The organism is Floridaenema evergladense BLCC-F167 (genome assembly GCF_041929205.2).
Classification (GTDB): domain Bacteria; phylum Cyanobacteriota; class Cyanobacteriia; order Cyanobacteriales; family Aerosakkonemataceae; genus Floridanema; species Floridanema evergladense.
In genome coordinates this window covers 3,955,995-4,186,680 of the sequence record NZ_CM171625.1, presented here as the reverse complement: position 1 = coordinate 4,186,680, position 230,686 = coordinate 3,955,995, and the positions used below count along the sequence as shown (strand labels likewise).

209 protein-coding genes, 2 tRNA genes, 11 pseudogenes, 1 CRISPR repeat array and 1 other annotated feature (2 of these 224 only partly in view) are annotated in these 230,686 nt (G+C 40.2%); of the genes and pseudogenes, 123 read left to right on the top strand and 99 right to left on the bottom strand.

Annotated features, from left to right (window positions below; all coding sequences use genetic code 11):
• The 4 genes from sds to ACE1CA_RS20400 all read right to left on the bottom strand — a co-directional run.
• A protein-coding gene (sds, locus tag ACE1CA_RS20415; protein WP_413280073.1) for a solanesyl diphosphate synthase crosses the window boundary here: on the bottom strand, positions 1 to 683 show its 5' portion. The gene continues 289 nt to the left of window position 1, outside the view; the window shows 683 of its 972 coding nt (coding positions 1-683); its start codon is at positions 681 to 683; the stop codon falls past the left edge of the window.
• Positions 684 to 1,497: 814 nt separating this feature from the next.
• Complete coding sequence (gene murI, locus ACE1CA_RS20410; protein ID WP_413280054.1) at positions 1,498 to 2,331, bottom strand: glutamate racemase; 834 nt, start codon at positions 2,329 to 2,331, stop codon at positions 1,498 to 1,500.
• Between the two features lie 139 nt (positions 2,332 to 2,470).
• Positions 2,471 to 4,270, bottom strand: coding sequence for an N-acetylmuramoyl-L-alanine amidase (locus ACE1CA_RS20405; RefSeq protein ID WP_413280055.1), 1,800 nt, complete (start codon positions 4,268 to 4,270; stop codon positions 2,471 to 2,473).
• A gap of 554 nt (positions 4,271 to 4,824) precedes the next feature.
• On the bottom strand, positions 4,825 to 6,354 hold the full coding sequence (locus tag ACE1CA_RS20400; RefSeq protein ID WP_413280056.1) for a cation:proton antiporter: 1,530 nt from the start codon (positions 6,352 to 6,354) through the stop codon (positions 4,825 to 4,827).
• A gap of 27 nt (positions 6,355 to 6,381) precedes the next feature.
• Here ACE1CA_RS20400 and ACE1CA_RS20395 point away from each other — a divergent pair, with 27 nt between their 5' ends.
• Positions 6,382 to 7,203 carry an SIMPL domain-containing protein gene (locus tag ACE1CA_RS20395; protein WP_413280057.1) on the top strand — a complete coding sequence of 274 codons (822 nt, stop codon included), beginning with the start codon at positions 6,382 to 6,384 and terminating at the stop codon, positions 7,201 to 7,203.
• 174 nt (positions 7,204 to 7,377) lie between these two features.
• Here the strand turns inward: ACE1CA_RS20395 and ACE1CA_RS20390 are convergent, their stop codons facing one another.
• A complete protein-coding gene (locus tag ACE1CA_RS20390) occupies positions 7,378 to 7,743 on the bottom strand; it encodes a single-stranded DNA-binding protein (RefSeq protein WP_413280058.1) in 366 nt (121 codons plus the stop codon).
• 238 nt (positions 7,744 to 7,981) lie between these two features.
• On the opposite strand from ACE1CA_RS20390, the gene ACE1CA_RS20385 reads away from it, so the two are divergent.
• From ACE1CA_RS20385 to ACE1CA_RS20365, 5 genes are all read left to right on the top strand, one after another.
• Complete coding sequence (locus tag ACE1CA_RS20385; protein WP_413280074.1) at positions 7,982 to 8,989, top strand: rod shape-determining protein; 1,008 nt, start codon at positions 7,982 to 7,984, stop codon at positions 8,987 to 8,989.
• A 92-nt stretch (positions 8,990 to 9,081) separates the two neighbouring features.
• A complete protein-coding gene (gene mreC / locus ACE1CA_RS20380) occupies positions 9,082 to 9,873 on the top strand; it encodes a rod shape-determining protein MreC (protein WP_413280059.1) in 792 nt (263 codons plus the stop codon).
• 112 nt (positions 9,874 to 9,985) lie between these two features.
• Positions 9,986 to 10,534, top strand: a complete 549-nt coding sequence (gene mreD / locus ACE1CA_RS20375) for a rod shape-determining protein MreD (protein WP_413280060.1) — start codon at positions 9,986 to 9,988, stop codon at positions 10,532 to 10,534.
• Between the two features lie 129 nt (positions 10,535 to 10,663).
• Positions 10,664 to 11,764 (top strand): bifunctional diaminohydroxyphosphoribosylaminopyrimidine deaminase/5-amino-6-(5-phosphoribosylamino)uracil reductase RibD, encoded by a 1,101-nt coding sequence (gene ribD / locus ACE1CA_RS20370; RefSeq protein ID WP_413280061.1) that lies wholly within the window; start codon positions 10,664 to 10,666, stop codon positions 11,762 to 11,764.
• Between the two features lie 180 nt (positions 11,765 to 11,944).
• Positions 11,945 to 12,559: a hypothetical protein gene (locus ACE1CA_RS20365; RefSeq protein WP_413280062.1), complete on the top strand. Its 615-nt coding sequence runs from the start codon at positions 11,945 to 11,947 to the stop codon at positions 12,557 to 12,559.
• Positions 12,560 to 12,652: 93 nt separating this feature from the next.
• On the opposite strand, the gene ACE1CA_RS20360 is transcribed toward ACE1CA_RS20365, so the two are convergent.
• The 8 genes from ACE1CA_RS20360 to ACE1CA_RS20325 all read right to left on the bottom strand — a co-directional run bounded on the left by ACE1CA_RS20360 (position 12,653) and on the right by ACE1CA_RS20325 (position 19,006).
• Positions 12,653 to 13,393: an amino acid ABC transporter ATP-binding protein gene (locus ACE1CA_RS20360; protein ID WP_413280063.1), complete on the bottom strand. Its 741-nt coding sequence runs from the start codon at positions 13,391 to 13,393 to the stop codon at positions 12,653 to 12,655.
• A gap of 191 nt (positions 13,394 to 13,584) precedes the next feature.
• Positions 13,585 to 14,634 carry an amino acid ABC transporter permease gene (locus tag ACE1CA_RS20355; protein WP_413280064.1) on the bottom strand — a complete coding sequence of 350 codons (1,050 nt, stop codon included), beginning with the start codon at positions 14,632 to 14,634 and terminating at the stop codon, positions 13,585 to 13,587.
• An 18-nt stretch (positions 14,635 to 14,652) separates the two neighbouring features.
• Complete coding sequence (locus ACE1CA_RS20350; RefSeq protein ID WP_413280065.1) at positions 14,653 to 15,561, bottom strand: amino acid ABC transporter permease; 909 nt, start codon at positions 15,559 to 15,561, stop codon at positions 14,653 to 14,655.
• Between the two features lie 10 nt (positions 15,562 to 15,571).
• A complete protein-coding gene (locus tag ACE1CA_RS20345) occupies positions 15,572 to 16,642 on the bottom strand; it encodes an amino acid ABC transporter substrate-binding protein (RefSeq protein ID WP_413280066.1) in 1,071 nt (356 codons plus the stop codon).
• Positions 16,643 to 16,718: 76 nt separating this feature from the next.
• Complete coding sequence (locus ACE1CA_RS20340; RefSeq protein WP_413280067.1) at positions 16,719 to 16,952, bottom strand: hypothetical protein; 234 nt, start codon at positions 16,950 to 16,952, stop codon at positions 16,719 to 16,721.
• A gap of 179 nt (positions 16,953 to 17,131) precedes the next feature.
• A tRNA-Ala gene (locus ACE1CA_RS20335) sits at positions 17,132 to 17,204 on the bottom strand.
• 73 nt (positions 17,205 to 17,277) lie between these two features.
• Complete coding sequence (locus tag ACE1CA_RS20330; RefSeq protein ID WP_413280068.1) at positions 17,278 to 18,006, bottom strand: HAD family hydrolase; 729 nt, start codon at positions 18,004 to 18,006, stop codon at positions 17,278 to 17,280.
• Between the two features lie 103 nt (positions 18,007 to 18,109).
• The gene (locus tag ACE1CA_RS20325; RefSeq protein WP_413276474.1) at positions 18,110 to 19,006 is read right to left on the bottom strand and encodes a class I SAM-dependent methyltransferase; all 897 of its coding nucleotides are present in this window, start codon (positions 19,004 to 19,006) and stop codon (positions 18,110 to 18,112) included.
• 284 nt (positions 19,007 to 19,290) lie between these two features.
• Between ACE1CA_RS20325 and ACE1CA_RS20320 the strand changes: the two are divergent.
• From ACE1CA_RS20320 to ACE1CA_RS20310, 3 genes and pseudogenes are all read left to right on the top strand, one after another.
• Positions 19,291 to 19,752, top strand: a pseudogene (locus tag ACE1CA_RS20320) (RtcB family protein); the annotation flags it as partial.
• Between the two features lie 259 nt (positions 19,753 to 20,011).
• Positions 20,012 to 20,818: a hypothetical protein gene (locus ACE1CA_RS20315; protein ID WP_413276466.1), complete on the top strand. Its 807-nt coding sequence runs from the start codon at positions 20,012 to 20,014 to the stop codon at positions 20,816 to 20,818.
• Positions 20,818 to 21,537 (top strand): annotated as a pseudogene (locus ACE1CA_RS20310) (RtcB family protein); the annotation flags it as partial. The gene ACE1CA_RS20315 and the pseudogene ACE1CA_RS20310, both read left to right, overlap by 1 nt.
• A gap of 33 nt (positions 21,538 to 21,570) precedes the next feature.
• Here the strand turns inward: ACE1CA_RS20310 and ACE1CA_RS20305 are convergent.
• On the bottom strand, positions 21,571 to 23,013 hold the full coding sequence (locus ACE1CA_RS20305; protein ID WP_413276468.1) for a TM0106 family RecB-like putative nuclease: 1,443 nt from the start codon (positions 23,011 to 23,013) through the stop codon (positions 21,571 to 21,573).
• 76 nt (positions 23,014 to 23,089) lie between these two features.
• On the opposite strand from ACE1CA_RS20305, the gene ACE1CA_RS20300 reads away from it, so the two are divergent.
• From ACE1CA_RS20300 to ACE1CA_RS20285, 4 genes are all read left to right on the top strand, one after another.
• Positions 23,090 to 24,427 carry a class I SAM-dependent methyltransferase gene (locus ACE1CA_RS20300; RefSeq protein WP_413276469.1) on the top strand — a complete coding sequence of 446 codons (1,338 nt, stop codon included), beginning with the start codon at positions 23,090 to 23,092 and terminating at the stop codon, positions 24,425 to 24,427.
• A 6-nt stretch (positions 24,428 to 24,433) separates the two neighbouring features.
• Entirely contained in the window at positions 24,434 to 25,618 is a 1,185-nt protein-coding gene (locus ACE1CA_RS20295) for an aminotransferase class V-fold PLP-dependent enzyme (protein ID WP_413276470.1), read from the top strand.
• A 114-nt stretch (positions 25,619 to 25,732) separates the two neighbouring features.
• Complete coding sequence (locus ACE1CA_RS20290) at positions 25,733 to 26,821, top strand: glycosyl transferase (protein ID WP_413276471.1); 1,089 nt, start codon at positions 25,733 to 25,735, stop codon at positions 26,819 to 26,821.
• A gap of 42 nt (positions 26,822 to 26,863) precedes the next feature.
• Positions 26,864 to 27,283, top strand: coding sequence for a secondary thiamine-phosphate synthase enzyme YjbQ (locus tag ACE1CA_RS20285; RefSeq protein ID WP_413276472.1), 420 nt, complete (start codon positions 26,864 to 26,866; stop codon positions 27,281 to 27,283).
• Positions 27,284 to 27,434: 151 nt separating this feature from the next.
• On the opposite strand, the gene ACE1CA_RS20280 is transcribed toward ACE1CA_RS20285, so the two are convergent.
• The 13 genes and pseudogenes from ACE1CA_RS20280 to ACE1CA_RS20220 form a co-directional block, all read right to left on the bottom strand.
• Positions 27,435 to 27,914, bottom strand: coding sequence for a hypothetical protein (locus tag ACE1CA_RS20280; protein ID WP_413276473.1), 480 nt, complete (start codon positions 27,912 to 27,914; stop codon positions 27,435 to 27,437).
• A gap of 310 nt (positions 27,915 to 28,224) precedes the next feature.
• Positions 28,225 to 29,473, bottom strand: a pseudogene (locus tag ACE1CA_RS20275) (ISNCY family transposase).
• A 294-nt stretch (positions 29,474 to 29,767) separates the two neighbouring features.
• A complete protein-coding gene (locus ACE1CA_RS20270; RefSeq protein ID WP_413277740.1) occupies positions 29,768 to 30,019 on the bottom strand; it encodes a DUF6602 domain-containing protein in 252 nt (83 codons plus the stop codon).
• Positions 30,020 to 30,090: 71 nt separating this feature from the next.
• Positions 30,091 to 31,056: a hypothetical protein gene (locus ACE1CA_RS20265; RefSeq protein WP_413277741.1), complete on the bottom strand. Its 966-nt coding sequence runs from the start codon at positions 31,054 to 31,056 to the stop codon at positions 30,091 to 30,093.
• Between the two features lie 50 nt (positions 31,057 to 31,106).
• On the bottom strand, positions 31,107 to 31,229 hold the full coding sequence (locus ACE1CA_RS20260; RefSeq protein WP_413277742.1) for a hypothetical protein: 123 nt from the start codon (positions 31,227 to 31,229) through the stop codon (positions 31,107 to 31,109).
• A 2-nt stretch (positions 31,230 to 31,231) separates the two neighbouring features.
• On the bottom strand, positions 31,232 to 31,450 hold the full coding sequence (locus ACE1CA_RS20255) for a hypothetical protein (RefSeq protein ID WP_413277743.1): 219 nt from the start codon (positions 31,448 to 31,450) through the stop codon (positions 31,232 to 31,234).
• A 139-nt stretch (positions 31,451 to 31,589) separates the two neighbouring features.
• The gene (gene gatC, locus ACE1CA_RS20250; RefSeq protein WP_413277744.1) at positions 31,590 to 31,886 is read right to left on the bottom strand and encodes an Asp-tRNA(Asn)/Glu-tRNA(Gln) amidotransferase subunit GatC; all 297 of its coding nucleotides are present in this window, start codon (positions 31,884 to 31,886) and stop codon (positions 31,590 to 31,592) included.
• Positions 31,887 to 31,955: 69 nt separating this feature from the next.
• Complete coding sequence (locus ACE1CA_RS20245; RefSeq protein ID WP_413277745.1) at positions 31,956 to 32,477, bottom strand: photosystem I assembly protein Ycf3; 522 nt, start codon at positions 32,475 to 32,477, stop codon at positions 31,956 to 31,958.
• Between the two features lie 103 nt (positions 32,478 to 32,580).
• On the bottom strand, positions 32,581 to 33,315 hold the full coding sequence (locus ACE1CA_RS20240; protein WP_413277746.1) for a 2-phosphosulfolactate phosphatase family protein: 735 nt from the start codon (positions 33,313 to 33,315) through the stop codon (positions 32,581 to 32,583).
• A gap of 221 nt (positions 33,316 to 33,536) precedes the next feature.
• Positions 33,537 to 36,272: a U32 family peptidase gene (locus ACE1CA_RS20235; protein ID WP_486517462.1), complete on the bottom strand. Its 2,736-nt coding sequence runs from the start codon at positions 36,270 to 36,272 to the stop codon at positions 33,537 to 33,539.
• A gap of 361 nt (positions 36,273 to 36,633) precedes the next feature.
• Positions 36,634 to 38,101: a CRISPR direct-repeat array (repeat unit 37 nt; unit sequence CTTTCAATTAACTTAATCCCCGCAAGGGGATTGAAAC).
• A 141-nt stretch (positions 38,102 to 38,242) separates the two neighbouring features.
• Entirely contained in the window at positions 38,243 to 39,112 is an 870-nt protein-coding gene (locus ACE1CA_RS20230; RefSeq protein ID WP_486517461.1) for a hypothetical protein, read from the bottom strand.
• Positions 39,113 to 39,481: 369 nt separating this feature from the next.
• Positions 39,482 to 39,631, bottom strand: a pseudogene (locus tag ACE1CA_RS20225) (DUF6766 family protein); the annotation flags it as partial.
• Between the two features lie 197 nt (positions 39,632 to 39,828).
• On the bottom strand, positions 39,829 to 40,260 hold the full coding sequence (locus ACE1CA_RS20220; protein ID WP_413281461.1) for a class I SAM-dependent methyltransferase: 432 nt from the start codon (positions 40,258 to 40,260) through the stop codon (positions 39,829 to 39,831).
• Between the two features lie 16 nt (positions 40,261 to 40,276).
• On the opposite strand from ACE1CA_RS20220, the gene ACE1CA_RS20215 reads away from it, so the two are divergent.
• On the top strand, positions 40,277 to 40,480 hold the full coding sequence (locus tag ACE1CA_RS20215; RefSeq protein WP_486517460.1) for a hypothetical protein: 204 nt from the start codon (positions 40,277 to 40,279) through the stop codon (positions 40,478 to 40,480).
• 28 nt (positions 40,481 to 40,508) lie between these two features.
• Positions 40,509 to 41,813, top strand: a complete 1,305-nt coding sequence (locus tag ACE1CA_RS20210; protein WP_486517459.1) for an NF041680 family putative transposase — start codon at positions 40,509 to 40,511, stop codon at positions 41,811 to 41,813.
• Positions 41,814 to 41,931: 118 nt separating this feature from the next.
• On the opposite strand, the pseudogene ACE1CA_RS20205 reads toward ACE1CA_RS20210, so the two are convergent.
• Positions 41,932 to 42,108, bottom strand: a pseudogene (locus ACE1CA_RS20205) (SAM-dependent methyltransferase); the annotation flags it as partial.
• A 253-nt stretch (positions 42,109 to 42,361) separates the two neighbouring features.
• Between ACE1CA_RS20205 and ACE1CA_RS20200 the strand changes: the two are divergent.
• Positions 42,362 to 43,423 carry a tetratricopeptide repeat protein gene (locus tag ACE1CA_RS20200; RefSeq protein WP_413281385.1) on the top strand — a complete coding sequence of 354 codons (1,062 nt, stop codon included), beginning with the start codon at positions 42,362 to 42,364 and terminating at the stop codon, positions 43,421 to 43,423.
• A gap of 74 nt (positions 43,424 to 43,497) precedes the next feature.
• On the opposite strand, the gene ACE1CA_RS20195 is transcribed toward ACE1CA_RS20200, so the two are convergent.
• The gene (locus ACE1CA_RS20195; protein WP_413281384.1) at positions 43,498 to 44,979 is read right to left on the bottom strand and encodes an aminotransferase class I/II-fold pyridoxal phosphate-dependent enzyme; all 1,482 of its coding nucleotides are present in this window, start codon (positions 44,977 to 44,979) and stop codon (positions 43,498 to 43,500) included.
• 220 nt (positions 44,980 to 45,199) lie between these two features.
• Here ACE1CA_RS20195 and ACE1CA_RS20190 point away from each other — a divergent pair, with 220 nt between their 5' ends.
• On the top strand, positions 45,200 to 45,421 hold the full coding sequence (locus tag ACE1CA_RS20190) for a hypothetical protein (RefSeq protein WP_413281383.1): 222 nt from the start codon (positions 45,200 to 45,202) through the stop codon (positions 45,419 to 45,421).
• A 44-nt stretch (positions 45,422 to 45,465) separates the two neighbouring features.
• The gene (gene ychF, locus ACE1CA_RS20185; RefSeq protein WP_413281382.1) at positions 45,466 to 46,557 is read left to right on the top strand and encodes a redox-regulated ATPase YchF; all 1,092 of its coding nucleotides are present in this window, start codon (positions 45,466 to 45,468) and stop codon (positions 46,555 to 46,557) included.
• Between the two features lie 35 nt (positions 46,558 to 46,592).
• Here the strand turns inward: ychF and ACE1CA_RS20180 are convergent, their stop codons facing one another.
• The 3 genes from ACE1CA_RS20180 to ACE1CA_RS20170 form a co-directional block, all read right to left on the bottom strand.
• Positions 46,593 to 47,108 (bottom strand): hypothetical protein, encoded by a 516-nt coding sequence (locus tag ACE1CA_RS20180; RefSeq protein ID WP_413281381.1) that lies wholly within the window; start codon positions 47,106 to 47,108, stop codon positions 46,593 to 46,595.
• 157 nt (positions 47,109 to 47,265) lie between these two features.
• Positions 47,266 to 47,733 (bottom strand): hypothetical protein, encoded by a 468-nt coding sequence (locus ACE1CA_RS20175; RefSeq protein WP_413281380.1) that lies wholly within the window; start codon positions 47,731 to 47,733, stop codon positions 47,266 to 47,268.
• Between the two features lie 71 nt (positions 47,734 to 47,804).
• On the bottom strand, positions 47,805 to 48,743 hold the full coding sequence (locus ACE1CA_RS20170) for a glycosyltransferase family 2 protein (RefSeq protein WP_413281379.1): 939 nt from the start codon (positions 48,741 to 48,743) through the stop codon (positions 47,805 to 47,807).
• A 187-nt stretch (positions 48,744 to 48,930) separates the two neighbouring features.
• Between ACE1CA_RS20170 and ACE1CA_RS20165 the strand changes: the two genes are divergently transcribed.
• The 3 genes from ACE1CA_RS20165 to ACE1CA_RS20155 all read left to right on the top strand — a co-directional run bounded on the left by ACE1CA_RS20165 (position 48,931) and on the right by ACE1CA_RS20155 (position 53,031).
• On the top strand, positions 48,931 to 49,470 hold the full coding sequence (locus ACE1CA_RS20165; RefSeq protein WP_413281378.1) for a DUF3172 domain-containing protein: 540 nt from the start codon (positions 48,931 to 48,933) through the stop codon (positions 49,468 to 49,470).
• A gap of 330 nt (positions 49,471 to 49,800) precedes the next feature.
• The gene (locus tag ACE1CA_RS20160; RefSeq protein WP_413281377.1) at positions 49,801 to 50,145 is read left to right on the top strand and encodes a hypothetical protein; all 345 of its coding nucleotides are present in this window, start codon (positions 49,801 to 49,803) and stop codon (positions 50,143 to 50,145) included.
• Positions 50,146 to 50,505: 360 nt separating this feature from the next.
• Positions 50,506 to 53,031, top strand: coding sequence for an HD family phosphohydrolase (locus ACE1CA_RS20155; protein WP_413281376.1), 2,526 nt, complete (start codon positions 50,506 to 50,508; stop codon positions 53,029 to 53,031).
• 44 nt (positions 53,032 to 53,075) lie between these two features.
• On the opposite strand, the gene ACE1CA_RS20150 is transcribed toward ACE1CA_RS20155, so the two are convergent.
• Both ACE1CA_RS20150 and ACE1CA_RS20145 read right to left on the bottom strand, forming a co-directional pair.
• Positions 53,076 to 53,840: a carbohydrate ABC transporter permease gene (locus ACE1CA_RS20150; RefSeq protein WP_413281387.1), complete on the bottom strand. Its 765-nt coding sequence runs from the start codon at positions 53,838 to 53,840 to the stop codon at positions 53,076 to 53,078.
• A 115-nt stretch (positions 53,841 to 53,955) separates the two neighbouring features.
• Positions 53,956 to 54,516: a 5-formyltetrahydrofolate cyclo-ligase gene (locus ACE1CA_RS20145; protein ID WP_413281375.1), complete on the bottom strand. Its 561-nt coding sequence runs from the start codon at positions 54,514 to 54,516 to the stop codon at positions 53,956 to 53,958.
• 239 nt (positions 54,517 to 54,755) lie between these two features.
• On the opposite strand from ACE1CA_RS20145, the gene ACE1CA_RS20140 reads away from it, so the two are divergent.
• Both ACE1CA_RS20140 and ACE1CA_RS20135 read left to right on the top strand, forming a co-directional pair.
• Positions 54,756 to 55,817: a mannose-1-phosphate guanylyltransferase gene (locus ACE1CA_RS20140; RefSeq protein WP_486517458.1), complete on the top strand. Its 1,062-nt coding sequence runs from the start codon at positions 54,756 to 54,758 to the stop codon at positions 55,815 to 55,817.
• Between the two features lie 186 nt (positions 55,818 to 56,003).
• Positions 56,004 to 57,650 carry an ABC1 kinase family protein gene (locus ACE1CA_RS20135; RefSeq protein ID WP_413281373.1) on the top strand — a complete coding sequence of 549 codons (1,647 nt, stop codon included), beginning with the start codon at positions 56,004 to 56,006 and terminating at the stop codon, positions 57,648 to 57,650.
• A gap of 3 nt (positions 57,651 to 57,653) precedes the next feature.
• Here ACE1CA_RS20135 and ACE1CA_RS20130 read toward each other — a convergent pair whose 3' ends face one another.
• On the bottom strand, positions 57,654 to 57,926 hold the full coding sequence (locus ACE1CA_RS20130) for a hypothetical protein (RefSeq protein ID WP_413281372.1): 273 nt from the start codon (positions 57,924 to 57,926) through the stop codon (positions 57,654 to 57,656).
• 173 nt (positions 57,927 to 58,099) lie between these two features.
• Here ACE1CA_RS20130 and ACE1CA_RS20125 point away from each other — a divergent pair, with 173 nt between their 5' ends.
• Both ACE1CA_RS20125 and ACE1CA_RS20120 read left to right on the top strand, forming a co-directional pair.
• Positions 58,100 to 58,375 (top strand): hypothetical protein, encoded by a 276-nt coding sequence (locus tag ACE1CA_RS20125; protein ID WP_413281371.1) that lies wholly within the window; start codon positions 58,100 to 58,102, stop codon positions 58,373 to 58,375.
• 5 nt (positions 58,376 to 58,380) lie between these two features.
• Positions 58,381 to 58,827: an HNH endonuclease gene (locus tag ACE1CA_RS20120; protein WP_413281370.1), complete on the top strand. Its 447-nt coding sequence runs from the start codon at positions 58,381 to 58,383 to the stop codon at positions 58,825 to 58,827.
• Between the two features lie 51 nt (positions 58,828 to 58,878).
• Here ACE1CA_RS20120 and ACE1CA_RS20115 read toward each other — a convergent pair whose 3' ends face one another.
• On the bottom strand, positions 58,879 to 61,950 hold the full coding sequence (locus ACE1CA_RS20115; protein ID WP_413281369.1) for an NACHT domain-containing protein: 3,072 nt from the start codon (positions 61,948 to 61,950) through the stop codon (positions 58,879 to 58,881).
• 181 nt (positions 61,951 to 62,131) lie between these two features.
• Here ACE1CA_RS20115 and ACE1CA_RS20110 point away from each other — a divergent pair, with 181 nt between their 5' ends.
• A complete protein-coding gene (locus tag ACE1CA_RS20110; protein WP_413281368.1) occupies positions 62,132 to 62,635 on the top strand; it encodes a hypothetical protein in 504 nt (167 codons plus the stop codon).
• 42 nt (positions 62,636 to 62,677) lie between these two features.
• Here the strand turns inward: ACE1CA_RS20110 and cobJ are convergent, their stop codons facing one another.
• From cobJ to ACE1CA_RS20090, 4 genes are all read right to left on the bottom strand, one after another.
• Positions 62,678 to 64,609: a precorrin-3B C(17)-methyltransferase gene (gene cobJ, locus ACE1CA_RS20105; RefSeq protein WP_413281367.1), complete on the bottom strand. Its 1,932-nt coding sequence runs from the start codon at positions 64,607 to 64,609 to the stop codon at positions 62,678 to 62,680.
• Entirely contained in the window at positions 64,606 to 66,084 is a 1,479-nt protein-coding gene (locus ACE1CA_RS20100; protein WP_413281366.1) for a glycosyltransferase family 87 protein, read from the bottom strand. Before ACE1CA_RS20100 ends, cobJ begins: the two co-directional genes overlap by 4 nt.
• A gap of 148 nt (positions 66,085 to 66,232) precedes the next feature.
• Positions 66,233 to 67,795, bottom strand: coding sequence for an NAD(P)H-quinone oxidoreductase subunit N (locus tag ACE1CA_RS20095; RefSeq protein ID WP_413281365.1), 1,563 nt, complete (start codon positions 67,793 to 67,795; stop codon positions 66,233 to 66,235).
• Positions 67,796 to 67,985: 190 nt separating this feature from the next.
• Positions 67,986 to 68,141: a hypothetical protein gene (locus ACE1CA_RS20090; protein ID WP_413281364.1), complete on the bottom strand. Its 156-nt coding sequence runs from the start codon at positions 68,139 to 68,141 to the stop codon at positions 67,986 to 67,988.
• 454 nt (positions 68,142 to 68,595) lie between these two features.
• Between ACE1CA_RS20090 and topA the strand changes: the two genes are divergently transcribed.
• Complete coding sequence (topA, locus tag ACE1CA_RS20085; RefSeq protein ID WP_413281363.1) at positions 68,596 to 71,274, top strand: type I DNA topoisomerase; 2,679 nt, start codon at positions 68,596 to 68,598, stop codon at positions 71,272 to 71,274.
• Positions 71,275 to 71,331: 57 nt separating this feature from the next.
• On the opposite strand, the gene ACE1CA_RS20080 is transcribed toward topA, so the two are convergent.
• A complete protein-coding gene (locus ACE1CA_RS20080; RefSeq protein ID WP_486517457.1) occupies positions 71,332 to 72,123 on the bottom strand; it encodes a PEP-CTERM sorting domain-containing protein in 792 nt (263 codons plus the stop codon).
• 402 nt (positions 72,124 to 72,525) lie between these two features.
• On the opposite strand from ACE1CA_RS20080, the gene ACE1CA_RS20075 reads away from it, so the two are divergent.
• The 4 genes from ACE1CA_RS20075 (at position 72,526) to ACE1CA_RS20060 (ending at position 76,116) form a co-directional block, all read left to right on the top strand.
• Positions 72,526 to 72,867, top strand: coding sequence for a thioredoxin family protein (locus ACE1CA_RS20075; protein WP_413281361.1), 342 nt, complete (start codon positions 72,526 to 72,528; stop codon positions 72,865 to 72,867).
• Between the two features lie 146 nt (positions 72,868 to 73,013).
• Positions 73,014 to 74,183: an LL-diaminopimelate aminotransferase gene (locus tag ACE1CA_RS20070; RefSeq protein ID WP_413281360.1), complete on the top strand. Its 1,170-nt coding sequence runs from the start codon at positions 73,014 to 73,016 to the stop codon at positions 74,181 to 74,183.
• Between the two features lie 254 nt (positions 74,184 to 74,437).
• Complete coding sequence (locus ACE1CA_RS20065; protein ID WP_486517456.1) at positions 74,438 to 75,352, top strand: NF038130 family PEP-CTERM protein; 915 nt, start codon at positions 74,438 to 74,440, stop codon at positions 75,350 to 75,352.
• Between the two features lie 332 nt (positions 75,353 to 75,684).
• Positions 75,685 to 76,116, top strand: a complete 432-nt coding sequence (locus ACE1CA_RS20060; protein ID WP_413281358.1) for a response regulator — start codon at positions 75,685 to 75,687, stop codon at positions 76,114 to 76,116.
• A 13-nt stretch (positions 76,117 to 76,129) separates the two neighbouring features.
• On the opposite strand, the gene ACE1CA_RS20055 is transcribed toward ACE1CA_RS20060, so the two are convergent.
• Positions 76,130 to 76,309 (bottom strand): hypothetical protein, encoded by a 180-nt coding sequence (locus ACE1CA_RS20055; RefSeq protein ID WP_413281357.1) that lies wholly within the window; start codon positions 76,307 to 76,309, stop codon positions 76,130 to 76,132.
• A gap of 344 nt (positions 76,310 to 76,653) precedes the next feature.
• Here ACE1CA_RS20055 and uvrC point away from each other — a divergent pair, with 344 nt between their 5' ends.
• Both uvrC and ACE1CA_RS20045 read left to right on the top strand, forming a co-directional pair.
• On the top strand, positions 76,654 to 78,546 hold the full coding sequence (gene uvrC, locus ACE1CA_RS20050) for an excinuclease ABC subunit UvrC (protein ID WP_413281356.1): 1,893 nt from the start codon (positions 76,654 to 76,656) through the stop codon (positions 78,544 to 78,546).
• A gap of 75 nt (positions 78,547 to 78,621) precedes the next feature.
• Complete coding sequence (locus tag ACE1CA_RS20045) at positions 78,622 to 79,143, top strand: pentapeptide repeat-containing protein (RefSeq protein WP_413281355.1); 522 nt, start codon at positions 78,622 to 78,624, stop codon at positions 79,141 to 79,143.
• A gap of 58 nt (positions 79,144 to 79,201) precedes the next feature.
• Here ACE1CA_RS20045 and ACE1CA_RS20040 read toward each other — a convergent pair whose 3' ends face one another.
• Positions 79,202 to 80,425, bottom strand: coding sequence for an aspartate aminotransferase family protein (locus ACE1CA_RS20040; protein WP_413281386.1), 1,224 nt, complete (start codon positions 80,423 to 80,425; stop codon positions 79,202 to 79,204).
• 358 nt (positions 80,426 to 80,783) lie between these two features.
• Here ACE1CA_RS20040 and ACE1CA_RS20035 point away from each other — a divergent pair, with 358 nt between their 5' ends.
• Together ACE1CA_RS20035 and ACE1CA_RS20030 are read left to right on the top strand one after the other, a co-directional pair.
• Positions 80,784 to 81,869 carry a potassium channel family protein gene (locus ACE1CA_RS20035; RefSeq protein WP_459563717.1) on the top strand — a complete coding sequence of 362 codons (1,086 nt, stop codon included), beginning with the start codon at positions 80,784 to 80,786 and terminating at the stop codon, positions 81,867 to 81,869.
• 134 nt (positions 81,870 to 82,003) lie between these two features.
• Positions 82,004 to 83,116 (top strand): IS630 family transposase, encoded by a 1,113-nt coding sequence (locus tag ACE1CA_RS20030; RefSeq protein ID WP_486517950.1) that lies wholly within the window; start codon positions 82,004 to 82,006, stop codon positions 83,114 to 83,116.
• A gap of 86 nt (positions 83,117 to 83,202) precedes the next feature.
• On the opposite strand, the gene ACE1CA_RS20025 is transcribed toward ACE1CA_RS20030, so the two are convergent.
• On the bottom strand, positions 83,203 to 83,979 hold the full coding sequence (locus tag ACE1CA_RS20025; protein ID WP_413277491.1) for a type I restriction endonuclease: 777 nt from the start codon (positions 83,977 to 83,979) through the stop codon (positions 83,203 to 83,205).
• Between the two features lie 310 nt (positions 83,980 to 84,289).
• On the opposite strand from ACE1CA_RS20025, the gene ACE1CA_RS20020 reads away from it, so the two are divergent.
• Positions 84,290 to 85,435 (top strand): substrate-binding domain-containing protein, encoded by a 1,146-nt coding sequence (locus tag ACE1CA_RS20020; protein WP_413277492.1) that lies wholly within the window; start codon positions 84,290 to 84,292, stop codon positions 85,433 to 85,435.
• A 105-nt stretch (positions 85,436 to 85,540) separates the two neighbouring features.
• Here the strand turns inward: ACE1CA_RS20020 and ACE1CA_RS20015 are convergent, their stop codons facing one another.
• Positions 85,541 to 85,777 carry a hypothetical protein gene (locus ACE1CA_RS20015; RefSeq protein ID WP_413277493.1) on the bottom strand — a complete coding sequence of 79 codons (237 nt, stop codon included), beginning with the start codon at positions 85,775 to 85,777 and terminating at the stop codon, positions 85,541 to 85,543.
• Between the two features lie 187 nt (positions 85,778 to 85,964).
• On the opposite strand from ACE1CA_RS20015, the gene ACE1CA_RS20010 reads away from it, so the two are divergent.
• From ACE1CA_RS20010 to ACE1CA_RS20000, 3 genes are read left to right on the top strand one after another with little or no spacing between them, the layout of a single operon-like run.
• The gene (locus ACE1CA_RS20010; RefSeq protein WP_486517455.1) at positions 85,965 to 90,035 is read left to right on the top strand and encodes a HEAT repeat domain-containing protein; all 4,071 of its coding nucleotides are present in this window, start codon (positions 85,965 to 85,967) and stop codon (positions 90,033 to 90,035) included.
• A 47-nt stretch (positions 90,036 to 90,082) separates the two neighbouring features.
• Positions 90,083 to 90,292 carry a hypothetical protein gene (locus tag ACE1CA_RS20005; RefSeq protein WP_413277495.1) on the top strand — a complete coding sequence of 70 codons (210 nt, stop codon included), beginning with the start codon at positions 90,083 to 90,085 and terminating at the stop codon, positions 90,290 to 90,292.
• A complete protein-coding gene (locus tag ACE1CA_RS20000; RefSeq protein ID WP_413277496.1) occupies positions 90,289 to 90,555 on the top strand; it encodes a type II toxin-antitoxin system RelE family toxin in 267 nt (88 codons plus the stop codon). The genes ACE1CA_RS20005 and ACE1CA_RS20000 overlap by 4 nt, the downstream gene beginning before the upstream one ends.
• Before the next feature lie 23 nt (positions 90,556 to 90,578).
• On the opposite strand, the gene ACE1CA_RS19995 is transcribed toward ACE1CA_RS20000, so the two are convergent.
• From ACE1CA_RS19995 to pilM, 15 genes are all read right to left on the bottom strand, one after another.
• Positions 90,579 to 90,794 carry a DUF4926 domain-containing protein gene (locus tag ACE1CA_RS19995; protein ID WP_413277497.1) on the bottom strand — a complete coding sequence of 72 codons (216 nt, stop codon included), beginning with the start codon at positions 90,792 to 90,794 and terminating at the stop codon, positions 90,579 to 90,581.
• A gap of 53 nt (positions 90,795 to 90,847) precedes the next feature.
• On the bottom strand, positions 90,848 to 91,234 hold the full coding sequence (locus ACE1CA_RS19990) for a pepsin/retropepsin-like aspartic protease family protein (RefSeq protein ID WP_413277498.1): 387 nt from the start codon (positions 91,232 to 91,234) through the stop codon (positions 90,848 to 90,850).
• Positions 91,227 to 91,445 carry a hypothetical protein gene (locus ACE1CA_RS19985; RefSeq protein WP_413277499.1) on the bottom strand — a complete coding sequence of 73 codons (219 nt, stop codon included), beginning with the start codon at positions 91,443 to 91,445 and terminating at the stop codon, positions 91,227 to 91,229. The genes ACE1CA_RS19990 and ACE1CA_RS19985 overlap by 8 nt, the downstream gene beginning before the upstream one ends.
• A 40-nt stretch (positions 91,446 to 91,485) precedes the next feature.
• Positions 91,486 to 91,662 (bottom strand): type II toxin-antitoxin system HicB family antitoxin, encoded by a 177-nt coding sequence (locus ACE1CA_RS19980; protein WP_459563601.1) that lies wholly within the window; start codon positions 91,660 to 91,662, stop codon positions 91,486 to 91,488.
• A 71-nt stretch (positions 91,663 to 91,733) separates the two neighbouring features.
• On the bottom strand, positions 91,734 to 92,231 hold the full coding sequence (locus ACE1CA_RS19975) for a DUF29 domain-containing protein (RefSeq protein WP_413277501.1): 498 nt from the start codon (positions 92,229 to 92,231) through the stop codon (positions 91,734 to 91,736).
• A gap of 13 nt (positions 92,232 to 92,244) precedes the next feature.
• Complete coding sequence (locus ACE1CA_RS19970; protein WP_413277502.1) at positions 92,245 to 92,451, bottom strand: glycogen debranching protein; 207 nt, start codon at positions 92,449 to 92,451, stop codon at positions 92,245 to 92,247.
• Positions 92,452 to 92,577: 126 nt separating this feature from the next.
• The gene (gene ftsH3 / locus ACE1CA_RS19965; RefSeq protein ID WP_413277503.1) at positions 92,578 to 94,425 is read right to left on the bottom strand and encodes an ATP-dependent zinc metalloprotease FtsH3; all 1,848 of its coding nucleotides are present in this window, start codon (positions 94,423 to 94,425) and stop codon (positions 92,578 to 92,580) included.
• 176 nt (positions 94,426 to 94,601) lie between these two features.
• Positions 94,602 to 95,351: an aminotransferase class IV gene (locus ACE1CA_RS19960; RefSeq protein ID WP_413277504.1), complete on the bottom strand. Its 750-nt coding sequence runs from the start codon at positions 95,349 to 95,351 to the stop codon at positions 94,602 to 94,604.
• A gap of 273 nt (positions 95,352 to 95,624) precedes the next feature.
• Entirely contained in the window at positions 95,625 to 97,073 is a 1,449-nt protein-coding gene (locus ACE1CA_RS19955; RefSeq protein WP_413277505.1) for a dihydrolipoyl dehydrogenase family protein, read from the bottom strand.
• Between the two features lie 175 nt (positions 97,074 to 97,248).
• Positions 97,249 to 98,331: a threonine-phosphate decarboxylase CobD gene (gene cobD, locus ACE1CA_RS19950; protein WP_413277506.1), complete on the bottom strand. Its 1,083-nt coding sequence runs from the start codon at positions 98,329 to 98,331 to the stop codon at positions 97,249 to 97,251.
• A 20-nt stretch (positions 98,332 to 98,351) separates the two neighbouring features.
• Positions 98,352 to 98,630, bottom strand: coding sequence for an HU family DNA-binding protein (locus ACE1CA_RS19945; RefSeq protein WP_193980691.1), 279 nt, complete (start codon positions 98,628 to 98,630; stop codon positions 98,352 to 98,354).
• A 476-nt stretch (positions 98,631 to 99,106) separates the two neighbouring features.
• Positions 99,107 to 101,485: an AMIN domain-containing protein gene (locus tag ACE1CA_RS19940; RefSeq protein WP_413277507.1), complete on the bottom strand. Its 2,379-nt coding sequence runs from the start codon at positions 101,483 to 101,485 to the stop codon at positions 99,107 to 99,109.
• Between the two features lie 314 nt (positions 101,486 to 101,799).
• Positions 101,800 to 102,627 (bottom strand): hypothetical protein, encoded by an 828-nt coding sequence (locus ACE1CA_RS19935; protein ID WP_413277508.1) that lies wholly within the window; start codon positions 102,625 to 102,627, stop codon positions 101,800 to 101,802.
• Positions 102,627 to 103,502, bottom strand: coding sequence for a PilN domain-containing protein (locus ACE1CA_RS19930; RefSeq protein WP_413277509.1), 876 nt, complete (start codon positions 103,500 to 103,502; stop codon positions 102,627 to 102,629). The genes ACE1CA_RS19935 and ACE1CA_RS19930 overlap by 1 nt, the downstream gene beginning before the upstream one ends.
• Positions 103,503 to 103,504: 2 nt before the next feature.
• Positions 103,505 to 104,611: a type IV pilus assembly protein PilM gene (gene pilM, locus ACE1CA_RS19925; RefSeq protein ID WP_413277510.1), complete on the bottom strand. Its 1,107-nt coding sequence runs from the start codon at positions 104,609 to 104,611 to the stop codon at positions 103,505 to 103,507.
• Positions 104,612 to 104,749: 138 nt separating this feature from the next.
• Here pilM and ACE1CA_RS19920 point away from each other — a divergent pair, with 138 nt between their 5' ends.
• On the top strand, positions 104,750 to 106,042 hold the full coding sequence (locus tag ACE1CA_RS19920) for an ABC transporter substrate-binding protein (protein ID WP_413277511.1): 1,293 nt from the start codon (positions 104,750 to 104,752) through the stop codon (positions 106,040 to 106,042).
• Positions 106,043 to 106,281: 239 nt separating this feature from the next.
• Here the strand turns inward: ACE1CA_RS19920 and ACE1CA_RS19915 are convergent, their stop codons facing one another.
• Positions 106,282 to 107,553, bottom strand: a complete 1,272-nt coding sequence (locus tag ACE1CA_RS19915) for a bifunctional folylpolyglutamate synthase/dihydrofolate synthase (RefSeq protein WP_413280476.1) — start codon at positions 107,551 to 107,553, stop codon at positions 106,282 to 106,284.
• Between the two features lie 63 nt (positions 107,554 to 107,616).
• On the opposite strand from ACE1CA_RS19915, the gene ACE1CA_RS19910 reads away from it, so the two are divergent.
• The 4 genes from ACE1CA_RS19910 (at position 107,617) to ACE1CA_RS19895 (ending at position 112,200) form a co-directional block, all read left to right on the top strand.
• Positions 107,617 to 107,775, top strand: a complete 159-nt coding sequence (locus tag ACE1CA_RS19910) for a hypothetical protein (protein ID WP_413280475.1) — start codon at positions 107,617 to 107,619, stop codon at positions 107,773 to 107,775.
• A gap of 155 nt (positions 107,776 to 107,930) precedes the next feature.
• Entirely contained in the window at positions 107,931 to 110,600 is a 2,670-nt protein-coding gene (locus ACE1CA_RS19905; RefSeq protein WP_413280474.1) for a cyclic nucleotide-binding domain-containing protein, read from the top strand.
• 44 nt (positions 110,601 to 110,644) lie between these two features.
• Positions 110,645 to 111,574, top strand: coding sequence for a cysteine synthase A (cysK, locus tag ACE1CA_RS19900; RefSeq protein ID WP_413280473.1), 930 nt, complete (start codon positions 110,645 to 110,647; stop codon positions 111,572 to 111,574).
• 89 nt (positions 111,575 to 111,663) lie between these two features.
• Positions 111,664 to 112,200, top strand: coding sequence for a Uma2 family endonuclease (locus tag ACE1CA_RS19895; RefSeq protein WP_413280472.1), 537 nt, complete (start codon positions 111,664 to 111,666; stop codon positions 112,198 to 112,200).
• Between the two features lie 172 nt (positions 112,201 to 112,372).
• On the opposite strand, the gene ACE1CA_RS19890 is transcribed toward ACE1CA_RS19895, so the two are convergent.
• The 3 genes from ACE1CA_RS19890 to ACE1CA_RS19880 form a co-directional block, all read right to left on the bottom strand.
• The gene (locus ACE1CA_RS19890) at positions 112,373 to 112,492 is read right to left on the bottom strand and encodes a photosystem II protein Y (protein WP_413280471.1); all 120 of its coding nucleotides are present in this window, start codon (positions 112,490 to 112,492) and stop codon (positions 112,373 to 112,375) included.
• A gap of 99 nt (positions 112,493 to 112,591) precedes the next feature.
• Positions 112,592 to 113,143, bottom strand: coding sequence for a gamma carbonic anhydrase family protein (locus tag ACE1CA_RS19885; RefSeq protein WP_459563691.1), 552 nt, complete (start codon positions 113,141 to 113,143; stop codon positions 112,592 to 112,594).
• A complete protein-coding gene (locus ACE1CA_RS19880; RefSeq protein WP_413280470.1) occupies positions 113,124 to 113,249 on the bottom strand; it encodes a hypothetical protein in 126 nt (41 codons plus the stop codon). The genes ACE1CA_RS19885 and ACE1CA_RS19880 overlap by 20 nt, the downstream gene beginning before the upstream one ends.
• A 3-nt stretch (positions 113,250 to 113,252) precedes the next feature.
• Here ACE1CA_RS19880 and ACE1CA_RS19875 point away from each other — a divergent pair, with 3 nt between their 5' ends.
• From ACE1CA_RS19875 to ACE1CA_RS19840, 8 genes are all read left to right on the top strand, one after another.
• Complete coding sequence (locus ACE1CA_RS19875) at positions 113,253 to 113,762, top strand: TIGR02652 family protein (RefSeq protein ID WP_413280469.1); 510 nt, start codon at positions 113,253 to 113,255, stop codon at positions 113,760 to 113,762.
• 111 nt (positions 113,763 to 113,873) lie between these two features.
• Positions 113,874 to 114,314: a VOC family protein gene (locus ACE1CA_RS19870; RefSeq protein ID WP_413280468.1), complete on the top strand. Its 441-nt coding sequence runs from the start codon at positions 113,874 to 113,876 to the stop codon at positions 114,312 to 114,314.
• 208 nt (positions 114,315 to 114,522) lie between these two features.
• Positions 114,523 to 117,372 (top strand): M16 family metallopeptidase, encoded by a 2,850-nt coding sequence (locus tag ACE1CA_RS19865; protein WP_413280467.1) that lies wholly within the window; start codon positions 114,523 to 114,525, stop codon positions 117,370 to 117,372.
• Between the two features lie 108 nt (positions 117,373 to 117,480).
• Positions 117,481 to 117,942 carry a plastocyanin/azurin family copper-binding protein gene (locus tag ACE1CA_RS19860; protein ID WP_413280477.1) on the top strand — a complete coding sequence of 154 codons (462 nt, stop codon included), beginning with the start codon at positions 117,481 to 117,483 and terminating at the stop codon, positions 117,940 to 117,942.
• Between the two features lie 269 nt (positions 117,943 to 118,211).
• Positions 118,212 to 119,036, top strand: a complete 825-nt coding sequence (gene map / locus ACE1CA_RS19855) for a type I methionyl aminopeptidase (protein WP_413280466.1) — start codon at positions 118,212 to 118,214, stop codon at positions 119,034 to 119,036.
• A gap of 81 nt (positions 119,037 to 119,117) precedes the next feature.
• Entirely contained in the window at positions 119,118 to 120,521 is a 1,404-nt protein-coding gene (locus ACE1CA_RS19850; RefSeq protein WP_413280465.1) for an amidase, read from the top strand.
• Between the two features lie 14 nt (positions 120,522 to 120,535).
• Positions 120,536 to 121,387 carry an Rpn family recombination-promoting nuclease/putative transposase gene (locus ACE1CA_RS19845; protein WP_413280464.1) on the top strand — a complete coding sequence of 284 codons (852 nt, stop codon included), beginning with the start codon at positions 120,536 to 120,538 and terminating at the stop codon, positions 121,385 to 121,387.
• 44 nt (positions 121,388 to 121,431) lie between these two features.
• Complete coding sequence (locus ACE1CA_RS19840; RefSeq protein ID WP_413280463.1) at positions 121,432 to 122,262, top strand: hypothetical protein; 831 nt, start codon at positions 121,432 to 121,434, stop codon at positions 122,260 to 122,262.
• A gap of 131 nt (positions 122,263 to 122,393) precedes the next feature.
• Here ACE1CA_RS19840 and ACE1CA_RS19835 read toward each other — a convergent pair whose 3' ends face one another.
• Entirely contained in the window at positions 122,394 to 123,431 is a 1,038-nt protein-coding gene (locus tag ACE1CA_RS19835) for a WD40 repeat domain-containing protein (RefSeq protein ID WP_413280462.1), read from the bottom strand.
• Positions 123,432 to 123,510: 79 nt separating this feature from the next.
• Here ACE1CA_RS19835 and ACE1CA_RS19830 point away from each other — a divergent pair, with 79 nt between their 5' ends.
• Positions 123,511 to 123,684, top strand: coding sequence for a hypothetical protein (locus tag ACE1CA_RS19830; protein WP_413280461.1), 174 nt, complete (start codon positions 123,511 to 123,513; stop codon positions 123,682 to 123,684).
• Between the two features lie 524 nt (positions 123,685 to 124,208).
• Here ACE1CA_RS19830 and ACE1CA_RS19825 read toward each other — a convergent pair.
• The 3 genes from ACE1CA_RS19825 to ACE1CA_RS19815 form a co-directional block, all read right to left on the bottom strand.
• Entirely contained in the window at positions 124,209 to 125,036 is an 828-nt protein-coding gene (locus ACE1CA_RS19825; RefSeq protein ID WP_413280460.1) for a YsnF/AvaK domain-containing protein, read from the bottom strand.
• A gap of 123 nt (positions 125,037 to 125,159) precedes the next feature.
• On the bottom strand, positions 125,160 to 126,056 hold the full coding sequence (locus ACE1CA_RS19820) for a DUF2382 domain-containing protein (protein WP_413280459.1): 897 nt from the start codon (positions 126,054 to 126,056) through the stop codon (positions 125,160 to 125,162).
• Between the two features lie 243 nt (positions 126,057 to 126,299).
• Entirely contained in the window at positions 126,300 to 127,166 is an 867-nt protein-coding gene (locus tag ACE1CA_RS19815; protein ID WP_413280458.1) for a DUF2382 domain-containing protein, read from the bottom strand.
• 307 nt (positions 127,167 to 127,473) lie between these two features.
• Between ACE1CA_RS19815 and ACE1CA_RS19810 the strand changes: the two genes are divergently transcribed.
• The 16 genes and pseudogenes from ACE1CA_RS19810 to ACE1CA_RS19735 form a co-directional block, all read left to right on the top strand.
• Positions 127,474 to 128,109: a bifunctional 4-hydroxy-2-oxoglutarate aldolase/2-dehydro-3-deoxy-phosphogluconate aldolase gene (locus ACE1CA_RS19810; RefSeq protein WP_413280457.1), complete on the top strand. Its 636-nt coding sequence runs from the start codon at positions 127,474 to 127,476 to the stop codon at positions 128,107 to 128,109.
• 59 nt (positions 128,110 to 128,168) lie between these two features.
• Complete coding sequence (locus tag ACE1CA_RS19805) at positions 128,169 to 128,684, top strand: L,D-transpeptidase (protein ID WP_413280456.1); 516 nt, start codon at positions 128,169 to 128,171, stop codon at positions 128,682 to 128,684.
• Positions 128,685 to 128,848: 164 nt separating this feature from the next.
• Entirely contained in the window at positions 128,849 to 130,996 is a 2,148-nt protein-coding gene (locus tag ACE1CA_RS19800; protein WP_413280455.1) for a PhoX family protein, read from the top strand.
• Positions 130,997 to 131,053: 57 nt separating this feature from the next.
• The gene (locus ACE1CA_RS19795) at positions 131,054 to 131,635 is read left to right on the top strand and encodes a Crp/Fnr family transcriptional regulator (RefSeq protein ID WP_413280454.1); all 582 of its coding nucleotides are present in this window, start codon (positions 131,054 to 131,056) and stop codon (positions 131,633 to 131,635) included.
• 222 nt (positions 131,636 to 131,857) lie between these two features.
• Entirely contained in the window at positions 131,858 to 133,771 is a 1,914-nt protein-coding gene (locus tag ACE1CA_RS19790; RefSeq protein WP_413280453.1) for an iron uptake porin, read from the top strand.
• A gap of 144 nt (positions 133,772 to 133,915) precedes the next feature.
• Positions 133,916 to 134,281, top strand: coding sequence for a 50S ribosomal protein L19 (rplS, locus tag ACE1CA_RS19785; RefSeq protein WP_413280452.1), 366 nt, complete (start codon positions 133,916 to 133,918; stop codon positions 134,279 to 134,281).
• Positions 134,282 to 134,284: 3 nt separating this feature from the next.
• Positions 134,285 to 134,518 (top strand): hypothetical protein, encoded by a 234-nt coding sequence (locus ACE1CA_RS19780; RefSeq protein WP_413280451.1) that lies wholly within the window; start codon positions 134,285 to 134,287, stop codon positions 134,516 to 134,518.
• Positions 134,519 to 134,565: 47 nt separating this feature from the next.
• Positions 134,566 to 134,638, top strand: a tRNA-Trp gene (locus ACE1CA_RS19775).
• 282 nt (positions 134,639 to 134,920) lie between these two features.
• Positions 134,921 to 135,145 (top strand): preprotein translocase subunit SecE, encoded by a 225-nt coding sequence (secE, locus tag ACE1CA_RS19770; protein WP_413280450.1) that lies wholly within the window; start codon positions 134,921 to 134,923, stop codon positions 135,143 to 135,145.
• Positions 135,142 to 135,789: a transcription termination/antitermination protein NusG gene (nusG, locus tag ACE1CA_RS19765; protein ID WP_459563688.1), complete on the top strand. Its 648-nt coding sequence runs from the start codon at positions 135,142 to 135,144 to the stop codon at positions 135,787 to 135,789. The genes secE and nusG overlap by 4 nt, the downstream gene beginning before the upstream one ends.
• Before the next feature lie 14 nt (positions 135,790 to 135,803).
• On the top strand, positions 135,804 to 136,229 hold the full coding sequence (gene rplK / locus ACE1CA_RS19760; protein WP_413280448.1) for a 50S ribosomal protein L11: 426 nt from the start codon (positions 135,804 to 135,806) through the stop codon (positions 136,227 to 136,229).
• A gap of 98 nt (positions 136,230 to 136,327) precedes the next feature.
• On the top strand, positions 136,328 to 137,041 hold the full coding sequence (gene rplA / locus ACE1CA_RS19755; protein WP_413280447.1) for a 50S ribosomal protein L1: 714 nt from the start codon (positions 136,328 to 136,330) through the stop codon (positions 137,039 to 137,041).
• A 58-nt stretch (positions 137,042 to 137,099) separates the two neighbouring features.
• Positions 137,100 to 137,264: a sequence feature (ribosomal protein L10 leader region), on the top strand.
• A 141-nt stretch (positions 137,265 to 137,405) separates the two neighbouring features.
• Positions 137,406 to 137,957, top strand: coding sequence for a 50S ribosomal protein L10 (gene rplJ, locus ACE1CA_RS19750; protein ID WP_413280446.1), 552 nt, complete (start codon positions 137,406 to 137,408; stop codon positions 137,955 to 137,957).
• A 200-nt stretch (positions 137,958 to 138,157) separates the two neighbouring features.
• Positions 138,158 to 138,556: a 50S ribosomal protein L7/L12 gene (gene rplL / locus ACE1CA_RS19745; protein ID WP_413280445.1), complete on the top strand. Its 399-nt coding sequence runs from the start codon at positions 138,158 to 138,160 to the stop codon at positions 138,554 to 138,556.
• A 217-nt stretch (positions 138,557 to 138,773) separates the two neighbouring features.
• A pseudogene (locus tag ACE1CA_RS19740) lies at positions 138,774 to 139,109 on the top strand (ATP-binding protein); the annotation flags it as partial.
• Between the two features lie 134 nt (positions 139,110 to 139,243).
• Positions 139,244 to 139,393: pseudogene (locus tag ACE1CA_RS19735) on the top strand (ATP-binding protein); the annotation flags it as partial.
• A gap of 55 nt (positions 139,394 to 139,448) precedes the next feature.
• Here the strand turns inward: ACE1CA_RS19735 and ACE1CA_RS19730 are convergent.
• From ACE1CA_RS19730 to ACE1CA_RS19720, 3 genes are read right to left on the bottom strand one after another with little or no spacing between them, the layout of a single operon-like run.
• Entirely contained in the window at positions 139,449 to 139,994 is a 546-nt protein-coding gene (locus ACE1CA_RS19730) for a GIY-YIG nuclease family protein (protein WP_413280444.1), read from the bottom strand.
• 42 nt (positions 139,995 to 140,036) lie between these two features.
• Positions 140,037 to 140,858 (bottom strand): Uma2 family endonuclease, encoded by an 822-nt coding sequence (locus ACE1CA_RS19725; protein WP_486517454.1) that lies wholly within the window; start codon positions 140,856 to 140,858, stop codon positions 140,037 to 140,039.
• 29 nt (positions 140,859 to 140,887) lie between these two features.
• On the bottom strand, positions 140,888 to 141,625 hold the full coding sequence (locus ACE1CA_RS19720; RefSeq protein WP_413280442.1) for a Uma2 family endonuclease: 738 nt from the start codon (positions 141,623 to 141,625) through the stop codon (positions 140,888 to 140,890).
• 231 nt (positions 141,626 to 141,856) lie between these two features.
• On the opposite strand from ACE1CA_RS19720, the pseudogene ACE1CA_RS19715 reads away from it, so the two are divergent.
• The 20 genes and pseudogenes from ACE1CA_RS19715 to ACE1CA_RS19620 form a co-directional block, all read left to right on the top strand.
• A pseudogene (locus tag ACE1CA_RS19715) lies at positions 141,857 to 142,072 on the top strand (Uma2 family endonuclease); the annotation flags it as partial.
• Between the two features lie 238 nt (positions 142,073 to 142,310).
• Positions 142,311 to 143,144 (top strand): ABC transporter permease, encoded by an 834-nt coding sequence (locus ACE1CA_RS19710; protein WP_413280440.1) that lies wholly within the window; start codon positions 142,311 to 142,313, stop codon positions 143,142 to 143,144.
• Positions 143,145 to 143,159: 15 nt separating this feature from the next.
• Positions 143,160 to 144,437, top strand: a complete 1,278-nt coding sequence (locus ACE1CA_RS19705) for an ABC transporter ATP-binding protein (RefSeq protein WP_413280439.1) — start codon at positions 143,160 to 143,162, stop codon at positions 144,435 to 144,437.
• On the top strand, positions 144,427 to 145,458 hold the full coding sequence (locus ACE1CA_RS19700; RefSeq protein ID WP_413280438.1) for a glycosyltransferase family 2 protein: 1,032 nt from the start codon (positions 144,427 to 144,429) through the stop codon (positions 145,456 to 145,458). Before ACE1CA_RS19705 ends, ACE1CA_RS19700 begins: the two co-directional genes overlap by 11 nt.
• The gene (locus ACE1CA_RS19695; RefSeq protein WP_413280437.1) at positions 145,455 to 146,297 is read left to right on the top strand and encodes a class I SAM-dependent methyltransferase; all 843 of its coding nucleotides are present in this window, start codon (positions 145,455 to 145,457) and stop codon (positions 146,295 to 146,297) included. The genes ACE1CA_RS19700 and ACE1CA_RS19695 overlap by 4 nt, the downstream gene beginning before the upstream one ends.
• A gap of 33 nt (positions 146,298 to 146,330) precedes the next feature.
• Positions 146,331 to 147,554 carry a glycosyltransferase family 4 protein gene (locus tag ACE1CA_RS19690; protein ID WP_413280436.1) on the top strand — a complete coding sequence of 408 codons (1,224 nt, stop codon included), beginning with the start codon at positions 146,331 to 146,333 and terminating at the stop codon, positions 147,552 to 147,554.
• A 56-nt stretch (positions 147,555 to 147,610) separates the two neighbouring features.
• Entirely contained in the window at positions 147,611 to 148,627 is a 1,017-nt protein-coding gene (locus ACE1CA_RS19685) for a glycosyltransferase family 2 protein (protein ID WP_413280435.1), read from the top strand.
• Positions 148,628 to 148,660: 33 nt separating this feature from the next.
• On the top strand, positions 148,661 to 149,383 hold the full coding sequence (locus ACE1CA_RS19680; RefSeq protein WP_413280434.1) for a class I SAM-dependent methyltransferase: 723 nt from the start codon (positions 148,661 to 148,663) through the stop codon (positions 149,381 to 149,383).
• A 23-nt stretch (positions 149,384 to 149,406) separates the two neighbouring features.
• The gene (locus ACE1CA_RS19675; protein ID WP_413280433.1) at positions 149,407 to 150,549 is read left to right on the top strand and encodes a glycosyltransferase family 4 protein; all 1,143 of its coding nucleotides are present in this window, start codon (positions 149,407 to 149,409) and stop codon (positions 150,547 to 150,549) included.
• 20 nt (positions 150,550 to 150,569) lie between these two features.
• On the top strand, positions 150,570 to 151,415 hold the full coding sequence (locus ACE1CA_RS19670; RefSeq protein ID WP_413280432.1) for an FkbM family methyltransferase: 846 nt from the start codon (positions 150,570 to 150,572) through the stop codon (positions 151,413 to 151,415).
• A 270-nt stretch (positions 151,416 to 151,685) separates the two neighbouring features.
• Positions 151,686 to 152,663 carry an aldo/keto reductase gene (locus ACE1CA_RS19665; protein ID WP_413280431.1) on the top strand — a complete coding sequence of 326 codons (978 nt, stop codon included), beginning with the start codon at positions 151,686 to 151,688 and terminating at the stop codon, positions 152,661 to 152,663.
• 215 nt (positions 152,664 to 152,878) lie between these two features.
• Positions 152,879 to 153,625 carry an energy-coupling factor ABC transporter permease gene (locus ACE1CA_RS19660; RefSeq protein ID WP_413280430.1) on the top strand — a complete coding sequence of 249 codons (747 nt, stop codon included), beginning with the start codon at positions 152,879 to 152,881 and terminating at the stop codon, positions 153,623 to 153,625.
• Between the two features lie 10 nt (positions 153,626 to 153,635).
• Positions 153,636 to 153,992 (top strand): PDGLE domain-containing protein, encoded by a 357-nt coding sequence (locus ACE1CA_RS19655; protein ID WP_413280429.1) that lies wholly within the window; start codon positions 153,636 to 153,638, stop codon positions 153,990 to 153,992.
• A gap of 109 nt (positions 153,993 to 154,101) precedes the next feature.
• Complete coding sequence (gene cbiQ / locus ACE1CA_RS19650) at positions 154,102 to 154,875, top strand: cobalt ECF transporter T component CbiQ (RefSeq protein WP_413280428.1); 774 nt, start codon at positions 154,102 to 154,104, stop codon at positions 154,873 to 154,875.
• Positions 154,876 to 154,897: 22 nt separating this feature from the next.
• Positions 154,898 to 155,707, top strand: a complete 810-nt coding sequence (locus ACE1CA_RS19645) for an energy-coupling factor ABC transporter ATP-binding protein (protein WP_413280427.1) — start codon at positions 154,898 to 154,900, stop codon at positions 155,705 to 155,707.
• Between the two features lie 304 nt (positions 155,708 to 156,011).
• A complete protein-coding gene (locus tag ACE1CA_RS19640; RefSeq protein WP_459563690.1) occupies positions 156,012 to 156,635 on the top strand; it encodes a hypothetical protein in 624 nt (207 codons plus the stop codon).
• Positions 156,636 to 156,710: 75 nt separating this feature from the next.
• Entirely contained in the window at positions 156,711 to 157,196 is a 486-nt protein-coding gene (locus ACE1CA_RS19635) for a hypothetical protein (RefSeq protein WP_413280425.1), read from the top strand.
• A 33-nt stretch (positions 157,197 to 157,229) separates the two neighbouring features.
• The gene (locus ACE1CA_RS19630) at positions 157,230 to 157,520 is read left to right on the top strand and encodes a hypothetical protein (RefSeq protein WP_413280424.1); all 291 of its coding nucleotides are present in this window, start codon (positions 157,230 to 157,232) and stop codon (positions 157,518 to 157,520) included.
• 531 nt (positions 157,521 to 158,051) lie between these two features.
• A complete protein-coding gene (locus ACE1CA_RS19625; protein WP_413280423.1) occupies positions 158,052 to 158,486 on the top strand; it encodes a ferritin-like domain-containing protein in 435 nt (144 codons plus the stop codon).
• Positions 158,487 to 158,599: 113 nt separating this feature from the next.
• Positions 158,600 to 159,571 (top strand): FTR1 family iron permease, encoded by a 972-nt coding sequence (locus ACE1CA_RS19620; protein WP_413280422.1) that lies wholly within the window; start codon positions 158,600 to 158,602, stop codon positions 159,569 to 159,571.
• Between the two features lie 50 nt (positions 159,572 to 159,621).
• Here ACE1CA_RS19620 and ACE1CA_RS19615 read toward each other — a convergent pair whose 3' ends face one another.
• Positions 159,622 to 159,810 carry a CsbD family protein gene (locus ACE1CA_RS19615; protein WP_413280421.1) on the bottom strand — a complete coding sequence of 63 codons (189 nt, stop codon included), beginning with the start codon at positions 159,808 to 159,810 and terminating at the stop codon, positions 159,622 to 159,624.
• Positions 159,811 to 160,232: 422 nt separating this feature from the next.
• A complete protein-coding gene (petG, locus tag ACE1CA_RS19610) occupies positions 160,233 to 160,346 on the bottom strand; it encodes a cytochrome b6-f complex subunit V (protein WP_073592562.1) in 114 nt (37 codons plus the stop codon).
• A gap of 243 nt (positions 160,347 to 160,589) precedes the next feature.
• Between petG and ACE1CA_RS19605 the strand changes: the two genes are divergently transcribed.
• From ACE1CA_RS19605 to ACE1CA_RS19590, 4 genes are all read left to right on the top strand, one after another.
• Entirely contained in the window at positions 160,590 to 160,964 is a 375-nt protein-coding gene (locus ACE1CA_RS19605) for a c-type cytochrome (RefSeq protein WP_459563689.1), read from the top strand.
• Between the two features lie 259 nt (positions 160,965 to 161,223).
• A complete protein-coding gene (gene treZ, locus ACE1CA_RS19600) occupies positions 161,224 to 163,047 on the top strand; it encodes a malto-oligosyltrehalose trehalohydrolase (RefSeq protein WP_413280419.1) in 1,824 nt (607 codons plus the stop codon).
• A 12-nt stretch (positions 163,048 to 163,059) separates the two neighbouring features.
• Positions 163,060 to 165,852 carry a malto-oligosyltrehalose synthase gene (gene treY / locus ACE1CA_RS19595; RefSeq protein ID WP_486517453.1) on the top strand — a complete coding sequence of 931 codons (2,793 nt, stop codon included), beginning with the start codon at positions 163,060 to 163,062 and terminating at the stop codon, positions 165,850 to 165,852.
• A 147-nt stretch (positions 165,853 to 165,999) separates the two neighbouring features.
• Positions 166,000 to 166,674, top strand: a complete 675-nt coding sequence (locus ACE1CA_RS19590) for a Uma2 family endonuclease (protein WP_413278153.1) — start codon at positions 166,000 to 166,002, stop codon at positions 166,672 to 166,674.
• Between the two features lie 76 nt (positions 166,675 to 166,750).
• Here ACE1CA_RS19590 and ACE1CA_RS19585 read toward each other — a convergent pair whose 3' ends face one another.
• The 3 genes from ACE1CA_RS19585 to cruF all read right to left on the bottom strand — a co-directional run bounded on the left by ACE1CA_RS19585 (position 166,751) and on the right by cruF (position 169,808).
• Positions 166,751 to 167,533 (bottom strand): ZIP family metal transporter, encoded by a 783-nt coding sequence (locus ACE1CA_RS19585; protein WP_413278152.1) that lies wholly within the window; start codon positions 167,531 to 167,533, stop codon positions 166,751 to 166,753.
• 128 nt (positions 167,534 to 167,661) lie between these two features.
• Entirely contained in the window at positions 167,662 to 168,870 is a 1,209-nt protein-coding gene (gene cruG, locus ACE1CA_RS19580; protein WP_413278151.1) for a 2'-O-glycosyltransferase CruG, read from the bottom strand.
• Positions 168,867 to 169,808, bottom strand: coding sequence for a gamma-carotene 1'-hydroxylase CruF (gene cruF / locus ACE1CA_RS19575; protein ID WP_413278150.1), 942 nt, complete (start codon positions 169,806 to 169,808; stop codon positions 168,867 to 168,869). Before cruF ends, cruG begins: the two co-directional genes overlap by 4 nt.
• Before the next feature lie 166 nt (positions 169,809 to 169,974).
• Here cruF and ACE1CA_RS19570 point away from each other — a divergent pair, with 166 nt between their 5' ends.
• The 4 genes and pseudogenes from ACE1CA_RS19570 to ACE1CA_RS19555 all read left to right on the top strand — a co-directional run bounded on the left by ACE1CA_RS19570 (position 169,975) and on the right by ACE1CA_RS19555 (position 172,126).
• A complete protein-coding gene (locus ACE1CA_RS19570; protein ID WP_413278149.1) occupies positions 169,975 to 170,607 on the top strand; it encodes a hypothetical protein in 633 nt (210 codons plus the stop codon).
• Positions 170,608 to 170,887: 280 nt separating this feature from the next.
• Positions 170,888 to 170,998, top strand: a pseudogene (locus ACE1CA_RS19565) (helix-turn-helix transcriptional regulator); the annotation flags it as partial.
• A gap of 132 nt (positions 170,999 to 171,130) precedes the next feature.
• Positions 171,131 to 171,550 (top strand): annotated as a pseudogene (locus tag ACE1CA_RS19560) (Clp protease N-terminal domain-containing protein); the annotation flags it as partial.
• Between the two features lie 27 nt (positions 171,551 to 171,577).
• Positions 171,578 to 172,126: a Uma2 family endonuclease gene (locus tag ACE1CA_RS19555; RefSeq protein ID WP_486517981.1), complete on the top strand. Its 549-nt coding sequence runs from the start codon at positions 171,578 to 171,580 to the stop codon at positions 172,124 to 172,126.
• Positions 172,127 to 172,206: 80 nt separating this feature from the next.
• Here the strand turns inward: ACE1CA_RS19555 and ACE1CA_RS19550 are convergent, their stop codons facing one another.
• Entirely contained in the window at positions 172,207 to 172,554 is a 348-nt protein-coding gene (locus ACE1CA_RS19550) for a DUF4870 domain-containing protein (RefSeq protein ID WP_413278148.1), read from the bottom strand.
• 219 nt (positions 172,555 to 172,773) lie between these two features.
• Here ACE1CA_RS19550 and prfC point away from each other — a divergent pair, with 219 nt between their 5' ends.
• The 8 genes from prfC to ACE1CA_RS19510 all read left to right on the top strand — a co-directional run bounded on the left by prfC (position 172,774) and on the right by ACE1CA_RS19510 (position 183,419).
• A complete protein-coding gene (gene prfC, locus ACE1CA_RS19545; RefSeq protein ID WP_413278147.1) occupies positions 172,774 to 174,402 on the top strand; it encodes a peptide chain release factor 3 in 1,629 nt (542 codons plus the stop codon).
• A gap of 161 nt (positions 174,403 to 174,563) precedes the next feature.
• Positions 174,564 to 176,957 carry a M48 family metalloprotease gene (locus tag ACE1CA_RS19540; RefSeq protein ID WP_413278146.1) on the top strand — a complete coding sequence of 798 codons (2,394 nt, stop codon included), beginning with the start codon at positions 174,564 to 174,566 and terminating at the stop codon, positions 176,955 to 176,957.
• 659 nt (positions 176,958 to 177,616) lie between these two features.
• On the top strand, positions 177,617 to 178,129 hold the full coding sequence (locus ACE1CA_RS19535) for an RNA recognition motif domain-containing protein (RefSeq protein ID WP_413278145.1): 513 nt from the start codon (positions 177,617 to 177,619) through the stop codon (positions 178,127 to 178,129).
• 258 nt (positions 178,130 to 178,387) lie between these two features.
• A complete protein-coding gene (locus ACE1CA_RS19530) occupies positions 178,388 to 179,551 on the top strand; it encodes a glycosyltransferase (protein WP_413278144.1) in 1,164 nt (387 codons plus the stop codon).
• A gap of 328 nt (positions 179,552 to 179,879) precedes the next feature.
• Positions 179,880 to 180,611, top strand: coding sequence for an undecaprenyl-phosphate galactose phosphotransferase family protein (locus ACE1CA_RS19525; RefSeq protein WP_413278143.1), 732 nt, complete (start codon positions 179,880 to 179,882; stop codon positions 180,609 to 180,611).
• A gap of 302 nt (positions 180,612 to 180,913) precedes the next feature.
• On the top strand, positions 180,914 to 181,993 hold the full coding sequence (gmd, locus tag ACE1CA_RS19520) for a GDP-mannose 4,6-dehydratase (RefSeq protein WP_413278142.1): 1,080 nt from the start codon (positions 180,914 to 180,916) through the stop codon (positions 181,991 to 181,993).
• A 33-nt stretch (positions 181,994 to 182,026) separates the two neighbouring features.
• Positions 182,027 to 182,971: a GDP-L-fucose synthase family protein gene (locus ACE1CA_RS19515; protein WP_413278141.1), complete on the top strand. Its 945-nt coding sequence runs from the start codon at positions 182,027 to 182,029 to the stop codon at positions 182,969 to 182,971.
• A 196-nt stretch (positions 182,972 to 183,167) separates the two neighbouring features.
• Positions 183,168 to 183,419, top strand: a complete 252-nt coding sequence (locus tag ACE1CA_RS19510; protein ID WP_413278140.1) for a hypothetical protein — start codon at positions 183,168 to 183,170, stop codon at positions 183,417 to 183,419.
• Here the strand turns inward: ACE1CA_RS19510 and ACE1CA_RS19505 are convergent.
• Together ACE1CA_RS19505 and ACE1CA_RS19500 are read right to left on the bottom strand one after the other, a co-directional pair.
• Positions 183,409 to 183,831, bottom strand: a complete 423-nt coding sequence (locus ACE1CA_RS19505) for a QcrA and Rieske domain-containing protein (RefSeq protein ID WP_413278139.1) — start codon at positions 183,829 to 183,831, stop codon at positions 183,409 to 183,411. The two genes, ACE1CA_RS19510 and ACE1CA_RS19505, sit on opposite strands and share 11 nt — an antisense overlap.
• Before the next feature lie 233 nt (positions 183,832 to 184,064).
• On the bottom strand, positions 184,065 to 185,354 hold the full coding sequence (locus ACE1CA_RS19500) for a Glu/Leu/Phe/Val family dehydrogenase (protein ID WP_413278138.1): 1,290 nt from the start codon (positions 185,352 to 185,354) through the stop codon (positions 184,065 to 184,067).
• 468 nt (positions 185,355 to 185,822) lie between these two features.
• On the opposite strand from ACE1CA_RS19500, the gene ACE1CA_RS19495 reads away from it, so the two are divergent.
• On the top strand, positions 185,823 to 186,641 hold the full coding sequence (locus tag ACE1CA_RS19495; protein WP_413278137.1) for a fumarylacetoacetate hydrolase family protein: 819 nt from the start codon (positions 185,823 to 185,825) through the stop codon (positions 186,639 to 186,641).
• On the opposite strand, the gene ACE1CA_RS19490 is transcribed toward ACE1CA_RS19495, so the two are convergent.
• Both ACE1CA_RS19490 and ACE1CA_RS19485 read right to left on the bottom strand, forming a co-directional pair.
• Positions 186,638 to 187,135 carry a Tic20 family protein gene (locus tag ACE1CA_RS19490; protein WP_413278136.1) on the bottom strand — a complete coding sequence of 166 codons (498 nt, stop codon included), beginning with the start codon at positions 187,133 to 187,135 and terminating at the stop codon, positions 186,638 to 186,640. The genes ACE1CA_RS19495 and ACE1CA_RS19490 overlap by 4 nt on opposite strands.
• Before the next feature lie 165 nt (positions 187,136 to 187,300).
• Positions 187,301 to 187,498 carry a hypothetical protein gene (locus tag ACE1CA_RS19485; RefSeq protein WP_413278135.1) on the bottom strand — a complete coding sequence of 66 codons (198 nt, stop codon included), beginning with the start codon at positions 187,496 to 187,498 and terminating at the stop codon, positions 187,301 to 187,303.
• A 437-nt stretch (positions 187,499 to 187,935) separates the two neighbouring features.
• On the opposite strand from ACE1CA_RS19485, the gene glyA reads away from it, so the two are divergent.
• The 7 genes from glyA to ACE1CA_RS19450 all read left to right on the top strand — a co-directional run bounded on the left by glyA (position 187,936) and on the right by ACE1CA_RS19450 (position 194,261).
• Positions 187,936 to 189,219 carry a serine hydroxymethyltransferase gene (gene glyA / locus ACE1CA_RS19480; protein ID WP_413278134.1) on the top strand — a complete coding sequence of 428 codons (1,284 nt, stop codon included), beginning with the start codon at positions 187,936 to 187,938 and terminating at the stop codon, positions 189,217 to 189,219.
• A gap of 112 nt (positions 189,220 to 189,331) precedes the next feature.
• On the top strand, positions 189,332 to 190,408 hold the full coding sequence (locus ACE1CA_RS19475) for a glycosyltransferase family 4 protein (RefSeq protein WP_413278133.1): 1,077 nt from the start codon (positions 189,332 to 189,334) through the stop codon (positions 190,406 to 190,408).
• A gap of 12 nt (positions 190,409 to 190,420) precedes the next feature.
• Positions 190,421 to 191,674 carry a competence/damage-inducible protein A gene (locus ACE1CA_RS19470; protein WP_413278132.1) on the top strand — a complete coding sequence of 418 codons (1,254 nt, stop codon included), beginning with the start codon at positions 190,421 to 190,423 and terminating at the stop codon, positions 191,672 to 191,674.
• Between the two features lie 220 nt (positions 191,675 to 191,894).
• Positions 191,895 to 192,032, top strand: a complete 138-nt coding sequence (locus ACE1CA_RS19465) for a hypothetical protein (protein ID WP_413278131.1) — start codon at positions 191,895 to 191,897, stop codon at positions 192,030 to 192,032.
• 29 nt (positions 192,033 to 192,061) lie between these two features.
• Positions 192,062 to 192,511, top strand: coding sequence for a type II 3-dehydroquinate dehydratase (gene aroQ, locus ACE1CA_RS19460; protein WP_413278130.1), 450 nt, complete (start codon positions 192,062 to 192,064; stop codon positions 192,509 to 192,511).
• Positions 192,512 to 192,621: 110 nt separating this feature from the next.
• On the top strand, positions 192,622 to 193,632 hold the full coding sequence (locus tag ACE1CA_RS19455; protein ID WP_486517452.1) for an ADP-ribosylglycohydrolase family protein: 1,011 nt from the start codon (positions 192,622 to 192,624) through the stop codon (positions 193,630 to 193,632).
• Between the two features lie 140 nt (positions 193,633 to 193,772).
• A complete protein-coding gene (locus ACE1CA_RS19450; RefSeq protein ID WP_459563615.1) occupies positions 193,773 to 194,261 on the top strand; it encodes an acyl-CoA thioesterase in 489 nt (162 codons plus the stop codon).
• A gap of 52 nt (positions 194,262 to 194,313) precedes the next feature.
• On the opposite strand, the gene ACE1CA_RS19445 is transcribed toward ACE1CA_RS19450, so the two are convergent.
• The 6 genes from ACE1CA_RS19445 to tumA all read right to left on the bottom strand — a co-directional run bounded on the left by ACE1CA_RS19445 (position 194,314) and on the right by tumA (position 196,940).
• The gene (locus ACE1CA_RS19445; protein WP_413278128.1) at positions 194,314 to 194,529 is read right to left on the bottom strand and encodes a hypothetical protein; all 216 of its coding nucleotides are present in this window, start codon (positions 194,527 to 194,529) and stop codon (positions 194,314 to 194,316) included.
• A 58-nt stretch (positions 194,530 to 194,587) separates the two neighbouring features.
• The gene (locus tag ACE1CA_RS19440; RefSeq protein ID WP_413278127.1) at positions 194,588 to 195,394 is read right to left on the bottom strand and encodes a hypothetical protein; all 807 of its coding nucleotides are present in this window, start codon (positions 195,392 to 195,394) and stop codon (positions 194,588 to 194,590) included.
• Positions 195,395 to 195,503: 109 nt separating this feature from the next.
• Positions 195,504 to 195,839, bottom strand: a complete 336-nt coding sequence (locus ACE1CA_RS19435) for a type II toxin-antitoxin system PemK/MazF family toxin (protein WP_413278126.1) — start codon at positions 195,837 to 195,839, stop codon at positions 195,504 to 195,506.
• Positions 195,826 to 196,248: a ribbon-helix-helix domain-containing protein gene (locus tag ACE1CA_RS19430; protein ID WP_413278125.1), complete on the bottom strand. Its 423-nt coding sequence runs from the start codon at positions 196,246 to 196,248 to the stop codon at positions 195,826 to 195,828. Before ACE1CA_RS19430 ends, ACE1CA_RS19435 begins: the two co-directional genes overlap by 14 nt.
• 88 nt (positions 196,249 to 196,336) lie before the next feature.
• A complete protein-coding gene (gene tumE, locus ACE1CA_RS19425) occupies positions 196,337 to 196,720 on the bottom strand; it encodes a toxin TumE (RefSeq protein WP_413278124.1) in 384 nt (127 codons plus the stop codon).
• The gene (tumA, locus tag ACE1CA_RS19420; protein ID WP_413278123.1) at positions 196,710 to 196,940 is read right to left on the bottom strand and encodes an antitoxin TumA; all 231 of its coding nucleotides are present in this window, start codon (positions 196,938 to 196,940) and stop codon (positions 196,710 to 196,712) included. Before tumA ends, tumE begins: the two co-directional genes overlap by 11 nt.
• 59 nt (positions 196,941 to 196,999) lie before the next feature.
• On the opposite strand from tumA, the gene ACE1CA_RS19415 reads away from it, so the two are divergent.
• Positions 197,000 to 197,200, top strand: coding sequence for a hypothetical protein (locus ACE1CA_RS19415; protein ID WP_413278122.1), 201 nt, complete (start codon positions 197,000 to 197,002; stop codon positions 197,198 to 197,200).
• A 65-nt stretch (positions 197,201 to 197,265) separates the two neighbouring features.
• Here ACE1CA_RS19415 and ACE1CA_RS19410 read toward each other — a convergent pair whose 3' ends face one another.
• Both ACE1CA_RS19410 and dxr read right to left on the bottom strand, forming a co-directional pair.
• On the bottom strand, positions 197,266 to 197,760 hold the full coding sequence (locus ACE1CA_RS19410; protein WP_459563616.1) for a tetratricopeptide repeat protein: 495 nt from the start codon (positions 197,758 to 197,760) through the stop codon (positions 197,266 to 197,268).
• 3 nt (positions 197,761 to 197,763) lie between these two features.
• Positions 197,764 to 198,951, bottom strand: a pseudogene (gene dxr, locus ACE1CA_RS19405) (1-deoxy-D-xylulose-5-phosphate reductoisomerase); the annotation flags it as partial.
• Positions 198,952 to 199,313: 362 nt separating this feature from the next.
• Between dxr and ACE1CA_RS19400 the strand changes: the two are divergent.
• From ACE1CA_RS19400 to ACE1CA_RS19390, 3 genes are all read left to right on the top strand, one after another.
• Positions 199,314 to 199,568, top strand: a complete 255-nt coding sequence (locus ACE1CA_RS19400) for a Nif11-like leader peptide family natural product precursor (protein ID WP_413278121.1) — start codon at positions 199,314 to 199,316, stop codon at positions 199,566 to 199,568.
• A gap of 68 nt (positions 199,569 to 199,636) precedes the next feature.
• Complete coding sequence (locus tag ACE1CA_RS19395; protein ID WP_413278120.1) at positions 199,637 to 200,248, top strand: hypothetical protein; 612 nt, start codon at positions 199,637 to 199,639, stop codon at positions 200,246 to 200,248.
• Between the two features lie 66 nt (positions 200,249 to 200,314).
• Positions 200,315 to 200,719 (top strand): HMA2 domain-containing protein, encoded by a 405-nt coding sequence (locus ACE1CA_RS19390; protein ID WP_413278119.1) that lies wholly within the window; start codon positions 200,315 to 200,317, stop codon positions 200,717 to 200,719.
• A 9-nt stretch (positions 200,720 to 200,728) separates the two neighbouring features.
• Here the strand turns inward: ACE1CA_RS19390 and ACE1CA_RS19385 are convergent, their stop codons facing one another.
• The gene (locus tag ACE1CA_RS19385) at positions 200,729 to 202,138 is read right to left on the bottom strand and encodes a 1-acyl-sn-glycerol-3-phosphate acyltransferase (protein WP_413278118.1); all 1,410 of its coding nucleotides are present in this window, start codon (positions 202,136 to 202,138) and stop codon (positions 200,729 to 200,731) included.
• Between the two features lie 18 nt (positions 202,139 to 202,156).
• On the bottom strand, positions 202,157 to 206,032 hold the full coding sequence (locus tag ACE1CA_RS19380) for a hypothetical protein (RefSeq protein WP_413278117.1): 3,876 nt from the start codon (positions 206,030 to 206,032) through the stop codon (positions 202,157 to 202,159).
• Between the two features lie 486 nt (positions 206,033 to 206,518).
• Between ACE1CA_RS19380 and ACE1CA_RS19375 the strand changes: the two genes are divergently transcribed.
• Complete coding sequence (locus ACE1CA_RS19375; protein ID WP_413278116.1) at positions 206,519 to 207,094, top strand: FHA domain-containing protein; 576 nt, start codon at positions 206,519 to 206,521, stop codon at positions 207,092 to 207,094.
• An 86-nt stretch (positions 207,095 to 207,180) separates the two neighbouring features.
• Here the strand turns inward: ACE1CA_RS19375 and ACE1CA_RS19370 are convergent, their stop codons facing one another.
• The 3 genes from ACE1CA_RS19370 to rpmG all read right to left on the bottom strand — a co-directional run bounded on the left by ACE1CA_RS19370 (position 207,181) and on the right by rpmG (position 209,800).
• Positions 207,181 to 209,226: a ribonuclease catalytic domain-containing protein gene (locus tag ACE1CA_RS19370; RefSeq protein WP_413278154.1), complete on the bottom strand. Its 2,046-nt coding sequence runs from the start codon at positions 209,224 to 209,226 to the stop codon at positions 207,181 to 207,183.
• Between the two features lie 101 nt (positions 209,227 to 209,327).
• Positions 209,328 to 209,543 (bottom strand): 30S ribosomal protein S18, encoded by a 216-nt coding sequence (rpsR, locus tag ACE1CA_RS19365; RefSeq protein WP_413260543.1) that lies wholly within the window; start codon positions 209,541 to 209,543, stop codon positions 209,328 to 209,330.
• A 68-nt stretch (positions 209,544 to 209,611) separates the two neighbouring features.
• The gene (gene rpmG / locus ACE1CA_RS19360; protein ID WP_073594966.1) at positions 209,612 to 209,800 is read right to left on the bottom strand and encodes a 50S ribosomal protein L33; all 189 of its coding nucleotides are present in this window, start codon (positions 209,798 to 209,800) and stop codon (positions 209,612 to 209,614) included.
• A gap of 100 nt (positions 209,801 to 209,900) precedes the next feature.
• Here rpmG and ACE1CA_RS19355 point away from each other — a divergent pair, with 100 nt between their 5' ends.
• Positions 209,901 to 211,145, top strand: coding sequence for a molybdopterin molybdotransferase MoeA (locus ACE1CA_RS19355; RefSeq protein WP_413278115.1), 1,245 nt, complete (start codon positions 209,901 to 209,903; stop codon positions 211,143 to 211,145).
• Between the two features lie 82 nt (positions 211,146 to 211,227).
• Here ACE1CA_RS19355 and ACE1CA_RS19350 read toward each other — a convergent pair whose 3' ends face one another.
• Both ACE1CA_RS19350 and ACE1CA_RS19345 read right to left on the bottom strand, forming a co-directional pair.
• On the bottom strand, positions 211,228 to 212,460 hold the full coding sequence (locus ACE1CA_RS19350) for a patatin-like phospholipase family protein (RefSeq protein ID WP_486517451.1): 1,233 nt from the start codon (positions 212,458 to 212,460) through the stop codon (positions 211,228 to 211,230).
• Positions 212,461 to 212,639: 179 nt separating this feature from the next.
• Positions 212,640 to 213,491: an Npun_R2479 family HD domain-containing metalloprotein gene (locus ACE1CA_RS19345; protein ID WP_413281353.1), complete on the bottom strand. Its 852-nt coding sequence runs from the start codon at positions 213,489 to 213,491 to the stop codon at positions 212,640 to 212,642.
• Positions 213,492 to 214,047: 556 nt separating this feature from the next.
• Here ACE1CA_RS19345 and ACE1CA_RS19340 point away from each other — a divergent pair.
• The 4 genes from ACE1CA_RS19340 (at position 214,048) to ACE1CA_RS19325 (ending at position 221,769) form a co-directional block, all read left to right on the top strand.
• A complete protein-coding gene (locus ACE1CA_RS19340) occupies positions 214,048 to 218,427 on the top strand; it encodes a PAS domain-containing sensor histidine kinase (RefSeq protein WP_413281352.1) in 4,380 nt (1,459 codons plus the stop codon).
• A 57-nt stretch (positions 218,428 to 218,484) separates the two neighbouring features.
• Entirely contained in the window at positions 218,485 to 218,949 is a 465-nt protein-coding gene (locus ACE1CA_RS19335) for a response regulator (protein WP_413281351.1), read from the top strand.
• Positions 218,942 to 220,666 (top strand): EAL domain-containing protein, encoded by a 1,725-nt coding sequence (locus ACE1CA_RS19330; protein ID WP_413281350.1) that lies wholly within the window; start codon positions 218,942 to 218,944, stop codon positions 220,664 to 220,666. Before ACE1CA_RS19335 ends, ACE1CA_RS19330 begins: the two co-directional genes overlap by 8 nt.
• Before the next feature lie 170 nt (positions 220,667 to 220,836).
• Positions 220,837 to 221,769 carry an alpha/beta fold hydrolase gene (locus ACE1CA_RS19325; RefSeq protein ID WP_413281349.1) on the top strand — a complete coding sequence of 311 codons (933 nt, stop codon included), beginning with the start codon at positions 220,837 to 220,839 and terminating at the stop codon, positions 221,767 to 221,769.
• Between the two features lie 53 nt (positions 221,770 to 221,822).
• Here ACE1CA_RS19325 and ACE1CA_RS19320 read toward each other — a convergent pair whose 3' ends face one another.
• From ACE1CA_RS19320 to ACE1CA_RS19310, 3 genes are all read right to left on the bottom strand, one after another.
• The gene (locus ACE1CA_RS19320) at positions 221,823 to 224,867 is read right to left on the bottom strand and encodes a plasmid replication protein, CyRepA1 family (RefSeq protein ID WP_413281348.1); all 3,045 of its coding nucleotides are present in this window, start codon (positions 224,865 to 224,867) and stop codon (positions 221,823 to 221,825) included.
• 266 nt (positions 224,868 to 225,133) lie between these two features.
• The gene (locus ACE1CA_RS19315) at positions 225,134 to 227,332 is read right to left on the bottom strand and encodes a caspase family protein (protein ID WP_413281347.1); all 2,199 of its coding nucleotides are present in this window, start codon (positions 227,330 to 227,332) and stop codon (positions 225,134 to 225,136) included.
• 75 nt (positions 227,333 to 227,407) lie between these two features.
• On the bottom strand, positions 227,408 to 230,686 hold the 3' portion of the coding sequence (locus ACE1CA_RS19310; protein WP_413281166.1) for a tetratricopeptide repeat protein. It continues 168 nt past the right edge of the window; 3,279 of the gene's 3,447 nt are visible here — the last part of the coding sequence; its start codon lies beyond the right edge, outside the window; it ends in the stop codon at positions 227,408 to 227,410.

Sequence of the window (230,686 nt, the reverse complement as noted above, 5' to 3'; positions counted from 1 at the left end):
CCCAAAACTTCCGTAGAACCCGTAAAATCCAAAATATCATCAACAATCTGGAATGCTAGACCGAGATGACGACCGTAGTAATACAAATTCTGCGCCATTTGAGCACTCACATCGCTGAGTATTCCAGCTGCTTTGGCACTATTAGCAATCAGTGAGGCAGTTTTGTAATAGCTCTTTTGTAGGTAAGCCTCGATCGATAAACTAGCATCAAAGCAATTCAAACCTTGCTGAATTTCTCCAGTTGCCAAATCCATAATCACTTCCGACAGGAGTTTGACAACCTCCAGATTATCCAGATTAGCAAGATACCAGGAAGATTGGGCAAATAGAAAATCTCCAGCCAGTACCGCAATTCTATTACCGAATAAGCTATGTACCGTCGGTACGCCCCGACGCACCGACGATTCATCCACCACATCATCATGTACTAAACTAGCTGTGTGAATCATTTCTGTAATCTCAGCTAATCGTCGATGTCGAGAGGTAATCTCCTGTCCTAGCATGGTAGCTCGCGAAATTAACAGGACGATCGCTGGTCTCAGTCGCTTTCCTCCTGCTCCAAACAGATGTTCCGCTGCGGCAGACAAGATAGGGTGACGATTACCAACTAGCTGCTTTAAATTCTCTGACAGCAAACGCAGGTCTGCTTCAACAGGCGAAAAGAGGGAGGTAGTTGAGGTCATGGATCTGCCAGTTCCGGCTTTATTTACGAAATTTAACATATTCTCTACCTCATTTTAAGCTAACCACCCCACAGATGAAATCCCGTTTCCCATCCTCTTCACTAAATCTACCTACTACATCCCCAATCCCCCGATTATCTCGGTGGATTTTACCATTATTCTACAAACATCAATAATTAATTCATCGAAACTTAATTTGATTTCCCAAAATTGTATAAAATTTTTAAGCATTTTTCCGATCTACCTCAAAAAGCTGGGAAGCTTGTGATACGCTAGTTAGTAAGGATTTCACTAAATTTGAATAACACTCCAAGGAAACCAACAAAAGTTGGTTGCCAATGGTGATATGGAGTGACTCCTTTCACTTAAAGATAGATGTAGCTACTGACAAGTAGTTACCTTAACCGATTATTAAAATCGGCGATCGGTTTCTTAGAGTTTCTCTAAGACTTTTAAGGCCGGGTTAACCAACCTAACCTGCAATTCCTTAGTGCCGATCTAAGGTTTCCATAAGCAAACAGAAACACTAAACGGGATTAGTACCGTTGGGTGACTCATTTTGCTGACAGCTTTCCAGTGCGATACCCGTAAGTACTAGCAAGCTGAGATTTTCTATGACTATCAACTTAATCCCATTGCTTTATCTACTAGTAAATTAATTATGGTTTACCGCGATATGCCTCTCATGATTCCCTTCTTAGCCACAGGTTACTTGTTAGCGATTTATCTGCTTCTGATCGTCGCCCAACGTTCTAGAGCTTGGAGAAGACCCCAAGGTTAAGTCCAAGCCCTAAAGAGTAATTTTGAATATTAACTACTCTCTTTCGAGAGATTCTATTCTCGCTGGCTGTAAAGAGACAGCTGGCAACCATACTTGCTCCACAACAGGGGTACAACCTAGCCACTGCACCGATAATTGAGCGAAGTGATGTGGATCGCCACTCACACAGAAGCGCGTCGGCTGCGGTGGATTAGTGTTTCTTAGCCCCAGTAAATCTAATTCCTGAGCAGCTGCTCTCACCACATATACTGCTGGATCGACTGTACGTACTGTCCGAGGCAGGATAGACTTTAGCACTGGGGCTAAATGGGGATAGTGAGTGCAGCCGTAGACCAAGGTATCAATTTGTTGCTCCAGCATCGGAGCTAGATATTCCTTAGCTACTTGGTAAGTATCGTGGGAATAAATCCGGTTTTGTTCGATTAAAGGGACAAAAGCGGGACAACCTACTTGCCAAACTTGAACTGTGGAGTCAATCTCATGGATGGCGCGACGGTAGGCATTGCTGGCAGCAGTAGCGGGGGTAGCAATTACACCAATTCTTCTACCTTGTTGTACTGCTGCTCTAGCTCCGGGTAAAATCACTCCTAAAATCGGGAAATTGAATTCTGACCTTACAGTTTCCAGTGCTAAAGCCGAACTGGTATTACAAGCCATGATTACCATTTTGACTGACTGTTGCTGCATCCAGGTGAGAATTTCCCGGACAAAGTTTAAGATTTCGCTCATCTGACGATTGCCGTAAGGTAATCTAGCTGTATCTCCGAAATACAGGATAGATTCCGATGGTAATTGACGATAAAGTTCTCTGAGAACGGTAAGACCACCCACACCACTGTCAAAAATCCCGATTCTTTGAGAGGTCATTGATATCCAAGTCCTTTGTAAATTGATTGCTTTGAATTTTAGTTTTTGGATTGAATTGTAGTCAAAATTGACTTGTTGGTAGTTGGTAGTTGGTAGTTGGTAGTTGGTGTTTTCCCATTACCGATTATCCACTACTTAATTACTGTCTGTAATATTGCAGGTACTGAAGAATGCCGCGAGCTATGGCTTCTGCCATTTGATTTTGGTAGGCAGGAGTTGCCAATCTAGCAGAATCCTCGTATCCAGTGACAAAACCAGTTTCTACTAGTACAGAAGGCATGGCACTGTTGCGTAAGACATAGAATCTAGCGCGTCGCACCCCGCGATCGGGAATATTTAAACTTTGAATAATGCTACTGTGAATGAAGCGAGCTAGAGTCAGACCACTGTCGAAGTAGTAGGTTTCCAAACCATTGACATCTGGGCGATTAGGTATGGCATTAGCGTGAATGCTGACAAATATATCTGCTTTAACTCGATTAGCGATCGCAGTTCGACCCGCTAACTCCACAAAATAATCAGCATCGCGAGTCAGAACTACTTGAACACCCTGTTGTTCCAATAATCTAGCGACTTGGAGCGAGATTGGCAAGATGACATCTATTTCTTTTAATCCGCCAATTCCGATCGCACCTGGGTCTTTTCCCCCATGTCCGGGGTCAATTACTACTAAAGCCCGGGCATTTGGGCGGCGTGTAGGTAACTGTTGATAAGGATAATCTGACACCCCTTGACCTAAAGGAGGATAATTTTGGCTGGTGGGAACTTGTCCCGCTCTGGCGCTATAAAAGGGTAAAGCCAAAAGTTGGGGACTAGGCTGGCTGACTTCTCCGACTTGAATCCCAGAAGCTGGAAACAGCGCGATCGTCACTCTACCATCATCCTCACGGACGCGCAAGCGTAATATGGGCGCATCTCGATCGAGTCTCGGTTCTTGGAATCGCTCAATTAACTCTGCTGAATTCACCGTAATTCGATAAGCACCATTAGACCTATCCCAACCGCTAGTGTAGGTAAAAGGCTGATCTGCTCGAATTAGCAATTGATTGCCATTTAGTTCGATCGATTGAATGTTCGCTTTTTGACGTTCCCCTCTTTGAGCAGTAGTAGACTGTTCGCCCCCTGGTAGCAAAACAATCCCACCCAAATTGCTGACATTGGCAGTCCAATTTGGACTGTTTTCCGCTACTTTCAGCGTCAACCGGACTACAGGCGGATTATTATTGACCTGATTAAATTGAATAACACTAACACCATTACGGTTAACGGAAAATTCCCGATTTAAGAGTTGAGGCGAGAGCATCGCCCCTTCCAAGACAATATTTACGTTTTCCCTACTCCGCTCCACTTCAATCTCTGGATTACCACCATTTGTCCGCAAAAATAAACCATCAGGTGTTATTTGTAAAGCTTGAATTTGGGTAATTTTAGGCACCACAGGAGTCCTAGTAGTTACAGGTGGAGGTGGTGGTGCAGCGGCTTCTGGGGCGGGAAGAGAGAGACTAGTACCAGAACTTTGTCCTTCAGTAGCTGCATTTGGTTGTTCATCACTTCGAGTGGGTGTTGGTAGTTGGACTACCCATTGTCTAGGGGAAACTCCTCGAAATTTTATTTCTTGGGGGTCGAGAGTATACCCATTGACTAATTCAATCACCAAACGAGTTGTCTGAGAGTTTACCTGTCCAATTCTTACAGAACGGATTAGTCCTTTCCCTGGTTGATTGATAGTCCGACGCAGATTAGTGCCGGGTAAATCAATCACCAAGCGAGTGGGATTAAATAATAATTGTGCTTTGGGTTGAACGTCACCGTCTGTGGTGAAAACCAGCTGATTGCGTTGAGGATCGAAACGCCATGATTGCAGTTTACCTGCGATCGCTGGAGATGAAAGTAAAAGTAGGCTTAAAAAAGTACTGGGTAGTATCCAGTGAAATTTCACGGTTTATTTCTCCACGATTTACATAGCCCAGCAGCAGAACTTCTTCCCGCTGGTAAGGAGCGAACGATGATGCCCTGAAAAACTTTTGTTAGTACTCTCATTGAATAATGCTTATGGTTATCAGTAAACGGCCTAATTTAGATTACCGCCCAACAGCACTATATATTCTCTGTACCAACTACACCATCAGATCGGAGAGCTTACACTAATGGGTTAACCAGAATCAACTGATACCAAATCTGGGTTAGCTACCCCCCATATCTTATGGCAATTGAAATCGCTACTACACAAAAAAGTCCGGCTACGCGGTCTAAAGAATAACAGGGTTTTTTAAACTGGATTTGGTATGAGGTAGGGTTCAGGGAGAGAAGGGACAAGGGGAAGTTAATTTTCTGATGCTTTCAGACAAGAAAGGGAAAAGGTGAATTCAATTTCCTTCTTCCTTTTCCCTAACGCTATTTATTTAGTTTGCTGGTGAAATGTGGCAGAAAAAGCTGAAAGTAGAAGCTATCTTTCCTTAGCTATTTTGCCTAAAAGCCTTCTAATTGCTTACTTTATTCTTTGGATAGATTGCTCGCTTGTTCTGGTATTCCTGCTGATGAATCTTGATTAAAACACTCTTTAATCATTGCTGATTCCTGAACGAAAGGTGATTGATTTTGACTATTTAAATTTGGTGAACCTGATTCTGAAGCAGGTTCAAGTTCGTCTCGAAATACGATTCTTAACAGGGGAGGTGCGAGGAAAGTGGTAATAATTACCATCATGATGATCGCTGCTTGCAGAGGTTTAGATAAAGTACCACTTGCCGAACCAATGCCAGCAAATACTAATCCTACTTCACCTCTAGGAATCATGCCTACACCGATCGCCAACCGATTCATCTTACCTTGACCAAACACTGTAGCACCAGTGACAATCTTACCAACAATGGCTACTGCTATTAAGAAAATAGCGATAATCAAACCTTCCTGATTTGTGGGAACTGTGGGATTGAGTACGCCAATATCAGTTCTAGCACCAACACAGACAAAGAAAACAGGCACCAACATATCAGCTATTGGTATTACCTGTTTTTGTAATTCCAGAGTTTCATCACTTTCATCTAGGACTAAACCAGCCGCAAAAGCACCTAAAATTGCTTCTAAGTGAATTACTGCTCCTAAGTAAGACATCAAAAAGGCAAAAACTAAAGCAGGAATTAATAATCCACCTCTAGTTTTGAGTAGATTAGCTACTCTAATAAAGGTTTTGTTGAAGAAACTGCCTAATAAGATAGAACCAAGCAGGAAAACTGACGAACTGATTATCAGATAGATGACGTTCATTACATCCACTTCGCCAGTTTTTGCCAAACTAGCGACAACAGCCAAAACGATGATACCGAGAACGTCGTCGATAACGGCAGCACCAAGAATAATTTGACCTTCTTTGGTGTTTAAACGTCCGATTTCTGAAAGAACTTTGGAAGTAATGCCAATACTAGTAGCTGTGAGAGCCGCACCAGCAAAAATTGCGGGAATTGCTGGCACACCAAACAATAGCATTAATCCTGCTGTCCCAGCAGCAAAGGGTACGGCTACCCCGACACAAGCAACAATGGTAGCTTGATAACCGACTGCCATTAAAGATTTGATGTTTGATTCTAAGCCAATTTCAAACAGCAGGAGAATGACTCCTAGTTCTGATAACACAGAAACTACTTCGCTTTGGGCGTTGAATACTGCTTCTGCTGATTGTGAGTTTAATCCAGCAGTTGTTTGTAACAGTTGGATAATTGCTGAATCAGAACTTTGGGCTCCGCTTTCGGGAAATACTAGTAAATGTAAGGCAGATATCCCAACGATAACACCAGCTACCAGTTCGCCTAAAACTGGCGGAAAGCCTAGTCGGTTAGACAATTCCCCGCCAAATTTACTGGCTAGGTAAACTACTACTAGACTCAGTAATACTCCTGGCAACACCAGTGCTGCACTGTCTGCATCTAGTTCGTGGGTAGCTGCCAGTATGGGTGCAGTTTGTCCCCAGGAGAGTTTCGGGAACAAAGGTGTGAAGAAATTCGACCAGGCAAATACATCAGCCATTAGTTTAACAGAGTGTCGTTTTTTCTAATGTACAAGTTTCTTTACAAATTCAAAGATTTATTTTTTGTCGATCGCCAAGGTAAATTTGTTTCTCCCCGTCATTACGTCAGCGTTAATCAACTAATTTTGACAATACCGATAATTTTAGGTGTCGGACTATTGAGCGTATTTCCTGGTAGTGTGGTTTTGGCTCAAGAGCAAAGACAAATCCCCGGACAGTTAATCAGGACTGTGACGGTGACAGGTCGGGGAATGGAGTCAATTCCTGCTACTATTGCTCAGGTAAGTTTGGGTGTGGAGGCGCAGGGGAAAACGGCTCAGGAGGTGCAACGGGAGGTGGCGCGACGATCGACAGCAGTGGTAGAGTTGTTGCGATCGCGCAACGTCGAAAAACTCCAAACCACTGGCATTCGCCTCAATCCCAACTACTCCTACCAAAATAACGTCCAGCGTTTGATCGGATACACCGCAGTTAACACAGTCAGTTTTCGCATCGATACCCAACGAATCGGTAACTTGTTGGATGAAGCGGTGAAAGCGGGAGCGACTAGAATTGATGGGATTAGTTTTGTGGCTACGGATAGTGCTATAGCTAAAGCTCAAGAACAAGCATTACAAAAAGCTACCTTAGACGCTCAAAGACAAGCTAATGCCGTTTTAGCTGCTTTAAATTTAAAACCACAGGAAGTAGTTTACATTCAAGTTAATGGCGCATCACCACCAATAGCATTTCGTGTTCGTGCTGCGGCTGCTCCTCCAGTAGGAGAAGCAATAAATGAGTTTTCTACTCCTGTAGTTGGTGGAGAACAGCAAGTCGAAGCATTTGTAACACTGCAAATTCGGTATTAGGAAAGGCAATTTTTGAGGGACAAAGGGGAAGGGAGAAAGGGGACTGGGGACTAGGGATTGGGGACTGGGGATTGGGGGGAAAGTTTTGAGTTTTGAGTTTTGAGTTAATAAATTTCAAGAAAGCGCCCAGTCCCCAGTCCCCAGTCCCCAGTCCCTAGTCCCTAGTCCCTAGATTCAAAACTCGTCGTTACTTGTGTGCCCCGTATCATTAGCCTCATTTTCTCGCTTAGAACCTAATAGCTCTAATTTATCTACTCTGATTACTGGTTTAGAGCGATTAGCCCCAGTAGCTCGATCTTGCCAGTATTCAAACTTTAAAGAGCCTGTAACTCCTATTAAGCGACCTTTGCGAACATAGTTGGCAGCAACTTCTGCCGTTTTGCCCCACATTTCTAAATTAAACCAATCTGGTTCGTCATTGTCTCGACCACGACGGTTTACAGCTAATGTACAGTTACAGACAACGCTACCCGACTCGAAATATTTAACGTCAGGATCTCCGCCCACACGACCGACTAAAGTCACAACATTGAGAGTCATATTTAGATTACCAGTACAGTTGTACTCATTAATTATTTATCTACTTTAACCAATTGAGGGTACAATTCAAATTTCAGGTTGCATCTTAAAGAAAAGAAATATTTCTATTTTGACTAGACGCAGGATAGAAAACGTAATAAAATCCTGCACGGTTAGGTTACAGTCCTACAAAAAGCATCTCTTGTTTGGGGGCAAAAAGCGCGTGGGTCTTTTTAAACGCTTATCCATATCTCGTGACATGGGTATCGACCTCGGTACCGCAAATACTTTAGTCTATGTGTCTGGTAAAGGCATAGTTCTTCAAGAACCTTCAGTGGTCGCCATTGACAAAGATACAGGCGAAGCATTGGCGGTGGGAGAAGAAGCGAAAAAAATGTTGGGGAGATGCCCTGGAAATGTGGTGGCGTTGCGTCCGCTGCGTGATGGGGTAATTGCTGACTTTGATAGTGCTGAGTTAATGCTGAAGCACTTTATCAAGCGAGTGAACGAAGGTCAAGCTTTAGTACAACCGCGAATTGTCATCGGTATTCCCAGCGGTGTAACTGGGGTAGAACGACGGGCGGTAATGGATGCGGCGCTGCAAGCGGGCGCTAGAGATGTCAGATTAATTGATGAGCCAGTAGCGGCGGCTATTGGGGCGGGGCTACCTGTGGCGGAACCTACAGGTAACATGATTATCGATATTGGTGGTGGCACTACGGAAGTGGCGGTACTGAGTTTACAAGGTACGGTGCTGAGTGAGTCAGTGCGTGTCGCTGGAGATGAACTGAATGATTCGATTATTCAGTACATGAAAAAGGTGCATAATTTGGTGATTGGGGAAAGAACGGCAGAAGAAATTAAAATTCAAATTGCTTCAGCTTATCCCACTGTTGCAGATGAAGATTCGATTATGGAAGTCAGGGGTTTGCATTTGCTTTCTGGGTTGCCGAGAACTGTAACAATTAAAGGGCCAGAAATTCGGGAAAGTATGTCTGAACCTTTGGCGGTAATTGTGGAAGCGGTGAAGCGGACTTTGGAAAGAACTCCTCCCGAATTAGCAGCTGATATTATCGACAGGGGCATTATGCTGGCAGGGGGCGGAGCTTTGCTCAGAGGACTAGATACTTTAATCAGCCATGAAACGGGAATTGTAGTTCATGTGGCTGCCGATCCTTTGAGTTGTGTGGTTTTAGGTACTGGAAGAGTGCTAGAAAATATCAAACAACTCGATCGCGTATTTAGCGCTCGCTCTCGCCATTTGTAAATAGTTTTAAGTTTTAAGTTTTGAATTTTGAGTTAATTAATAACTTAAAACTTAGAACTCATAACTCATAAATACTTTAAAGACTACTGTCTATGGATACGTTACGCCGTTGGTGGGATCGAAATTGGTTGCAAGTGGCGCTGATAGGCTTGGTAATCAGTACGGCTTGGTTTGCGAGGCAAACTCAAGGAGGAAGCTTATTTGAAGTCTATCAGTTGCTTACTCGTCCATTTCAATCCAATCCAAGCAAGCAAGAACTTTTAACTAATGCCAAAGTTGTAGAAATGGAGGCAAAGTTACAACAAGTTGAAACCGAAAATCAAAAACTGCGAGAACTTTTGGGCTATGTAGCCAAAAATAAGGAGCAGGCGATCGCTGCTCCGATTGTAGGTCGCGGTGCCGATCATTGGTGGCAACAAATTACTCTCGGTCGGGGACTTCAGGATGGAATCAAAGAAGATTTTGTCGTTACGGCTCCGGGTGGGTTGGTCGGTAGGGTCAGTAGCGTAACTGATAATACAAGCCGAGTGTTGTTGATTAGCGACCCTAGCAGTCGGGTGGGGGTGACGATCAACCGGAGTCGATTTATGGGTGTGATGCGGGGAAAATCGGGAAACAAGGCGGTAATGCAGTTTTTTGAGCGAGTTCCCGATGTCCGTCGGGGTGATGTGGTGACTACTTCCTCAGCTAGCGAACTCTTTCCTTCGGGATTACCTGTGGGACGAGTAGAGTCAGTGAATTTAAGTCAAAGTCCTGCGCCGGAGGCTGTGATTGTGCTTTCGGCTCCAACGAGTGTCTTAGAATGGGTGGCTGTTTATCCGGTGGAAAAACATAAGGGAGAAAAAACTACTGATGGGGAAACTTCTCAAGCCAATTCTAAATAGCGATCTGAGAGTCCTTCGACTGAGCGTTCGCGCCGAAGTCCTGACTGAGTGGTAAGTTGGGGAGAGAAATGAGTCAGAAAAATTCCATCAAAGACTGACAACTAAACCGCAAATGATCAAGATTTCTCGGTTGCCTTATTATGGTCGTCAATTGGTTAATTGGGCAGTGACAGTTGCTTCTGTGATTGTCTGTGCGCTAATTTTGCCGACGCGACTACCAGGTATGGAATTGTTAGGGATTGGCCCAAATTGGTTGCTGATCTGGGTGGTGGCTTGGAGTGTGAAGCGGAGTGTTTTACAAGGCGCGATCGCAGGATGTGCTTTAGGTTTAATTCAGGATGGCATGACTTCGCCTCATCCTTCCCATACGCTTTCGTTGATGTGTGTGGGCATTTTAACGGCAAGCTTGAAAAAACAAAGGTATGTCCAAGAAGATTTTATTTCTGTAGCATTAATTGTATTTTTGATGACAGTGGTAGCGGAAACGGTGCTGGCACTTCAGTTTAGTTTGGTGGGCGATCGCTCTTTAGCAGAAATTTGGACAGAACACCAACAAATAGCTTTGTCTTCAGCGATTCTCAGCAGTTTATGGGCACCAATTCTTTATTACCCATTAAATCTTTGGTGGCAGAAGATGGATTGGATAGAAGATAATGCTTAGAGGGTAGTTGTTAGTCGGTAATAGTTTTAAGTTTTAAGTTTTGAATTTTGAGTTAATTAATAACTTAAAACTCAAAACTCAAAACTCAAAACTATTACCAACTACCAACTACCAACTACCAACTACCAAATGATTGATGACAAGATGAATGATTTTGACTCCTCAATGATGCGTCGATGTCTGGAGTTAGCCCAGAAAGCGCTGGGAAAAACTGCGCCTAATCCAATGGTAGGGGCAGTAGTGGTGCAGAATGGGCAAATTGTTGGGGAAGGTTATCATCCAGGGGCGGGTCAGCCACACGCAGAGGTATTTGCTTTACGGGCGGCGGATCATTTAGCCCGGGGTGCGACGATTTATGTGAGTTTAGAACCTTGTAATCATTATGGGAAAACGCCGCCTTGTGTTGAGGCGCTGATTGCAGCGGGGGTGGCGAAGGTAGTGGTGGGGATGGTAGACCCAAATCCGCAAGCAGCGGGGGGAATTGAGAAGTTGCGATCGGCTGGAATAGAAGTAGTAGTAGGAGTAGAAGAGGAAGCTTGTCGCCAATTAAATGAAGCTTTTGTACATCGCATTTTATACAAACGTCCGTTTGGGATTTTGAAATATGCGATGACTTTGGATGGGAAAATTGCCACTAGCAGCGGACATAGTTCTTGGATTACAGATTTAGCGGCGCGAAATGTAGTACATCAATTACGGGCGGCTTGTGATGCGGTGATTGTGGGTGGGAATACGGTGCGTCATGACAACCCCCATTTAACAAGTCATCAAGTGGAGGCGCGAAATCCTTTGCGGGTGGTGATGAGTCGGAGTTTAGAGTTGCCGGAAAATGCTTATTTGTGGGAGACGGAGGAGGCAGCTACTTTAGTTTTAACTCAGGTGGGGGCGAATCCCGACCTACAAAAGTTACTGTTGAGAAAGGGAGTAAATGTAGTGGAGTTAGATTCTTTAACTCCAGATAAGGTAATGAGTTATTTATATGATTTGGGGTTTTTGTCGGTGTTGTGGGAATGCGGGGGAATTTTGGCAGCAAATGCGATCGCAGAAGGTGCTGTTCAAAAAATCATGGCTTTCATCGCCCCAAAAATTATTGGTGGAGATGGAGCTCCTTCCCCAGTGGGCAATTTAGGTTTCCAACAAATGACAGAAGCATTAACCTTGGAAAGGATTAATTGGCAAACTATTGGCCCAGATTGTCTGATGGAGGGTTATCTACCATTAAGAAGGTAGAAGGAGTGTTTATTAATTGGGGACTGGGAATTGGGATTTCTACATATCAGTTATTTGAGAAACTAATCGAGTTTACTTATTACCATAAGTACTAGACAACTTTACTAGTTATAAATAATTTCAGTTATTTCCTGATCGAGAATATCTATAACCGCAGAATGTGGAATAGACTAACAAAAGATGTTTGAATTTACGCTTTTAACTTTATTTGTCGGTAGCCTTGGTGTCCAGGCAACAGCCTTGGGTGGATGGATGCGTTGGTATCAGTCAGTGTTGGAAAAAGAGGAAGAGGAGGAAGAAGTTTTGACCCGCTATGAATCCAAGATAAACACTGAGATGGAAATTGTTGGGCAATCCAATCTCGTATCTCCCCAAGGAGTACCGCAGGGAATACCTCGTGAATTACGTTTAACAGGTTGGGAGTTTAAAATTGTCCGGGCTAATCGAGATATTTTTCGAGACCCGGCGGTTTTACAGCGTTTGTGTGAGGAGGAGGGAGAGGCTGGTTGGATCTTATTAGAAAAGCTGGATGACCGTCGGATCAGATTTAAGCGTCCGGTGGCATTACGGGATTTAATTAAACCGGAACGGCTGGCGATCGATCCTTACAGAACTCAGTATGGCCCTTCTAACAAACCATTAGTTTTTTTGGGAATTTTGGCGGCTTTAGGAGTTATTATTGTACCTGCTTACTTAGCTTTTTCTCTAGTGTCAAATACTCTGCATAATTCGGGTAGAGGTTTTGTTCAACCTGGAGGTTTTTCTAGTCCTAGACCAGCTGAACCTGTAGATTAGTTATTAGTCATTGGTCAATAGTTAAATGTTAGTTGTTATTTGTTTATTTATACAAATCCTCAATAAATATTACTAATAACCAATGACAAGTGACTAAAGAATTTGTGATAAAAATTGGCGGGTACGTTCTTCTTGGGGGCGTTGAAAAAATTCGTTGGGGGTGGCTTCTTCGACGATTAAACCTGCATCCATTAAGATGACGCGATCGGCTACTTCACGGGCAAATCCAACTTCATGAGTAACTACTACCATTGTCATTCCGCTTTGGGCGAGTGTTCGCATCACGTCGAGTACTTCTCGCACCATTTCTGGGTCTAGTGCTGATGTGGGTTCGTCGAATAACATGATTTTAGGTTGCATGGCTAGGGCGCGTGCGATCGCAACTCGTTGTTGTTGTCCTCCTGAAAGTTGGGCGGGATATTTGGAAGCTTGTTGCAATATTCCGACTCTTTCTAATAGTTGCATTGCGGTTTCTTGGGCTTGTTTTGGCGATCGTTTTCGCACCCAAATTGGTGCTAAAGTGATGTTTTGCAGGACGGTTAAGTGAGGGAATAGGTTAAATTGTTGAAATACCATTCCTACTTCCCGACGAATTGTATCAATGTTTTGGGTGTTATTATCGAGGGTAATTCCGTCAATTTCGATCTGTCCTTTTTGGTATTCTTCTAAAGCGTTGAAGGTGCGAATAAAGGTGGATTTACCGGAACCTGATGGCCCCATTAATACGACTACTTCGCCTCTGTTGACGGTGAGGTTAACGCCTTTGAGAACGTGAAATTGTCCGTAGTATTTGTGTACGTTTTGGGCGATGACGATCGGGTTTTGTTCTGGCATTTTGGTTGACCTCTGGGTAATTCAATTTTAATAGATGTGGATTTAGGTTTTCTGTGGGATGCGTGGGCTTTTTTTTAACGCAGATGAATGCAGATGAACGCGGATGAACGCAGATGGTATATTTGATTTTTACGATAGGGGTTACTTAATTCTCCTGTTCTTCTTTGCGTTCTTTGCGGTTCAATTATTTCTTATCTCTGTCCTACACCTAATTGCTTTTCTAACCTTCGACTCGCTAAGGACATTGAATAACAAAATACCCAATAGATCACCCCTACAAATAAGTAAACTTCGGCATATTTTCCGAGAAATTCCGGTTGCGCTAAGATCGATCGCGCTATCCCCGTCAATTCCAATAATGCAAAAATTGCTAACAAAGATGTATCTTTAAATAACCCAATGAATTGACCAACAATTGAGGGAATTGCTACTTTCAAAGCTTGGGGTAAAACTATTAATGAGGTAATTAAAATCGGATTTAATCCTAATGCTTTGGCTGCTTCTCTTTGTCCACGAGGAACTGCTTGTAATCCGCCTCTGACGTTTTCTGCCATGTATGCGGCGCTGAATAGGGTTAAACCTGCGATCGCTCTTACCACGCGATCTAATCTTAAATCAGTTGGTAAAAACAAAGGTAACATAACCTGCGCTATAAACAGAATACCAATTAATGGTATTCCCCGAATTAATTCAATGTAAATAATACTGAATATTCGCACTACTGGCAGGTCACTTTGTCTGCCTAAAGCTAACACAATTCCTAAAGGAAATGAAAGCGCAATACTCACAATTGCCAATAATAAAGTTAATAATAAACCTGTCCATAATTCGCTACCAACTGGTTTTAATCCCAATCCTCCACCAATTAACCATAGTACGATCGGAAAAGATAGCGTCCAAATTAATGGTAGCCAACTAATTATTTGAGGAAAAAAACGTTTAGTTAATGCTCCCCAAGTGATAATGGAGAGGGCGATAATAATGCCGACAACTGTCCAAATTCGCCAAATTAAATCGATCGGATAACGCCCAACTAAAAACAACCGTAAATTTGTAGTAACGACTGTCCATTGTGCTTGTACAAATACCCAATATAAAAAGTTTTTCCCGAAACTAAAAATTATCAAAATACTAACAATAGTTAGCAAACTATTATACCAAGTATTAAACAGGTTTTTTAATAACCAGTTTAAAGTTCTGCTTCTGATTTTTAGGGGAGGTTTGTTATCTAGTTGATTCATAAAATTTAGTTAGTTTGACTATCTTTCTTTTATTTTGATTCTGCTATTGTAAAGATTTAAGAGTAAGGAAATACTTAAACTAATTGTAAGATATGTTATGATGATAATTAGAATAACTTCTACGGCTCGTCCGGTAATGTTGTTGGTGGTGGAAGCGATCGCATAAATATCAGGAAAGCCGATCGCAATTGCCAAACTAGAATTTTTCGCTAAATTTAAATACTGACTAGTTAACGGGGGAATAATTACTCTCAAAGCTTGGGGGAAAATTACTAACTGCATTACTTGAAAAGGTTTTAATCCTAGCGATCGCGCCGCTTCCCATTGTCCTTTCGGTACTGCTTGAATACCACCCCGAATAATTTCGGCAATAAACGCAGCTGTATATAAAGTTAACCCTAAAATTAAAGTTAGAAATTCTGGATAAAGTGCAATTCTTCCCGGAAGTTGTAAACCGCGATTTGATAAAGCAAATATCCCAAATAAAGAGATGGCATTTCCTGGTTGGGGTAACTTGAGAAAAAAGGCAAAATACCAAAATAAAAGTTGCAATAATAAAGGAGTATTGCGGAGAATTTCTACATAAATCATTGCCAAGTTTCGGATTAACCAATTATCCGAAAGTCGCGCTACTCCGACAATAATTCCCACAATACTTGCCGAAACTAGACCGATCGCCATTACCCGCAATGTATTAATCAAACCAACAAATAAAGCAGCAGCGAAAGTATCAGTAGATTTATAATTAACAATTCTTTCACCTATATCAAACCCAGCTTGTAAATTCAGGAAATCAAACCCAAACTGCAACCCTAGTTGGCGGAGATTTTCGGTAAAATTTGCCCATAAAAATATCCCTACAATTACTACTAGCAGGATTAATAATATTTGTCCAAACCACCGCCAAAAACGACTATTATTCCACATAAATTAGGCTTTAGCGAAAAGGAGGTGAATAGAGTAAACCTTTTTTATTCCATAGATTATTTAAACCTCGGTCTAACTTCAAGGCTGTATTTGGCCCTAAATTACGATTATAAATTTCGCCGTAGTTACCTACAAATTTAACGATCCGTACCGTAAAATCATTAGTTAAACCTAAACCTTTACCCAGACCTCCTTCTACTCCTAAGAACCTGCGAAATATCGGATCTTTACTACTGATTAATTGCATCACATTTTTAGAATTGACACCTAATTCTTCAGCTTCAATTAAAGTGTAAACTACCCATCTAACAATGTTAGCCCAACGCGCATCGCCTTCGGCTACTGCTGGGGCTAATGGTTCTTTCGACATTACCACATTTAAGATTTCATGATCTTGGGGATTTGGTAATGCTGTGCGTCGGGAAAGTAACTGCGATCGATCTGAAGTTACCCCATCACAACGACCTTCAGCATAAGCAGTATAAGCCGTGTTTACATCTTCAAAAACTACAGGTTGATAAGGTAATCCTCGACGACGCATTTGATCGGCAAGGTTTTGTTCGTTCGTTGTCCCTGTTTGGGTACAAATTGGTTTACCTTTCAAGTCTTCAAGTTTTTTCAACCCACTATCTTTCCGCACCATCATGCCTTGTCCGTCGTAAAAAACTACGGGGGCAAATTCCATTTTTACAGAAGTATCTCTCCCCAAAGTAAAAGTAGTATTACGACTGAGAATATCTACTTCACCTGTTTGAACTGCGGTAAATCTTTCTTTGGCATTCAAGTTGCGGAATTGGACGGCGTTAGGATCGTTAAATATTGCAGCTGCGATCGCTCGACAAATATCTACATCTAACCCCGCATATCTACCATCAGCGCGAACAAAACTAAAACCTGGCAATTCTCCACTAACACCACAAATTAATTTGCCACGATTTCTGATCGTCTCTAACCTGCCTTTAACCTGTTGTGTGGTGTTCGCATCTTGTGAAACAGCAGGTTTTTTCGCTTCCCCACTACAACTGATTAGAGCCAACAATATTGGTATTGTAATTAGTATACTGCAACACCATTTAGGCATATTTTTTCTGCTTGTTTTCTCCTTTTATTTGCCTGCTAATTGACAGTGAGTGAGATAAATGTATCCTAGTTTACTATTAGTGACTTTCTTGCCAACCGGATTGACGCTCTTGAGCTAAATCACGAATCAAGGTTAATTTTGAGTGCAGATAGTCGCTCAAAATAGCTGCTTCGTTACTGCTCAAAGAACCTTGGTTTTTCAGTTGTTTCAGCAGCCATTGGACTAAACTAGCGTCATCTAGCTTCAGTAGTATATTTGATTGCGTGTCTTCAATCAAAGACCAAATTTGCCGGAGCATATACGGAGTCATGGAATTTCCTCTTAACTATTGCTTTATGTTTTAAGATAGCCAATAATTGTCTTACCAAACAGTAGGCAACACAAGTTGAAACAAGATTTACAAATCGCTTAATAAATCGAACAATTTCTTGACTAGAATTGCAACAGTACGTAGTGAGTGCTGTCTCAATCCTTAGAAACTATACTGGATGGAGAATAGGGAACTCGAATCCCTGACCTCTGCGGTGCGATCGCAGCGCTCTACCAACTGAGCTAATTCCCCATATATCTACTTTTTTGGCGATGCAAAGTCCTTTAGCGACAAGTAAACGACTTTTAATCATCAAAAACTTATTTTAACATTCTGTGACGGTTGGTTGAAATTTTTCTTGAGAAAACACTTCCTGGATGCGTTCCAATTCCAAATCCCAAAAATAATCTACAGTCCAATTAGCTTGACGCTGGATCATGTGAAAGGGAAAAGTATTTGCTACTCCTAACACCTGCATTCCCGCCCGTTTAGCAGCAGTAATCCCTGCTGGAGTATCTTCAACTGCTAAACATTCTGAAGGTTGCAAGTCCAGATTGGCAAATTCTTGGTTTAATAGTTCTACTGCCAGTAAATAGCCATCTGGTTCTGGCTTACTAACTTTTAGATCGTCGCTGGTGGACATTACAGCAAAATATTGCGCCAAGTTAGCCCGATTTAATACTATTTCAACTTCCGATCGCAATGCCCCTGTCACCAAACCAATTTTCAGATTAGCGGCTTGTAATTTCAGAATCAAGTCTTCCAAACCAGGATAAATCGGCAATTCTGCCATTTGAGCGATGTGTTGTTGGTATGCTTTAGCTTTCCGGGAAATTAGCTGATTGAGGTAACTTTCTGTAAGTACGCGACCTCGACGGGAGAAAAGGTCGCTTAAACAGGCGCGATCGCTCCTTCCCAAGCAATATTTGCGAAATTCGCCCCTTTTCGGTCGCAGATTCTCTGCAATTAAAATCTCCTCAATCAGCTGCTCATGAATTGGCTCATCATTGATGATGATGCCGTTAAAATCAAACAAAACTGCCTTAAGAGCCATTCGACTTTAGATTTTAGATTGTTTGTGGGTACGTTGTTGCGCTTTAGCGCTCTAAGAGCGCTAAAGCGCAACAACGTACTTAATCCGAGCATTAATTATATAATTAGCAACTTGCGTGAGTATTAAAAGCTGGTGCGGGAATTCCTGAGAAATCAGCCTCTACTTGCTGGTAGGAAGGCTTTGTGGCATTGATTTCTACACCTGGGATAGGTTTTATCCCTCGACTAATCTGATTCACCCACCAATGTTCGTATGTTTCCACTGCTTCAAACCCCGCTGCACCCATCCAAGCGTCAACATTTCCCGACGCATAAGCTTTAATGTAAGGTTCTTCAAAAATCTCGGTCAACCATTCGGTATGACGCAAGGTTTTCTGATTTCCATCGAGAATTAAAACTTGTCCTCCGGGAACTAGTAACCGGAAGCTTTCCCGCAAAATAGCTTGAGAAACTGCTGGGGGAGTTTCGTGAAACAGTAAAGATGCTGTCACTACGTCGAAGGAAGCATCGGGAAAACCTGTGTGTTCGGCGTTTCCATGTCGCCATTGAATACGAAGTCCGGCTTGTTTGGCTTTACGATCGCCCATAAATAACATATAAGGCGACAAGTCTAAACCGATCACTTCGGCTTCGGGAAATGCTTGTTTAAGTAAAACGGTAGTCGAACCTGTACCGCAACCTAAGTCTAAAATCCTTCTGGGTTTTCCGCATAAGCGATCGATCAACCCCTGTCTAATCCAAGTTTCATTCGGTGGTAAAACATATTGCGTCACCGGATCGTAAGAGACGGAAGCGCCAGGGTTAAGATATCCGCCTTTAACTCCGTGAAAGTTCTGGCTGCTGTAATATTCGGGATATTCTAAATTTGGCTGACGGAAGCGATCGGCTTCTGCTTCCCAATCTACGCTGTCATAAAAACTCTGTAACCCCTTTTCATCAATTAAGGGACGAATTAATGGTGCTAAAAAACGTTCCCAAATTGTTTCTTTTGCGATCGGCATAGTTTTAGTATCGGTATTTACTAAAATTGCTAGAGAATAGCTGAGATAGCTCTGTTTACAAATGTTAATAGATTGTTGGGCGATCGTGGCAGTGATTCGATACTCACCTTTCAAATAAATGTAGAGACGTTGTATACAACGTCTCTACAACTCTGACGCGCCCTACAGACTGGACAAAGCTCAACTTTTTATGTAGTATTGTAGTATGTGTAATTCAAAAGTCCAAACTCTCCCCTTTTGTTAGGATCGAGAGTAGCTTTTTGTTGTTAATAAAATAGAAATTTATGCCTTACGAAAAACTAGCAATTTCTACAGAAACACCTGTGCTTTCTTGGGCGAATCATGAACTAAGTTCTGATGAAACCAAGATGGCAAAAAACGTTGCATCCTTGCCATTTGTATTTAAGCACGTAGCATTAATGCCCGATGTTCATTTAGGAAAAGGAGCATTAGTTGGTTCAGTAATTGCGACAAAAGATGCAATTATGCCTGCGGCTGTGGGGGTCGATATTGGTTGCGGGATGATGGCAATTAAAACACCATTTACCACCGAACAATTAGAAGGCAAGCTGAAGAAAATTCGCCTCGATATTGAAGCAGCAATTCCTGTGGGATTCGAGGAAAATAAAGAAGTTGAAAAAGCTGTCAGCAATTGGCAAGGTTGGCAAGATTTTAAGGATTTACATTCAGGCGTACAACGCTTAGAAAGTAAAGCCATTAAACAATTAGGTTCTCTTGGAGGGGGTAAAAGATTGCCCCTTACTGTAGTAATACAGTAATCAAAACTCGTCCAAATCGGTGAAGGCTGAGAATGAGTAAATATTTAGATGATTTACTTGCTAATACCGAGGGAAGCGGTAAAACGCCCCGTAGAGAGCAGAGGGACTTGGGCATCCTAATTAATGAGGATGAAGGTGTGCTCCGAACTATACCGAATAGGAAGGTATAGAACCAAGCAGAAATGTCTTGGTCGATTGCAACTTCGATCGATGATATTGTGGAGTAATGGAAACCACTAATATCAGTCTCGAATTACCCGCTTATGCCTACTTGTTTGGCTTCATTCAAAGTGATGGTCATCTATACAACACTACTCGCAATCGAGGTAAGGTAAGTATAGAGGTCAGCAAGATAGATGAAGAGATATTATGGGCATTCAAGAATCTCATACCGTTTAATTCTTCCATTAGTGAGCGTGTGCGTAAAACTAACTTTAGTAGCCAACATACATCAGTTATTTGGAGGGTTTACGACAAACGATTTCGAGATTATCTTGAATCTTGGGGTTTACCGAATGGTAGTAAATCAAAGTTAATCCAACTCCCTAGTTGTAGCTTTTCTAAAGTGGATTACTTTAGAGGTTTGATAGATGGGGATGGCTCACTGGGAATGACTTCTAAAAAGTTTCCCTTCCTATCTTTGGTTACTTGTAGCTCACACATTGCTGTTGAGTATCTGGAATTAATCAAACAGATTACTGGCAAAACCAAAACCTCTAATAAAAACACTAGAGATCAAGTTTACAACATAGTTGTTTACAAGGAAGATGCTCAACTTTTAACAAGTCACTTGTACTATAACGGTTGTTTAGCTTTACGTAGAAAGCTAATTAAAGCCAGTGAAGTACTGAGTTGGAGTCGTCCTCCTGATATGAAACGGGTGAACAAGAAATTTTGGACACCTGAAGAAGATCGGTTTATTACTACCCATTCGATCGAGCATTCGATGAAAGTGCTAGGTAGAAGTCAAAGCAGTATTGAACTCAGACTGTGGAGACTAAAAAAACTTAGCAAGCAATTAGTAACAAATTGAATCACTTTATCGAAGTTTGCCTAGACACAGAAAACCAAGTTTGGTTAATGCTACATTCTGGTTCTCGTCACATTGGAAATATGTTAGCCCAGAATCATATTGATACTGGGAAAGAGTTAGCTAAACTGGCAAATATTAAGTTACCAGATCCAGATTTAGCTTACTTTGTAGCGGGAACACCGGAATTTACTGCTTACTGGCACGATTTACAATGGGCGCAAGATTATGCTCGATTTAATCGTGATGTGATGATGGCGCGAGTCAAGCGAATTGTGGAAAAACATTTAGCTGGTGGAAAGCCAACTAAACCTTTATTAGAGGTGAATTGTCATCACAATTACGCGGAAAAAGAAGTGCATTTTGGTGAGGATGTTTACGTTACTCGCAAAGGTGCAGTAAGAGCAAGAGAGGAAGATTACGGGATTATTCCTGGTTCAATGGGAGCAAAATCTTTCATAGTTAAAGGTAAAGGTAATCATGAAAGTTATTGTTCTTGCTCGCATGGTGCAGGGCGGTTGTTGTCTCGAAATAAGGCGAAAAATGTCTACAATTTAGATGATTTGATCGCTCAAACTAAGGGTGTAGAATGTCGCAAAGATCGGGGAGTTTTAGATGAAATTCCTGGGGCTTATAAGCCGATCGAACAAGTGATGGCAAATCAATCTGATTTGGTGGAAGTTGTAGCGACTTTGAAGCAAGTTCTCTGCGTGAAAGGTTAACTTTGTCTCCCCTCCCCGTTTACGGGGAGGGGATTAAGGGGTGGGTTTTTTTTCTAAAGTTTTACTCAACCAATCTTTTACTAAATAGGTGGCGAAACAATCATCTTCGTTGTAGGTGACAATCTTTTCTAAAAAAGTTCGATCGCTCCTCTTCAACCATTCATCATACCAACAAATTGCTTGGGCACCACTGGCTGAGGGATTGCGCCAATTAAAACCTAGCCAACGGGCGATCGCTTTTAATGAATAACTTTCGATCGGTAATGTTACTGCTTGGGTAACTTTTTCATGTACATCAACTAAGCGATTTAATAAAGGTTGCCATAAATGATTCGGTGTTTTATAACGTTTCGCTAATTCTTTAATCATAAATATCTCGTAATCACAAAAATGATAAATCGGTGCTTGCGGATAATCCCAAACTACATTTAAAAATTGTTGCCAAGTCGCCTCCTCTTCTGAAAAATCCTCTGCCAATAAAGGATAAAATTTTTCTGTTTGAGTTCTTTTATCTACAACTAAAAGCCCTAAAAGATAAGCAAAATCTATTTCTGGCTGAGATTCAATATCAAAATATAATTCTATATCTGACTTGGGCAAATTTATTAAATTTTGTGAAGTTAAAATTACTTGATTATTTAACTTTGCTTGAGATTGTCGCAATAATTGTTCGGTGATTTCTTTGCCAAATGCTATTTCTAAATCGGCAAAGTTAGCATTAGCTAAAGATTCCAATGTATTAATGTTTAGCTGTTGCAAATAGTTGTAGCGAATCGGAGTAACGCCCGGTAACAATGAGAGATGTTGTTGAGATTTTGCTACAGTGTAACAGGAACTATACCAATGACAAAGATTGCACTTTTGCCGGGAAATAAAAACTTCTGGAATTTCGCTTTGCTGTAAAGTTTGACTGCATTCTTGGAAAATTTTCTGCATTTGCAGTAGCCAATTTTCTAATTGTACGAAATAAGGTTTCCTTTCGCGTAAAATTAACCAAGCAGCGGGCGGTTTTACTCCTTGAACAACGGTTAAAACTTGAGCGTGAAATGCTACACCAATTTTATATTCTTGCTTGGGACGTTTTCCTAATTCAATTTGTACTGGAATATAACACCAATTTCCAAAAATCGAATTTCCTGGTTGTTTTACTAATAAATCGGGAAAACTTAGCAGGGTAATGGGTAGAGAATTTTCCTCTACCTCTGTAATTAAAATTCCTTTGTAAATTCGCTCGACACCCTGACGCATTAATGATAAAGTAGCCTTTGCGCCAGCTTGCCAATCTTTGTCGGGGTACTCTGGTTTGTGGTATGTTTGTTCCCTAAGAACAGTTTTTTGATGTGTTAAACGATCGCGTTGTAGCTTTGACTGAAAATCGTTTGGCGGGTCTTTTTCTTGCTTGTTTCCATAAAGATCGAGAAACGCCCGTCGATGACAGCGTTGGTATTGCAGCAGCAGTTCAGCAGTTAGGAGCATTATTTTAGACTATGAAAAGTTTTTTGTAGCGAATTTGCGATCGCCAACTCTAAGGTAAGTTAGGCAGCTTACTATTATGTTAAATCTAATATATCCAGATCGAACTTGTGAGGAGAAAGTGGAATTTAAGTACGCGCACACTTGGGAAGAAAAGAATTTCATTGTCAAAGCCTTTGTTTTAGATCAAATTGCTTCACCCGATAATTTTAACGTCAGCGTCAATGCAGAAGACGAAATGTTTTTGTATCTGCAAGAGGCTTTTCATGGAAATAGAAATCGGGCTTTGGTAGAATATTTCATGTCGGGAAAGGAAGTTCTCAATCGAGTTACTTCTATTATAAATTGGAAATTCCAAAGTTTTGAAAATGTTAACTCTTTCTTGGATTTTGCCTGCGGGTATGGCAGAATGACTCGCTATTTAGTCCAAGAAATGCCCCCGGAAAAAATTTGGGTATCGGATATTTATGCAGAAGCAGTGGAATTCCAAAAAGCCCAATTTGGGGTGAATGGCATTGTTTCGGTGACAGATCCAAAGGATTATCCGGTAGAGAGAAAGTACGATTGTATTTTTGTATTTTCTTTGTTCAGTCATCTACCAGAAAAAACCTTTGTTCCTTGGTTAGAAAAACTATATAGTATGTTGTCTCCTAATGGCATCTTAATGTTTACTGTTCATGATGTAATATTGATGCCACCGGAACAGGTAATGCCAGAATCAGGTATTTGTTTTGTCCCTCATAGTGAGAGTCGTTCTTTAAGTACAGAAGAGTATGGATCGACTTGGGTAACAGAATCTTTTGTGGCGGATGCGATCGCCAAAGCTTCCAATGGCAAAGCATTTTATCACCGCATTAAAAGAGGGTTATTAATTCAGGATTTGTATTTAGTGGTTAATGACTCTCAATTAGATTTTTCTACCTTAAATTTAGGAGTAAGACCAAGAGGTTTTGTTGACTTTTGTAGCTACACCAGACATGATGAACTTACCCTGAAAGGTTGGGCAGCAGATACTAGCTGGACTAATGAAGTTAAAGAAATACAAATTCTCCTGAATGGACAGTTAGTGCAAAAATGTAAACCCTGTTATCCACGACCTGATGTAGTAGAATTCCTCAAAGATGAAAGGGCTTTAATTTCTGGTTGGATTTGTTCTTTTTATCTAGATCCAGCAGCAGATATTTCTAAAGAATTGCTGATGGTTAAAATGATTTGCGGCAACAATGTAGAACGGGTGATGATGATTAGTCTCATTGAAGCTGCTTTGCAAGATTTAATGGTTTTGCCTCCAGAAACTCCTCCAGAAACTCTCCCGGAAACTTCGGAAAGTCCTTCGATTATCAGCAAATTAAAATCCCTTCTTAGACCCATCAAACACCTTATTTTAGGTAATATTTCTACAAATAACCAAGTCTAAACATCAATGAATAGCATTTTTCCAGCATTAACTTCTTTAGAACAATTTCGCCAACAATTTCCGGCTTTGGCGGGTAAAGGTTATTTCAATTATGGCGGTCAAGGGCCGATGCCACAAGTGGCACTTGATGCTATTTTTCAAGCATTTCAATATGTGCAAAATGCGGGGCCTTTTTCTGAGGAAGTTTATGCTTGGGTGGTGCAAAAATCGCAGGAAACTAGAGAAGCGATCGCCAAAGAATTAAATGTCTCTCCTGCAACTATTAGTTTAACTGAAGATGTGACTGTGGGGTGCAATATTGGGTTGTGGGGAATTGATTGGCAAAGGGGCGATCGCTTACTCCTTTCTGATTGCGAACACCCTGGAATTGTTTCGGGGATTAAGGAAATTCAGCGCAGATTTGGTATTGAAATCGATCGCTGCAATCTGTTAGAAACTGTGCAAGGTGGAGATTTGGTAGAGGCGATCGTCAAACACTTAAAACCTAACACCAAATTAGTAGTATTAAGTCACGTCGTTTGGAACACCGGACAAGTATTACCTTTAACTGAAATTGTCCAAGCTTGTCGGCAAAATTCCCCACAAACAAAAGTCTTAATTGATGCCGCCCAATCTGTGGGAATGTTACCTTTAAATTTGCCAGAAACAGGCGTTGACTTTTACGCTTTTACAGGTCATAAATGGTTATGTGGCCCTGAAGGTGTGGGCGGTTTTTATGTAAACCCAGAAACCTTAGAAAGTTTACATCCTACTTTCATTGGTTGGCGGGGAATTACTACTAGTAAAACCGGGGAACCTACAGGTTGGCAAGCTGATGGCAGACGTTTTGAAGTAGCGACTTCTGCCTATCCTTTATATTGTGGATTAACCGCAGCAATTAATACTCATCAATCTGTCGCATCTCCCCAAGAACGCTATCAGCAAATCTGTAATTTAAGTAAATATCTGTGGCAACAGTTAACTGAACTTCCAAATGTTAAATGTTTGCTGACTTCGCCACCAGAATCCGGTTTAGTTTCTTTTCAAGTTACGGGAGTTTCCCATCGGGAATTAGTGCTAAGTTTGGAAAAGCAAGGTTTTCTCATTCGTACTTTGCGTTATCCTGATTGTGTTCGCGCTTGCGTTCATTACTTTACTTTGCCTTCAGAAATTGACCTGTTGGTAAAAGAAATTGCAAAATTTAAGCGCTAGTTAAAAAAAATTATTTTTTCCCTAAGTATGAGAAAATTAATTATTTTTATGGTATCCTAAGAGAATGGAAATCCGTGCGCTCATATATACTGAATTTTAAAGTAAAAATCCTTGATGACTCCCCGACCAAGCATATACATTTCCATCACTAATCACGGTTTTGGTCATGCAGCTAGAACCGCTTCTGTTGCAGCCGAAATTCAAAGGTTAAACCCAGAAATCTTGCTAATACTGGTAACAACTGCACCTCGTTGGTTGTTAGAATCTTATATTCCGGGAGATTTTATTCATCGTCCTCGCGGATTTGATATTGGTGTGATTCAGTCGGATAGCATCAATATGGATCGAGAAGCGACTTTGCAAAAACTGAAGGAAATTCGGGAACAACAGCGATCGATAATTGCAGGCGAAGTAAGTTTTATTCAGCAAAATCGCGTGAGTTTAATGTTAGCCGACATTCCCCCATTAGCGCCAGTAATTGCGAAAACTGCGGGGATTCCTTGTTGGACGATCGGCAACTTTGGTTGGGATTTTATTTATGGTGCTTGGGGAGGAGAATTTGTCGAAATAGCGGATTGGATTCATGATTGTTTTAGTCAGTGCGATCGCCTTTTCCGCCTACCAATGCACGAACCAATGAGTGCATTTCCAATCATAGAAGATCGCGGCTTAACCGGAGGTACTCCCCGCTACAACTTAGAAGAATTACGCGACAAATTTGGAATTAAGAGTTCTCAAGAAAAAACTATTTTAATCAGCTTTGGCGGGTTAGGATTGCAACAAATTCCCTACGAAAATATTTCGCAATTTCCTGATTGGAATTTTATCATGTTCGATCGCCTTGCCCCCGATTATCCTAACATAATTAAAATTACCGAACCTAACTATCGTCCTGTAGATTTTATGCCAATCTGTGGCAGAGTAATTTCTAAACCTGGATTTAGCACTTTCTCGGAAGCATTAAGGTTAAATACTCCCATCGTTACTTTAACCAGAGAAGGTTTTGCTGAATCACCATTATTATTAGAAGGAATTCAGAAATATAGTTATCATCAAATTATTAAACCAGGGGAATTTTTCGAGAGTAACTGGGAATTTTTGCGCCAAGATTTACAACCACCTAATCAATCAGAAGAGATGATTAAAAAAGATGGTACGGAATCGATCGCTCAAACCATAGTTAACCATTTTAAAACTAATTAATTCTATTTTCACAACTACCAACTACCCACTACCCCAATAATCATGTCTCACTATCAAAAACTCTTGCAAATCCAAACCGCAGGCAAATCATTATATAAAATCACTTCAAAAGTAGAATCAGTAGTTGCTGAATCTGGCATAGAAACCGGACTTTGTACGCTGTTTTTACGTCATACTTCTGCAAGTTTAATTATTCAAGAAAACGCCGATCCAGATGTATTAACAGATTTGTCTAACTTCTTTGCTAAACTAGTTCCTGAAGACGATCGCTTGTATATTCATACTACCGAAGGGTCAGATGATATGCCAGCCCATATTCGCACAGTTTTGACTAAGACTTCTGAACAAATACCTGTTTATCGAGGTAGGTTGGCGTTAGGAACTTGGCAAGGAATTTATATTTGGGAACATCGGCAAAGAAGTCATCAAAGAGAATTATTAGTGCATATTTCTGGGGATTAAGGATTATTAAACCGCTCCAGACGCAGAGGGCACAGAGGAAGAAGAGAAGAAAGAGATTTATTATTTAGGTTGGAGTTCTTGGCGAAATTCTCGCAAGGCTTAAGTATGTATAAAATAACAATTGTCTATTTTCCCAAACTAAACTGCACTATTAGAAATCAGAATACCTTGCATACCTAACAAGATTAGGTCGGGATGTAATTAATTGACGTAGAAGAACATCTATTCCGAGTGTGAGCGCGTACAACCCAAGAGCTCCACTTGTAGTCATCCCAAGACCAACAAAGCAACCTGAATCGATCACTAAAGCTCCATCAGGACGGCATTCCAAAGGCGTAGACTCAAGTCGTTTTGATAGCCCTTCGATAGTTGAGTACCCATTGTAACCTACTGCTATAACAGGAATCGATAAAGGTGGAGGATCATCGCCCTCTATCGTTACAGCTTTCAGAGTACGCTTTAGTACTTTAACTTTTCTGGTTGTTTCTTCTATTTGATGCCATTGCTTATTTAAATCAGACTTAACTTCAATCACAAGTGCAACTGACTCAGCTAAAAGAAGTCGCTCCTCTGTTAAAGGCATGGGAAAACTTGGGGAAAAACCATACTCCACAGCAACAGCAATTCTCATTTTGAAAGAAAATCAGAGAAAATTCCCTTACTTAAATAGAGAACTTCTGTCGAAGCATTGTTTTTTGACAGATAATTATCATCCGATGCTGAAGATAGACAGATTTTCAGAAATTTGTCCATAAAAAATCGATTTCAACTGATAAATCCCGATGAAATTCTCAACAACTTTTTAGTTTTTTTTCATAAATAACTTTCAGTTCCTCTTTCAATATATTGACATTTTTAACTAGAATTTACTTTTTTTAATGGGACATATTCGGTGAGAATAAATGAGAACAACTCCACCCAACTCGGAAACCAAATAAATTTTAATAGGGTACGAATATCATTAAAGAAAGAAGTTCGAGTTACTAATAGTTCCCGAATCTTTTGATAGGTATAATTAACTAACTCTAAGACGGTATGAAATAAAAAAGCTAGTAAATTTAAAGACAATAAGAACTCGCATAAATGATTTTGACCATGACCAAAGTTATGCTCTAAATTATAACCGTGATTTTTCAGAACGTTATTGCCTTCGTTCTCAACTTTCCATCTGCTGCGCCCAGCTTTGACAATTTCTTCAACATTATTTTCAGTGATTTTATGATTAGTGATCCAATTATTTTGGTAGATAATTTTCTGTGTTTTCTCCTCAATAACAGTCACTTCGCACCAATTAACTTCCAGACTTGAATCTTCATCTTTTAAGGGAACTCTACAAGCATAACGATAACGATAAATTAGATTTTTTCGCCCAGACCATTGTTTCTTTTCAACTATGGTAACTTCTCCACTTCTTTCTAAAAACTCTAGCCATTCATATAAAGTTTTATGCGAACTTTTCAAACAAACAAAAATAAAGTTATATCCTGGTTTTAGAGCTAATTCACAAATAGGTTGGTGAGAATATAGGTCATCCCCTAAAAGGGTTACAGGATAACCATACTGATTTTGATGATTTTTATTTAACCATCTTTTTACCGCCGCATTTTCACAATCTTGCTTTTGATATCCATCTATTTTTTTTATAAATTCTGGTTCTAAATTAATTACTTGTTTTTGATTAGGAGAAACCACTATAGGTGTGACACAGCCATGAAAATAAGTTGTCGTTCCATTTCGATGATTACGACAATTACAATGAGGGCAATTAATTTTTAATGATGAAAAATATTCTGTGCCATCTAACGCCACTAAAATTCCTCCATTTAAGTAGAGGAACTTGTTCAAAACTCCCTTTGACTCTAACCATTGATAGACTTTTTGAAAAGTCATAGACAGAGTAGTTGCTGGCACTGGATCTAACAGGTTTCTTATTTGATTATCTCCGGGAATTTTCCCAATTGAAAATAAACTTTCAGCATTATCTTTTCCCTTATTGCTTTTCATTAAACGTTGATGGTCTAAAAAAGATGGTGACTGCGTAAAAAACACTGAAAACGCCGCCATCACTGCATCTTCTACCCGATATTTGGTATTATTTCCCGGCTTCCTTTCATCGGGTAAGTCATGTAATTCTTCACGGAGAAATTGGATTAATTCAGAAATTTCAAGGGTCGCTGCTTTTTGGGTCATCTTGGAATAATTTGACGCGAGTTGAGGATGCTAGCTCACCAATTTTACCTTAGCTGACAATAATTATAAATTTTTATTTCCGTTGAATTTTCTTTTCTCAAAACCGAACTATTTTCCTGACTTTCCCCCTTCGTTGTTAGCCAATTCCCGCCAATAAATTGAGTATTTATACTTGATTTATTGGGTCAAATGTTTTTTAGCCATAGCTTCGCTCGCCGCAAGCATCGCCTCTCTCTAAAAAACTAGTTATTTTGTACTATATTTTGAATTTCAAAATGGAGGTTAATACTCTGTTTATTTCAAAATGAGAATTGCTGCCACAGCAATGTCCACTTGACCAGAAAGATAGCCTTCTGCATCAGTAATTACACCGGATGTAAAGCGGCGATGTGCAGGGAATACCTTTTTAAGGAACTCGCGTAGAAAAGTTTCACGCTCGCTACCTGCAACCGCAGTTGGAAGACCGATTGATGAAGCTCGTTGAGCCATTAGTGCTTGCTGAAAAGCGGTAAGTCTTTGAAGTAGGTGGGGATTTGCTCTACTCATGATTAACCAAATAATAACTAAAAGCAGCTTAACAAATAAAGCCTTCCAGGAATTTAAAACATCATTATTAATTAATCATGATCTGGAAATACATCTTCTCCAAATTCCGAAAGCAACCACTGTAGATGCTCCGTTCCTTCTTGTATATCAAAGCTAATATCTATTTCATTGTCTTCATATAAGACATATTGGTTCTGTTTTCTACGTTCAAATTTCTCTAATGACTCCCAAGGCATTTCATTTGATGTTTCTGAATTCCAGACCTCTTCAAAGGGAGCATTAAAATATTCATGTTCATTATTATATGTTCTAACATAGACTCGCAAAATTTCTCCAGCGAAGAAGCTTCTGATATAAACTGAAGGCTTTTTTATCCAATCATAACCACGAGCGTGTCCATCACGATATTCAACAACTACATCGCTTCCACCAGGTATATGTGACCAAGGATGTGTTCTGGATACACGATTAACCCACAATACAAGATGAGCGAGATGTTCTGGCAGACCTATGTAAACTCGTTTAATTTTCTCGTCATCAACCTGGTTAGGTTTCTCATCTCTTAAAAACTCTTCCAAATAAGACTCTAATATGTTTCTTTGTTCTTGCTCCTTCGCTTCTTTTCGCTCACGAACTATTTTCCTACGCTCTTGATCTAGCTCATCTTTACGAAGTTGTCCAACCAAAGCAACTGTGACCTGATCTAGCCAATCTGGAGTAGAGTTATCGATATTGCGCCATCGATGCTCAATGTGGGCAACTAAATCATTTCGCTGTTTGTCGGGAATATCTTTTACATCTAACCAAATTCTGCTTACTTTCTCGCGTTCGTTACTATCTATCTCGTACCAGAAACTAACATTATTAGATGAACCTGTATCTAATTCTCGTGCTAGATCGGGGTAATTACACTTAACTACTGTAATGTGAAACCAAACACCACTTTTATGTCTATTAATACTTTTAAATGTCCGGCTTACGAAACCAAAGCCTCTCTTGGTGTTGTATTCCTGAACGCAACCAAATTCGATATCCACTAGCCCAACTCTCCAGAATTAACACTGGATGAAAACCCATAATTCTTAATCTAGCATTCTGAACGTCCAGAAGAAAGAAGGGTTAACTTATTGTTAAGTTTTTTAATACTACGTTTAATACCCGTGACACCAGGAAAATCCACTGTCACTACATCACCAGGATTAAACGACATTTTTAAATCTCCTCGCTTTCAGGAAAAAGGGTAGCTGCGTATTGCAAGGAAAAGGTTGTTACATCGATTTTATCTTGTTCAGTCCAAGTATCACTTCGATCGACAATAGACAGATTTTTTTGCACCAAATCGTTGAGAATAAGAGTTGCTAATTGTAGTCGCTCAGTTGGTGAAAGGTTACAAACTATTCGATCGTAAACTTCTTGAACATTGGTTGACATGGCAATTCCTCCTGCTTCTTATCCTAATGCGTAAGTTGGAAATTAGCTATTGTAAACAGGAACAAGACGGATAAAACAAGAAGAAATGCTAACTCAAAAAAGCTGGCATTTCCCCGGTTTTATACTTAACAATTTAAGCTTATTCGTCTGAAGCTAAAATCTTGGGTACTTTGAAAAAATCTCCATCTTGTTCGGGAGCATTTTTCAGAATAGCTTCCCGTTCTTCACAAGGTATTAATTCATCAACTCTGGTTATATTACTAACATCAATTGCTCTAGTTGTTGGCGGAACATTGCTAACATCCAACTCACTCAACTGTTGGAAATAATCTAACATACTGCCCATTTGAGTAGTAAACATTTCCTCTTCTTCTGGGGTTAATTCCAAACGGGCAAGTAAAGCAACTTTGCGGACTTGTTCGCGATCGATACTCATAACTTTAGTTTAATTGTTGATGGTCATCTAGACCCCCGACTTCTTGAAGAAATCGGGGATCTATTAGGATTAAAAGAATACATCGATTTGCGATCGCCCTGTCGTTTTCAGCCAGTTTTGCGCTTCAATATAATTATTGGGAGCGATGCGAATTGCTTCTCGCCAGAATTCCGCAGCTTTATCAAGCAATGCTTCCCCTTCTTCAGGCTTTCCAGCTTCCTTCAACTTTTCTCCTTGGTAATGGTAGATTACCGCAATATTATTCAAAGCGGAAGGATGACGTGGGTTTAAATCAATAGCTTGGAAATAGTATTCCAAAGCTCTTTCATGCTCGCCATTACTAGCATGAATTAACCCAATATTGTAAAGAATATAACTCTTATCGTAAGAGTCTTCTTCCAATTTCAAAGCTTCGTAGTAATTTTCCAAAGCTTCAGCGTATTCTCCTTCTGACTGCGCTGACATACCATCACGGTAGTAAACAAAAGCTTCCTTCGCTTTTTTATTAGCAGGCAGAGCTTTGAGAATTATATCTGCCATGACGGTAAAAGTTTTGTCGATGAAATTATCGTTACGTTGCGATCTAGGCATATTTATTAGGGTTGTTTAGAGAGCGGGATTGACAAGTTAAAGTAGGTTATCAATCAATTTTAAATTTTAGTAGGGCGAGTTTCACCCTACTAGCTAAAAGTAACTATTTTTTCATTAAAACTCCTGGTTCGCGTTGGATGGGGAGAACATCCAACAGATCCATTTGAACGCAGTATTTCAAATCTTCATCGCCATCCAAGCGCAATAAGCGTTTACCGTGACTGGCGTGGTGCATTAATTCTAGCAATCGGTCTTGCCACTGATCGAACAAAGAGAGTGCGCCAATTACCTCATCATTACCAGCGAGTTCATCGACTGGCAAATTTAATTGTGCCACTAAACTTTGGGCGATCGCACCAGCACAAGCCGTATCTTCCAAAGAAAAACTACCTTCCCAACCCGATCCTACCAGCCAAACGGTTTCCGGTTGCTCAGACAAGATATAATTCACCACAGCCCGACGATTCACAAAAGCGCCCGCTAAAACAGCCGCAGCATTTTGGACTCGTTCTAAAGCCCTTGTACCATTGGTAGTGCTAATAAACAAACGTCGTCCTTGAACTTGCTCAGGAGTGCAATCCAGAGGAGAATTACCCATATCAAAGCCAGTTACTTTTGCGCCTCCGCGTTCCCCGGCGCGAATCCGCTTTTCAGTGGGCCATGCTTCGCTCACATGAATCAGTTTATCTAAATCGCTGAACACTTGCACCGCTTCAGCCCCCGCAGCCAAAGCTGTCACCATTGTAGTTGTAGCTCTTAGGACATCAATTGCGATCGCACAGTCAGGAACTTCACTAGAAGGAGTGAGTTCAGGAGTATGGTAAATAAATAATTTCACAAGCCAGCTGCCATCTGAATTATAACCGTTGAAAATGCAATTATATTATGTGACGTTACAAAAAACCAACCTTATCCACCCCACCAAAATTTCACAACAACATCTGCGTTCATCTGCGTTCATCTGCATTCATCTGCGTTTAAAAAAAAGCCTTGTCCACCCAGCCCAAATCTCACAGTAACATCTGTGTTCATCTGTGGACATCTGTGGTAAAGAAAGAATTAATTCCCCATCGTACCTCTAGTAACCCCCAACTGATTTTGTAACTTCAAATCCCGCCAAAGTTGAGATCCAGAAATTTCCCCAGATAACAATTGATGGTAACGATAAATAATCTCCTTAACTTGCTGAGGAGTTTCATTCATAAACTCAACGCGAAAATTCCTTAACCCCAACTCAAGCAGACGTTGCACATATTCCGCGCCTGTTTGTGCCTTACCATTAAATACAGTATTGCGACAACCTGCATCAGCTTGTAAAATGTGTTCGGTGCCTGTGCGATCGCGCAATTTCACCTCATGCTTTTCACAAGGACGATCGCAATTAGTATAATCAGTTCCCTCCGAAAGAAAAGCACAAAAAACGCAATGTTCCATGTGAAACATTGGCATATATTGATGAATTGTCACCTCAAACCAATCAGTCGGACAACTAACAAGTAAATCTTCTAATTGAGAAATGTTCAAATCGTAAGAAGCAGTTAACCTTGTCAAACTCAAAGAGTTTTTCAAATAATTTGCCGTTAACCCATTAGCGATATTTAAAGAGAAATCACCAATGCAACGTTCCCCGCAAAAAAACTGTAATTGATCGTAGTTTCGCACCAAATAACCATCAGCTTCACTAGCGCGAACTTGCCGCAAAATCCAATTTTCTCCCGGTTTAGTTATCCTTGGAGGGGCGACGAAAATTTTGGGGGTTGGGGACTGGGGACTGGGAAATTCTTTGACTAGTTTTACTGCTTTTCGATAGTTTTTGGGGTTTTCTAGTTCGCAGTATATTGTAGAAATTCCCGATTCTAAAGCTGCTTGTAATTGTTCTAGGTTGCGAACTAAAACTATTAAGTTGGGATTGGTTAAAGTTGCGGTTTCTTTGGTGGGTAATAAGTCTGAAACTGTAGCATTGGCGTTTAATTTCCAGCGTTTTGGTTGCTGGCGTAACTCTTCTAATTGAGTGACAAATTCTCGGCGCAAACGGTTTAATTCACTCACGGGTAACATCACTTCACCATTGAGATGATTAGTCAATTTTTCCAAATAAAAAGGAGTATTGCCTAACCTTCCCAATTGTTCTTGTAAGCGTTCCGTTGTTAAAGGTTTGGTATGTGCTTCTACTAAATTGATTGCAGATTCTACTTGGACAACGTTACCTAATTCATCTGTGGCAATGACAATTAAAGCTTGATTGACTTCGCCATGAATTTCTAACTTTAACGGACGCTGAAATTGTGGGGTTTCTCCGCTAAAAGTTTGGCGTAACTGTTTATCTAATTCAGGATCGGAAGTTTTCCAAACTTTGTCGCCAACTTGAATCCGCCGCAAGTTAATATCGCGTTTACCAAAGGTTAAAATTGTCTCTTTACCCTTATTTTCTACGGCATAAATTCTCCCGCCTTCTTCCTGCTTTTCGGGATGTCCGTTATCAAAAACTACACCATCACCCGGTTTAATTGGTGCTTGCAAATTTATTGATATTTTATCTTGAGAAATGCGGGTAACTTCGCCTAAGTAAACTCCTCGCTTTTTGCCAAAACGGGCGTGAACTAATTCTTGATTGTTAATTCCGCCAAACCAACCTGTATAAAGTCCGCGAGAAAATGCCATTTCTAGGTTGTAGCGATCGCTCAAATCCCCTACATTATTTATATTAGTTTTCTGGTCTTGCTTCATATCATTTTGATCCCCCCTAACCCCCCTTAATAAGGGGGGAACCGGATGCAAATTTTCGCTACTCAAAGTCCCCCTTTGTAAGGGGGATTTAGGGGGATCTAATTCACCATTCAAAGTCCCCCTTTGTAAGGGGGATTTAGGGGGATCTAATTCACCATTCAAAGTCCCCCTTTGTAAGGGGGATTTAGGGGGATCGGATAATTCGGCAATGACTCGATCTAAAGCTTGGCGATAAACGCGAGTGACGTTGGCGACATATTCTGGCGCTTTCAATCTACCTTCGATTTTTAAACTACTTACTCCCGCTTTTACTAATTCGGGAAGTACATTTAATCCGGCTAAATCTTGAGGACTTAACAGGTATTTGCGATCGCCCAAATCAACCAAATTACCATCTGCAATTAATTCGTAAGGCATTCGACAAGCTTGGGCGCATTCTCCCCGATTTGCCGATCGTCCTCCTAATGCTTCGCTAGTCAAACATTGCCCGGAATAAGCTACACATAAAGCGCCATGTACGAAAACTTCTAAAGGCAGAGATATTCGTTTTTCTATCAGTTGTTTTTGGATTTTTTCTATTTCTTGAAGCGAACATTCACGGGCGAGTACAACTAACTGACAACCCAAGCATTTAGCAAATTCTATACCAGTGGCGCTGGTAATAGTCATTTGGGTAGAAGCATGGATGGGAAAGTCTGGTGAAAGGTGGCGAATTAAACGGCAAAGTCCGATATCTTGCACGATGACTGCATCAACTCCAGCTGCAATAATTGTGCGAAGATATTGTTCAGCTTGGGTTAATTCTTGGGGAAAAATTAGGGTGTTGAGGGTGACATAACCTTTGACTCCTCGCAGGTGCAAATATTGCATTAATTTGGGCAATTCCGCTGTGGTGATGTTTTGCGCCCGCATCCTGGCATTAAATTGTTCTAAGCCAAAATAAATTGCATCTGCGCCATTTTCAACTGCTGCTTTGGCGCATTCCCAATTACCCGCAGGTGACAGTAGTTCGGGGATTTTAATGTTGGGTGTGGTGGGTTTTGTGTGAGGTTTGCGATCGGCTTTCATTGCGATAGTGGTAATGGGTAGTTGGTAGTTGGTAATAGTTAGTAGACTAGTTGGTGAGCGAAATTTCTAACCTTGTACTGCTATTGTGTTTATTATTCGTTACAGCAGCAACCTGGACTTTAGGTGGCAACTGTACTATCATGACAGCTATGAACAGTTTTTTCGGGAATCAAAGCGGGAGCTAAATCCTGGGGGGTTTCACGAAAATCGCTAGAACCTTGACAATTTAATACTTTCAGGGTTTCAATAATTCAAATTATTGAAAGTTGCTGTCAATAAGCTCCTTTGAAATGAGGCTGTTTTTGAAGTTCACGAAAAGTGCTTTCAGAAGTCTCTTTTTATCTGGGTTTTGGGTGTCAGTCTTTCAATTAACTTAATCCCCGCAAGGGGATTGAAACCGATCGAATCATCATCGTTGCTGCCGATATATTCGCCCTTTCAATTAACTTAATCCCCGCAAGGGGATTGAAACTCTCCTCTTTTATTCCCAGTTGCTTTGATTCTCGGTAACTTTCAATTAACTTAATCCCCGCAAGGGGATTGAAACGCAGATCCCGGCATTTCCAGTATCCACCCTTGAATTCCACTTTCAATTAACTTAATCCCCGCAAGGGGATTGAAACTATTTAACCAGCGCAAAAAACCCACCTAGATAGGTCAACTTTCAATTAACTTAATCCCCGCAAGGGGATTGAAACGCCCAAGTCGTCGATATTATCGAGGGTAAAAAAAACTTTCAATTAACTTAATCCCCGCAAGGGGATTGAAACATTTCAGGGAATAATTGAGACTGAAACTCAACTAACTTTCAATTAACTTAATCCCCGCAAGGGGATTGAAACGATATTTTAATGGCATCATTGCCTCGTTACTTCCGAATGCTTTCAATTAACTTAATCCCCGCAAGGGGATTGAAACTTTTTTTGCAAACAGCAAACCCCACCAACCGAGGGGTTGCTTTCAATTAACTTAATCCCCGCAAGGGGATTGAAACATATCTAATCCACCGATCGAGATATTAATTACCCTCAATAGTCTTTCAATTAACTTAATCCCCGCAAGGGGATTGAAACATTCCTACCGGAGATACCAATGAAGCTATTAAGGAAATGCTTTCAATTAACTTAATCCCCGCAAGGGGATTGAAACTAAGCAGATTTTTTTTGGCTATTCCAATTATTAAACTTTCAATTAACTTAATCCCCGCAAGGGGATTGAAACATTTGACAAAGCGGTTATGCTTGCTGCGTAGCGATCGGCTTTCAATTAACTTAATCCCCGCAAGGGGATTGAAACTACGATCGCACTCTTCCTATCCTCGCTAATTCAATTGTTTGAACTTTCAATTAACTTAATCCCCGCAAGGGGATTGAAACTACCATCGGTTCAGGAGGTTCGGCAATCTTTAGATAAACTTTCAATTAACTTAATCCCCGCAAGGGGATTGAAACGGCACATCCGCTAAGAAAATGCTTGAAATATATGGAGACTTTCAATTAACTTAATCCCCGCAAGGGGATTGAAACGTAACTGTGGATGGGGTTCGTGCGATCGATAGACTCCCAATCAACTTTCAATTAACTTAATCCCCGCAAGGGGATTGAAACTCCAAATTCGGAACAAGTGTTTCAAATTTGGGATCTTTCAATTAACTTAATCCCCGCAAGGGGATTGAAACAAGAATTGGCTCCGTTGATTCGAGCCGATCGCACTTGGCTTTCAATTAACTTAATCCCCGCAAGGGGATTGAAACGGGACGAAATTAAGGGAAACTTGCGGGCACTCATGCAAACTTTCAATTAACTTAATCCCCGCAAGGGGATTGAAACGTTATCTCTGATATTTCAAAGGATGACAAAGTATAAAACATTGATAAGAGAATAACATTGAAATGATGTTAAAAATGAGATTGATGAATAATCCTTTCATATTAACTCATATCAACAATCATTAAGGCTTCAGTATAAAGTTCAAATATTTTTATTACTCTTACCCTCATCTAATTGCTGGACTTTTGGTTTGTCTAATTGCTGGACTTTTGGTTTGTCTAATTGTTGGACTTTTGGCTTGGGTAAAGCTGGTTGATTATTAACTTCTTGATCATTAGTTTCCTCAGTGGATGTAGATTTTTTAAATTCTTTAACTTGTTGTAGTGCTTCTGTTTTCATTTTTTTGCTGGCTTTAAAGAATTGCGGTATTTCTGCTTGCGGCAAGGTTAATAATGAATCAAAACCAAATACATTCCTTTGCGGTAAAAATTTAGCTTTAATGGAGACAAACATTGGCTTGCCTTGTTCTTCTTTATCTAATTTGGGATTAAATCGAAAGGGTCGAATTGGTGCATCTTTCCAAAATATTGGTAAATGGCTCCCTTTCATAAATTTGACTCGCTTATAAACTTCCGATTTTTTGACATACTCTAATCGTTCAGGAGTGAAATTCTTAAACACCGAAATACAGGGTACTTGACAAACTGGTATAAACTGCCACAAACCTGAGATTTTAAACTCAAAATCCTTGAGGGCTTTACAAATCCCTTCACTGGAACCGTTGTCGAAACCTACTAATTGGAAGGCAACTTGATGAGGTTTGTCTTTTTTAGGGAAATGTATTACTCGCGGATAGACGATGAGACGGAACTCATCATTGCCTGTACTTTTTACTTGTTTTTTTAGTGCTTCAAATGCTTTCAAGCCTTTTTTAGTTGGAATATATAAGAGAGAGTATTTTTGCCCTGACACTGTGACAGTAGCAATTTTATCGTCTTCTGTAAAAGTAACTTTCCCTGGCAGGATGCCTACAGCTTGAAAAAGTGGTTCTTGGGGGGAATCAGTGGTCATATAAATTTAACTTCAATTGATAGCCTTGCTATTTTCATATTAATCGTTTTTCCCGTTCAGCCAATTTGCACACTTAAACACAGCACTACAAGTACGGGAGAGCTTTTTTAGTGAATCAAAGCGACAGCCAAAACTGAAGAGATTCACAAAAAATGTCAGTTGCCCGTATGGGGACTCAAGCGTACAGATGACGATCGCAAGATGCACCCATTTGATGACGGTTTTTAACTAATAACACAAATTGGGTTAGATTGTGAAAAAATCTGCTCTTTTGTAAAAAATCTGACTTTTAGGGACTAACCGCTGGGATTTCTGGTAATTCAAGCATCCCACGATCAAGTTTATACCAAATCCGGGTTAACTATCAGATTATTCTTTTCCGGTTTCGTCATTAGGGCGATCGACAGGTTTAGATTCAGGAGATCCTTTCTGACGCAAGAAAATGGACAGAACTATCAAAGTACCGATTGATAAAAACTCGCTTTGCCAATTTTGGAAAGATTCAAACCAAAAATTAGAATTTTGACTGCCAAAAACTTTTCAAACACCCTCTAATAAAACATTTAAAAAAATGAAACAGCCCTGCCCCAGTCCCTAGAACGCCGATTCAGTATTGTAGTCGGGGATGAGAAACCGGGTTTCTTTCCCTAGCGCAGTCGATATTTTGTTACCCCAAGCCAAAGAAACCCGGTTTCTGGGATTACTGAATTGGTGTTCTAGCCCCCAAAACTTCTTTCTGCTGTCCAATGCCTGTCGGAAGATTGGTATACTTTCACATCTTGTAAATTAGCTTGAGAAATTAGTTGATTGACCTCATCAAGCGTAAAGGCAGCATGGAGAGAATCAGCGAATAATTGTTTTTGGTGAGAGTCATATTCTGTGCCGATACTTTCTACTAAATTATGCAAAGTTTCTCGATCGGCAGGTCGAATTAAATCACGAATTAGAATCGCACCTTTGGGTTTTAAAACTCGTTTAATTTCCTGTAAGAAAGGTAGAGGATCGGGTAAATGGTGAATCAAACTATTAGAAAGTACCAGATCGAAATGTGTGTTAGGGTATGGTAATTGTTTGGCATCTACCAATTCTAAAACTATCTGTTTTTGTAAACCTGCGTTTTTTATATGTTCAGTGCCGATTTTTAACATATTTTCTGCCAAGTCGATGCCCGTTACTTGCCATTGGGGACGTTGCTGGCAAAGTAATAACTGGAGTTTAGACTATCGCACCGAAGGTGCGATGTCTAAACTTGAAAATGGTAAAGAAAAACTGACTTCTCTTGTAGGGAATAGAGGAAAACAGAAAGTGGCTAAAAAATGGAGTACAAATGTATTAATTACAATTGTACTCCAGTCTGGTAGAAGCTAGTTGTACCACCAACTAAACATCTACCTTAATGATCAAAACTGACAAACTCAAAGCATTTCGTCAAGCGGCATATCAACATCTCACCAGAGCCAAAGATGCCACATTTGAATTAACGGATGCCATATTGCTGACCCGCCACGCCTACTGTTTGGCTGATTTGTCATTATCACCAGTGTTTCGACGCAATTGGTCAAGTATTTATGAAGCTTTACAGGACTGTAGACCGCAACGCAATAAGTTGATGCAACTTTACATCCAACAAATGCCTACAGATATACGTCCGATACTGGCAGGCGACCACACCAGTTGGTCACGACCAGATGCAAAAACACTCCAAGAGAGAACCATTGAGCATCAAGCAAATAACGTTTATGGAAATCGACCGATTACAATTGGTCAGGGATACAGTACCATTGCTTGGATACCAGAAAATGAAGGTAGCTGGGCGTTACCATTAAGGCATGAACGAATTACCAGTTGGGAAAGTCCCATCGATAAGGCAGTATGGCAACTCAAACAAGTTTGTAAATATTTACGCCAACGACCAATTTCACTTTGGGATAGTGAATATGGATGTGCGCCTTTTATACTCAAGAGTGCCAACATTCCGGCTGATAAATTAATCCGGCTTCGTTCTAATTTATGTTTATGGACGACACCACCACCCTATTCTGGTAAGGGTCGTCCTCGTTTACATGGTCAGAAGTTTAAGCTTAATGATTCGACGACTTGGACAGCAGCAATTGAAACTCAAGAATTAGAACATCCCCAACTAGGACAATTACGAATTAGTTTATGGCAAAATCTACATTTTCAAGCTGCTCCACATCAAGCAATGCAACTAATTCGCGTGGAACGCATCAACCAATTATACTGTTCTAAAATGCGAGCACCTTTATGGTTAATTTGGATTGGCGAAGAAATGCCGTCTTTAGATGAAATTTGGCAGTTATATTTGCGACGTTTTGGTGTTGATCATTGGTATCGTCTGGCGAAACAACGTCTTCATTGGACTTTACCGAAGCTAAGTACACCCAAGCAATGTGAACGGTGGAGCGATTTGATGCCAATGATTACTTGGGAACTTTGGCTGGCGCGTGAAATTGTTCAAGATCGGCCTTTACCTTGGCAAAAAAGATTGACTAAATTAACTCCCGGTCGTGTTGCTCAAGCTATGCCTGGAGTTTTAGCGGCGATTGGTACACCTGCTCATTCTCCCAAACTCCGGGGAAAGTCTCCCGGTTGGCAACCAGGACAACAAAGGTTGCCTCGCACTCGTTATCCTATAGTTAAAAAAAGCTTTTCTCGAACTAAGAAAAAGACAAAAACTTAATTTTTTTGACTCGGATTTCCTAATTTAATCAAGTTCTTTTGACTCAGCTAACTACTGAGCGATTCCGTTTGGGATTCTCTGTTTAGACATCGCACTTTCAGTGCGATAGTCTAAACTCCAGTAATAAGGGAATTCTAGCGGTACCAGTTCCAGCATCTAACACTTTAGCTGCGGTTGGTGCTAATGCGATCGCCCGTTGAGCAAAAGCAGCATTGACCTCCGTAAAATCCATCGCATCATAAGCAACCGCTTCTTCCCAACTGTCCATCACTTCCGGCTCTAAAACTCGCTGCATTAACCATGCTCCTAAATCTATGTTTGACCTCAACTATTTATTTTGACCTAGTTGATATTTATTTCTCAAAATTGGGGAATGATAAAATTAGGGGTGCATTTTTTGTACGGAAATCGAACCAAGTTAACTTTTACTCAGTGATCTGTGTCATTCACTCAAAAGTAAAAGATGTGCATACTGCCAGGAGAAGACTTTTTCTGAGGTTGGAAATATGGATAGCAAAGGGTATCGGATATACCAAGAAAAAAATAAGATGCGTATTCCGAATGGCGATCGAACTACGATCGCTCACCCGCTACCTGAAGATTGGCAAGGTAACGAAAAGGAATCGCTAGAAAAACAGCCCTTATCTGCTAAAGCAATTCAGTTAACTACACAAGCGTCAGAATGCCATCAAAATCAACAGTACAATGCTGCGATTAAATTCCTTCAACAAGCTCTTAGTATCTACCGAGAAATCCAAAGTCGTTCGGAAGAGGGAGTAGTTTTAGGGAAAATTGGCAACGCTTTTTACGCTTTGGGTGATTATGTCAAAGCGATTAACTATTACCTGCAATGGTTAGATGTAGTTAGAGAACTTAAGGATCTTCGTACAGAAGGATTAGCGCTCGGAAATTTAGGTAATGCTTATCGCCACTTAGAAGATCACGTCAGAGCAATTGAATACCAACAGCAGAGTTTGGCAATTGCGAAAGCGGTAGGAGACGATCGCGGAGAGGTAGCAGCGTTAAACAATTTAGGATTGGCGTTTAAAGCATTAAGCAATTACGAAAAAACTGTGGAGTACCTGCAACAAAGTTTGGTGCTGATGCAGAAATTAGAAGATCGCCAAGGAGAAGCGCAAGTTCTGCGAAATTTGGGTAATGTTTATTATGCTTTGGGGAATTATGCTCAAGCGATCGAAGCTTATCAACGAAGATTAGCGATCGCAAAAGATACCCAAGATGGTAGAGGTGAATTACAAGTACTAAGAAATTTAGCCAGTGCTTGTTATGCAGTGGGTGATTATTCTGGAGCAATAGCATATTACCAAATGCGCTTAGAAATTGCGCGAGAAATTGCAGATCGTCGAGTAGAAGAACAAACTTTAGGAAACTTAGGAGTTACTTATGAAGCTGTGGGAAATTTTGCCAAAGCAGTAGAATGCTACGAACAGCGTTTAGCTGTAGCTATTTTTCTGCAAGATAGCCGAATTGAACAGCAATCTCTAGGCAGTTTAAAAGTTGCTTGCTATGCAATGGGCGATTATGCCAGAGCATTTAAATATCAAGAAATGCGGAATACTCCCTCACAAAACTTCATTGGTAATCGCTAATGGAAGGAGTCAGATGGCAGAAGAAAAACTTTTTTTCGTTCATATTTTTGCAAATGATTATTTATTTCCGTTTGTCATAATTCCTCTTTTACAACTTTTAAACTTTTCAGTGTTGCGTCTACACAACCAGTAATTTCGCTACCAATTGCCTGCATATTTAGTAAGTATTCAAGAGCATCTGGAGTAATTACTTCTCCCGGCATCAGCACCGGAATTCCTGGCGGATAAGGACAAATTACTTCTGCACAAATTCTTGAGGATGCACAGCTTATTGGTATAGTTTCTGTCGCCGAAAAAAAAGCTTGTCGGGGCGAGATTTTTGGCGGTTGCTTGTGAAAATAAACTGGTTGACGATCGATTTGTTTAGCTAAATTAGCAGGTGAATTTTCTCCTTGATGCTCTTGAGCTAATTTTTGAAAAGATTGGACTAATTTTTCAATATCTGTTTGGGTATTTCCCAGAGAGATAATAAAAGTTACAGATTTTGCCGCCGAAAATTCAGCTAATACACCTTGTTGAGCGAGTCGATTTTCAGTGGCAAATCCTGTTAAATTTAAGTGAGAGACTATCACAGTTAATCTAGTGCGATCGAGATTTACAAAACCTGCTGAAGGATACAATTCTAAAACCGATAATTTGGGAATTCGACTAATTTCCTTTCTGGCTATTTCAGCAAGTTGTAAAGTTTGAGTCATTAACTCTTTGCCAGATAAAGCCATTTGTTGCCTTGCTGCATCTAAAGAAGATAATAACAAATAACTCGGACTTGAAGATTGAAGTAATTGTAAAGTTTGACTGATGCGATCGCGATCGATCCTATCACCTTGAACGTGCAAAATTGAAGCTTGAGTTAAGCCACTTAACACCTTATGAATTGACTGTACAGATAAATCAGCACCCTTTGATAAAGCGGCAGGAGGCAAATCTGGATGAAAAGCAAAATGGGGGCCATGAGCTTCATCAACTAACAGCGGAATGTTATATTGATGTGCTAAATTAGCAATTTTTTCTACATCTCCACAAACACCATAATAAGTTGGATAAACCATCATAACCGCTTTTGCATCAGGATGTTCTTTCAAAGCATTAGCCACACCTTCAGGCGTAATACTATGAGCAATATCTAAAATTGAGTCATATTCAGGATGCACAAAAATTGGGATTGCACCCGCAAGAATCAACCCAGAAATTGCCGATTTATGAACATTGCGAGGCAAAATAATTTTTTCCCCATCACCACAAGTCGCCAAAATTGCCGCAATAATTCCCGCAGTAGAACCATTGATTAAAAACCAAGATTCCTCCGCACCAAACGTTTTTGCCGCAAGTTCTTGCGCCTCCTTAATTACACCTTCAGGAGTCGATAAATTATCCAAATTTTCCAACTCCGTCAAATCAGCCTTAAACACCTGAGAACCAAACAAATCTCGCATCTTTTGGGAAACTCCCCGACCTTGTTTATGACCCGGAGTATAAAAAGCCGCATAATAATCATTAACATAACTTTTAATCGCATCTAATAAAGGTGTTTTTGCTTGAAAATTGCGATCGAGCATTCAACTTTTCCCCTTAAAACTAAAGTAATCATAAATCAAAAAGAAAAATTCTCCTTCTCTTTCTTCGTGTCTTCATGGTTCCCAAAAAATTTCTTTGCGTCCTTTTTTGCGTCCTTTGCGGTTCAAAAAAATCAAAATCATAAGAAATAGCCAATAAGACAGAGGAAATAAACACAAAAATTTCCTACTTTTAAGATAATCGAACCACAAAACAACCCTTATGATTAATCCAGTTCCCAACCCCATACCCCAACCAGATATACCCACTCCCGTACCCGAACCTCTCCCGAACCCCATTCCCTCACCAGAACCGCTGCCAATACCCCCACCAGAACCAACACCAACACCCCCAATAGAACCCGTACCCCAACCAGTACCCCAACCAGTACCAGAACCAATTCCGCAAACAGTACCCGGCCCAATTCCCCAAACCGTTCCTTAGAGTTTAAAATCGAATTTGCACCCAGTTTTTAACCTTGGATTAAGATGCTAAGAGCCGGAATCGTCGGATTGCCTAACGTTGGTAAATCTACTTTGTTTAACGCTTTGGTGGCAAATGCTAAAGCAGAGGCCGCCAACTTTCCTTTTTGTACAATTGAACCGAATGTCGGCGTGGTTGCTGTTCCCGACGAACGGTTAAATGTGTTAGCCAAAATATCAGATTCAGCGCAAATTATTCCTGCGAGAGTTGAATTTGTAGATATTGCGGGTTTGGTGAAAGGTGCTAGTCAAGGTGAAGGACTGGGAAATAAATTTTTATCCCATATTCGGGAAGTTGATGCGATCGTTCATGTAGTCCGATGTTTTGAAGATGATGATATTATTCATGTTGCGGGTTCTGTAGATCCAGCCAGAGATATTGAAACCATTAATTTAGAATTAGGTTTAGCCGATTTGGATCAAATTGAACGGAAGATCGATCGCACCCGTAAACTAGCACGCACCAGCAAAGAAGCGCAACTCGAACTAGAAGCATTAGAAAAAATCAACACAGTTTTAAACGCAGGAAAACCAGCCAGACAAGCTAGTTTAACCGATGAAGAAAAACAAGCAATTAAAGGTTTAGGTTTACTCACAAACAAACCAATCATTTATGCAGCAAACGTCTCCGAAGATGACTTAGCAAGCGGCAATGAATATGTTGAGAAAGTGCGAGAAATTGCCGCCCAAGAAAATGCCCAAGTCGTAATTGTTTCCGCCCAAGTAGAATCAGAATTAATTTCTTTACCAGAAGAAGATCGAGCAGAGTTTTTAGAATCTTTAGGAGTAGAAGAAGGCGGATTAAAATCTTTAATTCGTGCCACTTACGAACTTTTGGGATTAAGAACTTACTTCACAACCGGGCCAAAAGAAACTCGCGCTTGGACAATACACGCTGGAATGTCAGCACCCCAAGCAGCAGGTGTAATTCACACAGATTTTGAGCGAGGTTTCATTCGTGCAGAAACCGTTGCTTACAAAGATTTAGTAACAACTGGATCGATGAATGCTGCCAAAGAAAAAGGTTTAGTTCGCAGTGAAGGTAAAGAATACGTGGTGCAAGAAGGCGATGTAATGTTGTTTAGGTTTAATGTGTAAATAATTCCAGCCAAATCTAAGTATCACTAATATTTTCATAAGATAGATCTAGAAGGATAATCGATTTCTAGATCTACCGCAATTAATTCAAAACCATCATCATTTTTGTATTGTTCAATATCTAATCCCTTAGTCATAACTTTTTCCCAAGAAGTAGTTTTTCGGTGGTTTTCTCTAATAAAATTGATGGGGAAAGTATAAAATTCTGGTTCTTTTCTACCATCTACAGAAGGGATTCCTTTTTTATAAAAGTAACCAATATTGAGAAATACAATTATTAAATAATCAAACGCAGCAAAAGATTGTTCTTTTACAGGAAAACCGCGATCGCAGTCTGTCTGGTAACGACTTTTTACTTGAATTCTAACCTGTTTTTTAGTTTTCCGAGGATCGGGATGTATGCAAATTAAGTCATAACCTTCGTTGTTTGGAGGTGCTTTGTAAGTAAGAATATTTCTTCTCATTAAATACCCTTGAACTAAAAATTCAGCACCATGAGAAACAACTGGAAACCTCAAAAACTTTTGAGCTTTTTTTGCAGAATCATTCATGTTTAGTAGACCGCTTTCACCTTATGATATTAGGAGTTGATAGTTAGTGATTTTTCCCAACTACCAACTACCAACTACCAACTACCAACTACCAACTACCAACTACCAACTACCAACTACCAACTACCAACTACCAACTACCAACTACCAACTAAACTTAAAATGATGCAGCGTAAGTCAATTCAAACTCTCTGTAAATTGTTACACAACAAGAATTACTGGGTTTATCTACTGTTTGAAAGTCAATTTTACCAGAAACGGCTGTAATTGGTCGTCTTAAGGGTTTATTATCATATTGACTGCGTTCGCGAGTACTCCAATCCATAATAGTAGCGTCGAGATTGTTTTGAATTTCTGCGGCTAACATTAACAGTTCAAACTTATCTTTAGTTAACCCAATTATGGGAAACTTCATGACAAGGGATTGGGCAATAATTGGTCTAGCATCGTTAGGAGTAACCTGAGAATGGCAAGTACCCAATTCTAGATCGTAATGTTCAAAATGAAAAGTTTCTTTGTACTCACTAAAGTTTGTTTGGATATCTTTAATTGTTTTGTCTATCTGAGGGAATAGCCCTAAATTTGGATCGGATAGTAACTTACGAATGTTGGAAATTTCGCTCATGGTATTGTTTACCTATTTAGGATATTGTTAAGGATGATCTTTCTGCCAAGTTGCAATAGTAACTATTAGGATTACTCATCACTTGCTAGTTCTAGTTTTGTTACCAAAGCCTCTGTGAGTAACTCCTTAACTCTCTGTGCTTGATACCATCTCAATAATATGATGCTTTTTGCTCCTTTAATTAAGAGAATTTTGATTAGTTCCTGTCTGAGATTTTGTCGTAAATCCTTGGGTAAGGAATGATAAGTTTTATTAAAAATAATTTTTAGCCATACTTTATAAATCTCAAACAAAGTGGCAATGCGATCGCCCTGCAAATTCCGATTAGTTGTTTGTTCGCCATGAATGCGGAAAGTTGCCAACTCCTCATCAACAAATCCTACTTTATAATCAGCCATAATTCGCAACCACATTTCCAGATCGCATAATTGCTTAAACGCCGGATCGAACAAACCAATTTGTTGAAAAACTTCTCGACGAATTAGCACGTTCGTCGGTTCTCCAATTTTATTATATGGTGGCTTTAAAAAATTAGGGTCTTTGAGCAAACTTAGACCAGATTGAATTGGTTTTAACCCAGTCCAGCGCTGATGTAAATCTTGCATTCCCTTAATAAAATTGGCATCAATAGAGCGATCGAAAACTAAGCGACGCGGACAGAAAACTAAAGCTATCTCCTCATCCTGTTCGGCTAACTCTACCATTTTTGTAATGCAGTTTGGGGCGATCGCATCATCCTGAAATAAAAACTTCACATATTTACCTTGAGCTTGGGAAATACAAAAATTCCAATTACCAACCAACCCATATCTAGCATGAGTAAAAATCCGACAATTGGGTAAATTCGCAGCCTCTAATAACTTTAAAGACCCATCTTGTGAAGCATCATCAGAAATAATAATTTCCGTATTCGGGTAAATATTACTTTGCAGACAGCGGAGTAATGGTGTAATAAATTCACCAGCGTTATAAACAGGAATACAAATACTGACTAGTGGATAACTACACATTTACTAATCATTCGGAAGCAATTTTTCCTAGCTACTCTAAACTCAGCCTGATATAGTGACAGTTAGCATTTAAGCTGAGGTTGCAGGTAAACTTTACCACACAACTTGAAATTAACGGCATACTGGAAACAGTAGTACTTGTGCAACCTACTCCCTACCTAGATTTGGTAAAACTTGTCGAGTAATTATGAGACGCAAACCCACCTCCGTCGCCAACAGACCCTCATCATCCACCAGTAAACCCTCGTGGTTAAACTACACAACATTAGCAATTATTGGTGGCGTTTTCATTTTGGGAATAGGAATTGGCCTCGCTTTTAGTTCCACAGTAAGTTCTGATTCGGGCAGTAACGTATATTCTCGCGAATTTATCGATCGCAGCGCCCCCAACGCAGAACTTTGCGCTCAATTTGGTGCTAGTGCGATCGTCACCGATACCCGGATTTTTGTCACCCTCAACCCCTTCAGCGTATACGTAACTCAGCCAAAAATGCAGCCAGGGTGCGTCCTGCGAAGCAACAACTGGTCAATCTTAGAGCAAAGAAAACTCGTCAACGGAGAACAGGTAAGGAGTTGCAAACAGCGGATGAACACCTTCGGTTACACAGGTGCCCTAGAAAGTTCGCCCCAAATAGACTGCGTGTACCGCAACGACAACGATCAAAACCGCTTTAACCAACTACCAGGCAGTGGCGGCCCACCTCCAGCAGAACCCGGTGAATTCTAACCAAAAAGTAGAGGCAAGAAAACTTTGTAGGGGCAATTCATGAATTGCCCTTACAAAGTTTTCTTGCTCCTGCTGACAATTAGCGCAAAAAGTATAGAAAAATACAAAGTTTTGATGAACAAACTTACGTTGTAATTAAAATTTCTAACTTTACTGTAAAGATATTGTGAAGTAGACGAATTTAGCTCGAAATTCTGAATTTAGTAAAAGTATAGTGAAAACACTTAAATTCAAAACCGAACGAGTTAAGTTCCGATCGGAAATAACAAAAAATTATCAATCAAACTGTACTTCTGTACTCGATTCCCTAATAATATTCTAGGCAAAATTATGTATCTCACAGAATCTAACCATGAAGACATTACCCCCCTAAACGAGCTAATTCTTTTTAGTTCCCAAGCTGCTCACAAAATTTCTCGAAGCCCAGGTTTACGAAAACTTTATCAGACAGACATCCAGATAAATAAAACAACCGAAAAAGAATATCTCCAAGTAGTCAGTCACGCCGCCCCTTTGTCTTCCCTAAGAGAAAGAGACTTACAAGCCTTAGCAGAAGTATTTGAGCCAGAGAATGCCGCAGAAGTAGAAGCAGAACTCAACCACTACCTCAACTTAATGTGTCCCGCACCTTGCTGGGAAGAAGACCATTTCGACTTTCTGCGCGAATACCTCTAATTACTTTGATAAACATAAATAATCCAAATGAAATACCCCGTATGTTGATGCTCGATCTTCTGCTACACTTCTCATAAGCTAGGGATCAACGCAAAATAGGCGATCCCACAGTTAAGCTGTCGATCGCTAGAATATCTGTCTTAGATAAATCCCTGTTACTGTCTATGCTAGTGACTCATCCAAATCTAAAGACTAGATCCACTACTGGAGAAGCAGACCTTTCCCACTCTTCAGCATTATTGATATCATTTATACAACTATTGATAGAGCCTCATTTTTCAACCAACCTTTTATAATATCAAAATGAGTAACACTTTGTCTCACTTAGATATCGAGTTCAGGGTGTACCGCCGCTCTTAGATGAAAACCTTTTCGTGGACACAAAAGCTTAAGCAATGGCGGAGAATTGCCCTCAGCATGGCTCATTTAAAAACATTCAACCGTACATTCCGTTCGTTACAAGCTAAACCCGACCAAGAGACTGTCTCTTCGCCAAAGGCTTGCGGACGGCAATCTATTTTCAAGTTTGTGCAGAAACACCTGCGGAACTTGCTTTTAGAAACCAATCCCTGTAAAACTCAAACCCTAAACTGTCGGCGTTCTAAAACAGGGAACCGTCCCAAATTTGCGCTGATCATGGCAGTGATTTCCTTGACCAGCGCAATGGGTCATCGCTTCTACAATCAGCCAAAGTTGGATGTTGGCACTTTAGCCCCCGCTACCATTCGTGCTCCACGAGACGCAATAGTTGCAGACCCTAAAACTACAGAGGCAAAACAAAAAGCAGCCCGTCGGGGATTAATACCAGTATTAATGGTCGATCCGGCTGTTAATCATCAGATTTATCAAGAATTACAGCAAAAAATTGAGCAAATCAACCAATCTCGTCGGATTGCTGGACAATTTCCCTTTACATCTGTTTTATCTACTGCTACTCAAATCTACTTGCGAAGTTGTTCGGAATCTGAATGGCAAGAAATTTTAGCGGAATTTAACAATCATAGTGAAGAAACGGCAAATATTAAGGAATTTTCTGTTACTACCTTTCCCGCACAAGTAAACTCGCCACAAGTACAACAAGTAATTAACGAACTCAAAGCATATCAACGCATTAACTCAGAGGGATTAGCAACACTAATAACTACTATTTCCCAAGCCCGTCAGCGCTATGCCCAAGCCTTAGCCAATTTGTCTATTAAATTGATGGTTGAACAGGAAGAAAATTCGCCAAATTTAACTTTTTTAGAGTTGACAGAAGCAGATTGGCGCAAAACTCAAGATGGAATTTCCCAAGCAATAGAACGTATCCTAGCTCAAGGTGTAGCTCCAGGTTTACCCTTGGTGTTGAAACAGCAAGCTGTGAGAATTCAGGTAAAAGATTTAGTACCAGAAACTGCCCAACCTTTAGTTACTCAGCTAATAGTTAGTGTTTTAAGAGCGAATTTAATTGAAGATGCAGAACAGACAAAGCTGCAAGCTGAACAAGCTGTACAGCAAGTGAAACCAGAAATGGTGGAAGTACGGAAAAGTCAGATAATTGTAAAAGCAGGTCAAGAAATTACGCAAAGGGAATTTGTCTTGCTCGATCACTTTAAGTTAAGCCGTCGGGAAGTAAATTGGTGGGGTTTAATTGGTTGTGGGGTATTAGTTAGCGGTGGGGTGAGCATTTTTTGGTGGGTAGAAAGGCGATTTCATGCAGGTTTGCGCCAACGCGATCATGTTTTGATCTTGCTTTTGGCTTTAAGTGTTCCTTTGTTGGTCACTTTTGGTGTGAATTATAGCAGTCTGCCAGCAGTGGGTTTGTTGGTGGGAAGTTTTTATGGTTCCGCTTTGGGTATAACTACGGTTGGTTTACTGAGTGTGGGTTTGCCTATTGGCATGGAAAATATTCTTTGGGATCATCTGTTTGCTAATGCAGCTGGGGCGCTGGTGGGGAGTTTGATGGCGGGGAGGTTGCGATCGCGCGAAGAACTCGCTTTACTAGGAATTGGCATCGGTCTAACCGAAGGAATTGTCTACCTGACATTAAATTTAGTTCTCAGTGCCGCTGCTGGTTCCATCTGGTTAGCTGTACTCCCAGAAGCAGCTATTTACAGTCTCACAGGTGTTGCTTGGAGTGTCGTAGCATTAGGAATTAGCCCCTATTTAGAACAGTTATTTGATTTAGTTACCCCCGTTCGTTTGGCAGAATTAGCTAACCCAAACCGTCCACTTTTAAAACTGTTGGCAGAAGAAGCACCGGGAACTTTTCAACATACTTTATTCGTGGCAACTTTAGCAGAAGCAGCTGCTAAAGGTTTAGATTGCAATGTGGAATTAGTTCGCACTGGAACTCTTTATCACGATATCGGCAAATTACATGACCCCCAAGGTTTTATTGAAAATCAAATGGGTGGGCCAAATAAACACGACCAAATTAATGACCCTTATTTTAGTGCCGCAATTATTAAAAAGCACGTCACTGAAGGGTTAGTTATGGCACGTCGCTATCGCTTACCAAAAGCAATTCAAGCCTTCATTCCTGAACATCAAGGAACTATGCAAATTGCTTATTTTTATCATCAGGCGCAGCAGCAAGGAAAAGAACCTTTAGATGAAGCTTTTTTCCGTTATGCAGGGCCAATTCCTCAATCAAGAGAAACTGGAATTGTTATGTTGGCAGATTCTTGCGAGGCAGCTTTAAGAAGTTTGAAAGAAGCCACTTACGAAGAAGCTTTGGCAATGGTTAATAAAATTCTCAAGGCACGTTGGCAAGATAATCAATTAGTAGATTCGGGTTTAACTCGCTCAGAAATGTCCCAAATTGCTGAAATTTTTGTCCAAGTTTGGCAACAGTTTCATCATAAACGCATTGCTTATCCAAAAGCAGCTTTGAATAATGGGTAGGGGACTGGAAAAAAGTTTTGAATATGGATTATTTTTCGTTAAATCTAACCTTTAACACCGCTGCCTAAATCGCTAGGAACAATGTATCTTTGCAGGATGATAAATAATAGTAGAATTGGCGCGATCGAAATTACTGAACCAGCTGCAATTAACCGCCAATCTAAGGAAAATGTTCCGGCTAATCTTGCCACACCTAAAGGCAAAGTATAATACTCTGGTTGGTCAATTACTATTAAAGGCCAAAGGAAATCACTCCAAGAACCGATGAAGGTAAAAATTGCTAAAGTTACTAATGCCGGACGAATTGCTGGTAACATGACAAACCACCAAATTCCTAATTCGGAACAACCATCCATTCTGGCGGCTTCTTCTAATTCTTTGGGGACTCCTTGAAAGGCTTGGCGCAATAAGAAAATGCCAAATGCTGAAGCTAAACTGGGAAAAATAATTCCTAAATAGCTGTTTTTTAAACCTAATTGTACTGTTAAAATATACAAGGGAATCATCACGATTTGAAAGGGAATCATGATGGTAGAAACGATGATGGCAAAAATTATATTTCTGCCTTTAAATTCCAATCTGGCTAAAGGATAAGCAGCTAAGGCACAAAATAATAAGTTTAAAATAACGGTTAATCCAGCTACTAAGGTACTGTTAAATAAGTATTGAGCAAAAGGATTAGTTTGCCAAACTCGGATGAAGTTATCTAAGGTTGGTTGTGCGGGAAAAAATTGTGGTGGGAATTGAAAAATGTTTTCTGATGGTGATTTTAAGGCGGTGCTAACTAACCAGAATAAAGGAAAGAGCATGATGAGAGCGATCGCACTTAGCAAACTATAAATTAAAACATATTTACCCCCAGACCATTGAGAAAATTTAGATTTAAATATCTGCTGTTTATTAAACATTATTTAGCTTCTCTCCTTAATAGTTATTGATAAGTTTTAGCCCGGTTTCCGTACAAACTCCTGTTAAGGATCGATCCCATTCATCGATCGGTATCTCCACCAAATAAGTAAATTCAAAAACTATCCCAATTGTTAATTTATTTGACCATTCAGGTAGTTTTAATAAACGATCGTAATATCCCGCACCATAGCCCAATCGATATCCTCGCACATCGCAAGCCACAGAAGGAACTAAAATTAAATCAACTTCACTGGCAGCTAAAATGGGAGCATTAGCAACAGGTTCTAAAATACCAAATTTATTGGTTTCTAACCGATCTCCCGCTTGCCAAAGGTGCCAAGAAAGTGACTTACCGACGCAGCGAGGAAATCCCCAAAGATGGGAAGTATCAGCAAACAAGGGTTTTAAGTCTGGTTCTTGGCGGAAACTAAAATAAGCTAAAACGGTTTTTGCTTCCTTAAAAATGGGAGAAGATTGTAAGTGGGTGCAAATGCGATCGCTTTTTTCCTGCCATTCTGTTTTGGAAAGAGTTTGGCGGATTTTCAATAACGATCGACGTAAACTAGCTTTATCCATTTAATAAATTCGCTAAAAACGAATAATTTGATAGTTAAGATTTCTAGACATCAAGATTAACATAGGAATGTTGATGATTTTGACGCTTGACCACAAAACTAGGTTTCCGCAGTTCAGTATCCATTACTGAATGAATCATAAATTTTTAAACTTCCTTGTTCAAATGTTTAAATTTGTCTGGGAAAAAACCTAGTAGGATCGAGCCAAGAGGCTAATAGTACTCATATTTACAGAAGACAATGACGAACTCCCTAATTCCCGTAATTCTAGCAGGTGGCAAAGGCGAACGCTTTTGGCCCTTCAGCCGCAAACAACGTCCCAAACAGTTTTTAAGTTTAGATGGTAGTGGCAAAAGTCTTTTGCAAGCAACGGCTGATAGATTATTATCAGTTGCAGACGGTTGGGATAAATTGTGGGTTTGTACTTCTAAAATTTTGGCTCAAGGAGTAAAAGAACAACTTCCTCAATTGCCAGAAGAAAATTTATTGGTAGAACCAGAAGGAAAAGATACAGCCCCCGCAGTTGCTTGGACAACCTTAGAAATTGCCAAGCGTTATGGTAATGATGCAGTAGTTGGTTTTTTTCCAGCAGATCATTGGATTGCAGATGAAGAAGCTTATAACCAAATTTTAGAAGATGCGGCTAAATTAGCTACAGAAAAAGAAGCGATCGTCACTTTAGGAATTAAACCAAATCAGCCTTCTACTGGTTATGGTTACATCGAACAAGGAGAGGCGGAAGGTACTTTTGGTAAGTCGTTAGTTTATCGAGTAAATCGGTTTACTGAAAAACCCGATCGCCAGACAGCAGAAGAGTTTTTAGCTACAGGTAGATTTAGTTGGAACAGCGGAATGTTCGTCTTTCGGGCGGGAGTTGTGATTAAAGAATTGGCGATTCACGCACCAGAAATTCTCACACCTTTAAAAGAACAAGGTGTAGCTGCTTATTCTCAATTAGTAAAGAAAAGTATTGACTATGCTTTGATGGAAAAAACGAGTTTGGCTTATGTAATTCCAGCGGCTTTTGGTTGGGACGATCTGGGAGATTGGAATGCGATCGAACGTTTGTTAAAAGGCGATAAACTAAATGTAGAATTAGCCACTCATGTGGGCATGGATACCCAAGGAAGCGTACTTTATGCTGAGGGTGAAGAGGAGTTAATTGTGACTATTGGGTTAGAGGATGTGGTGGTAGTGCGCGATCGTAACGTCACTTTAATTGTCAAAAAAGACCGTACCCAAGAAATTAAGCAAGTCTTGAAAAAAATCCAAGAAGATCCCAGATTTACTCATCTTTTGTAAAATCTAAAACTCTCGACAGATGTGTAATTTCCCAGCTTTGGTTACAATTAACCAAGGCTGTTTTATTTTCGCTAACCTAGATTGAAAAGTATTTGTTACAACAGGTAAAGAGTAATAAAAAACAAGTAAGATTGTCAATTTAATTACACTTACCAACTACCAACTACCAACTACCAACTACCAATTATGTTTTTAACTCAAACTGTTTCCCGTCAAAGAGATATTGCAGAAGTTGTCTTTCGCAATGGCTGGGGTTATATGCGGGGTTTGTTGACTGGTGGTAGTGCTGAAAATCCACAGTTACCTACTCCGGCTGTTTTACGGAAAATTTTCATAGAATTAGGGCCAGTTTATGTCAAATTAGGACAATTATTAAGTACTCGTCCTGACCTTTTGCCAGCATCATATATTGAAGAATTATCGACTTTACAAAGTTCAGTTCCGCCTGTTTCTTGGGGAGATATTGAAGTAGTTTTGCGCCAAGAATTAAAACAGCCTTTAGAAGAGGTTTTTGGTTTTGTGAATCCCCAAGCGATCGCAGCGGGCTCGATCGCGCAAACCCATCGTGCTAAATTAATTGATGGCAGAGAAGTAGCTTTAAAAGTTCAGCGTCCGGGAATTGAGGCAATTATCGAACAGGATATATTTTTAATCAGAGGTTTGGCGGAGTTGGTCGATCGGACCGAGATTGGACAAGCTTACGACATCAAAAGTCTAGCCGAAGAATTTACTAAAGCATTAAGAGACGAATTAGACTTTATTTTAGAAGCAAGCTACACTAAACAGCTGCGCGAAAATATGTCTACAAGTCGCTGGTTCGATCCAGCAAAATTAGTAATTCCCGAAGTTTATTGGGATTTAACCACTCGCAAATTATTAGTCTTAGAATGGTTGGACGGAGAATCACTTTTAACCGCAAATTTTACTCAAAAAAATGGGGTTTCTCCTCAAGAGGAAAGAAGAGAAATTACCAGACTATTATTTCGGGCTTTCATTCAACAACTTTATGTTGATGGATTTTTTCACGCCGATCCTCATCCCGGCAATTTCTTCTATTTAAAAGATGGTCGAGTCGCATTATTAGACTGTGGTTTAGTTGGGCGTTTAGACCCTCGCAGTCAGCGCATTTTGACAGAAATGATATTAGCAATTGTCGATATGGACGCGCAACGTTGTACCCAATTGACTCTACAATTAGCAGATTCTGCCAAACCAGACAACTTAGCAAATTTGGAAGTTTCTTATGAACGAATGTTGAGAAAATATTACAATTTAACTTTGTCCAAAATCAGCTTTGCTCAGGTATTCTATGAAGTATTACAGATAGCCAGAGAAAATAGGATTAGATTACCCAGTAACATGGGTTTATATGCAAAAACTGTTGCTAATTTAGAAGGTTCGGCGAGAATTTTTGACCCAGAAGTGAATCTGTTAGATGAAATAAAACCATTAATGACTGATTTATTTCAGCGGCAATTATTGGGAGATAGTCCCTTACAGACTTTATTAAGAACAGCTTTAGATATTAAAAGTTTGTCCTTAGAATCTCCCCGACAAATAGAGTTACTTTTAGACAGAGTTACTTCCGAATCTTTGAAGTGGAATTTAGCCATTAAAGATTTCGATGGGTTGCGGCGAAGTTTAGATGTTTCCGCTAATCGGTTGTCTTTTAGTATTGTAGTTGGTTCGTTAATTATTGGTGCGGCGATTATTTCTTCTCAAGGGCAAACAAGTCAGTTTTCTGTTTTGAGTAATGCTTTATTTGGGGTAGCGAGTTTTTTGGGTTTGTGGTTGATTATTAGTATTTTAAGGTCGGGGAGATTGCGATCGTAGGGTTTAATTAAAATTGCTTTGGGTTTTAACAACAGTATAAGTTAAAGTGCCAAATTCAACTCGTTCAATTTGCATTCCGGGATGGATATGAGCGGGAATATTAGCGCCAGGAGGAATGGTGTAACGGACTAATTCCAAAATTCGACCTTCTGCTTCGCTGGGATAACCACTAGCTAAAACTTCACGAGTTACAGCTTGAGTGTAATTATTAACGGGTGGAGGTGTTTGTTGAGATTTGGCGATCGCAATTGTTCCAAAAAATGCCAATACAATCATTATAAATATTGAGCTTACTTTTTTCCTTTTTTTTTTGAAAATAGCTGATTAATATTAGCATATAATAAATATGTAAGAAAATTTTGCATATTATGAATTATAATCCTAATATCCACCATCGCCGTTCAATTACCATCGTATTTCAAATATCTAAATTTTACTAAATAAACACAATGACAACTAATTTACCCCTAAAGTTGCATAGCTTACCCAACAGTTTACCTATCGAAGGTGCTGTTCGCATTGAGTTAGTAGAAGGAGTACCAATTCTTCGCGCCTCTAGCATCGTACAAAATCGAATTGAAACTTTACTAGCGAAACAGAAAGATTCTTCTCTTACATCTGAAGAAGAAAAGGAATTAGATAACTATGAAGAATTAGACGATTATTTTAGTTTGGTTAACCGCACCGTTAGAAATATTTTGCTTACTCCCAAACAAGGAGAATAAAAAGCTTGTCTGCTAATCGTTACATTAGTGAAGCCACCCAAAAGCAAGTACGCCAAAGGGCTAATTATTTGTGCGAATATTGTCACGCCTCCGAACAATGGCAGTATGTTCGCTTCACTGTAGATCATGTTATCCCTTTAATTAAAGGTGGCTTAAATTCAATTGAGAATTTAGCTTTAGCTTGTTTTCATTGCAATCGCCAAAAATCCGATAAAATTGCAGCTATTGATGAAGAATTAGGAGCAGAAGTAACTTTGTTTAATCCTCGTTCTGATAGCTGGCAAGAACACTTTATTTGGTCAGCCGATGGACTTTCAATTATAGGTTTGACAGCAACAGGACGAGCTACAGTTGCAGCATTGGCATTTAATAGAGAAAGAATTATTAATATTCGTGTTGCTGATAAGGAAATTGGACGGCATCCCCCACCAGGAGATCTGATTCAGAGTTAAAAGGTAAATTTTATCTCAATCACGAAATTCTGTTAGCCGAAAATGTAATTCTTAAGTTTCTAAAACTTCTCTTCTCAACCATTTTAATACTGTATCAATGAGGTTTGGGTCATTGGGAGAAATAAGTCTTACATTTTCGCAAGGTCGATCGCTAATAATGGCAATTGTACCCCCAAATGTAGCGATATCAGATAGGAAGGATGGGTTTAGGGTGCGATCGTTCTTCGAGTTGTAGAATAGCAAAGCAACTCGTTTTTCTAGCTTTCTCAAATCTAAGTCCCAATAAATACTTAGCAGCGGCATATTGGTAGGTCTTCCTTGCGGACATTCAGGACAACCTTGGTTTACCATTTGAGAGTAGATATAAGCAGCAAGCATATCTGGGTTGCTGAACTCGTCTTTGATATCAATACAAATTAGTTTTACTGCTTTGTTGAGTTCTTCATCTTTAGCAATGACAGAATCAAGAATTGAAGGAAGTTGAGTAAAGTTGAGAAGTTGAGTAATAGAAGATTTACCAACAGGAATGTTATCAGGTGCTTCTGGATGTGTGGTAGTGGGTTCGTACCAAGCATCATAAAAATCTGGGTAACTCATTTTTTTTGCACAATATTCGAGTACGGTATAAATGCCTGAAAAACCATATAATTTTCTTAATTGTAAAACAGTTTCTCTCATTTGTTTTTCATTTTTAATAATAAACTGTTTTTCGGAAATGAGGTTCGCTTGTATACTTTGAGCGACTAACCATTGAGTGAGATAATCTTTGCTATTTTGGATTAATCTGATTAAAGTTTTAACTGTTTCCAAGTCTCCTAACGCAAGTCCTCCTAATATCCAGGCAATTGATGAATTTATATATATATTACCTCGATTAGAATCGATCGCTTTAGTCAGTGTATCAATGACAGTCTTTGGTTGAGCATCAGCAATTTTCAATAGTCTTTGTATGACTGCCCATCGATTCTCCGTTTCTAAAAGTTTAACTAGAACGTTGAGGTCATTAATCTGCTCTAAATTGCTTTGATCATTGTCTAATTTATTACCCTCAGTCTCCTTAGAGGGAATTAGATTATGTGAAACATATTCCTCCCAGCTAGTTCCCAAGCGTTCAAATTGCGGCAGCAAATATTGTAGTTCTTGATTCATAATCTCATCATAAATAGTTCGTGGAGGTGCTGTACGTTCAAGAAAGTAGTTAACTTCTTCTTCATAAAGAATTTCTTCACCATCTTCAAAAAAGAGATCTTGTATCGGAAAATTTTCATGAAATTTAGAACCTGTAAAATGACTGAGACCGTCCTGTGCTAGATAATATGATTTCAAAGAATAAAAGTTTAGATGATCTATTCCATCATTAAAATTTACTAGCGCCTCAATGAACTTTTCTTTATCATTTGTGTCAACATCTCCTCGCTGTAACCAAAGAGAAAAAACTCCATTCCACTGAGGCTCGAAAATACGATATTTCTTGCCGTCTACTGGCTTTGGATTATTATTGTTGTGATCGCAAGGTAGAAAATCATCCCAACTAGGGATATTCAACGCCGCGAAATACTCCTGAAAAGTAGGATGAAAGAAAGCATAAACAGGTTCATCAGCATCTTTTTCATCCTCAGATGGTAGACCAATTTCAATTAACCAACCCAATTTAATAGCCAAGTCACGTAAAGAAGAGTCTTGATTATGTTTAGCTAAAAATGACTCTATAGAACTTTTTCGCAGACGAAATCTAGACTCTTTACTATCGAGTGTATCTTTAGCCAATTCTCCTAACCATTGATTTAATTCCTTCTGTTTTTCTGGCAAAATTACAAATCCTTCTTTATCTCTTTTCCAGTTGTAATGGCCTTCAACTAGTCTCTGATATAATCCCACTGTTGTATCAGGTAATTTTTCTCCTCCGTTTTTCCAGGTCAAGCACAACAAAGTTAATCTTAAAGGATTTCTAATCAAGTTCTTGATTCGTTGATTAGCCAGATTTCTTTCTTCTTTTAGCTTTTTGCATGAATCAGGTTCTTTTGCAAACCACTTTTCGATAAACTCTTCCACTTGCTCATCAGTAAAATCTACGTTTCGATAAACATCAAAATTAGGTAGGTAATCTCCTTCTATACTCCAGAGATTCAAACGACAACTCAAAATTACTTTTGCTTCAGTAATCCAACCTGCCCGAAGTTGCTGAGTAATCCAAGTAAGAGGCTGACCAAATTTTGCTGCCATTTCATCTGCACCATCTAGTAACAACCAAACATGACCTTGCTCAAACTCTTCAATAAGCGCATCTTTTAGTTCTTCAGTAGCAATTCGTGGATATGGTGCGGCTTCTGGACAAAGTTTTCGGATAGTTGGTAATGCCCATTTTGTTAGCCAAGTTTCAAGTAAATAATCTTGTAAAGATTGATGTTTTTCAGCATCTAAATCAGCCAAATCAATCCAAATCGGTAATTCTTTAACTTCTGATGCAATCTTTTGCAGTAGAGTCGTTTTTCCTGCGCCTGGTTCACCAATAACGGCAATCCGTTTACCATTGCTTTTGAGGCTTTTTCCCTGGAACACCTGCTCAAGGAATTCTTGATTAGAAATCGGTGTGCGCTTTTCCTGTTCTCGCGCTGACCATTTTTCTGGGTCAAGTTCTGGACAAACTCTGGGTTTTTCTTCTCGCTCAACTAATTCCAATGGAACGTACATTTCTGGCATTTCCCTAGCACCAGATCCGAGTGGATAGCTTGTTAACCGTTGCTTTTGCTGCTTCTCTAAAACCTCACGGCAAACTTGCTGCCAGGGAATATTGACAGATAAGGAGTCTTTAAAAGATTTTCTGTATTTTGCTAACAGTTGAGATAAGTCTACTTTTGTCCAGTTAATTTTCTCTTCAAGCTGAAGTAGCTCTCCAATTGCTGGATAAACTTTATCAGATAAATCTCGCCCAATTGTACCAGGAGCAAATCCTATTTTCTTCGCAGTTTCCTCACGGCTGTAATGGCACAACTTCCCCAGTAGAGAAGCTTTTATATGATCTTTGTTCAGACTTTTTGCTAAATCAGCAAAAAGTTGCTCAACCTCAAAATTACGATAAGCCTCTGGAAATAATCCCTCAAACTGGTTTCGATCTGATGTCATAGCTGTAAAAACTATTGTCAAGTATCCCTACATCAAATCATAACCTCATGGTGAAGGCTCCTTAGAGCTTTACTCACACATACTCACAGATATACTCACATTTACTCACAGCCTGTGAGGAGACTTTTACCCTTCACCTTGGATAGGCTATCAACAGAAAGCAAAAGTTAAACAGAAATTTATGAACACATATCAACTAAACCTTAATGACAATTACTCCAACTTTAACTTCCAAAGCGGTGAAGTATTCAACAAGTATCAACAAAAAATAATGGATATTTTAGAGACGATTTTAGGCGCTCGCTTTCGTTGCTATCCCGAATTACGATTAGAAAGAATTTGCCACCGTCCAGAAAATGTTTGGCTACCAAAAGAGATTTGGCAATTTTTAGTTAGTTCTGATCTAGATATTACAGTGATCGAACGAGGATCTCACGCCAGTCGCAAAGCCAAATTAGTTGTAGAATGCCAATCTCACTGGCATGATTCCTTAGAAGCACAGTTGCGCGATCGCAAAAAAGCTAAACTCCTCGCCTCTGTCAATGTTCCTTTGATTTACGTCCGAAAAATAGATTCAAGATATTATCGCTTCTACACACCCAACGAGAAACAAGAAGTTATTTATAACATAATTACTCAACAAGAATGGGCAGAATTAGAAGCTTTTTTGCTCAGTTTTTTGTAATGGGATGGTGCGTTACGTTATCACTAACGCACCCTACATTATCTACAAATCGCTGTATTCAATTCCCTCGACTTTGTAACCCCTTGGCGTAATCATCCATTCGCCATGAACCCGCGTATTTGAATTACCAATTAACACAATTGTCAACATATCGATCGAGCTTTCCAGCAACTTTTCTAAAGTAGTAATCGTAATTTCTTGGGTTTCTCGATAAGCGGAACGGACGATCGCCACTGGTGTAGCTGGATTACGATACTTTAAAAAAATCTGTTGGGCAAAAGCAATTTGTTCTGTCCGAGTTTGGGATTTCGGATTATATAAAGCTGTGACAAAATCCGCTTCTGCTGCTGCAATTAACCGCTTTTCAATTACCTCCCAAGGCGTTAATAAATCGCTCAAACTAACAGCGCAAAAATCGTGCATTAACGGCGCACCTACCAAAGAAGCCGCAGCTTGTAAAGCCGTGATTCCGGGAAACACTTGCACGCCCGGAACTTGCCCATCCCAACCATGTGCTTGCAGTTCTTCTAATACTAAACCCGCCATCCCATAAATGCCGGAATCTCCTGAAGAAATGACCGCAACAGTTAAACCTTTATCTGCTAATTCGATCGCTCTTTTTGCCCTTTCCACTTCCTGAGTAATGGGCAAAGATTCCACAATTTGACCTGGTTTTAATAAAGGGGAAATCAAGTCAATATATAAAGTATAACCAACCACAGCATCAGCTTGAGAAATTGCCATTTGTGCAGCAATAGTCATTTGTTCTAATTGACCTGGCCCCGTACCAATTAGTAAAATTTTCCCAGTGCGATCGCTATATTCCTTCTCTGATAATCCCACAGCAATTGTCACAGCCCCACGTTCTCCTTCAAGACGAAAAATTTGTTTTTTGACTAATAAACTAGCACTCGAAAATCCCTCTCCCCAATCCCCAATCGATGGCGGTCCCCAGTCCCCAACCGCACAAATCGCCGCAGCTTCCGCCACACTAGGAGTTCCCACTTCCGCCGCGACAATCGTTGAAGGATTGGGTACATTAATTTTACCTAAAACTTCCGCCGAAAAAGTTTTTAAAGGCCAATTTTTTTCCCGACAAACTTCGATTAAACCGACTTCATCAGCTTTAATATCAATTGTAGCAATTCCGGCGATCGCACCTTCCGCCAAATGATACCTTTGACAAACCTGTTTAATTGCACTTTCAATTAACTTTTTAGAACTGCCTCTTTCACAACCAATTCCTAACCATAAAACTCGCGGATGCCATTGTACTTTCGGTAAATCTGAATCAGGAGAAAACCTTCTTTGGGTGAAACTAATCCAAATTCTGGCTTTTGGTAGTTGGTAGTTGGTAGTTGGTAGTTGGTTTTCTGTATTTTCAAAATAGAAAGGATGACCTTTGGGGAGATGATTTTGCCAGAGAGTAGAACCGACTTCTTGGATTACTTGAACAGGTTCATTTCTGGCAATAGTAGCAGCGACTTTTGTCCAATCACCTGCGCCTTTATTCCAACCAAAAGGAACACCCAACAAATCAATAGCAGGTAAACCCAAACCATTAGACGCACCAGTTAAAATTGGGGTAGCATTTAGTTGAAGTGCGATCGCTCTCGTCAACCGATCGGCACCACCTTGATGACCACCACATAAACTAATTACAAATTTACCATTTTCATCAATCACAATTACTGCCGGATCGACAGATTTATCTTTCAATAAAGGTGCAATTAACCTCACAACAGCGCCTGTTGCCAAACCGAAAATAAAACCGCGATATTGCGACCAAATATTAGCAAGATGTGAGCTTAAAGAACCATGATAAACTTCAGTTCCCTTAATTTCCCTTAAAGATTCTGGAACCCAAAGGGTTGCATTTATTGCCTGACAAACAGGTAACAAAAGTTTAGCAGCAGTGGGAGTAGTTGCGATCGCCCCTATAGGTTGATTATCTATATAAAGTGACTTTATCAATTTTCATTTCCAACTAATAATTCGTCTTTTGCTTTGTTTAGACTCAAGTGAGCAATTGCTAAAATAAAGAAGCTCAATCCTACTATAGCGTAACTGGGACTAGCGGCAATTGTTTGTTTATAAATTAAACTCAAACTTATAGGAGATGTACTTGGTTTCCAAGCAGGAGTGAGTAGATTATAACCAATACTAGTGTGAATCAACAGGCAAAAAAATCCTCCACTCCACAAAGAGATCCATTGAAGAGTAAGATTATTGTTTTTTACTACTGTCAACAGTTCATTTATAAAAAATACCCCACATAATACTAATATTGATGAATTTGAGCCTTGAGAATAAGTGTATAATACACTTAAACAGGCAATCAAACTTATCTCTGATAAAGATATCTCTTTCACAAATCTAATACTTTTATTCCGTCTATAAATATAAAAACAAATTAAACAACTGGCTATAATTACAATTAAATTTGACGTTAATTTTGCCATAATTATATTATTTGTAAATAGTCTGTAGCCTATGACAACAGCATCTATTCTTCCATAGGATTTGTTAGGAGCATTATAGAAATGTTGAAAAAATAATTCATAGCCTTGTTTATATAAGTGGATAAATTCTGGGATTGAATTACCAGTCATTACTAATCCAATTCCAGTCATTATAACTGCTGTCATCCCACAAACAATGACTAATTTAAATCGCCTTTTAAATAAAAAATATAAGATAAATAAAACAGCTAATGTTGGCTTGATAGCGCTAATACCTAGTAAGATTCCAGCTAAAATACTTCTGCCTTTTTTTGCTTGAACAATTGACCAAATAACTAAAGCAGAGACAATCAAAGCAATATTACCGACAATTAAACTGTAAGTTGTTCCATAGACTAGAAAACAAATAATTGCGCCAATTACCTGCCAATTTTTCCTGGGAGAATCTATCAGATGAACGCTACCCCAGATGCTTAAAATTATTGCCAGTAGGTTGGCAATAACCCAAATCGTAGAAGCATAGTAACTGGAGAAGTAGCCCAGAGGTAAAATTAGGGGAATAATATTAGGTGGATAAACAAATGGCATTGCATTTCTGGGAGTTACTACCTGAATAAAATAGTTTACAAATGTTTCTGGCTGATAGAGATTCAAACCTTCTAGTACCATTTTACTAGCTACATAATACCAGCGAAAATCAGAGAGAAAAGCCCCTGGTTGAGTTAATTTATAAGCTTTGAGTAAAGTTTGAACTATAAACCATAATGTGATGATAATAAAGAATAATTTTAAACCGAAAGTTACGCCCGATCGCACCAAAAAGTTTATTACTTTTCGCCGCAAAGGATGATTTAAAAATCCTGAATTATTTCGCCATTCAGCGTTACCTAACTGTTCCTTAATAACAGTGGCTAGTAATAGAGCGATCGTCATTATCCAAATCACAAATAATAACAAAACTCTTAAATACAAAGGTAGATTTGACATGACATCTTGCCCTTTGATACTGCCAGTAAAATTGCAGATAATACCTGTATTGCTAACAACCAACAAATTAACTTTGTCCAAATAACAAAGGAATAGGGAGAGATATTTAAAATTCAAATTAAAAAAATTCTCTCCCTATTCTCAATTATTAATCCTTGTTTAAGGCTGATAACTGAGTGTTAACTTCAGCCACCTGAGAAGTAATTACAGCTGATTGCAACATTTTAGTTTTAGCAACCGAACCATTAGCCAAATTAAACAACGGATTTGACAAAATACCAGCCAAAGAAGTACCAATCAAAGTTACCACTAAACCCACTTGTAAAGCCCGCATTCCTGACAAATTCCAAGTAATAGCTGGATAATTTTTCACTGCATCGGACATTTCTTGAGGTTCTTTTACTACCATCATTTTCACTACCCGAATGTAGTAGTAAATTGAAACCACACTGGTAATTAAACCTAACAAAACTAACAGGTAAAGACCAGCTTGCCAACCAGCCCAAAACAGATACAATTTCCCAAAAAATCCAGCCAAAGGCGGAATTCCACCTAAAGAAAGTAGAGACAAACTCAAACCCAAAGTCAACAAAGGATCTTTTTGGTACAACCCAGAATATTCACTAATTTGGTCAGTTCCCGTCCGCAGAGAAAAGAGAATTACACAGGTAAAACCGCACAAATTCATGAACAGGTAAACCAACATATAAAATACCATGCTAGAGTAACCTGCTTCTGTGCCAGCGATTAATCCTAACATGACAAAACCAGCTTGAGCGATCGAAGAATAAGCCAACAATCTCTTCATACTAGTTTGCGTCAAAGCCACCACATTTCCTAACACCATGCTTAAAATAGCAAGGGCGGTAAAAATGAAATGCCACTGCTCGCTAACTAAGGGGAAAGCTGTTACCATTAAGCGAATTGCTAAAGCAAACCCAGCAGCTTTTGAACCAACCGAAAGGAAAGCAACTACCGGAGTCGGAGAACCTTCATAAACATCAGGTGTCCATTGGTGGAAAGGTACAGCCGAAATTTTAAACGCGATACCCGCAATAGCGAATACTAAAGCAATTACCAAAGCCAAAGATTGACCACTACCAGCAGCCAACCCAGCAGCGATCGCACTCAGCTTAGTTTCCCCACCGGACAAGCCATACAACAAAGATATACCATAGAGGAAAATTGCCGTACTAGAAGCGCCAATCAACAGATATTTTAACGCCGCTTCATTAGAACGAGGGTCGCGCTTAGTGTAACCTGTGAGTAAGTACGAGGAAATACTCAAAGTTTCCAAGCTGATGAAAATCATCACCAACTCATTTGCGCCAGAGAGAAACATTCCTCCAATAGTCGCCGTGAGTAAAATTCCCACAAACTCCCCTAAAGAAGTCCCTGATTGCTCAATGTAGCTAATCGACATTAAAATTGTCACAGCTGCGGACAAAGCGATAATGCCACGAAACACTACACTTAAGGCATCACCATTAAACCCGCCCAAAAAAGAGGTAGGGTTAGTGATATCCCATTGATAGAAAAGCGCCACAACCGAAGCGAGTAAACCTGCGACTGCTAGATAAGGAGTCCAGCGTGTAGAAGTTCGCCCCACGATTAAGTCAACCATTAACACTACAATCAGAGTGGCAATGACAATTGACTCCGGCAAAATTGTTCCAGCATTTAGCTGTGCTGCAAGTTCAGCAAAACTCATAGATCTTATAAATTTGGAGATTAGCCATACAGACCAGGACACTTAATATTATTGCGTTCTACGTCACATATTCAACAAAATTTCCTTTTTCCTGGTATTGAGATTCCACAGATAAACCCCAATCTACAGTTAGTATTGGTTAAGACTTATACCTAAAATTGCTCCCCAACGCCGAATTCAACTTTACCAATCAGCGATTTTTGGGCATAATTTCCCCTTGAATTTCTTGAATAATACTAGAGATTTCCTCTTCAGAATCAATGTGTCGAGATAGCACTTGAGCAGTTTTTTCGATGATGCGATCGCCAAACATTCTAGCTAAATCCTGTCGTAAACCCTGCCCCAAATCAAGATTTTAGATATCATAAGTAAAAGTTTCCTACTCAAGAGCGATCGCGCTAACCTAACATAACCGTATCCCACTCAAACTCAGCAATTCCAGACCAACAGCAAACAGAAAACAAAGAAAGTTAACAAACTTGCCTCACCAAAAATAAATTCCTCAAACCCTTACCGCACAAGGCTTAAATCGCACATTAAATCAAATTGTAGTGATTCATATCCTATATAAGTGTAAATAGGAGAGCCAGATAAATAAATTATGGTCAAAAGTAGTTGGTGAAGACAGACGCGAGGACAAGGAGACAAGGGGACAAGGGGATAGGGGGAAGTTCCTTAATATCGATCGACAACTCCCCCCACCTCCCCACCTCCCCACCTCCCCACCTCTGCCTTCTGCCCTCTACCTGAAAAACTCGCTTATTGAACTCTCTAGCCTAGCTGCTGTTGTGTAAGTTCTCATGTCAACCCTTGTTATAGTTGAATCACCCACCAAAGCACGCACCATTCGCAACTTCCTCCCCTCCAACTACCGGGTAGAAGCATCGATGGGTCACGTCCGCGACTTGCCCTCATCTGCTGACGAAATACCCGAAACTGTCAAAGGGGAAAAATGGGCACAGTTGGGGGTAAACGTAGATGCAGACTTTGAACCCCTATATGTGATCCCCAAAGAGAAAAAGAAAGTAGTCAAACAACTGCAAGATGCCCTGAAAGAAGCTACCGAACTAGTACTAGCGACTGACGAAGACCGCGAGGGGGAAAGCATCAGCTGGCATTTAAAGCAAATTCTCAAACCGAAAGTTCCAATTAAGCGGATGGTATTTCACGAAATTACCCAAGACGCTATCCGCAAAGCCTTAAAAAACTGTCGTGACATCGACGAACAGTTAGTCCACGCCCAAGAAACTCGGCGCATCCTAGACAGACTCGTAGGTTACACCCTCTCGCCCCTACTCTGGAAAAAAATCGCTTGGGGACTTTCAGCGGGAAGAGTTCAGTCCGTTTCGGTTCGTCTGTTGGTGAACAGAGAACGTCAACGTCGCGCCTTCCATCAAGCAACTTATTGGGATTTAAAAGCCCTTTTAGAAAAAGAAAAATCGCCTTTTGATGCCAAATTAGTAACTTTAGCTGGGACAAAAGTTGCCACTGGCAGTGATTTTGACGAAACTACTGGGCAAATCATCGTCGGACGCAATGTAGTTGTCCTGAACGAAGCGGAAGCTTTGGCTTTGCGGGAAAGACTTTTAGACAAAACTTGGACTGTTAGCAATATTGAAGAACGTCCAGTTACTCGCAAACCTGCCCCGCCCTTTACCACTTCCACATTACAACAGGAATCTAACCGCAAACTGCACCTTTCCGCCCGTGACACGATGCGGATTGCTCAAAGTTTGTACGAGCAGGGCTATATTACCTATATGCGGACAGATTCGGTGCATTTGTCGGAACAAGCGATCGCAGCTGCCCGCAACTGTGTCGAACAAATGTACGGGACTCAATACCTCAGCCCCCAACCCCGCAAATACACCACCAAAAGCAAAGGCGCACAAGAAGCCCACGAAGCCATCCGTCCCGCCGGGAGCACTTTCCGCACTCCCCAAGAAACCGGATTGAGTGGTTTAGAATTCCGACTGTACGATTTAATTTGGAAGCGTACCGTCGCCACTCAAATGGCAGACTCTCGCCAAACTTTAATTACCATAGACTTGCAAGTAGAAGATGCAGGTTTCCGTTCCACAGGTAAACGCATCGACTTTCCCGGATACTTACGTGCTTACGTGGAAGGTTCCGACGACCCAGAAGCGGCTATTGAAGACCAAGAAGTAATTCTGCCACCATTAAAAGTGGGAGATCATCCCGAATGTAAGGAACTCGAAGCCGTTGGACACGAAACTCAACCCCCCGCCCGTTACACGGAAGCATCTTTGGTGAAAACCTTAGAAAGTGAAGGTATTGGTCGTCCGAGTACTTACGCGAGTATTATCAGTACGATTATCGATCGCGGCTACGCCCAAATGAACGGCAACGCCCTCATCCCCACCTTCACCGCCTTCGCCGTCACCAGTCTCCTAGAAAAACACTTCCCCGACTTAGTAGATACCAGCTTTACCTCCCAAATGGAACAAACCCTAGACGACATCGCCACAGGTGAAGCCCAATGGCTACCCTACCTGCGGCAATTCTATCAGGGAGAAAAAGGCTTAGAAACCCAAGTCAAAGAACGGGAAAGTCAAATTGATCCCGCAGAAGCCCGTACCGTAGAACTAGAAAACCTCGCCGCTAAAGTCAGAATCGGCAAATTTGGCCCCTACATCGAAGCCGAAAATGGCGATGGTGTAGTAACCGCTTCTATTCCCAAAGACCTCACACCCGCAGACTTAGACCCAGAACAAGTAGAAACTATCCTCCGGCAAAAAACCGAAGGGCCAGAAAAACTCGGCATCGACCCAGAAACCGGAGAACCAATTTTTATTCTCATCGGTACCTACGGCCCTTATGTCCAACTCGGTGAAGTTTCCGAAGAAAACAAAAAGCCCAAACGTGCTTCTTTGCCAAAAGGTACTAACCAAGAAGACGTGACTTTAGAAATGGCTTTAGGTTTACTGGCTTTACCTCGAAATCTCGGAATTCACCCCGAAACTGGGGCAAAAATTCAAGCTGGACTAGGACGTTTTGGCCCTTACATTGTCCACGACCAAGGCAAAGAAGGAAAAGATTTTCGTTCTTTAAAAGCGACTGACAATGTATTAACTATTGATTTGCAACGGGCTTTAGAACTCTTGGCTGAACCCAAGAAAACTAGAGGTGGTGTTCGTTCTAAAACTAAAACACCTTTGCGAGAATTGGGCAATCATCCCAGCGATGATGAACCAGTAAATATCTACGAAGGGCCTTATGGTTCTTATATCAAGCATGGTAAAACTAATGCGGCAATTCCAGAAGGGGAAACTGTAGAAAGTATTACTTTGGAAAAAGCACTGGAAGCTTTAGCTGCTAAAAAATCGACCAAATCTACTACTAGGTCGAAAAAATCAACTACGTCTTCTACTAGTAGTAAAGGTACTAGTTCGGCAACTAAAACTACCGCTGCCAAAAAGACAACTAAAACCACTACTACCAAGAAAAAAACTTCTTAGGTTAAATTTAGATCCCCGACTTCTTTAAGAAGTTGGGGATCTAGGTTTAAACATCCTCTATGTTTTGCGTACTAATTTGGCAGTAATACCGATCGCACCCAATGCTACTAAACTCAAAATAGAAGTTGGTTCGGGTACTGATTTTGGCGAATTTAGACCGACTACATAAGTAATATCAGCATCGAACTTATCAGACTCATAATTTCCGAATCCTTGGGAACCTGTTTGGGGGGCAAAGTTACCTCCCACAAAACCTTGTCCGTCAGTATTACTTACTTTATCGGTTGCAATTAAATTCATGATGCGGATGGCATCAATTTCTTCATTTTCACCGAGTCCAAAATCACTTAAATCAAAACCTGTGGCAAAAACACTAGGTTCAAAACCACTGCTAAATTGATAGAGAAACTCGCTAAAAGTGTTCTGACCAACTTTGCGAACGGCTACGGCAAATGCTTCCGGTCCCCCCAAATTACCGAACGTGGCGCTACCGTTTTCGTATACTACAAAGTCTTTGCCAGTTGCGTTTGCTAAAGACTTTCCTTCTCCCCAGTTGAGTTCAATTACACCACGATTCGTGCTATTACCAAGGTCTACTGAGGTATTGGAACCAAAACCTAAAATTGAACCAACTGTTTGATTTTCTACAAAAGAAGCTGCAAAACCGGAGATGTTTTGGCTGCCTGAAACGATCGATCCACCAACAACAGAGTTAGCAGAATCCCAAGTATAACCTCCCAAGGAAAAGGTTGCGGCTTTTGCTGACCCTGCATTAATGAAAGCTGTGCCACTCAATGCCGTTAAAAACAAACCTATTTGCCAATAGTTCTTGATGGAAAATTTGCTCATCAGGAAACTCCCTCCCAACTTTAAGTGGGTGTTAATAGTAAAAAATTTTGAGGTAAATACTGTTTTCAGAGGGAGTAGGTAAATTGCACAGCTTTTCCGCTAATCACTTATCATTCAGAATGCTGCGATCGACATAAGTAGTTAATACTGTCGATTTTTAATTGATTTTTGTGACAAGACCACCCTCTGAAAGTGATATTTAGATGCACGCTCACACACGCTAGCATATAATCTACAAGCCGATTCTCGTGTTTCCACTTAGTTTTGATGAAGAGTTTTTGAAATTTTATCTGGGTGCAAATATAATATTAACTACTAGCGATCGCACTCTGCCCTGAGAAAAAGTTGTTGGATTTGGGATTGAGTGGGATAAGCTGATAATTGACTGTTGTTGGGTGTGCTATGAGCAGCGTGATAACTATCTCCGATCCTGTGTTTGAAACCGAAGTGCTGAAAGCGACACAGCCAGTATTGGTATATTTCTGGGCAGATTGGTGTGGGCCATGCCGACTGATGGCCCCATTAATTAATTCGGTAGCCCAAACTTATGGCGATCGCTTAAAAGTAGTCAAAATGGAAGTAGATCCTAACCCCATAGCAGTGAAACGCTACGAAGTGGAAGGAGTTCCAGCACTAAGGCTATTTAAAAATGGTCAGTTGATTGAATCTATTGAGGGAATCGATGGGGGAACTAAACAGAAAATCACCACTTTGCTAGACAACATCTGTCAAATTAGTAACTAGACTTCTTGTAGAAGTTAGGGAAAAGGGAAAGGATAAAAGATTTACCATCTTTTATCCTTTCCCATTGAACCCGGAACTAAGTTTTAACTAAAAATATTTTTACCAGGGGTCTAATGACATCATGAACGAAGTAAAATTTTTAGGATATGCAATTCGCTAAACGTTTAGAACCGCTACAACATAATGTTTTCGCTGATATGGACCGGGCGAAAGCGAAAGCTAAGGCATCAGGTTTGTCAGTTATCGATCTATCTTTGGGGTCTTTGGATTTACCCGCAGCTAATCATATTACTGAAGCGATCGCGCAAGCTTTAACAGATACTAGCACTCACGGTTATTTGTTATTTCACGGCACTAGAGATTTTCGCCAAGCCGCTGCTGATTGGTACACCAAAAAATTTGGGGTTTCTGTCGATCGAGAAACCGAAGTTTTACCTTTAATTGGTTCTCAAGAAGGAACTGCCCATTTACCTTTAGCAGTCCTGAATCCAGGGGATTTTGCCCTACTTTTAGACCCTGGTTATCCTTCTCATGCAGGAGGTGTTTACCTAGCTAGCGGTCAAATTTACCCGATGCCATTGCGGGCAGAAAATGGATTTTTGCCTGTTTTTGAAGAAGTACCATCAACAGTTTTAGCGCAAGCCAAAATGATGGTATTAAGTTATCCCCATAATCCGACAACTGCGATCGCACCACTATCATTCTTCCAAAAAGCAGTGGCTTTCTGTCAGCAACATAACTTGGTGTTAGTACATGATTTCCCTTACTTGGATCTAGTATTTACGGAGAACATTGCACCTTCAATTTTCCAAGCTGACCCAGAAAAAACCGTTTCGATCGAATTTTTTACCCTGTCGAAATCCTATAACATGGGTGGTTTTCGCATCGGTTTTGCGATTGGTAATGCCGCTTTAATTAAAGCTTTACGCCAAGTCAAAGCCGCAGTTGATTTTAACCAATATCGAGGGATTTTAAATGGGGCTGTCGCTGCGTTAACAGGCCCCCAAGATAACGTTAAATCAAATGTGGCGATTTTGCGCGATCGACGCGACACCTTTATCCAATCCCTACATCGCATTGGTTGGGAAGTACCAACTCCACCAGCAACTATGTATATTTGGGCAAAACTACCAGAAGCATGGGCTAGTGATTCCCTCACATTTGCTGCAAAACTCGTAGAAAATACGGGTGTTGCCGTAGCACCGGGCGCAGGTTTCGGTAAATTTGGTGAGGGTTATGTGAGATTTGCTTTAGTACATCAACCAGAAATTTTAGAAACAGCAGTAAAGAGAATTTCTAAGTTTTTGTATCCGTAAAATCACTGACAAAAAAAACTTCTTTTTTCCGAATTCTTTATGGAAACTTTAGGTGAAATGTAAATAAATTTCACCTATTGCCGTTTGGTATTTGCGTAGAATAAACTTAGGATTAAAGCAAAGTCTTCTGCAATCTCTGAGTGCATAATCAATCTATAAAAACTTAGAAATTGCATCTATATAAGAATCAAGCACTCAATCCTTAGTAGTTGGCTCGACTGTAAACACACTGTAGATTCTGGAGATCAATAAAAATGTCTAGTTTTATGAAGAAGTTTTTAATCGCTGCCTCAGCTGCTGGCATGAGTGCGATCGCCCAAACCCCTGGCTTCGCCTACAGCATCACAGGTAACAACGATGCTTGGCTTTATGACAACAACTACGGTAGTTGTGGGCCAACCAGCACCTGCCTGACTAACGACATGAGCAGATTAGATGCTATCTTGGGAGGCAACAGCAGCGCCCCAGGCGGTAACGTTGAGTTATTTGCTACCAGCGAAGGTGTGAACTTGTCCACCTATTTGACATCTAACGCCCGCACCAACATTGAAGGTACGGTTGCAGGTAGGTCTCTCACCCTCAGCAGCTTGACCGCAACAGATTGGTTTGGCCCCAGCTTGGATACACTATATGGTGCTGATAACTTCGCTAATAGATGGTTTAACGAATTTTATAATGCTGCGGGTTTGGCAGCAAGCTTGCCTTTTGGAAACAGCTTCCTCGTTCGCCAAGCAGCCTACAACGCCTTTTTAAGCGATCAGGTAAAAGGTTTCCAACGCAGCAGTGACCCCAATATCTCCTACATTACCACTAGCGGTAGCGACCTCTTGATTGGTTTAGCAGGTCACTTCGATGCCAAAGCCTACTATGCTCCTATCTTAGGAGCTTATGCCGCATTCATCAGAGATGGCTTCCAGGTCAGTGAAGTAGTCAAAGTCAACTATGGTGGTGTTGAGCAATTCCTTTACAGCTTCAACGCTACAGCATCTGGCTTAACCAACAATTCTGGCCTCTATGCTGATGGTTTATCTCATAGCGGTAACTACGAAGTTGCACTCAGAGGAGTTGTTCCTCCTGCTACATCAGTACCAGAACCTTCTGTAGTTTTCGGTTTAATTGGTTTGGGTGGTTTGTTAGCAGCTAAGCGCAAACAACAACAAGCTGGATAAGCGATTTCTTAGTCGGTTGCTGATTTTCTTCAGTACATCATAGTCTCTGAGTAATAGCTAATTGCCAATAGCCAATTAGCTATTATTTTTTGATTTTTATTTTAGGGATATTAGGGAAAGTTAGTTACTTCCTATATCTTATGGCGATCGAAATACGCGCTATACGAACGCGACTACATGGACTAAAAATGATGGAGGTATTTAAGTCGAATTTAGTATGCTTCCAAACAGACCGCCTCCCGGCTATTTCAGGGGGAGCATATTAATGTTTTACTAAATTAGCAGCAATGACATTGCTAGAGATAAACTAAATTTTTAACTATGCTAAGATTATGGCAAAATCAGGAAAAGACTTTGTTATTCACTCTAAGGGGCAAATTTTTTTATCTAGTCGTATTCTGCTGGTTGAAGACCATGATATTTCTCGACAATTACTAAGTGATTACTTGAGTTTTTTGGGGTATCAGGTGTTGGCGATCGCAGATGGTGCTGCATTCTTCTCCGCCCTGTCTACTTTTCAACCAAACCTGATTTTACTAGACTTGAAAATTCCCTTCATTGATGGTTACAGCATACTTCAGGAAATACAAGCTTTTCCGAGCGATCGACAGATCCCAATCATTGTTATTTCCGCTTATGCGTTTAAATCAGACCAACAACGTGCCTTAAATTTAGGGGCTAAAAAATACTTTGTTAAACCAATCAATCTTTCTCTGTTACGCGAAGCAATTCAAGAAATTTTGGGTGGTTTAACAGAGCAGTAATTTTTATCTATTACTATTGTTCTTGTCGTTCTTCTACCATTCTTTCAACGACTTGACAGAGATTTTGCATAGAGTCTCTCACCTGTTCCATTTTAGTTTCAATTTGCGCCACTAATAAATTTACAGCATTTAGATGATTGAGTGTTTCATCTAAGGCTTCTCTATATTCGATTCTCAGGTCTTCTAAAGACATAAATTTAACCATTATTTACTTGTGTGAATAAAAGGCGTGACTGGATTTATTTTCTAATTTAACCTGTAATTTCTCGGAATTTTTTGATTTGTTCATAAATTTAACTTTTTAATTTTAAGAGGTGTAAATTTTTCAAAAAATATCTTGGTTAGGAATAAAAGTGTTATCACTTTTAACCAAAATTAAGTAACACTACCGAAAAAAAAGCAAATCTCTATAAACAGTTTATAAATAAAGTTTCTATCATAGTAAGAGACATTGTAGATTCATGTAGAAGACCTGTAAACTGAGTTTTAACAACCAGGCTAATCTATAGAATAAATCTAAATAAAATCCGAAATAAAATGACTACTTCTGCAAAAATTCTTCCATTGGTAAAAGACCCGGAACGCTTAGAAAAATCCCTTAAGCAAATTCCCCAAGAACCGGGTGTCTATTTTATGAAGGATGAGAACGATCGCACCCTGTACATCGGTAAATCAAAAAAATTGCGATCGCGTGTCAGTTCCTACTTCCGCGATCCTCAGCGATTAAGCGATCGCATCGCCATGATGGTGCGTCAAATTATCGATATTGAATTCATCGTCACCGACACGGAAGCGGAAGCTTTAGCTTTAGAAGCAAATCTTGTCAAGCAACATCAGCCATATTTTAATGTTTTACTCAAAGATGATAAAAAATATCCCTATATTTTAATTACTTGGTCGGAAGATTATCCCAGAATTTTTATTACTCGAAATCGGCGGATTGGCAAAGAAAAAGACCGTTATTATGGGCCATTTGTTGACTCAGGATTGTTACGGACAACCTTACGATTAGCTAAACGTTTATTTCCCCTACGTCAGCGTCCCCAACCTTTATTTAAAGACCGGACTTGCTTAAACTATGATATTGGCAGATGTCCGGGAGTTTGCCAAGGTTTAATTACTCCTGAAGAGTATCGCAAAACTATTCAAAAAATTGCGATGGTGTTTCAAGGAAGGACAGAAGAATTAATTGATATTTTGACAGAAAATATGCAGAAAGCTGCGGAGGAATTAAACTTTGAAGTAGCAGCAAGGATTCGGGATCAAATTGAGGGAATTAAATCTTTAAATGCAGCGCAAAAAGTCTCCTTACCCAATGATAGTATTTCGCGAGATGCGATCGCTCTAGCCGCCGACGAACAACACGCTTGTATTCAACTATTTCAAATTCGCGCCGGGAGATTAGTGGGAAGATTGGGATTTATAGCCGAAGCGAAATCGGGTACAGCAGGAGCAATTTTACAAAGGGTATTAGAAGAACATTATCAAAATGCCGAATCAGTGGAAATTCCCACAGAAATTTTAGTTCAGCATGAGTTACCAGAAAGTGAAATTTTGGCGAATTATTTGAGCGATCGCAAAGGCAGAAAAGTCAGCATTATTGCACCCCAAAGACAAAGCAAAGCCGAACTGATCGAAATGGTAGAACGCAATGCTAAATATGAACTGGAACGGACGCGGAAAAATAGCGATCGTAACAACCAAGCTTTGCAAGATTTAGCCAACATTCTCGATTTACCAGACTTACCTCATCGCATCGAAGGATACGACATTTCCCACATTCAAGGCTCAAATGCTGTCGCCTCTCAAGTAGTATTTATTGATGGATTACCAGCCAAACAATACTATCGACATTACAAAATTAAAAACCCTACCGTCACTGCCGGACATTCTGACGACTTTGCCAGTTTAGCCGAAGTTATTCAAAGACGCTTTCGCAAATATGCAAAAACAGCAGAAACCGACATTTCATCAACCGAAAAGGCTGATTCTGATTGGCCCGATTTAATCATGATAGACGGTGGAAAAGGTCAACTTTCCGCAGTTGTCGCAACACTCCAAGAAATGAACTTATTAGAAGATTTGCGAGTAGTTAGTTTAGCCAAACAACGCGAAGAAATCTTTCTTCCCGGCGAATCTTTACCATTACAAACAGACCCCGAACAACCAGGAGTACAATTACTACGTAGATTAAGAGATGAAGCACATCGATTTGCCGTAACATTCCATCGGCAACAAAGAAGCGATAAAATGCGTCGTTCTCGTTTAGAAGAAATTCCCGGTTTAGGTTTTCAAAGACAAAAACAATTACTCGCGCATTTTCACTCGATCGATTATATCCGCGAAGCCTCCGTCAAACAATTAGCCGAAGTTCCCGGAATAGGTTGGCGTTTAGCACAACAAATCTACGACTATTTTCATCCGCTTTAGATCTGTGAGGAGATCTAGTGACTTTTTAAATTGCAAGGATCAAGCTATGCTGTTAAAAGTTACTTTGTTAGAAATATGACAATCAAACAAATAGCTTTTATTGTTTTGTTCGCTATTCTTGGCTTGGCTACTCCCGCGAATGCTTTTAATCTTCAACACTTAGAAATATTACGACAAACTAAGCAATGTCGCGGTTGTGATTTAAGTGATGCTAACCTAAGTCAATTAGACCTGAGAGATGCTGATTTGCGGAATGCCTATTTAGCTGGTGCCAATTTACAAGGAGCTAACTTAAGTGGTGCTAGATTAGTCAGAGCAGACTTAAGGGAAGTTAATTTAAGCCAAGCTATAATTGTCGGTGCTGACCTTAAGCAAGCACATTTAGCTAATGCTAACTTAAGCGGTGCTGACATGAGATTAAGTCTTCTAAACTTCGCTAATTTATTAGGTGCCGATCTCAGTTACGCTGACTTAAGTGGCACTGTTTTGATAGGTACAATTCTCCGAGATGCCAATGTTGTTGGCGTTGATTTAAGCAGAAGTTTTCTGAGAAGAACTACTATGCCAGATGGGAAAATTCGTAGTAGTGATAATTAAGTATGTTGTTGCGCTTTAGCGCTCTTATTAAGAGTACCGCTAAAGCGCAACAACGTACTTAGGCAGTCAAAGTTGCCATAGCTTTTCCGATAATTTGTACTGCTGAATCAATTTCTGAAGCAGTTACAATTAATGGGGGAACAAAGCGGACAACTTTTTGTCCTGCTGGTACTAATAATAAGCCTTCTGCCATTGCTTCTTTGACTACATCAGCAGAAGTTAATTTACTGTCTGCCCTTAATTCCATGCCATTAATTAAACCCCAACCTCTAATTTCTGTAATTTGTTTGGGATATTGAACGGCAATTTCTTTCAATCCTGCACGCAGTTGTTCGCCACGTTGTTGGACATTTTCTAAAATGTTTTCTTGTTCCAAAGTTTGACAAACAGCGAGTGCAACTGCACAAGCGAAAGGATTTCCCCCGAATGTGCTGGCGTGTTCTCCGGGTTGGAAAATGTCGCATTTGGATTTACACAACATTGCACCGATCGGAATTCCACCACCTAAACCTTTGGCACTAGTGAAAATATCCGGTTCAATTCCGAGATTTTCATATCCCCATAATTTGCCACTGCGACCCATTCCTACTTGCACTTCATCCATAATTAGAAGAATGCCAATGTCATCACAAATTTGGCGAATTTCTTGGAAATATTCTTTTTCTCCGGGACGAACTCCGCCTTCTCCTTGTAATGCTTCTAAGAGAATTGCTGCTACTCTTCTGTCTCCGGTGTCGATATCTCCGATCGCATTTTTAATCGCTGAAATATCGTTATATTCTACATAATGAAATCCAGGCACCAAGGGATCGAAATGCTTTTGATACTTTTCTTGTCCGGTAGCAGTAATTGTCGCCAAAGTCCGTCCGTGAAAACTAGCTTTCGCGGTCAAAATTACAGGTTCTTCAATTTTTAAAACCGTATGAGCATATTTCCGAGCTAATTTAATTGCGCCTTCGTTGGCTTCTGCGCCAGAATTACAGAAGAAAGCGCGATCGGCACAAGAATGCTCTACTAACCATTTTGCCAGCAAACCTTGCGGCGAATTGTAATAAAGGTTAGAAACATGATGCAAGGTTTTAATTTGCTTAGTCACAGCTTCTACCATTACCGGATGTGCGTGTCCCAAGGTACAAGTAGCAATTCCTGCGACAAAATCCAAATACTCGCGCCCTTCATTATCCCACACTCGACTACCTTCCCCTTTTTCCAACACTAAGGGAAAGCGTCCATAAGTGGACATGACAAATCGATCGAAGTTCGTGGGATCGTACTTATCCATCTGCGCTCCTGACTCTGGATTTACTTTAGACTTTTCAACAACTTCTATGCTCACTGCTCAATCCTTAAATTCAAAACTTTTTCCGATGCAATTTACTGGTTTGGTTTGTCAGCTAGGTCGATCGAGGCTACCAAACCTTTATTGCAGGATATACCAAAGATCCAAAATTTTGCATATTTGGGTATTGTAACTCTGGGTTAAATATTTATGTCGTGCTTTCTGCAACAATTTATCCTTGTTATTCCTAAAAATACAAACTCTTCCCCAGCAGCAAAATTTGCCGAATTATTTAACGGAGCAATTGGTATTCTACTGTTGTGTATGATTAAACAGCTAACAAAGAGCTTCTACTTCTGTGATTTCTAAAAATAGATCGACACAAACAACTATTGAAGTTAAGTATGAACGCCTACAAAAACAGCTAACTGGTGGAACGATCGCCATCATTGCTATATTTCTACTCGGTACGCTGTGGTACAAGTTTATTGAAGGATGGGATTGGTTAGACTCGATCTACATGACAGTAATTACCCTAGCCACAGTTGGCTATGGAGAAACTAGACCATTAGGAAGTCGCGGTCGAATATTTACTATAGTTTTAATTGGATTAGGAATCATTACGATCGGTTACATTGTAAACAGATTTACAGAAGCAATCATTCAAGGTTATTTTCAAGAAGGTAGAAAACTGAGGCAACAGGGACGCTTGATTGAATCTTTAACAGAACACTACATCTTATGTGGATATGGACGCACTGGCAAGCAAATTGCTCAGGAGTTTCAAGCTGAGGGAATTTCTTTCATAATTGTTGATTCAGATTTAGATTCTGTAGAATCAGCCAGAGAAATGGGTTATGTAACCATCCAAGGTGACGCGACATTAGATGAAACTTTGCTCAAAGTTGGTATTGAACGAGCAATTTGTTTAGTGGCAGCACTACCTTCGGATGCGGAAAATCTTTATACTGTACTTTCGGCAAAATCCCTTAATCCAGAGGTAAGAACGATCGCTCGCGCCAGCACAGAAGAAGCGGTGAAAAAGTTACAACGTGGCGGCGCAGATGCGGTAGTCTCTCCTTATATTACAGGCGGTAAACGCATGGCAGCAGCGGCTTTACGACCACAAGTAATGGATTTTGTTGATGGGATTTTGACGGGGATAGATCGATCGTTCTACATGGAAGAATTTCTTCTAGATCCCCAAGTTTGTCCTTATGTCGGTCAAACTTTAAAAGACGCACGTCTAAGAAGTCAATCCGGTGCCTTAGTAGTCGCCATTCGTCGCGCCGATGGTACCTTAATCGGAGGTCCAACAGCAGATACACTCCTCTCACCCGGAGATGCAATAATTTGCATGGGTACACCCGAACAATTACGTTCGCTTAACCAAATTCTCAGTCCCCTCAGTTCCAAGAGACTGCGTTTACCCAAACATAATTCTTAAGAGGAGCAGGGGAGCAGGGGAGCAGGGGAGCAGGGGAGCAGGGGAGCAGGGGAGCAGGGGAGCAGAGGAGATAAGCTGTTAATCATTTAAATAGGGTAAAATGGAAAAGTCAACCGAGCAAAATGAGTCAGGAAATGCCAGCAAAGAATCATCTGAGCTTAGAACAAGTAGAGAAGCTACAAAAAGCCCTAAAAGAAGAAGAAAATGGAAACATTAGAGAAAGAATTCTGATGTTACTGTTGCTAAATGATGGAAAAACTCAAGCTAAAATAGCGGAATTTCTGGGCTGTTCAATAAATAAAGTATCTTATTGGTGCGTACATGGAGATCCAGATAATCTAGAAAGCCTAGTCGATGAAAGGATGAAGGGTAATCATCAAAAAGCTACAGATAAATATAGAGAAATATTATTAGAGACAGTAGATAAAGAACCCAAAGAATTAGGATACGAATTTGGCAGATGGACGGCACAAAGGTTAGCAACATATTTAGCAGAAACGACAGGAATAAAATTAAGTGGGTCGCAAGTTAGGAGAATATTAGAGCAAAAAAAGTTCGTTTACCTCTGGGCGAAGTACAGCTTAGAGGGAAAGCGAGAGCCGGAAAAAAGAAAAGAATTTAAAAAGAAGATAACCGAATATTTAAAAATAGAAAAAGAGAATCCAGAACGTTTACAAGTATGGTTTTGGGACGAAAGCGGTTTTAGTTTAAGCGTGATAAAAAGAAAGAATTGGTGTAAAAAAGGTAGCCGAAAAGAGGTGAGAGGAGATCGAAGAAAGGGTCGGATTAATGTAATGGGAGGGCTGAGGTATTCCGACAAGAAAAGGTTTGTGGAATTTCTGGATAAAAGCAATTCAGAAAGTTTTTATCAAGTGCTAAAACTGTTTTATCAAGAATTGATTGGTGAATGGGTAGCTGCTGGCAATGAAGCCGATGAATTTGCTGAAAAAGGAGCCAAAATAGTGATAATTCTCGACAATGCTAGTTTTCATAAAAAGGCAGAATATCTCCAGAAAGTTGCCGCTGAAATGCCCAATATTCATTTAGAGTTTCTCCCGAAATATAGCCCGGATTATAACTTAATTGAATTAGTTTGGCATTCAACAAAAGAATTTATTGCTAATCGACTATTTAAATCAATCGAAGAATTAGAATATTTATTACATCAACTTTTAAATGAAGGACAGTTAATTATTAAATGGGAGCGAAAACTTAAAAATAAAGGTAATGCTCTTATCCCTGTTTAAATGCTTAACAGCTTAACTTAAAATTCAGGACTTTCTCCCTAACTCAAAACTGTCCCAGTCCCTAGTCCCCAGTCCCCAGTCCCCTTCTATAAACGACATTTACATTCTTTTGGTAGGGTCTCTATCTGTATTTGGGTAAACTCAATAAAGTCTTTCATTGACTTAAAAAAAGAGCGTTTATCAAAAAAATCCTGAATTAATATTTCTAATTCAGTTACTCCATTAATTAACTTTTCTTCTCTACATATACTGTGCCAAGGAATAAATTGTTCGCAATTAAGGTAAGGATTCCCAACTCTGGCTTGATTGCCATTAGAAATTACTAAAATTTGCACATAAGAAAAAATTGTTGGTAACTTATAGTTACAAAATTTGATTTTTCCGCAATTTCTTTTTAAGGGAGTTGCATCAGAACTAGTTTCTATTAAATCGATTATACCAATAGGCAATCCATTAATAAAAATCACTATTTCCGGTGAATAGCGAACCTTTCCCTCGAAAACTGTAAAATTTTGAATTACCAACCAATCATTTTTTTGAATATTAGAATAATCTACAAGTTTCAGTTCATTATAAAGTTTATATTTACCTAATTGGTAAGATATATTCATCCCATTTAGCAAAAAATTGCGGAAGTTATTGTTTTTTTCTTGCGGCGTATCACCAGGAATAGAATTAAGTTTTTTAATAGCTTCTTGAATTGCCATTGAGGGAACATTAGGATTAATTCTTCTGAGCGATCGAAACAGCCGATCGCTCAACAAAACCTCACCATAACTGCTCCGCTCAGACTTTGCCTTTCCCGGCACAACATCTGAATCTAGCAAAACTGTATAACCGTTTACTTCAAACCAAACTAACATCAATTACTCTCCAATAAATCGATCGCTAATAGGGAGAGGATTACTAAACATAACAATGTTTATTCTTTTAGTTTTTCAATTTTACCAACATTGAGGGAAAAACCTTACCTGGATCTATTTACCAGTAAGGCTTCTCGCATCAAGGCGGTGAAATCGTGTCATGCTAATATTTAAGCACATTGTACGAAATACTTGCGTATATCGTAATACTTTTTTTATGGTTACTTTTTTAACAGATCGGTGAATTGAGGAAAGCTAATGTTGTCAAAGTCTAGAAATTAAGAAAAAATTTGATTATAAGGAATCAGTAATGAAGCCGGAGAGTGAGCTACGTAACAATTTAAAGCAAATTCGTATCCGCTTAGGCTTGAGTCAGCAGGATTTAGCGAAAATAGCCGGAGTTTCCCGGCAAACCATCAGTGGTGTAGAATCTGGACAATATGCCCCTTCAGCGACAATAGCTTTACGGTTAGCAAAAGTGTTGGGATGTCAAGTAGAAGATTTATTTTGGTTACAAGAAGAGTGTAGTGATATAGAAGCAATTGCTACGCAAGCAGTTCCCGTAGCGCAGAAATTAAGAATGAATTTAGCGCAAGTAGGGGGAAGATTAATTGCTTATCCATTGTTAGGAGAAGAAGCATTTCGGACAGAAATGATTCCCGCAGATGGTGAAGGTTGGCGAGAAACAGAAGATAATAAAATCATTGTCAAACTTTGGGATTCTCAGGATAAGATTAAGCAGACAGTTGCGATCGCAGCCTGTACCCCAGTACTTTCCCTGTGGGCAAAAGTCGCAGAACAATGGTATCCCAATTTGCGAGTTCACTGGAGTTTTGCCAACAGCATGGAAGCACTAGAAAGATTACTCAGAGGCGAAGTTCATATCGCCGGAATGCACTTATATAATCCAGAAACTAACTCCCATAATATTAGCTTTATCAAAAACATCTCGACCAATCATAAACTAGTATTAATTAACTTAGGTTATTGGTCAGAAGGACTATTAGTGCAACCAGGAAATCCCAAAAGATTGAGAACAGTTGCAGACTTAACTAACGCGCCAATTACTATTGTCAACCGAGAACTAGGTTCTGGCAGTCGCCAATTATTAGAATACTTACTAAATCAAGCCAAAATTCCCTTTACTGCCGTCAAAGGATTTAACCAAACTGTTAATAGTCATGTTGCAGTTGCGCGAACAGTTGCCAGTGGCAAAGCTGATGCTGGAGTTAGTATTCAAGCAGTAGCAACCGCCTTTGGATTAGGATTTGTACCCCTACATAAATCACAATACGATTTAGTAATTATTAAAGATTACTTGCAAGAAAAACCCGTGCAACAATTCCTCAACATTCTCGGACACCAACGCCTTCACTCTCAGTTAATTTCCCTTGGCGGTTACGATACCTCTCAAACAGGAGAAATCATCGAAACTATTGAACCAAAAAATCTATAAAAAAAGAACACCCACAGGTTAAAACCTGGGGCTACACAAACCAAGTCCGCCTGCGCGGACTTTCTTAACCCGCGCAGGCGGGTTTTGTTTGTGTAGCCGCGAATTCTATTCGCCGGGTTTGTTGGCGCGATCGCTCTTTTTACCAATCCTTTTTTCCGCATTATAAGCTTTGATAATTAACTCAATACCTTGAGCGATCATTGATTGAATTACATCGATTGGATTTTTCCCCGATAACACATCGATATTGCCTTTAACTCCAATTATTATTGCCTGAATTATCAAGGAAACAGCAATAAGTTTTTGAACTAACTTTCCAGACCTTTTCTGTTTGTTAACCATTGTCTCAAAGCCCAAAATTAACTACTCTTTGAGAGTAGAATGGCTTAAATAGACATAAAATTAGGAGCAAATTCCAGATAAATAGAAATAAACAGAATTAAATCGGCACAATATTTTTATATTTTTTTGTATAAGTATTATGACGGCTTAATTTAATGTGCTAGAATCCGAATAAAATATTTGTAAAATGTTTACTTATATGGCAGCGCAGGAAGACTTGCAGGAGGAAAAGCGCCGATTTCTGGAGGAACTAGCTACCCAATACGAATTTTTTGGTGATACGCGAGAAACTTTTTTGAATAGGTTTGATGAGAGTAAGGCAGGACAAAACAATACTGCTCTTGCAAATTCTATTAACTGGACAGGACAACCAGAAGATAAGGCGCAGAAACTCCAAGATGAGTTGACTAATATATGTAATGTTTTAGAAAAAAATGGTTGTTTAATAGTTCGGAAATCATCTGATGAAAACAACAGAGGACGATCGCCAAAAGGTAAAAGTCCTTGGGAGCAAGCTTTTAAATGGTTATGGGAGACAAAATTTCCTGATTGTCAGAAAAAGCCCAGTATTAATAATATTGACTGGCGCGAAATCTGCAACCAAGTATTAGAAACCCAACACCTACGCCGCCAAGCAACAGCACAACAATATGAATTAAATATTTACGTTCCCTTGGGATTAATGGAACGTCCCAAAACACCAAACCCCAGAAAAAACGCCACAGGGGAAGACTCGCCACCGCAGAAAGAACCAGAACTGCAAATCGTCGAAACTTATAAAGATGATGCTTTTTTCCAGAAAGTTATTGCCGAAAATCACACCGAAAAAGGCAAGCATATTGCGATTATTGGCGAACCGGGTGCGGGGAAAACTACGCTGTTAGGAGAATTGGCAGAACGTTTGGCGAAAAATTCCCCGGATTTTCCGATTTGTATTCGCTTGGCAGATTTACGTTCTAGCACAATTGCCGATTATTTACTCAATAATTGGCTGGCAAAAGCATTGCAATTTATCGATTTTGAAGCCGAAAATGTCACGCCAGAAATCAGAAAATCATTCAAGCAACTTTTCGCAACAGGTAAAGTGTGGTTGCTGTTGGATGGGGTGGATGAAATGGCGGCGACTTCCCCTATGGAGGCGTTGGCGAGAATTCGGGAACAACTGACTGACTGGGTGGGTAAGGCGCGGGTGGTGCTAACTTGTCGTTTGAATGTTTGGGATGCGGCGATTAGCAATACCCTGACAAATTTTGATACTTATAAAACATTGGAATTTGAACCGGATGATGTGGATGAGTTTATTCGCCAGTGGTTTGAAGAGGCGAGTCAGGATGAGAAACGGCGCAATTCTGGCAATGAAACTTTTTGGCGAGAACAGGGAAAACGCTTAACAACACAGTTAAAAGAACCCGGAAAAGAGCGAATCAAAGAACTGGTACGCAATCCCCTGCGGTTGTCGATGTTGTGTCAGTCTTGGTGCGTACCCGAACAGGAATTGCCCGAAACGAAGGCGGCACTTTACGAGCAGTTTACCACTTATTTTTTTGAGTGGAAACAAGAGGAATTCTCCAAGAAACAGCCAGTATTAAACCAGAGGGATAAAAAACAGATTCAACAAGCTTTGGCAAAGTTGGCTTTAGCGGCAATGGAAAGCGTTAATCGGTTTCGGATTGAGCAAGATTTTGCTATTGAGCAGATGAAGGAGGTGTGGTTTAATTTAGCAGATGAATTGGGATGGTTGGTTTTAGTTGACAGGGATACCCGCACGAAAAAGCCTGTTTACGCTTTCTTCCATCCCACGTTTCAGGAATATTTCGCCGCTTGTGCAATTGAGGATTGGCACTTTTTCTTACTTCACCAAATTCCCCCGGTTTCTGATTGCAGTTACCGCATTTTTGAGAGGCAGTGGCGAGAGGTAATTTTGCTGTGGTTGGGGCGAGGGGAGATAGAAGGAAAGCAGAAAGAGGAATTTATTGATGCTTTGGTTTATTTTAAGGACGGATGTGGAGAATGGTGCAATTTATATGGGAAAGAATTTGATTTTTTGTCAAGAAAACACAATTTATTAAAGATAGATAAAGCTTATTATGAATATCGAGCCTATTTTTTAGCTGCTGCTGCAATTGCCGAGTTTCAGAATTATTCCCAAATAGATGAAGTAATAAGCCAAATTGTTAGGTGGGTATTTGGTTATTTCGATTCTGAAAAACAAGAGTGGGTAAAATTTTTCTATCAAGTCGTTAATGGTGCATACGAAGCTTTCCAACAGACGCAGCGCCCAAAAGCGATCGATGCTTTAGTGCAACTGCTGAGTTCTGACCAACTTGATCATTACACCCGTAGGCAAGTGGCAGTAAGCTTAGGGAACATTGGTCAAGGCAATCAAAAAGCGATCGATGCTTTAGTGCAACTGCTGAGTTCTGACCAACTTGATCATTACACCCGTTGGCAAGTGGCAGTAAGCTTAGGGAACATTGGTCAAGGCAATCAAAAAGCGATCGATGCTTTAGTGCAACTGCTGAGTTCTGACCAACTTGATCATGACACCCGTTGGCAAGTGGCAGTAAGCTTAGGGAACATTGACCCAGGCAATCAAAAAGCGATCGATGCTTTAGTGCAACTGCTGAGTTCTGACCAACTTGATCATTACACCCGTAGGCAAGTGGCAGTAAGCTTAGGGAACATTGACCCAGGCAATCAAAATGCGATCGATGCTTTAGTGCAACTGCTGAGTTCTGACCAACTTGATGATGACACCCGTTGGCAAGTGGCAAAAAGCTTAGGGAACATTGGTCAAGGCAATCAAAATGCGATCGATGCTTTAGTGCAACTGCTGAGTTCTGACCAACTTGATGATGACACCCGTTGGCAAGTGGCAGTAAGCTTAGGGAACATTGGTCAAGGCAATCAAAAAGCGATCGATGCTTTAGTGCAACTGCTGAGTTCTGACCAACTTGATGATGACACCCGTTGGCAAGTGGCAGAAAGCTTAGGGAACATTGACCCAGGCAATCAAAATGCGATCGATGCTTTAGTGCAACTGCTGAGTTCTGACCAACTTGATGATGACACCCGTTGGCAAGTGGCAGTAAGCTTAGGGAACATTGGTCAAGGCAATCAAAAAGCGATCGATGCTTTAGTGCAACTGCTGAGTTCTGACCAACTTGATGATGACACCCGTAGGCAAGTGGCAGTAAGCTTAGGGAACATTGGTCAAGGCAATCAAAAAGCGATCGATGCTTTAGTGCAACTGCTGAGTTCTGACCAACTTGATGATGACACCCGTTGGCAAGTGGCAAAAAGCTTAGGGAACATTGGTCAAGGCAATCAAAATGCGATCGATGCTTTAGTGCAACTGCTGAGTTCTGACCAACTTGATCATTACACCCGTAGGCAAGTGGCAGAAAGCTTAGGGAACATTGACCCAGGCAATCAAAATGCGATCGATGCTTTAGTGCAACTGCTGAGTTCTGACCAACTTGATGATGACACCCGTTGGCAAGTGGCAGAAAGCTTAGGGTACATTGACCCAGGCAATCAAAATGCGATCGATGCTTTAGTGCAACTGCTGAGTTCTGACCAACTTGATGATGACACCCGTAGGCAAGTGGCAGTAAGCTTGAAGAAAATCGAGACAAATAAGCAGTTTGCCGTCATCAAAACTTTAAAAGACAACTTCAACAACTCTCAGCAAATTGATCGACACTGCTACGAATTATTCTGGCACTACGCCCAAAATCTGCCCTACCCCGACTTCTATCAAGCTTGGCACCAAGACACCCTTACCAACACCGCAACAGCAAACCTCAACATAGCAAACTTACCCCAAATCCTTACCGAAGCTATTAACAATCAACCCGAATTATGCAGCAAAGTAAAGCTAATTTGCATCGACACACACCAAATCATCGACCCCGAAAACCCCGCCCCAGAAATTTACGACCAGATGCTAAATCAAAATTGTCCAGAGTGGCAGAATGGGTATCCAGAAACAATGCAAAAACTCAAACTTTATTGGAATTACCTGCGCCGAAGCCGCGAAAATCCCCTGTTTTTCATCTGCTACGATTCCACAGCACTCACAGCCACACCCACAGGATTTAGCGATACATTTCTGACAGCTTTGAGCAAATTTGATGGCGCGATTTGTGTAGTGTGGGAAACCGGGGAAATTGGGTTGCAAACATTTTCACCGACTCAACCAAATTTAATTGCAGATATTGTCGGTTGGATGAGAGAGAAAATGATGGAAAGATAGAAAAATCCTGTGTTACTATCAAACTATCCTCTTTATATGCAAAATATATGACCGAGATTACATTAGACGAAAGTAAACTCAAAGAAATACTTAAATCTGCAATTATTGAGTTAATTCAAGAACAGAAAGAAGTATTTTCCGATTTATTAGCAGAAGTGATAGAAGACTTAGCCTTAGAAAAGGCTATTAAAGAAGGCGAAAATACCGAACCAGTTAGTAGAGAAGCAATTTTCAAAATTCTGGAAGGTAAAGGATGAATGTAGAATTTAGAAAAAGTTTTGAAAAAGATTTAAGTAATCTTCGCGATGAGGCATTGTTGCAAAGAATTAAGGCGGTAATAGAAGAAGTTGAAACGGTTGATAGTTTAAGTGAGGTGAGGAATGTAAAAAAACTGAAAGCAGAAGGTAACTATTATCGGATTCGGGTTGGAGAATATAGAATTGGGATGGCAGTAAATGAAAATACAGCCATCTTCGTTAGGGTATTGAATCGAAAAGAAATCTATCGATACTTTCCCTAGCACTAAAACACAACAACTTACATCTAAACTGTTACCGCTACAGACTCAATTTTTGAAGCTGGCAAAGCAACAACTGTAAATCCCTCGCCTTCTGCATTCAATACTTCTAAAACATAACCATCTTCCTGCCCTTCCGGTCTAGGACAATAATCAACTATAATTGCAGCAGTTCCTTTGAGTAAGTTGTATTCAGGAATATCTTCTTTTAAAGTTACTTCGGAAAACATTTCAAAATTCATAAATTAAGTAATTAATTTGAGCGACTTTGCTTTGGACAAACTTCAAAAGCTAACTAAGAACCATAGAAACAAACATCAAACTCGGCAAAGAAATTCTGTCGCCCCAAAATCAAAGGAACATTATTAGCTTGTGTCCAAGCAAAAGCCAAGCGAACAGGTGTAAATTGACCGATTGTAGCTGATACAATTAAACCACGCGCCGGAAATCGAGCCAAATTACCTGTTAATAAAACTGAAATTTTCTGCTCCTCCCAAACTGCCCCTAATTGTAATCCAATTTCGTAAGGCAAAACATTAACACTAGCCCCAGTATCCAATAGCCCAGATATCTGCAAAGAAAGATTTTGATAATTTAATGTTATCGGTAAATATGGCGCAAAAACTCTTTCTCCTGAATCATTGCGCCTTTCAATAAAAGGGTATCTTTCTGCATTAAGCATCTTGATTTGCCCGATCTTCCTCTAGCATTTTTCCCAGGATATTCTCAGCTTCAAAAGCATCATAAGGCGACCAAACTTCATAAGTTTGTCCATGTTTGAGCGTAGAAATAGTTTCTTCTTTAGCCAATTCCGATGCCAAAAACTCGATAACTCGTAGCTTATCAGCGCGGGATAAATTTTGCAGCATTGGTAATAAGTCAGTTACAATCATAGAATTAATTGCTCGCTCTGTTGAGAGTAACATTATAACACTACATTTGCGGAGTGATAGTGGCTAAAGGTGGCTCAAAATGCAGCGACAAAGCTTCACTCAGATTACTCAATGCTTCTGCTTCCGTCTCGCCTTGGCTAGCAATATCAACCTCTAAACATTGAGCCACAAACCAACTACCCTCTTGCCATACGCTTGCTGTAAAAGTTCGCTTCATAACTTTATTCTTTTTGCCGTTCGGGTTTCTTGATTTTAGAATGGGTTGGTGTGCGATCGCAACCTCAACCATCATTCATTACCTATTCCATAAAGTTCAAGTAAATCTCTATCAGAATCATTAAGTAATCCTGGGTAAAAATTCTGGTTTTCTATTTGTTCCCAAGTGTAAGGAATTTCTGAGGGAAAAGTTCTGAAACCTAACCCTGTTTCGTCAATAGCTAAGTCTATTGCATCTGAGTAAGCTTCTTTTATTGCTTCATCTAACATCGATTTTAAGCTAGGGTTTTTCTTGATGATTTTTGTGACTTGTCTCCGCTGCTCTCTAATAGTCCTAATCCAACTTCTAGACCTATTTGTAAGCTGATATTCCCACTTTAATAAATGACCAATGAGGATAGTTAATCTACTTATTAATTCTTGCTGTTGCTGTTTACCCAACGACTCTATTTCCTCAATCAGATTCTCAAAATCAAGATTATTTAGGTTACGTTGACGTAATAATTCTGCTTGTTTTTGAGTCCAGGCATAAAAATCAGTTTCATATAGGTCTTTTAGTTGAAGGTTCATAGTTCCTTCCAAATTAATTCAATTTCAAAGCACTCACAGGCACTTCTTCCCATGATTCTACAGTTCGCATCCGCGCTACCCAACCTGTGGACTTCTGCTCTTCGGTCAAGTTCTCCTGAAATGATTTATGGCAATCTTTGGCTTGCTCTTCATTACAAGTAGCAATACAAGAATAGATAATACCTGATGGATCGATCTGTTCGTTTACCCAAATAGTCACGGTTTAGTTCCTATAACCTGTAAAGAGCATTTTACATCTCTTCTCTGTTTCCTGCCCAATAGCCAAAAAAAAGGAGTAATTCTGGAAAAACCGGAATTACCCCTTTTAAATCACTCTTTAAACTAACTAAGCTAAAGAAGCCATTTTGACATCGCTGTTTGCCAAGATTTCTTGTAATTCATCAGCGTCTACAGTTTCTTTTTCAATTAACAAAGCTGATAAATGATCCAGCAAGGAACGGTTACTTACTAACACATCCTTAGCTCGTTTGTAAGCTTCATCAACTAAAAGGCGAACTTCTTCATCTACCAACGCTGCTGTTTCTTCGGAGAAATCACGCTCTGACATGATATCTCTGCCTAAAAACATATTACCTTGCTGACGACCGAGAGCAACTTGTCCGACGCGATCGCTCATCCCAAAGCGCATCACCATCTGACGTGCTACCCGCGCAACTTGCTGCAAGTCACTCGAAGCACCAGTAGTCACCTCTTCTTCACCAAAGACAATTTCTTCTGCTACTCGTCCACCCAACAGCATCGCCATCCGGTTTTGCAGGTAAGAACGGCTCAATAAACCAGAATCTAGTCTATCTTCACTGGGCGTAAACCAAGTAATCCCACCCGCTTGACCGCGAGGAATAATGCTAATCTTTTGTACTGGGTCAAAGTCAGGCATTAAAGCACCAACTACTGCGTGACCAGCTTCGTGATAAGCTACTACTGCTTTGCGTTTTTCGCTCATCATCCGGTCTTTCTTTTCGGGTCCTGCTAACACGCGATCGATCGCATCATTGACTTCATCCATCGAGATTTCCGTCAAATTGCGTCTTGCTGCCAAAATTGCCGCTTCATTCAGCAAATTAGACAAATCTGCACCAGTAAACCCAGGAGTCCGACGGGCAATTCTTTCTAAGTCTACATCTTGTGCCAAAGTCTTGCCCCGAGCATGAACTTTCAGAATTTCCAAACGTCCCGCAAAGTCTGGACGGTCTACCACTACTTGACGATCGAAACGTCCCGGACGCAGTAACGCTGCATCCAATACATCAGGACGGTTAGTAGCAGCAATAATAATGATGCCAGTATTACCTTCAAAACCATCCATTTCCGTAAGTAATTGGTTTAAGGTTTGTTCCCGTTCATCATTACCACCGCCTAAACCAGCACCACGCTGACGACCGACCGCATCAATTTCATCAATAAATACGATACAAGGTGCGTTAGCTTTCGCTTGTTCAAACAAGTCGCGGACGCGGGAAGCACCCACACCGACGAACATTTCTACGAACTCAGAACCGGAAATACTGAAGAAAGGAACTCCCGCTTCACCAGCTACCGCACGAGCTAACAAAGTTTTACCAGTTCCCGGAGGGCCAACCAAGAGCACGCCTTTGGGAATTTTTGCACCAATTGCGGTAAAGCGATCGGCATTCTTCAAAAAGTCTACAACTTCATTAAGTTCTAGCTTCGCTTGGTCAATACCTGCCACATCCCCGAAAGTTACTTGAGTTTGTGGTTCCATTTGCACTCGCGCCTTCGACTTCCCAAAGTTCATCGCTTGCGAACCCGGGCCATTTTGAGCGCGTCTGAGTAAAAAGAACAGTCCCACTAAAAGTAAAATCGGGAAAAATAAACTGCTCAGTGCTCGCAACCAGAAAGCATCATCAGCTGGTGGTAAAACTGAAATGTCAACGTTGTTCTTTGTTAAAAAGTTGATTAGATCTGGATCGTTGGGGAGGTTGACTATAACTGTTTTGCCTTTCGGATCGTCTGGATCTGTCAGACGGGCGAACGATCGATCTGCACTAATACTAACTTTTGCTACTCTTTTATTTTCTACTGCCTGGATCAACTGGCTGTAGCGCCAAGTCTCTCTAGTTTGGGGTTGTTTGTCAAAAAAAGCCGTTGCTAATGCAACTACTACTAAGGCTAACAGTGCATATAGCCCTGCATTTCTCCACTGCTTATTCACTCTTGGTCAATCCTCCAAGCTTTTTTATCTTTCCAGCTTCATTGCGTACTCTTATGTTAATTTATCTTAACCTATCTGAGAAATTCGCAACATATCAGGTATGAAAAGTCCCGGTTTTTCAGTCCAAATATGAGAATTTGGTAGTGGGTAGTGGGTAGTGGGTAGTTGGGGGAGTTTTAAATTCTTCTCTCCCCTGCTCCCCTGCTCCCCACCACTCTATGAATGGGTACGACTTCGACGACACTGTTACTATAGGCGATCGCTTCCATCCCCAATACTCGATCGGGTGTCCAAGGTTCTTCCTCTACAATCTGATTCTGACTTATCAGCCGATCGATTAACTGCTCTCGCATTAACCCTGGTAAAATTCCCGCTGTTAATGGTGGTGTCCACCATCTCCCATCTTGCCATCCCCAAAGATTTCCTGTACTCGTTTCTAACCAGTTGCCAGATTCATCTATTAAGATCGCTTCCTTTGCTCCATACTTTTTCGCTTGACTCAATGCTAACCAAGCAGTTAAATAATTGCCCGTTTTATGTTCGGCTAAACTACGCCTAAATTCTGCTACTTCTGCTAACCAAGCAACTATACCCTGTTGTTGTCTTTCGACTAAATCTTCCGGCAAATATCGCCCCACTATCCACTCCCTACCATCGGGAAAAATTGTAATTCGTAATACGGGAAACTCCCGCTGCAATATCTCTGCACCTTGTCTGATACTCTCCCAATTTGGTTCTTGCCAGCCAAATGTTTGAATGCTGTTGCTTAGGCGACGCAGGTGCCCTTTCCAATTCGTTCTCCCATCCTCCAACGAATGATGATAAACTCTTAAAGTCGTGAAAACTGTCGCCCCATAAAGTAATCCCGGATCGTCTATTCCTAACTCTATTTTCCCCGACCTAATCAGCTTTCCTGCATACCACATCTTTTAATCAAATTGTTGCAAAAATTCTTAAATTTAGCAAAAAAATTTTCATTTTTCCGGCTTTTGGGATTGTTTTTTTGCCCATTTAAATTTATAATTTAAATAATGGGAATATTTGCAAAAATATTATTTTAATCAATATTCCCATTATCTAAATTATACGCCAAAAAACACCCAAACACAAGCGAATTATGCCTCTTTTATCATTCGCTAACCTATACAAAAAGCTTATAACATTTTGCATTTTTTCATTCCTTGGAACCCTCTGCCTTATTAATTAAACCAAGAGCGAACTAAATTCAAAAAGCCTTCCCAGAAGTTTGGTTTAGAAGAGTTTTGGAATTGGTGGTAAGTTTGCCAATCGGCGGCAGTTTGGCAGTTAATTTCGGATAAAGTTGGGAAGATGGGAGTGAGATTTGCGATCGCCTTAACCTTCAAATTTTGTTGCATAGCCAAAGCAAAAACATTAATTAACTCGCTAGCTTCCGCACCCACAATATGAGCGCCGAGAATTTCACCATTACTCAGAGTAATAATTTTACAAAAACCAGTAATTTCACCGCGAATTTGCGCCTTATCAACCATTTTAAAATAGCGGCGTGTCACCAAAACATCAGCATAACGGCGTTTAGCTTGAGCTTCAGTCAAACCTACCCTGGCTAATTCTGGATCGGAAAGAATTGCCCAAGGAATGCAGCGATAATCAACTTGAGAAGCAGGGAAACGGAGGATATTTTTTAAAGCTATTTGTGCCTCATAATTAGCAATATGAGGAAAACGATATCCACCCAAAACATCACCACAGGCATAAATTCGGTGATTCGTAGTTTGGAGTTTTGCGTTAACTATAATTCCATGATTGTTGCACTTGACACCCACCGCATCTAAATTTAAAGCAGTAGTATTAGGCTGGAATTCAGTAGCAATTAAAATTTCATCAGCATCGATCGCTCTATTCCCCGCTTGAATCCACTTTTTATCTTGTAACCATCTAACTTGACTTACATGATATTCCGTAAAAACTTGAATACCTTCAGCCTCTAATTGTGACTGAATTAACAGCGCCGCTTCCTCATCTTCCTTAGCTAAAATCCGAGAATTACTAACTACTAAAGAAACCTTCGTTCCCAACCGAGAAAAAGTTTGTGCTAATTCCACACCCAGCGAATCGTTACCAATCACAATTAAGCTTTTTGGTAGTTCCACATTTGTCAATTGCCAAATGCTATCAGGAGTCAGATAACCAGCACTTTCTAACCCTTCAATTTCGGGAATAATTGGACTAGAATTAATGGCAATTAAGTATTTTCGCGATCGCAAATATTGATCTTTAACCGCAAAAGCAATATCAGAAGCATGACGACAAAATTCCCCTTCCCCAAAAATCACATCCACACCCAAAGAAGCCAACACAGCAGGAGAATAATTTTCATCCAAACTAGCAACTATTCCTTTCGCCCACTTTAAACTTTCTCCGAATTCCAAACTTCTATTTAATTGTTCCTTTTCCGACCAACCAAACGTAGCAGCACTTTCTAGAATTCGTGCCACTTTTCCCATATAAGTGAGAGCTTTATTATATTTAGAACTAGACTCTGACCAAGTAGAACCGAACAATGGAGAAGCTACCAAAGCAACTCGCGCATTAGAATTAGTTGCTTTCACAGCAGCATAAATTCCAGCCGGACTACCACCAATTACCACTAAATCATAATCAAGCATAGGGACTCTTGGGACAAGGTGATAAAATCTTTATCTTCTGCCTTCTGCCTTCTACTCAGATCTTGCAGATCTTGCAGAGTAAGGAGGTAGAACCTCCGGCGATCTCGTTACCAGGTTGAACCTGGTAACGAAAAACAGAGGCTCTGCCTCAATGTGTTCTTATCTCAGTTCTACCTCATGATAGAATTTTTGCTAAACCAGCAATTAAACGTTGGTTATCAGTTGGAGAACGTATTGCTATACGAAAATAGCGATCGCCCAACTCAGGAAAACTCAAACAATCACGAATCAAAATTTGACTTTCCTGAAGTAACTTTTCTTGCAGTAAGCAACTAGACACCGCCGACTTTACCAACAAGAAATTAACGGCACTTTCGTAAGGTTTTAAACCAGGAAGATCTGCTAAACCTTGAAATAATTTAATGCCAGAAACTTGTAACCAATTCCAAGTTTGCTGTTGAAAAACTCGATCGTTAATTGCCGCTGCTGCCGCTGCCGCTGCTAAAACATTAACAGGCCAAGGATCGCGTCTAGTTTGCCAACGTTTCAATCGATCGGGATGTGCGATCGCATACCCCAATCTTAGACCAGGTAAACTGTAGAATTTAGTCAAACTTCGTAGAATCACCAAATTCGGAAACTCACGCACCAAAGGAATTAAACTTTGCTCTCGGTTCGGGGGCAAAAAATCCATAAAAGCTTCATCCACCACCACCAAAGCAAACCTTTCTAACAAAGGCTCAATAGTTTCTTTGCAAAACAATTTACCCGTCGGATTGTGCGGATTATTCAACAGCAAACCATTGTTAAGTGACGAGGAAGTTAATTTTTTCCAGTCTAAAAACTCCAGACCGATCGCCTCTCCCCCAGCACTCAGCAAAGGTAATTCCACAACACTGGCATTAAACGCCTTAAGAGCCCGCCAGTAATCACTAAAAGCAGGCGTAATCAGGAAAGTCCGCTCCAAAACAGACAAATCCCAGCCAGCCCAAGTCAGTAATTCCGCCGAACCATTACCCGGAAGAATCCAATCAGGCGGTACTTGATGCACCTCCGACAAAGATAACCTTAGCTGATGATAATCCGGGTCAGGATAAGCTGTCAGCTTTGGTAAGTGTGACTTAATCGCAGCAATGACTGACTCAGGAGGGCCTAAAGGATTGATACTGGCGGAAAAATCTAAAATAGCATCAGGGGAACAGCCTACTAGTGCAGCTGCCCAGGCAATATTCCCCCCATGCAATGGTCGATTGAACAAAGAACCTGTCCCTGTGACGATTATTGAGGCGCGACCTTTTCCTTAAACAGTTTGCCTGGAGAAAAAGCCGGAACTCTGGTTTCTGGAATTTCCATTTTATCGCCAGTTTTCGGGTTTCGACCTTCACGAGCTTTCCGTTGGCGTGGTTCAAAAGAACCAAAACCCACTAGCGTTACCTTATCACCAGAAGAAACCGCTTCTACGATCGCATCCAAGGCTGCTGTCAGGACGGCATCGGCTTGTTTCTTGGTTACATTCGCTTTTTCAGCTATTACGTCAACTAATTCACCTTTGTTCATGTTCTTGCTTGAACTCCTTAGAAATCAGCATTTGGTGACTTTTCACCCCATCCATTCCCTTTGGCATGGGGCATCTGAATGAATTTAGGTTTCCCTAAAAATTCCTATTCACTCAGCAAAGAGAGAGGGGTTCAACAAACAAAACGCTGAAATGCCCATCTACCCAATGTTTCACTGCCTTATTCTAAGGTGTACAAGCTGAATATGGAATGGTGAAACCTTTAAGATATATGGATTTCAGGAGTTTTTTAAGCAAAATCTTAGATTTTTCACCTATTTTGCCTGGGGAAATCCCAGCATCAAAAGCCCTGAAACACTTACCGAGCAAAGATTAGAAGCTATTCAACCGAAAAATGGAGAAGATTAACATCGAAAAATTAATTTTTCCAAACTTCCCCATTTTTCCGTGCGATCGCCTTTTCCCTACATAAGCTTGCAGCTTATTATTCGGCAGATTAAAATCACCTTTTCCCTACTTAAGGTTGCGGATTATTATTTGGCGGATTAAAACCCCGTTGCCGCAGCAATTGCTGTAACTCTGGGCTCGGTCGGTAACGATAACCAAACGGCGCATTACCTGAATCATCAATAATCTGAGGAGTCAGCAACACAATCACTTCATTACGCACATTGGTTCGTTGTGTCCTTCTAAAGAGCGCTCCCAGAATCGGAATATCACCCAAAAGCGGTACTTTTCTCACATCAGATCTGTCTTGATCCTGAATAATACCCGACAAAATCAGTGTTTGTGCATCTCGCAAACGAATTCTTCCACTTGACACATCCCTTCTATTAAGCAAAGCAATAGTAGTCGCGTTTTGACCTACACCAATCGTTTGACTACCAGCTAGAGAACTAATACTGGGATTAACGATTAAGGTAACAAAACCATTATCATCAATTCTTTCAACTTCTACCAATAGGTTTAAACCAGCTATTTCTTTTTGGGTAGTAACAGTGGTAGTTGGAGGACTACCCGGTTGAGTTTGAACTGTCTGAGAGGTAATTACATCTTGTCCCAGCCTAACTGTAGCCCTTTCGCCTTCTTGAATCACCAAAGTTGGGTCTGTCAAAATTTTCGCATTTTGATTGATGATTTGCGCTTGCAAAAATCCTAATAATCGAGTGGGGAACTGCAACAGCTGTGGTAAACTTTGTAACCCTGATGAAGCATTGGTTCCTGGTTGTAAGGGATTAACATTTGTCCCAAATGGGGGACGAGATAAGTTACCGAAAGGAAATTGGGAAGTTCCTGAATCTGCTGGAAAACCTGTACTACGACCAAATGGTGCATTAGGTTGAGCATCTAAAAACGGCACAGCTGGAGTATTAGTATTCGGCAAGAAGGTTTGGTCGCCAATTACTGGCGGACTAAACGTACTACCCTGAGTTTCCGTAATAGTTGGTGGTCTTAGCCGACCAAAGTTAAGGGCTGCTGCTCCCTGATCGAAAGTAAAGAAAGCTCCGCCAACCCCAAACGAGAAGCTAGAACCAGCAAAATCCGAGTTAAATAAGTTGACATCAATAATCTTGACGTTAACTGCAACTTGACGACGACGGGCATCCAGTTGGCTCAAGAAAGCAGTAGCGATTTCTACTTTCCGGGGGTCGCCTACTAAGGTAATCGAGTTTAATCGCTCGTTAGTCAGTACAGACAACCCGGAAAGAATTAACGGCCCCACACCTCTTTGCGCTCGCAGCACTTTAATATCTGGCTCTCTAATTTCTACTGTTCTGGCAGCCGCACCTTCACCAATGGTATTGATTTGTATCCGTTCAATAGGTAACTGCGTCTCCGCACCTTGAGCCGTTAAAAAGTTAGCCGCAGTTGCAGCGGGAATTTGATTCAGCCGCAGACTCCGCACAATAATGTTACTGGCAGCCTCCGGCAAATTAGTTCCCACAAAGACCGTATTCCCACTGCGATTAGCTTGCAACCCTGTAATCCGCAATACATAGTTAAATACATCTTGTAGCGGTTCATTTTCAATATCTAGAGAAATCGCGGACTCTAGAGTAGCGGCAGCGCCTTGTTGTCCTTGTTGCCCTTGTTGTTGTCCCTGCTGTCCTTGCGCCCCTGGTGGTGGAGTCAAAAATACTACGTTGCGATTAGCAGCACGGGCTAACAAAGATAACACTTCTCGCACGGGAGCATCGCGTAATAGCAATCTGGGTACCCGTTCTGCCGTTCCCAAATCAATCACGCTAGAAGCAGAATTTACTTCCGAAACCGCTATATCTCCCACCGGGGGCGCAACTGCTCTAGGTAAAAAAGGTGGGGCGGGACTTATGGGTTGTACGGCTCCTGCTGCTGGTGCTGGGCCACCTTCATAAGTAATTGTTGGATTAGGAACTAAAGGTGTTTGATTCGCTGGTGCTTGAGCGGTGATGGGATTGTTAGGAGCAGGGGCAGCATTTGGTGTTGCGGGTGCGGCTGCGGCTCTACTACCGCCCATATTGACGCTAAAGGTAATGCCTTTGCTTTGTTTAGCGGCAATTTCTCCTGTAGGAGCAGCATTTGCCCCGACAACCTGTAACCGGATACTGTTAGGTGCTAGTTGAGTTACGGTAATAGCAGTAATCCCAGGTGCGGGGTTTTGCTGACTAAATTGCTGACCTTGGGGTAAACGTAGCTGAGTATTGGTAATATCGGCTACAAAAAGATTTTGGCGATTGAAGGTAAATATTTGGGGGCGATCGCCTTCCTTCGTATCTAATATTACCTGTATACTATTACCTACTGGCTGTACTCGTACTCCTGTAACTTGAGTCGGAGCCGCCCATACAGGCTGTGTTGCTAAGAGAACTGCTGTTCCCCCAACTAACAATCCACTGAGTCCTTGATTATACTTCACCTTGCCTCCTCACACAATAACAAGTTGACTGACTCCGGCTATATTATATGGCTATTGTTGATTTACGCTTATAGCACTTCAATTGACAATAAGCAATAGAGAGAGCTACTTAGGGCTTGCTGAAAAAAGGTAGAAAGTTAAGATATGCAAGGGTTTTACTGTAATAATTGCAAGGTTATCACAATCTTTTAGCGCAAAAACCTTGCCTTTTTCAGGCAAATTGTAGGGACACAGCATCAATAATATTTACAACTCCTGCGTTATCTTTTGAATGCCGTGTCCCTACCCTCACCAACAGACTTTTTCAGCAAGCCCTACTTAGGACTTGGAGACGCACCCGGACTTGGAGATGCACCCGGACTTGGAGATGCACCTTTAGCTGCTGGCGGTTGCACTGACTTTTGTTCTTGCTCAGTCAGCGGTCTGAGCATATTTAATCTAAAGGAAGTTGTAACACTGGTTTCTTGTTTGCGAACGGGAACTATTTGACCCTGCTGTTTATCCACCACTAATTTTTGAGAAGGAGCATCTAACAAAGTCTTAAAGTTATTTATTGCTAATAGATTCTTCTGCCGTTCTAAGTCGAACAGAAAATCTCTAGTTTGGGGAAAAGTCCCTTGCATTTCCACCTCATACACCTGACGGTATATTTGATTATTTGCTTGGGTACCAAAAGCACTATCATTAACAATACCAGAAGCACCAGGGTCAGGGTCAAATCTAGTTAATTTAGCCTTAACGTCTTCTGGCTTCAAGTTGCTATTTCTAGCTTCAACGCGCTTGTTCAGATCGAGGAGCGAAGTTTTTAAGCTTTGTTCGTTACTGAATAAAGCTGCTACTGTACTTCTTTGTCTTTTGGCTTCATTTCTTTCAGTAACTGCTTTTTCCATTAATGCTGGAAAATTTTCTTGAGCTTTTAGTTCTGATTCTTTTTGAGCTAGTTCCCCTCTGAGTTTCTTATTATTGTCCATTACTGGCATAACAAAATTATAGAATATATAACCAGCTACACCTAATCCTAAAACTGCAATTAAAGCACCAATTACAGGTGGTGTTAGTTGAATACCAAAAAGACTAGTAGAACCACCATTTTCACTTGCCTGTTGTTCTGCGCCGTCCAAGGCAAAATCAGCGTTACTCATTATTTAATAACTCCTTGTTTCTTCAGGGCTTCAATGCGTGTTGTTAATCCTAAATCACCCAAACCACCAATTTGTGCTAGTAATTGAGAAGCCGTTTTATCAGTCAGACTAGTCTGAATTTTAAATTGTACAACTTTGGGTAATGGGGGAATTTGAAAATTATTACCATCCGCTGGTGGTTTACTCGAATCACGTTCTACTTTAATGGGATTTTCAATCAATTTAGCTGTAATTAAGCGGGTGTCTTTGTTGTTTAAAAAGGCCGATCGCTGTAAAGTTAACATCAAGTCATTTACATTATCAAATGACGTAGCTATCCCAGTAATTTCTAATTTGTCAGCAGGTAAAACTGGAGTAGTACTAGCATTAGTTGGACTAGGAGTAGGAGTGGGCGTACTGCTGGAAGAAGAACTTATTTGTGGGTTAGGGACATTTTGACAACCAATACTAGAAGAAGAGTTACCGCTAGCCGGAACTTGTGCAATACAAGTAATTTGAACTCCTGGCGGTACTCTTTCGCTAATATCGTTAACCATTGCTGACCAAGGTCTAATTTGCTCGAACACGCTGGCTAATGCCTGAGTTTGTTGCTTGTATAAAGCAGTTTCTTGGCGAACTTTTTGTAATTGTCCCTGTTGTTGAGCAGCTTTATCCAAATCAGCTTGAACTTGAGTAATTTTCGCTTCTAAGTTACTTTGCTCTGAGGTTTGCCACCACCAAACACCAAGTACCGCTAAGGGGAAAATTACCCCTACTGCCACACCTGCAAATAATGGTGCCTTACCGCTGACAGTAAATTTTTTCTTTTGTTTGCTCTGCTCTGATTTAGCAAACTCAGGCCGATCTTTCAGAAAATTAACATCTAAACTGTACATTTTTAAACCTCTCTAAGTCCTAAACCCAAAACCACACCTAAACCAGGTCGTTGTACGGGAGCAATTTCATCTCCCACTTCCAAAGATAGTGCTGCTACGGGGTCTACTTGAATAGTAGGCAAACTCAAGCGTGATGTGAAAAATTCATCTAGTTGACCGATACCACCACCGGGTCCAGCTAATAGTAATTGTGCCACTTCTAAGTTGTTACTTTGATTTAAATAAAAATCGATCGAGCGGCGTAATTCATCAGCTAATTCTCCCAATACCCTCAGCATCGCTGCCATTCCCGGATTAATCCCCGTCGAACCAGTGCGAACGCTATCTGGTGGTGTGGAAGGAATAGTCATACTTTTTAAGAAATCCGTATTTCTGGTAGTAGGTAAATTCATTGCCCGATTTAGCGCACTTTGAATTTGGAACATTCCGATCGCTACAGTCCGTGAAAATTGCGGCACCCCATCAACAATAATCGCAATTTCTGTACTTTCAAATTCCACATCTACTAATACCACAGCTTCTTGCGGAGAAAATTGGCGTAATTGTTCCCGAATTGTCCGAATCAAAGCAAAACTATTAATCTCCAAAACATCAAGAGTTAAACCAGCTTGTTTAAACGTCTCAATGTAAGTATTGGTTACATCTTCCCGCACTGCTGCTAACAGCACTTGCACTTTTTCAATGCCATCCTCATCCGTAAAGAAACCGAGTTTTTGATAATCTACATCAGCTTCTTCTCGCGGAAAAGGTAAATACAAACCTGCTTCATGATCTAATACCATACTGCGGAGTTCTTTATCATCTAATTCCGCTGGAACTGGTATGATTCTGACAATTGCTCCCGCTGCTCCCGGTACAGCACTGGCAACTTTTGTCACCTTAATCTTTTTTTCTGCCAATGCAGTTTGAATGATTTCCGCCATCGTTGGTGGGTCGGTAATCATTCCTTCTTGAAAGACTCCTTCTGGCACCTCTACCGAATGTAAGGTGGTTATTTTAAAACCATGTCCTTGTTTCCGCAGTTGGGCAATATTTACCCTTTCTGAGCCTAATTCAATGCCAATACCTGGTTTACGCTTGGAAAATAAATTGCTGATGAAGTTAACCACTGTTGTCGCCCGTTTTGTGTCAAGTTTTAAAAGCAACCGCAAGGAGAATAATTACCGATCGAGATAAATTTAATATACCTGCTACCCAATTTAGTCTAGGATTACCACATTTGTCTTGAAAGTGCGATCGAGATTGACATGATTCAACATCAAAATTGGAAACGTTTAAGTGTGTTTGCTTTGTTAGGATTATTGCTCAGTTGGATTGTCAGTTGTAGTACTGGCAATGTCACCAATAACCCAGCTAAATCAAGTCGTCAAGAAGTGGAATTCTGGACGATGCAGTTACAGCCGCAGTTCACAGACTACTTTAACAAGCTAATCGCTACTTTTGAGGCTGAAAACAAAAGTGTTAAGGTACGTTGGGTAGATGTCCCTTGGAATGATATGCCCAGCAAAATCTTAACAGCGGTTTCTGCCAAGACTGCCCCGGATGTAGTAAACTTAAACCCGGTTTTTGCCACTCAATTAGCCGCCCGTAATGCTTGGCTGGAATTAGATGAGAAAATTCCTCAACCTTTACGCCAGTCTTATTTACCAAATATTTGGCAAGCGAGTACCTTGAACGGTAAGAGCTTTGGCATTCCTTGGTATTTAGCAACTCAAATAACTATTTATAACAAAGATTTGTTCCAACGGGCAGGTATTAGTAAACCTCCTGTTACTTACGCCGAGTTAGCACAAGTCGCGAAACAAGTAAAGGAAAAAACGGGCAAGTACGCTTTTTTTATTACTTTCGTTCCCGAAGATTCAGCAGAAGTGTTGGAATCTTTCGTGCAAATGGGTGTAAAGTTAGTAGATGCTCAAGGAAAAGCGGCGTTTAATTCTCCTGAAGGAAAAGCAGCTTTTCAATATTGGGTAGATTTATATAAACAAGGTTTGTTGCCCAAGGAAGTTTTAACCGCAGGTCATAGAAAAGGAATTGAACTTTACCAAGCTGGAGAAACGGCAATTTTAGTCACTGGTGCGGAATTCTTCAATACCATTGCTAAGAATGCCCCGGAAATTGCTAAAGTTTCGGCTATTGCGCCCCAAATTACTGGGAAAACTGGCAAGAGAAGTGTGGCGGTAATGAATTTAGTAATTCCCCGAAATACTCCTGAAGCTGATGCTGCTTTGAAGTTTGCTTTATTTGTCACTAATGACCAAAATCAATTAGCTTTTGCTAAGGAAGCAAATGTTTTACCTTCTACTGTTAAGGCGTTAGCCAATCCCTATTTTAAATCTGTTGCTGCTGATTCTTCGACTGTCGATCGAGCGCGTGTGGTTAGTGCTAGTCAAATGAAACAAGCGGAGGTTTTAATTCCAGCAATGAAGAAGGTGAATGTTCTGCAACGGCTAATTTACGATAATTTACAAGCGGCGATGTTGGGGCAAAAGTCGATCAAACAAGCTTTAGCTGATGCCGCAACGGAATGGAATCAAAATTAGGTACGTTGTTGCGCTTTAGCGCTCTTATGAGTAGCGCTAAAGCGCAACAACGTACAAAGCATAAAGATTCGTAAAGAAGCGATCGACAACAGTTTTTTTGGTGTACATTTTAATAATGGAAATCTGTGCGCTCTTATATACTGGTTAGATTCCTATTAAACCATATTTGAAACAAATATAAGGCAAATTTGCTAAATTGACAAGAACTGGGAAAAAGAAAGAGTTTAGCAAGGGAATTTTCAGAGAGATTTTTGGCTAAGTTGGAAGAAGTAACCGAGTAGATAGAGAGAACCACATAAAACAGTTAAACCTGGATTTTGAGGAACAGCAACTTCCAAAGCAGAGGAAAGATTGGGATAGGTTTGGATTAAACTTAATAGAGGACAAAGCTGTTGAGCGAGAGTTGCTAAATATTCAGGATTAGCAGAAGAATGATCGGGAACGGGTACGAGATGTAATTGGTCATTTGGTTGAAGTAAAGCTTGAAAGACATCAGCATGATCTTTAGTAGAAAGCATCCCGATAATCCAAGTTACTGATTGAGGATTGAGACTATTAATATAGTGACGAAGAGCGATCGCAGCTGCCGGATTATGAGCACCATCGATTAATATGGGATAATTTTGCCAATTAATCCATTGGACTCTTCCAGGCCATTTAGCATTTCCCATTCCCGAAACAATTGCTTCTGAAGAAATTTCCCAACCTTGTTTTTGAAGAAATTGAAGAGCAGCGATCGCCAAAGCCGAATTAGAAAGTTGAAACTCACCCAACAAACCCAAAGGAAACTTTACTCCTTCATACTCAACCCATCTTTCTTCCTCTGTTCTCTGCGTCTCTGCGGTTTTTAATTCCTTAGCCGCCTCTGGAAAAACCGAAGGACAATTTAACTCTTGAATTTTCCTTTTTACAACTGCCATAGCGTCCGGGGGTAACTGACCGATAACAGCCGGACAATTAGGTTTTAAAATCCCCGCTTTTTCGCCAGCGATCGCTGCCAAAGTTGAACCTAAAACCTGCCAATGTTCGCGACTAATAGAAGTGATGACGGTGACTAAAGGGCGATCGCAAACATTAGTTGCATCCAACCGACCACCCAACCCCACTTCAATCACCGCAATATCCACCTTTTGTTGAGCAAAATATAACCAAGCAGCGGCGGTAATTACCTCAAACAGAGTTGGAAATTCTGTATCTAAACTAATTGCAGACTTTACTTGTACAATTAACGATTCTAACTCTTCCAAAGGAATAGGTTTTTCATTGATACAAATGCGTTCATTCCAACTTACCAAATGGGGAGAAATATAACGACCGACGCGATAACCATCGGCGGTTAACACCGAAGAAAGATAGGCGCAAACTGAACCTTTACCATTCGTTCCAGCGACATGGACGATCGGAACTTGACGGTGAGGATTGCCTAAATTAGCGAGTAGGTTTTCGCTGCGTTCTAAACCTAAATTAACGCCAAAGTGGTGGAAAGGTTCGAGAAGAGAATCGATTGACACGGTAGAGCTTTGTTAAGAGATTAAGAAAAGTTTGTGACTAAACCTAAAGATATCTAAGATTTTATGATTGATCTGTGGATATCTGTTGTAAAAAATCATAAATTTGGGACTTGTGCCAGAATTATAGTATACGATCGCACCATAGTAATTGGCAACGTTATTTGCGGTGCAGAAACTTGGATAGCCGTCGCCATTTCGGGGAAAAGAATAAAGTATAATTGATAATCTGTTTAAACAGAAGTATAGTAAAAGAATTAGATAATAAAGGATAAACATCTGGGACTGAAGACAGTTCACAGAAATTAGATTTGCCATGACCATGAACTGAAATTGTAGCAACCTAGCTGCCTGATTCCTTATATTAGGAGATGAGTTAAATGAATCTTGGATCGACATTAAGTGAAAAAGCTATTTGCCCGGAACCACTACAACCCTCATCTCCAATTTCCCAAGAGAATCAAAATCAAGAACTGGTAAAGGAATGTAGCGATTGGTTAAGCTTTCATCGAATTTGGGGAAAACTGAAAGATGAAACATTGCAGGCGATCGCCCAATGCTTTCAACTTTTGAAAATAGAACCATCAACAGCGATTTACGAAGAAAGTCAAACCCCAGTGGGAGTTTATCTTCTCAAATGGGGTTCAGTGGAGATTTACCGCCTTTCCTTGATTGGCAAATCTCATATTAAATATCGCAGTGCCGGGGAATTGTTTGGTTATGTTCCATTAATAGGCGATTCAGAAAATGGTACTTATCAAGCAAGTGCGATCGCCATCAGTAAAAGCGAGATTTTGTTTTTATCGCGCTCAGACTTTGAGCAACTACTCAGTAAATATCCCGAAATTCAAGGAACAATCAATAGCTTCTTAGCCCAAGATTTAAAAGAATTTGCCCAACGCACAACCAAAGAACAATTGCGAATTTCTGGACTGCAACCTTATTTGCATTCCATACCCCAGGAAGAAGAGATTTTGGGCAGTAGTAAAGCCACCCAAAAATTGAAGAAACAGATAGAAAATGCAGCCAAAAACTTAAAACCCGTAGTTTTCCAAGCCGCACCAGGAACCGGAAAAACCTTTTTAGCTAGTTTGATTCATGCCCATTCCGGGCTAGCAAACCACCCCTTTGCGGAAATTGATTGCGCCACATTGTCCCAAACTGAAACAGGTGAATTAAACACCGATCCGCTATTTGGAAAAACTGGGAAATGTTTAGGAGTGTTGGAACTCTTAGAACGGGGTACATTATTAATTAGTAATGTGCAAATTTTGTCGAAAGTAGATAGCGATCGCTTAATTGATTACCTAAAAACCGGACTTTTAGTTTCCAATTCTGCCGACAAAAACCTAGAAAGCCAAGCCATCCAATCTTGGGTAAGACTAATTTTAGCATCCCCCAATAAACTCAACCTCCCCGAGGTCGAAGTCAACGAAATTAAACTATTCACCCTCCAACAGCGGAAAGCAGACATTCCCGAATTTGCCGACTATTTTCTCTTAAAATTTTCCCAAGAGCAATGCCGTCCAAAATTAGAAATCGATCGGGCAGATTTGCGGCGTTTGATTAGCTACAACTATCCCGGAAACCTGACAGAATTAGCAGCAATTCTGAAGCGGGCAATTACCATGACCCCCAAAGAACAAACTACTATACCAGAACAGGTACTTTGGTCGGTACAATCAGATACTAATACCTTTAGAATTGACCTGCTGAATCAATGGCCTTGGCTACGAAAATTCCTTCTTAGTCGTTGGTATCCCGCAGCAATTTGGGTAGTGATGATGGTAATTTTTGTTCCGGTCACGATCGCAGGTTTCATCAGTCCCCAAGACCGCAGCAGTAACATCATTCTTAACTTATTTTGGGCTTGGTGGTGGCCTGTTTATTTATTTTTGTTTCCCTTTGTCGGTCGTCTTTGGTGTGCAGTTTGTCCATTTATGATTACAGGAGAATTGATTCGCCGACTCTCCCTGTGGATTTTCCCACGAAAATTGCTACCTTGGCCTACAAAATGGTTAAATCGCTGGGGTGCTTATGTATTATTTGCGGGGTTCGTGATAATTTATCTTTGGGAAAAGCTTTGGGATTTACCTCACACCGCCTATCTTTCGGCTTGGTTACTGATTGCAATTACGGCTGGGGCAGTTATTGGTAGTTTAATTTATGAGCGTCGCCTTTGGTGTCGCTATTTGTGCCCAATTGGAGGCATGAATGGGATGTTTGCTAAACTTGCAATTGTCGAGTTGCGATCGACTCAACAAGTCTGCGGTAGTCAGTGTAGCACCTTCGGTTGTTTCAAAGGTAGTCCTGCCACTCCGGTTAATTTTCCCGATGCTTTACCCACAGAAGGACAAGAAACCGAAGGCTGTCCTCTCTATTCCCATCCCGCCCAATTGCAGGATAACCGAGATTGTGTGTTGTGTATGACTTGTCTGAAAGCTTGTCCTAACCGTTCAGTGCAACTAAATTTAAGGTTTCCCACAGCAGATTTACTCGCACAGCATCAGGGATTTTGGGCAGAAGTGGCGCTATTATTGCTACTGTTAGGTGGAGCTTGTATGCACCATGCTGACAAAATTTTGAGCCTTGTTGGTTTGGGGGATTTAGCGATCGATTCTGAGCATTTACTGATTGCTTTACCTGTAGTTATTTTACTTTTAAGTATTCCAGCAATTTTAACTTATTTAACTCATGCGATCGCTAGGGTTTTTGATAGTCGTCTCCCCAATTACCTAACAGTTATTTACGCCTATCTTCCCTTTACTTTGGGAACCAACCTTACCCATTATATTCCATCAGGAATCACAGAAGCAGGGCAAATTCTCCCAGTTTTGGCTCGGACTTTGGGTTATAGCGGCAATGGTTTACCTACCCTAACCTGGAGTCCTGATGTTGCTGCCTTTCTTCAAGGTGTAATTCTGCTTTCTAGTCTGGCTTTTAGTGCTTATTTTCTCATGCGAATTACCCAAGGTTCTTGGCTGAGTAATTTACCGCATTTACTGTTATTAACTGCCATGACTATTGCCTGTTTTTGGTTAATGGTCTAGACTGAATTCCTTAATTTTAATCTTTCTTTATTGCCTAAAACATAATGCGTATTTACACCAACATTACTGAAGTCATTGGTTGTACATCTCTGGTAAAACTTCAGCGATTACCTCAACAATCTGGCTGCCTTGCAGATATTGTCCTGAAACTTGAAGGAATGAATCCAGCCAAATCAGTAAAAGATCGAATTGCCGTGAGTATGATCGTCACAGCAGAAAAAGCCGGATTAATTCAACCTGGGATCTCAACTATTGTAGAGGCGACATCTGGTAATACAGGTATTGGATTGGCAATGGTATGTGCGGCTAAAGGATATCGATTAATTCTAACTATGCCGGAAAATATGAGCCGGGAACGCCAACAAATTGTGCAAGCTTATGGTGCAGAAGTGATGCTAACTCCGGCAGTATTAGATATGGCAGGAGCGATCGCTCTAGCTAACGAATTATTAGCTTCCACCCCTAATGCCTTCTCTCCTCAACAATTCAGCAATCCCGCTAATCCCAAAATTCATTATGAAACTACCGGGCCGGAAATCTGGCGCGATACAGATGGTAAAATCGATCTATTGGTTACAGGAGTTGGTACAGGCGGTACTTTGACTGGTGCCGGACGTTATCTCAAACAGCAAAAACCCGAATTGCAAATTATCGCAGTAGAACCTGTTACCAGTGCTGTTCTGAGCAGTAAATCCCCCGGACTTCACAACCTGCAAGGAATTGGTGCTGGCTTTATCCCCGATGTTCTCCGCGTTGATTTGATTGATGAAGTAATCACTGTTACCGATGAACAGGCTTACGATTTAGGGCGAAGGTTAGCCAGAGAAGAAGGTATCATTAGCGGTATTTCAACGGGTGCGGCGCTTTATGCGGGATTGGAGGTAGGAAAGCGATCGGCAAATCAAGGCAAACTGATCGCGATCGTTCAACCTAGTGCAGGTGAACGCTATCTCAGTACTCCCTTGTGGGCTTAATCCTGATTATTTGTCATGTCAAAAGACTTAACATAATGGTAAGTAAAAGCAAGAATAGCGGAAATTATTATAAGGAGAGCGTAATTCAGATGTTAACAGCAACAGTGGAAGCAAGAGAAATTTCCCTAGAGGAATGGATGGAAAACCCTGGCGATCGGGAATGGGTGAATGGAGAATTATTGGAGAAAAACCACATGACCCTTAAACATGGTCGCATTCAAGCTAAATTAGCTAGTTATTGGAGAAATTATAAAGACTCTAGCGAACAAGGAGGAGAAATTTATACTGATGCGCCTTGTCGGACAAACAAACAAGGACGCAAACCAGATGTTGCTTATTTAACTCCTGAACTATTAGTGCAATTTGGTGAAGCTACTGTCCTACCGCAAAGTTTCCCCTTAAGTGCAGAAATCGTTTCTCCGACAGACTTAGCAGAAGATGTGATTGCTAGAGCTATAGAGTATTTGCGATCGGGAGGAGAAGAAGTTTGGTTAATATTTCCTGATAATAAATGGGTAATTGTAGTAACTCAAAATCAACAACTTATCTTTACTTCTGGTAAAACCGTGAATACCCAAATTATCCTACCAGGTTTTAGCGTTTCCGTAGATGAACTATTAGCTTAATTTCTGAAATTAATTGTTATCTGTCATTTTTGTAAAGATCGGTGAAGGCAAAATTTATTCAAAAATTTGTTAGCAGTCTAAAGATTTTTACCCATAGCATCACCCTAAATTAAACAAACCGCCCCTCAAAAAGGAGACGGTTTGTAATTTAACTTTAGTTATTCAACCAAACTTAGGCTTGTTTGCTTAAAAACGCTTGTGCTTGAGCAATGGCATATTTACCGATATTGTAAACAGCCCAACCGCCTGCAACTGCCAAAGGAGCTAATACAACAATCACGCGCCAATCCATAGTTTGTTTCCCCTCTTTTAAAGTTTTATGAAGCAGGTTTCATCTTTAATTTATATTTTGCAATTAAGTGGGCAAAATTTCCAGAGTTACAACAAATTTTTATGGTGACAGAGGGGGAGGGAAACCCAAATCTGTACCCTTGCCAGCGTGAACCAAAGCCAACTTATGATAACGTTGGGCGTGGACGATTAATTCCTCGGCTTCTTCTGGGGAAACTTCGCGGACTCGTTTACCGGGAACACCGACGACTAAAGATAATGGGGGAACATCTTTCGTTACAATAGAACCTGCACCAATTAAACTACCTGCGCCGACTCTAACTCCATCTAAAATTACTGCGCCGATACCAATTAAACAGCCCCGTTCTATGTAGGCGGAATGGACTACCGCCCGATGTCCAACGGTGACGTAATCTTCTAAAATTGTAGGTTGTCCGGGGTCGCCATGTAAAATTGCGCCATCTTGAATATTGGTAAACTCACCTATAAAGATTTTTTCCACATCGGCGCGAACTACGGCGTTGTACCAAATACTTACTCCCGATTCTACTTGTAGCCAACCCATAACTGTGGCGTTGGGGGCAATAAAAGCGGCCTTGGACAAATCGGGTGTAGGCCAATAGGATGACAAACTAAGGAATAAGGGGTTGATATTCTCCACTATCTGCGATCGTTCCTGATGAAATGCCTGTATACCTCATGTCAGCTATAATAGAGCCACTGGTACCCATTCCACCGCAAAAAATGTTATTACTCACTTCATGATCAGCCCAGGTTTGCAATATCCAATTTTCGGCCCAGAAATTCAGTGTCCCCACTGTCGTCAGATTATTCCGGCATTGACACTGACGGATACTTATTTGTGTCAGCGTCATGGGGCTTTTGAGGCTAACCCGACAAATGGGGAACTCATTCATCTGCAATCTGGTCGTCAATGGCGGCGGTGGAATAATGAGTGGTATCGTCAGCATACCCATCCCGATGGAATTAGGTTTGAAATTCACGAAGCTCTCGATCGCTTATATACTCAAGGTTATCGGGCAACTAGAGTAATCATTGCCCGTCGCTACCAAGAACTGATTAGTGGTTATTTAGAACGAAGTACACCTTGGCGCGGACAGTCGGACTCTTCCCGACCCAGACTTTACGGCTTACCTGTTGATTTTAGCCCCGACCCTCAAGAGGAACCCTGCTGGGAAGTAATTAATTTTGATTTAGAAAAAGAACCCGGTGTCCCCGTGCGTTATCCTTATTACCGATTGTTTGAGTAGTGGTATAAGGCAGAGGCGCAGAGGTGCAGAGGAGAATAAATTGTCCTTGTCTCCTTGTCTCCTTGTCCCCTTGTCCCCAGTCCCCAGTCCCCAGTCCCCAGTCCCCAACCCATGCACCATGCTTCGATTCGTACTGCTAATATACACCGAGCGATCGCATTTTACGAACAGCTAGGTTTTACAGTCTGCGAACGTTTCACCACAGGTTACACCCTCGCTTGTTGGATGGAAGGTTTAGGCGGACGCATCGAGTTAATTCAAATTCCCGAACCTCACCCAGCGCCAGATGCTTTTGGTAACGAACATTACGTCGGTTACTACCATCTATCTTTTGATTTAACCCATTCCACCCCCGACTTACCCAGTTGGTTATCATCTTTAAAAGAACGCTTTGCAGAGGTTTCCCGCCAGCAACCTGAACAACTCTCCCCCTTAAAAGTGCTTTTAGAACCCACTCAGCAAGCGATCGGTAATAAAGTTTATGAAGTAACATTTATTGCTGATACTGATGGATTACCCTTAGAATTTATTAGAGTTCTCAGTCCTTCTTAACCATCAACTGCTTAATAAGAAACATTAAAACAATCAGGAATTTTGTGGTTTAAAGGCGAAAAACTGTTCTGGCAACCCAAGAAATAAGCATAAAGTTGGTAAAATGCTGATCTGTTACCCGATAATGCGAAGAAAGTAACTTCCAGCAAATTAACAAATAGCTTGTTGCTTAATTCAACCAACAACAATATTGTTCGCCGAATAAACTATGTCTCTTTCATCATTGTGGCGTAAATATCGCCTGTTCGGATTAATTTTTAGTCTCTGTCTGGGGACAACATTAATGTTCGCCAGAGGCGCAACTTCTACCCAATCTACTATTAGTTCTGACTTGCTAACCCCAAATTTAAAACCCAACGTTGAATTAGCACTTAATAATCCGCCGCAAGCACCTAATTTAACCGAAAATGTTCGCCAAACTGTACTAGAAAATGGTTTGACCGTTTTGACAAAAGAAGTACATAGCGCACCTGTGGTAACAGTTCAAGTTTGGTATAAAGTAGGGTCGCGGAATGAAGAACCGGGTGTTAACGGTATTGCCCACCAATTAGAACATATGTTATTCAAAGGGACAATCGATCGTCCCATTCAATTTGGACATTTGTTTAGTGCTTTAGGAAGTGATTCTAACGCTTTTACAGGTTACGATCAAACAGCTTATTATGGCACTGTAGAACGGGATAAACTAACAGCATTACTAACTTTAGAAGCAGATAGAATGCAAAATGCTCGGTTAGATTCTCAAGATTTAGAACGGGAAAAGAGAGTAGTAATTTCCGAATTGCAAGGTTACGAAAATAGCCCAGAATATCGCTTGTATCGTACCGTTGCCAAAGCGACTTTTCCTAATAGTATGTATGGTCTACCTGTGGGTGGAACAAAGGCGGACGTGCAAAAGTTTACACTCGAACAAGTGCGGTATTATTACGAAACTTTTTACAGTCCAGATAATGCCATTTTAGTAATTGTGGGAGACTTTAAAACAGACCCCACTTTACAAACAGTTAAAGAGTTATTTGGCAACCTTCCCAAACGGGGAGAAGCGGATAGGAAAAAGATTTTAGAAAAGCAAACAACTCCGGTTAACAATTCCTCTCCCACTAATAAGAGTAAAGCACCTATTGTGTTAAAAGAACCGGGAAGTGCGCCTTTATTACAAATAATGTATCCTTTGCCAAAAGCAGGTAATCCTGATGAAGCTGCTTTGCAAGTAATGGATTATGTGTTAACGGGAGGGCGCAGTTCTAGATTGTATGAAGCTTTAGTAGAATCGGGAATTGCGAACAGTGTAGAAGGGGAAGTTTCTATTTTAGCGGACATAGGTTGGTATGGACTTTCTGCTAGTGCTGCACCTAATCAAAGAATCCAAAAAGTTGCCACTGTGATTCGCCAAGTAATTACGAATTTGCAAAATCAAGGAGTTACGGCGGAGGAATTAAAAAGAGCAAAGGCGCAATTTAACGCTGGGGCAATTTTAGAAAATCGAGATATTAATTCTCAAGCTTATCAATTGGGAGAGGCAATAACTACAACAGGTAATTATCGCCATACTGATACTTTGATGGCAGCAATTTCTAAAGTTACTGCGGCAGATGTGCAAAGAGTAGCGAAAAAGTATCTGGTTCCAGCTAAAAGTACGGTGGGCTATTTTCAACCTACTCAATTACGGGAAGAAGTAAAGCCTCAAACTATTAATAATCATCAAACTTCAGGAAATTATAATTCTGGTGGGCGAATAGATCCAGAGTTAGTTGCTAAGTATCTTCCCCCAATTTCTAGTAGTTCGGAAACACCAACTCAAAAAGTGTTACCGGAGTCTTTTAATTTAGATAATGGGATGCAGGTATTGTTGTTACCTGATAAAAGTACTCCCGCAGTAACTTTGAGTGGTTATATTCGTGCTGGGACGGAATTCGATCCACTGAATAAGTCAGGTTTGGCGGGGTTAACGGCAGGAAATTTGCTGAATGGAACTAAGACTAAGAATGTGTTAGGGATCGTCAAATCTTTAGAAAATATTGGTGCTAATTTAGATTTTGAGGAAGCAGCGGAAGGTGTGAGTATTGATGGCAGTAGTTTATCTAACGATCTGCCAACATTAATTAGCACTTTAGCTGATGTGGTACAAAATGCGACTTTTCCAGCAGATCAATTAGAAATTACCAGAGAAGCGGCAATTGCTGAAGTGGAACAAAGTAAAGATGACCCAGAATTTTTAGCATTTAAAACTTTGCAACAAACAGTTTATCCACCAAATCATCCATTTTATGCTTTTCCCACAACTAAGAGTTTGCGGAGTATTACTCGTGCAGAAATTATGCAGTTTTACAAACAGCATTATCGTCCTGATACGATGATTTTGGTGTTAATGGGAGATTTTGATTCAGCAAAAGCACGATCGCTAATTCAACAACAATTTGGCAAATGGAAAGCAACTGGAAACCCCCCAGAAGTAACTTTTCCCGATGTACCAATGCCAGCAAAAACTGTACAATTAAATCCAGTAGTTCCCGGTAAATCTCAATCAATTACCTTCATGGGTTATCGGGCAATTAACCGCAAAGATCCACGTTACTACACAGCAATAGTGTTTAATCACATTTTGGGTGGTGATGCTTTTGCTAGTAGATTGGGTGAGGAAATTCGCGATCGCTTAGGTTTAACTTACGGCATTTATAGCAGCTTCAACGCAGGTCAACAACCAGGTCTGTTTTTAATTAATATGCAGACTGCACCAGAAGACGCAAATAAAGCAATTACTAGCACCTTAAATTTGCTGCAAGAAGTTCACACTCAAGGGGTAACAAAGGCAGAAGTAGAGAATGCCAAAAACTCTATTTCCAGAAGCTATGCTGTAGAATTGGCAGATCCAGATAATTTGTCTGGTGCCATTTTAATGAACCGAGTTTACGGTTTAGACATCTCAGAAATTCACAATTTCCCCCAACAAATTCAAGCTGTGACTACTGAAGAAGTGAACAAAGTTGCTAAAGAATTACTGCGACCTGATAATTTAATTATTGTCACTGCTGGCCCATCTTTGGCAGCGAAAAAGTAGACTCAGATCCTCGTTCCCAGATTCAACTTGGGAACGAGGATCTGAGAATCATTTCTGTCACGCTGCACTAGTCCCCCAGTCTCCAGTCCCTAGTCTCCTAAAACAATGATGATTAAACTTTTGGGTTTCCTGCAAAAAACTCTTTGGATAGTGGTAGGGTTAGTAGTTTGTTTAGTGGTGATTTTTCCGGTTCCGGCGATCGCAGCTACAACCTCCACTAATGTAGAAATAGTAAACATCGATCTGGGTAATACTGCCAACGAATTGAAATTTGTTCCTAACGAACTTAAACTAGTTGTCGGAAACCGCTACAAATTAGTTTTAAATAATCCCAGTCCGCAAAAACATTACTTCACAGCTAAAGACTTTGCTGATAACAGTTGGACACAAAAAGTGGAAGCGGGGAAAGTAGAAATTAAAGGCGCAATTAACGAATTAGAACTTAAACCGGGCGCAACCGCAGAATGGGTATTAATCCCAGAAAAATCGGGGACTTATTCCCTGCGTTGTCCTATTCCCGGACATACGGAAGCGGGAATGACCGGGAAAATTATTATTACTGCTGAGTAAAAATTTGTACGTTGTTGCGCTTCAGCGCTAAAGCTCAACAACGTACCTGCTAAAAACTTGCAATATCAGTTAACGTAGATTAAGACAAGATAATAAACTGCCAAACACAAGCTAGGTAGTGGGTAGTGAGCAGTGGGAAAGTAAGATATATTTTTGTGTTGATATCTTTATAAATCTTAGCTTTCAGGCTATATACTTTTACCAACTGCCCAATATTGGCTACCGTCTACTTAACAGTTTAATTACCACCCTTAGCTACCTGTTAATTTATGAACATTCTCAGCAACATACTCCCCCAAACACCAGCAGCACCAAGCAACAAAAAACGTAGAGGTATTGAAATTAAGTCGCAGCGTGAGATTGAGATTATGCGACAGGCAGCGAAAATTGTGGCGACGGTACTCAAAGAGATTTCTCTGATGGTAGAACCTGGAATGACGACAGCTGACATCGATGCTTTCGCGGAAAAACGGATTCGGGAAATGGGCGCAACTCCCAGTTTTAAAGGTTACATGGGATTTCCGGCTTCAATTTGCTCTAGTGTTAATAATGAAGTAGTACATGGCATTCCTAATCCGAAAAAAGTAATTCGCGCTGGTGATGTTTTAAAAGTTGATACGGGCGCTTACTTTCAAGGTTTTCATGGTGACTCTTGCATCACTATTGGTGTGGGCAATGTGGCACCAGAAGCGGCTAAATTAATTCGAGTAGCGGAAGAAGCTTTATACAAAGGTATTGAACAAGTGAAAGCAGGTAATTATTTAATGGATCTTGCTGGTGCAATTCAAGACCATGTGGAAGCGAATGGGTTTACTATTGTGGAAGATTTTACTGGACATGGTGTAGGTCGAAATCTGCACGAAGAACCTTCTGTGTTTAATTTCCGCACTCGTGAAATGCCGAATGTGAAATTGCGGGCGGGGATGACTTTAGCGATCGAACCAATAGTAAATGCTGGTTCTCGGTTTACCCGCACTCTGTCGGATAAGTGGACGGCAGTTACTGTGGATAATGCCCTTTCTGCTCAATTTGAGCATACAGTATTGGTGACAGAAAATGGTTATGAGATTTTGACCGATCGCTCGCAAGTTTAATTTCAGTGACAAGCAAAAATTATTGAGAGGGAAGGAAATCTCCCCTCTTTTTTATGTTCATTGGATTGAAAAGTGATAACCATGAATAAGATTGATTTAGCATTTACTCCAGCTTTAGAACAAGCGCAACTAATTAAAAATGGTGAAATTTCGCCTTTAGAATTAGTGGAAGTTTATTTGGAACGTATCCAAAATTTAAATCCTCAATTAGGTAGTTATTTTACTGTTACCGCAGAGGAAGCGTTAGCTGATGCGAAAGGGAAAACTGAACAATTAGCAGTCAGTAAGGAAAATTTGCCTCCTTTTTTTGGGGTGACAATTTCGATTAAAGATTTGACTTCTGTAGTGGGTGTACGTTGTACTTATGGTACGCCAGTTTTAATGAATCAAATTGCTAGTTATGATGATGGCATTGTCAGCAAAATTAAAGCAGCTGGTTTTACTATTTTGGGCAAAACTGCTACTTCGGAATTAGGTTCTTTACCTTACACAGAACCGCTAGGTTTTCCCCCGGCGAGAAACCCTTGGAATTTAGAATATACTCCTGGTGGATCGAGTGGTGGTGCAGCGGCTTCGGTAGCAGCGGGATTAAGTTCGATCGCGCAAGGTTCCGATGGTGGTGGTTCAATTCGTGGCCCAGCTTTTTGTTGCGGTGTGGTGGGAATTAAACCTTCTAGAGGTCGGATTTCTTTTGCGCCAGTAGGCGATCGCTTGAGTGGAATTTCTGTCAATGGGCCGATCGCCCATACCGTAGCTGATGCCGCAGCATTACTCGATGTCATGTCCGGTTATATTACCGGAGATCCCTATTGGTTACAAGATCCAAATCCCTCTTTTCTCGTCGCCACAAAACAAAATCTCGGTTCTTTAAATATCGCTTTTTCTAACACCTTGCTACCCGTAGGCGAAGCCGATCCAATTTGCCAAAAATCAGTACTAGAAACAGTAAAAATTTTAGCAGAAATGGGTCATAAAGTTAACGAAATTTCTCTAGACCTCAACGATCTAATTGAACCGTTTAGATTAGTTTGGCAATCAGGCGTAGTAGCAGCAGGAATTCCATCAGCCGCCTTAGATAAAGTTAATCAATGGTTGGCAGAACATAGCTGTAACGCTGGCGAATATTTACAAGCTGTGGCGCAAATGCAAATAATTGCACGGCGCATAGTTGCCTTATTTGACAATTTTGATGTTTTAGTATTACCTGTATTTATGCACCCGACAATTCGCGTAGGTGAATGGGCAGAATTACCCCCAGAAGCAGCGTTAGCAAAAGTGATTAATTGGGTAGCACCTTGTCCGCCTTTTAATGCCAGCGGACAGCCATCTATAGCGATTCCGATGGGTTTTAATTCAGCTACAGGTTTACCTTTAGGAGTACAATTAGTAGGTCGTCCAGCCGCAGAAGCAACTTTAATTTCTTTAGCAACACAAATTGAAGCAGCTAAACCCTGGATTCAACATCGTCCAACTTTAGCAACTTAAAAAGTTGTTAATCTATGCGGCGAGATTCGATCTTTTACCAATTGTTCCAACAATCGCCAGAACTGTTGTTTGAGCTACTGGATAATCCTCCAGCCAATGCTCAAAATTACCGCTTTGATTCCGTTGCTGTTAAAGAACCCAAGTTTGAAATTGATGGGGTATTTCTACCTCCAGAATCAGAAACACCGGGAGTTGTTTATTTCTGCGAAGTTCAGTTTCAAAAGGACGAACAACTTTATGAGCGATTGTTTGGGGAATTGTTTTTATATTTTTACCGTAACCGCGATCGCTTTGATGATTGGCAAGCTGTAGTGATCTATCCATCCCGATCGATCGAGCAGAGTCAAACTCGCCCATATCAAGATTTATTGAATGGCGATCGCGTTCATCGAGTTTACCTAAATGAATTGGGCGAAATGGCTCAATTGCCGTTAGGGGTTGCGTTAATGGTATTGACAACGCTTCCAGAAACTCAAGCACCAATAGAAGCGCGAAATTTGCTCTTCCGTTCCCGACAGGAGTCACCACAAACGAGCCGTGCGATCATGGAGATGGTAACGACAATTATGGTTTATAAGTTCACAAATCTAAGTCGGCGAGAGGTGGAAGCAATGCTAGGAATCACGCTTGGGCAAACACGGGTGTACCAAGAGGCAAAAGCGGAGGGACGTGAAGAGGGAGAGCGATCGCTCATCTTGCGGCAACTACCCCGACGGGTGGGAGAAGTGCCTGAGTCAATCAGAGTACAAATTGAGGCTTTATCCCTTACCCAACTAGAATCTTTGGCAGAAGCGTTGCTGGATTTCTCTAATTTGTCTGATTTAGAGACATGGTTGGCAGAGGAGCAAGGAAGCAGGGGAGAATAATTTGAATCCAACTAAAGGTACAGTCAAATAGGCTGACAAAGCAAATGGAATTAAGTATTTCTACAAATCAAACACTTGAATACTTGGAATGCGTTTTACACTTTGAAAGTAGCTTCATGTCTGATGATATTTCATCGGAAGATTATGAGTATTTTTTTGAAGTTGCTAGGGAGCAGGGTTTAGATATTTCGGAAGCTTATGCTAGATTTGCGAAATTACAAACTCAAGTCCGAAAAATTAATGGTCTAGTTTTCTTATTTAAAGATATAGAGTCAGATCTTGAGGATACTTCTAGCCAGACTGATCTCGATCGAGAAATAGATGAAGTTAACCTTCCTATTACTGATTCAAATTTTAAAGCTTTACGAAAAGAAGAACTAGTTAAAACAGAAACACAAATCAGAAAAATTAAGCAAAAAATAGAAAAGCTTGAAGCGGAAAAAAGAAGACTGGAAGATGTTTGTCTGAGACTGCTTCCTGCGCTTTTCTATTCATTGACGCAGTTAGTTCTTGAATTTTGGGATTTTTTGACTCCCCAAATGCAATTTAGCTTGGAAGAGTTAGCTTACAAATTGTATCGAAATGAAGTAAAAGGGAAAGAACCAGATTTAAAGTCTGGTTCATATCTAGCTATCAACGCAGGAAAGCTAAACGCTTACTATGTGTACTCAAATTTTGTTGACGTTATTGTTGTAATAACTGGCAGAGAAGATCCGGAAATGCTGGGTTTGAGTATGGCAGAGAAAAAAGCGATCGAACGCTTACAATATATTGATGATGAATCAATGTGGTTTGAATTACCGCCTAGTAATCGTTCGCAGCCTATTACACCTGAAGAAATTGAGGAACACATGAAGAAACGTGGATACAGCTAAATATTTTGTAAAATTTTTTCAATTTGTTTCGACGCAAGATTTGCCTGGTTTACCTGAAGTTCTTATAGATGATTTGCCTTTTTTTCGAGATCTTCTAGAAGTAGTTTATTTCCTCTCTGTCCTTAAAACTCTTAACGCACTCGCCACATTCTAATAGTACTGTCGTCATCATCACTCAACATCACTGGTTTATCAGAATTGGAAAAAGTGTAAAGCAAACTGTTATCTTTACTGTTGAGAGTTCGTAGCAATTCACCAGTATTTAATTGCCAGAATCTCACGGTGTTATCATCACTACTACTAATTAAAGTCTGATTATCAGGACTAATTGCTAAAGACAAAACTGCCCCATTGTGACCAGTCAAATTGTATATTGGTGATGGTTGTGGCTTGCCATCTTTTCCCAGTTGCCAAATTTTAATTGTTTGGTCAGAACTGCTACTAGCTAAAGTTTTTCCATCAGGACTAATTACTAGTGCATCTACCCAATTAGAATGACCTTTAAGAGTAGCTAATAATTTACCAGTTTTAAGTTGCCAAATTTTAATGGTTTGGTCAGAACTAGCGCTGGCAAAGGTTTGACCATCAGGATTAATAGCTAAGGAAGCTACCCAATTGCAATGTGCTTTGATGCTGCGAAGCATTTTGCCATTGCTAGTTTGCCAAATTTTAATAGTATTATCAAAACTACCGCTGATTATATTTTCACCATCTGGGCTGATAGTAACTGCCATGACTGAACTAGAATGTCCGTTAAGATTTCGGAGTAATTTCCCGTCTTTTAAATTCCAAATTTTTAAGCTATTATCGTTACTGCCACTGACCAAAGTTTGCCCATCTGAACTAATTTTTAAACTTAAAACTGCGCCAAAATGACCTTTCAAAGTTCGCAGTAAATCCCCATGTTCTAAACACCAAATTTTAATCGTACTATCGTTACTACTACTGGCTAAAATCTTACCACCAGGACTAATAGCCAGCGATCGCACGGGTTCCAAATGACCTTGAAGAATACGAAGCAATTTACCACTTACTAAATGCCAAACTTTAATATCTTTAGCATTACCAGTAATTAAAGTTTGCCCGTCAGGAGTAATAATCAGAGTGCGGGCATAATCAGCGTGACTGACGCGAGTGTTTATTAGTGGAGGACGGGGAGGGGTAAACATTAATTTAAAATTATCTCCTTTTCTATAATTTAACGAAGTATTTGCTTTTTCTCAGAAAATCTTATACCTAAAAGACAAATTGTTAAGTACTTTTACTAAAACTTTAATCCATGAAGGCGCTTTTGCTCGGAAATTTCACATAGATGCAACTAATTTAGTTTGGCATGGCAACAACAGCTTATCGCTCAAAAAACGCGACTTTCTGGGAGAGAAGCAAACTATACTGTTAAAAACAGATGAAGCCGTGCGTTAGCCTTCTGCCTTCTTTCACTAGTGTGTTTCTTTGTACCCCTGTTTGACAAGGTAATCGTAAACCACAGCTGATTCTGCCTGTAAAGTATCACTTTTTGCACCCAACCTGAAGAATTCTGGGATCTGTAAGCTTGCGTTCCCAGCTACATTAACTCATATTGAACCATTTTTTACCAGGGATTTCAGCAGTTTTACGAAAATTTGCGTAAATCTTAGGGGAAGTAACAAATAATTATTATTGCTCAGTAACTATTTACATACGCTTGTTTCCTTACTTATTGAAGGTAACTTTGGTCTTTTGCGTATTTTGACCGGAGAAATTGCTGAAAATTAACTCTAATTATATCATTTCCATTTAAGGTTGCTACAGATGGCTGACATAGGGACGCGGGAACGCGGTGATATTGAGTAATTGATATAAGGCATCTGTACTAAACAAAAATTGGGCAGTTAACTTATTTGTTGGTAAAAGTTTCTGCCCATAGAGAGCTTTCTGTACAGTTTCTTAGGAATGTGTAGAAAGGTTTATGTACCAGAACAGCGATCGAACCACTCCTGATAAGTTTTTTGATTTTCCGAACTTCCCAGTACAATTTCTACTCGCACTAATTGGCAATCATGATGCTTTTGTCTATCAATAGCATCTAATAAAAGACTGACAGTTTTTGGAGAAATAAATTCTCCTTTTACAATGTTGTTAGTGCTAGTTTGGTTAGCAGCAACGTCATTGCTAGTAGTAGCAACATCTTGTGGTTGAGTTAAATCTACTTCAGCAATGATTTTAGGTTCTGGGCTAACTTGTTCAACAATCAATTTCTCGTATTGAACAGGCACTTCTACCATGCGAGTTTCAATTTCTTTACGGACAATTACTTCACCTACTTTGCGTTTTTGTTGATTGATGATTAACCTCTCTTCTAGAAGACGAATCACTTCTTCTTCTGCTACATCTGCTGTCGGTGATGGCGAGTAATCTTCCTCATTGATATAGCTCTCAGGTAAACTAGGTTCGGCAATTTCTTCACTTACTACTTGAGTTTGGGCAGATGTGAGAATTGGCTGAATTTCTGATTTATCAATACTCGTCAAAATTACTTTATTCGAGTAATCAACTTCCTGAATTTGATTACTTGTCATGGAAAATTGAGAATCTGGCTCTGTGGTAGATATCAGTAAAAGAATCTGGCGATTGTTACTTAAGTAAATGTCTTTCACTACGCCAATATACAAACCTTTGTTATCCAAAACTTGAAAGTTATTTAGCTTACTTTTCAACTTGTTTAACAAAGCTCTAACTCTTAAATTGTGTTTGGCGATTTCCTGTTTTTTTGTTGCAGCTTGGTCGTTCATCATTTCCCCCATTTTAATTGATGAAAGGCTATTTAAAAGCATAGGCAGAGCTTTATTTTGCCCCGCCTGAGTATTTTTTAAGCGCTCGTTTCAGTTAAATTTTTACAATTTGTTAGTCAAAGTTCCTTAGAGACGATCGGTATTTTCAACAATGGGATTACCATCAGTATCGATATCCAATCTTTCCCGACGAATGGTATCTTCCCGATCGACTGTATCGCGATCGACTACTTTTTTAATTGTCACTTCTTCACGTACAAAAGCTTCTTTGTAAATGTCAGGAGTTTCTTCATAAATCTCCATGCGTACTACTTCGCCTTCGCGGAAATCAGCATCGCCAGGAGCAATTGCACTACCTGCATCAACGGGTGTATTCCGTTCAATTACTACTCGCTCTTTTTCCACTGGAACTGAAACTCTAGCAGTCTCGGTTTCCACGTGCTTACCAATTGCTACTTCACCTGCTTTGCGACGAATTTTGTCAGCAATTAATCGCTCTTCATACAGTCTAAAAGTTTGGTGATCGCGATCGTTCATACCAAAGAATGTTGGTTCTCGATCGTAATTGTAATTGTTGCGATCGAAGGTACTATATCCTGTATTACCCATTGCTTCTGGAGTAGAAACTGGATAATCTGCACTTACAGGAGTATCTACCGGAGCATTGTAAGAATTGCGATAAACATTTCGCACTCTTTCTTCATAATCGTAATCTGCTACAGTGCGATCGTTAAACTCTGGTAAATCTTCCGCCTGTTTTCTAGTCATGTTCACAGCATAAACGCGATCGGAATTATAATCGATGCGGGAAAGACCTACAGGAAATAAAACTTTCTTGCCAAAAATCCAAAAGCCTAAATCAACTACTAAATAACGAAAACGTCCATCTTCATCAACTAAGACATCGCTGACTGAGCCAATTTTTTCGTCAGATTCGGTATAAACTCCAAAACCTTTAACGTCATCACCTTCAAAGGTTTGGATATAGTTAGGATCGAAGTCTTCCAATTTCATTAATGCCATATTCTTAATCTCCATTACCAACATTTATTCGATATCTATAAACATAATAAATTCACTTATTTATTTGCCTCTTCCTAGAGATGTAACTGCTTGTTTTAATATAAAATTATTGAGTGGTTACTAACAAAATTTATATAGCAGAATTGATAATATTACAGCTTCCGCTTACACCAAAATGCAAATGTAGCGGAAGCTGTGTTGGTTTGAGTAAAACAATATCCAGTAAAGTTTTACAGGAAAACTTTATTCTGCACGACGAATTGTTTCCTCTTTCAAATTGCCTTGATTGTCGATATTCAACTCTTCACGACGCAGGGTTTCTTCTGAAGTTACGTTTTCGCGATCGACTTCTTTTCTAACAGTAACTTCTTCCCGTACAAAAGCTTCTTTGCGAATTTCTGGCACTTCTTCATAAATTTCCATGCGTGCCATTTCGCCTTCTCTAAAGGCATCTGGATTTGCACCAGTTGCAGTTCCCGCATCTACAGGAGTAGTCCGTTCCACGATCACTCTTTCTTTTTCTACCGGAACAGAAACTCTAGCAGTTTCAGTTTCCACCTGCTTACCAATAGCTACTTCGCCTGCTTTGCGGCGCGTTTTATTAGCAACTAAACGTTCTTCGTACAGTCTCAATTTTTGATGATCGTTGTCGTTAATACCATACAAACTTGGCTGTTGTTCATAGTCGTAGGTATTCATTTCATTAGCAACAACTACTGGTGAAGTAACAGCTGGTTGCGGAGTAGTTTGAGGATGATAAACTTCTCTTACTTGATCTTCGTAATCGTAATTGACTCTTTCAAGCTCATCAAAATTAGGCAATTGTTCAACTTGTTCTTTAGTTAATCCCACTGCATAAATGCGTTCTGCGTTAGCATCAATGCGAGAGCGACCAACAGGTAGTAATACTTTTTTGCCAAATACCCAAAAGCCTGTATCTACAACAAAGTACCGGAAACGACCACTTTGATCGTCAACTAAAACGTCTTTGATTGAACCGATCTTGTCGTCGCTGCCATCAGCATAAACATCCAATCCCTTGACATCTTCACCGTCAAATAATTCATCACGGTAATTAGGGTAAAAATCTTCAATTTTTGCTAAAGCCATAACTTGCTTCCTCGACTTGTCTTACAGGTAAATGTTATAAAAAAAATCTTTTGGATACCTCTTTCCAGCGAATTATTCCCTTTGTTGGTCGCTCTGTCATCGGAGATAAATAGTTAAAATCAATTTAGTCAATTAAATAAAACTTTATTTTATTTAAAAATATAAAATGTTAAGATAAATATTTTAAGTTAATGAAAGAAGTAAATCAAATTAATTTATTAAAATAAAGGCTGGTAAAAAGTGTTGCTAGGGAAACAATCAGCAAATAATAGCATACAAAAAATTGCTGAAAGTAAAAGAAAGGGAAATGTCTAGTCAAAAGTGGTTAGAAGTGTTACAGCAAGAACGAGCGATCGCAGTAATTCGCGCCCAAAATTGGCAAGAGAGTTGTTTAATGGCGAAAGCTGTAGCAGCGGGAGGAATGAAATTGATTGAGATTACTTGGAATAGCGATCGTCCAGAAAAAACTATTAGTTATTTGCGCTCAGAATTACCAGATTGTCAAATAGGCAGCGGCACTTTGTTAAATTCAGAACAACTGGAAAAAGCGATCGCCTCTGGCGCAGAATTTCTCTTTACTCCCCACGTTGATTTAACCTTAATTAAAACTGCAATAAAAGCAAATATTCCGATCATTCCCGGCGCACTTTCACCAACCGAAATTGTCAGCGCTTGGCAAGCTGGCGCTAATTGTGTAAAAGTATTTCCGATTCAAGCCGTAGGAGGATCGAGCTATATTCGTAGTTTACAAGGGCCATTAGGAAATATTCCCTTAATTCCCACTGGGGGAGTAACCTTAAAAAATGCCAAAGAATTTTTGCAAGCAGGTGCGATCGCCGTCGGACTCGCAGGAGACCTATTTCCCCAAAGTTTAATTAATAAAGCAGATTGGCAAGCAATTAGTAGAAACGCGAAAAACCTCATGCAACAAATCAATGATTGACCCCATCAATTAATTTGATTAACATGAAATCGAACCCTCGACCCGGAGAGGTAAAAATCATGAATAAAACTATCTCTTCTGTCTGTTTACGTTATTTTGGTGCCTTATTAGTCAGTGCAGTAATTAGTTGCACCGGACTACCCGCATGGTCAAATACCTCAGAGGCGAGAACCGCACAAGCCGATCGAATTGCTAACAAAATCTTAGAATTGCAAGAAACAGAGCAACGCTGGATTCAAATCGACCTTTCCAATCAAAGATTAATTGCTTGGGAAGGAACAAAACCAGTTTACGCGATCGTCATTTCCACCGGAAAAACAGAAACACCAACCCTTTTAGGAACCTTCGCCATTCAAACTAAGCACCGTGTCGCCAGAATGACAGGCCCAGGCTATGATGTCCCCGACGTACCTTACACCATGTACTTTCATAGAGGCTACGCCATTCACGGTGCTTACTGGCATAACCGTTTCGGTACACCAGTCAGTCACGGCTGCATTAACGTAGCACCAAATCATGCTGCATGGTTATTCAATTGGGCAAGCGTCGGAACACCAGTGATCGTACATGATTAGACTCCATACTCATTACCCGTCAGGTTCCCAGTTCCCCTGACCCAACTCGCTTAACCTGAAGATTACCAAACCCTTACTTGTCCCTAAACTAAGAGAAATACAATAAAGGGCGCAGTTATAATTTTTTCTCGCCCTGCTCGTTATTATTACCTGATTTTTGATTTATGAAACTAAAACGCCGCGACTTCCTATTCTTGTTGGGAGCAGGTGCTGCCACAGTAGCTCTTGGTACTTATCTTGTCAAACAAAAAAAAGGTATTTTGAGTGGAATAGGCTTTCAACCAGTAAAAGGGCCAATGCCCCTGGAAATTAACGATGTTCCAGTAGCACAACAAATAGCAGATTTTAGCAAGTACGAAATAGCAGACGACCTAGTATTACCAGAAGGTTACACCTACGATATTGTCGGTGCTTGGGGAGAAAAAATCGGTGATTCTCGGTTTGGTTATAACAATGATTATCTGTCTTTTGTACAAACAGGTAAAAATGAAGGATATTTAACAATTAATTTTGAATATATTAGCACTATACCCTGGTTTCAAACCTTCGAGAAAGTTGTAGGCAAAAAATTACCTGCTGCCGAAATTCAGGCAGAGCTAAAAAAAGTTGGAAATAACGGAATTAATGCTTTTGCTTTACCACCGGAACAGGCAGATTTAAAAGCAAAAATTCAACAAATTTCGGAAGAAGCTTTAATAGATCAAGGAATAGGCATCATTTCAATTCGCAAAAATGCTGAGGGAAAATGGGAGAGAACTAATTCCCCATCAGACCGTCGAATTACAGGAATTAGTGGTTTAAAAGACGGTAAATATTTAGATGTAAGTGGCCCGGGAGTCTTTGTTTTACGGAAAAAAACCGGGCAAGGTTACGTAGATAATTTAGGGGCAAGAATTATTGGAACTTTTGCCAATTGTGCTGGGGGAACAACTCCTTGGGGTACAGTTTTAAGTGCGGAAGAAAACTTCCAAAATCAAGTACCGGAACCAGTTTATGCTGATGGCACTTCTTTCGATCCAGGGAAAAACAATTTTGTAATTGATGACGGTGAATTGTCCGGTCAAGGAAATGTACTGGGATTAGCTGGTAACAAATATGGCTGGATTGTGGAAGTCGATCCAGCCAATCCGAAAGATTATGGAATTAAACATACTTGGTTGGGACGCTACAGACATGAAGCGGTAGGGGTGAGAGCCGAAGCGGGTAAACCACTGGCGTTTTATTCGGGGTGCGATCGTAGAGGCGGACACCTGTATAAATTTATCAGTACAGGCAAAGTCCAAGACCCGAAAAACAAAGCCAACTCCAACCTATTACGCCAAGGAATGCTCTATGCAGCCATATTCAACCCCGACGGCACAGGCAAATGGATTCCTTTAAAACCCAGTACTCCCGTAAACCCCGTGTTACCTAGCAACTTAGTTGGTAGTCTTGTCCTCCTACCCAAGCGTCCCGAAGGCGGCATCTACAAAGCCAAATCAAACGCAGAAGTTGCCAATTTTAAACAAAAATTTAAAACCTTGGGCGACCTTTACATTGGCACTCCAGAGGAAAAACAAGGCGCAATTCTGATCGATGCCCACTTCGCCGCTAATGCTGCTGGTGCCACCTGTACCGCCCGTCCCGAAGACACAGAAATTGCCCCAGATGGTTCTTTGTATATTACCTTTACCTCCGGTTCTCCCGGTGGTGACGGCGCACCAGACAAGCGCATTTTCAAAGGGCTAAAAGGCAAAACGCCTTGGGAATACGGTTGGATAATGCACTTGATTGAAGATAAAAATCAACCAGATGCTTTAACTTTTCAGTGGAAAATGTTAGCCGTAGGTGGAGAACCAATAGCAGGTGGGGCAGGTTTTTCTAACCCAGACAATCTAGTAATTGACAACAATCAAAATGTCTGGATGGTAACAGATATGTCCACTGGAAAACAGAATAATCCTAAAGGTAAAGATGGTGTTGGTTCCTTTGGCAATAATTCTATTTGGTTCATTCCGACTACAGGAGATAATGCTGGTAATGCCTATTTATTCGGAATAGGGCCAATGGAATGCGAAACTACTGGACCGTTTTTTACTCAAGACCAGCAAACATTATTTCTATCAGTGCAACATCCAGGAGAAGTTTACGGAACTAGACAAAATTCTACGGCAGAAACTCGCGAATTTACCATGCACACAACTAATGGGGAGAAATTTAACCAAACTCGGACTATTCCCATTGGTTCTAATTGGCCGGGAAAAGCTGCCAACGATCCTCCAAAACCTGCGGTAATTGCCATCCGTCGTTTAGATGGTCAACCTATTGCTTAATGGTAATTTACCTAGCATCAATATCATCAACCAACTATCCCTTACCCCCTAGAATCTATGTTAATTTCTGTGCCTACATCTGTAAATTCTACTCCTCTGAAACAGCTAACCTTTAGCCGTTATGACCTGTTAACATTACAGCCTGATATTTTGTGGAAAATCGAACGAGGAGTTGTTCGTACTCTAACCTGGAGTGAAGACGGAAAACCAATTATATTGGGATTCTGGGGTGCAGGAGATCTTGTGGGAAAACCTTTAACAAACCTGGAGCCTTATCAAATAGAATGTTTAACTAGTGTTGAGGTAAATTTATTGCCCAGTAATGTCTGGTATCAGTATATTGATGGAGCGATCGCTCACATTAGACTCAGTGAAGAATTACTCAACATCGTTCATTGTAGACCTGTTCCTACCCGCTTACTACAGCTACTAGATTGGTTGGCACGAAAATTCGGTCGGGATGTGGAACAAGGAAAACTAATTGAATTACCTTTGACCCATCAAGCTCTTTCCGAAGCAATTTGTACAACCAGAGTAACTGTCACCAGACTCCTGAAACAATTTGAAGAGGAAGAAATTTTAAAACGTCATGGTCGCTATTTGGTTTTGTGCCAACCAGTCCAGAAGTTGAAATCTTAAACTTAAAACAGATTGTTAAAGCAGTAGGATGATAATCATCTCTTGTGCTACCTTATGTAGAGGTAATATATGCCACTTAATTTAGTTATACATACTTGATGCAGTAAGAAGTAATGTATAGCTAAAATTAAGAGTAAAAATCAAGTGGAACAGTTGGCGATCGGTTGAAGTCAAACTATTGACAGTTTCCGAAAAGCAAATTTAGGTGTGAGGATAGTAAAAATGTCAAGAACTCTTTGGCAAGCTCTGAAACTGAGTCCTGCCGTACTAAGTGCCGTAATCATTGCAGCTAATGGAGCAGTAGCAGCAGAAAATTCAGCCAAGCCGCTGTTTAAAGATAATGCAGCTGTCACTGACTTACCTGTTGAAGCTTCTCTAAATCAATCAAATACAGCACTGGCTGCCTTACCATCATCTGATGTTAGCTCCGATTCCCTAAACCAGGATCGACTAGCACAGAACACGGAACTCCAAAGTGAGCCAGATGTTAGTAATACGCTACAACAAATTAACCAATATACCCAAGAACCTGCTGCTCCGATTCAAGAAACTCCAGTAACTCCGGTAAATCCGGCAAATCAAGGAACAGGTTTAGACCAAGTAACATCCGTTTCCCAACTGCGGGACGTAGACCCAACCAGCTGGGCATTTCAAGCATTGCAGTCTTTGGTAGAGCGTTACGGTTGTATTGAAGGTTATCCCGATCGCACCTACCGAGGCAACCGCGCCATGACTCGTTACGAGTTTGCCGCAGGTTTAAATGCCTGTTTAGACCGGATTCAAGAATTAATTGCTTCTCTGCCTCAAGGCGTAAGTAGAGAAGACTTAGACCGTTTGCGTCGGTTACAAGAAGAATTCGCCGCCGAACTAGCTACCCTGCGCGGTCGCGTCGATGCCTTAGAAGCTAGAGTCAAGAAAGTAGAAGCTCAACAATTTTCTACCACCACCAAACTCAGAGGTGAGGTAATCTTCGGTCTGGCTAGTGTTTTTGGCGATGAAAAGGCAATTGCTCCCAGAGTCGGGCGTACCGCTGCTAATACTACAGATTTAGAAGACAACCCCATATTTGCCTATCGGGCACGCCTCAACTTTGATGCCAGCTTCTCTGGCAGAGATTTGTTGAGAGTACGTTTGCAAGCCCGAAATATTCCATCTTTTGCTGGGACTCCTACTGCTTCACTTACAACACCAAGTACAGGAGTAACAGGAACCAACATGACTCGTCTGGGTTATGACGGTGACAGCCAAAATAACGTTCAGCTAGATGACTTGTACTATCGCTTCCCCATTGGTAAGAATGCCAGAATTTGGTTAATTGCTAATAGTGGTGAGTTTAACGACTTTGTTAACAACGTTCACCCCCTGTTTGAAAGCAGTGGGTCTGGCTCTATTTCCCGCTTTGGACGATTTAACCCGATTTACTATACAGTAAACACTTCCTCTAGTGCTGGGGCAATACTCAACTTAGACTTTGGGGCAATTGGTCTAGATTTTGGTTACTTAGCTCCTAGAGCTAACGACCCCACTAGGAAAAACGGATTGTTTGATGGTGAATTCGGTGCTTTGGCTCAGTTAGTTTTATTCCCCAAAGGCAACTTTAATATAGGCTTGACTTACGTCCGCTACTATGCACCAGGAAACAGAGTTGACGTTAGTGGTAGCACGGGAAGTGATTTTGCTCGTAGACCTTTTGGTGCAGTTGCCACAGATACAAATTCTTTTGGTGGACAAGTAAACTGGCGAATTGCTAAGAGTTTCCTGATTTCTGGTTGGGTTGGCTACCAAATGTCTGAAGCTAAGACTGGTCGTTTCCGGGGAGCTAATGCTGATATCATCAACTACGCGGTGAGTCTGGGCTTCCCAGATTTAGGTGCTAAAGGTAACTTCTTAGGATTATTGGCTGGTGTACCACCTAAAGTTACCAGCAACGATTTAGATGGCTCTTTCAGAAGTTTGTCTGGCGTGCCAAATCGGGAAGACAGAAATACTTCCTACCATTTGGAAGCATTCTATAAGATTAGAATCAGTAACAATATTGCGGTGACTCCGGGTGGGTTTGTAATTCTTAACCCAGAACACAACGATCGCAACGATACCATTTGGGTAGGAACTATTCGGACTACCTTTACTTTCTAGGGGTGGCTCCAGAAATTAAATAACCCTTGTAGAGACGTTGTATACAACGTCTCTACAATGTTTTTGGGAAATTTTATGAATGTCAATTGACTAAAAAGGAGGAATTGAGGTAAGATTAAAAATTGTGTGTTTATTTGAAAAGTTATGCACGCGCAAGAAGTGATCCGATCGATTGAAGAGTCATATTTGAAAAAGGATCTGCCGGAAATTTACGTCGGCGATACAATCAAAGTTGGCGTAGTGATTCAAGAAGGCGGCAAGGAACGGACACAGCCTTATGAAGGCGTAGTGATTGCCAAGCGTAATGGTGGAATTAATGAAACCATTACAGTCCGCAAAGTTTTCCAAAATGTGGGTGTAGAACGGGTGTTTTTACTCCATTCTCCCCGGATTTCCAGCATTAAGATTATCCGTCGCGGTGACGTGCGGCGGGCTAAGTTGTATTATCTGCGCGATCGCGTAGGTAAAGCAACTCGTCTGAAACAGAGGTTCGATCGTTCCACTAATTAAGAGATGGGGAGATGGGGAGATGGGGAGATGGGGAGATGGGGAGATGGGGAGATGGGGAGATGGGGAGATGGGCGAGAAAAACATTGGCGATCGTTAATAGTCTTTGACCGCCAACTACCCACTACCTACTACCTAAGAGAAAAACATTGGCGATTAGCGATCGCCTTTAACTACACTCCAAAACTTGAAGAAATAAATTGTCAAAAATTTCTAGCAACCCAACTCATTTTGCGCTAAACTAAGATAATGCAATGGAGAAATAGCCAAAGCAGACTCACAAATAAGCGCTCTTAGTTCAGTTGGTAGAACGCAGGTCTCCAAAACCTGATGTCGGGGGTTCGAGTCCTCCAGGGCGCGTAGTTAACCCAGATTTTTTCCGAGTGTCTGGGTTTTTTATTGTGAGTAACCCGATCTAAAACTCTCTTCCCATCTGCCATTTACCTTTGTCTCAACCATAAATTTTCCTGCCTACCACTTATGGTGATTCAGACAAACAGGATATAAAATAGTGGTTTGAGTGGTTTGTGAGGAATAGCATTCTTAAACAGGTGCCACCAAACGCAGAAATTGCGATCAGGGGAAACTTGGCATAGTTTAAGAAATCTGTAAATCGAAAGAAAAACGGGGGAATGAAGGAAAGTGGCGAAAAAAGGTGAAGCAGAAACTGAAGAAAAACCAGATGGATTTAGTGCCGTCAAGTTTTTACAAGGAACAAAAGAAGAACTAGATAAGGTAGTCTGGCCTAGTAGACAGCAGTTGATCGGCGAATCCGCTGCGGTCATTCTCATGGTAATTCTCTCGGCACTTTTGATTTATCTGGTAGACAACTTTTTTGGTTGGGCATCGGCAAGGGTTTTTGGATGAGTTTTATGGTAGATGAATCGGACGATCGCGAACTCCAAGAAGTAGCATCGGACGCAGGATTATCCGAAGAAGACTTTCACAAAGGACTTCGGTGGTATGCTGTGCAAGTAGCTTCTGGCTGTGAAAAGCGCGTCAAAACCAACCTGGAACAGCGCATCGAAACATTAGATGTGACCGATCGGATTTTTCAAATAGAAATTCCTCAGACACCTGCTGTCAAAATTCGGAAAGACGGCAGCAGACAGCACAGCGAAGAAAAAGTTTTCCCCGGCTACGTGCTAGTGCAAATGATCATGGACGATGAAAGCTGGCAGGTTGTCAAAAACACACCAAATGTGATTAACTTTGTCGGGGCAGAACAAAAACGCCGCTATGGAAGGGGTAGAGGTCACGTTAAACCACTACCACTCAGTCATGGTGAAGTCGAAAGAATCTTCAAGCAAGCACGCGAACAGGAACCTGTCGTCAAAATCGATATGGCTGTGGGAGACAGAATCATGGTTCTTTCTGGGCCTTTCAAAGATTTTGCAGGCGAGGTAATTGAAGTTAGTCCCGAACGCAGCAAGCTAAAGGCGTTACTATCCATCTTCGGGCGGGATACGCCAGTGGAATTGGAATTTAATCAGGTTCAAAAACAAAGCTAACAAAAACAAAATAGATGGCGAAAAAAGTTGTAGCAATGATTAAATTGGCCTTGAATGCAGGCAAGGCCAATCCAGCCCCACCTGTCGGCCCAGCACTGGGTCAGCATGGGGTGAACATTATGGCGTTTTGCAAAGATTATAACGCCAGAACTGCCGATCAAGCTGGAATGGTAGTTCCAGTAGAAATTTCGGTTTATGAGGATCGCAGTTTTACTTTTGTACTGAAAACTCCTCCAGCTTCGGTTTTAATTACTAAAGCCGCAGGAGTAGCTAAAGGTTCAGATCAACCTAATCGGAAGAAAGTTGGCTCGATTACTAGAGATCAACTGCGCGAAATAGCCCAAACTAAATTGCCTGACTTGAATGCTAATGACATTGATGCGGCAATGAATATTGTAGAAGGCACAGCCCGGAATATGGGTATTACAGTTACAGATTAGGTTTGGCTGCAAAAATTAGGATTAGCCAAGTGGCAAATTTTTGTTAACTATATCGGGGGAGAAGGGAGACTTCGTTAGAAACCCCAGGAGATAAGCAGGTGAAAAAAGTATCGCGCAGACTTCAAGAACTGCAAAAAAAAGTCGAAGAAAGACCTTATCAGCCGTTGGAAGCGCTGAATCTATTAAAAGAGACGGCAACGGCAAAGTTTCCAGAGTCAGCAGAAGCTCATATTCGCTTGGGTATTGACCCAAAGTATGCTGACCAACAACTACGGACAACGGTGGTGTTGCCCAGAGGAACTGGTCAAACGGTGCGGGTAGCTGTAATTGCTCGTGGGGAAAAGGTGACGGAAGCGAGTAATGCAGGTGCAGATATAGTGGGTTCGGAGGAGTTGATCGACGAAATCCAAAAGGGTAGGATGGATTTTGATAAGCTGATCGCGACTCCAGATGTGATGCCGCAGGTGGCAAAGTTGGGTAAGTTGCTTGGCCCGCGTGGTTTGATGCCTTCGCCGAAAGGTGGTACTGTAACTTTCGATTTGGGAGCTGCGATCGCAGAGTTCAAAGCTGGTAAACTAGAATTTCGGGCCGATCGTACTGGGATCGTTCATATCCTGTTTGGCAAAGCAACTTTTACCGCTCAAGATTTGCTGGTGAACTTGAAGGCTTTACAAGAGACGATCGATCGGAACCGCCCTTCAGGAGCTAAAGGTCGTTATTGGCGGACTATGTACGTATCTTCTACAATGGGACCATCCATTCAAGTAGATATTAACGCCCTACGGGATTTGAAAACAACTGAAGCAGCTTAGAGAGATTTTAGATTTTGGATTTGATTCCCGATCTAGGATTTAAAATTACTCCAACTCAACAACTGAATAGGTAAAGCCAATGACAGCAGGTGCTTTAAGGCTTAATTTCCTGCCGAGGTAAACACCTTTTAGCTTTTCTGTTTGCTACAAATTGAGTGGCAAATTGCAGAAAAATATGCTAAACGTGACCCCGGCTGAGTAGCTGGGGTCTTTAAGTTGGTGAGGATATTTAATTCAGATCTTCCAGCAGTGGAGGTAGAACCTCCAAGACCTCGTTCCCAGATTGAACCTGGGAACGAGAAACAGAGGCTCCGCCTCGTAGTGCAAGATCTCAGTTTAAACCAGGAAAGGAGGTGAAACGAGAATGGGTAGAACCAGAGAAAGCAAAGATGAGATTATTACTGAACTCAAGGAAAGTTTGAGTCAGTCTCAGTTGGCACTTGTCATCGATTACCAAGGGCTATCCGTTGCGGAAATCACTGATTTGCGGCGGCGCTTGCGTCCCAAAGGTGCTAGTTGCAAGGTGACAAAAAACACCTTGATGGGGATTGCCGTTGATGGTGATACCAGATGGCAACCGATGGAGGAATTTTTGAAGGGTTCCTCGGCGTTCCTGCTGGTGAAAGATGATTTTGGTGGCGCAATCAAAGCTTACCAAGACTTCCAAAAGGCGACCAAGAAGACAACACTTCGCGGTGGTGTACTCGATGGTCGAGCTTTGAGTGAAGCTGATGTTAAGGCGATCGCAGATTTGCCATCCAAGGAACAACTCATGGCCCAAATTGCAGGTGCTTTAAACTCCCTAGCAGCAAAAATTGCAGTGGGAATCAAAGAAGTTCCTTCTTCTGTGGCGCGTGGTTTACAAGCTTACGCCGACAAAGATAAACAAGATGCTGCTCCCAGCGAAGCGGCTTAGTGCAAGAACGCAGAAGGCAGAAGGTAGAAGGTTTTTATATTCAGCTTTTCACCTGTTTTCAACTGCTCAATCATTTCTGTGGTGCTGCACTTAGTTATCTGTGATTTGTCATTAGTTTTGAGTTAGCTATCTAAACCAATGACTAATAACAAATGACTAACAACCAATGACCAAATTTAGTTAATTTTTAGGAGTTTACAATGTCTGCTGCAACCGATGAAATTTTGGATAAATTAAAAGGCTTAACACTGTTAGAAGCTGCTGAATTAGTTAAGCAAATTGAAGAAGCTTTTGGTGTTAGTGCTGCTGCTCCCGTAGGTGGCATGATGATAGCGGCTCCTGCTGGCGGTGGTGCTGCTGCTCCTGCTGAACCAGTAGAAGAACAAACTGAATTTACTGTGACTTTGGAAGAAGTTCCAGCTGATAAGAAGATTGCAATTCTGAAGGTAGTTCGTGCTATCACTGGCTTAGGTCTGAAGGAAGCTAAAGATTTAGTAGAATCTGCTCCTAAACCTATTCAGGAAAATGTCAAGAAAGACGTAGCAGAAGACACCAAGAAGCAAATAGAAGAAGCTGGCGGTAAGGTTTCTATCAAGTAACTTTAGCTGGCATTCAAGTTTTAATTGCGATCGAGGAGCCAAAATTGGCTCCTTTTTTATCCCTAACTATTCGGCTCTCCCGTACTTGTGGTGGAAAACCCTGGTTTTGGGGACTGGGGACTGGGGACTAAGGACTGGGAAACCTTGTGGAGTAAGCACTTTGTTAATTAATTAGGTTTACTTATCACCATGAGTACGGGAGAGCCAAATTTTTCAATTGTTCCAAAACTTTGTTCAAGTCTTTACTAGTGTTGAGCATCCCTTAGTCATATTTCTGGATGATTTACAGTGGTCAGATTCAGCATCACTCAACCTATTACAACTGCTGATGAATGATTCTGGTTATTTGTTAATTATTGGAGCCTATCGGGATAACGAGGTTTCGCCTGTGCATCCGTTTATGCTGACAGTGAATAAGCTAATAAAGAACCAAGTAACTGTGAATACAATAACGTTAAAGTCTTTGAGTAAGGAAGATATTAATCAGTTAGTAGCAGATACATTGAGTTGCGATCGCAGCATTGCTCAACGCTTTACTGAATTAGTGTATCAAGTGTAAAATAATGGTAAAATTCATTATTTTCGTTAATTAGGTCTTCTTGAGAATAGCAGACCTCTTTTTTTTGACAACAATCGGTAAACCCCGCACGCAGTAAGGGGTTTACCGATTGTTGTCACCCCGTCAGTCCATTTTTTACTACAAAACCTGTAGGAAGTGGTACAGGTTTAGGATTATCAATTAGCTATTCGATTGTCGTAGAAAAACATCAAGGTAGGTTAAGCTGCATTTCCGCACCAGGCGAAGGCACAGAATTTATTATTGAGATTCCTATTTAATAAAATTTGTCATTGCTCATTTGTCTGGATTTTTTCGCTCCCCAATACTCAGTGCCTATTTCAAGTCTAATAACCCGCTTTCTTTTAATTTAGGATTAAAGCGGATTTCTTCTTGATAATGACGATTTTTAAGTGTTTCTAAAATTTCTGCTTCTACTCTTCTGGCGACTTTTTTTAAGACTTTAGATTGTGCTAATTCTTCACCCGTCACTTTTTCATAATTAGCCTTTTCTTCATCTGACATTAAAAGTTTAACGTCAATAGGATCAGTCCATTTGGTTTTATCTGTATCGTTACCAACAGGTATTGTGCCATTTTCGGCAATCCAATTATTCATAGTATTTTCGAGAAATGTCCGATTAGGTTTTTCAATTGTTTGGACTTTTAACCAATAACAATTTTGTGGTTGGCGAACAAGGTGCTGTTTTAAACTGAGATAAACATCACGGGAGTAACCAACAAATTGGAGAACTTTTGTTTGGTCAAAAATTGCGTAAACGCCTACTTTGCCTGATAATTCTGTAGGTAATTTACCATTTTCATCGAGATAGTTAATTGCGGTTAAATTGGCGAGTGATGAAGTATCAGTTGGAGTTGACATAGTTGTTTTGAGGTGAGAAAATTACAAGTTTTTCCGGTTTGATTATAACTGTTCGGGGTCAATTCCTTGTTGACGTAATTTTTCGAGCAAATCTTGGTAAATTTGTTGTTGTTGTTCTAGTTGGCCGATCGCATTTTCCGCCCGTTCGCGTTCCTGTTCCGCCCGTTCGCGTTCCTGTTCCGCCCGTTCGCGTTCCTGTTCCGCCCGTTGACGTTCCTGTTCCGCCCGTTGACGTTCCTGTTCCCCCCGTTGACGTTCCTGTTCCGCCCTTTGTCTTTCCGCTTCTCGCAATCTATCTAATTCCACAGGAGTAAGAAACTTTTGCCCATCGGGGCGATAAATTTCTAGAGTATCTTCTTTTAGTTCAAATCGAATCCCTAAAAGAGGGCTTACCCACCCATTCATCTGAGCAATTTTTTCTAACCAATCACCTGAACGTTGTAATCCAACTAATTCAATATCATCAGGATCATAAATATAATATTCTTCGACTCCATACCGTTGATAAAACAATAGTTTATCTGCCATTTTTCCGGCACGATTTCCAGGGGAAATAATTTCAAAAACAACTTGCGGAGGAATGTTGTTTTCTGTCCATTGTTTGTAAGAACCTCGATCGCCTTTTGGTCTACCAAACACTACCATTGCATCAGGCGCTTGGCGAATTTTATTATTTCCTTCAACTGGATACCAAAGCAGATCTCCAGCGACAAATACATCATCATTGTTGGCAAACAAAATTTCCAAGTTTTCTTTAATAATAACGATCCAACGAAATTGTTTGGTGTTGTCTGACATTGGTTGTCCGTCGCTGTCTGGGTAAATTATTTCCGGGGTAATTTGGGAGGGAAGTTGTTGTACCATAGCTTTTTAATCGAGAGTTTTGTTATTGCTCAAAGTTGTTCTGGGTTAATTCCTTGTTGGCGTAATTTTTCGAGCAAATCTTGGTAAATTTGTTGTTGTTGTTCCCGTAACCTTCTTTCTTGTTCGAGTTGGGCGATCGCATTTTCCGCCCGTTGACGTTCCTGTTCCGCCCGTTGCCTTTCCGCTTCTCGTAATTGATCTAATTCCACAGGAGTAAGAAACTTTTGACCATCGGGGCGATAAATTTCGAGAGTATCTTCTTTGAGTTCAAATCGAATACCTAAAATAGGACTTACCCACCCATTGATTTGCTCAATTTTTTCTAACCAATCACCTGAACGTTGTAATCCAACTAATTCAATATCATCAGGATCATAAATATAATATTCTTCGACTCCATACCGTTGATAAAACAATAGTTTATCTGCCATTTTTCCAGCGCGATTTCCAGGGGAAAGGATTTCAAAAACTACTTGGGGAGGAATGTTATTTTCTATCCATTGTTTGTAAGAACCTCGATCGCCTTTTGGTCTACCAAACACTACCATTGCATCAGGCGCTTGGCGAATTTTATTATTTCCTTCAACTGGATACCAAAGCAGATCTCCAGCGACAAATACATCATCATTGTTAGCAAACAAAATTTCCAGGTTTTCTTTAATAATAACGATCCAACGAAATTGTTTAGTGTTGTCTGACATTGGTTGTCCGTCGCTGTCTGGGTAAATTATTGCTGAAGTAGTTTCAGCGGGGAGTTGTTGTACCATAGCCGTTTAATTCGTTAGATTGGCTGGGTTTAATATATTTTATTTTAACTCGGAGTTTGTGAGTTATTATCATCCTAAAATTAATAGGTTAAGTTTAAAAGCTAAGGATAGGCAAATTTGGCGGAAAATTATTTTACAAACATTCAAAATCATCTAAAAAAGATATATGACGCAATCCCAAGCTGAACCTAAACTATACAGCTTTGATGAATTTATAAGCTAGTATCCCGAAAAGAAATGGGAATTGAGGAATATTGGATTGTTGATTATGCAGCCTTGGGAGGGAAAAAATTTATCGGCAACCCCAAGCAACCTACATTTTTTGTTTGTATTTTGGAGGAGGGAGAATATCAGATGAATCGATTTACAGAAAACACTCCGATTATTTCCCCGACTTTTCCTCAGTTCAACTTATCACCTCAGCAGATTTTTGCGATCGCCCTGTAAGAAAGCTTTTATAGTAAAATTGCTAGACCTGCCTACCAAAGATGCTATCTTATTGTGGGATACCGAAACCTAGAGAGTTAATCAAGGAGCAAAAGTAACAGACCTTAATAATTTGTGCCTGGAATTGACAACTATGAAGAGGTAGTAAGACAGGGGATAACAGGCGATCGCCTTTTCTAACTTCCCATCAAATCTCTTCTCCACCCTAAAAATACCTTACCTGTGATGCTAGACATTTATGCCCACTCACGATAAGACAGAATTAATCATTGAAGCAGGTCGCACGGAAAAACAATATTGGAAAGACTTATGGAGTTATCGGGAATTATTTTATTTCCTAGCGTGGCGAGATATTTTGGTAAGGTATAAACAGACTGCGATCGGGATTGCTTGGGCATTAATTCAACCTTTCTTAACAATGGTTGTATTTACCGTAGTATTTGGACAATTAGCCAAATTACCATCCCAAGGAGTACCTTATCCAATTTTAGTTTTTGCGGCAATGTTACCTTGGCAATTCTTTGCTAATTCCCTTTCTGGATGCAGCAATAGCTTAATTAGTAATGCCAACTTAATTTCCAAAGTTTATTTTCCGCGATTAATTGTCCCTGCTTCTGCCGTAATTGTGAGTTTTGTCGATTTTCTGATTTCTGGTATGATCTTGCTGGCATTGATGATTTGGTATAACTTTGTACCTAGTTGGCGAATTCTAACTTTACCGCTGTTTATTGCGATCGCATTTGCCGCCGCAATGGGAGGAGGATTATGGTTAGCCGCCTTAAACGTAAAATATCGTGACTTCCGCTATATAGTCCCTTTTATCGTCCAGTTTGGCTTATACATATCCCCAGTTGGTTTTAGTAGCAGTATAGTTCCTGAAAAATGGCGCTTACTCTATTCATTAAATCCGATGGTAGGTGTAATAGATGGCTTTCGTTGGGCGATTTTAAAAGGGCAAGTGCAAATTTACTGGCCTGGATTTATCCTCTCTTTTGGATTAGTTATATTATTATTTGCTAGTGGTATTTGGTACTTCCGAAAGATGGAACGTACATTTGCTGACGTAATTTAGGTAGGTAACAAAGGCGTGTCTGATACTGTAATTAGAGTAGAAAACTTAGGGAAAAAATATATTATTGGGCATCAAAAACAGCAGCCTTATAAAACTTTGCGTAGTGCGATCGCTGAAGGAGTTTATTCATTAAAAGGGAAATTATTTAAACCATTTGGTAAAAGTATTGCCAATCCACATCAAGAAGAGTTTTGGGCATTGAAAGATGTATCGTTTGAGATAAAGAGGGGCGATCGCGTTGGTATTATAGGTAGAAACGGCGCGGGAAAATCAACATTACTAAAAATATTAAGTCGCATTACAGAACCAACAACTGGGCAGATATACATTAACGGTAGAGTCGCTAGTCTTTTAGAAGTTGGTACAGGTTTTCATGGTGAATTGACCGGAAGAGAAAATATTTTTCTCAATGGTGCAATTCTGGGAATGAACAAAGTAGAAATCAGAAAAAATTTTGATGAAATTGTCGCTTTTGCCGAAGTAGAAAAGTTTTTAGATACACCTGTAAAATTTTACTCTTCTGGAATGTATGTTCGTTTAGCATTTGCAGTGGCAGCGCATTTAGAACCAGAAATTTTAATTGTCGATGAAGTTTTAGCAGTGGGAGATGCTCAATTTCAAAAAAAATGTTTAGGAAAAATGGGAGATGTTGCTAGAGAAGGACGGACTGTGTTGTTTGTAAGCCACAATATGACTACAGTAGAATCTTTATGCAGTCGGGGAATCGTTCTAGAATCTGGTAATTTGTACAAAGATAGCACCGCTTCGGAAGCAGTTAAAGTTTATCTGGAAAAATCGTATGAACTAGGCCAACAGTTAGCTTTAATTCATCGAAAAGATCGGACGGGTAATGGTCGAGTAAGAGCAGCGAGTTTTAGAATTTTAAATGAACTTAAATTAGAAGAAAAAACCTTGCAATCTGGAAAAGATTATTATTTTGAAATCGGCTATGTAAATTATATTAGAACTAAAATAAGTGATGTAGTTGTCAGCTTAGACTTTTTTGATGAAAAAGGTAATAGAGTATTGTTACTTAGAACTAACTTTACAAATCACAACTTAGAGATAAATGCAGAACAAGGTCATATACTATGTGGCGTAAAAAATTTACCATTAGCTAGCGGATTATACCGATTTTCGATATACATAACTCATGGAGATAAAGAAACATTTGATTGGATTGAAGACGCGGCATCTGCAATAGTAGATGGAGGTGACTTTTTTGGTACGGGTAGTCCGGGGATACCAACCCACTGTAAAATTTTAGTCAAGGCTGATTGGTATGCAACATAAAACAAATTTAGAACCATATCGCGATCCTGTTCCACCCGTTCCAGAGGGAGTAGAACGTCCAATTTGGTCTGTGATGATTCCTACCTACAATTGTGCGCGGTACTTAAGAGAAACGCTTACTAGTGTGTTAAGCCAAGATCTAGGCTCTGATGTGATGCAAATTGAGGTTATAGATGATTGTTCTACTGAGGACGACCTAGAACAAGTGGTAAAAGAGTTAGCAGGCGATCGCGTGGTTTTTTATCAACAACCAAAGAATGTAGGACATACAAAAAATTTTCAAACTTGTTTAGAGCGATCGCGAGGGAAATTGATTCATCTACTGCACGGTGACGATTGCGTGCGTGATGGATTTTATCGCAAAATGCAACAAGCCTTTGAGCAAAACTCAGAGATAGGTGCTTCTTTCTGTCGTTGGATCTTTATGGATGAGCGTAGCCATTGGCAATCTATCACAGCATTGGAGCAGCCTGAAAGCGGTATTCTAAGTAATTGGTTAGAGAAGCTTGCTCAAATGCAAACTATTTCTACACCTTCAATTGTAGTAAGACGCGAAGTATACGAAAGATTGGGAGGTTTTGATCATCGTCTTTCGTGGACTGAAGATTGGGAAATGTGGACAAGAATAGCTGCAAACTACTCTATGTGGTATGAAGTTGAACCGCTGGCGCTGTATCGCGTACACTCAGCATCTAACACAGGACGTTACAAACAAACTGGAGAGAACATCCAAGATGTGCGTAGAAGCATTGAAATCATAAAATCATATCTACCTGAAACAAGTGCGGACAGAGTAGTAAAAAAAACTAGGGAAAATTGGGCTTTGATTACCTTGGAGAGCGCTAGCAGGATGCTGATAGAGGGTAATATAGCAGATACTGTTATTCAAATGAGAGAAGGATTGAAATTCAGTCAATCTATGAGAGTAATTTGGTTTGGTACCAGTCTTTTGCTGAAGACAGGATTCAAATTGGTATGGCAGAGCTTACGCCGGGGAATGTCATTCAGGTTAGCAAGATGAACTACATTAATCTTGGCTGTGGTAGTCGATTTCATCTTGACTGGACTAATGTCGATTTTGTCTCCACAGGTGAGGGGGTGATTGTCCACAATCTCATTGAAGGAATCCCCTTTCCCAACTGCTCTTTTGATGTTGTTTATCACTCTCATGTATTAGAGCACTTCTCTAAAAAACAAGGTGAATTATTCTTGAGGGAGTGCTACCGTGTTTTGCGTCCTCAAGGTATTTTGAGAATCGCAGTTCCCGACCTTGAACAGATTGTTCGCATCTATCTAACGGCATTGGAAAAAGCTAGTAGTGCTTCGCCAGAATGGGCTTTTAATTATGAATGGATAGCCTTAGAAATGTATGACCAAACTGTGAGAAATAATCCAGGAGGAGAAATGGCTACTTATTTTCAGAGAAAACCACTTCCTAATCAGCAATTTGTTTTAGAACGTTGCGGGGTAGAAGCAAAAAATTTGCTGGAAGTCGAGCAAGAAATTGATTCTGTAACTAAACAAGGAAGCATACTTGAAAAGTTATTGAAGAGTGTTTACCGATTTTTCCGCTATCCAAAATATAGGAGAGAGTTATTATTGAAGGGTATTTTAGGTAAAGAATACAATCTTTTACAGATAGGAAGATTTCGCCAAAGTGGGGAAGTTCATCAGTGGATGTACGATCGCTACTCCTTAGCGGTTCTATTAAAGAAATGCGGTATGGAAAATATAGTTCAGCGTACTGCAACGCAGAGCTACATAGCAAACTGGTCTAGCTTTAACCTGGATACAGAACCAGATGGAACAATTTATAAGCCAGACTCTTTATTTATGGAAGCTATTAAACCATCTAAGTAATTAAGTTAAACGAGCCGAATAAAAATTAAATTTATGAATATAGTTCATATTAACCAGTTGGATATAGCAGGTGGAGCGGCGATCGCAGCCTATCGCCTGCATCAAGGTTTGCTCAATCAAGGTATTGACTCCCGCTTACTAGTGGAAGTGGCTAAAAGTAACAGCGAGCGGGTAGCAACTATTCCCCATCCTAAGCTATCTATAGAAAATCTAATTTATCGGATTTCCTGGAAACTCGGTCATAACTACATTCATATTCTGAGCAGTTTTGATATTCCTAAACATAAATTTTACCAAGTAGCAGATATCATTAATTTTCATAATTTGCATGGCAATTATTTTAACTATTTAGCAATTCCCTTACTAACATCCCAAAAACCAGCCGTTTTTTCGCTCCATGATATGTGGAGCTTTACAGGGCATTGTGCTTACAGCTATGACTGCGATCGCTGGAAAATTGGCTGTGGAAAATGCCCTTATTTAGAAATATATCCGGGTGTAGCCAGAGATAATACTTGCCAAGAATGGAAACTGAAAAATTGGATTTACAGTCGCTCTAACCTAACTATTGTAACTCACAGTAACTGGTTAACAGAACAAGTTAAACAGAGTATGCTCAGTCGGTTCCCTATTTATCAGATACCCAATGGCATAGACACGGAAATTTATCAGCCTCTTGACTCTGAAAAGTGTCGATATGTACTAGGTATCCCAACTAACAAAAAAGTTTTGATGTTTGCGGCAGCAAGCTTGAAAGATAATCGTAAAGGAGGAGATTTACTGCTGAAAGCACTCTCTAACTTACCCGCATCCCTTAAGGAAGAAACAGTTTTGTTAATCCTTGGTGATAGTGGCGAAGCTATCTCCGAAGCTGTGGGAATGCAAACAATCAATCTTGGTTATGTTAGTAGCGATCGTCTTAAATCTGTTGCTTATTCAGCAGCTGATTTATTTATTTTTCCGACCCGTGCTGATAATTTACCTTTGGTACTACAAGAAAGTATAGCTTGCGGTACGCCTATGGTTTCTTTTAAAATCGGTGGCGTTCCCGATCTAGTGCGCCCCAACATCACTGGTTACTTAGCCGAGCCTGAAAATGCTAAAGAGTTCTGTTACGGTATACTAGAACTCCTCGAAGATACAAATCTCCGAACTCAGATAAGCCAAAACTGTCGTCAGATTGCTGTTGAAGAATATTCCCTAGAACTACAATCCCAGCGTTATATTGAACTATATCGGCAGTTGTTAGGAAATTGAAGGGCGATCGCAACATAAGCTATATTGTATACCTGTAAATTATACTTATTCCTTCTATGCCAATTATCACTAGACCTTTAACCGTAGAAGACTTACCAGCACCACCAACTGATAAGAGCGGATGGCCTTGGACAGAACAGCCGGAAATACTATCCGAACCCATATTGAATTATGCCCAATTGCCACTTATTAGTATTATTACACCCAGCTACAACTACGGACGCTTCATAGAAGAAACCATTCGTTCTGTCCTATCACAAGGTTATCCAAATTTAGAATACATAATTATAGATGGTGGTTCTACAGATGAAACGGTTAATATCATCAAAAAATACGAAGAATATCTAACTTACTGGGTAAGTGAACCAGACAAAGGTCAGACAGATGCTATTAATAAAGGATATAAACTCTGCACAGGTGATATTTTCGTTTGGCTAAATGCAGATGATGCTTATGCTACGCCTAATTGCTTAAAAAGTGTGGCCGAGCTTTATTTGCAGGGCTATCAGTTAATTTGTGGTGAGTTCTGTCCTTTAGATTTAAATGGCAACGAAATTATTGAGTATAGAGATTTTGGTAAGTCTTATCCAGTTAGCTTTTATAAGTATTTAAAATTCTGGTCATGTCGGCACTTGCCACAGCCAGCTGTATTTGTTGCTACAGAATTTGCAGACAAAAGCTTTCCTTTAGATATTAACCTACAAGCTGTAATGGATTATCAATTATTTTTAAGAGTTCTCAGTCAAAAACCAAAGGTAATTTCGGTAAATCAGAAATGGGTGAACTTTAAATATCATGGTCAAAATAAATGTTTAGGCAATTTATCGGAAGATTTTAATGAATTATCTGAAATTAGTCATGTAGCTCTATCAGCAGCTGCCCAGCTTCCTTGGCTGTTAAGAAAAAAGTTTGCAATTGACACAGGCGACTATGAAATAATCCACTCTTTAATTCGTAGCACTAAACCACTATCATTCTCTCAGTTTTTCTTTCATTTAATGTCTAGACCTACATTAGCTCGTTGGCCGATCTTTTGGAAGACATTTGCCAAAGATTTGCTTGGCAAGAGATAAGGTTTTATCTAAATAGTTAAAATTGGTATAAAAATGACAATTCCTTTAGAGAAATTAAAGCCAGATAATTTTCTTGATGTTCCCAATACCCAATGGAATGCTCTTTATTTTCAGAGAAAATTACTTTTAGAAGCATTATTAACTATACAACCTTTAGTTAAAGGAGATCTGATAGACATTGGCTGTGGTACTCAACCATATCGTTCCTTATTTACCCAAATCACGTCGTACAAAGGTGTTGATGTCGCCAGTAGTTGTCACACCTTGCCTCCTGACACAGTGTTATATGATGGAGAGTCAATTCCTTATCCCGATAATTCCTTTGATTGGGCTATGGCTACAGAGGTATTAGAACACGCCCGTCGTCCCGAATTACTACTTTCTAGCATTTATAATATTTTGCGTCCTGGAGGTGGTTTTTTTCTAAGTGTGCCTTTCTTAGCAGGCTTACACGAAACACCTAATGATTTTCGCCGTTGGACAAATTTTGGTTTAATAAATGAGTTAGAAACAGCAGGATTTGAAAGAATTGAAGTTAGTCCTTTGGGAAATTGGCACACCACTGCTGCTCATTTCTTGGGAGCTTACGTGGCACATTGTAAAATGCCTTGGTGGACTAAATACTGGTTGCCTCGTTTAGTCTGGTTGATGAAAAATTTAATTGCCCAATCAAATTTAGAAGTACCACCAACTATGTGTATTGGTTGGTTTGCTATTGCTTATAAGCCACTGATAGCTGAGAGTGATTTGGAATAATGAATCGATCGCTAAAAATACTGATGGTACTGCATATGCCTTGGAATCGCAATTTAGGCGGTTCACGAGTGCAATTAGAATTGGCGGATGAGTTTCAGGCAATGGGACATGAAGTAGAAAAATTTGACTATTACGATGCTTTTCCAAAAACTATTTCATCTCTGTTAGGAAAAATTTATCGCTCCAGCTTTTCAGCTAAAGCAAAAGCTTTTGTACAAGCAAATGCCCATAGATTTGATATTATTGATGCTCATCAAGGTAACTTACCTTTTTCTAAAGAAGAACTGGGATTTAAGGGTTTATTGGTTGCTCGTTCTGTAGGTTTGTATGCCTTTTATGATGAATTTGCTCATCTGGAAAAGACTAAATGGCCTCCGAAAAAAAAGAGAACTCGGATTAAAAATTGGTTGCATTCTTGGCGCTCCAAAAAAGGAAATTATGAATGTTTGCGTAGTTTGCAAACCTGTGATTTAATCAATTTACCCAATCATGATGAACTCGCTTATGCGGGTGATGTTTTGGGTTTAGGTGAGAAAAGTTTTGTTTTTCCTTTTGGACTTTCCCCGCAACGACAACAGGCATTTGCTGAAGTTATACAACCTGCTGGGGTACGTTTAAATAACAAACAAGTGGTTTTTATTGGTACTTGGGGGACACGCAAGGGTTCTAGAGATTGGGCAGAAATTATTAAGAGTGTTAAAGCAAAAGTTTGTGATGTTCGTTTTTTGTTTTTAGGTTCAGGTTTTAGTGCTAAATTTGTTTTAGAAGATCTGAACTTAACAGCAAATGAAGGTATTGAAATAATACCCCAATTTACCAGTGATGAATTGCCAAATTTTTTAAGTGGTGCCACTGTAGGTGCATTTCCTAGCTATATCGAAGGTTTTGGTTTTGCTGTACTGGAAAAACTAGCTTGTGGTCTTCCTACTGTAGCTTATGACGTACCGGGGCCAAGAGAAATGCTGGGTAATTTTGAGGAAAATTTTATGGTTGTACCTGGAGATAGGGAAGGTTTTAGTAATCAAATAGTTAAGCTACTGACTTTAGAAGCAAGTAAATATTCTCGGCTTTCTCAACGCTGTGTGGAAGTGGCACAAATGTTTTGTTGGCGAAAGATTGCTCAGGATACTTTAAAGGTTTACATTGATTTTTGGGAAAGGTTGTAGTCACAACAAGGTAAAATAGTATGGGAATAAAGCAAGAATTGATTAAAGGATTTATTAAATTAAATTCTTATGTTTTAGGTGAGAAGAATACTCTTTTTGGATTAAAGTATTTGCTACATATTCTACCTATCAGATATGCTGCTCCAATTAATTGGTTAGCTTTGGCGGAAATTCCTTTAGATTCTGAAACAGAATTGTTGTACACTTACGGCTCTCCTCGTGAATTTCCTCAGACTAAAATTAAAGTTAATCCTAATTGTTTACACTCTAGATTTTTTGTGATGAGTGGGTACTATGAAGAGTTTCTCACTCAAGAAATTTTATTAGAACGAAGGAAGGGTTTGCTAGTTGACATTGGGGCGAATTTTGGTTATTACTCTGTTTTGTGGTTGCAAAAAGAGGGAACTAGAGTAATAGCTGTTGAACCAGTTACAGAATATGTTGAGTTATTGCATGAGAATTTAAAAGATTATCCGTCTAGATCTGAAGTTTTTTCCGGGTGTATTGGCGATCGCAACGGCACAGCATTATTAGATACCTTCGGCGATCCCACCATGTTAACTAAAGTAGTTACAGATGAACATCAAGCGGGGGTACGTCGATCAGAAATGTTAACCCTAAACTCCCTTTTAGAAAAATATAATGAACCCAGAATTGATGTTTTAAAAATTGATGCCGAAGGATACGATTTAAAAATCCTAGAAAGTTGTAAATCCCTCTTTGCTGCCAAAGCGATAAAAACTGTTTTTTGGGAAACAGCGAATTCTCCAGAACAACAAAAAATGATGGAATTTTTAGAAAGCTTAGGCTATACCAAAATTCTATCAGAAGGGGCAACAGGTTATGAACTAAGAGATAACAACTAAATTGCCTCTGAAGACGCAACTATTCGATCCAACGTATTGCCAACATCGTAATATTAATGGCTGTATAACAGAATACATTATAGGTTATGAAATATTTCCAAGTTAGACTTTAGCATTAGCAGAAGTGAAAATTACATCGCTTAGTTGCAACCTAACAAGAAACTGGTTATGTTAAGGTATAACCTAGAGCAGCTTGGCAAAAATAATTATATTGTTAAAAACAAGTAAAGAAGCTGTTGTACAGACCTTTTTTCCTTCTGCCTTATTCTTATGATTAAAAGAAAAACGCGACGTGCTTTTTTAACTACCAGCATAGCCTTAGCAAGTGGAATTGTCGGGAGTGCTACTTTGAAAGGAAACCTCACACCAGCGTTAACAACTAATCAAACTGGAAAGGTAAAAATGCCAGAACGGTTATTAGGAAAAACTGGTGTACAGGTTCCTATTTTAGGTTTAGGTGGTGCGGGACAAACGCCTTTATCTTGGGAAAATTCGGAAGCTTCTGCGATCGCAATTATTCAGCGGGCGTTAGAATTAGGAATTCGCTACTTTGATACCGCTGCTAGTTATGGCCCTAGTGAGGATTATTTAGGTAAAGTATTACCAACATATCGTCAGCAAATTTTCTTGGCTAGTAAAACTAGAATGTTCGATCGTGATGGCGCATGGCGAGAATTAGAACGTAGCCTGAAACGTTTACAAACAGATTACCTCGATTTATGGCAAATTCACTCGGTTGCTTTTAGCGAACAACTAGACAAAATCTTCGGTAAAAATGGTGCCTTACAAGCCTTTGAAGAAGCAAAACAACAAAAATTAGTCAGGTTTGTTGGGATTACTGGACACCATGAACCAGCGATAATTGTTGAAGGATTGCGACGATATAATTTTGACACTACCTTAATTCCAGTTAACGCCGCAGATAAACATCATCCTCGCCCATTTATTCCCGCAGTTCTGCCAATAGCGCAACAAAAAAATGTCGGAGTTATTGCGATGAAAGTTCCGGCTTATGGCAATTTATTTAAGCCTGGTGTTTTACAAGGAATGCACCAAGCTTTTGGCTATACACTTTCTCAAACTGGGGTAAATTGTGCTGTAATTGCTGCTGAAAATGTAGAACAATTGGAATCTAATATCAAAGTCGCACAAGCATTTCAAATGTTAAGCGCAACTACTATGGCAGAAATTGAACAACGAACCGCAGCGGCTTGGGAAGATAACACTTTCTTTCGGTCTTGGACTTAAGATTTTCTTAAGAAAGGCTTACTTTTCCAGTAAATTAGTAGTTTTGTTTACCAAGTTTATCATCCTTCTTGGGGAATATTTACTACAAAGGTTATTAGTGATTCAGCATACATTTAATCAACATACCCCCCCATAGGATTGAATTTTTTGTAAAAAAAAGCTTTTATCAATAAAGTTACACCTTAAAATCAGGGTGACAAAATTTGTTATTGAGTATGAGTTCATTCGTGTCATTCGATCTTTCATTTTCCAGCTGGCTACATTGGGTAATCCAACCACAATTAGCCTTACATATCCCAGATGGGTTTTTAAGTTTACCTGTTAGCCTAGTTTGTTGGGTATTGGCGATCGCTCTAATTGCCTTATGCTTAAATCGAGTCCAAGCAGAATATCAAGAAAAAGCAGTACCATTAATGGGCGTTTGCGCCGCCTTCATTTTTGCCGCCCAAATGATTAATTTTCCCATTCCCGGAGGCACTTCAGGACACTTGTTAGGAGGCACGCTTGCAGGTGTTTTATTAGGCCCTTGGGCAGGTTCTTTAGTAATGGTAGTAGTGTTTATTGTGCAAGCGGCAATCTTTCAAGATGGAGGATTGACAGTATTAGGCGCAAACATTACTAATATGGGCTTAATCGGCACTTTTGGCGGTTATTATGTGTATCGCGCAATACGATATGTGATCGGTCGAGATAGTTGGAAAGGAGTAGCCATTGGTGTTGTAGTTGCTAGTTGGTTAAGCGTATTTGTAGCCGCAATTTTAACCGCCTTTCAATTAGCATTATCTGGGACTGTACCGTTAGGAATTGCTTTAACTGCAATGGCTTCTTGGCACATTTTGATTGGCATCGGAGAAGCGTTAATTACATTAGCAGCAGTAAGTTTTATTTGGCGAACTAGACCAGATTTAATTTACCATCCACCCCGGAGATTTTCCAGTTCTCGTTCTCTAACCCATCATTAATCAATGCGCTATGACTAATAACAATTCCCAACAACGTAACCGGGCTTTAATCATTGGTGGTTTAGGAATAGCACTTTTAATTGGTGTTTTCCTTTCCCCTTTTGCTAGTTCCGATCCTGATGGCTTGGATCGCGTTTCTCAAGATTTAAAATTTGAGGATAAAGCAATTGAAGATGCCCCTGCTAGAAAATTACCTTTTTATGGAATTTTCGATGAATATGCCTTGCGAGGTGTACCGGAAGGAATAGCTACTCCGTTAGCAGGTTTAATCGGTACTTTAGCAACTTTTGGTTTGGCTTGGGGCATTGGTAAATTAGTAATTCGCCGTTCTAGTTCTGAGGAAATTAGCGATCGCAATAACCCCTAATTCCTCAGAAAATTCCCTTGCCAATGGTTAGATTTTGGATTTGGGATTTTTTGCCAAAATTAAAGCTTCAATTCGTTAAAACTCACAAATCCGAAATCTTTAATTAACGATGTTACTTCACGTTAACGCCTTTCAATTAGATATTGATAGCAAACAGTTAAGTTTTTGGCATTCTTTAGCCCCAAAAACTCGCTTACTCTGCACTATCCTTTTAGTATTTGCTACTGCTTTAACCCCCAATGGTCGCTGGTGGACTTGGTTAGTTTATGGTCTGAGTGTACTTGGTTTAGTATTACTAAGTAAGGTGACTTTGCCAGTGCTATTTAAGCGAATAGCTGTGGAGTTTGCCTTTGTTGTAGTAATTCTTTTTGGCACTTTGTTTCGCAGTGGTGGCGAAGTTGTGTGGTTTTGGGGATTTATAAAAATTACCACAGAAGGTTTGACTGTATTGGGTAGCGTCACGATTAAAGCTTTGCTATCTTTATTAATGTTAAATCTATTAACTTTAACTACTTCGGTTCCGGCTTTGTTAAATGGGTTAATTGCTTTAAAAATGCCGCCATTGTTAGTAGCAATTTTGGCTTCAATGTATCGTTATATTAGCGTGTTAATTGGAGAATTTAACGCCATGCGTCGGGCAGCTGTTTCCCGGAATTTGACGGGAAATAGTGCTTGGCAAAGGCAAGTACTTGGTAATATGATTGGGGCTTTATTTATTCGCACTTATGAAAGAGGCGATCGCGTTTATCAAGCAATGTTATCACGCGGATATCAAGGAGTACCACCTGTTTTTGATTTACCTGCTGGAGGAAAACGTGATATTGTAGCTTTAACTTTAACCCTAGTTTTGGCATTATTAGGACAAGCAATTTATATCATTTAGTCTTAGTTTTACAATTCTCCAAATGCACCACAATCCCATTTTCATTGAAAACCTCAGCTACAGTTATCCTGACGGCACGCAAGCACTGAAAAAAATTAACTTAACTATTAAAGCTAGTGAGAAAGTTGCTTTAATTGGTGCTAATGGATCGGGAAAATCTACCTTACAATTACACTTAAACGGGATTATTTTGCCCCAAGAAGGACAGGTAAAAATTGGGGAATGGATAGTGAATACGGAAAACTTACAAAAAGTACGCAATTTTGTTGGGTTGGTATTTCAAAATCCCGACAATCAATTATTTATGCCGACAGTTTGGGAAGATGTGGCTTTTGGGCCAATGAATCAAGGTTTACGCGATCGCGAATTAACCGAAAGAGTCCTCACAGCAATGGCAGCAGTCAGCATCGATCCCGAATATTATGGTAAGCGAAATACTGATAATTTATCTGGTGGGGAAAAGAAACGAATTGCGATCGCCGGAGTCTTAGCAATGAATCCCCAAGTATTAGTATTAGATGAACCTTCGGCACAATTAGATCCCCGTTCTCGCCGGGAATTAATTAATTTATTACAAGGTTTATCCATCACTCAATTAATAGCTACCCATGACTTAGATTTGGCGTTGGAAATTTGCGATCGCACCATAGTATTAAGTCAAGGCGAAGTAGTTTTTGATGGCAAAACTGAACAAGTAATGAGTAATTCGGAATTTTTAATTCAACATTCTTTAGAAGCGCCTCTCTGCTACAGTCGCCCCTATTGTCTACTTACAGATGCGCCTCACAAAGTCCCCCCAACCCTGCAAGAAGTTACTCGCCATCAACATTAATAGAACTTTCGTAAAAACCCTGTTTCTCTGCAAAATTAGGAACGGGCAACAGAAAACAAAAAATAAAACTTGGCTATACCTGATAATTTTGGCAACCGCTATGTTAAATTTTCTTAATAAATTGTAATCATAAAAAAATATTAGTTATGCTGCTGTCAATCATAAGAATTTTCAAAAATACTTGACGGCAAAATAGAAATTTTATAATCATAAGAATTATAGTAAAAATTGACACTTCTAAAAAAAATTGTATATATACTATAATTGGCTAATTTGAATTGACCACCCTAATTTAAGGAAAAACATAGTGGAAGAACCACAGAACGACCCTGTTTTATCCAATTATCCAAAAAGGCTAGATATTGCAAAAGTCTGCGTTTATGGACTTAGTTTTCTGTCGGCAGCACTATTTCTATTCATACCATTAATTAACTTATTGCACCCAAATCCTTGGAAGCGAACCATAGGTACCATACACAGTTTAGCGGCTGTATTGTTAAGTATTGTCGCAGTTTATGCTGGACATTTAGCTTTTCCTTTACTTAGGGGATCGATAAAAGTTCTGCATCAAATGCGTACCCTGGCATTTTGGACAAGCTTATTTACACTGGTAGCGATCGCATCTGGAAATTTAGCTTATATGCGATATCTTGCTGGTGCAGAATACGGTGGTTCTCGCGCTTGGTTTGAAGAACATACACCTTTAGCTCATTACATATTCATGGAATATCACATATTTAGTGTCTTGTTTACCTTGCCATTAGGCGTAGTTTGTACCTGGATTTTATTCTCTTATGGAGATGCTATTTTAGAAAAACAAAACAGTCAAATTTTAGCAGGAACTTCTATCGCTTTAATGGCAATGATGTTTTTCAGCATGGGTGGATTAATCACAGGATTAGCGCTGTCTAAGGTTCACGGATTGTAAATCGATTCCCAATTATTATAAGGAGAAAATTGCAGTTTAACCAACCCTAAAATCGGGGATTTTTTTCAACACAAAATGACTAAACAACCATTAAATCAAAGAAATGAAAAACTTAATATCCCCATATATAGCCAAATTTGGGATACTTTAAAACAATTTCCCAAAGTTTTAGCGGAGGGTTCGCCAAACCCACCGAAAGTTTCTGGCCCTGCTGCCGCTGCTTTAGTTAGTGCTGGTTTTGGTTGTTTTTTGATGATGGTATTTCATCATTTTTCAGAAACAACAAAATCCGTTGATGAAATGCTTTCTCAAATTGGTGGTTGGATGCCAGGAAGCAATAACGTTGATAAAATGTACGGTTCATTAGGCAGCTATGCTGGAAAACAAACTATCTTGTTAATAGGTTGGTTGGGTAGTTGGTTGGTTCTCCATCTAATGTGGCGCAAAAAGAACATTAAACCTAGAACGATGTTTTTCTGGATGTTTGTCTTTTTCGTAGCAGCAACGGTAATGAATTGGCATCCTTTATTTCCATACTTACCTATCATGCCAAAAAATTAATCAAAAAAGATTTAGTTAATGAGGGAATCATAAATGGAAACTCGATCCAATAATTGTCAACGATTGCACAAATATGTTTGGACATTGGTAGGCGTTTTATTGTTGTTTGGTGTTACCTTTCCCATTGCTTACTGGCGAGTCAGTCAAAATGAAAAGTTTGCTGGTACTCCATACAAGTCTTTAAGTTTAACTGCCGAAAGTGTTGCTAGTACTCCATCCCAATCTTTGAGTTTAACTAGGAAGAATTTACGCAAGCGGGGATTAAAAAATAAGGCTCTACGTCATCCACGTTTAGCTAAATTTAAGATTTTGTTCAAAAAGTAATTTTTTGTAAGTAAGCCCTAGAACACCAATTCAGTAATCCCAGAAACCGGGTTTCTTTGACTTGGGGTAACGAAATATTGACTGTGCGAGCGAAAGAAACCCGGTTTCTCATCGCCGACGACAATACTGAATCGATGTTCTAGTTTCAGTGCGTAAGTCCTCATCTAATGTAGGGGTAATTCATGAATTACCCCTACTTAACTTTATTAAGAATTTTTATCAAAATATTAAAAAATACAAACAAGCTATTGACGGAGAGTTTCAGAGCTATATCATTTGTTTATTGCAAATAAATTGCATTAATCGTAAAAAAGACACGGAAGTAATAGTAGTGTAAGGAGTAACCCAAGTAATTCCTAATTGTTGACTATTAGTTCAGGAAAACTTAAGACAATAGAACAAAATAGCCAAAAAATAACTAGTAATGGTTAACTGGTAATAAGCAATAGATAATTGAATAAAATAAATCAAATTTTTCAGTTATCAATTACTTATTATTAATTGACCAGTAGTAAATTACAGCGACGACTGATGAGAGAACTAGACCAAGAAAAAACGATCGCCATCCTCAACTCAATCATGGAATTTGAATTAGCAGGAGTGGTACGCTATACTCATTACTCTTTGATGGTAACAGGGCAAAATCGGATTCCGATCGTGCAATTTTTCAAAGCCCAAGCCACAGAATCTTTACTCCACTCCCAACAAGTAGGAGAAATTCTCACAGGCTTAGAAGGTCATCCTACCCTGAAAATTGCCCCAATTGAAGAAACCTACAAACACACAGTCAAAGACATTTTGGAGGAAAGTTTAAATCACGAAAAAAAAGCGCTAAACTTGTATAAGTCACTTCTAGAAACAGTAGAAAATGCTAGTATTTATCTAGAAGAATTTGCCCGCACTATGATTGGACAAGAAGAATTACACAACATAGAAATCAAGAAAATGTTGCGGGATTTTAGCTAATAATTAATAGGTAGTGGGTAGGAGGTGGTAAGTAGTGGGCAAAAAGCAGAAACTACTACCTGAAGTAATTACCAACTACCAATTACCAATTAACAATTAACAATTAACAAATTATGGATTTTAGTGCTGCTTTACCAACATTTGTAATTACCCTCAGAGAAGGAGTAGAAGCCGCTTTAGTAGTGGGAATTGTCTTGGCTTTGTTGAAAAAAGCCGAACAACCTAAACTTAACACTTGGGTTTATGCAGGAATTGGTTTAGGAATTATTGCCAGTGGATTAGTTGGGTTACTAATAGGTTGGATCTTCCAATTATTAAGTGCTTCTAATTCGCCTTATGGGGCTGTAATTGAGCCTTTTTTAGAAGCGGGTTTTGGGCTGGGTGCGATCGCCATGCTCAGCTGGATGTTAATCTGGATGACACAGCAAGCAAAATCCATGAAATCCCAAGTAGAAGGCGCAGTCAACGCCGCACTCCTAAAAAATACAGCTGCCGGATGGGGGATTTTCACCCTAATATTTATCGCCGTTTTGCGCGAAGGATTTGAAACCGTTCTCTTTATCATCGGCAAATTTCAACAAGGATTAATTCCCGCCATTGGCGCACTTAGCGGATTAGCAGTAGCAGCTGGAATTGGCATACTTTTATTTAAGTGGGGAATCAAAATTAATATCCGCCGCTTCTTTCAAATTATGGGAGTTTTATTACTCCTAATTGTTGCAGGTTTAGTAATTTCTGCATTGGGAGATTTGAACGAAGGAATGAGAACTCTCTCCCAAATGAATCGTCAGTCAGAAGGTTTTTGTTTCTACTACGAAAGATTTGCCAAAAACCCCTCTTGTATTTTAGGCCCAATGGTTTGGGATCTGAGTAAAATTCTCCCCCAAAGTCAATTCCCCGGTTTAATTTTAAGAACTCTTTTCGGTTACACCGATAAACTTTATCAAGTACAAGCGATCGCTTACGTACTATTCTTACTCGCGATCGGCGGACTTTACTTCCGCAGCTTGAATGGTAAAACCCCTGTACCTAAAAAGAATAGCAAAGACCCTTTAACAACAACAGAAAAATCTGCCAGTTCTTAACAGATCCCCGACTTCTTCAAGAAGTCGGGGATCTAGCTTAACAAAACATATTAAGCTCTGTCGATAACTCTTTTTGCTTCATCTTTCAAATCTTCTTTAGCGTGCATTGCCGCAGCTTCTCTTTGTTTAGCTCTACCTTCCACTTTATCTTGAGGATCACCTGTTACTTCGCTCATTGCTTCTTGAACTTTGCCCTCAACATTTTTAGCAACTGCATTCAAACGATCTTCAACGCTCATAATAACCTCCAAAAAATGATTTAATCTTTCATCAGCTATTATGAATAACTAAGGAGTAAAAAAGGATCTTTCGAGAGTGATATTTAAAACATAATCAAAAACATAACGTTAGCTAGATGCGGCACTAAACAATTTTGTGTTAATACATGAAAGCAAAATTATAGAGACGTTATATATAACGTCTCTACAAAGTTTTGGGTTAAGGATAGTAAGTCTGATTAAGTAGGTATACTCAGATCTTGCACTCCTGGAGGAGGAACCTCCCAAATCCTCGTTCCCAGGTTCAACCTGGGAACGAAGAATGGAGGCTCTGCCTATTGGTGCAAGATCTGATTATAAGTAAATCAAGTGAAAACCAAGGCAGAATATTATTATCACTTTATTTATTTGCACCTACTTAACCGGACATAATATAACAGCTTTTAGATTCCCAACTGATTGCCACGCTTGTATTGCAAGTAAGCAGCAACAAACAACCCAGCCAGAGTTACCAGCACCAAGCCCAGCACAATTCCTGAAAGTAGGGGTTCTACCACGTCAGATCTCCTTGAATGTTAACGTTTATTACTTCTATTTCATTATCCTACTAAGGACTGCGACCACAAGTATTAACTAAATGTAAAGCAAAAATTAAGCTCAACCTGGGAGGATAGGGCTGAATCACTTTCGGGAAGCGACCTCTAGCCTGTTACGGTAGCTTGCCTGAATTGTCTAGAAATCTTAAGCTATGTATATGATTAAAAACATTGCTTGTAATTCTCACTTTGCTAGGCAACCATGTGGATAAACAATTAATTAAACCAGAAGCCCTGATTGGACAACTCACCTTATGGGTTCTTGCACTAGTGCTGGCAATCTTTTTAGGGATGGTGATTTTTCATCAGTGGCAAATGTCCGATCCATATATTAAGAGTGTTATGTCCCTAACAGGCGATCCAGTTAGGGGTCATGCGATCTTTCAAATGAACTGTGCTGGATGTCATGGTTTAGAAGCAGATGGTCGAGTTGGCCCCAGCTTGCAAGGTATCTCCAAGCGTAAATCACAAATTAGTTTAATTCAGCAGGTCATCAGTGGCAAAACTCCACCAATGCCACAATTTCAACCAGGAACACAAGAAATGGCAGATCTCCTCAGTTATTTGGAAAAGCTGTAAATCTGTCAAAAATAAATGCTGTTTGTTCCTCTGGCACTATATAGTGTTTGGGGGTTAATTTTTTTATAAAATTACCAAGAGGCAGAGCCTCAGTTGTTCGTTACCAGGTTGAACCTGGTAACGAGATTAGGGAGGTTCTACCTCCCCTACTGCAAGATCCGAGTTAAATATTGATTATATAAAATCAACTCTGGGACAGATTCCCCACAGTTGAGGTTATTGTATTTTAAGGGGAGCGAATGAGAGTTAAAAGCAGCCAATGGTAAAAGTAGGCGCTAATTACTTAGGGAACGATCGTTGTCAATTTACAGTTTGGGCACCCTTGCTCAAAGAAGTAGCAGTAAAAATTGTTTCACCTAATGAACAATTGCTTCCAATGCAACAATTGGAGTATGGTTTTTGGCAAGTTACCGCAGAAGATATTGAACCGGGTAGCCGTTATGTTTATCAATTAGAAGGAACTAAAGAATTCCCCGATCCAGCTTCTTATTTTCAACCGGAAGGTGTACATAAAGCTTCGGAAGTATTCGATCATAGTACATTTAATTGGACCGATCGCGATTGGAAAGGCATTCGTTTAGAAGATTACATAATTTACGAATTACACATTGGCACTTTTACCCCAGAAGGAACTTTTGAAGCAGTTATTCCCCGACTGACTCGCTTAAAAGAGTTAGGAATTAATGCTATTGAAATCATGCCAGTATCACAGTTTCCCGGCGATCGAAACTGGGGTTATGATGGCGTGTATCCCTACGCAGTTCAGGACAGCTATGGCGGACCAGATGGATTCAAAAAACTCATTAATGCCTGTCATTTAGAAGGAATCGCGGTAATTTTAGATGTAGTTTACAATCACTTAGGCCCAGAGGGAAATTATCTACCTAATTTTGGCCCTTACTTTACGAAAAAGTATCTCGGTGATTGGGGAGATGCACCCAATTTAGACTTTGCTTATTGCGATGGGGTGCGAGAATATTTCCTCGAAAATGCCTTATATTGGTTGGATATTTTTCACGTTGATGCCCTGAGATTAGATGCAGTTCAGGGCATTTATGATTTCAGTGCCAAACACTTTTTAGAAGAGTTAGCTGAGAGAGTTCATGCACTTTCCCAACAAAAAGGTAGGAAGTTTTATCTTACAGCAGAAAGTGACTTTAATGATGTACGAATCATTCGTCCGAAAGAGGTGGGTGGATATGGACTTGATGCTCAATGGTGTGATGATTTCCATCACTCGCTGCATACGTTAATTACTGGTGAACAACAGAAGTATTATAAAGATTTTGGCAAGTGTAAAGACTTAGAAAAATCCTTGCGCGAGGGCTTTGTTTATTCGGGACAATATTCACCAGATAGAAAACGTCGTCACGGAAATTCATCTGCGGAAGAACCTGCTTATAAGTTTATTGTTTGTGCCCAAAATCACGACCAAACGGGTAATCGAATTTTGGGTGAAAGAATGACAAAACTCACTTCATTTGAAGGTTTAAAATTAACAGCAGGAACGCTGATCCTTTCGCCTTTTATTCCCTTACTGTTCATGGGTGAAGAATATGGGGAAGAAGCACCATTTTTCTATTTTATTAGTCACTCAGACCCGGATTTAATTGAAGCAGTGAGAAAATCCAAAAAAGATGAGTTTTTACAAGCTGGACATGAGAAGGATTTTCAAGATCCACAAGATCAGGGAACGTTTAACAAGTGTGTTTTAAATTGGGAACAACAATATCAAGATAAACACAAAGTTCTGTGGGATTTTTACCAAGAATTGATTTTCTTGCGGCGAATCAATGAGGCTTTGAAAGTTCTGGATAAAAAGAGGTTAGAAGTATCGAGTCGGGAAGAAGAGAAATTGTTGTTTATGCGGCGCTACAGTGATGAAAATCAGGTGTTTTATGTGATGAATTTTAGCGATCGCACTCTCACCTTCGATATTGAAACACCCAGCGGAAGTTGGCAAAAACTACTCGATTCTGCTGACACTAAATGGATGGGACTAAGTGCTACAATGCCAGATAAATTGATCCCTGGTGAATTACTCACAATTCCCGCCAAAAGTTTCGTACTATACCAAGCATAAACCCAGATTAATATGAGAATTCCTACCTCAACTTACCGCATTCAATTTCATAGCGGTTTCCCCTTTGCTTCCGCCCAAAAAATAGTCAACTATTTGGCAGAATTGGGAATTTCTGACCTCTACGCTTCGCCCATTTTCAAAGCTAGGGCTGGTAGCACTCACGGTTACGATGTAGTCGATCCAACGCAATTAAATCCAGAGTTAGGAACACCTGAAGAATTTGAGCAATTATTGAGCGATTTACAAAGTCATAATATGGGATGGTTACAAGATATTGTACCTAACCACATGGCTTATGATAGCGAAAATAAATGGCTGATGGATGTGCTAGAAAATGGCCCAGATTCAGAATATTTTGACTTTTTCGATATCGAATGGAATCACGCTTACGAAAGCTTCAGAGGTAGAATTCTCGCACCTTTACTCGGCACTTATTATGGAGAATGCCTGGAAAATGGCGATATCAAATTAAACTACGATGAAACAGGATTAAGCATTGATTATTTTGGCTTAAAATTGCCTATTAGAATCGAATCTTATACTCGTTTCTTGACGCAAAATCTCGGACAATTAGGTAGAGAATTAGGCAGAAGACATCCAGATTTTGTTAAGTTACTGGGTGTAGTTTATCTGATTAAAAACCTGCCAGCAGAATTCAAGGGAAGAGAAAGATACGACCAACTTGCCTTTGTAAAAGGGTTGTTGTGGGAACTTTACACCCAAAACGAATCTGTTAAAGAATTCTTCGACAATAACATTCAATTCTTTAATGGAGAACCGGGAAAACCGGAAACTTTTAATTTTTTAGATAGCATCCTTTCCGATCAATTTTATCGCTTATCTTTCTGGAAAGTGGGCGCAGAAGAAATCAATTATCGCAGATTTTTTACCGTCAACGAGTTGATTTCTGTAAAAGTGGAAGAAATGAAAGTATTGGGTAGGTCTCATTCTTTAATTGAGAAATTTGTCAGAGAAGGGAAATTTACTGGGTTAAGAATCGATCATATTGACGGTCTTTATAACCCAAATGATTACCTAGAAAAACTCCGAGAAAAAGTCGGAGATACCTATATCACTGCGGAAAAGATTTTAGAATTAGTTGGTGAAGATTTACCGCATCATTGGCCTATTCAAGGAACGAGCGGTTATGATTATCTTAACTATGTGAATGGTCTTTACTGCTGTTGCGATCGCGAACAAGAATTTCAAGATATTTACTCAGCTTTCACTGGATCGAATGCACCATATCACGACTTAGTAACCGAGAAAAAGCATCTAATAATCGAGAAAAATTTGTTGGGTGATGTGGATAATTTAGCCCAAAAGCTCAAACATATTTCTGGTCAAACTAGGGAAGGAAGTGACTTTACTGCTAATGGTTTAAAAAGAGTATTATCAGAGGTATTGGCATTATTTCCAGTGTATCGTACCTACACTTCTTCACCAGATGTGCGACCAGAAGATATCACTTACATCAAAGAAACAATTGAAAAAGCTAAAGGTCGTTTGCCATTGTTGGTGAAGGAACTTGGCTATTTAGAAAAGTTGCTGTTACGCCAAGATGAAAATTATTTGAATGAGGAACAAAAAGCCGATCGCCATCACTTTATCATGAAGTTTCAGCAATTAACAGGCCCCTTGATGGCAAAAGGTGTAGAAGATACACTTTTCTATAACTATAATCGCCTAATTTCTCTCAATGAAGTAGGAGGAAATCCAGGGAGTTTTGGCGTTACTCCTGAAGAATTTCATGAGTTTAATTTAAGAAGAAGTAGTCATTGGTTACATTCAATGAATGCTACTGCAACTCATGATACCAAACGAGGTGAAGATACCAGAGCAAGAATTAATGTTTTGTCGGAATTAGCATCAGAATGGGAAGAAAATGTCTGGACTTGGAGTGAGATGAATCGCGCCAAGAAAACTATTATTAAAAACAAACCTGTACCAGATACAAACGACGAATATTTCCTGTATCAAACCCTGATTGGTGCTTTTCCATTCAGTGAAAATGAGTTTACCCAATTTGTCCAAAGGGTGAAAGATTTTGTCATTAAAGCAGTAAGAGAAGCTAAAGTTCATACGGCATGGTTAAGACCTGATAGCGCTTATGAAGAAGGATATCTCAATTTTGTCGATCGGCTTTTATCAGATCCAGAATCTAATGAGTTTTTGGAAAAGCTGCGTCCTTTCCAACAAAAAATTGCTGAATATGGGATTTTCAATTCCCTCTCTCAAGTACTTTTGAAAAACACTTCTCCGGGAGTTCCAGACCTTTATCAAGGTAATGAATTGTGGGATTTAAGTTTAGTAGATCCTGATAATCGTCGTCCTGTTGAATATCAGAAGCGAATTGATTATTTGCAGCAAATCAAAAATGGCATTAATGCAGATATTCTCCAGTTAATTAAAGATTTGTTTGTTACTAAAGAAGATGGCAGAATAAAAATGTTCTTGACTTATCAATTGTTGCAAGCGAGAAAAGAACATTTGCAACTTTTCCAAGATGGTGATTATAAACCATTGATGGTGAAGGGTAAGTTTAGCGATCGCATAATAGCCTTCGCTAGAATTCATGAAAACAAAGTAGCAATTACCCTAGCAACTCGCTTATTAGCAAAAGTAATTCAACCGGGAGAACTGCCTTTAGGTAAAAATATTTGGGAAGATACCAACATTGAATTACCAGAAGGAATGCCAACTGCTTGGAAAAATGCGATTACTTTGCAGGATGTGAAGTGCAATAATACTCTTTATATCGGTGAAGCATTACAACATTTTCCCGCAGCATTGTTGATCGATTAATAAGCGATTAAAATCGCAGCTACACAAACGAAGTCCGCCTGCGCGGACTGAATTAAAATTTACTGTAGAGACGTTTCATGAAACGTCTCTACATTTTTAGCAAGCTTCTTCTAAAATAAAATCAGTCAGCGAAGGGAGACATCAAAAATGGCTGTGACTCAAAAGCTAATTGTTCCGCCTTTGGAAGGAGGCGATCGCCTTTCCCGCGATGAATTTGAACGCAGATATGCCGCATCTCCTCACATTAAAAAAGCTGAATTGATCGAAGGAGTAGTTTATATGGCAGCAGCAGTTCGTTTCAAAAGTCACGGTCAACCACATAGTAGAATTATTACATGGTTGGGTGTTTATGAAGCAGCGACTTCTGGTGTTGCTTTAAGTGACAATACAACTGTGAGATTAGATGAAAATAATGAACCTCAACCTGATGCTTTTTTGCGAATTGAAACAGGCGGAAATTCTCGTGTTACAGATGATGATTATATCGAAGGTGCGCCGGAATTAGTAGTAGAAATTGCTGCTAGTAGTGCATCTTATGATTTATATGATAAAAAGCAAGCTTATGAGCGAAATGGTGTACAAGAATATTTAGTTTGGCAAGTTTTCGAGCAAAAATTAGATTGGTTTTCTTTACAAAACGGTAACTATATATTATTGCAACCTGATGAAAATGGTGTGATAAAAAGTCAGGTGTTTCCGGGACTTTGGTTAGCAGTCAATGAATTATTATCAGGGAATATGGCAACAGTTTTAACAGTGTTACAAGAAGGATTAAACTCACCTGAATATGCGGAATTTTTCAAAAATTTATCATCACGGTAATAAATTATTAAACAGAAATCAATAGTGAAAATCCATTCTTTTTCCTTCGTATCTTGGTAGTAAAAAAAATTATTTTTCACCCCAAAACTACATCTAACAGCATCATCAATACAAAACCCAACATTAACCCGATCGTTCCCTGTTTTTCATAACCCAAACGGTGAGATTCGGGAATAATTTCATCACTAATTACAAATAACATTGCACCCGCAGCAAAAGATAGTCCCCAAGGAATTAAAGGTTTAGCTAAAGACACTACACCAGCACCAATTAAACCGCCAAAAGGTTCCACTAAACCAGTAAGTAATACAATCCATAAAGCATATAATTTTGAGTATCTTTCCGCAATTAAAGATAAAGCAACTACCATACCTTCGGGGATATTTTGTAAACCAATTCCCGCTGCTAAAGTTAATCCTTGACTGACTTCGCCGCTAGCAAAACCTACTCCTACGGCTAAACCTTCGGGGAAGTTGTGGAGTGCGATCGCCAAAATAAACAACCAAACTCGCGCTAAATTACTCGGCTGATTTCCTTCAGAACCTTTAATAAAGTGTTCGTGGGGAAAATTGCGATGAGTAAACCATAAAAAAGCGCCACCTAGTAAAATTCCGATCGCCACAATTAAAGCAGCAGTCACATTATTTCCTGTTGCAGAAGTAGCAGCTTCAATTCCCGGAATAATTAAAGAAAAAGAGGTAGCAGCTAACATTACTCCTGCCCCAAATCCTAACATTGCTCCTTGAACTTTCTCAGTAACTCGCTTAATAAAAAAAATGGGCAATGCGCCAATTGTTGTTGCTAAACCAGCACCTAAACTGCCCAAAAGTCCATATACAACTGAAGGATTGTTCAACATATAGCTAAAGTAATCAGATTGGGGACTGGGGACTGGGGACTGGGGACTGGGAAGAAGAGGTAGGGAGAGTTGAAGATGTGGCTAAATTGTTTTCTCCCCATCCCCCCATCCCCCCATCTCCCCTATCCCTATGTCTTCTGCTTTTTCTCATAAATCCTCCCTCGCCATTGAGTAGGTTTATTTAGTGAGGATAGCAGAATTCTCAAAAAAGCCAAGGGATCTGCTAGGGGGGAAAGCCAAAAAGTCCAATTAGATTTGCTGTTTGTGCGATCGTAAGATGGCGCGATCGCAAACAACAAAGCAAACCTAATTACCACCAAAAATAAATTCAACCGCAACAACAGCACCAAGGAAAAAGCAGAAACAGAGAAAAAGGGAGAAATCAACAAATAGGTGAAAACTATTAGTAAAGGTAAAGCTTGCACACTCAGCAGCAACCACAAATCACCTAATATTTGAGAAAAAGAAGCAGCATCTTTTAAATCTAAACTTCTACCCCATTCTTTCCAAGTTTGCGCCATCCCTTCATACATTCTGACTTTAATAACTTTTGCACCATCTAAAAAGCCGACTTTGTAACCTTGAGTAGCAGCATAACGGGCTAAAGTTACATCATCACAAAAAGAACTCCGGGCGCTAGTGTAACCGCCCAAAGCTGCTAAAACCGATCGCCTACACAAAAAACATTGCCCATTTGCCATTACCCTTTCCGGGCTTTGATTATTCGTTCCTGCCGGATCGAATCTGTACAATAAAGTCATTAAAAGCGCAGGTTGTAGCCACCACTCCCCAGGATATTGCAAAATAAACTGGGGAGAAAGAGACACTAAATCATAACCTTGCGCTTCCGCAGTTTTGACTAAACTTGCTACTAATCCTGGTTGCGGTTGAGTATCAGCATCAATGCCTAAAATCCACTCACTTTCCTCAGAACTGTAAAGAAAACCATTGTGTAAAGCCCAAGGTCTTCCTACCCAATCTTTGGGCAAAGGATCGTCATTAATTAAGCGAAATCTAGGGTCTTTTTGCTGAATTTCTTTGACTAAATCAGGGGTAGCATCCTGAGAGTAACTATCGACAATAATAATTTCTCTCACTTCGTAACTTTGACGACTCAACCCAGCTAAACAAGGAGAAATTCGCTTGGCTTCGTTGAGGGTGGGAACTACCACACTGACTGCGCCAATTAGATCTGGTGTAGGTGAAAGGGGGGAAAGGGGAGGTTGACGAAAAGGCCCTTTGAAAAGGCGGGAAAGCAGAATAAATGTGGCTGGTACTTGTAACAGTAACAACCCAAAACAAACAGCACCCGCCACGATCGAAAAATCTTGATTCACTTGATTCCTACTTTTACCGCTGCCACTGGTATTTCGGTTTTAATGGTAGCTGATTCTTCAGTAGCAAATAAAGCTTTGCCGTTAGATGCTAACTGATAAAGTGCCAATGTGGGAATCACGCCTACCAATACACCCAATAAAACTGGAATGCCGAAACCCGAACCCAAGCTTAACACGGCAGCGTATGCGAAATTGCTTACATAAATAACTAGGGGAAAATTTAATTGTTTTTTAGTGAATTCGCTGGGAGAATTTTGCTTTCCTGCGCCAATCTTGAAGTTCCAAAAAATTGCGGCTACGCTCATGAACAAAAAGCTGGTACCATACCACCCGGCATAATTCTGGTAAGGAGTGCCAAAGAAAGCTCCTGCTTGTTCCCAATACCAGAAAGGTACAATAGTTTGGCTCATAGCTGGTTCGAGGGCGAAATCCCAAGCGGTGAACATTAAAGCACCAAGGACGATCGCACCCAGTTGACGTATCCAACTCGGTTTTTCTGCTAACCTGATTCCAGCACGAGCGATCGCATAACAAACAATCCCCATGTAAAACCAAGAAATTGGAATCGTAAACGGCACTAAACCAGCAATTTTATACCCCAACCCATTCAGGTAATGATAATCACCAAAAGGAAATCCGGTACTAGTTCCCAACAATTCGCTGCTGACAGAAATCAACATCGCCGGAAACATGAAACTCAACCAAGGCCAAACTCCCCAGGTACGATAAGCAAAAATTGATACGGCGATCGCCCCCAGAATGATATTAATCACTCCACCCCAAGCCATACTCAAACCAAAGAAAACCTGTCCGGCATCTGGTAAACTGGCAATCAGTTCTGGACGTGGTAAAACGTACAACAACCCCGCCCAGCCAAAAAACATCGATAAAATATGTCCAGCTAGACAAAAGCGCTCGACTATAACAAGTTGCTTCATAAAGACTCCTCTAGATAGGTGACACTCGGACAGCGCTTCTTAATAGTTTACAAATGTTTACTAAAATTTACTCATAATATTTTCTCAAGTAACAGGGAAGGGTTAACAGCCTGTCACTTTCACGAGACAATAGTATGGTAGCAATCTCCCCATTCAGAGTTAAGCTTTGTTCAACTCATACCAATTCTCCGTAAAATTGCGCTTAATCATTGAACTGGGACTGTGGACGGGGAGGGGTTTGGGTTGGGGAAAATTTAAGCGCATCCTCATAGAGAATTGGTATCAGCTTCAAAAGACTCATTATATGCAGAAGGTCAGAAATTCTCCCTTGCTATCGCTATTACTGCTCTTTGTTACTTACATAATTGTAGGTTGGGTGTTGTACGAAAACACCATGAGATGGGGCTTATGTAATGGCGAGTTATTTGGATTAACATTTTCTTTTAAATGTAAATGGTGGGTAGTAATATTAACGGGAGCTTTAATTCTACTTTTAGCAGAAACTCTCGCTGCGCCCCTTTCCAACTTGAGAAAAGTTTTATCTTTAACTTTTCAATCCGATACAAGAGCTTTTATTGCATTAGTTACCTTAGCTTTTTTTACATCATTATTAATAATTTGGATTAATTTTGTTGCTTATATAGTTCTTGTGGTTGCCAGTGCGCTACGAGCTAGACTAGAGATGGCAATGATTGGATTTAGAGACTGGCAAGCTTTCTTTACTTTAGCCATAGTTTCTCTATCTGGCTTTCTCTTGGGGTGGATAGGAGCAAAACTAACTTTCTGGACTAATTATTGAATTCTAGATTAGCGATCGCAACAGACACCAGATAAATCGTCACAAAGCCAAAATTCGCCAGCCTAGAATTTACACACACTAGAAAATAAGCGTTTAACTGTCCTAAAAGCCCTACCGCTAAATAGCAGTAGGGCTATTCTATAACATAAATTTGCACCAAAAAGTAAAAATTTGCTCCCAAATCCGGCAGATGTAAAAATAACTTGACATATAGACAAGTAAGTTTTACATTTAAAGTACTGCTGCAAAGCTTTTTCAGGCTTTGCTATGTTCAGGCAAAATGCAAAACCAGATTCGTGTCCTCAGAACTGAACGTAAATGGTCGCAAGCGCAACTTGCAGAGTTTCTGGGGGTCAGCCGTCAAACGATTAACGCCCTGGAAGCAGGCAAATACGACCCAAGTCTCCCTTTAGCATTCAAGATTGCCCAACTTTTTAACACCTCAGTAGAATCCATTTTTTCGGAGGAAAGAACGATGTTTGCTCAACAACCATTTAATTTTCCGACTCCGCCAGATGCGCTAATCTTTTTCAGATTTACCCCCAGAGCAATTAAGGTGATTAAACTGGCGCAAAAAGAGTCTCGCCGTTTAGGTCATAACTTCGTTGGCACCGAACAAATCCTGATCGGATTAATTGAGGAAGGCAGCGGTATTGCGGCTCAAGTTTTGAAGTTAGCAGGAGTTAACTTGCGAGCAACTCGTACTGAAGTTGAAAAAATTATTGGTCGTGGCAATAAAATAATGTCTGTGGGAATGCCGTTCACTCCTAGAGCAAAACTGGTACTAGATTGTGCGATCGAATCAGCTGGCGAATTAGGGCATTACTACATTGATACAGAAAATTTGCTCTTGGGTTTGTTGCAAGCTTATAAGATGGATTGCCTTCTCAATCAAGGAGAAGGTGTTGCGATTAGAGTTCTGAAAATATTAAGTGTAGATCTGAACTTGCTAGAGCAACAGGTGTTACAGATGGCTCCCAGAGGAGCGGGTATGGGAATTGCGGCTCAAACGCAAACCCAAACAGACCAGGCAAAGCAAGCGATCGCCAATGCGGAATTATTCGAGACTGCGACCACAGACTTTACCTCTAGCGAGATCGGTACCCGCTTTTGTGCGCTGTTGTTTGCCTGGGTTGAACCGCGCCAATTGGGACGAGTGTTAGGTAGCCGCACTGAATTTCAGTTACCAAACGGGAAGGTGTTAACTCCTCGCCTCGCTTTTGTTGCAGCCACCCGTCTTAAGCGCACTCCTCGGATGTACCCCCAATTAGCACCAGACATGATTGTAGAGATTAAATCTGCCTTTGATGTGTTGCCTCGCTTACAAGAGAACGTCCAGGCTGCGATCGCTCTGGACGTTCAAGTGGGATTGTTAATTGACCCCGACGAACAAACAGTGACTATTTATCGTCCCAATAATGTAATCGTAACCTTGACCGATCGAGATGTATTGACCGTACCAGAGCTACTACCGGGTTGGGAACTTCCCATTTCCAGTCTGTGGTCTCCAGTATTCTAAAAAAAGGGCAAACAGACAAGGAAACAAGGGGAGTTTTTACCTTTTGTCTTCTGCCTTCCGTCTTCTGCCCTCTAACTTAATTACAGTAGACGGAAAATAAACGGATAACGGTAGGGCTGTTCAGTATTACTCAGGCAGTGAAGAATTGCGATAACTGGCATTACCAAGTTGACAATTTGTAAAATGCCTAACAGTAGGAAACCGATTAAAACCCAAGTTAAGATACCAAAGATAATTCCGTAAAGCCAAACATTTAAGTGGAAATTCAGAGCTTCTTTAGCATTATCTTTTACAACTGGGTCATCAGATACTAATAAAATAGCGATCGGGATACCAACAGAAATCCCTAAAAGGCTGAAGAAAATCGAACCATGAGACAAACCAGAAAGTAATTTACGTTTGTCTGTATCGTATGTTTTATTGTACATTTAAGTAACCCCCGATCTAGTCAGGTCTAAGCTTAATTTGAAGTTATCACATTTAACAAACAACTTGATAGAAGAAATTTCCGTACCAATTTTGTGGGATTTCAACCATCCCAGTTGTCAGGAATAAACCAAAATATTTTTGATTATCTCGCTATCCTAGTAATGGTAATTTGGTAAACTTAAAGTTTGCTCAACTCTAATTTCCGATCGCCAACCAGCATGACCACAGAACTTCAACCAGAACTCCAAACAGCTGTAGAACAGCGTCGCAACTTTGCGATTATCTCTCACCCAGACGCAGGTAAAACCACCTTAACAGAAAAACTGTTACTTTACGGAGGTGCGATTCACGAAGCAGGTGCAGTGAAAGCACGTCGCGCACAACGTAAGGCGACTTCTGACTGGATGGAGATGGAACAACAACGGGGTATTTCCATCACTTCTACGGTGTTACAGTTTGCTTATCACGATTGTCAGATTAATTTGTTGGATACACCCGGACACCAAGATTTTAGTGAAGATACCTATCGGACTTTAGCAGCAGCGGATAATGCTGTAATGTTAATTGATGCTGCTAAGGGTTTGGAACCGCAAACGCGCAAACTTTTTGAAGTTTGTCGGATGCGGAGTTTGCCTATTTTTACTTTTGTGAATAAGTTAGACCGTCCCGGAAGAGAACCTTTAGAATTGCTCGATGAAATTGAAAAGGAATTAGGGTTGCAAACTTATGCGGTAAACTGGCCTATAGGAATGGGCGATCGCTTTAAAGGCATATTCGACAGACAAAAACAACAAATTCACCTCTTTGAACGGACTGCACATGGTAGCAGAGAAGCTAAAGATACTATTGTAGATTTAGGCGACCGTAGAATAGAGGATTTATTAGAAAAAGACCTTTACTATCAACTTAAAGAAGATTTAGAAGTCCTTCAAGAATTAGGGTTAGATTTAGATTTGGAAGCAGTTCACGCAGGTCAAATGACCCCCATATTTTTTGGTAGTGCCATGACTAATTTTGGCGTAGAATTGTTTTTAAATAACTTTTTGCAATACGCTTTAAAACCCGGTTCTCGTAATAGTAGTAACGGGGAAATTCCCCCAACTTATCCAGAGTTTTCGGGATTTGTGTTTAAGCTACAAGCTAATATGGACCCGAAACACCGAGATAGAGTTGCTTTCGTCCGAGTTTGTACCGGAAAATTTGAAAAAGATATGGTCGTAAGTCATGCGCGTAGTGGGAAAACTGTACGCCTTTCTCGACCCCAAAAATTATTTGCTCAAGATCGAGAATCAATAGAAGAAGCGTACCCTGGAGATGTGATTGGTTTGAATAATCCGGGGGTGTTTGCGATCGGTGATACGATTTACACCGGACAAAAATTAGAATACGAAGGTATCCCTTGTTTTTCTCCCGAATTATTCGCTTATTTAAGAAATCCTAACCCTTCTAAATTTAAACAATTCCGCAAAGGAGTTTCCGAACTGCGGGAAGAAGGTGCAGTCCAAATTATGTACTCCGTTGATGAAGCAAAACGCGACCCAATTTTAGCCGCAGTCGGTCAATTACAATTGGAAGTTGTGCAATTCCGATTGTTAAATGAATATGGCGTAGAAACTACCCTAGATTATTTACCTTATAGTCTAGCTCGTTGGGTAGCTGGTGGTTGGGAAGCTTTAGAAAAAGCAGGACGTTTATTTAACACCATCACTGTTAAAGATAGCTGGGGAAGACCCGTACTGCTGTTTAAAAATGAGTGGAATTTACACCAAGTAATTGGCGATCATCCATCACTAAAATTAAACAATACTGCGCCCGTAGTTGCCGGACAAGAACCAGAATCTTTATAAAAAAAAAGGTGGAAAGCAGAAAGTTTTAGGTAAAAAATATCACTACTTTCTGCTAAAAGCCATTTGAATGTTTACTTTTTCTAACTAGATCTGCTTAACTGATAGCTAACGGTTAAAATCTGGGTATCTTGGGAAAAGCCGAGTAACCGAGAAAAGAAACTATGGCATCTGTTCCTGAATCTCCTTTAGAAGCTGGATTAACAGCTTTAAAACAAAAAGATTATCTATCTGCGATCGCGCATTTAGAAAGCGTCTGCCAAAATGAACTGAGTGAAACCATTCTCCTGAAAGCACAGATGGGTTTGGTGGCTGCTTATGAAGGGGTTAATGACATAGAAAAAGCCTTTAATTTAACCCAGCAGTTACGTGAAAGTACTAACTCAAAAGTACAAGAATGGGCGGTAAAAATGTTAGATTATCTAGCTAACAATTACCCCCAACAAATCAAACCAAAAAACCCATCTGTTCCGCAAAATTCCGACAGTGGTTTTGTTCCATTAGATAAATTACCGCCTCCTTCTACACAAAGAATATCTGCAAATTTACCAAATATAACTCCTAAGTCAACCCCACAAACTGTTACTGGATTTACACCGATTGAATCAAGTAAAAAATCAGAATTACCACAAACTAAAGAATCTGTAGTTCAATCAAATAAACAACAAAGTTCTCCTGTAAATCCTGCTGCTAAAACTGGTATTTTCCCTAATCAATCAGTAAATAATACCCAGCAAGAAGAAGTTAAGTTTCCTGCTTATCAACCAGAATGGAAGCAAGCGGGAAGAGCAAAAAAATGGCAGAAATTGCCAGTAAATTTAGGTTTTAGGTTTGATTTAACTCAACTTTGGGGAGTGCAGATAATTAGCGCGATCGCAATTATCATTCCCTTATTTTGGATAATCAGTAATACCGCTTCATTCCTAATCGGAAAAATTAATGATATTTTCCTAAAACTCAGGCTTTATTATTTAGATGAAAGCGATCCTTATGGCTCACTTCGCTACGTAACACCGATCGCAGTAATTATTATTATAGGGCTGATCGTAGCAACACCTTGGCTGATAGATATGCTGCTGAAATTAATTAGCGGTTTAGAACCAATACCTTTAACAAGTATTGGTGAAACAAGTCCAGAAGCATCCAGAATAGTGCAACGGGTTTGTCGAGAAAGAAAATTAGCCATACCTCAATTGTTTGTTTTACCTGATAGTGTGCCATTAGTTTTTACTTACGGAAATTCCCGAATCAATGCGCGAATTGTGGTTAGTCGAGGATTACTAGAACAATTAACAGATGAGGAAATAGCTATTATTTATGCAACTCAACTAGGACACCTTATTTACTGGGATTTCGCCTTAATGTCTTGGGGAGTTTTAATTAGTCTGTTACCTTACGTCGTTTATTATCAATTCAGTCAATCGGCTGATAATAGTGAAAATGCTATAGTGCGATTTATTGGTGGTGCGATCGCAGCGTTAGCTTACGGGTTATATTGGTGTTTTCGGTGGCCTATTTTATGGCTATCTAGAGCTAGAATTAACTTTAGCGATCGGCTAGCCTGCGAAATTACCGGAAATCCCAACGCCCTAACTCGCGCCCTACTAAAAACCTGCATTGGCATTGCTGAAAACATTCAAAAACAAAGAGAAACTAGCTATTTATTAGAAAGTTTTTCCCCATTAAACATCGTCGGAACTCAGCAAGCAATGACTATTGGTAGCCTTTACCCGCTGACTCCCTTAGAACCGATTTTAACTTGGGATTATCTCAATCATTATCGACGTTGGCTAACAATTAATAACTCCCATCTTCTCTTAGGAGAAAGATTGCGAATCTTAAATCGTTATGCTCAATATTGGAAGCTAGAAACAGAGTTAAACTTTCTCAATGAACCTGCACCCAAGGGCAAAATTTCTAAATTCTTATTACAAGGATTACCTTATTTCGGCATCTTTTTGGGTTTAGCTTTAGGCGGTACACTTTGGCTAATTGGTGGAATTAGTCATCGACTCAAACTAAAACAATTCTTACTAGATTGGATGTGGGGAGATTGGTCGCTAATTTACGGTTGTCTTTTAATCGGCATTAGTTTAGGCATTTTATTCCGACTAAATGCTTTCTTTCCCGATCGCAAAACCCCATCTCAACAAAAATCCCCCAACCTACCTCAACTACTAACCAATCCTGCCACACTCCCCATTGATACACAACAAATCACCTGGGAAGGCAAACTTTTAGGTCGCTACGGCGTTAGTAACTGGCTGTGTCAAGACCTAATTTTACAAACCACCACAGGTTTAATTAAACTACATCACTTCTCTTGGTTCGGCCCTCTAGGAAACCTCTTCTCTCCACCACCCCGTCCTAGCGAAATGGTAAATCGTCAGATCACCATTAAAGGTTGGTTCCATCGTAGCGCTACCCCTTGGCTGGATGTGAGAACTTTACGCACCCAAACAGGCGCAACCATTCATAGTAGCCACCCAACTTGGTCTTTTATTTTGGCATTAGCAGCTGCCCTCTTGGGTGCCTACATAATTTATCAAGGTGGCTAGTGCAAAAAAGTAGCAGGCAAAATTGTAAAGAAAAGTTGCGAAGTATCGCCATAAATGTTACATTTATTTACAGGAACTTCTAAACCCAAGACTTAATTCAAGCAGTCTTTTTGATTTTAATTAGATTGACATCGCTTGCAAGTCTTGGTATCAGGATTTCCTCCTCCCAACACAGCAAGCTGAACCAGCCAAGAGCACAGGCTGGTTTTTGTTTGCCACAGTTCAACACTTAGACCAGGATGCAGGTACAATTTGAAACAGTGCTTAATTAAAAGGATGAGAGTTCTGGGTAACTGCATTTCACCTGTGGGAGATCCAAATTTAGAGGGGAAATCTATCCACAGAACTGGTTACTGATCGTTGGTCGTGATACCTTAATGAATGGCGTTAACATCTTAGAAAAGCAACATCCGAGCCAAACATCTGATAATCAGATGTGTGATGTCGAATTCTATGCTGCAAAGTTGGGTGTAAAATTTTGGGCACCGAATGAGAAACCAAGCGTTTTTTGACGTGGTGAGCTGTTTAATGGTAATTGACCAGAGGGACACAGAAATAGTTTTGTGTAAGCATTTGTCAATCCAGTTTCTCCTCAACCAGCAATATAGGAGCGCTGACAAGCAAGTTTGTTTGAACCAAAGTCTGGAGGGACTTCCAATATGTCAATTCGTTTGTATGTAGGCAATTTGCCGAAAGAAGAAATCGATCGCCAAGAATTACAAGCCGTATTTGCCGAAGCTGGTAGTAACATATCTACCAAGGTCATCAAAGACCGGAAAACTGGAAAATGTCGCGGTTTTGGTTTCGTCACCGTTCAAAATGATGAACAAGCTGATGAAATCATTGGCAAATTTAACGGTTTTGTTTTTAAAGACAGTGCGTTAAAGATCGAAAAGGCACTACCTCGCACCAAAGGACAAAGTGACGAGGAAGGCGCACCCCAACAACAACCAGCAACAGTTAGTAGCATTCCCAAACCAAATATCAACAATAATAATGCTGGTGGTTCTGGTGAAGGTAAGCGTCGGAATAAGAAGTCTCGTCGTCCGTCGGGAGGCGGAAATACGCAGACTTACTCTTCCAACAATGATGCTGTCCAACCCGATCCACGTTGGGCTTCCGCGTTGGAAGAACTCAAGCAGCGTTTGGCTGCACAAACCACAAATCCTTAATTTGCTCCCGACTCCGTAAGGAGTCGGTGATTGGATCGCTCTAAGGACTTTTTGGTTCGACGATCTGGCTGTGGAAGAATTGCTCCGTATTGATTACTGGATAGATTTTTCTCTAGCCCCGGTTTCGAGTGCCCGAATTTATCAATAAAATTCTGAATAGATGAGCAGAATAAATCTGTTCATCTATTTCTTGTTAGGAGTTTTCAGTTTTTAAGTTAATCAAAACGCCAAACTTTCTTGCTTCTACTAACAACTTAAATGAATCAAAACTTAACTTATGCGATTGTTCATGAATGGTTAACACCCAAAGCTACTGGGGGTTCGGAGTTAGTGGTTAAAGAGATTTTGAAGTATATTGATGCCGATCTTTATGCTTTAATTGATTTTGAATCTACTAATCCAGAAAGTTATTTATTTGGGCGTTCTATAGGGAAGACTTTTTTACAAAATTTTCCTGGGGCGAGGAATGGAGTACAGAAATATTTGCCTTTTTTACCTTTGGCGATCGAACAATTAGACCTAAGAAATTACGATATAATTCTTTCTTCTTCCCACACCGTTGCTAAAGGAGTAATTACTACTCCCCAACAATTACATATTTGCTACTGTCATGCCACCATGCGTTTTGCTTGGGATTTAACTTTTGATTATCTAGCTAACAGTTTCATGGGGCAAGGTATTCAGGGAATGATGACACGGTATTTGCTGCATCGACTACGCCAGTGGGATGTTTTAGCGGCAAATCGAGTAGATTATTTTATTGCTAATTCGCAGCATACAGCTAGTCGAATCTGGCGTTATTATCGCCGGAAAGCAGAAGTGATTTATCCGCCTGTGGATATCGATCGCTTTTCCTACCAAACAAACAAAGAAGATTATTATTTAATAGTTTCTCGTTTAGTCAGTTACAAAAAAGTCAGCTTAATTATTCAAGCTTTCAATCAGCTAGGACTACCTTTAATCGTAATTGGCACCGGGCCAGAATTAACCAAAATGCGCCAACTAGCACAGCCTAATGTACAGGTTTTGGGTTTTCAACCAGATGAGGTAGTAGAAAAGTATATGGCTGGTGCTAAGGCTTTCCTATACGCTGCTTATGAGGATTTTGGCATTGCTCCTGTAGAAGCGCAAGCTTGCGGTACACCAGTAATTGCTTTTGGCGCAGGAGGTACTTCCGAAACGGTGCGGGATATTCGCCAACATCCTGACGATGGAACTGGAATATTGTTTGCCGAACAATCAGTCCCGGCAATAATAGAAGCAGTGAAAACCTTTCTTGCTTATGAAGGGAAGTTTAATCCTGAAGTAGCCCGATCGCAAGCCGCTAAGTTTTCCTCAGACATCTTTAAACAGCGTTATTTGGGATATGTCGATCGTTGTTATAGCAGAAAGCAGAGAAGCACAGGAGCACAGAAGAATTAAATTGTCCCCTTGTCCCCTTGTCCCTTCGTTAGTTATGAGTTTTAAGTTTTGAATTAATAACTTAAAACTCATAACTCAAAACTCATAACTCGCCCTTGTCCCCCAGTCCCCAGTCCCTTCCCCGTAAAATTTACCAAAAAACTTCATTAATCGCTGTAATACAATCTCTCAAAGGATTACAACCCTTTACGCCTGAACTACTTTTGCCCTATCCAGGTTGCAAAAGCAATTTTTTTCACTGTCACCTATTTCTCATTTCCTCGTCTTAATGTATGTTATGGCTTTATGATGTGGACTGTGTGTGGTGTGAAGTAGTGTAAGGAGTAAAATGACTGCCGAAAGCCCTTTTGTCTCCCCCAAGTTAGTTCGGGGGTTGAGGAAGCTTAGTTTCCAGCCACTCCTGCTCGAAGGCAAAAACCGAAATCTATTTGTCAAGATTTCCTATCGCGATTTTGCCAAGCGCAGCTTTGATATCGTCTTTTCTCTAGCAGTCTTGATTCTGCTTTCCCCGGTATACTTGCTTTTGGCTTTATTGATAGCCATCAGTTCTCCTGGCCCAATTTTCTATCTTCAAACTCGTATTGGCAAAAATCACCGACCTTTTAAGTGTATAAAATTTCGCACTATGGTCACTAATGCTGATGAAGTTTTGCAAGATATGTTAGCTAGACACCCAGAGCTTCGCCAAGAATATGCAGATAATTTCAAACTAAAAAATGACCCAAGAATTACTTGCATTGGTAAATTTTTACGGGTGACAAGTTTAGATGAGTTTCCTCAATTCTTGAATGTTTTAAAAGGAGAAATGAGCGTGGTCGGGCCGAGGCCGCTAGTACCTGATGAATTGTTTATGTACGGGAGATATATTGACAAGGTATTGACTATCAAACCAGGAATCACAGGAATTTGGCAAGTTTCAGGACGTAATGATATTCCTTACGATCGACGAGTCAAAATTGATGTTTACTATGTCAACAACCGCAATCTTCTGTTAGATTTATCGGTGGTTTTCAAGACGATTGGTGTAGTGCTGTTTCCTAAAAATAACGGTGCTTACTGAAAAATCGATCGAGGTTAATTTGCAGGAAAGAAAAAGGTTAAAGGTCAAAAGGGGAAAATTAGGCAATTTCTTTTTCCCCTGCGATCGATTATCAATGGAAGTAGGGGTAAAATAAGTAACCATTCCTGGTTCTTCATACGTATAAATTCTGAAGGTTGATGGTCGATCGATGAAGAATTTAATAAATTTGCAAAAATTTTGCAAATTTTACACATATACTTGTTAATTTACTCATAAAGTTTGGGTTAACTTAATCTAAGGAGTAAAAAACCATCAGATTAAAGAGCAAGGAAAATATGAACATGACTAACAGAAAACGAGCGCTACTCACAGGTATTACTGGTCAAGATGGTTCTTATTTAAGCGAATTCTTACTGGAACAGGGTTATGAAGTTCACGGGATCATTCGTCGGACTTCTACCTTTAACACCGATCGGATCGATCATATCTATGTAGATCCACACAATGAGTCAGCGCGGTTATTTCTGCACTACGGCGACTTAACTGATGGAGTAACGCTGCGCCGCATTTTAGAGGAAGTTCAACCAGTAGAAATTTTTAACTTAGGAGCACAATCCCACGTCCGCGTCAGCTTTGACTCTCCAGAGTATACAGTTGACAGCGTGGCAATGGGAACTTTGCGCCTGTTAGAAGCAATTCGGGACTACCAACATCGGACAGGTATTCAAGTCCGCTTTTATCAAGCAGGTTCTTCGGAAATGTTTGGTAAAGTTCAGGAAATTCCCCAGAAAGAAACTACTCCTTTTTATCCTAGAAGCCCTTATGCTTGCGCTAAAGTATATGGTCACTGGCAAACTATAAACTATCGTGAGTCTTACGGTTTATTTGCTTGTAATGGGATTTTGTTTAACCATGAAAGTCCGCGTCGTGGTGAAACTTTTGTGACGCGCAAAATTACACGGGCGATCGCACGCATTGTAGCTGGAAAACAAAATAAACTCTACTTAGGTAATCTCGATTCTAAACGGGACTGGGGCTACGCTAAAGATTATGTCAGAGCTATGTGGTTGATGTTGCAACAAGACCAACCAGATGATTATGTAATTGCTACGGGAGAAACTCACTCAATCAAAGAGTTTTTAGATTTAGCATTTGGCTTTGTCAATTTAGATTGGCAGAAATATGTAGAATTTGACGAACGTTATCTGCGTCCTGCGGAAGTAGATATCCTGATTGGCGATCCTACTAAAGCTAAACAAAAATTAGGTTGGGAACCTTCCGTAACTTTCCCAGAATTAGTAGAGATAATGGTAGAAGCAGATTTGCAAGCTTTAGGTTTGGAATTACCAAACGGTCATTCGCATAAAGCAACACGAGATATTGCTACCGTTCGCCAAGATGCAGTTGCGATGATTGAGTAAGCAATATTAGCCCCGACAGCAGAGGTCAACATTATGACAGAATTGGATTTGAAAGATAAACGGATTTTGGTCACTGGCGGGGCAGGCTTTTTAGGCCGCCAAGTGGTGCAAAAATTAACTGAAGCTGGTGCAGATCCGCAAAAGATTACAGTGCCAAGATCTCGTGATTACGATTTGCGATCGCTCGAAGCTTGTCAAAGAGCAGTCGATCAACAAGATATCGTCGTTCACTTAGCAGCGCACGTTGGCGGCATCGGTTTAAATCTGATTAAACCAGCCGAATTGTTTTATGACAACTTAATGATGGGCGCACAATTAATTCACGCCGCCTATCAAGCTGGAGTCCAAAAATTTGTCTGTGTTGGCACAATTTGTGCTTACCCTAAATTCACCCCCGTACCATTCAAAGAAGACGACATTTGGAATGGTTATCCTGAAGAAACTAATGCACCTTATGGCATTGCCAAAAAAGCTTTATTAGTGCAACTTCAGTCTTATCGGCAACAGTATCGATTTAACGGTATTTACTTATTACCTGTAAATTTGTACGGCCCTGAAGACAATTTCGATCCGGTAAGTTCTCACGTAATTCCAGCTTTAGTTCGCAAAGTTTACGAAGCCCAACAACGGGGAGATAAACAATTACCTGTTTGGGGTGATGGTAGTCCTAGCCGAGAATTTCTCTATTCTGAAGATGCGGCACAAGGTATTGTTATGGGAACCCAATTCTATAACGAATCTGACCCCGTAAACTTGGGAACTGGTTATGAAATTACCATTCGTGATTTAGTAGAATTAATCTGCGAATTGATGGGTTTTGAAGGCGAAATTGTCTGGCAAACCGATAAACCAAACGGTCAACCACGCCGCTGTTTAGATGTGGAACGGGCAAAGAAATCTTTTGGTTTTGAAGCGCAAACAGATTTCCGCGAAGGGTTGAAAAAGACGATCGATTGGTATCGTCAACACGCTGAATAATTAGAGATCGATTTGGGATGAGCGATCGCATTTTTTCTCAGAGTGCGATCGCTCTTTTGTACGCTCTTGCGCTTCAGCCAACAATCAAAATTTGGCAACGAGAATGAGATGCTAAAATTAGCAGCAGATGATGTTCCAGATTTAGTAAATAGACAATCAGTTTAAAAAGGCAAAACTAACCCAGAAAAATAGAAATATGAAAGCCTACGAATTTCCAGCCAAAGTCACAGATGAAGGTAAACTCGAATTACCCGACACTATTTTAAAAAACCTTACCCCTAATCAACAAGTGAGGATAATTATCTTAGTCAATGAACTTGTTGATACAGAGGAAGATGACGAAGAAAAAGAAGCGGCAGATTGGGCGCGTTTGGGAACAGCACAATTATTCGCTGGTTACAGTGACGAAGATGTGAAAAGTATAATTAAAAGGAATTTCATTGACTAACCCATATTTGATCGCCTTCAATCTTAGCTTTGAAAGTTTGAAGGGCTACACTTGCTGGACCTTGTAATACTTTTCCATCAGCAGCGAAACGACAACCATGACAAGGACAAACAAAAGCTCTTTGTTGAATCTTCCATTCCACGCCACAACTCCTATAGGTGCAGACAGGATTAACTGCTAAAAGACTCAGTGGTTTGTTTGGATCGGGAATAACTAAAACTTTATAAGCACCTAGCACAGCTAAAAGTTGACCTTGTTGATTCAGTTGATTAACTTTACCCACTGGTCTAAAATTACCAGAAGCAGCCTTAGCTAGAGACTCTGTATTTACGAGTAAGGCGGCAATAGAAACGGGTAAGGAACTTGCTAATAAGCCCACTCCGACCCAATTGAAAAAAGTGCGTCGATCCATATTTTACTCTAAAACTTGAATGTACAAACAGTTGAATTATTAAGCCTTAAGTATCTATGATTTGTGTTTTATGCGATCGCCGATTAATTCCAAGTATTCAACGCAGTTTCTACAATATTGGCAATTTTATTGAATGTCAAGTCAAGTAAAGGAAACGATCGCACCTTCTACACAAAAAAGTGCGATCGCAAAAGCTCATTCACCTGAATTTAAAACTCAAAAAACCAAGAATTTTAAGGATACAAACCCCTATCTGCCAAAGCTTGAGCCACACGACCTACACCCAAAGTATAAGCCGCAACTCGCAGCGGAACTTGCCGCATTTTCGACTCTTGAATAACTCGATGGTAAGCATGAACCATCAAATTTTCCATTTCCTTATTCACCCTTTCTTCATCCCAAAAAACGTAAGAAAGTCCTTGCACCCATTCCAAATAACTAACTACCACACCACCAGCATTAGCTAAAATATCTGGAAGCACAGTTACACCACGATTTTCTAAAACTCTATCTGCCACTAAAGTTACTGGGCCATTAGCAGCTTCCACCACAATTTCCGCTTGCACTTCATGGACATTATTTTCATTAATTTGATTTTCCAAAGCTGCCGGAATTAACACATCACAAGGTAACGCCAATAATTCACCATTAGTAACAGTTTTTGTCCCTGGAAAACCAACTACACTGCGATGATTTTGCAGCGAATAAGCTTTTAATGCTGGAATGTCCAAACCTTCGCGATCGAAAACTCCCCCAGTAGCATCGGAAACAGCAATTACTTTCGCACCCGCTTCATGCAGCAACAGCGCCGCCGCACCACCAACATTACCAAAACCCTGAATCACTACCTTTGCACCCGCCAAGCTTCTTCCCCGTTCCGCCATTGCTTCCCGAACAATAATCATTACACCCCGTCCGGTTGCCATTTCCCGACCCCTAGAACCACCAATGGAAATAGGTTTACCAGTGACTACCCCAGGTACAGCATGACCGACATTCATTGAGTAGGTGTCCATCATCCACGCCATCTCCCGCGCAGATGTACCAACATCAGGTGCCGGAATGTCAATAGCAGGGCCAATATCTTTAATTAACTCGCTAGTATAACGCCGAGTAATTCGCTCCAATTCTCCCACGCTGTAACGTGCAGGGTCAAGCGCAATACCACCTTTAGCGCCACCGTAAGGAATACCAACTAAAGCGCACTTCCAAGTCATCAGCATTGCTAAAGCTGAGATTTCCCGCAATGTGACATTTGGATGGTAACGAGTGCCGCCTTTATATGGCCCCAAAACATCACAATGCTGCACCCGATGTCCTGCTAACACTTCCACTCGACCATTATCTAACTTTATAGGAATGGAAACAGTGACTACTTTGCGTGGGTGACTTAACACTTCCAGTAAACCTTGATCCAAATGTAGCTCTTTCGCCGCTTGTTCTAAGTAACTGCAAGCTTGGTCAAAGGGACAGATATGAGCAGGAGATGGAGTTTCTAAAGGCCGTAATGATGAGATAACCATAAGTATTTATTCCTAATTATGTGTCGAAGCGAACCATGTATCTATCCGTAGACTAGCAAAGGATTTTGGAAAAAAAGATAAAACTGTAGTTTTTGTTACAAAATTTTAGAGTGATTGATGGTAGTTAACATGGGGGAGAAAATTCCTTGAAGAAAAGTTGTTGATTTTGGCTCTTAGCTTGGAAAATGAGACGTAGCAGTGTCAAAATCTAAACTACTGGCTGATGATGGTACTGAGCCAAGCTAAGGGTATTGTTTTCTCAATCTTGAAGAAAGCGCATTGCCCTGCTTAGTTCAAATCCACTTCAGATTGTTGTAAAAAAATAGTCAATGATTCTGTGTTTAGGTGTTACCCTGCACAACAGCAAAAGCAAAAGGCAAAGAGAATCAGAAAGCTGTTGCTTGAGGATTTCGATTTTTGCCTAATAGCTTTTGAAATTTGACTTTCTGAGGATATCTATCATCATTTATGGCCAAACGGTACGTCCGTGTTCAAACTTCCAAAGGAAAGATTCACTACGGCTTATTGCAACTAAACCGCAGTGTGATTGTTCTAGATGCACCACCTTGGTTACAAGGTCAACCAACGGAGACTGAGTTAGATCCTGACAGTTATCAGCTTTTGGCTCCTTGTGCGCCTTCAAAGGTGGTAGCTGTGGGAAAAAATTATGTGAAACACGCAGCTGAAATGGAGTCAGAAGTTCCGAAAGAACCGCTGATTTTTCTGAAGCCTTCAACTGCGGTGATTCCAACAGAGGCGGAGATTTGGTATCCGCCACAAACGGAAAGGGTGGATTATGAAGGGGAGTTAGCTTTAATTATTGGCGATCGCACCATAGATTGCACCCCCCAACAAGCACAGGCAAAAATCTGGGGTTACACAATAGCTAATGATGTGACAGCAAGGGATTTACAAAAGCGAGACAATCAATGGACAAGAGCCAAAGGATTTGATACCTTCTGTCCTTTAGGCCCTTGGATTGTGCGAGAATTGACTCCTGGCGCAAGGTTGCAAACTTTTTTGAATGATAATCCACAGCCCGTACAATCGACTTCTGTGGATGAAATGGTTTTTAGTCCCGATCGATTGGTATCTTACATTTCCCAAGTTATGACTTTATTACCTGGGGATGTAGTTTTAACTGGTACGCCAGCGGGAGTTGGGCCGTTACAAGTGGGCGATCGTATCCGTGTGGAAATTGAAGGAATTGGTTACTTAATTAACACTGTAATCCAAAGACCTTTAATCAGTTTCATCAGTGTTTCTGAAAGCAACAAAAATGACTAACGGACTTGCATATAAACAGCTTCAGAAATGGTTGGAATCTCAGCATAACGTCCCATTAAAGTTTGGACTACTGAATAGAAAAAGGCTGCCACAACTCCTAAAAAGATTGTAGTCATGAGAGTTTGCATTACAAAGGAACTATTACCTAGAACAGGAGCTAAAATGTACCCAAGAATTAAACTGCACAGAGATAGGACAATTCCAATCAGAATTGCCTGCATTGTGTTAAACCGAATAAAATGAGGTACTCTTTCGTTCCTCACCACCAAAAAATACAGTAGTAAAAACAGAATTAGCGAACCAAAACCAAAGAAAGCACCAGAAATAAGACCGTAAATAATTAATACTGGTTGAAGTGGTACCAGTACAATTCGTAAACTGGGAAACTGTTGAAAAAAAGCTACACCAAATATTAGTCCATCCATTAATGGTAAAAGATAGGGTAAGCTTGCAAAAATGCGATCGGCAACCGTAGTAGTTCCGCGCCAAGTCATCTGTCAGTTCTCCTGCGCTAAAGGTGAGTATAAGTTCAGGATAGCGCAGTAACCCACATCAACGCTGAGATTACCTGCGAGGAAGGTAGAGGTAAAGTGGTGTTCTTCCCTAACCCCCAACCCCTAACCCCCAACCCCTAACCCCCAACCCCTAACCCCCAACCCCTATTGAATATTTGCCACCCGAAACCCCATTTGACAGTCATACTGATCGGGTTGATGTTCGGAAAGTTTACGAACTGCTTGACCGCAACAAAGGCGATCGCCTCTCCAGCGAGGTTGACCGCTGCGATCGGCTAGTAAACAGCTTTGACAGACTGTTTGCGGGGCAATAACTTGGTCTTCCATCAAAATAACTATCATTTGGCAACTCCAGCGATCCCCATCTGCACTAAATTTATTTTATGTCAAGCTTTTTGCCGGAATGTGTGGAAACATACAGAGCTTAACAACTTGCAGCATAAGTTTAACTATTAAGTTGGTAGTGGGTAGTGGGTAGTTGGTAGTTGGTAGTGGGATTTCTACCTATTTATGGCGATTGAAATACGTGCTACGCACACGCTACGCGAACGCGGCTACACAAAACTTAGTCCGCTTGACAAGGACTAAAGGATAACGGGGGTATTTAAGCCGGATTTGGTATTAGATGCGTGAGAGCTTTCCCATTACCAACTACCAACTACCCATTACCAACTACCCATTACCAAAGAATTTCCTAAAGCTGCCTTAGTCCTAATCAAACGGCGTTATGATCGAGTACGCATTGAATTTATAATGGAAAATTTTCTGGGAATTGCTTCGTGACACAATCTAACTTAGAATTTTTAGCTCAATCCGATCCCTTGGTTGCAGAATTAATTCAAAAAGAACTTCAGCGTCAACGCGATCACTTAGAATTAATTGCCAGTGAAAACTTTACCTCAGCAGCAGTTTTAGCGGCGCAAGGTTCAGTTTTAACTAACAAATACGCAGAAGGTTTACCTGGAAAGCGTTACTACGGTGGCTGCGAATATATCGATAAGATTGAGCAAATTGCGATCGATCGCGCCAAACAACTCTTTGATGCGGCTCATGCTAACGTACAACCCCACTCTGGCGCTCAAGCAAATTTTGCCGTGTTCCTGTCTTTACTGCAACCAGGTGACACAATTATGGGGATGGACTTGTCTCACGGGGGACACCTGACTCATGGTTCGCCAGTCAACGTCTCAGGCAAATGGTTTAAAGTTGTTCACTATGGCGTGAGTCAGGAAACACAGCAGTTAGACTACGACCAAGTTCTCGACTTAGCAAAACAACATCGTCCGAAATTAATCATCTGCGGTTATTCTGCCTATTCGCGCATTATTAAATTTGACAAATTCCGGGAAATTGCAGATGCAGTAGGAGCTTATTTATTAGCTGATATTGCTCACATTGCTGGATTAGTCGCTACAGGACATCATCCTAACCCAATTCCTTACTGCGATGTTGTCACCACCACAACTCACAAAACCTTGCGGGGACCAAGGGGTGGTTTAATTTTGACTCGTGACCCAGAGTTGGGTAAACAGTTGGATAAAGGCGTATTTCCCGGCAATCAAGGTGGACCGTTAGAGCACGTCATTGCGGCGAAAGCAGTTGCTTTTGGGGAAGCTTTACAACCAGAATTTAAAACATATTCGGGTCAGGTAATTGAAAATGCCCGATCGATGGCTAATCAATTAATCGATCGAGGCTTTAAGATTGTTTCTGGTGGGACAGATAACCATGTCATGTTATTGGATTTACGCTCGATCGGCATGACTGGCAAACGTGCAGATCAATTAGTCAGCGGTGTAAATATTACCGCTAATAAAAATACAGTTCCGTTTGATACTGAATCACCTTTTGTTACTAGTGGTTTAAGGCTGGGTTCACCTGCAATGACGACAAGAGGAATGGGAACCGCTGAATTTACAGAAATTGCCGATATAATTGCCGATCGATTGCTAAATCCAGAAGATGAAGCAATCGCTCAGGATTGTCGCTTGCGGGTAGCATCGTTATGCGATCGCTTCCCCTTGTACCCTCACCTCTCGATTCCAGTACCAGCAATGGTTTAAGCACAGAAAACTTTTTTAATTCTGTCTTAGGGTATAATCCCTGGAACCGTGAAGCTCTGAAATGTAGTAGACTCTGCCTGACCCTTGTTTGTCGAACTCCTACTGATTTCAGATGCCTTACTTGTACCATCTGATTGCCTTTCTAGTCTCCGCTTTAGTCGTCCTCTCGACTACGCCAATTGTCCGAAAATTTGGCTTACAAAGCGGACTATTTGACATACCAGATAAACGTAAAGTTCATCAACACCCGATGGTGCGCTTAGGTGGCGTTTCCATCTTTCTTGGCAGCTTAACTGCGCTTCTAGTCGTTTGGTGGTCTGGAGGCTTTGTAGACGCAAAAGGCGCAATCCTACCTCCGAGTGAAGAATACGAAATTTGGGGAGTCACTCTTGGGGGTCTAGCTTTCTTCCTGATCGGTTTGGCAGATGACTTATTTGGTTTATCTGCTTTTACCCGACTCCTAGTGGAAGTAATTGTAGCTAGTTTAGCTTGGAAAGCTGGCGTTCAAATCGCTTTCCTCTCTATGCCCCTGATCGGTTTAGTGAATTTACCTCCCTGGATTAGTTTAATCATCACTGTGATTTGGTTGGTGGGCATGGTAAATGCCACCAATTGGATCGATGGGTTAGATGGATTAGCGGCTGGCGTTTCGGCAATTGCAGCAGTGGTAATGTTGATTGTCTGCTTATTTATGGGACAACCAGCCGCAGCCTTAATTGCCGCTGCCCTCGCAGGTGGATTAATTGGGTTTTTGCGCTATAACTTTAACCCAGCCCAAATTTTTATGGGTGATGGGGGCGCTTATTTTATTGGCTTTACTCTGGCTGGTGTGGGGGTAGTTGGCTTAGTAAAGACTACGGCTGTAACTTCTGTAGTGTTGCCTTATTTAATTTTGGCGGTGCCAATTTTGGATATGTCAGCGGTAATTGTCGATCGCTTACGTCGCGGAAAGTCTCCGTTTAAAGCCGACAAACGCCACCTACACCATCGGTTAATCGGCACAGGTTTATCTCACCGAATGACGGTGGTATTTATCTATTCTCTAACTATTTGGGCAGGTAGTCTGGCGCTGGCTTTTGCGGGGATACCTTATGGACGAATTTATGCTTTAGGTGCTACTTTGCTGCTAGGCTATTTTATCTGGAAAGTTTGGCAACAAATCACCAAAATGAAGAAGGAAGGCAACTAACTAGGGTTAAGCATGGCTGCGGAAATTATTTGTGTGGGAACTGAGTTATTACTGGGAGATATCTTAAATACCAATGCCCAGTATTTAGCGCAGCAATTGGCTGATTTGGGAATTCCTCATTACTATCAAACGGTGGTAGGAGACAATCCAGAACGGTTAAAACAAGTAATAGCTATTGCTAGTGAACGATCGCAAATCCTCATCTTCACTGGTGGCTTAGGCCCAACTCCTGACGATCTAACTACAGAAACGATCGCAGACTTTTTCGACAGTCCTCTAGAAGAAAAACCCGAAATTATCGCTGATATCACCCAAAAATACGACCGTCGGGGTCGAGAAATGACTCCCAGCAATCGCAAGCAAGCCTTGATTCCCCAAGGTGCAAATATTCTACCTAATCGTTTGGGCACCGCACCCGGAATGATTTGGCAACCCCGCCCCAATCTAACTATTTTCACCTTCCCAGGCGTACCCTTGGAAATGCGCCAAATGTGGCAAGAAACTGCCGTCCCTTTTCTCAAAAGTCAAGGTTGGGGAAAGGAAATTATTTACAGTCGTCATTTAAGATTTTGGGGAATTGCCGAATCTGCTTTGGCAGAAAAGGTTTATCATTTACTCAACCTGCCTAACCCGACCGTTGCTCCTTATGCTAGTAAGGGAGAGGTCAAGCTGCGAGTTTCGGCAAAAGCGGCATCTGCTCAAGAAGCCGATCGCTTAATTCAACCAGTAGAGGCGGAAATTTGCCAAATTGCTGGGTTAAACTATTTCGGCGCGGATGACGATTCTTTGGCTTCGGTAGTAGGCGAATTACTCCAAAAAAAAGGCGAAACTCTTTCTGTGGCTGAATCCTGCACTGGTGGAGGTTTGGGAAGTATGCTAACCTCTGTCTCTGGCAGTTCTGCTTATTTTATGGGCGGCATAATTTCCTACGATAACCAAGTGAAAATTTCCCTGTTGGATGTCAGTCCAGAGGATCTGGCGCAAGTGGGGGCGGTGAGCGATACTGTAGCTAGACAAATGGCCCAAGGTGTCCGATCGCGCCTGAACACTACTTGGGGAATCAGTATCACAGGCATCGCTGGGCCAGGTGGGGGAACCGAAACAAAACCCGTCGGTCTAGTTTATATTGGGTTAGCAGGGCCAAATGGTTTCGTGCAGAGCTTTGAACATCGCTTTAATTCCCTGCAAGACCGTGCTTTAGTTCGTCACATTAGCGCTTGTACTGCGATCGACCACCTGCGTCGGCAACTTTTGTCCACAAATTGAGAAATTATTAATAAACCTTAATCTATTTGAAATTCTTGGTTATCATGAAAGAAACAGCTTAAAACAGAATTTACCTAATTTTTTTACAGGTAAAGAGTATTTAGTATAGCTGTATACTAAAAACAATCTGATTTTGAGCAAATAAATGCAGAGTTAACATAGCGTCTTCCCTGGCATTAAGCAAGGCATAAATTATAGTATCGAAGGAGTCATCAGTTCAATGGACTTTATAGAGCAACTACTGGAAACAGTGAAAGAATGGGCGCGTAAGATCATGGATTTGGTTTTAGGGCCAGAAGCAGAACCAGAACCAGAACCGATTCCCATTCCAGTAGAAGAACCATATCGTCGTCGCTAATCCTTTATAGAAGTCAAAAGTCTAGACATTTGCAAGAGCTTAGCATATTGATACTACACGGCCCCAACCTAAATCTCCTGGGAAAACGCGAACCAGGAGTTTATGGGACTGTAACTTTAGATGAAATTAACCAGCTGTTGGAACGGGAAGCGGAAGCATTGCAGGTAAAAATTTCGCCTTTTCAGTCTAATCATGAAGGGGCGTTGGTTGATGCGATTCATGCTGCAATGGGACAGCATCAAGGATTGTTGATTAATGCTGGGGCTTATACTCATACTAGTGTGGCGATTCGGGATGCGATCGCAGCCGTAGCAATTCCCACCGTAGAAGTACACTTAAGTAATATTTACAAACGGGAAGAATTTCGCCATCATTCTTATATTGCGCCAGTATCAATTGGACAGATTAGTGGTTTTGGGGCGCAAAGTTATTGGTTAGGATTAATTGCCTTAGTGAATCATTTAAAAAAGCCAGTCTAAATGAATGGTGAAAACTGCTTCTTTTCTGGTAAAAGATAGGTATTTACCAGAGTTAGATGAGTTAGGATAAGTGCAGTGTCTTCTGGCGAGTTGCTAGTTAAATAAGATTGATGCGGTACTCTCTGTTAAGTAGGTTTCGAGGTGCTTTTTTGGGCACCGTATTTGGAGAAATTTTGGGTGCTTATGGCGATTCCTGGCAACTAGGCACAATACAACAAAGTCAGCAACCTTCTAGTACAGGACGTTTGGTTGTGCGGGGTACAGAAGGTTTGATTCGGAGTGGCAGGTTGGATTTAGCTGATTGGTGTGAATCTCCAGAATCAACTAATCAGAAAGTGTCAGAAAAACGCCAGGAAAATTTGACAAAAGAGACTAATTTTCTGGGTGTTGCTACTCCTACTTATCCGGGAATTAAAAGAACTGCTGGTGATATTAGGGCGATTATTTCGACAGTACCAGTGGCACTATTTTTTCATGAAGATGAAGTGAAGTTAAGGCAAAATTTACAACAGGTAGCGGATGTTTGGCAAGATGATTCGGTGTTGAAAGATGGTACTTTAGCGATCGGATATGCGATCGCTCAATCTTTGAAAGAAAAGCTTAATCCCGACACCTTAATTACGGAAACTATTAATTATTTAGATGTGGAAACTTCCCTAGTTCAGCAACTTAGACAAGTAGAAGTTTTATTAACTCAAGGTGCTGGATTAGAAACTACTTTAAAAACTTTAATTCCTCGCAGTGTGACTGCGCCAATTCATACTCCTGTAGCGTTAGCTTTCTATTGTTTTTTAAGTACAATTGAAGACTTACAAATTTCGGTAATGCGTGCGGCGAGATGTCCACAAGCACAGGTGACAAGTGCGATCGTAGGTGCATTATCTGGCGCATTCAACAGTATAGCAGGTGTGCCTGTGGCATGGCGTTTAGCATTAGGAAAACAACCCGTAGATAACTCGCCTTTAACTAAACTTTGGGGACTAAATTCGGAAGCTGAATTATTAAGATTGGCGGCGCGTCTTTTAGCAGCTTGGTCAGGGGTTTATAATGCAGATAAGTTCTTGATCGATCCCACACAAGTTCCCGCTATTGCTGCACCGAAAGTAATCAAACCACGATAATTTAAAGCTTTGTACTTTTAGTAGAAAACTCTGGTGCAAGGGGACTGGGGACTGGGGATTGGGGACTGGGCAGTATTGCTTAATATATCAAGTATTTTATATTTAGATTGTTTAGTGTTTTTTCAAGGAAAAGAGTTACTGTGTCAGAAGAAAGAAATCCGCAACTTCCTCCTACTACTGCTATCCAAAACTTGCTTCAGATGACACCTGGCGCTTGGTTTGAATATCCGGTAAAAGTGCAACCACATCATACTGATTATAGCGGGGTTGTTTGGCATGGTTCTTATGTTGCTTGGTTGGAAGAAGCTAGGGTAGAATGTTTGCGATCGATCGGCGTTGATTTTGCTGATTTAGTTGCATTAGGTTGCGATTTACCAGTTGTCGAACTTTCGATTCGTTATCATCGACCATTAAGATTAGGAATGACGGCAGTTGTCAAAGCAAAAATGACAGAAATCGACGGTGTAAGGTTGAATTGGGATAACCAAATTCAATCTTTAAATGGCGACGAATTGTATGTTACAGCTAGGGTAACTTTGGTAGCAATTGACAGAGAAAAAGGTAAAATTATGCGTCAATTACCTCCCGTTGTACAAAGTGCTTTTGCGAAGTTGACTGGAAAAGTTTAAATAAAGGTACGTTGTTGCGCTTTAGCGCTAAAGCGCAACAACGTACCTCCATTTATTTAGTTGGTTGCTGCCAAATTAGTTGGGGAAGTTCGATGATTTTTTGCCAAAGTTGACTAGGGCCGATGCCAAAAATTAGTTGTAATATTAAAACAAGTAGGGCAATAGTAAGGGCTGTTTGAACAGTTGCTTTGACAACTTTAATTAACCAAGTAAATACTAAGAATGTAACGATTAAGGCAGCAATTAATAGAATTACAGTTGTGGACATTTTGATTTTTCAAATACTTAGTATGAAGGTATGAATGCGAAATTTGAAATGTTCAGAATTAGACTAAATCTAATTTTAGTATATCAGTATTTTGGCTTAGGTTTTCTGCAATTTCAATCGCTTTTCTCTGTAGCTTTAAGAAGTTAAAAACTTTTGAATAATAGTAATTATCTAATTCTTGAAATTTATTCATGCTAACCTTAGTCTCTCTAGATATAAGAATTATTTTTTCCTTTAATTCTATTTTTTTTAACAGTTGAGAAAAGGAAATCTGTTTTTCACTTAACTTGTTTAACTCTTCAAGATTGTTCTGAAGAATTTTTATTTTTGTATGTGTTCGATCATCAAGTAAAATGTTCACTATTTTCATAAACTTTTGAATAGGTTTATGTGGAAGAAATATAGATTTGATTTGATCTTTTACTATATCTATTACATCTTTACCCAACATATTTACAACTTTCGGATCATTGAGTATTTCATTAAATGTTACAAATTCTTTTGCATCTAAAGCAGCAAACTGTTTAAGAGTTAAAACAGTATTACTGATATCTTTTAAAAAGTATTGACTACTCGCTAAACCTAAATATACAAATATTAGCCTCTCCCCTTTTTCAAGATATTTTGCTTTATTGAAATGAATAATTGAATTCTGTAAATAAAAACCTTGTAGTTCTTCACAGGAGTTTTCTGCTTGTTTAAGTAAATCTATTGCAGCATTCAGTTCACTATTTATTAATTTATTAATTTTTCCTGTTAGTGATTCATTAAGTTTTAAAAATTCTTTAATTTTAGAGGATATATTCATAGCATTATTAACATTTTTAGCTACTCCAAATATCAGTTCAATAGTTATAAAATCCATAATTATCTCCTTGATTGAATTTATCTACACTCATAATGCAGAACTAAAACTTCATCCTCTTTTAAGATAGCCAAGCAACAGTGGAACGTAAAGTACCTAAAACTATCAACTAATTCACCAGATAATCACTCAGAGTTTTCAGTAAGCGTTGATGTCGTTCTGATGAAATAGCTCCAATAGAACCGATAATTTGATTACGAGGCACTACAGCAAGAAAACCTAATCGAATTAAGGATTGAACTCGTAAGCCACTGTCAGTAAAATCTGGGTCAGAAGGGGAAATAATATCGTCAAAACCTGTAACCTGTTGATGTAGCTGGGTGCTAACACCACAGACTAAAAAATCTCCATAAGGCGGTAGTTCGCGCAGAAGAATGACTGGACGATTCTTGATTGTTCCGTCAGCTTGAGGAATTGGGGTGAGAACGACATCAGCTTCCTGCATAGTCGGGATTTGCTATTTTAATTGCGTCGAGTGGGTAATCGTCGTCCTCAGTGTAGGCATTGTTTAGTTGATTCCTTGACAAGCATAACCAGGCTTCCTGTTCTGCTGTTTGTTCGGGTAGGATTGTGACATCTGTGGCTTTTTTCACTTTATATCTAAGTTTGGCTAATACATCTTCTGCATTTAGCACTTCACCACGTTGCGCCTGTTCTCTTGCTATGTCAATTTTTTTCCGAGTTTCTTCAACCCAAGCTAAATAGTTTGGATTGTTGTTGGCATCAGATTGAGTAAGATCGTCAATTAATAACAGTAAGGCTGTGTTAATTGCTTCTTCAAGGGATGAATATTGCCCTTGTTTTACCAAAGCTTCAAGGATTTGGGTTTGCTCTAGGCTTAATGTAATTTGCATTTTACCTCTGATTGCTTCTGCTTAAAGTTTTTCCAAATTAGCGATCGCTCTTTCCCCATTTTACTCTGAATAAAAGCGATCGCCACTCTTACCCCATAACCTCAGTTACCTCTTGCAAAACTTGAGTGATTTCAGGTTTACTGGAAGCGATTACGTCATTTGGTAAATGCTTGTGATGGGGAAAATTGGGTAGATTTGGGAAATGAGGTGTGCTGTCATAGCGAAAAATCAGGCGATTATATTCATCCTGAAAGTGGTAGCGATAATCGAGGAATTCTAATTGGTTGTCTATAACTACAATCGCCTCATTTATTTCTAGTAGGTGTGTCTGATTGAAGCGCAATCTAATTCTCAGATTAGCCCGTGTTGGCATCAAAATTTCTTCTTCATACCGTTCGACATAAACATTGCTGCACTGTTGAATTGCTTGCTCGACTCGATCGAGATAATCAGATAAAATATTATGCAGCATAATTGAGTCTTTGCGTTAGTTCCTGATGCAAAGCTAGGTAATGACGGTAATCATTTGCCCATTCTATAAATAAAGCATCATCTGACAATAATCCCTGATTATATAGATTAAAGAATTCTTCTGAGTTCATTTTTTGCTGATTCTCGTACAAGCTTAGTCGTTTGGCAACAGCAACTAAGGCATCTAATGGTGATGTATATTGAATAGTTTGTTTACGCATTGGCTTTTTTCAATTTATCTCTAAACTAGAGAAGAAGTAAAAACCGAGTGGAATTTGCCATGACTAACCAACCCCATATTCCTGATACTGAAACAGCTAAAAGATTATTAGCTAATTTGCGCCGCAGTCGGTTAGCAATGGAAGCAGCTACCCTAGAATTAGAAAACATCACGATGCAGTTGGAAAATGATAACAGACAAAAGCGTTTAGTACGCTTGAAACAGGCGATTAAGGATGTTGAATCTGGGTCAATTTTTTGACAGTATTTTAGATATAGCGATCGCTCTTTCCCCATTTTAGTCTGGATAAAAGCGATCGCTAATTTTCAAACTTTTTCGTACTTGAGCGTGTTCAATTCATGCAGTACTCTTTTGTAACTAGCTATATCCCCTTGTTCCATAAATAGTTTTACTGACTTTTCTAAATCCTCAATACCTCCTTTTATATCCAGCATAACTGCTCGTAATAAACCTCGGTTATTGTAAGCTTTAGCATTTTCAGGATTGAGCCTAATGGCCTCACTATAATCTTTTAGAGCACCATCTTTGTCTTCAAGTTTGCGGCGGATAAAGCCTCGATTATAGTAAGCTTTGTCATTATTGGGATTAATACTAATTGCTTTGTTGTAATCATCTAAAGCTCCCTGAATGTCCCCCAAGTTGTAGCGACTTACGCCTCTACTTACATAAGATTTGTCATTATTTGGATTAATACGAAGTGCTTCATTAAATTCTTGTACTGCTCCTTCATAATCTTGAAGCTCTCCTTTTTCTTTTCCTTTTTGATGGAAATACTCACATTGATCATCATTTGAAGCTATCTGTGCAACAATTGGCTGATTTTGACTGATTAACTTACTAGCTGCCAAAACTTCTTGTCTTGCCCATCGATCTGCTGCTAAAATGTCATCTAATGAGGGGTTTTGTTGATGATCGGTCCGATGACGATCGCAAACCCACTCAATACACTTGGGAATATCTAAAAACCCAATCTTTTCATCCAAAAATAACGCCACAGCCTGTTCATTTGCCGCATTTAAAACCGCAGGCATCGAACCACCTGCACGACCTACCGCATACGCTAACTGCATACAAGGATATTTTTTATGGTCTGGTTCGCGGAAAGTTAAACTGCCAGCTTTTACCAAATCTAATCTTTCCCAATCAGTATAAATTCTCTCAGGCCAAGACATCGCATAAAGCAAAGGTAAACGCATATCAGGCCAACCTAATTGTGCTAAAACCGAAGTATCTTGTAACTCAATTAATGAGTGAATAATACTTTGGGGATGGATGACAATTTCGATATCATCGTAACCCAAACCGAACAAATAATGCGCTTCAATTACTTCTAAACCTTTGTTCATTAAGGTAGCAGAATCAATAGTGATTTTGCGACCCATTGACCAATTAGGATGTTTTAAAGCATCGGAAACTTTGGCTTCTGCTAATTTCTCTACAGGCCAATCTCGAAACGCACCACCGGAAGCTGTTAATATAATTTTCTTTAAACCGCCTTGAGGAACTCCTTGCAAACATTGGAAAATTGCCGAATGTTCTGAGTCTGCTGGCAAAAGTTTTACGCCATGTTTTTCCACCAAAGGATTTACTACAGGGCCGCCAGCAATTAAAGTTTCTTTATTAGCTAAAGCGATGTCTTTGCCTGCTTCAATGGCAGCAATTGTGGGTAACAAGCCAGCACAGCCGACAATTCCTGTAACTACTGCTTCTGCGTCGCCGTAACGTGCAACTTCAATGATTCCGGCATCCCCAGCTAATAAAATCGGTTGGGGGTCGAGGTCAGCGATCGCTGCTTTCAATTCTGGAAGTTTGTCTTCATCGCAAATTGCTACTATTTCCGGTCGAAATTGGCGAACTTGCTGCGCCAACATTTCCACATTCCGTCCAGCGGCTAACCCGACAAGGCGAAATTTGTCCGGGTGCTGGGAGACGATATCGAGTGTTTGAGTACCGATCGAACCTGTAGAACCAAGAAGTGTAATCGCTTTCACAATCTTTTAATAAACCGCAACTTCACTCCACTATAAAGGTTATTGGGGATCAGTTGAATTCAAAAACAAAACTCGTCTGTTGTGGCGACTTCAGTCGGATGGTGCGTTACGTTATCACGCTTCGCACCCTACGGTTAGCATAAAGTTGTTTGTTGGCAAGTGACCCTTGATACGAAAATCTTTAACTTATGTCAAGATTTAGTGAAATTTTTAATCTTTTCACATATCCTGACAAATATCTCTCATTTAATTTTGTCAATTTAAGAGTAAGCGATCGTACTTACTCTCACATTTGAGTCGCCAAAAAGTAGCGACTTCAGGAAGATTTTTTGCACCAAAATTTAACAAAGGCGAGGTAAATTATGTCGCAAGAATGTGCCATTAAGTCTCAAGAATGTGCCGCACGCTTTTTTAAAGCTATTCAACAAGATCATGCTTTACAAGCAAAACTCAAAGCTACGGACGATCCAGAAACTTTTGTAAATATTGCCGCAGAACGTGGTTATAACTTTACAGTTGAACAACTGCAAGCTGAAATCGAAAATTTGTCGCCTGAAGAAATAGCAGCAGTAATTAATCCTGGTATTGGCCCTCGGCGGCATTTAGTACCAAGATAAGTTGTAGCAAATCATTGCTCAGGTAACTGGCACAATTGGATTAGCATTTTCAACGGAGCATTCCGAAGATGACACGCACTCCGATTTTGCAACCAGGACAGAGTTACACTTTTCGGCAATATTTTGAGTTGCCCTTTGAACCTGATGACATTCTAGCGGAACTGGGCTTTACCCTTGACCGTGCTGAATTAGATTTAGCTCGGTATTCTGGTGAACTCGATCGCCTGGAGGAGTCACAGCGGCGCATTCGGGAAAACTTACAGTATGTCAGCCTGACGAGCGAACAGGCACGTCGGGAACTTTTAGTGGCACCGATCGTAACTGATTTGTGCCACTATACTCGTTCTCAATTGCGGATTGAGTATCCGCTGGTGGTGAATGATTGGCTCAAGGGCAATCTCGACTATTTTGTACGGGCGAACAATACGTTTTTAGTGGTGGAAGCAAAGAACGATGACTTGGCACGAGGCTTTACCCAATTGGCAGCAGAGCTCATTGCATTAGACCAGTGGACAAACTCGGAGCAATCTATCCTTTATGGATGTGTGACTACTGGCGATATTTGGAAGTTTGGGCAACTCCACCGCTGGGAAAAACTTATTGTGCAAGATATCAATCTCTATCGCGTTCCTGGTGATTTTGAGGATTTGATGCGAATTCTGGTGGCAATTTTGCAATAGGAATTTCTAACAATAGATTTCTATAATACTAGTTGCATACAATTAATTCAGTTACAGGAATTACTTATGCCAGTGATGACAAAAGAGGTACAGGAAGGTTTAAGTTTTCAGGTTGTTCACTCAATACCCGGACGCATTCGGATTCGCATTTCTCACTTACTTGATAATCCAGAATACGCTAATAAACTTAAGCAATTAATTGAAGCGTTAGATTTGGTTACTCATGTTAGGTTTAATCCAGCAGCTAATTCTTTGGTAGTGGAATACAGAATTAAAGGCGATCGCAACTCTGAAGAGATAATTAAAGAACAAATTTTTCAGGCGATTAATCCCACCAAAAATTTACAGAATCAAGTTGAGGAATCCACTCAAATTGAACAACTAACTCAAGTTGAAGAAGTGACGGAGGAAGAGTTAGCTACTAAAATTAATCCTGGTGTTGGGCCTAGACACCATTTGAAGCGAAACTAACAGAAAGTTTTAGGGATTTTTGATAATTAATTTCTCTAATGCTGTTTGCAAATCTTGAGTGAGATCGTTGACAGCTTTACGACGACTAGCTTTATAAGTATCCCAGCGAGAGGAAACTGAAAGGGGATTTTCGATCGCCATTTCCACTCTTTGTTTACCTAATTTGGGACGTTTAAAAGGATTACCTCCTTTGATGCGAGTTAACATATCCCATAATAGTAAAGTTGTTTCGGCAAACCTTTCTACAGAAGGTTTTTCGTAAACATATTTACCTGTGACAGCGACAAAACTTTCTACTAATCTCATGTGCCACATTCGCAGAGATGCTTCTTCGGCAATGCGATCGGCTAAACCTTTTTCTAGGGGCGATAAAGCTTCTAAATTTTTGATATCTTCCCGATAAATCCAATCCCATCCTGTTTGTTCTAACTTGCGACAGCGATCGATTACATTGCCTTTAGTAGGAATATTAAAACTCTCTTCTGCTACTTTTAATGCTGTGTCTAATAATGCTTCTAACCTCAGAAATAAAAGTTCGCTAGGGTTACTAACTGAATCTGGAGAAATTTCCGGGGGAGTTTTATGATAAAACTTGGTGTAAAAATCCTCCATTAATTTAAGTATATGAAATCCCAAACGATACAACCTTTTATATAAAATTGCTTCTTTTTCGCTGGTAAATTTCATTCCATCTGGTGTGGCAATTTCCAAAGTAGAACTTTGAGATAAACCGCTATCAATTTCTAATTGAGTCAGCAACTTTTCTAAAGATGCCCAAGGCGGATCGATGTAGTAATATTGAATTCCTATTGGTACGAGGAAAACTTCTTCCAAACGTTTCGCTGCTAATAAGTCTTCCACACACCAAAAACCCATTTGGGCAATTCCTGGTTCAATGGGACTAACAATTTCATTATGTCCATTTGTTGCACCTTCTGGAGATGCCATCATGGGAAATTGCCCATCAACAAATAGTTGGCGAATTGAACGTAACCCCGCCCGATCTAACTTTCCTCGATGGATGGGAGTTCCACCTAATTGAGAATAAAGCCAACCGACTGAAGAACCTGCCCAAAGAGGAATTCCTCGATCGTAAATGAAATGTGCGATCGTCGGTTTTTTTAACGATACACCTTGTTGTTTAGCTGCTTTTGGCAACAATTTGGTTAAGAGATACATTAAAGAGTATGGATCGTCAACGCTAGGGTGACGAAATGCCATTAAAAAGCGAATTTTGTTGGACTGAAATTTCTGGTATAAATCAATTAAAATATCTAAGTTTTCGGCTTTGATTTCGGCTATTGTAGTGCGCGATCGCAACCATAACGGTAACACGAATTCGCAAACTTGGAAAACCAAAGGATTGAAGTTTGGCGGAATGAATTCTAATTTTGGTTGAACTTGAATATTAGTAGTCATTGTTAGTTTTAATGTAAATTATTCCCAGTTTTGTAATTCAGTAATCCAGTTTCTTAATAAAGTTGTTAGCTGTTCGCGCCGAGTTTCAAAGTTAGCAGCTATCCAAATAAACACGATCCCAACCAATAAACCAATTAACCATTTAAAAAATGAGTAACGGAAGTTAAGAATTACTAATTGATTAAAGGCATTGATTAAAAAAGCGATCGTTCCAATATACAGAAAAGCCCGAATTCTGAGCGCTAATCCCGCAAAAATTGCTACTATACTTACGATACCAGAACCTAAGCCCGTCCATTGTTCTGTCCAGAGAGAAACTAAACAAATTGTACCAATTCCTAAACAGCGTAAGTAATGACGGTTTTCTCTTTGTTCTGGTTGCTTTAAATCAGGATCGACTTGAGCAATATATAGTAAACTTAAACCAACAGGAATAACATACCACAAAGCATTTGTCATTCGTAAATCTAAAAACCAACGCCACAATGTCCAGTTAATTAATGCTGCACTAATGTAAGTAAAACGGATTTGCCGATCGAGCCAAGCAATAATAACATAAAATCCAGCAGCAATTAGTAAACTAACTGGGTGGACAATTAAGCGAGTTTCCCAAATAATTACTAAGGGCCAAACAATTGCTGCTACTAACCAAGGTCTTTTAGGCCAACCCCAATTTTGCCAAGGTAAGATATAGAAAAAGTATGCCACAAGGCAAGCGATCGCCACTCGAAAAGGTTTCAAAGGGTCGGAAAATAACACTTCGACTGGCGTACCTTGCCAGTAAAATCTAATCGCCGCAGCTTCTAAAAGTCCCAAATAAACCCAAGTTTCTGCCAAGTTTAAGTTAGGATTGTTGCGCCCTTGTAAAATTGCATATTGAATCAAAAATAAACCTACACCTAATCCGACAAATCTACCACTTTGAACTGGATTGATAATAGCAAACATTAATAAAAAGCTACTCCAAGCCCAATGTAAATGAGCAATTATTTTTAATTCTTCTTGTGTAATTGGTAAATATCGCAACAACCAAGGTGATAACACCCGATAAGCGTACATAATACCAGTACCAAGCGCTGCCATTGCAATTAAACCATCGCCAAATCCTCCTTTATTTGATTGGAGAAGTTGATAAAGTAATAATTCATAAGCTGAAGCAGAAACACCGAATAAACCTAAATAAAGTAAAGGTTTAAATTCTTGTCTGCGTCTACCGATACCAATAGCAATTAAAGAAATTGCCATTGAACTTAAACCTGTCCAATCAGCAAAATTATCCCAACGTAAAACACCAGCTAAAATTCCATAAATTAGCGGAACAATGTGCAAACTTACAGGGAATCTTTCTGCATCAACTTTGCGTCGCCACCAATCACCTAAAAGCTGAGTTGTTAAACCTAAAGCAATATTAGCTATGCTTAAATTAATTAAGGAACGACTAGTAAAACCAATAATTTCTGCGGTTAAAAGTTCTATACTCCAAGCTAAGGCAAAGATTGCTAAATTAGTTGGTTGTTGCCAATTTCGATAAGCAATAGCGACAAAGGTCAGAATTATTGCAATTAAAACAGCAGTTGAAGGGGTGAAAAATCCTGAATAAACGCTTGCTGAATGGAAGGTTAGCAGTAATAGTTCTAAACTACAAAGAACACTTGCCCATCTATCAGTTGCTTCGGTGTAAACTCTGGCTAAATTGTTGTTTTTTCTAGTAAGAAAACTGCGAATTAGCCATAATGTGTTGATTGCGATCGCCAAAGCAATCAACCAAGCTGGTATAGACTCTCTAGGAAATCCTAAAACTCTATCCCAAAGCAATTGTCCAGCAAAAGCTAACCCAAAACCTATCGTAATTACTGCTGATACTAAATGTTGTAAATATCCCGTATTTACAACCATCAATACTGTAGCTAAACCTAAACCAAATAATCTGGTTTCGGGAAAAGGAAACAGCAAAACTTGCGCCAAAATATTAGCAGCTATACTTAATGAAGCAGCTAATTCTCGGCGCGAACTTCCGCCAAAAGTTGCCACGCCAGTCAGCGCCAAAGGTGTAATTAACCATAGCAAACTCGGTATAGGATTATTGTCATTAATATTAAGGGGAATTACATAAGTCAACGCCGCTAAACTTAAACCTAAATCCCACGAACTGCGCCGCCAATTTTGTTGGGAACTGGGGATTGGGGATTGGGGATTGGGGACTGGGGTATTGCTGATACTAAATATGAATTCTGTTACCATTAAACCTTGTAAAATTGCCATCCAGATATTTACATTTAAATTTGGCAATAGATAGTCAATGGTTGAGGTAATTGTTAGTAAGCCAGAAATGTGAGTTAGGTAAACTAACGATCTGCGGGGGCGTTTTTGCGTGACAAATGCTAAGGTTAGGGTGGATGCTAGGAGGTTTAGCGATCGCAACAAAGGATTGATGAAACTAATAATAGTCAATATCAAACCTAAAACTAAAGCTATTCCTTCCCCAAACTTTACTAAATCAGGTTTCTGTCGTTTTTCTAACCAATTAGTCACTCCGACAATAAAAACTACATAAGGAAATAACACCACGCCTAACAAAGCGAAAGAGTGACTTTCTGCATTAGCTAATTGGAGGGCTGTATTAACTAAAGTTTGTTGAATGTTGACAGGAACTAACCGCCAAAACAAGAAAATTGCCTGAAAACCGATTAGTAAAAAAGCTGCTAAATCAAACTTGCGCCAAAAGCGTTTTAACCGATTATTAAAAAACCATAAACCTATGCCACTTACTGCTAAAGCTTGTCCGGGAAATTCATATACTGAAACAAACCAACCTAAAAATATTAAACTTCCTCCCCATACTTCCCAGTTTACTTGAGAAAATGGTGGTGCAGAAGTTAAAGGATTTGGTCTTTGTTGGGATAGCCAAGCCAAAAGCCAGCCACAAATTCCGATCGCTAAACCTAATTGGGTAATTTCTACAGGAGGTCTAGTTAAGAAAATTGCCCTCACTAATAAAACCCCTACTGCATAAATTACCGCTGTAGTTACTCTTTGAATATTGGCGATCGCTAATTGATTATTTTCTCCTAATTCCTCTGTTCTTCCCCAATTCCGATAAGTATAAACAGTCGCTAAACTAGTACCAACAATTCCTAAATAAACAGCGATTATGGGATAGCCGAAAAATCTCCAACCCCAATGCAAATAACTTAAGCCTAAATAATTAATTAATCCCCAATAATTTCGATAGTAACGCTGAGGTTTTAAAATTAAAATCGTAATTCCTGTCAAAGCAACAGAAGCAATTCCTACTGTTAGCCATTCCCAAATATTTCCCCACAGACGAAAACCGTCCATTGCCCAGAAATTCACAGGAACTAAACACAAAGTTACCGCCTGTAAAGTTTGGGCTGTTAATTGTAAATTACTTTGTTTACCCGCCCAAAAACTGACTAACCAAAAAATTAAAGTATAACCCAGTAGAATTGCGTACTGTCCAAAAGAGGGAAACTTCTCCCATTGAGTAGCTGCCAACAACCCGGAGGAAACTACCACCATGAAAACACCTAGAAATAACAGCCACCTGACGCTAAGTTCCGCCATGAGTGACTGTAAAATCAGGTTAATTCGGTTTGATGGTTCCTGAGTAGTGACTTTTCTTCTGGGAGTTGCAGTTTCCCCTGCTACAGGAACAACAAAATCTGATTGATTGTGGCTTTTTTCTGAAGGAACGGTTGCTGTTGCAGTTACTTCTGGTAAACTGCAAGTCAGGTATTGTCGAGATATTTGTTTGACTTGGGCATCAGTCAGCAAACCCAAGCGTAACCAAGCATCTAAACCTGCCAACAGTTCTGGATGAGAGGAACTGGTGGTGACTTCTATTCTTACCAAGCGAGAATTTGAGGATGACATGAGATGGCTACCACAGCTAGAAACCCAATCATGACTTCATACCAAATGATATTCGCCGCCTTTCAGAAGAACACGACGTTTAGTATGCCAGTTCGATAGCTGTCTGAAATTAGGTTTTATGATAAATTAGGAGAAAATACGTATAAACTAAGCACAATAGTAATACTTTTTAAATAAAAATTGCCTATCAATGGCAATTTTTCATTATAATTACCCAGATAGGGAGTTTATCTGTTGAATACTTACCACAGATATACAGTGTAATTATCTAGCTAATTCTTCGCAAAATCTTTATAATTTTCAGCGATCGCCTAAAAGTATATAAAGTTTTGGTAAATTACTACCTTTGAGTGATTGTTAAAAATAAATTAATGTAGTAAACCTTTATCTAGACTGTTGCACCATTGATTAAAAATAGCATTACCTGTTGTGCAAAGGTGCATCTGTAGTAGTTATTGTTTTTCGCACATTTCTTGAGAATTCGGTATGCTTTCAAACCTAACTTACCCCAACCAAGACAAAGACAAAGCTTTCCAGTTTTTAGAAAAAAGCACTTCTTTTTTACGTTCTTTAGTAGCCAACTGTCGGCATGATATTGAAGAATTAACAACAGTTATGGAGCCAATTTTAAATGCTCCTAAACGTTGTGAAGTAGCGCCTTTCTATATTCAGGCTGTCAGTACGGGAAAATCCACCTTTTTGGTAACTAACCTTTCCCATGCCGAAACTGTTCAAATTGTCGATTGTGCAGAACAATGGCTAATTGGACGTAGTAAATCGGATTGTGCGATCGCTATTCCCGATCTCTCAATCTCTCGTTGTCACGCTATTTTGAGCCATGAAGCCGGAAACAACTTCTTTATTAGAGATGTGGGCAGCAGAAATGGCACAAAAGTCAATGATAAACGATTAATGAGCTTAGATAGTTGCTTGCTGCAAGACGGCGACTTAATAGAATTTGGATTAATTCAAGTAGAATTTTTTCTCACTAGCTTTATCGAAGAAAATGAAGATGTTTGGCTGAATAGTGAAAATGTCATAAATGAAGGTTTATTGGTATAAAAGCAAAACGCAGAAGGTTGCCCTAAAAGCTGTTTCTGCGTTTGCTAACCAACTTTGTATCACCAAAGTTTTCCTCATAAATTTTGTTAACTAGCTGTTGCTTGTGCTGTTTGTTCGCTGGTTTCTTCAAACTTAATTACATCTTGGCGCGGATCGACGTAGCTGACGCGAACATCTAAACGATCGCCCAACAGAACCGATCGTCTAAAGCCCATCGGCAACTCTAAACCCAAATCTTCCAACAAAATTAACCCTAACCCGTCATCTTCCCTCAACCAACGCAGCAACAAAGCTTGCCAAACTTGTCCGGGGTTACGCCGCAAATATTCCAACGCCCAATAGCGATGAGTTTGACGTTCCACCAAACTAGCTTCCTGCGTCACCATTGACACACTCATCATCACTTCCCTTAATTCATCTGCGGAAAAAGGCAAAGGATCGCCCCGCAAATGCGCTTTAATTTGGAAATGAGCTAACAAATCGCTGTAACGGCGAATGGGAGAAGTCACCTGACTGTAAGTATTCAAGCCCAAACTAGCGTGACGTGCCGGAGTAATGCTAACCTCGCTCCGAGGCATCCGACTCCGCATTGCACAAGCACGGGCAGGCCCAGCAGGAAGCACCAATAACTCTTCTTCGGAAGGCAGTTCTGGTTGTGGTTGACTGCGGAAAGGCAAAGCTAACCCATGTTCTTGACCATAACGGGCGGCTACTTCCCCAGTCAAAATCATCATTTCCGCAACCATAGTCCGAGATTGAGAGTCATCCAAAACTTGAATATGGATTTCGTCACCTTCTACCTTAATCAGTCCTTCCGGCAAATTAATCGTAATAGCCCCTTGAGACTGTCGCCAAGCTTGCCTGATTTGGGCTGATGAGGCGATCGCAGCTAACTCTGGTTCTGCTGGAACTGCCAGATCCAGCATCTCATCTACATCTTCGTAAGTCAGGCGATAAGTAGGCTTAATAATCGTCGGATGAATACTGTACTCTTGCACTGCACCCCTTTCATCCAAAATTACCCCAAAACTGAGAGCAGTACAAATTTTCCCCTGTACCAAACTCATTGGCCCGGTTGCCAACTCGGTAGGAAACATGGGAATCATTCCTGTGGGCAAATATAACGTAGTGCTACGCCGTCTTGCTTCCAGGTCTAACTCATCTCCCGGCATTACCCAACGACTGGGGTCAGCAATATGAATCCACAAACGTTCTCTACCGTCGGGAAGTTTTTCCCAACTTAAACCATCATCAATTTCCTTGGTACTCTCGTCATCAACTGTATAAACCTTAAGATGGGTGAGATCCAAGCGATCGCTATCCGGGTCTGGTGGTGGAGTATCAATACGCAGCTGAGCCACTTCTAGCACCTTATTTGAAAAGTGAACTGGAATCTGGCTGCGCCGGAGAAACAGGTTTTCATGGTAACTCCACAATCCCAATTTCACCAACAAATCAAAAGCCGCTTGCGGGTTTGTTGGTAATTCTAGAGCAGCCAAAGTTTCCTGGGCTAAAGCTCGCCCAGTAGCTTCCTCTCCTAGTATGACGTACCTTTCTAACGCATCAATCCGATTGCGATATCTAGGTTCCGAAAATGCCTCACGGACATTACTGTAAGATTCTAATAGTTTACCAGCGATTATCTGCTGTAACAGCGTCAAAAACTCTTCTGATTCGCGTTTTCGTTGTTCGGCTACTTCGATTTGGTGTTTGATTTCTCCCACCAAAGTTGCCGATCGTGGTTCGTAGCGATCGTTCTTTTGCTTAAAATAAATCTTATCTTCCGACAGGAGGTAATATGCTGCATAACACTGAGCTTGATTTTGCTCCGAAAACAGCAACATTGCCATCCCTGGAACATTTACACTTTCTCCGGTTTCTGCCAAAATTTCCCAAGCCACTTCTAAACTCGAAGGGTCGAGATAGGTTTCTACCTCTTGGCGAAACTGCGGAATTTCTTTTGGCTGGTATATTGCACCGTTAACTTCATAAGTGACTTGCCGGGGATGAATATTGTAAGATTGTCCGCGATCGTCAACTACAATCCAGTTAGTTTTGCCATCTGGACGTTCCGCAACGGCTAAACGCCGTTCTCCATGTAATCTAAATTCAACCAGCCTTCCCTTTTCCACAATTGCCAAAATCCCCAGACTGCAAATATTGGGAGTTGTGAGTTTTGAGTTTCCGCTTTTGATGGGGAAAACTCATCACTCATCACTCATCTATTTTTGGTTTAACCTTCTTGGTTAATAAATGGCAATAATGCCAGAATTCTTGCCCGCTTAATAGCAATAGTCAAATCTCTTTGCTGTTTAGCGGTCAAACCAGTAATTCGACGGGGCAGAATTTTACCACGCTCGGTGATAAACTTGCGGAGCAAATCCACATCTTTATAGTCGATGGGTTCGCTAGGCTTAATGGGAGATAGGCGACGACGATAATATGTCATGGTCAATTTTCCTTGGCAATAGATCCTTGGGTCATTGGTCGCTAGTTAAAGGTAACTATGACTAATGACTATTTGATTTCTTTGTGAACGGTATGTTTGTTACAGTGGGGGCAAAACTTTTTCAGTTCTAGCCTCGCCGTCGTATTCCGACGATTTTTTGCTGTGGTATACCGAGAAACACCGGGCGATCGCTTTTCCGGGTTAGTGCGACATTCGGTGCATTCCAATGTCACAATGATGCGAACACCTTTAGCCATAATTTTACAAACTCTAAAGTCTGGGCAGAATTAAACACAAATATCTATCATTTCATATTTCGGGTAACTTCAGCAACTCTTCGCTAGAGTTTTTCATCCCATGCTATCAGTCCAACAAGCCGAACAAATTATCATCAATTCAGTTCAACCCCTCGCTACTGAGAGGGATATAGAAATTGTAGACCTTTTGGGTGCATCCGGGCGGATTCTTGCCCAAGAAATCATTAGTCAGCTAGACTTTCCCCATTGGGATAATTCCGCGATGGATGGTTATGCCGTCCGTCATGCTGACATAGCTGGATGTAATGCCGAAAATCCAGCTATTTTAGAGATTATCGCAGAAATTCCCGCCGGAAAAACCCCGCACAAATCAATTCTCCCCGGACAAGCGGCGCGAATTTTTACAGGTGCAATGATGCCAGCTGGGGCGGATACTGTAGTCATGCAGGAAGTCACTCAGCGATCGGGCAATTCTGTCACTATTTTAGACGCTCCTGCACCGCAAGCCTTCGTTCGCCACCAAGGTTCATTTTCTCAAGCGGGAACAGCTTTACTTTCTCCGGGAATTAGCATTGGCGCAACGGAAATTGCTGTCCTCGCTTCTGCCCAATGTATCCAAATTCCAGTTTATCGCCGTCCGGTTGTGGCAATTTTCTCCACAGGCGACGAACTGGTAACGCCCGATCGACCTTTAAAGCCCGGTCAATTGGTAGACTCAAATCAATATGCTTTGGCAACTTTAGTAACGCAAACTGGCGCAATACCCAAAATGTTAGGGATTATTCCAGACGATCCAGAACTGCTAAAAAATACGATTTCTCAAGCTTTAGAATCTGCGGATATTGTCATTTCTTCGGGCGGTGTTTCTGTCGGTGATTATGATTTTGTCGATCGCATTCTCTCTTCATTAGGTGGAGAAATTCACTTTCGGGCTATTGCCGTTAAACCTGGAAAACCCTTAACTTTTGCTACTTTTAATTTTTCTAGTGAGCGATCGTCAATTCTTTATTTTGGTTTACCCGGAAATCCGGTTTCCTCATTAGTAACTTTTTGGCGATTTGTCCAACCAGCAATTAGAAAATTTTCAGGAATTTCTGATTTTTGGCAACCAATATTTGTCAAAGCAAAAACCCAACACAGTTTTAAATCAGATGGCAAAAAAGAGTCTTATTTTTGGGGACAATTACATTTAGTAAATGGCGAATATGAATTTACTTTAGCTGGTGGTAGCCAGAATTCAGGAAATTTGATTAATTTGGCACAAACTAATGGTTTAGCAATTTTACCAGTGGGAAAAACTTTAGTAAATGTAGGAGACTTAGTGCAAGTTTTACAAGTACAATAATAAAAGTACGTTGTTGCGCTTTAGCGCTCTTATCCCAAGGTAATAAGAGCGCTAAAGCGCAACAACGTACATATTAGAGTCTTTAGGAAGGAGTTTGTGATTCTGTAGATTCTGGGGTTTCTGGAGATTTTTCGGGTTCTTTGTTGGCTTGAATGAAGTCTGCGATCGCATCTCTCACCAAAGGCCCACAATCATTTCTAGTATAATAAGTGCAACCCTTTTCCAAGTATGCTTTTGCCGCCTCCAGTGCATCATTGATATATTGATTGGTAGCATCATCAATTGCTTCACTCAGTTTCTTTTCCGTAAACCTATTAATTCGCCGATCTTTGCCCACTAATTCACGAGTGTCTCTGTAAGTTTCCTTTTCCGGGTCTTTAGCTTTAGTTTTGAATCTTTCATTCAATTCAAACTCAAGCCTTAAATAACGTTTTGAAGACCAACCTCCCATAATTTGCCGACAAATTGTACTCGAAATTTCAGCATTAGGTTCCATAAATACATCAACTATTTTTTGCGCCCAATCTAAAGGTTTCCACTCTTTTGCTTCTTCATAAAGATATGGTTCACCACTGCGTCCCGTACTCACAGAAAGAACAGAAATATCTTCTAATTTCAGATTATCAAGTTTATATTCCTGCTTGATTTCTAGCGGCACATCTGGGTTTTGGCTAATCCTTAAAGCTAAACTAATTGCCGCTAAAGATGGGTTATTGGCAGAGACTCCCCCATCAATATGGGGAAAAGACCAATTGCCAAATTTTTCCGTATTGTAAGGTTTTAATAGATATGGAGGGAAGTAAGTCGGTGCGGAAGATGAGCTAACGCAAATTTCCCAAAGTGGGGTATCGTCGTACCATCGCGCCCCAATATCAGGATGACAATTAGTGAAAAAAGTAGTGTTCCGATACAGCAAATCATAAGCAAGAATTAAGATCATCGGATGTTTAATTTTGCTATCGCTAATTTTGATCTCTCCTAACTTTTTGCTTAAAGCCTTAATTAATCCTTCATGAGTATATTTAGAAGGCCAAAAGAAATCAGATATGTTTTGTAAAAACGGTGGCAATGCTCTGGGGGGGAAAATAATTATGCCCTGCTCTTTATAGAGATTGATTAACTCTTGAGTGGGTTTTCCGGTAGCAATTCCTGCGGTTAATATAGATCCAGTGGAAGTTCCGGCGATCAGGTCAAAATATTGGTGTAAGGGTTTACCTTCTTTTTCTTGAACTTGTCTTTCTACTTCTTGGAGAATACGGGCAGAAATAATTCCTCGCATTCCACCACCATCTAAGCTGAGAATTTTGAAAGTCATAGTGATACACTCCGAATAATATCTGTCAATTTTGCTGGCTGAAGTCGATTTATATCAATTCTCTCAGATTTTGCTACGCTTAAATCTCCTGGTTGCCTTATCAGTCAGATTGATTTTCTGGTGCTTGTGGAATGCCTGATTTACAAGCATTCCCAGTCCCAAAGAATGCCAGCGATCGATCACGCAGCTTCCATAGAGGGCATTTCATGTTCGACTACAAAGACATTGGCGTAAAGGTTTGCCAAAATTTGTTTACCTTCCTGGGTTAATTCCAAATATCTGAGGGCGGAATCGATATAAGGATAAACCACATTCCAGTAGAACTTAGCGTAATTATGACGGACATCTCCGGGGTGATGATAGCCGAGGTTTTTGTTTACCCCTGTTTCTTCAAATTCGTAATAAAGTGCGCCAATTTTTTTCAAATACCTGGGATCGCTTAATTGACCAATTAAATCAGCGGCGCGAACTAAGCCAGGACAGTTTATTTTATCTTGATGGTCTTCATCGTTGGGAACTGGGAAACGAGTTAATTCAATATTACGTTGGATTGTTGGGGCATCTATTAGTTTGTGATAGCCAAAACGTTCTTGAATGAACTGTTTACCTCGATCGACATGATAAGGGGCTAAACTGGCATCAGAGGCTCCAGGGTTTAATTTGACCATTTCGCCGTTGATTCCGGTGGCGTATAAGTTTTCTGCGGGTTTATCTTGGCGACAAACACCTTTAACATAGCCAATGTCATGGCATAACAAAGAAATGATGCCATGCAACCAATCTTCAGATGATATACCACCTTCCCGGATATGCTTACCCCGCATCACCTCTTGTCCTACTAATGTGACTAAGATTGTGTGTTCGACGTTGTGATAAAGGGCATCGCTGTTGGCAATATTTTCCAATGCCATGTTTCCCGCCCAAGCAATGATATCGGCGTAATCTGGTTTCCAGCCTCCGTAAGTCCGTCGATAACCATCTCGTAGTTCTTGGACGAAGCGATCGATAATCAATTGGGTAGCATCAAACATAAATCAGGTTGTTCTATTTGCGAGACACGACAGGTACTAGAGCAATTCAGGTAATGGTTGGCTGCTTTACTCTAGACTATGTAAATATCATGATTGGTTTTTCACTTGTGCTTGGTGACAGTGGACGTTGGTGGTTGTGACTTTAGTCTCAGTACTCGGAAATGGGCGATGGCGATGAGGGTTGAGTGTTGTAATTTTTCCCCAGGTTTTCAAAATTTTAGGACTTACGCACTCTTTGCCTAAAACCCAATCCTGCCCCGCCGAACCCCAGCAGGGGGGATTGCATAAGTCCTAACTTTCTGAAAATTATATGGCTGATTACGATTATCGAAAGACAAACAGATGATATATGCTTGAATTTATCAAGCCAAAGAAGTTAAAATAGGGAAATTAAATTGTCTGTGAATTTATCATTGTAAAAATTATATCAGCACGGAAGGCCAGTTGATATAAAAATTAACGGGTTAATCAATATCTCTTGTAAGAGTGCTAAACAATAATTTTGCAATCAGGAAAAGTTTTTTAGTAACGCCATTCTTAATCTCTATTTTTACCTATGAATTTGCAGAAAATTCGATCGCTCTCCAAAAAATCTAGCTTATTAACTACGCTTATTGGTGGCATCGCACTTATTGGTTGGATATTTCACATCGAATTGTTGAAAAGTGGATTTCCCGGACTACCACCGATGCGGGTAAACGCAGCTTTGGGATTTATTTTGAGTGGTATTTCTTTATGGTTTTGGCAAGAGAATAGTTATCAAAATTTTAATCGATCGCATCAGCGTAGTTCAAGCATATCAATTTCTTACATACTTGCTATTGTAGTTGCTTGTGTAGCTTTGCTGACCTTAATTCAGTTTTTCTTCAACATTAACCTGGGAATTGATGAGTTATTAATTAAAGATTTTACTCTGCGAATTAGTTACATACATCCGGGGCGAATGGCTGCAACATTAGCATTAATGTTACTCATTTTAAGTTCAGCTTTAATTTTATTAAATAAAGGTATTTACAGTTTGGCTCAGGGATTTGCCTTTGGCAGTTTCTTAACTTCACTTTTAGGACTAATCGGGTATATTTATCACGTTCCAAATTTTTACAATCTTTTTTCTGGTGGTAGCACTGCACTAAACTCAATTGTCGCTTCTGGGAGTTTATCTCTGGGCATTTTGTTTGCTCATCCCGAACAAGGCTGGTTAAAAGTTTTTACTAGTCCTTATGCAGGTGGAATTACTGCCCGTCGCTTCCTGCCATTTGTGATAGGTTTACCTTTACTGATAGGAACCTCTTTGATATTATCCTACCGCTATAACTTCATGCCGATAGAAGTTAGCATTGTATTGCGGAGCGCAATCAATATTTTAATTTTGACTGTTGTTACTTGGTGGAATGCAAAATTTTTAAATGAACTGGATTTAAAACAAAAACAAATTGAAATTGCACTACAACAATCTCTTCAAGAACTAGAAAACCGAGTGGCAGATCGTACAGCAGAGTTGATTAATATTAATCATGATTTGCAAGAGAGTTATCAATTATGGCAGTCTATAATTGAAGGGATTTCCGATTCTATATATCTCAAAGACCGCTCTGGGCGCTATTTAATGGTTAATGAGGCAATGAGGCGAAAGCTCGGTAAATCTAATGCAGAAATTTTAGGATTCAATGATTATGAATTGTTTACTCCAGAGGTAGCCCGACAGTTAAGCGAGACAGATAATCGGATTATGGAACTGGGGGAAAGTCGGGAACTGGAAGAGGAAATAGTCAAAAATAATCAGCAAAAAACTTACTTATCAACAAAAAGCCCTTGGCGCGATCGAGAAGGTAATGTCATCGGTTTAATTGGAGTAATTAAAGATATTACGGAACGCAAACGCGCTGAAGAATTGCTGCGGGAAAATGAAAGGCGACTGCAATTAGCTTTACAAGCTACCAAGTCTGGGATCTGGGATTGGGATTTGGTTTCTAATGTTGTTAAAGTCTCGGAAGAATATTGTCATCTTTTGGGGTTCGATCCGACATTACAAACTGTTACTTACGAAAAGTGGTTAAATAGCATTCATCCAGACGATCGCGCTTCAGTCACACAAGCCCTCAGACAAGCGATGGAGCAAAATCAAGATTATGAAATTGTGTATCGCGTTCTGCATCCTGATGAAGGCATTCGCTGGATAGCTTCTAGAGGTCAGAGTTTCACCGATGCAGCAGGTAATGTGGTACGGATGCTGGGCAATATTCAGGACATCACTGAAAAGCAAGCTGTACTTCATGAATGTCTGCAAGCTGAACTCGCCTTGCAAACGAGTGAAGAACAGCTGCGTTTAACGCTAGAATTTGCCCAGATTGGCAGTTGGGATTGGCAGATTCAGGATAATCGGATTACCTGGAATAGCAATCATTTTCATCTGTTCGGATTAGATCCCGAAACTACAGATGTAGATTATCAAACTTGGCGCGATCGCGTTCACCCTGAAGATATTGAGCGAGTGGAAACGGATATTAATCAAGCGATCGAAAGCCATAGAGATTATCACTCAGAATATCGGGTGATTTATCCCGACGGTAGCGTTCATTGGGTATTTGCTAAGGGACGAGCAATTTACGATCGATCTGGGCAACCTTTGCGAATGTTGGGGGTGGTATTTGATATTACCGATCGCAAACAAGCCGAACTCGCCTTACAAGCAAGCAAAGAACAATTGCGTTTGACGCTAGAATTTGCCCAAATTGGTAGCTGGGCTTGGGATATGGTCGAAAATCGATTGCACTGGAACAACAAACTATTCCAGTTGCTAGGTTTAGATCCTAACACTGCGGAAGCTAACTATCACATTTGGCGCGATCGCATTTATCCCGACGATCTAGAGCGTGTAGAAGCGGCAATTAATCGAGCAGTAGAAAGAGAAATAGACTACGATGCAGAACATCGGGTAATTCATCCTGATGGTACGGTGCTGTGGATAATTGCCAGAGGAAGAGCGATTTACGATCGATCTGGGCGACCCCTAAGAATGCTGGGTGTAGCTATTGATATTACCGATCGCAAACAAATCGAAATTTCTCTCCAACAAAGTCAAGAACACTTTCAAAGAGCGATCGTCGATTCTCCGCTGCCAATTATCTTACACGCTGAAGATGGCGCAGTATTACAAATTAATCATGCTTGGACAGAGATTTCTGGCTATTCTCCCGAAGAAATTCCTACGATCGCAGATTGGACGGAAAAAGCTTATGGTAGTCGCAAAGAGTTAGTACAAGAAGATATTAAACGTTTACATCATCTCGATCGCCGAGTTTACGATGGAGAATTTACCATCTGCACTGGGAGTGGAGAAACTCGGATTTGGGATTTTTATTCTGCTCCTTTGGGTAAATTACCGGATGGGAGAAATTTAGTAATTAGTACAGCGATCGATATTACCGATCGCAAACGCGCCGAAGCAGATTTACAGCAATACAAAGATATTTTCCAATTTAGCGAACATGGTTTAGCTGTGGGCAAAGGAACGCTAATCGAAATAGTAAATCCTGCCTTTGCTAGAATGCACGGCTATTCGGTTGAGGAAATGATTGGCAAATCAATTTTGAGTTTGTTTCCGCAGGAGTTCTGGGGAGATACGATCGCTTTTATGCAAGAGCTTAATGAAGTCGGACACATCACTCATGAGTCGTATCATCTTCGTAAAGATGGGACTATTTTTCCGGTATTTCTCGATATTACGATGGTCAAAGATCGGCAAAATAATCCACTCTATCGCATTGTAACTTTGCTTGATATTAGCGATCGCAAAAAAGCTCAAGCTGCACTGCAAAAAAGTGAAGAACGTTTGCGGTTAGCTTTGCAAGCGGCAAATCAGGGAATGTGGGATTTGAATGTCCAAACAGGAGAGGCGATCGTCAGCGCCGAATATGCTCGAATGTTGGGTTATGAATCAGAGGAAATACAGGAAACAAATGCTAAATGGCGAGAGCGTTTGCATCCTGAAGAAAGAGAAAGTGTCTATCAAGTTTATGCTGATTACATTGCTGGAAAATGCAATGATTATCGAGTGGAATGTAGACAACTAACTAAAACAGGTGAGTGGAAATGGGTTCTTTCTTCAGGTAAAATTGTGGAGTGGGATCGGTTTGGGCAACCTTTGCGAATGTTGGGGACACATACGGATATTAGCGATCGCAAACAAGCCGAATTAGCAGTCATCCAACTTAACCAAACTTTGGAACAACGAGTTAAAGAAAGGACGGCGGAACTGACAGCAGCAAACAAAGAATTAGAAGCTTTTTCTTATTCCGTTTCCCATGATTTACGCGCACCTTTACGCGGGATTGATGGGTTTAGTAAAGTACTTCTCGAACGTTATGGCGATCGATTGGATGAAAAAGGGAAACATTATCTCGAACGGATTCGTGCAGGTTCCCAACGCATGGGAGAATTAATAGAGAATCTGCTAATGCTCTCACGGGTAACTCGTGCCGAAATGAAGCGTATTCCAGTAAATTTAAGTGAGATTGTGAAAGGGATTATCAAAGAATTAAGTGAATCTCAACCAGAACATTCTGTACAATGGAACATAGCTCCCGAAATTACAGCCTTGGGTGATACAGCACTGCTGCGAATCATGTTAGAAAATCTATTGAGTAATGCTTGGAAATTTACTGCAAATTGTCCGCAACCCCAAATTGAGTTTGGTTATACCATACTTTCGGAAAATAGGCAAGCTTACTTTATCAAAGATAATGGAGTTGGTTTTGATATGACCTACGTTAATAAACTATTTATTGCTTTTCAACGCTTACATTCAAATAATGACTTTCCCGGTACAGGTGTAGGATTGGCGATCGTCCAAAGAATTATTCATCGACATGGCGGACAAGTGTGGGCAGAGGGAATTATAAATGGGGGTGCGACATTTTACTTTACTTTAGGATGAAGTAAAAATTTCCCCAATGATGAGAATATTATTTATCTCTATTCAAGGTTTATGGCAATGGTACTTCCAAACACACCAGGATTACTGTTACTAGTCGAAGATAATCCAGATGATGAAGAACTAACACTGATGGCATTCGAGCAAGGCGGAATCACCAATCCGGCAGTTGTGGCGCGAGATGGTGTAGAAGCGTTAGATTACTTGTTTGCTACAGGAAGTTATAGCGATCGTTCAGCAGAGGATTTGCCAGCTTTAATTCTCTTAGATTTACAGCTTCCGAGAATTAGCGGGTTAGAGGTGCTACAAAGAATTAAGCGCAATCATATAACCAGGACAATTCCAGTTGTAATTTTAACTACATCAACTGAACAAAGAGATTTAGTAGAAAGTTATCACTTGGGTTGCAACAGTTACATTCAGAAACCTGTAGATTACGAGCAGTTTCTCAATGTTATTCAACAATTAGGTATGTATTGGTTGGTTATCAATTGTCCTCCACCATTATTTGCTACTTATGAATAAAGAAATTCGGGTGCTAATAGTCGAAGACAACCCAGATGATGCAGAATTGATCTTGCTTGAACTCGAATTGAATGGTTACACTGTATTTTGGGAAAGAGTAGAGAATCGGCATGAAATGAGTGCAGCGCTCGATCGCCAAACTTGGGATATAATTTTTGCTGATTACTCATTACCTGAATTTAATGCTTTAGCTGCTCTTTCCTTAATGCAGGAAAAAAATTTAGATTTGCCATTTATTATAGTTTCAGGTTCGATCGGAGAAGAAACTGCCGTAGCAGCAATGCGAGCAGGCGCTCATGATTATTTACTCAAAAATAGTTTATCTCGACTAGTGCCAGCGGCGGAACGAGAATGGCGAGAAGCACAAGTAAGAAGGGAACGGAAACAAGCGCTGCAAGATATTCAAATACTGGCTTTTTATGATAAATTAACCGGATTACCAAATCGGACTCTTTTTCTTGAAGACCTACAAAACTGTATTAATGAGCATAAACAAAATCCCAATTTCTTTGGCATACTTTTCTTGGATATTGACCGTTATAAAAGTGTGAAATATGGGTTTGGACATATTAAAGGGAATCAATTCTTAATCAAAGTTGCTCAACGATTAGCAGATTGGATGCAACCGAGCGATCGATTAGCTCGTGTTGGTGAAGATGCCTTTTGTTTATTACTTAAAAACCTAGAAAATTTGGATGAACTTAGGGAAAAAGTAGCTCAAATTCACCAAATTCTCCGCATCCCTTTTCAAGTAGATAAATCATTAATCTATTCGTCAGTTAGCATTGGAGTTGTTGATTGTAGAATGGATTATAATCAGGCAGAAGAATTTTTGCGTGCTGCGGATACTGCTACTTATAATGCGAAAAAACAAGTCGGAAATACAATCTTTTTTAATTCTCAAATGCAGACGGAAGAGCTAGAACGACTGCGCCTAGAAGCTGATTTACAACAAGCAATTCAAGAGCAAGAGTTACATCTTAATTTTCAACCGATTATTTCTTTAACTACTAACAAAATCGTCAGTTTTGAAGCCTTAGTGAGATGGCATCATCACGAACGAGGATGGATTTCACCGGGGGAATTTATTCCTTTAGCCGAACAAACTGGATTAATTATTCCCCTTGGAGAATGGGTACTAATTGAAGTTTGTCGGCAAATGAAGTTATGGGAAAAAGAATTAGCAAATTATTGGCCTTTGAGCATTGCTGTTAACCTTTCGGGATTGCAACTTATCCAACCCAATTTAGTTACGTTCATTGAACAAATCTGTCAATATTATTGTTCTAATATAATTTATTTGAAGCTAGAAGTTACAGAAAGCGTTTTGATGAAAAATGCTGAATTAGCGATCGAAACTTTAACAAAGTTACGAAATTATGGTATCGAAATTTGTATTGATGATTTTGGCACAGGATATTCATCTTTAGCTTATTTACATCTTCTACCAATTGATACTGTCAAGATCGATCGTTCTTTTATTAATCAAATGATTGAAAATGAGAAAAATTTAGATATTGTAGAAACAATTATTAGTTTGGCTCATCGGTTAGATTTAAATGTAGTCGCTGAGGGTGTAGAAACTGAACTACAAAGAGATATTTTACGATCGCTTAACTGCGAATATGGACAAGGATACTTTTTTTCTAAACCACTACCTCCAAAAGAAATTGTTAATTGGATTCACAACATGAATTACCTTGAGGAATCAGTCTAATCTTTGTAGAAGCAATTCATGTTTGTAGGGGCAATTCATGAATTGCCCCTACAAACATTCGTTACGAAGCTTGCTTGCAGTCCTTGGTTGCCTTCGGTATCTAAGGCTTTAGAGAATATTAAAGAATAAATAATTTTGGTATAATTGTTAAAATTAGATTTTGAGAAGCTATGCAAGACTGGTGGAAAACCACTTTTCCTAAAGGTCGCCAACTCCTGAAAATTACCGATGCTAACGGATACCCTGTTTCTATTGCTTATGGTGAAAAAGGAACGGGAAAACCTTTATTTTTAATTCATGGTATTGGTGGCTGGAGTTATAATTGGCGTTACAATATAGAAACTCTGGCTAAATATTTCCGGGTAATTTGCTTTGATGCTAAAGGTTATGGATTCTCTGATAAACCTTTATATCGGGAAAGAAACGATCATCAAATTATTGAATTTAAACGAATTATTAGTGCGCTTTGCGATCGAAGTGCGATCGTACTAGCCGAATCGCTAGGAGGATTAATCAGCCTTGCAGTTGCAGAAGATTATCCCGAATTAATCTCGGAATTGATAGTAGTTAATGTTCCGATTTTTCCTGATGGTTTACCTCATTGGGGAATGTCGTTATTATCACAAATTCCTTTGGAATTGTTGCAAACATCTGATTTATGTCGAATTCCCAGTTTATTTGCACCTTTGGTAAAGGAAATTCTGGCGATCGAGAGGCGATCGGTATTATTCGATCCGACAAAGTTTACCGAAAAAGACGCTTATTGGATGAGTTATCCTTATATTCATTTTCCCGGTACTTTGACGAAAGTAGCAGAAGATATTCAAATTGCGGTAAAAGAAATTCAGCTAAACCAAAATTATCAACCAAATTTAATCACTAAAATTCAAAAAAATTTGGCTGTTATCAAATGTCCCACATTAATTTTATGGGGACAACAAGATAGCTGGTTTTCTTATAAACATGGCGAAAAGTTAGCAAAACTTTTACCAAATTCGCAATTAAAAATTATTCCGAATTGCGATCATGACGCTTCTTCCGGTTCTCCAGAGGCGGTTAACGCCGCAGTTTTGGAATTTTTAAAGAGTCGCCCTAACGACTAAAGTCGCGGGCTACACAGACAAAACCTGCCTCCGCAGGTTTCAAAATTTGCTTTTTATAAGTCCGCGTAGGCGGACTTTGTTTGTGTAGTTGCGGTTTTAACCGCCAAACTTTTTAAGTTTAGCTGATTTTCTAAACTAGAGAATAAAGAAAAGTTAGTTAAGCAGGGAATAAAAAAGGAATTGTTAGCATGAGATGAGTTTGTTAATTCTGCTTCTGTGGCAGTGTTTAAGGTTTCAAGTTGATTATTTCTTCTGAGTTTACGTCGTTGGAGAATGCTTTCTATAAGTCGCCAACGTTTTTTTTGTAAGCTTATTGTCGCTGTTTTATTTTGTCGATAACGTATGATTTCAACAGGAATTGCAACTTGTTTAATGAGTTGGTTAAAAATGTAAATGTTAGAATTTTTAGGAGAATTGGGATTTAAATTTAAACCTAAAATTAGGTTTATTTGTTTATAATGTTGCCAGACTATTTTAGCCAATGGTTCTAAGTCTTCATTGGTTAAACTTTCACCGTTCAATAAGCGATCGATCCACTGCAAAAGTCCCAAACGTTCCCGTACAGTACGTTCCTGTTCTTTAGTGTAGATATTGGGAATAAATAAACCGAGTTTCCATTTTGCTTGAAGTGCGATCGCCTTTTCATCTCTTTCCACAGCTAATCCATAACGCAAATCTTCATAACGCAAAATCGCCCCAGATAACTGAGAATAAACTTTCACTAATTCCGAGGTGATTTCTGCTTCTTTTTGGATCGCCGCCCATTCCGCAACTTGAGTTTTTTCTAAGTTTAATCTTTCCTCTGCGGTAATCAGTTCTTGAGATTCCAATTGTTCTTTTTCGTTAGCAGTTAAAATGCGAGAATTAGCTACAGATTGGTAATGTGTAGATTGAATTCGATCGCTAACTTTTTTAGTCAAATGTTTAAAAACTGGACTGGAATTAACCGTAATAATTTTGAGGTAATTTCCTTCATATTTCAATCTAGCGATTACCGCTTCTCGTAAGTTCCACATCGCCGCATTACTGTTAGCTTCTATTTGCGCCCATAGTTTTTTATGACAACACTTTTCCCAGTCGATCGGTGTATTTACAACCGCCAACATTTCCGGCGATAAACTCATTCTAATTAATCCCACTTCCAAATCCCAGCGACTTTTTAATTCTCGCAAAATCACGAACGGAGATTCAGATTTAGAGACAGTACAAAAGTTTTTTCCACACTTATTCACCCAAATATAGCGGGGTATAGGATGTCGAACTCTAGCTAAAGATTGGGCGATATCTGCATCATTAATTACCCCATAAAAAATGCCAATTACTGCATCAAACCATTGGGTTTCAATGCTTACGCCAGTGGACATACTAGGGGTAGCAATGACGATATCATAAAGGGGTAATTTCTCATTAATTTGTCTGACATATTCTCGTTGTTCGTTGAGGTTAACGGTTTCGGAGTTGATGACTAAGATGCGATCGCGACTAATCCCCGACTCCAACAAATTAACCAAAACATGAGAACTTTTCAACGAATCAGTAGCAATAAATAATCTTTTTCCACCCGTCGCCATTTCCACAGTATCAGCAACGATCGCACTATGCTCTAAAGAATTATAAATACTGCAACAATAGCCCGAATTTTGGTACTGATTTTGAATCAGAAAAACCTCATCTTCACCCCGTAAAGCTTTCACATAATCAATTACAAAATTATCCAAATCAGCATCAGCAATAATTACTCGCCCAGCAATTTTAATAATTTCCTCAAACCTAGCTAAAATTGCTGGTCTTCGCCCTTCTTTATTACAAGTACTGCTAGTAAGTAAAGCCCGAAAAACTTGGCAAACTTCATCAATTACCACCGTCGCCCCCACAAATTGAAACGGACGAATTCCTAACAAAGACTCAACACATAAACCTAAGCGCCAAGTCGGACAACCATTTTCATCAATATAATAACCATTACCTTTATCAGCATCAGTTCGCCAAGTGTAACCCAATCTTTCCGCCAGAGAACGACCTAAAAATATGCGATGAGTTAAAGATAATAACCTTTCATTTTCCGCAGTAACTTGAGCAATTAATTTGGTTTTTCCTGTCCCTTTTCCCGAACAAATCGCAATAACTCCCGTCTTTGGTAACTCTAATCCAATAGTAGATAAATCAGCAACATTAAGTTTTACATTAGCAGGAATTGTCAAGCTTGATTGTTTTTTAATTAACCAATTCCATTGTCCTAAAGACAAAGCATGATGATAAACTTGTTCAAATGCTGCTACACCTTTAGCAACAATCAAATCATCTACACCTTTTTGTCCTGAATCCCAAGTAATTACTTTAATTGAACATTTGCCTTCATTAATTAAAAGTTGGGCGGTCTTTTTAATTGCTAAATTAACGGCGTTAACTGTTTGAATTTTAGTATCGCGATCGAAACAAAAAGCAAATTCTCTCCCATCTTTGGCGAAGGGTTGTAAATCGGGAATTAAAGTAGCAGATTTACTAACTTTGTCTACTCTTCTACCGTTCCAAATTCCTGGTAAAGCGATCGCCACAAAACCAACACTTAAAAGTGCAGCAGCTTTTTTTGCGCCTTCAGTAATAATAATAGGTAGCTGAGATTGTGTAATTACCCAACGCCAAAAACCTAAAGCTTCACCTGTTTCTGTAACCTCTATATTTTCGGGAATTACTAAATTAAATCTTTCCGCAATTTTGCGCCAAATCTGCAAAGTTACAGGTAAGAAAAAAGCCCTAGTGGGAACTTTTGGCGGATGTTCATACTTAATTAACTTATTTTTTGCACCCAAACGCGGTTGATTCGGTTTGAAACATCCCCATTCCATTGCTTCCCCAGCGTTCGGGTCAACGCTATTGCACCACCAACCACCACAGGTAGCGTGTTCGTAGCGTTTGATAAATCCAAGGGAGAGTCTACCTGCACTGTTGCGCGGGAGTTCGGTTGAGTAGCAGAGGTAGTTGTAGATGCGTTCACCTTTGAGACTGGTAACGCAAAGGGAAATCAAGCCAGGGTCTACACCGCTAGCAAGCCATTCATTCCAATGATTTTGTTCGATGTAGTCAGGTTTGCACTTCATGGCGGCTACTTATAGACGTGAGTTATCGGTTCCGAAACCCAGTTTCAGAACATCTAAAAAATCCACCCAACACTAATTGTAGAGTGTTGGGGGTTGGGTTTGTATGATAACACGCTATAGCTGGAGGATGGTGCGATCGCTTGTTACATCTTTTAGGGACTGGGGATTGGGGACTGGGGACTGCGATTATACCACTTATCTGTAACATGGCGCTAAATAATTTCTTTCTTCGCGTCCTTCGCGTCCTTCGCGGTTCAAAAAAATCTTTATTCCACCACTTCCACCAAAGAAGAAAGCACAGCAATTTTAGTTGTATCAACCCCTCTAATTGTAGATACTAATTGAACACCAGCACGAGACATTTCATCAAAATCTATCAACAAATCACCCATTACTTTATCCGGTTCATCTTCACTAATTCCCAAAGGAGAACCTTTAGCAGTATTGCGACTTCTGGCAATATTTTGTAAACCCTTTAAAGCATTGCGAACCGGAGAAACACTAGCCAATACTAACACTTCCAAAGTACCAGAAGGCCCTTGTAAAAGAATCTTAAAATTATCCTCAGTTCGAGGAATAGTAATTATTTTTCCCGCACCCAGTAAAGCCGCATCTTCCGGCTTATCCCAATCACGGGGAAATAAAACTAATAATTCGCCACTAGAATCGATTAACACAACACCAATAAAAAGATTTTGATTTTCGTTATTTTGAATATTAATTTGCATCGCCGTTCCCGGCTTAAAATTAGTATTTTGTATAGAATTAATTGGTGCTTGTTGAGATTCCTGATTTCCGCGACTACTAACAACATTAGCAGTACTTCTCGAATTAACAGCTTGAATAGTAGTAGTAACTTTAAGTGTGGAAGAATCCCCAGTCACCAAAGTTTGTAAAATTCTTCCAGCCAGCAAAGATTTAAATTTAGATTTCAACCTTTGTTGAATCGCTGCTTGCGTTGATTCTTCAGGAATTCCAAAAGTATTATAAACTGGTTTTCGCCCCGAAGTAAACAAACCAATTGCCCCTACAGGAGGCGGATTAGGAATTGATAACTGTTGAAATTCACGAGAATTGTTTTCCCTAACTCGACCTAAAATATAATGTACAACATCTGTTTGATTAACCCCGACAACTTCCATCCGACTAATAGCTTTAATTTCCTTTTCCGCTAAACTTTTCTCCGCGCCCAAAGATTCATCTAACCCAATTTTTAAACTTAAATCCGTAGGAATTCCCCGCACTCTTTCCCGCAGTAAAACTCCCGGTTTGGCAGCATTGGGATTTTTAATAACTTTACCATATCCAACTAATCCAACGCGAGATATTTGTTCAATTTGTCCAATCTCCTTACCTTGATTATCAATTAAATTAAAAATAGACCCTTGCTGAAAACCTTCCAATGATTGCGAAGCAATTCCACCTAACCAAAATTCTACTTGATTACCACTTACTTTGCGAATCACTCCTTCCGCACTGCGCTTAGTTTGTTCGCTGAAATAAACTAATTTATTTCCGTAATCACTTCCCGGTTTTACTTCATATTCCGGTACTTGTAAATTGCCTGAAGTTTGAGCTATATCTTGAGTACGCAAAGCTAAATTGACAAAAGTTGTACTAATAGCTTGATTGCGATTTTGTTGCCAAAGATAACGAGTTAAAAGATAAGTAAAAGCCCCAGCATTGAAACCATCAAAACACGCATCTGTAGCAAGTTGGTTATCTTTAGCAGAAGTTAATGAGACACCTTTAGCAATACCTTTTGCTCGTAATTCTTGAAACTTATCGGGAGAAAAGTTTAACTGTGATAACAATTTTTGTTGATATTCTAATTCTGCTTTATCGACTTTTATGTTTTCAGTTTCACGCTCAAATCTTGCAGAACGCACCACCAAATTTCCCCTATCAGCACCCCCCGAAAAACAACTATCTAAAACCACAGTTAAATTTTCCGTTTGTACCGCCGACATCAACAAAAACAAAGTCTTACCCATGATATCTTTTACCACATTTTTATCAGGGGTAACAGTATCTATAGGAACCATTGTTCCATTCAAATTTTTACCATTAATCGGCGCAGGATCTACTACCCGCGAACCATGTCCAGAATAGTGAAAAACCGCCACATCTCCGGGTTTTGCTTGTTTAATTAAATGATTTTCAAAAGCAGTAATAATCCCTTGACGAGTAGCTTGAGAATCAGTAACTACTAAAATATCTTGTGGCTGAAAACCAAAGCGATGAATTAACAACTCTCGCTGCATTTCCACATCCATCAAACATCCCCGCAAAGGACGAACTCCGTCAGTATAATTATTAATTCCCACCAACAAAGCCAGCTTCCGAGGTGTACTTTGCGCCAACACCTTACCATAACGATTAGCCTGCTGAAAAAACTCAACTTGACTAATCCCCAAACTAGCCAACAAAGAACCACCAAACTGTAAAAAATGCCGCCGTTTCATAACCCCTCCTAAATTTGTACGTTGTTGCGCTTCAGCGCTACAGTCGGAATAGCGCTGAAGCGCAACAACGTACTTTTAATATGCTTCTCCGATGAAAGTGAAAGCTGCCCAATCTTTTGGATGAGGGCGAGTTTTCATTATAGTTAACATTGCCTGACGTAACGCTTGCGCCTTATTCGGATTTGTCCTCATTTGCTGATAAAATTCCTTCATTAAATCAGAGGTTGGTGCATCAGGAACCGCCCACAAAGAAACAACTATGCTGGGTGTTCCCGCAGTAATAAAAGCGCGAGATAATCCAACTACTCCATCACCTGTAAGTTTTCCTCTCCCAGTATCACAAGCACTTAAAACTACTAAGGAAGCTTTCAATTTTAAATCGAGAATTTCATCAGAAGTCAGCAAACCATCTTCTTTTTCGTCCGGTGTAAAAGCTAATGCGCCCGGTACTCCAGCCCGATATTTTCCTTGCAGTTCTCCATAATCTAAAAGTCCGTGTGTGGCGAAGTGAATAATGTTAGCTTGAGAGATTTGAGATTTAATTGTTGCTTCTTTAGCTTGAGAACCAATTAAAGGTTGAGTATTGAACAATTTACCAATTTCAATTGCTTCTTGTTGTGCTCCAGGTAAAGATGGTAATTTTTCCGGTGGTTCACCTATTTTTAAGGTTAAAGATGGCATGGTTGGATTACCGACAATTAAATTTTGGAAACTCTTTTCTCCTGCACCTCTGCTTTGCTGCATTTCTGCTTTTTTAGCATGAGTTAATTCTAAGACTTGAATTGAGGGTGCAGTGAGAATTGTATGTTTTTCGATTAAATGTTTGCCAATTTCGTCTTGTAAGGCGACGAAGGGAACTAAGAATAACTCTCTTTGGGGAACGAAGATAACATGATTATTTGCATCGGTTGGGAGTAAATCGGCTATTGGTTTGATTAGTATTTCGTGGAGTTTTTGCAGGCGTTGTTTTTCGTTAACTCCGGGTTTGAGGGCGATGATTGCAGTTGCGCGACTTCTGACACCAATAGAGTCACGAGTGTTAGTAACAAGTTCTGCGAGGGAAGTGTTTTGTTGTTGCCATAAAGGTTTGAGATCGACTTTGCGGAAGTTGACTTCACCTGTAGGTTTGATTACCCAAATGTAAAGTTCTGATTCTTTGCCTTGTACTCTTCCTTGAATTTTGAACTCATCGCCAACAATTGAGTATTGTACTAAAGTAGCATTTTGCTTTTGGGCAATTTGTTTAATTTGGGCAATTGTTGGGTTTAAAGATGCAGCCGGGATGATTTCTTTCGGATTAGCTGACAATCGTCTGGTGAGTAATTCGATGAAAGCTCTGCCTCTACCTCGTTCGGAAATTTCTAATGCTGTTGTGGTTTTATTTTGGGCAATTAGGACTTTTTGTAAAGTGCGATAGGTACGAGCTTGTTCCTCGAAAATAGATACTTTGTTAGCATCGTCATTGCCTAATTTCTCGCGCAGAGATTCCCAAACTTCAATTCCCTGGAATAAGATTTTTTCTGCTTGAGCTAAATGTCCAGAACTATAGACAGCATTTCCCAAATTATTTAAAGCTACTGCTTCACCTTTAAGATCGCCAATTGACCGCGCAATGGTTAAAGCCTGTTGGTGGTACTCAATTGCCTGATGGCTGTCTCCTAGAGAATTGTAAGCAACACCCAGATTTCCTAATACTGTTCCTTCAGCTTGACGGTTGCCAATTTTTCTTGCAATGGCTAAGTCCTGTTTGTAGTATTCAATCGCCTTGGGGTAGTCTCCCAGATGAAAGTAAGCAAGACCTAGATTTCCTAATGCTAATCCTTCACCTTCACGATCACCTATTTCTCTTGCAATAATTAAACTTTGTTGGTGGTACTCAATCGTTTTACTATATTCTCCCAAGCTATTGTAACTAAGACCTAAATCTCCTAAAGCTATTCCTTCACCTTGACGGTTGTCAATTTCCCTGGCAATGGCTAAACTTTGCCGATGATATTCAATCGCTTGGCGGTAGTCTCCCACAGAAGAGTAAGCAGCACCTAAATTGCTCAGTGCTGCTCCTTCATCTTTACGATCGCCGATTTTCCGTGCGATACTTAAGCTCTGCTGGGAGTAGTCAATTGCTTTGCGGTAGTCTCCCAGAGAACGATAAACATTACTCAAATTTCCGAGAGATTTTCCTTCAAGTTGACGGTTGCCAATCTCCTTTGCAATTTCCAAACTCTGCTGCAAGTAATCAATCGCTTTGTGGTAATCTATTAGTGAATAGTACGCAACACCTAAACTTAACAGTGCGGCTCCTTCACCTTCGCGATCGCCAATCTCTCGTGCAATCGCTAAACTCTGCTGCTGGTAATCAATTGCTTTACGGTAATCTCCTAAATTACGGTAAGCAATTCCCAAATTTGCTAGAGATCGTTTTTCACCATCACGATCGCCAATTTCCCGATAAATAGCTAATGCTTGTTGAGAAGACTGCAATGCTTCCCGAAATTGACTTTTTTGATCCTGCTGATATCCTTGCCGTAATAGCCGATCTGCTTCAACTGTTCGAGGGTTATTTCGCTGTTGCATTTTTGAAAGTATTTGTTGCGCGAACTGTTCCATTTTTGGATCTTGGAGTTCCCTAGCAATGACTAAACTCTGCTGCGAGAAATCTAGCGCTTTCTGGTAATCTCCCAAAGAATAATAAGCAAGAGCTAGACCTACGATTGCTGCTACTTCACGCTTACGATCGCGAATTTCCCGATAAATAGCTAATGCCTGTTGAAAAGACTGCAATGCTTCCCGAAATTGATTTTTTTGATGCTGCTGAGATCCTTGCTGTAAATGTCGATCTGCCTCAGCTATCCGAGGGTTATTTTGTTGTTGAACTTTTGAAATAACTTGCTGAGCGGACTGTTCCATTTTTGGATCTTGGAGTTCTCTGGCAATGGCTAAATGCTGCTGTGAGGAATCTAGCGCTTTCTGATAGTCTCCCAGGTAATAGTAAGCAATACTTAGATTTCCCAGAGCATTTCCTTCACTCCTGCGATCGCCGATTTCCCGAAAAATAGCTAAACTTTTTTGGTGGTACTCAATTGCCTTGTGGTGATCTCCCAAAGAACCGTAAGCATTACCCAAATTTCCTAGAGATCGTGCTTCACCTAAACGATCGCCAATTTCCCTTGCAACAGCTAAACTCTGCTGCTGGTACTCAATTGCTTTGCGGTAGTCTCCTAGAGAATCATAAGCAATACTAATATTTCTGAGAATATTTCCTTCACCTTGGCGATCGCCAATTTTTCTTGCAATAGCTAATGCCTGTTGCCAAGACTGTAATGCTTCTCGATATTGACTTTTTTGATAATGCTG

Coding starts and splice junctions, on each gene's coding strand:
- murI (WP_413280054.1), bottom strand. CDS start 2,331: ATGACCTCTCAAAGAATCGGGATTTTTGACAGTGGTGTGGGTGGTCTT.
- ACE1CA_RS20400 (WP_413280056.1), bottom strand. CDS start 6,354: ATGGCTGATGTATTTGCCTGGTCGAATTTCTTCACACCTTTGTTCCCG.
- ACE1CA_RS20395 (WP_413280057.1), top strand. CDS start 6,382: ATGTACAAGTTTCTTTACAAATTCAAAGATTTATTTTTTGTCGATCGC.
- ACE1CA_RS20390 (WP_413280058.1), bottom strand. CDS start 7,743: ATGACTCTCAATGTTGTGACTTTAGTCGGTCGTGTGGGCGGAGATCCT.
- ACE1CA_RS20385 (WP_413280074.1), top strand. CDS start 7,982: ATGGGTATCGACCTCGGTACCGCAAATACTTTAGTCTATGTGTCTGGT.
- mreC (WP_413280059.1), top strand. CDS start 9,082: ATGGATACGTTACGCCGTTGGTGGGATCGAAATTGGTTGCAAGTGGCG.
- mreD (WP_413280060.1), top strand. CDS start 9,986: ATGATCAAGATTTCTCGGTTGCCTTATTATGGTCGTCAATTGGTTAAT.
- ribD (WP_413280061.1), top strand. CDS start 10,664: ATGATTGATGACAAGATGAATGATTTTGACTCCTCAATGATGCGTCGA.
- ACE1CA_RS20365 (WP_413280062.1), top strand. CDS start 11,945: ATGTTTGAATTTACGCTTTTAACTTTATTTGTCGGTAGCCTTGGTGTC.
- ACE1CA_RS20360 (WP_413280063.1), bottom strand. CDS start 13,393: ATGCCAGAACAAAACCCGATCGTCATCGCCCAAAACGTACACAAATAC.
- ACE1CA_RS20355 (WP_413280064.1), bottom strand. CDS start 14,634: ATGAATCAACTAGATAACAAACCTCCCCTAAAAATCAGAAGCAGAACT.
- ACE1CA_RS20350 (WP_413280065.1), bottom strand. CDS start 15,561: ATGTGGAATAATAGTCGTTTTTGGCGGTGGTTTGGACAAATATTATTA.
- ACE1CA_RS20345 (WP_413280066.1), bottom strand. CDS start 16,642: ATGCCTAAATGGTGTTGCAGTATACTAATTACAATACCAATATTGTTG.
- ACE1CA_RS20340 (WP_413280067.1), bottom strand. CDS start 16,952: ATGACTCCGTATATGCTCCGGCAAATTTGGTCTTTGATTGAAGACACG.
- ACE1CA_RS20330 (WP_413280068.1), bottom strand. CDS start 18,006: ATGGCTCTTAAGGCAGTTTTGTTTGATTTTAACGGCATCATCATCAAT.
- ACE1CA_RS20325 (WP_413276474.1), bottom strand. CDS start 19,006: ATGCCGATCGCAAAAGAAACAATTTGGGAACGTTTTTTAGCACCATTA.
- ACE1CA_RS20315 (WP_413276466.1), top strand. CDS start 20,012: ATGGAAACCACTAATATCAGTCTCGAATTACCCGCTTATGCCTACTTG.
- ACE1CA_RS20305 (WP_413276468.1), bottom strand. CDS start 23,013: ATGCTCCTAACTGCTGAACTGCTGCTGCAATACCAACGCTGTCATCGA.
- ACE1CA_RS20300 (WP_413276469.1), top strand. CDS start 23,090: ATGTTAAATCTAATATATCCAGATCGAACTTGTGAGGAGAAAGTGGAA.
- ACE1CA_RS20295 (WP_413276470.1), top strand. CDS start 24,434: ATGAATAGCATTTTTCCAGCATTAACTTCTTTAGAACAATTTCGCCAA.
- ACE1CA_RS20290 (WP_413276471.1), top strand. CDS start 25,733: ATGACTCCCCGACCAAGCATATACATTTCCATCACTAATCACGGTTTT.
- ACE1CA_RS20285 (WP_413276472.1), top strand. CDS start 26,864: ATGTCTCACTATCAAAAACTCTTGCAAATCCAAACCGCAGGCAAATCA.
- ACE1CA_RS20280 (WP_413276473.1), bottom strand. CDS start 27,914: ATGAGAATTGCTGTTGCTGTGGAGTATGGTTTTTCCCCAAGTTTTCCC.
- ACE1CA_RS20270 (WP_413277740.1), bottom strand. CDS start 30,019: ATGAGTAGAGCAAATCCCCACCTACTTCAAAGACTTACCGCTTTTCAG.
- ACE1CA_RS20260 (WP_413277742.1), bottom strand. CDS start 31,229: ATGTCGTTTAATCCTGGTGATGTAGTGACAGTGGATTTTCCTGGTGTC.
- ACE1CA_RS20255 (WP_413277743.1), bottom strand. CDS start 31,450: ATGTCAACCAATGTTCAAGAAGTTTACGATCGAATAGTTTGTAACCTT.
- gatC (WP_413277744.1), bottom strand. CDS start 31,886: ATGAGTATCGATCGCGAACAAGTCCGCAAAGTTGCTTTACTTGCCCGT.
- ACE1CA_RS20245 (WP_413277745.1), bottom strand. CDS start 32,477: ATGCCTAGATCGCAACGTAACGATAATTTCATCGACAAAACTTTTACC.
- ACE1CA_RS20235 (WP_486517462.1), bottom strand. CDS start 36,272: ATGAAAGCCGATCGCAAACCTCACACAAAACCCACCACACCCAACATT.
- ACE1CA_RS20230 (WP_486517461.1), bottom strand. CDS start 39,112: ATGACCACTGATTCCCCCCAAGAACCACTTTTTCAAGCTGTAGGCATC.
- ACE1CA_RS20220 (WP_413281461.1), bottom strand. CDS start 40,260: ATGTTAAAAATCGGCACTGAACATATAAAAAACGCAGGTTTACAAAAA.
- ACE1CA_RS20215 (WP_486517460.1), top strand. CDS start 40,277: ATGCCCGTTACTTGCCATTGGGGACGTTGCTGGCAAAGTAATAACTGG.
- ACE1CA_RS20210 (WP_486517459.1), top strand. CDS start 40,509: ATGATCAAAACTGACAAACTCAAAGCATTTCGTCAAGCGGCATATCAA.
- ACE1CA_RS20200 (WP_413281385.1), top strand. CDS start 42,362: ATGCGTATTCCGAATGGCGATCGAACTACGATCGCTCACCCGCTACCT.
- ACE1CA_RS20195 (WP_413281384.1), bottom strand. CDS start 44,979: ATGCTCGATCGCAATTTTCAAGCAAAAACACCTTTATTAGATGCGATT.
- ACE1CA_RS20190 (WP_413281383.1), top strand. CDS start 45,200: ATGATTAATCCAGTTCCCAACCCCATACCCCAACCAGATATACCCACT.
- ychF (WP_413281382.1), top strand. CDS start 45,466: ATGCTAAGAGCCGGAATCGTCGGATTGCCTAACGTTGGTAAATCTACT.
- ACE1CA_RS20180 (WP_413281381.1), bottom strand. CDS start 47,108: ATGAATGATTCTGCAAAAAAAGCTCAAAAGTTTTTGAGGTTTCCAGTT.
- ACE1CA_RS20175 (WP_413281380.1), bottom strand. CDS start 47,733: ATGAGCGAAATTTCCAACATTCGTAAGTTACTATCCGATCCAAATTTA.
- ACE1CA_RS20170 (WP_413281379.1), bottom strand. CDS start 48,743: ATGTGTAGTTATCCACTAGTCAGTATTTGTATTCCTGTTTATAACGCT.
- ACE1CA_RS20165 (WP_413281378.1), top strand. CDS start 48,931: ATGAGACGCAAACCCACCTCCGTCGCCAACAGACCCTCATCATCCACC.
- ACE1CA_RS20160 (WP_413281377.1), top strand. CDS start 49,801: ATGTATCTCACAGAATCTAACCATGAAGACATTACCCCCCTAAACGAG.
- ACE1CA_RS20155 (WP_413281376.1), top strand. CDS start 50,506: ATGAAAACCTTTTCGTGGACACAAAAGCTTAAGCAATGGCGGAGAATT.
- ACE1CA_RS20150 (WP_413281387.1), bottom strand. CDS start 53,840: ATGCTCTTTCCTTTATTCTGGTTAGTTAGCACCGCCTTAAAATCACCA.
- ACE1CA_RS20145 (WP_413281375.1), bottom strand. CDS start 54,516: ATGGATAAAGCTAGTTTACGTCGATCGTTATTGAAAATCCGCCAAACT.
- ACE1CA_RS20140 (WP_486517458.1), top strand. CDS start 54,756: ATGACGAACTCCCTAATTCCCGTAATTCTAGCAGGTGGCAAAGGCGAA.
- ACE1CA_RS20135 (WP_413281373.1), top strand. CDS start 56,004: ATGTTTTTAACTCAAACTGTTTCCCGTCAAAGAGATATTGCAGAAGTT.
- ACE1CA_RS20130 (WP_413281372.1), bottom strand. CDS start 57,926: ATGATTGTATTGGCATTTTTTGGAACAATTGCGATCGCCAAATCTCAA.
- ACE1CA_RS20125 (WP_413281371.1), top strand. CDS start 58,100: ATGACAACTAATTTACCCCTAAAGTTGCATAGCTTACCCAACAGTTTA.
- ACE1CA_RS20115 (WP_413281369.1), bottom strand. CDS start 61,950: ATGACATCAGATCGAAACCAGTTTGAGGGATTATTTCCAGAGGCTTAT.
- ACE1CA_RS20110 (WP_413281368.1), top strand. CDS start 62,132: ATGAACACATATCAACTAAACCTTAATGACAATTACTCCAACTTTAAC.
- ACE1CA_RS20100 (WP_413281366.1), bottom strand. CDS start 66,084: ATGTCAAATCTACCTTTGTATTTAAGAGTTTTGTTATTATTTGTGATT.
- ACE1CA_RS20095 (WP_413281365.1), bottom strand. CDS start 67,795: ATGAGTTTTGCTGAACTTGCAGCACAGCTAAATGCTGGAACAATTTTG.
- topA (WP_413281363.1), top strand. CDS start 68,596: ATGTCAACCCTTGTTATAGTTGAATCACCCACCAAAGCACGCACCATT.
- ACE1CA_RS20080 (WP_486517457.1), bottom strand. CDS start 72,123: ATGAGCAAATTTTCCATCAAGAACTATTGGCAAATAGGTTTGTTTTTA.
- ACE1CA_RS20075 (WP_413281361.1), top strand. CDS start 72,526: ATGAGCAGCGTGATAACTATCTCCGATCCTGTGTTTGAAACCGAAGTG.
- ACE1CA_RS20070 (WP_413281360.1), top strand. CDS start 73,014: ATGCAATTCGCTAAACGTTTAGAACCGCTACAACATAATGTTTTCGCT.
- ACE1CA_RS20065 (WP_486517456.1), top strand. CDS start 74,438: ATGTCTAGTTTTATGAAGAAGTTTTTAATCGCTGCCTCAGCTGCTGGC.
- ACE1CA_RS20060 (WP_413281358.1), top strand. CDS start 75,685: ATGGCAAAATCAGGAAAAGACTTTGTTATTCACTCTAAGGGGCAAATT.
- ACE1CA_RS20055 (WP_413281357.1), bottom strand. CDS start 76,309: ATGTCTTTAGAAGACCTGAGAATCGAATATAGAGAAGCCTTAGATGAA.
- uvrC (WP_413281356.1), top strand. CDS start 76,654: ATGACTACTTCTGCAAAAATTCTTCCATTGGTAAAAGACCCGGAACGC.
- ACE1CA_RS20045 (WP_413281355.1), top strand. CDS start 78,622: ATGACAATCAAACAAATAGCTTTTATTGTTTTGTTCGCTATTCTTGGC.
- ACE1CA_RS20040 (WP_413281386.1), bottom strand. CDS start 80,425: ATGGATAAGTACGATCCCACGAACTTCGATCGATTTGTCATGTCCACT.
- ACE1CA_RS20030 (WP_486517950.1), top strand. CDS start 82,004: ATGCCAGCAAAGAATCATCTGAGCTTAGAACAAGTAGAGAAGCTACAA.
- ACE1CA_RS20025 (WP_413277491.1), bottom strand. CDS start 83,979: ATGTTAGTTTGGTTTGAAGTAAACGGTTATACAGTTTTGCTAGATTCA.
- ACE1CA_RS20020 (WP_413277492.1), top strand. CDS start 84,290: ATGAAGCCGGAGAGTGAGCTACGTAACAATTTAAAGCAAATTCGTATC.
- ACE1CA_RS20015 (WP_413277493.1), bottom strand. CDS start 85,777: ATGGTTAACAAACAGAAAAGGTCTGGAAAGTTAGTTCAAAAACTTATT.
- ACE1CA_RS20010 (WP_486517455.1), top strand. CDS start 85,965: ATGTTTACTTATATGGCAGCGCAGGAAGACTTGCAGGAGGAAAAGCGC.
- ACE1CA_RS20005 (WP_413277495.1), top strand. CDS start 90,083: ATGACCGAGATTACATTAGACGAAAGTAAACTCAAAGAAATACTTAAA.
- ACE1CA_RS20000 (WP_413277496.1), top strand. CDS start 90,289: ATGAATGTAGAATTTAGAAAAAGTTTTGAAAAAGATTTAAGTAATCTT.
- ACE1CA_RS19995 (WP_413277497.1), bottom strand. CDS start 90,794: ATGAATTTTGAAATGTTTTCCGAAGTAACTTTAAAAGAAGATATTCCT.
- ACE1CA_RS19990 (WP_413277498.1), bottom strand. CDS start 91,234: ATGCTTAATGCAGAAAGATACCCTTTTATTGAAAGGCGCAATGATTCA.
- ACE1CA_RS19985 (WP_413277499.1), bottom strand. CDS start 91,445: ATGATTGTAACTGACTTATTACCAATGCTGCAAAATTTATCCCGCGCT.
- ACE1CA_RS19980 (WP_459563601.1), bottom strand. CDS start 91,662: ATGAAGCGAACTTTTACAGCAAGCGTATGGCAAGAGGGTAGTTGGTTT.
- ACE1CA_RS19975 (WP_413277501.1), bottom strand. CDS start 92,231: ATGAACCTTCAACTAAAAGACCTATATGAAACTGATTTTTATGCCTGG.
- ACE1CA_RS19960 (WP_413277504.1), bottom strand. CDS start 95,351: ATGTGGTATGCAGGAAAGCTGATTAGGTCGGGGAAAATAGAGTTAGGA.
- ACE1CA_RS19955 (WP_413277505.1), bottom strand. CDS start 97,073: ATGCTTGATTATGATTTAGTGGTAATTGGTGGTAGTCCGGCTGGAATT.
- ACE1CA_RS19945 (WP_193980691.1), bottom strand. CDS start 98,630: ATGAACAAAGGTGAATTAGTTGACGTAATAGCTGAAAAAGCGAATGTA.
- ACE1CA_RS19935 (WP_413277508.1), bottom strand. CDS start 102,627: ATGAGTAACGCTGATTTTGCCTTGGACGGCGCAGAACAACAGGCAAGT.
- ACE1CA_RS19930 (WP_413277509.1), bottom strand. CDS start 103,502: ATGTACAGTTTAGATGTTAATTTTCTGAAAGATCGGCCTGAGTTTGCT.
- ACE1CA_RS19920 (WP_413277511.1), top strand. CDS start 104,750: ATGATTCAACATCAAAATTGGAAACGTTTAAGTGTGTTTGCTTTGTTA.
- ACE1CA_RS19910 (WP_413280475.1), top strand. CDS start 107,617: ATGATTGATCTGTGGATATCTGTTGTAAAAAATCATAAATTTGGGACT.
- ACE1CA_RS19905 (WP_413280474.1), top strand. CDS start 107,931: ATGAATCTTGGATCGACATTAAGTGAAAAAGCTATTTGCCCGGAACCA.
- cysK (WP_413280473.1), top strand. CDS start 110,645: ATGCGTATTTACACCAACATTACTGAAGTCATTGGTTGTACATCTCTG.
- ACE1CA_RS19895 (WP_413280472.1), top strand. CDS start 111,664: ATGTTAACAGCAACAGTGGAAGCAAGAGAAATTTCCCTAGAGGAATGG.
- ACE1CA_RS19890 (WP_413280471.1), bottom strand. CDS start 112,492: ATGGATTGGCGCGTGATTGTTGTATTAGCTCCTTTGGCAGTTGCAGGC.
- ACE1CA_RS19875 (WP_413280469.1), top strand. CDS start 113,253: ATGATCAGCCCAGGTTTGCAATATCCAATTTTCGGCCCAGAAATTCAG.
- ACE1CA_RS19870 (WP_413280468.1), top strand. CDS start 113,874: ATGCACCATGCTTCGATTCGTACTGCTAATATACACCGAGCGATCGCA.
- ACE1CA_RS19865 (WP_413280467.1), top strand. CDS start 114,523: ATGTCTCTTTCATCATTGTGGCGTAAATATCGCCTGTTCGGATTAATT.
- ACE1CA_RS19860 (WP_413280477.1), top strand. CDS start 117,481: ATGATTAAACTTTTGGGTTTCCTGCAAAAAACTCTTTGGATAGTGGTA.
- map (WP_413280466.1), top strand. CDS start 118,212: ATGAACATTCTCAGCAACATACTCCCCCAAACACCAGCAGCACCAAGC.
- ACE1CA_RS19850 (WP_413280465.1), top strand. CDS start 119,118: ATGAATAAGATTGATTTAGCATTTACTCCAGCTTTAGAACAAGCGCAA.
- ACE1CA_RS19845 (WP_413280464.1), top strand. CDS start 120,536: ATGCGGCGAGATTCGATCTTTTACCAATTGTTCCAACAATCGCCAGAA.
- ACE1CA_RS19840 (WP_413280463.1), top strand. CDS start 121,432: ATGGAATTAAGTATTTCTACAAATCAAACACTTGAATACTTGGAATGC.
- ACE1CA_RS19835 (WP_413280462.1), bottom strand. CDS start 123,431: ATGTTTACCCCTCCCCGTCCTCCACTAATAAACACTCGCGTCAGTCAC.
- ACE1CA_RS19825 (WP_413280460.1), bottom strand. CDS start 125,036: ATGATGAACGACCAAGCTGCAACAAAAAAACAGGAAATCGCCAAACAC.
- ACE1CA_RS19820 (WP_413280459.1), bottom strand. CDS start 126,056: ATGGCATTAATGAAATTGGAAGACTTCGATCCTAACTATATCCAAACC.
- ACE1CA_RS19815 (WP_413280458.1), bottom strand. CDS start 127,166: ATGGCTTTAGCAAAAATTGAAGATTTTTACCCTAATTACCGTGATGAA.
- ACE1CA_RS19810 (WP_413280457.1), top strand. CDS start 127,474: ATGTCTAGTCAAAAGTGGTTAGAAGTGTTACAGCAAGAACGAGCGATC.
- ACE1CA_RS19805 (WP_413280456.1), top strand. CDS start 128,169: ATGAATAAAACTATCTCTTCTGTCTGTTTACGTTATTTTGGTGCCTTA.
- ACE1CA_RS19800 (WP_413280455.1), top strand. CDS start 128,849: ATGAAACTAAAACGCCGCGACTTCCTATTCTTGTTGGGAGCAGGTGCT.
- ACE1CA_RS19795 (WP_413280454.1), top strand. CDS start 131,054: ATGTTAATTTCTGTGCCTACATCTGTAAATTCTACTCCTCTGAAACAG.
- ACE1CA_RS19790 (WP_413280453.1), top strand. CDS start 131,858: ATGTCAAGAACTCTTTGGCAAGCTCTGAAACTGAGTCCTGCCGTACTA.
- rplS (WP_413280452.1), top strand. CDS start 133,916: ATGCACGCGCAAGAAGTGATCCGATCGATTGAAGAGTCATATTTGAAA.
- ACE1CA_RS19780 (WP_413280451.1), top strand. CDS start 134,285: ATGGGGAGATGGGGAGATGGGGAGATGGGGAGATGGGGAGATGGGGAG.
- nusG (WP_459563688.1), top strand. CDS start 135,142: ATGAGTTTTATGGTAGATGAATCGGACGATCGCGAACTCCAAGAAGTA.
- rplK (WP_413280448.1), top strand. CDS start 135,804: ATGGCGAAAAAAGTTGTAGCAATGATTAAATTGGCCTTGAATGCAGGC.
- rplJ (WP_413280446.1), top strand. CDS start 137,406: ATGGGTAGAACCAGAGAAAGCAAAGATGAGATTATTACTGAACTCAAG.
- rplL (WP_413280445.1), top strand. CDS start 138,158: ATGTCTGCTGCAACCGATGAAATTTTGGATAAATTAAAAGGCTTAACA.
- ACE1CA_RS19730 (WP_413280444.1), bottom strand. CDS start 139,994: ATGTCAACTCCAACTGATACTTCATCACTCGCCAATTTAACCGCAATT.
- ACE1CA_RS19725 (WP_486517454.1), bottom strand. CDS start 140,858: ATGGTACAACAACTTCCCTCCCAAATTACCCCGGAAATAATTTACCCA.
- ACE1CA_RS19720 (WP_413280442.1), bottom strand. CDS start 141,625: ATGGTACAACAACTCCCCGCTGAAACTACTTCAGCAATAATTTACCCA.
- ACE1CA_RS19710 (WP_413280440.1), top strand. CDS start 142,311: ATGCCCACTCACGATAAGACAGAATTAATCATTGAAGCAGGTCGCACG.
- ACE1CA_RS19700 (WP_413280438.1), top strand. CDS start 144,427: ATGCAACATAAAACAAATTTAGAACCATATCGCGATCCTGTTCCACCC.
- ACE1CA_RS19695 (WP_413280437.1), top strand. CDS start 145,455: ATGAACTACATTAATCTTGGCTGTGGTAGTCGATTTCATCTTGACTGG.
- ACE1CA_RS19690 (WP_413280436.1), top strand. CDS start 146,331: ATGAATATAGTTCATATTAACCAGTTGGATATAGCAGGTGGAGCGGCG.
- ACE1CA_RS19685 (WP_413280435.1), top strand. CDS start 147,611: ATGCCAATTATCACTAGACCTTTAACCGTAGAAGACTTACCAGCACCA.
- ACE1CA_RS19680 (WP_413280434.1), top strand. CDS start 148,661: ATGACAATTCCTTTAGAGAAATTAAAGCCAGATAATTTTCTTGATGTT.
- ACE1CA_RS19675 (WP_413280433.1), top strand. CDS start 149,407: ATGGTACTGCATATGCCTTGGAATCGCAATTTAGGCGGTTCACGAGTG.
- ACE1CA_RS19670 (WP_413280432.1), top strand. CDS start 150,570: ATGGGAATAAAGCAAGAATTGATTAAAGGATTTATTAAATTAAATTCT.
- ACE1CA_RS19665 (WP_413280431.1), top strand. CDS start 151,686: ATGATTAAAAGAAAAACGCGACGTGCTTTTTTAACTACCAGCATAGCC.
- ACE1CA_RS19660 (WP_413280430.1), top strand. CDS start 152,879: ATGAGTTCATTCGTGTCATTCGATCTTTCATTTTCCAGCTGGCTACAT.
- ACE1CA_RS19655 (WP_413280429.1), top strand. CDS start 153,636: ATGACTAATAACAATTCCCAACAACGTAACCGGGCTTTAATCATTGGT.
- cbiQ (WP_413280428.1), top strand. CDS start 154,102: ATGTTACTTCACGTTAACGCCTTTCAATTAGATATTGATAGCAAACAG.
- ACE1CA_RS19645 (WP_413280427.1), top strand. CDS start 154,898: ATGCACCACAATCCCATTTTCATTGAAAACCTCAGCTACAGTTATCCT.
- ACE1CA_RS19635 (WP_413280425.1), top strand. CDS start 156,711: ATGACTAAACAACCATTAAATCAAAGAAATGAAAAACTTAATATCCCC.
- ACE1CA_RS19630 (WP_413280424.1), top strand. CDS start 157,230: ATGGAAACTCGATCCAATAATTGTCAACGATTGCACAAATATGTTTGG.
- ACE1CA_RS19625 (WP_413280423.1), top strand. CDS start 158,052: ATGAGAGAACTAGACCAAGAAAAAACGATCGCCATCCTCAACTCAATC.
- ACE1CA_RS19620 (WP_413280422.1), top strand. CDS start 158,600: ATGGATTTTAGTGCTGCTTTACCAACATTTGTAATTACCCTCAGAGAA.
- ACE1CA_RS19615 (WP_413280421.1), bottom strand. CDS start 159,810: ATGAGCGTTGAAGATCGTTTGAATGCAGTTGCTAAAAATGTTGAGGGC.
- treZ (WP_413280419.1), top strand. CDS start 161,224: ATGGTAAAAGTAGGCGCTAATTACTTAGGGAACGATCGTTGTCAATTT.
- treY (WP_486517453.1), top strand. CDS start 163,060: ATGAGAATTCCTACCTCAACTTACCGCATTCAATTTCATAGCGGTTTC.
- ACE1CA_RS19590 (WP_413278153.1), top strand. CDS start 166,000: ATGGCTGTGACTCAAAAGCTAATTGTTCCGCCTTTGGAAGGAGGCGAT.
- ACE1CA_RS19585 (WP_413278152.1), bottom strand. CDS start 167,533: ATGTTGAACAATCCTTCAGTTGTATATGGACTTTTGGGCAGTTTAGGT.
- cruF (WP_413278150.1), bottom strand. CDS start 169,808: ATGAAGCAACTTGTTATAGTCGAGCGCTTTTGTCTAGCTGGACATATT.
- ACE1CA_RS19555 (WP_486517981.1), top strand. CDS start 171,578: ATGGCTCCCAGAGGAGCGGGTATGGGAATTGCGGCTCAAACGCAAACC.
- ACE1CA_RS19550 (WP_413278148.1), bottom strand. CDS start 172,554: ATGTACAATAAAACATACGATACAGACAAACGTAAATTACTTTCTGGT.
- prfC (WP_413278147.1), top strand. CDS start 172,774: ATGACCACAGAACTTCAACCAGAACTCCAAACAGCTGTAGAACAGCGT.
- ACE1CA_RS19540 (WP_413278146.1), top strand. CDS start 174,564: ATGGCATCTGTTCCTGAATCTCCTTTAGAAGCTGGATTAACAGCTTTA.
- ACE1CA_RS19535 (WP_413278145.1), top strand. CDS start 177,617: ATGTCAATTCGTTTGTATGTAGGCAATTTGCCGAAAGAAGAAATCGAT.
- ACE1CA_RS19530 (WP_413278144.1), top strand. CDS start 178,388: ATGAATCAAAACTTAACTTATGCGATTGTTCATGAATGGTTAACACCC.
- ACE1CA_RS19525 (WP_413278143.1), top strand. CDS start 179,880: ATGACTGCCGAAAGCCCTTTTGTCTCCCCCAAGTTAGTTCGGGGGTTG.
- gmd (WP_413278142.1), top strand. CDS start 180,914: ATGACTAACAGAAAACGAGCGCTACTCACAGGTATTACTGGTCAAGAT.
- ACE1CA_RS19515 (WP_413278141.1), top strand. CDS start 182,027: ATGACAGAATTGGATTTGAAAGATAAACGGATTTTGGTCACTGGCGGG.
- ACE1CA_RS19510 (WP_413278140.1), top strand. CDS start 183,168: ATGAAAGCCTACGAATTTCCAGCCAAAGTCACAGATGAAGGTAAACTC.
- ACE1CA_RS19505 (WP_413278139.1), bottom strand. CDS start 183,831: ATGGATCGACGCACTTTTTTCAATTGGGTCGGAGTGGGCTTATTAGCA.
- ACE1CA_RS19500 (WP_413278138.1), bottom strand. CDS start 185,354: ATGGTTATCTCATCATTACGGCCTTTAGAAACTCCATCTCCTGCTCAT.
- ACE1CA_RS19495 (WP_413278137.1), top strand. CDS start 185,823: ATGGCCAAACGGTACGTCCGTGTTCAAACTTCCAAAGGAAAGATTCAC.
- ACE1CA_RS19490 (WP_413278136.1), bottom strand. CDS start 187,135: ATGACTTGGCGCGGAACTACTACGGTTGCCGATCGCATTTTTGCAAGC.
- ACE1CA_RS19485 (WP_413278135.1), bottom strand. CDS start 187,498: ATGATAGTTATTTTGATGGAAGACCAAGTTATTGCCCCGCAAACAGTC.
- ACE1CA_RS19475 (WP_413278133.1), top strand. CDS start 189,332: ATGCCTTACTTGTACCATCTGATTGCCTTTCTAGTCTCCGCTTTAGTC.
- ACE1CA_RS19470 (WP_413278132.1), top strand. CDS start 190,421: ATGGCTGCGGAAATTATTTGTGTGGGAACTGAGTTATTACTGGGAGAT.
- ACE1CA_RS19465 (WP_413278131.1), top strand. CDS start 191,895: ATGGACTTTATAGAGCAACTACTGGAAACAGTGAAAGAATGGGCGCGT.
- ACE1CA_RS19455 (WP_486517452.1), top strand. CDS start 192,622: ATGCGGTACTCTCTGTTAAGTAGGTTTCGAGGTGCTTTTTTGGGCACC.
- ACE1CA_RS19445 (WP_413278128.1), bottom strand. CDS start 194,529: ATGTCCACAACTGTAATTCTATTAATTGCTGCCTTAATCGTTACATTC.
- ACE1CA_RS19440 (WP_413278127.1), bottom strand. CDS start 195,394: ATGGATTTTATAACTATTGAACTGATATTTGGAGTAGCTAAAAATGTT.
- ACE1CA_RS19435 (WP_413278126.1), bottom strand. CDS start 195,839: ATGCAGGAAGCTGATGTCGTTCTCACCCCAATTCCTCAAGCTGACGGA.
- ACE1CA_RS19430 (WP_413278125.1), bottom strand. CDS start 196,248: ATGCAAATTACATTAAGCCTAGAGCAAACCCAAATCCTTGAAGCTTTG.
- tumE (WP_413278124.1), bottom strand. CDS start 196,720: ATGCTGCATAATATTTTATCTGATTATCTCGATCGAGTCGAGCAAGCA.
- tumA (WP_413278123.1), bottom strand. CDS start 196,940: ATGCGTAAACAAACTATTCAATATACATCACCATTAGATGCCTTAGTT.
- ACE1CA_RS19415 (WP_413278122.1), top strand. CDS start 197,000: ATGACTAACCAACCCCATATTCCTGATACTGAAACAGCTAAAAGATTA.
- ACE1CA_RS19400 (WP_413278121.1), top strand. CDS start 199,314: ATGTCGCAAGAATGTGCCATTAAGTCTCAAGAATGTGCCGCACGCTTT.
- ACE1CA_RS19395 (WP_413278120.1), top strand. CDS start 199,637: ATGACACGCACTCCGATTTTGCAACCAGGACAGAGTTACACTTTTCGG.
- ACE1CA_RS19390 (WP_413278119.1), top strand. CDS start 200,315: ATGCCAGTGATGACAAAAGAGGTACAGGAAGGTTTAAGTTTTCAGGTT.
- ACE1CA_RS19385 (WP_413278118.1), bottom strand. CDS start 202,138: ATGACTACTAATATTCAAGTTCAACCAAAATTAGAATTCATTCCGCCA.
- ACE1CA_RS19380 (WP_413278117.1), bottom strand. CDS start 206,032: ATGTCATCCTCAAATTCTCGCTTGGTAAGAATAGAAGTCACCACCAGT.
- ACE1CA_RS19375 (WP_413278116.1), top strand. CDS start 206,519: ATGCTTTCAAACCTAACTTACCCCAACCAAGACAAAGACAAAGCTTTC.
- rpsR (WP_413260543.1), bottom strand. CDS start 209,543: ATGACATATTATCGTCGTCGCCTATCTCCCATTAAGCCTAGCGAACCC.
- rpmG (WP_073594966.1), bottom strand. CDS start 209,800: ATGGCTAAAGGTGTTCGCATCATTGTGACATTGGAATGCACCGAATGT.
- ACE1CA_RS19355 (WP_413278115.1), top strand. CDS start 209,901: ATGCTATCAGTCCAACAAGCCGAACAAATTATCATCAATTCAGTTCAA.
- ACE1CA_RS19350 (WP_486517451.1), bottom strand. CDS start 212,460: ATGACTTTCAAAATTCTCAGCTTAGATGGTGGTGGAATGCGAGGAATT.
- ACE1CA_RS19345 (WP_413281353.1), bottom strand. CDS start 213,491: ATGTTTGATGCTACCCAATTGATTATCGATCGCTTCGTCCAAGAACTA.
- ACE1CA_RS19340 (WP_413281352.1), top strand. CDS start 214,048: ATGAATTTGCAGAAAATTCGATCGCTCTCCAAAAAATCTAGCTTATTA.
- ACE1CA_RS19335 (WP_413281351.1), top strand. CDS start 218,485: ATGGTACTTCCAAACACACCAGGATTACTGTTACTAGTCGAAGATAAT.
- ACE1CA_RS19330 (WP_413281350.1), top strand. CDS start 218,942: ATGAATAAAGAAATTCGGGTGCTAATAGTCGAAGACAACCCAGATGAT.
- ACE1CA_RS19325 (WP_413281349.1), top strand. CDS start 220,837: ATGCAAGACTGGTGGAAAACCACTTTTCCTAAAGGTCGCCAACTCCTG.
- ACE1CA_RS19320 (WP_413281348.1), bottom strand. CDS start 224,867: ATGAAGTGCAAACCTGACTACATCGAACAAAATCATTGGAATGAATGG.
- ACE1CA_RS19315 (WP_413281347.1), bottom strand. CDS start 227,332: ATGAAACGGCGGCATTTTTTACAGTTTGGTGGTTCTTTGTTGGCTAGT.